Source organism: Acetatifactor aquisgranensis, from assembly GCF_943193215.1.
Classification (GTDB): Bacteria; Bacillota; Clostridia; order Lachnospirales; family Lachnospiraceae; genus Acetatifactor; species Acetatifactor aquisgranensis.
Window position 1 is genome coordinate 1 of the sequence record NZ_CALPDH010000009.1, and the last position, 167782, is coordinate 167782.

Consider the following 167782-nt stretch of genomic DNA (forward strand, 5'->3'; position numbering starts at 1 on the left):
AAGAAAGCCCTCTTCCTTATGGACAGTATCATTGACAAGAACGGGATATTGCCGGACGGCGTGGGCATCCCCGTGGGAAATCTTACATCACAATTATTTGCCAATGTGTACGGGAACCGCCTGGACAAGTTCGTGAAACATACCTTGCATATCAAGTATTACATCCGATACATGGATGACTTTATCATCCTTTCCCCGGACCTGGCACAGCTAAAGGAATGGGTGAAACGGATTGAAGAGTTTTTGGAAGAGGAAATGAAATTGCATGTGAATCCCAAAAGCACCATTCTGTATGCCGGAAATGGAATTGATTTTTGCGGCTATATCCACCACCCGGAATATAGGAAAGTCAGAAAGGCATCCGTCCGGCGGCTGAAAAATGACGTGAAGCACCTGGAAGCCGGGGAACTGGACCGTGAAGCCTTTGAGCGGAAATATAAAAGCCGCCTGGGACACATGGGGCACGCCGACACCTACCACGTTACAAAGGCCATAGAATATGAATTGCTGTTTTGGGAGTGGGAGCAGAGGGAAAGCGGCATTTTGGTTCCGGCATAAGTGGGTCAGAATTTGAACGCCATGGGCGGTATGATACGGATAAAGCTATTTATGGAGGGTAAGAAAATGGATTTACAAACACTGATTCTTGCAATGAGTATTCCGAGTGCGGTAACTGGTTTCTGCTTTTGGCTCATTGAAGAGAAAATCAAGAAGCAGCAGAAAGAAACGGAGGAAAAAGAAAAAATCCGGGAGAAAAGCGAAGTCTTAATCATTAAAAGCGTGATGGCATCAATCTCACTGGGGGAAGCAACCGCCACGGCCCTAAAGAACGGGCACGCAAACGGGGAAACGGAAGCCGCCTTGCAGTATGCCAGGGAAATAAAGCATGAACAAAAGGACTTCTTAACGGAGCAGGGCATCCGGGGGATTTATTAAAAGGAATCCACACCCAAAAAGGGTTTGGAAATAAAAGAAAAGCGAAAGGAGAAACAGACAATGAAAAATGTAAATTGGGTAAGGAAACTTACAAGCCGTAAGTTATGGACGGCGGCAGCTTCCTTTGTTTCCATGATGATTGTTGCCACGGGAGGGACGGAAAACACCGCCGCCCAGGTAACGGCACTTATCATGGCCGGGGCATCCGTTGTGGCCTATATCATTGGAGAGGGTTTGACGGATTCGGCCAACGCCGGGATTGAAGTAGGCGTGGAAATCGAGGATGCGGAAAAGGAAGTGTAAGGAATGGAAAAGCAGGATTTCATCAAAAAGATTGCCGGGTATGTGCAGAAATACGCCGCCGCCCATGGGATTGCAGTACACAGCCCAATTATAGCCCAGGCAGTCCTGGAAAGTGGATGGGGGGAAAGCCGTCTGGCGGCGGTGTACCATAATTATTTTGGGCTGAAATGTGGGACAAGGTGGACCGGGAAAAGCGTAAACCTTAAAACTATGGAAGAGTACACGCCGGGAACCATTACGCAGATTAAGGACAATTTCCGGGTATATGGCAGCATGGAAGAGGGCGTGAAAGGGTATTTTGATTTCATCCAACTGGAAAGATACCAGAACCTTAAAGGCATTACGGACCCGGCGGAATACCTGGAAACAATCAAGGCGGACGGGTACGCCACAAGCAGCAAGTATGTGGAAAATATCATGCGGATTGTTTCACAGTATGATTTACGGCAATATGACGTGAAAGGGGAAATGGGAATGGCAAAGACAGCAAGTGCCGCACTGGCCCAGGCAAGGGAATGGATTGGCAGGAATGAAGCGGACGGGACCCACAAGGGAATCATAGACGTATACAACGGCCACACGCCGCTTGCTAGGGGTTACAGGGTAAAGTATACGGATGCCTGGTGTGCGACCTTTGTTTCTGCCGTTGCTATAAAATGCGGCTTGACGGAAATTATCCCAACCGAGTGCGGATGCGGCCAGATGATAGAATTATTCCGTGCCAAGGGGGAATGGCAGGAAAGCGATAGCAGAACGCCGTCCCCTGGGGATGTGATTTTCTATGATTGGGACGATTCCGGGGCCGGGGATTGCACGGGATGGCCGGACCATGTGGGAATTGTTGAGAGCGTGGAGGGCGGAAAGATTACCGTCATTGAGGGCAATAAAAACAATGCAGTTGGCCGCCGGGTCCTGGCCGTGGATAGCCGTTACATAAGGGGATATGGCGTTCCCAGGTATGCCAAGGAAAGCGGAGCGGATGCCGCCGGAAGCGGAGCAAAGACCGTGGCCGCCGTTGCAAAGGAAGTGATTGCCGGAGCATGGGGAAACGGTGAAGAACGCAAGAAACGCCTGGAAGCCGCCGGGTATGATTACCGGGCCGTCCAGGACCAGGTAAACGCTTTACTGAAAGGGAAAGAAAAACCCACAAAGAGCGTGACGGAAGTTGCAAAGGAAGTGATTGCCGGGAAATGGGGAAATGGAACGGAGAGAAAGAAACGCCTGGAAGCCGCCGGGTATGATTACCGGGCCGTCCAGGATAAGGTAAACGGGTTATTGAAATAATCTGTAAAACAACCGCCTTTTGGAGATAAACAAGGCCAAAGCAAGGAATAATGATATGTCACAAGATAGGGAACACGTCAAAATAGGCGTGTTCCTTTTTCGTGAAAAATTTTTAGGAATATGTCGGAATATGTGTTGACATATGCCGACATATGTTATATAATAAAGACAGTTAAGGGAGATACTTAACAAATACATGGGCAAGCATAGAAAGGAAGAGCATATGGACGAAGAAATGAACACAAGCGAACTGTTAAAAGAAGTCGTTGAGGAAAACCAAACAAGAAAGATTCTTGAAATCTTGAATGACTGTAAAGACCTTGCGGAAGCAAAGGAAAAAGTAAAAGCCTTACTTAACAAGTAAGACCAAAGGGAACCAGAAAGGGCGGTGGACTTGCCAAAGCCGCCCAATCTGCTAAGTGCAATTATACACTATTTGGCAAGGGAAAGGAAGCGTGAATTTGCCGGAAGAAAGGTTGGGACGTATGCCAAGAGCAAAAAGCGGAGAGTTTAACCAGATTGCTTATCAGAATGAATTTAACAAGAAAAACTATGACCGTATAGAAATTAAGGTTCCGAAAGGGAAAAAGGCGGTCATAACGGAAGCCGCAGCGGCAGCAGGACAAAGTGTAAGTCAATATATCACCCAGGCCATTGATGCAAGGATGGGCCTGGTTTAAGATGCCGCCCCGGCAGCAGGACAGCCGCCGGGAGCAACTAAAACGGCCATGCTGACCATGGGCGGCGTGAGGGTCCAAAGCCCCTACAAACTGTTGATGGGTTGCACTGGTGCAAAAAGTACCTACCAGGGAAGCGTACACGCCTATTCTTCCCAGGTAGGCCGGGAACTAGAAAACCATGCCACGCCCCGGTGAAGTTATCCGGCGTTTAAAAGGTTGTACGATAACACCCGGTATATTGCAAGCAGTCATCCTATAAAGCCGTAGGGCGTGATACGGACGGATGGCCGCTTGCGGTATGCAAAATCACAGATTCATGCAAAGGGAGGAACTTAACATGGGAATTTTAAAAAATCTATTCTCTAAAAAGCAGGAAGAGCCAACACCGACACCACCGCCCCAGGAAGAGCCAAAAAGGCCAAAAGGGATAATCAAGACACAGCGGCATAAACTGGATAATGTAGAAGCCCACATGAAAGATATTATGGAACTTGTGGAGGAAAACGAGGACTATAAACTTTCCAAAAAGGAAATCATAGAAAGCGGCCTGGAAGATGAAAAAATCTATGAATATGAATTGTGCGGAAAAATAGAACTTTTGTTCGGGGGGGGTAGAACCTATTCAAGCCTTTATGGGTGATGTATGTATTGGAGAAATAAAGAAAGGCAGCAGGGCAAAGGTAAAAAAGCTGATAGAAAGCGGAACTATCCAGAAGATTGAAGCGGAGGTTTCCGGCGGAAATTATAAAATAGTACGATATGACAGCGGCAGGGACAAATATTTTTATGATTCGTTAGAAGATGCGTTTTGCATCACCATTGAAATCACTTACCGGGAAGAGATTAAAGAGGATGTAAAAAAATAGGACATTGGACGGCACGGATTCTTTCCGTGTCCGTTTCTTTTGGAGGGATGGATTTCATGGGGAAGCATTTAACTAAAAATGATAGGATAAAGATGGAAACAATGCTTAATTCCGGCCATAAGGTAACGGAGGTTGCGGCGTATTTGCACGTTCATAGAAGCACCATATACCGGGAAATGAAAAGGGGAGAATATACCCATAGAAATAGTGACTATACCGAGGAAGTGAGGTATAGCAGTGATTTGGGGCAAAAGAACCATGATTGGAACGCCCAGGGAAAGGGGCGCAGTCTTAAAATTGGGAATGATATGCCTTTAGCTGAATACATAGAGGATAAGATTGTAAACGATAAGTATAGCCCGGAAGCCGCATTGGCAGCAGTAACCCAAAGTGGGATTGAGTTTAAGACCTCTATCAGTGTGAGGACTTTATATAGATATATAGACAATGGTATTTTCTTAAAATTAACCAATAAGGACCTGCCGATAAAAGGGAAGAGGAAAAAGCATAATAAGAAAGTAAAGGTGCAGAAAAGAGCATCCGCCGGGGAGAGCATAGAGAACCGCCCGGAGGAAGTAAAGGACCGGGAAACCTTTGGACATTGGGAAATGGACACGGTAAAGGGAAAGCAGGGCATTACAAAGTCATGTATGCTTGTATTAACAGAACGTAAAACCAGGGATGAAATCATCATTAAGATGCCAGACCAAAAGGCGGCAAGCGTAGTGGAAGCCCTGGACCGGTTGGAAAGGAAATGGGGCGATATGTTCCCTAAAGTCTTTAGAAGTATCACCGTGGACAATGGGGTGGAGTTTGCGGACTATGAGGGGTTAGAACGGTCTGTTTTGCATGATGGGGAAAAGCGGACCTTTCTTTTCTATTGTCACCCATATAGCAGTTGGGAGAGGGGCACAAACGAGAATAGTAACCGCCTTATCCGCCGCCATATACCAAAAGGGGAGGACTTCGAGGAAAAGCAGGATAAGGACATAGAGTATATAGAAACCTGGATAAACAACTATCCCAGGGGGATTTTGGGGTTTAAGACTTCCGCCCAACTCTTTGAAGAGGAAATCAAGAAACTGGCCTAAATTTTTTCAAAAAGTTGTTGCATAACTATTGACAAAATGCAGGATGGAAAAAAATTTTGCAAAAGTATTGACAAAAGCTTCATTTCAGTGTAAAATAATCAGTGTTGTGACGCAGGAATATGTAGCAGGCCCAGATAGCTCAGTTGGTAGAGCAGAGGACTGAAAATCCTCGTGTCACTGGTTCGATTCCGGTTCTGGGCATTTGGGATTCGATAAATTAAACAGGCAATACTTATGCAGGTGTAGTTCAGTGGTAGAACACCAGCCTTCCAAGCTGGATATGTGGGTTCGATTCCCATCACCTGCTTTTTTGTTATGATAAAAAGGACTTCTGTCCTGAGCGGAGGCTCTTTTTTCAGGCCGAAGCAATAGTGAGGTTAACGGATATCTGGAAAAGGGCAATGTTTCGAGGGGGAGGGAACTTGATAAAATCGGGTCTGTATGGTACAATGGCCTTATTCAGGACAGGAAACGGCCGTGGTCATAAAGATTATATGCGGTGCTGCGCACATGATAAAATCGGTGTCGGCGAAATAGATAGAAAAGAAAGGAATGTGACTCATATGGAAAAAATCGCAAGCTTCACAATAGATCATATCAAACTGCAGCCAGGTGTCTATGTGTCCCGCAAAGACACGGCGGGGGCAGAGACGATTACCACCTTTGACCTGCGCATGACCAGCCCCAATGAGGAGCCTGTCATGAATACGGCGGAGGTACATACCATTGAGCATCTGGGAGCCACTTTCCTGCGCAACCACCCGGAATACGGCCCCAGGACCGTCTATTTCGGCCCCATGGGATGCCGTACCGGCTTCTATCTGCTGCTGGCCGGGGATTACAGCTCAAAGGACATCCTGCCCCTGATGGTTCAGATGTATGAGTTCATCCGGGACTATAGGGATGAGGTGCCCGGCGCCTCCCCGAAAGACTGCGGCAATTATCTGGACATGAACCTGCCCATGGCCAATTACCTGGCGAAGAGATATCTGGACAATGTGCTCTATGGAATCGACGACAGCAGGCTGGTTTACCCGGAATAAGATGACTGCCTGTCAGCAGGCGGACTGGCGAAGCATGATTGCGCAGGGGGCAGACTGCCGCACTGTTTAGGGTGCAGAGAGGAAAACCTGCGCGGAAACGAGGAGGATATGACAAAGATTGGCATTATCGGAGCGATGGAGCTGGAAGTAGAACAGCTGAAGAAAGAAATGACTGTGACAGAAGTGGTGAAGAAAGCCGGAATGGACTTTTTCCAGGGAACCCTGAATGATGTCCCTGTGGTCATTGTCCGCTGCGGCATCGGAAAGGTGAACGCGGCGCTTTGTGTACAGATTCTGGCAGATGTATTTTGGGTATCCCATGTCATCAATACCGGCGTGGCAGGTTCCCTGAACGCGGATCTGGACATCGGAGATATCCTGATATCCAGGGACGCCCTGCACCACGACATGGACGCTGCGATTTTCGGCTATCAGCCCGGAGAGGTGCCCCAGATGGGCTTTAGGGAATTCAAGGCGGATGAGCGGATGATGGAGCTGGCTAAGGAGGCCTGCGAAAAGGTGAATCCTGACATTCATGTCATGTATGGCCGGGTGGTCAGCGGCGATCAGTTCATCTCCAGCAGGGAAGTGAAGGAACGCCTGATTGCACAGTTCCACGGCGACTGCGCGGAGATGGAGGGAGCCTCCATCGCCCACGGTGCGTATCTCAATAGCCTGCCTTTCGTCATCATCCGGGCCATTTCGGACAAGGCGGACGACAGCGCGGAGATGGATTACCCTACCTTTGAGGCGGCGGCAGCGAAGCATTCCGCTGCGCTGGTGAAAGAAATGATAAAAGGACTTCTGCCCTGAGCGGAAGTCCTTTTTGAACGATGCCATATTCTATGCGGAGCCTTCCGGCTTTTTCTTCTTGTTGAAGACGAAGAATTTGCTGAAGATATAGTTGGCTATGGTTACCAGTACGGCGGATATCACGCTGGCCACCACCAGATTGATGTTCAGGGCTGTCAGCACCTGCATCACCACGATGTCCAGAATCCATGTGGCCACCCTGGAAAGCACGAATTTCGGGGCATCCTGGCGCATGGGCACCTTGCTTTTGAAGACGAACCTGCGGTTGGTGAAATAGGCGAAGATGACGCCCGTCACCCAGTTGATGGTGCTGAGCACGGTATTCTGCACGGGGGTGGGGTACATAGTATTGTCGTAGAGCAGGGCGTTGGCGAGGAACTTTGCCGCCCAGGACACGATGGTGGTCATGACGCCCACGATGAGGTAGACGATGATCTCCTCATATTTCTTGTATAGTGCTTTACATTTCTCTATCATTGGTTTCCTCCTGTTGCCGGCTTTTTGGTATTGCGGATGTTAAAACAGGCCCGTCAAGGGTTGACGATATTCCTGTCTTCTCCGCGCAGGTAAGCGGCGATATTGAGATAAGCCTCCTCAACGCAGCGCCTGCGGGCCTCCACGCTGGCCCATGCCAGATGGGGCGTGATGATGAGCTTTACGCTGTCCTTGCATCTGCTCAAAGGATTGTCCGGGGTCAGAGGTTCCTTTTCCACCACATCCAGGCCGGCAGCGGCTATCTCGCCGCTTTCCAGGGCCTCATATAAATCGGCATTGTTCACCACCGGCCCTCTGGCCACATTCAACAGGATGGCGGTCTTTTTCATCTTTTTCAGGGCATGGGCATCGATGAAATCCCGGGACAGGTCGCTTAAGGGGCAGTGCAGGGACAGGAAATCGCACTCTGTAAGCAGTGTGTCCTTGTCCAGCCGGGGATATTCCGTACAGGAGCTTTTTCCCGTGACAGAGTGGAAGACCACTCTGCAGCCGAAGGCCTCCGCGATCTTTGCCACGCGCCTGCCGATATTGCCCATTCCCACGATGCCCCAGGTCTTGCCCTCCAGCTCGCAGAAAGGCAGGTCGAAATTGGAAAAGCGGTCCTGGGCGCTGTAGGCGCCGGATTTCACATAGGCGTCATAGTGGAACAGCTTCTGGCTTAAGGCAAGCGCCATGGTGAAAGTATGCTGGGCAACCATGGCTGTGCAGTAATCCCGCACGTTCGCCACCTTGATACCTCTGGATTTGCAGTAGTCCAGGTCGCAGTTGTCATAGCCGGTGGCGAATTCGCAGATCAGCTTCACGTTTGGCGCGTCTTTCAGGGTCTCCTCCCTCAGGGGCGACTTGTTGGCGATGACGATATCCGCGTCCCTGACCCGGTCCCGGACTTCCTCTAAAGTGACAGTATTGTCATAAACGGTGACTTCTCCCAGTTCGCTTATACAGTCTGCGGACATATCCGCCCCTACGCTGTTTCTCTCTAAAATCACGATTTTCATATATTTGCTCCTCCGTCAGGAAAGCCTGCGAAGCGCTTGTCCGCAGGCTCATGTCCAATTCAGTGTAGCAAAGTTATATCACAAATTCAAGTCAATTTGGGAAAATTTCCAATCAATTGTGAAAATCACCCATATTAAGAAGTCAAAAATTCTTTCAGCAGCGCTTCCAGCTCTTCCTCGGTAACAATGGCTGAGGTGTCAGCCATGGCTGAGGCGTCGGCCATAGCTGAGGTGTCGGCCATGCTTGAAGAACCAGCCATAGCCGAGGGGGCTGTCATTGCGGAGATATCTCCCACAGCAGAATTACCCGCCATGGAAGGATTCTGGAATTGGGAGCCGACGGATTGGGGCGGCGTCAGCACCGGTTCGGATACGGCTTGCCCCGCCTCCGTGTCCGCCAGTTCCTCCCCGCCGGCGGCCAGCCTGTTTCCGATGGGCATCAGCTCCAGTGTACGGCGCTCCTGGGGCCTGGCGGCTGCGCCGCGTCCGCTCCTGCGCCGCTTTCCTCTGTTCTGAGAACGGCTTTCCCGCTTTTCCTCAAACACGGATTCTCCATACAGCATCTCGATATCCTGCCTTGTGATTTCGATGCGGGGGGATAAGTGGTTTTCCAGATAGTCCACCAGGTTCACTTTCAGCACTCGTTTCTTGCCGCTGACATCCACCACTGTGGAGATGCTGAAATAGGCGTACAGGCCGAAAAAGCTGGCGATGTAAAAGGGCAGCACATCTCCCAGGGTCCGTCCCCCCAGGATGCTCTTGCACACCCCTATGCCGGAGCAGACCACCGACAGGAGCATCATCTGGCCGGACAGGTGGTAGAGGGTGTCGAAGGACAGAGGACCCAGCGCCATCCTGCCCAGGAACTTGTCCACAAAAACGGGTATGTTCGCCACTCCGCCGGTGAGCTCGTAGCAGCTGGCGAATTTTGTCTTGCACTGCCGCAGCAGCCTGTTCTTCGTGGAGGCCATGTTGTCAGCCTCTTTTATCATATTCCGGTACAGCAGCCCTAAAAATATCCGAAGGATGATGCTGATTCCCAGACAGGTAAACATACAGATCGTTATCAGTCTTTCTTCCTGAAATACGCGAAACATAGTGTACCTCCTCTCTGCTTTGCAGGTTTCACGGCAGACAAGCCTGCCATGCTTTCAGTATAACGCAGAGGCACCTAAGTTTACAGATTTTTCCATCGCATTTTTCCATGTTTTTCTGACAGGAAAACAGCTGTTTCCCGATGCGGGAGCGTGCAAAAACCGATTGCAGAATAAGGCAAAATCTGTTAGAATGTACCTTAATAGGGAAAGATAAAGGAGAGAGAAAAATGGATTCATTGAAGTACAAGACACATGGGACCTGCTCACAGCAGATTGACATCGAATTAAAGGACGGCATCATCGACTCCGTGAAGTTCACCGGAGGCTGCCACGGCAATCTGCAGGGCGTCAGCGCTCTGGTAAAGGGAATGAAGCCCCAGGAGGCCATCTCGCGTCTGAAGGGCATCCGCTGCGGCATGAAACCGACCTCCTGTCCTGATCAGCTGGCACAGGCACTTGAAGAGATGATTTATACTGCTTAATGATTTCACTTGCCGTAAAACCAGACTGCATAACGCCGGCTGGTTCAAGCGCATGATTGCAATAGGCAGTATTCAGCGTTATGCAGTATAATCTTAATTCCGAAAGGCATTTTATGAAAAAAATAGTTTTGACAGGCGGGGGCAGCGCAGGGCACGTTACCCCCAATATTGCATTGCTTCCGTCTCTGAAAGAAGCAGGATATGAGATTACTTATATGGGCTCCTATGACGGCATCGAGAAGAGGCTGATCGGGGATTTCGATTTGCCCTATGTTGGCATCGCCACGGGAAAGTTCCGCCGGTATCTGGACCTGAAGAACCTGACGGATCCTTTCCGGGTCATAAAGGGCTTTTCCGAGGCAAGGAAGTTTCTGAAAGAGTATCAGCCCAATGTAGTCTTTTCCAAAGGGGGCTTCGTGTCCGTTCCTGTGGTGCGGGCAGCGGCATCTCTGGGCATTCCCAGCATCATCCACGAATCGGATATGACACCGGGGCTTGCCAATAAGATATGCATCCCTGTGGCCAAGAAAGTATGCTGCAATTTCCCCGAGACCCTGAAGCTTCTGCCCGAGGACAAGGCGGTGCTGACGGGCTCCCCGATCCGGGCGGAGCTGGCCCAGGGGAACAAGCTGGCGGGCCTGGATTTATGCGGATTCAATGCCAACACGCCGGTCATTATGGTAATCGGCGGAAGCCTTGGGGCCGCCAATGTGAACAAGGCTGTCCGGGAGGCTCTGCCCAGCCTGCTGGGAGATTTTCAGGTGGTCCATCTGTGCGGCAAGGATAAGGTGGACAATCTGCTCCTGAATACCCCGGGCTATAAGCAGTTCGAGTATATCAAGGCGGAGCTGAAGGATTTGTTCGCCATGGCGGACATCGTGATTTCCAGGGCGGGGGCCAATGCCATCTGCGAGCTTCTGGCGCTGAAGAAGCCCAATATCCTCATACCGCTTCCCGCCGCCAGCAGCAGAGGGGACCAGCTGCTCAACGCCAGATCCTTTGAGGCTCAGGGCTTTTCCATTGTGATAAACGAGGACGACCTGACCACTGAGCTGCTGGTGGATAAGGTGCACGAACTCTATTTCTCCAGGCAGACTTTCCGGGACGCCATGAACGACAGCGGCCAGATGGATTCCATCCGGACGATTATGCAGCTGATCGAGGGAGCGGCTTAAGGAAAAGAGGACGGCACACTCTTTTTCCGAATCGCGAATATAGTAGAGAGAAGACTTTTGTGAAGCGGGAGATTATTTATGCTTATCGCTTCTCTCCTGTTCGGGATTTCGGCAAGCCTGGACGCGCTGCTTGTGGGAATCAGTTTCGGACTGCGCAGGGTGCGCATCAGACTCTGGCAGAATCTGGCCATCAGCCTGATCACTCTCTTGGGGACCTGCCTCTCCGTGGGGCTGGGGCACCGGCTGGCTTCCTTTCTGCCGGAGGCGGTCAGCGCATACGCGGGAAGCCTGATTTTGATTCTCATGGGGCTGTATTACATCGCGAAGTGGGGCGCCTCTTTCTGGAAAAGCTGCAGGGCGGCGCCTGCGGGATATCCGGCGGATTACAGAGAGCGGGAGTCCAAAGAGGCAGCCGCCTCTTTAAGGCTCTCGGAAGTGTTCGGCTTAAGCCTGACGCTCTCCCTGAATAACCTGAGCGCGGGCCTGAGCGCCAGCCTGGCGGGCCTGGCCCTTGTGCCTGCGGCCATCGCTACATTTGCCTGTTCCGTGCTGTTTCTGGCCTCCGGCAACCGTCTGGGAAGCTGCCATGGGCTTCAGCTGGCAGGCTGTGTGGCAGAGCCGGTTTCCGGCATACTGCTGATCGGGCTTGGGCTGGTGCAGCTGTTCTGGTGAGGCGGGATGACCGCAATGCTGACAGATTCTTTTGTGCGAAACGGGAGTTCTTCCTGTTTCGCTCTACATAGCTTTCATCGCATCATTTTTCCTGGCAAGAATACCAAAAACTTCATAAAGCAGGAATAAGCCCCCGGGAAAAAGGGGAAAATGAGTGGGACGAACTGAACCGTTTCTGAAAGGTGGGGAATGCCATGGCTTTATCTCCTGTGTTGGATGAGAACATCCGCTACATCGAAGCGCATCTGCCGGTCAGGGAAAGCTTCGATTTTATGACAAGACATCTGTATCTGGGAAAGACTCCGGCTTTTTTTCTGGGCCTGAACGGGTTCTGCAAGACAGAGGTGCTGCAGCAGATTTTTTCCGATCTGCAGGACGCCTCCTACATGAAAGACGAAAAAGTGGCAGATATTGTGCGGTATATGGATGGAAAGTTGGGATATGCCCAGGCTTCGCTGTGCGGTTCCTGGGAGGACATATTCAGGAACGTGCTCAGCGGCCCGGTGGTCCTGCTGGTGGACGGCTTTTCAGAGGCTATACTGATAGATGTGCGCACCTATCCCGCCAGAGGCGTGGCGGAGCCGGATTTAGAGCGGGCGACAAAGGGGGCCAGGGACGGATTCGTAGAGACCTTATTGTTCAATGCCAACCTGATCCGCCGCCGGGTGCGGTCCGAGGGTCTGGTTTTTTCCATGCATAGCGTGGGGCAGGAGAGCAAGACGGATGTGGCGGTTGCGTATATACGGAATTCCGTTAATGAAGAATTGCTGGAAAAGCTGGCGGAGAGGATAGATGCCCTGCAGGTCACTTCCCTGACCATGGGGGCGAAGAGCCTGGAAGAGCTTCTGGTGCACAAGCACTGGTGGAATCCCCTGCCCAGCATACGGATGACGGAGCGGCCTGACGTGGCCTGCAGCTATCTGATGGAGGGGCATATCCTGGTGCTGGTGGACAATTCGCCCCTTGTGCTGATTCTCCCCTGTACGGTTTTCCAGTTCACCCAGAGCCCGGAGGATTATTACAAAAGCCCCTCTGTGGGCACATATTTCCGGCTGGTGCGTTTCTTGTGCATTCCTGTGAGCCTGCTTCTGCTGCCGCTGTTTTTGCTGATTACGGCTTGTTTTCCGGATATGGCCATGGACTGGGGGCTGCTTTCGGATGGGGCACTGACCAAAGAGAGGCTGTTTTTCTATATTCTGGCGGTGGAGTTCCTGCTGGACCTGTTCAAGTATTCCTCTTCTTTGAGCTCCGGGAAGTTTTCCGGCTCTCTGTCCATTGTGGGGGGACTGATAATCGGGGATATCGCGGTGAGCCTGAACTGGGCTTCTGTGGACGTGCTGTTCTACGCGGCCGTGACGCTGTTGGCATCGCTGGCCGTTGCGGATACGGAATTCAGCGACGCTGTGCGGCTTTACAGGATTCTGCTGATTGTGGGCACCGGTTTCTTCGGTATGGGAGGATTTCTGGTCTGTCTGGCGCTTGTGCTGCTGTCTGCGGCCACTACGCCTACTTTCGGCGGGTTCAGCTATTTCTGGCCCCTGTTTCCTTTCAATAAAAAAGCCCTGGGCAGACTGCTGTTTCGCAGTCCCACGCCCAAGGCTCAGCCCTCCAGGATATGGTATCGAGGCAAGGTTCACAGATAGATTAGTTTGCTTTCTTGAATTCCAGAGGGTACTGCAGACCGGGGAGAATCTCGCCCTCGCTGGGGTCAGCGCCGGAAGGAAGCTCAAGCTTCAAGGTGTCGCCGCTGATTGTGAAGATATCGTATGCGCTCTTGTCGATATCTTCCCCTGATTCAGCCATGTAGAGCTTGTCGCCGGATGTCTCGTATTTGCCGCTGGTGGTCATCTCGTTCAGCAGGGAGTCTACATCCAGTTGGCTCTCGAAAGTCTGGCGGAGATAATCTTCGATGCTGCTGCCGTAGGTCTCTTCAAAAGCGGCATCCGCGCCAGCCTTGTCCAGTCCCTGATTGGAGAACTCGCTGTACAGCATTTCGGCGCTGAAAGCCAGGAACTCGTCCAGCCATGTGTTGAAGTTGGCCTTGAAAGATTCCTGCTCACCATACATGGTGAAAGTCTTGTCATCCTTGAACTCGAAGCAGATGGACATCATCAGCGGAGCGCTGAAGCCCGCATAGTCGTCGCCCATCTCTCCGGCCAGGAGATCCGCCAGGTCATAGTCCAGAGACCAGGTTCCTACCAATTCTTTTCCGCTGTCGCTGCCACCGCATCCGCATATGGTCAAAGCCATGACGAAGACCAGCAGTACGGCCAGTATCTTGCTCATTTTTTTCATTTCATTTTCCTCCTCAATTTATGATGACGCTTTAGATACATTACTTAGTTTAGCACTAATTTTCATGGCTTGCAAGGAGAATATGGGTTTTATGAAATTTCGTAATATAGTGTATAGAACATCAATATTTACATAATGTTTTATCCTTTTGGTCAAGTTTTGAGATTTTTGGTGGTTGAAACTAATATTGTTTGAAAGCCTTGGGAGGAAAAATAATTTTACGCTTAATATATTGATTACATTGCTAATTGTAGATACAAGTCGGCGGCGGTGCTCAGGAAGCAGATGAATATTATTGGGACGGAAGGTATTGAACAAGCGCGACATTGATGTGGCAGAAGAATATATGAAAATTAAAAACCCCACATTTTGTGAGGTTTTCTTTAAATAAAAGAGCGATAGACGGGACTCGAACCCGCGATTTCCACCTTGGCAAGGTGGCGCTCTACCAACTGAGCCACTATCGCATTACCTGCAAACAATCATAACCGCTTGCACTTATATTAGTATACGGCAAACTTTCCTGTCTGTCAAGCAATTTTTTGAATTTTTACAATTTTTGTATTTTATCATCTTCCGGCCCCTGGCTTTCAGCCTGTTCCGCGGCCTCAATCTGCCGGGGCGCACAGGGGGCGAAAGCATCCCTTGCCCTGTACAGCTCCCGCTGGAATGTCCGAAAATCGTCTTCCAGATAATCAAAAGCCAGAAAGGCAATCTTACCGCCCGCATATTCCAACACGAATATCTTGAAAGGAGTGGAAAAAAAGTAGATGGGTGCTGCCACCAGACCTACCGCCAGCAGGATAGAACAGGCCCAGATAATAGAGTCCCATCCAAAATAAAGGTGATCCACAATCTCCACAAAATGCAGGAAAAAGGCTGTGGCAATGCTGAGGAGGACTACGAACAGCAGCTCCAGCGCAAGGACGATGCCCAGCCTGGTGGTGGAAAACCCGGAACTGATGATATCCCTCACATCAAGGGTGCTCTCGCCTTTCTTCAGGCGATAGGCCCTGTAGGTATTATGGAGATATAGTCCCCTGACATACACCCGCTTATCTGTGAGCACACAGAAATTGCTCCGCATACGGCCTTCATCTAAAAATTTGTAAAGAAAGCCATGTCCTAAAATAGCCGCTTCTTTTTCAGCGGCATCCATGAATAGACTGTTGATTTCTGCCATATTTTTGAATTCCCCCTGTCCCCGGATATGCTGTTGTCTGTGAAAAAAGCGCCGAGGACGCTTCTTTCACGCTACGCCTGCCTTACGGCAGGCCTGTCTGTTTTGACTATGGTCTCACTTAGAACATCCCGGGCGGCAGAGCGCTCCGCCGCCAAGGATATTCAGGTGAGAATCAAGAACGAGGTGTCAAGCATGCGTCCACACTTTTCACCTCGTGTATATCATAAGGCTTACAGATGGTCCAGTCCCGTACGCCGCAAAAGGCATTGTAATTTTACCACAAATGCGTTATAATAATTTTGCGTGTATCGCAGACTCGTTCTGTATCGTGTGGTAGCCAACTACCAACCTTGCCACAGGAAGTGCCAGCTTCCTGTGGTGGTACACCGATATTATTACGTCCTTGTATTCTCGATTCTTATTTTACCATATCTTGTCTGTTTATACAAGTGGCAAAAAATTTTAAATAGAAGATTATAAAATAGATTATAAAATACTGTTGCGGGAGGAAATCAATGAACGGTATGAATGGCATGAACGCTGCTTCGATGCTGAAGCTTATGGGGGCGAGAAATCAATTCAACCGCAATCATCCGAAGTTCAGCGCTTTTCTGAAAGCAGTCTTTTCCAGACAGATAGAGGAGGGGACAGTGATTGAACTGAGAGTCACCAGGCCGGGGGAAGAGCCCATCACAACGAATATTAAGGTGCAGCAGTCGGACTTGGAACTTCTGGAGGAATTGAAGGAACTGATGAAATGATATATCTGTCACAATTTTCCTTTCCGGACATAGAGCGGGAATACGATTTCCTGATGGGGATAAAGAGGACCTGCTATGACAGTTTCTATCCCTTTCAGGTCCTGTCCGGGCATGGCTTGCGAATGCTGGATTTTGAGCCGATTACGATTCTGTACGGCGGGAACGGTTCCGGAAAGACCACAGCGCTGAATGTGGTTGCCCAGAAGCTGGGAATCACAAGGGAATCCGTGTACAATCGCTCCAATTTCTTTGAGGACTACCTGAAAATGTGCGATTTCGAGATGCGGGAGCCTGTTTCGGAGAACAGCAGAATCATCACCAGCGACGATGTCTTCGACTTCGTCCTGAACCTCAGATGCCTGAACGATGGTATCAGCCAGAAGCGGGAGGAACTGTTCGAGGAATACCTTGAGAATAAATATTCCCATTTCCAGATGAAGTCTTTGGAGGACTATGAGCAGCTGAAAAAGGTTCAGATGGCCCGCCGCAAGACTCAGTCCAGGTATGTAAGAAACAATCTTATGGACAATGTGCGGGAACATTCCAACGGCGAGAGCGCCTTTCTTTATTTTTCCGAGAAGATTCAGGAGAACGGCCTGTATCTTCTGGACGAGCCGGAGAACAGCCTTTCGGCCTTGCGACAGCAGGAGTTTGCGAAGTTTTTGGAGGATTCCGCGCGCTTCTTCGGCTGCCAGTTCGTCATATCCACCCATTCGCCGTTCCTGCTGGCCATGCGCGGGGCGAAGATTTACGACATGGACGAGGATGTGGTGGATGTAAAACGGTGGACGCAGCTGGAGGGAGTCAGGATGTATTTTGATTTTTTCATGAAGCATGAGAGGGAGTTCGGGCAGTGAAGCGGTGTGCATGCAAAAAAGAGCCGTCTGGAAAACGGCTCTTTTTCGTACTTAATTGTAGTTGTCGATGCAGGGCTGGAACATGTCCTTGGTCACGCCGCAGATAGGGCAGCACCAGTCAGCGGGAAGATCCTCAAAAGCGGTGCCGGGCTTGATGCCGTGCTCGGGATCGCCTTTCTCGGGATCATAAGTATATCCACAGGGATTACAAAAATACTTCTGCATATGAATCAGCCTCCTTTATTAGTTTTGAAATGTTTAGCCAAAGTATCTCTTCAGCAGACCCTCAAATGCCTTTCCGTGTCTGGCCTCATCCCTTGCCATCTCATGAACGGTATCATGGATAGCATCCAGATTGGCAGCCTTGGCTCTCTTGGCGAGATCGAACTTGCCGGCGGTAGCGCCGTTCTCGGCGTCCACTCTCATCTCCAGGTTCTTCTTGGTGGAATCGGTTACGACTTCACCCAGCAGCTCTGCGAACTTCGCGGCATGCTCTGCCTCTTCGTAAGCGGCTTTCTCCCAGTACAGGCCAATTTCGGGATAACCCTCTCTGTGGGCCACTCTCGCCATAGCCAGATACATACCCACCTCAGAGCACTCGCCCTCGAAGTTAGCGCGGAGATCCTTGATGATATCCTCGGGAACGCCCTGCGCAACGCCTACAACATGCTCCGCGGCCCAGGTCTTCTCCCCTGCCTGAGCGGTGAATTTCTCAGCGGGAGCATGGCAGATAGGGCACTCTGCGGGCGGATTGTCGCCCTCGTGAACATAACCGCATACTTGACATACATACTTCATACTATTTATCTCCTTTTCTTTTAAAGAATATCTGATAGCTTGTCTCAAAAATCCCCGGACTCCATGCAGCGGCTGCAGGTGCCGTAAAAATATGTCACATGCCCGGCCACATGTCCGTCAAAATGCGCGGCTGCTTTTTCTATGACAGAGTCTATATCCTCCATCTTCAAATCCACTACGCCGCCGCATTTCTCACAAAACAGATGGTAGTGGGGAGAAGTGTCCGCATCGAAATGGTCTACCCCGTCTCCCATATTCAGCCGCTTGATCTCTCCGTTCTCAGCCAGAAGCGTGAGATTGCGGTATACTGTGCCGAGACTGATGCTGGGATTGCGCTGCCGGACATTCATATAAATGATATCTGCAGTGGGGTGGTCTTTTCTTGTCATAAGAAATTGCAGAATCGAATCCCGCTGCCTGCTATGCTTCCGTGCAGCCATCCGACACTCCTCTCTTCGGCGCAGTCTGCCTTGCACTGTTTTCCAAAAATAGTAGTGATTACTGTTTTCATTATAAACGGTTGCAGACAAAAGTCAAGGGGCATGGCAAAATTTTATATTTGTTTTATAAAAGCACCCTGTCCAGCCTTGCGCCAAGGCGGCTGAGGATTTCGTTGCTGATGGTGCCGCACTGTTCCGCTATCTGGCCTGCGGTGATTTCCTCCTCCCCGGATACGCCTATGATGACGGCGGTATCTCCGGGCTGGATGTGGGAAATCCCGCTGACATCCACGATGGTCTGATCCATGCAGATTCTGCCGATGATGGGCGCTTTACTGCCGCGGATCAGAACGCTGCCCTTTCCGTAGGAGAGCTCCCTGGGCAGGCCGTCCGCGTAGCCGATGGAGATGGCGGCAATCCGCATATCCTGCCTGGCGGTAAAGGCGGCGCCGTAGCCCGCGGCCTCCCCGGCGTAGAGGGGCCTCAGGGAGGTGACTTTCGCTTTCAGGGAAAGGACAGGCTCCAGAATGCCTTTCCAGGGCAGGGTGTCCGCTTCGGAGCTCAGGAGCCCATAGAGGGCGATGCCCGGGCGGACGTAATCGGCAGCCAGTTTCAGCTCTTTTGCGGCGACCCGTCTCTCAGCGAACCGCAGGGATTGATTTCCGGAGGGATTGCCGCGGCCCTGGAGCAGAGTCAGGAGGCCGTAGCTGGCCAGCAGATGGAGGCTGGGGCAGGGATAGCCTTCCGCCTTTAAATAATCTACCACCTGATAAAAGGCGCTGACCTGGGCTTCGGTGAAAGCCCTGTGCTCCGGGAGGGGCGAGTCGGAGGCGCACAGATGGGTGAAAAGCCCGTCAATGACAATGTGCCGCAGTTCGCAGACGGCTGTGATTTCCTCTATATCTTCGCAGCGTATCCCTAAGCGGTGCATGCCGGTGTCGATGCCGATGTGGACATGGATGTCCGCCTCTGCCTGATTCAGCTGCCTGGCGTAAGGGTAGTCTATGACGGTCTGAATCAAACGGTAGCGGACAAGCAGCGGGAAGTCTTCGGGCGGGGTGTAGCCCAGTATCAGGATTTCGCCCTGGATGCCCGCTTCGCGCAGCTCGATGGCCTCCTCGACGCAGGCCACGCAGAAAGCGTCTACTCCCAGGAGGTTCAGCTGCCTGGAGATGAGGACGGCTCCGTGGCCGTAGCCGTCCGCCTTGACGGCGGGCATCAGGCGGCAGCGCTCCGGAAGTCTGGAGCGGAGTGCCTCGACATTGTGGGCAAGGGCCCTGGAGTCCACTTCAATCCAGGCCCGGGAGGCGGGGGATTTCTCATGGGAGAAAGCCGGGCTTTGTGCGGAGGGAGCGCTTCTCGCCTGTTCTCCGTAAGCCGCTTCCGGATGAGATTCCTCTGAATCCTCTCCCCCATAGGGCTCTTCCTGATACGGCTCCTCTGAACGCGCTTCCTCTGGGAAAGATTCCGGATAGGAATTATCCGGATAAGCATTATCTGTTTCTTCTTCCGCCATAACCTCTTCCGGGTACAGGCTGTCCCAATCTTCTTCGTTGGATGCATCTGAATAAGAGTCGTCAAATTCCGCGGAATCTGAATAAAATTCATTTTCGGACGAAATAACGTCATCCCCGTCCCATGCGTCACCGGAAGCAGCTGAGATAGCCTGTTTCCTGCCGCGTGCGGCGGGAACCGTCCGGCTGCCGGCTTCATGGGAACCCCGGCGCCCGGACTGCCGCCTCTCTTGCAGCCACGCCATGGCAAAGCCTGCGATGACAGACAGCGCCGCCACCGCCAGGTAATGCACAAAGCTGTTGTCCACCAGCAGCTCCGTCAGCCGCAGGGGCCTGGCGATGCCTCTGACCACCACGATAAAGGCAGGGTGCAGCATATAAATCCAGGTAGCGGCCGCGCGAAAAATGCCGCTGGATTTTTTAGGGATGCTCTGCAGAATCCGATACAGGAAGAACATGACAGGAATCAGCATCAGATACATGCTGTCATGCCGCTGCAGTTCAAAATGCCGCAGAAGGAATGCCTCCCCGGTCATAAGGGCAAAGGAGAGGGCGAACAGGGAGCAGAAAAACAGAAGCCTTTCAGAATCCGCCCCATCGTTCCGCTTCTGCCCGGCCTCCGCCATCCAGGCGCCAAGCACCAGGAACAGCGGCGCAAGGAACAGCCCGTTGCGGGTATAGGAGGAAATCTGGAAAAGGAATCCATAGACAGCCTCCACTGCAGGCGCTTTCGCGGCCAGCCCGTAATAACTGTCCCCGAACAGCCCAATGACATACAGCACGGCAGAAACGATTGTCATGCCCCGCAGGCTTAAAAAACGGCTCATCAGATACACCAGCAGAATGCCTGAAATGCACGCCGGAAAATACCACAGATGATAAAAAGTCCCGTCAAAGAAAAGCATCCGCAGCGCGGCGCCGACAGTAAGGTCTTTGTAATGTCCCGCATAGATGCCGATCGGCAGATACAAAATGATGCAGAACAGATAGAGCAGGGAAGTCTTCACCAGATACTTGCGGAATCTGTTCATTCCTTTCGGGGAGGCGGAAGCCTCGCCGGAGGGCAGGAATCCGGCCGCCACAAACTGTCCCGTCACCATGAAGAAGAAAGGGACGGCCACGCGGGCCAGCACTCTGGTGAGAAAAAAATCCGCCCCTTCATGAAATGAAGTCAGGGGCGAGGTGTGGATAGCGATGACTAACAGGGCGGCGGCAATCCGAAATCTGTCCAGACAGCCGTAATTTGCTTTCGTCCGCATCTGTTTACCTCCATTCTGTCAAAATAAAACCGTCTGCGTTATTGCCGGAGAGAGACCAGGAATCCTCTTCCGGCAGCTTCAGGCAGATCGGATCCGCGGCTGCTTTTAGATAAGAGATACAGACCTCGCGCCCATTGTCCGCCACCCGGCGCAGGCCGCTCCCGTAAGGAAACCGCTTTAAGCAGTCTGTGTATTCTTCCAGGGTCATATTCTGCTCTTGCATGATTGCCGCATGGGGCGCCCCTACATAGCGGAAATGCCAGGGCTCATGGCTGATGCCGGTGATGCTTTCTTTTCCCTCGGGGTAGCGCAGGATAAAGCCGTATTTCGCGGCGCTTTCCCGGAAATCCTGACAGGGGCCGGTATAGGGGAAATCCGGGCAGATGAAATCTATCTGCTCTTTTTTCGCGCCCAAATCCATGGCCAGGCCGGTCTGATGCTCGCTGTGGCCCGGAACCGCCACATAGGCGCGGGTGAACTCCGGCCCGTTTTCCCGGAGGCTGTCGTCCCAGATTTCCTGCTGTTCTCTGCGGGAGCGCCATGCGCTGACGAAAGCGATATGCTGCCAGCCATCTATCTCGTCCATCAGTCTTGCCAGCGCCTGAGCGGCAGGACGCTGCAGCAGGGCATCCGGCCGGGATTCCGTCACGGGGATGAGGTCTTCGGCAGCGCTCTCATCAAGGCCGTGGGCCTGATTTACCAGAATCAGGGGGCCTTTGTAAATGTCATGGCAGGATAAGGATAGTATTTTCATAGGAGTTTCTCTTCCGCGGTTTCTTTATGCCTGCGCGGCCTCAAGGCCCAGCTCCAGGATCCGTGAGAGGACTTCCCGGAAAGAATGGCCCGCGGCTTTCATCATGCCGGGATAGCGGCTGTGCTCCGTGAAGCCGGGAATGGTATTGACCTCGTTGAATACCACTTCCCCATCGGGGGTCAGGAACATGTCCACCCGGGCGAAGCCTGCGCAGCCCAGCGCCCTGTAGATGCGCTTAGCGGTCTCCTTGATCTCCCCGGCCTTGGCGGGATCGATTCTGGCCGGTACGTGGATGGCGGAGGTCTTCAGGGTATATTTTTCCGTGAAATCGAAGAAATCGCCGGAAAGCTCGATTTCGTCCACCTCGCCGGTAATCAGCTCCTTGTTGCCCAGCACGGCGCAGCCCACCTCAAAGCCGGGAATGTTCTCCTCCACAAGAACCTGATTGTCATACTGGAAAGCCAAAGCCACCGCGGGGGCCAGCTGCTCTTTGTCAAGCACTTTGGTGACGCCATAGGAAGAGCCGGCTTTCACGGGTTTCACGTAGAGGGGATAGCCTATTTTTTCCGCGAAGCTTTCCATGATTTGCGCGGGGGTGCCGGGCTCCATCACCAGATGCAGGGGCACGCGTATATCCTCCAGGCGCACCAGCCTGTGAGCGCGGTCTTTGTCCATCCCTAAGGCGGAGGCCAGAGTGCCGCAGCCCGCGATAGGGACGCCGGAGAGCTCCAACAGTCCCTGGAGGGTGCCGTCCTCCCCGTTGCCGCCGTGGAGCACCGGGAACGCGATGTCCAGGGGGATGCGGGATGGGCCGTCCTGCCCCAGGAGAATCAGGCATTTCTCGCCGCGGTTGGGGGAGAGGACTGCCGGGGTGCAGTCCGCGGGATTCTGCCAGGTATCGTTCAGCAGTTTGTCCACAGGCCCGGCATAGCGGAACCATTCCCCTTTCCGGGAGATGCCGATGAGCACGGGATTGTATTTTTCGCTGTCCAGATTCAGGATGACCCCTGAAGCGGAGGACAGGGATACGCTGTATTCGGGGGAACATCCGCCGAAGAAGACGCCTACATTTATCTTTTTCATCATATAACCTTCCTTTGCTTATTTGTATATGAAATATCCTACAACCAAAAGGAGGAAAAGTAAATAGCGGGAAGATTAAGATTTTTTTAATGATATTATTTTTCTTATTTTACACTTTCCCGGGGAAAATATGGTACAATAGTTTCATACCGTGATTATAGTAGAGAAAAGTATCGTGCGGGGGAGAGGGATTATGAAATTCAGGACGCGGCTGCGGGTCACATTCATCGTCATCATAGTTCTGCCGTTGATTCTGACGGCGGTGGCATTTCTGGGAATCGGACTGTATCTGATGAATGCCCAGAAAGGTTTTCCCATCGCGCGCCTGGACTATACGACGATGACGGAGAACATGCGGGAGGTGGCGGCGGCCACGGACGATGTGTTCTTTGACCTGAAGGAACAGATCGAGGAAGACTCCTCCAGGCTGGCGGACCTGGAATATCTGGACATGGTGAATTCGCAGATTCCGCACAAGACCACGTATATCATTGTACGGAAAGACGATGACCTCTATTACGCCGGAAATCAGGAGGCGGCGGAGATGATTTTCTCCCGCCTGCCCGGTTATGGGGAGGGAGGCACGGCGGAGAACCCTGACATCTACTACGATGAAATGGATAAATTCGTGAAGCAGCTGGACTTCATGTTCCCGGACGGACATCCGGGCAGCGCCTTCGTGGTCACAAAGGTGAACACGCTGATTTCCAGGAAGCTGCTGGTGGACATGTTCGTTGCGATTTTCCTGATACTGATTTTCACCAGCATCGTGCTGACCCGGTGGATTCACAGGGGGGTGTTCAATCCCATTAACGAACTGAATATCGCTATGCGCAAGATCAAGGAGGGGAATTTCGATTATGTGCTGCAGACGGACGCCAAGGGTGAAATCGGCGATCTGTACCGCAATTATGAGGACATGCGGCTGCGGCTGAAAGAGACCACCGAGGAGAACCGGGAGAGCGAGCGGCAGAACAGGGAGCTGGTCAGCAATATTTCCCACGATCTGAAGACTCCCATCACGGCCATCAAGGGCTATGTGGAGGGCATCATGGACGGGGTGGCGGTGACCCCCGAGAAGATGGACAAATATATCAAGACCATCTACAACAAAGCAAATGACATGGAGAGGCTGATCAATGAGCTGACCTATTACTCCGGCATCGACAACAACAGGATTCCGTATAATTTTCACCGGATAAACGTAGCCGATTATTTCGGGGACTGCATAGAGGAAGTGGGGCTGGACCTGGAGCAGAAGAATATCGAGCTGAACTACTCCAATCTGGTGCAGCCGGAAACAGTGATCATCGCGGATCCGGAGCAGATGAAGAAAGTCATCAATAATATCATCAGCAACAGCGTAAAGTATATGGATAAGCCCAAAGGCGCCATTGATATCCGGATTCTGGACGAGGTGGAATCCATCCGCATTGAAATCGAGGACAATGGCAAGGGTATCGCCCAGAAAGACCTGCCGAAGATTTTCGAGAGGTTCTACCGCACGGACGCCTCCCGGAATTCCGCCCAGGGCGGCAGCGGCATCGGGCTGTCCATTGTGAAGAAAATCATAGAGGATCACGGCGGTTATATCTGGGCCACCAGCAAAGAGGGCGAGGGAACCTGTATTCATTTTGTATTAAGGAAATATATTGAGCTTCAAGATGATAAATAGAGCAGGCATAAGGAAAGGTTGGGAGGAATATGAGCAAAATATTGATTGTGGAAGATGAAGTGGCAATCGCGGATTTGGAGAAAGACTATCTGGAACTGAGCGATTTTCAGGTGGATATCTGCAACACCGGGGACGAGGGGCTGGCTATGGCCCTGAACGGCGAGTACAATCTGGTGATTCTGGATCTGATGCTGCCCGGGATGGACGGATTTGAGGTGTGCCGCAAGATCAGGGAGGAGAAGAATATCCCGATTCTGATGGTTTCGGCCAAGAAGGACGACATCGATAAAATCAGGGGGCTGGGCCTTGGGGCGGACGATTATATGACCAAGCCTTTCAGCCCAAGCGAATTAGTGGCCAGGGTCAAGGCCCATATGGCGCGGTATGAGAGGCTGGTGGGCACGAACCAGAAGCCCCAGAACGATATCGTGGAGATTCGGGGCATCCGTATCGACAAGACGGCGCGCCGTGTATATGTGAACGGCGAGGAGAGGACATTTACCACCAAGGAGTTCGATCTGCTGACTTTCCTGGCGGAGAATCCCAATCATGTGTATACGAAGGAGGAGCTGTTCCGGGAGATCTGGGACATGGATTCCATCGGAGATATCGCTACGGTGACGGTGCATATCAAGAAGATCCGGGAGAAGATTGAGAAAGATACCGCGAAGCCCCAGTATATTGAGACTATCTGGGGGGTTGGGTACAGGTTCAAAGTGTAATTTTTGGAAGGAAAATAAAACTGCCGCGTGTGTCCTGCAGGTCTGCCGCGCGGCAGGTATGGCTTTTGGGAGAGTTAGGGGGAAGTGTATGCTGCCGGGGGCTTTTTTGGAGAGAATGGAGCAGATGCTGGGAGAGGAATACGGGGCTTTTCTGGAAAGCTGTGGAAAGGAGAGCGCTCAGGCCCTGAAGCTGAACCCGGGCAAGATCGGCAGCGACGGACGCAGCGCGGCCAGGCGATTTGGCTCGGGGACGGCTTGTCCGGACGGCGCGGACAGAAAGGGACGGGACGCTGCGGGGCAGCGCGGCACGGATGCGGAGGGGCGGGACGACGCGGAGCGGGCTGGTGGATTCGCTGTCGGTTTCGCGCATTTATGGCCGGTTCCCTGGGCGGAGGACGGGTATTATTATCTGCCGTCGGACCAGCCGGGGAAGCATCCTTTTCATGAAGCCGGGCTGTACTATATCCAGGAGCCCAGCGCCATGGCTCCGGCGGAGCTGCTGGACGTGCAGCCGGGAGAGCGCATATTGGATCTGTGCGCGGCTCCGGGCGGGAAGAGCGTGCAGTTAGCCGCAGGGCTTTCGGGCAGCGGAATCCTGGTATGCAATGAGATTCATCCGGCCAGAGCGAAGATTCTGTCGGAAAATATAGAGCGGATGGGCATCGGGAATGCCTGCGTCCTGAATGAGACGCCACAGCGTCTGGCGGAGGCGTTTCCGGGGTATTTTGATCGTGTACTGGTGGACGCTCCCTGTTCCGGGGAGGGGATGTTCCGCAAGAACGAGGCGGCCTGTGAGGAGTGGAGCCCGGAAAACGTCAGGCTGTGCGCCGAACGCCAGGACGGGATTCTGGACTGTGCCGCTAAAATGCTGCGCTCCGGGGGACGGCTGGTGTATTCCACCTGTACGTTCGCGCCGGAAGAGGACGAGGGGAGCGTTGGCAGGTTCCTGGGGCGGCATGAGGGATACAGGATATTGCCCATAGAGAAAGAAAAGCTGGGGCTGGCCGGATGCGACGGAATGCCGGAGATTGTCGAAAATCCTGTCCCGGGCCTGGAGGATACGCTGCGCCTGTGGCCCCAGCGTGTCCGGGGAGAGGGGCATTTCGCGGCTGTGCTGGAAAAGGATGGGAATGTTCCGGATGGATATCGTAATTACGCACTAAAAGATACGGTAAAAGAAACGATGAAAGAGGCGAGCGGAATCATGCCGGAGGAATTTCGGCATTTCTGTGCCGAGAGCCTGAAATTAGGGGAGGCCGGTTGGAGGCTTGGGGAAGCTGAGTGGAAGACGGGAGCCGCCGATTGGAGGCATGGTGAACCGGACCGGAAGATTGGGGAACCTGCCCGGAAGACGGCCATACCAGAGGCGGAGAAAAGCAGGGGGTATGGCCGAAGCGGCGGACAGACAGGGCGGAAAGCCGGGGGAAGTCCGGGGACAGAGGAGCTTCTTTCCGGACTGGGAGAGGCTGTGGGGCTGAAAGGCGCGCTCAAACTTATGAAGCTGGGGGACAATCTCTATCTTGCACCGGCGGACATGCCCTCCCTGAAAGGCCTGAAAGCGCTCCGGCAGGGTCTGCATCTGGGCGAGGTGAAAAAGAAACGGTTCGAGCCCTCCCATGCCCTTGCGCTGGCGCTGCGCCCGGCCTGCGCGGCCCGTGTCTGGAATCTGGATTCCGGCAATCAGGCGGTGTCCGCTTACTTAAGCGGCCAGACTTTCCCGGCAGAGGGAGAGAAAGGCTGGTATCTGATCTGCGTGGACGGTTTTGGGATTGGCTGGGGGAAGCTGGCGGCTGGCTCCATGAAGAATCATTATCCCAGAGGGCTGCGAAAATGAGGGACAGATGGCATATATCTGGAAAAACTGATTCATACTGCACTGGTTTGAACGGATAATTATAAAGGAAGAGAGGAAACGGGATGAGGGGGATGAATCGGCGGACTTTTTTCTTTGTGCTTGGGGTGATATCTATCCTTGGGATGGTCCTGCGGTGGACAGGTATCCGGTTTGAGGGAGTGGATTACAAAGTCTGCCTGGAACCGTGGTATCAGCAGCTGAAAGAGGGCGGCACGCTGGCTGCTCTTGCCGGTTATGACGGGGATTACAATCTGTTTTATGTAACGATCCTTTACCTTTTGACGCTGGTACCTGCGGAACCAATTATCAGCATCAAGATGGTTTCCATTTTGTTTGATTATGTGGCGGCTTTCGCGGTGATGCAGGTGGCAATGTCTGCGGGGGAGGAAACGGGTAAGGGCCGATTCTGTGGAGCGCTTGCCTATGGGCTGGTGCTCTGCAACCCGGTGGCAGTGATAAACAGCGGATATCTTGCCCAGAGCGAAAGTATATGGGCTGGCCTGGCGCTGCTTGGCTTCTGGTACCTGTCACAGGAAAAGCCTGTAAGAGGGATGTGGATGCTGGGGTTCGCTCTGGCTATGAAACTGCAGGCTGTGTTCATTCTGCCCATTGTGCTGATTCTCTACTTTTATAAAAAGACATTTTCTATTCTGCATCTGCTGTGGATACCAATTGCCATTCAGGTATCGTGCATTCCGGCAATCATAGGAGGATGCGGCTTTGATGTGGCTTACCGTACCTATTTCCGGCTGATGGGTGAATACCCGTTTATGTATTATTACTATCCCAATATCTGGACATTCTTCAAGGAGGCGCCATATTATCTGTTTGGGAAAGCGGCGATTGTGCTCGCTTTTATGGCGCTGTTGATGTTCGCGGTGCTGTTCGTGCAGTCCGGCCGCAGGCATGCCATGAAAGATTATCTGGAATATGTGGCATGGACTACCATGACCTGCGCCATGCTGCTGCCCTGTATGCATGAAAGGTATAATTATATTGCGGAAATCGTGCTGCCGGTATGCGCCGTCTTTGAGAAAAAATACCGCGTTCCGGCGGCAGCTCTGGTGCTTTTGTCTGCGCTATGCTACGGGGGCAGCTATCTGGGGTGGAGCCCTGTGTCCCATTACGCTCTGGCGGCGGGGAATCTGTTGATTTATTTTTACCTCACATGGAAATGCTTTTACGGACTGTATGACGGATGCCGTGCCGGAAAGAGGGTGGAACCATGCTGAAAATAGAGAAGAAAATGATTTCATGGGCAGAGAGGCATATGCTCTGGCTCCTGGTGGCGCTTGCGGCAGCTCTGGGGCTTTATTTGAGGAAGATAGTAGTCTGGTGGGGCGCTCCCGATATAAATTGTTATTTTGACAGCCATGAAAATAATGTCCAATCCGCATTTTATTACCTGTTGATTCATCTGACGCAATATCTGCCCGTGCTGCCTCTGCACAGTGTGAAATGGCTTGTGGGGATAGCGGATTATATTGTGGCAGCGCTTTGTTTTGTGGCGGTAGGCGGTCTTAAGGATGGGCTGAAAATAAAAAGCGCTTTTTATCTTGTGGTGTGCATACTGTCGCCGGTGGCGTTTTTGCGGGGAATCTGCTGGGCCCAGGTGGATGCCCTGGCTTTCGGCTTTCTCCTGGGGGCCTGGATTTTGTGGGAAAAGGAAAAGAGGGCAGTCGCGACGGCGCTGGCTATATGCGGGACTGCGCTGTATCCCTGTTTTTTGTTGCTGGTATTGGGATGGATGCTCTGGGGAAAAGAGAAACGGCCGGGAAAAGATTGGATTTATTTTGGGATTCTGGCAGCGGCCTGTTATCTGGTGCAGGGGATTTCAGGCCTGGCCATGGGACAGGCCTGGAGGGAGAGCGTGGTTTCCTGCGTGCGCTGGGCCTCTTACGATCCTTGTCTGGGGACAGCTTATCAGGAGCCGCTTTTGTGGGTGAAGCAGATGGCGGGCCTGTTTGGCTATGGAGCGGCCATGACAGGGGGAATGGCAGCCTGTCGCCACAGGATTTCTTATGTGGCGGCGCTGGCGATTCATTTGGCGGTACTGTTAGTGTATGGGAGTATCCTTTTTCCTGTTTTAATTTAGACGTTTTTTGGACATGGAAGGGAAGAGGGGCGATATGCGGAGTCGGATTCTCTATGAGGATAAAGAGGTGCTCGTGGCCCATAAGCCCGCGGGAATTGCGGTGCAGACAGCCAGGACAGGACAGGCGGATGTGGTCAGTGAGTTGAAGAATTATCTGTTCCAGGGCAGAGGTGGCTTATGTATGGCTACGGGGCGGCAGGAGCCTTATCTGGGCATCATCCACCGCCTGGATCAGCCTGTGGAGGGGCTGCTGGTATTCGCGAAGACCAGGCGCAGCGCGGCTTCCCTCACCGGACAATTGCAGCGGCAAGGCGATGAGGGGAGCTTTTGTAAGCGATACTATGCAGTGCTCTGCGGCATACCTGCAGCCAGGGAAGGGCGATTGGAAGACTGCCTGTACAAACAGCCGGTGAAAAACGGAAAACGTACAGACTACATATCTGTAATCAAAGAAGCCGGCCCTGAAATGCGGGATTCCGCTGAGGGTTCAGGCCGCTCTGAGAGTTCTGCCTGCCCGGAGGGACGAGGCTGTCCCGAAAGCCGGAGCGGGAGACAGGGGCATCGCAGGAATGCAGCCGGTGATCCGGCTCCCGGAAGCAAGAGCCGTCCCGGAGACCGGCAAAGGCTCTCTGCTGCTGCAAAAGAGCCAAAAATCTGCAGGGCGGTGCTGGAATACCGTATCCTGCAGACCAGGGAAGAGCAGGGGCTCGCCCTGGCGGATATCGGCATCGATACAGGCCGCTTTCACCAAATCCGCGCCCAGATGGCTCACGCGGGGACGCCTCTTTTAGGGGATTCCAAATACGGAAATGAGAGGACAAAAGCGCTGGCACAGACTCTCGGCGTTCGGAACGTGGCCCTCTGCGCTTACCGGCTGGGATTTCTCCATCCTGTGTCCGGGAAAGAGATGAATTTTCAGATAAAACCGGAGAACCCGGCATTTTCCTCTTTTTCACAGTTATGATTTTCCGGAAAAATATCATACTAATATAAAACACCGGTGCGGCAGCCGGGGCATCGGGGAGGTTAGTATGATGGAAAAAATCAGAGAAAACAGATTCGTGACACTGCTCCTTTTGACAGGGGCAGTTTATTTTTTCCTGAAAGTCATCACGCCGCTGACGGCGCCGGTGCTGGCGGCCATGCTGTTCGTGACGATTTTCGGCCCGCTGCTCCAGAAAATGCAGAAAAAGCTGAAGCTCCACAGGCAGATAGGGACATTGCTTCTGCTGCTCCTGGCATGCGGAGTCTTCGGCGGCTTGCTGTGGATTCTGTTTTCCTGGATTATCGGGAGCCTGCCCGGCCTGGTGGAAAACCTGGATTCCCTGGAGGCGGAGCTGTCCCTTTTCATCCACGATATCTGTGATGCGGTGGGGCGGGCCATGGGAATAGACAATCTGTATCTGGAGCAGCTGCTCCTTGCAAGGATTCAGGACGGAATCGATTATTTCCAGCTGCAGTTCCTGCCCGGGATGCTCTCCCAGTCTCTGGCTTATGTGAAGATGTTCGCCTCCGTGGGCGGCTTTCTGGTGACTTTCCTGATAGCGGCGGTGCTTCTGGCGAAAGATTACGATGACATCATGAACCGGCTGCTGGAGCGGGAGGAATGCTATGTGTACCTGGAGATTATCTGCGGAATCATACGCTACATCGCCACTTTCGTTAAGGCCCAGGTCATCATCATGAGCCTTATCGGGACGCTGGCGGCTGCGGCGCTGGGAGTCGCCGGGATACACAATGGCATCCTCTGGGGGCTTCTGGCGGGGCTTTTGGACGCGCTGCCCTTTATCGGGACAGGGGTGGTTCTGGTGCCTCTTTCCATTCAGCAGTTTTTTTGCGGGAGCTATGTGAGAGGGGCGGTGTGCCTGCTGGTGTACGTGGTGTGCATTTTCGTCCGGGAGCTGCTGGAACCCAGGCTGATCGGGAAAAAAATCGGGGTTTCCCCCATAGCGATACTGCTGTCCATCTACGCGGGCATCAAACTGTTCGGCATTTGGGGCATCATCGGCGGCCCTCTGGGCTTCATCATAATCTGTCAGGCCTATATGAGCCTGGAAAGGCGCAGAAGAGGCGGGGATTATCATGCAGCTGAAAAAAGTCAGTAAATTTTTCCGAAATATAAAACCTTTTTCCGGCTGGACAGGTTATATTAAGTGAAAAGGGAATACAAAGGAGCCATCGTGGAAGAGCGTCAGTGGATACATGCCATTCGCAAAGGGAATAAGGAGCCTCTTGGGGATATCGCGGAGAAGTATTATGACGATATCTATCGTTTCTGCGCCTTTCAGACAGGCAGCAGGGAGGATGCCTGCGATCTGGCTCAGGAGACCTTTGTCCGTTTCATCCGGTATGTGGAGAGTTACCATGAACGCAACCTGAAAGGGTATCTGCTGACGATTGCCATGAATGTGTGCAGGGATTACCTGCGCCGGAAGTACAGGGAGACTGCGAATATGTGGGACGGCGGGCGCTGGACGGAAGAGGGGCAGTACATAGGAAATGGGCATGGCCGGGGCTGCGGATTGGAGGAAAGCGGCTATGACTGCCTGGAGGCGGGAAGCAGGGCCTGTGACAGGGGGGAGCAGGAAGAGGAATATCGGAAATCGCCAGCGCCCACGGCCGGGGCCTTGGGACAGGGGATATATGGCAGTCCGGAGCAGCAGGCGTATGGCAGCCTGGAGCAGCAGGCGTATGACAGTCCGGAGCAGCACGCGGTGGACGCGGATATCCGCAACAGGCTGATGCAGGCCCTGGCCAGGCTGCCGTATATGCAGCGGGAGGCCATTCTGCTCCATTACCTGTACGATATGAAATACCGGGAGATAGGGCGGGCGACAGGCACGCAGGTCTCCACTGTAAAGTCCAGGGTCAGGCAGGGGATGGAGAAGCTGCAGGGAATTCTGCGCAGGGAGGATTTCCTGGACTGAGAGCGGGGAAAGCATCGAAATGAAATGAACGAAATAACGATAACCCGATAATGCGATAAGAATATAACGGGAAAATGTGACTGCGGAGGGATAAAGATTTGAAGAAAAATCTGAGTGTGGGAAATAAAGACGATTGCAACACGGCGGGCTTTGGCAGGAAAGCGAAAGATTTCCGCAGGAAAGATTCCAATACAGATGAAAAGGCGGCAGCAGAACGGCTCAGGGCGGCAGCGGAGACGCTTGTCCCCGAAAAGGAAAAACGCGGCGATGCATTAAGGCAAATACGGAAAAACATCCATGAAAAAACCATGTGTCAAACAGACCAGATTATCTCGCTGAGGAATCTCTTTCTGATTCAACTGCGGCACATCTCCCCCTCCTTTTGGATTATCCAGGGAATCCTGGCAGGTAGTCTGGCGCTTTTATTAAAAAAGATATCCATGGACGACGGAGCGCTGCCGGACTATCTGCGCTGGATTTCCGTGCTGGCCGCGTGGATGGGGGTGCTGGGCTGCTGCAGTCTGGGGCGGCATTTTTCTCAGGGGATGGCGGAACTGGAGCAGAGCTGCTATTTCAATCTCCCGCAGCTGTGGACCATAAAGATGACATTGTCAGGGGCTGCGGACGTCCTGGTGCTGGCCCTTGGCAGCGGAACGATCGCCGGAAAGACGAATCTGCCTTTCGGACAGGTATGCCTGTATGTGATGGTACCCTTTGTGCTGTCGAATATCTGCTGCCTGCTGTTCTTCACGGCCCTGCGGGGCAGCAGGAACCGCTATGGACAGCTGGTGCTGGCGCTTATGACAGGGCTGCTGGCCGCAGCGGTCAGCTCCCTGCCCATGGAGGCCTATGCGAAAGGCAGTCTGTGGGCCTGGGCGGCGGTATTTTCCGGCGGAATCGGAATTTATCTGTGCCAGCTGCGGTACATGTATGGAAAAATCAGGAGAGGTGAGATAGTATGCTGGAACTGACTTTGGACAGTGTGACGAAAAAATATGGAAAAAAGACGGCGGTGAACGGAATTTCGTGCACCCTCACACGGGGAGTGTATGGCCTCCTTGGGGCAAACGGCTCCGGCAAGACCACCTTACTCCGCATAATCTGCGGCATTCTGGAGACCACGGAGGGGGCTGTGCTCTATGGGGGCGGCGCCATCAGGAGCCTTGGGGCCCGGTATCGGAGAATACTGGGATATCTGCCCCAGGATTTCGGCTATTACCCGGAATTTACCGCTAAGCGGTTCCTGCTGTATCTGGCGGCCCTGAAAGCAATCCCTAAGGACGAAGCCGGGAAAAAAGTGGAGGAGCTGCTGGGGCTGGTGGACCTGGCCGCATATCAGAATAAGAAAATCAAGACCTTTTCCGGGGGCATGGTGCGGCGGCTTGGCATCGCCCAGGCTCTTTTGAACAACCCGGAAATCCTGGTTCTGGATGAGCCTACGGCGGGACTGGATCCCAAAGAGCGCATCCGTTTCCGCAATATCATCAACTCCCTGTCCAGGGAGCGCATCATCATCCTGTCCACCCATATCGTGTCGGATGTGGAGTACATAGCGGATGAGATTCTCCTGATGAGGGAGGGGCAGCTGCTGGCCATGGGGGATATCGGCCATATGCTGGAGATGGCCCGGGGCAAGGTGTGGGAATGTATCGTGAGCCCGGAGGACACAGAGCGGTACCAGGCCGGTTTCAATGTGAGCAACCTGCGCAATACGGAAAAGGGCGTCAGGCTGCGGATTATCTCCGACGACTGTCCCGTGGAGGGAGCGCAGCCTGTAGACCCGAATCTGGAGGATGTGTATTTATACTGCGTACAGTTAAAATTTCCGAGTAACCTGACTACATAACGCCAGCCATGTACGTTGAACCAATGCAGTCTGGTTTCACGGCAAGTGAAATCGCTAAGCAGTATAAATTCTGGCGTTATGTAGTATGTATTATTTTCGTGAGCGATAAGGAGGGCGAACATGTTCAGAGCGGAGATTTACCGTGTTTTTTCCAGAAAGGCAGGTCTGGCGGCCATGCTTGCGGGGCTTTTCTTCATTTTGTATTATACCATGGGCAATACGGTCTGGGGAGAGGGGCTGGTGGACGAGGGCAGAATATACTATGGGAAAGAGGCCATCCGGCGGGACAAGGAGATAGCGGCCGAATTCTCCGGGCCGCTGACAGAGGATGTGGTGCGGGCCATCTGGGAAAAGTATGGCCCTCCTGTCAATTATGCCAACCGAAGCACCACGAAAGAGGGGCTGGAGGCTGCAGCGGCCACGGGAGGCAATGACAATTACTGCAACCGGGCCATGACCAGCCTCTTCGGCGAGGAAATCGTGGGCGAGGACGGTGAGGTCACTTACGCGCTGGCGGAGGGGTGGACCGAGAGCCGCTATCTGCAGGGCGGCTATACTTTCGGCTATACCGGGAGCAGCAGATGGTTCTGGGACAGGTTCATGATGGCTTATCAGCTGGCGTATATAACCATTATCGTGTTCCTGTGCCCCATGTTTTCCGAGGATTATGCGTTCCGCGCCACGGACATCATCCTGCCTGCGGCCAAGGGGCGGTTCCGGCTCTGGAGGCTGCGCCTGGCAGTGGGGTGCTTTCTGGCATCGGCCTATTACTGGCTGGCCTGCGGGAGCATTTTCCTGCTCTACATAGCTTATTACGGGACGGAGGGGCTATTGGTGAGCTGCGGGCTGGCGGGGGTTCCCATGTTCTTCCCGGAGGATGACATATCCATGGGAAAGGGGCTCCTGATGCTGTATCTGTGCGGGTGGGCGGCCGCCGTGGTGCTGGCGGCGCTGGTGTGCGCCGTCTCCGCGGCGAGCAGGCAGTCCTTTTCCTCGCTGGTGCGGTCTCTGGCGCTTTACATAGGCCCCTTTGCGTTCATGCGACTGGTTCTGGATTCCCTGCCCAGGGGGAGGGTGAATTCCCTGCTGCATATGATCTGCTACAGCATGCCGCTGTCCTTTTGCGGCAGCTATGTGGAAGTGTCCCATGGAGAGCGGTGGCTCATGGCGGCTGTGGCGCTGGCAGCGGCGGTTTCCGGAGCCGCTGTCAGCGCGCGCAGGTACTGCCATCATCAGGTGGGGCGGTGAAATGTGTTGAAAGAGCAGATGCACCATATAGCGGTATGGCGAAAAAAGTAGTACGCAATACCGTTATTACAGAAAAGGCACAATGGATTTCAGGGCATCGAGGCTGCCGCCTTTCATCAGGCGCTCCGCAAGTTTTTTCAGGGACTTCCGGGACAGGAAAGGGTAGAGTCCGGATAAATTCAAGACCTTGCCCTCCGGCAGTTCCTGCTCGATAAGCCAGTCCAGGGTGTCCTCCTCCAGGAAAGGGGCCAGTGCCAGAATGCCGTCCATGTCGGTTTCCGGATTGGCGTTTCTGATCAGGGAATCCAGGGCCTTGCCGCTTAGGAAAGGAGCCAGTCCGGCGACCTTTTTCAGGCTGCCGTTTAAGGTTCTCTGCTCCACCAGCCAATCCAAAGTCTCCTCGCCCGGGAAAGGGGCCAGTGCCAGGATGCCGTCCAGGTCAGCTGCAGGATTGGCGTTTCTGACCAGGGAGTCCAGAGTATTGCTGCTTAAGAAAGGGGCCAGTCCGGCCAGCTCTTTCAGGTTCTCCACATGAGCCCTCTGCAGCAGCTCATCCAGATATTCTTCATCTAAAAAGGGCGCCAGACCTGTGATGGCGTCCAGGCTGAGCTTTTCATGGCTTTCCTGTCCGCCCACATTATCCTCCACCAGCTTTTCTATGTTCTTCTCCTTTTCGTCTTGTTCATTTAGACTGCCTGACAGTTAAAACTTTCGAGTTACCTGACTGCATAACGCCGGTCATGCCCATTTAGCCAATGAAGTATGGTAAATTCCGGCGTTATGCGGTATAAACTTCCTGCGGATGCATCTGCTGTTCGTCTATGGTTCCAGTATAGCTTATCCGCCGGGAATATGGAATCAAGAGTTGCTTGAAACGCTGCGCAGGCGGCACTAAAGCGGCGCTTGAGCCGGGATTTTGCGGGATTGCCGGGGCTTTGCGCTTGTCAGGGGGTTGGGCTTATGATAAAATGACCTTATTCAAGGCGTGAAACGGCCGGATGGCCATAAGGGCCATAAGGGCCATGAGGGTTGCTGTGCTCATGGCAAAATGACCTTATTCAAGGCGTGAAACGGCCGGATGGCCATAAGGACCATGAGGGTTGCTGTGCTCATGGCAAAATGACCTTATTCAAGGCGTGAAACGGCCGGATGGCCATAAGGGCCATGAGGGTTGCTGTGCTCATGGCAGAATTTGTCCGCGCTGTGACGACAGGCAGGCACAGGGAAGTGGCAAGGCTGATCAGAGAGCCGGACAGTCTGCTGGAACAGACATTGAATCAGGACGAGGAGGCAGTGGCAGCCGCAATCGGCAGGGCCCTGCTTCTTTATATAACATTTTGACAGGTTCAAAAAACATATGGATGTGGTGGTCTTCCTGGCATTATGTATATAATAGAATCCAAGAGCAGGATTCTATTATCAAAGTTCTAAAATAGAATCCAAGAGCAGGATTCTCAGAAAGAGGACAGTGGAGCACGAGGCCGGAGGGAACGGACGGCAGTGAAAATAAAGTTTGCCGGAGGCAGAAAGGAACAGGTAGTGACATGAAGAATGAGATTTTGAAACGGTTTGAGGAAGTATTCGGCGAGGGCGGGGGCGTGAAAGCCTATTTCGCGCCGGGCAGGGTGAACCTGATTGGAGAACATACCGACTATAACGGCGGACATGTGTTCCCCTGTGCGCTGACTATCGGCACCTACGGCGCGGCAAGAAAGAGGGACGACAATAAGCTGCGCTTTTATTCCATGAATTTCGAGAGGCTGGGCGTCATCGAGTCCTCTCTGGAGGATCTGGTGCCCTCCAGGGAGGCAGGCTGGACAAACTATCCCAAGGGGGTCATGTGGGCTTTCGGGGAAAAGGGCATGAAAGTGCCCCGGGGCATGGATCTGATGCTGTACGGCAATATCCCCAATGGTTCCGGACTTTCCTCATCGGCATCGGTGGAGGTGCTGACAGGATACATTCTGCGGGATTTCTTCGGCTTTGATGTGACGAATCAGGACCTGGCGCTGATTGGCCAATATGCTGAGAACAATTACAATAAGGTGAATTGCGGCATCATGGATCAGTTCGCTATTGCCATGGGAAAGAAAGACAACGCCATCTTCCTGGACACGGCGGATTTGAGCTTCGAGTACGCGCCCATCGTACTGGAGGGTGCGAAAATCGTCATCGCCAGCAGCAACAAAAAACGTGGTCTGGGCGATTCCAAGTACAATGAGCGCCGCAGCGAGTGCGAGACGGCTCTGGCGGAACTGCAGCAGGTGGTGAAAATCAACGGCCTGGGCGATTTGAGCGAGGAGGAGTTTGAAAAATATCAGTCTGCCATCAAGGATGATGTGCGCAGGAAACGGGCGAAGCATGCGGTGTATGAGAACCAGAGGACTGTCCGCGCAGTGGAGGCTCTGAAAGCCAATGACGTGACACTGTTCGGCCAGCTGATGAACGCCTCCCATGTGTCTCTGCGGGATGACTATGAAGTGACGGGAATTGAGCTGGATACGCTGGCGGAAGAGGCCTGGAAGATTGACGGATGTATAGGCTCCAGGATGACCGGCGCGGGCTTCGGCGGCTGCACGGTGAGCATCGTGAAAGATGAGGCCATCGACGGCTTCATCGAGAAAGTGGGCAATGCTTATCAGGAGAAGATTGGGTATGCGGCGGACTTCTATGTGGTAGAGGTGGGCGACGGGCCCATGGCACTGTAGACGGGTATTCCCGCGGCAATGAGCCGAAGTCATATTTGCAGGACTTTGGCGAATGCCGCGGGGTATTTGATTGAGAGCCGGAACTGCAGTTCAGAAAACCAAAGTTAGGAGATTATTATGATTCAGACAGATATCAGAAAATTGGTTGCGTATGGTGTGCGGACAGGGCTGGTGCCGGAGGAGGACATCACCTTTACCGCGAACAGGCTGTTGGAGCTGTTCGGATTGGATGAACCGGGGGAGCCGGGAGAGAAAGCGGAAGAGAGTGAGGCACGTGCCGCCGGCTGCCTGAACGCGCAGGATGGCGGGGCGGCTCGACTGGCCGGAGAGCTGGAGGAAATCCTGAACCGCATGTGCGACTACGGCTGCGAGAATGGCCTCATTGTTGAGGACAGCGTGGTGTACCGGGATCTGTTCGACACGAAGATTATGAGCATGCTGATGCCCAGGCCCAGCGAGGTCATCCGCAAATTCCGGGAGCTGTACGAGACGGAATCTCCGAGAGCGGCAACGGATTATTATTATAAACTCAGTCAGGATTCCGACTATATCAGGAGATACCGCATTGCGAAAGATATGAAATGGGTTGCGCCTACCAGGTACGGCGATTTGGACATCACCATCAATCTGTCCAAACCGGAGAAAGACCCCAAGGCCATCGCCGCCGCCCGGAACGCGAAGCAGTCCGGCTATCCCAAGTGCCTGCTCTGCCGGGAGAACGAGGGCTACGCGGGCCGGGTCAACCATCCGGCCAGACAGAACCACCGCATCATCCCGGTGACGATTAACGGCAGCCAGTGGGGGTTCCAGTATTCGCCCTATGTTTATTATAATGAGCACTGCATCGTGTTCAATTTCCAGCATGTGCCCATGAAGATAGACCATGCCGCGTTCTGCAAGCTGTTCGATTTCGTGAAGCAGTTCCCCCACTATTTCGTGGGCTCCAACGCAGATCTCCCTATCGTGGGCGGCTCCATCTTGAGCCATGACCATTTCCAGGGCGGTCATTATGAGTTCGCTATGGCAAAGGCTCCTGTGGAGAGGAGCTTCACGGTAGAGGGCTTTGAGGACGTGGCTGCGGGGGTGGTGAACTGGCCCATGTCGGTGATCCGGCTGAACGGCCCGGACAGCGACAGAATCATCGCCCTGGCAGACCGGATTCTGGAGAAGTGGCGCGGGTATACGGATGAAGATGCATTTGTGTACGCTTACACGGACGGCGAGCCCCACAATACTATCACGCCTATTGCCAGGAAACGCGGGGACAATTTCGAGCTGGATCTGGTGCTGCGCAACAACATCACCACCGAGGAGCATCCTCTTGGGGTATATCATCCCCATGCGAAGCTCCACCATATCAAGAAAGAGAACATAGGCCTCATCGAGGTCATGGGGCTGGCCGTATTGCCCGCCCGCCTTAAGGGAGAGATGGCGCAGCTGAAAGAGGCTATCCTCACCGGAGCGGATCTGCGGGCGGACGAAGTGCTGGAGAAGCATGCGGACTGGGTGGAGGAGTTTACGCCTAAGTACGAGAAGATAGATGCCGCCAACATCGATGAAATCATTGAGAAAGAAATCGGCCTGGTGTTCATGGAAGTGCTGGAGGACGCCGGGGTGTACAAGAGGACGTCCCAGGGGCAGGCGGCTTTTGACAGATTTATACGGATTCTGTAGAAATTGCAGAAATATGACAGGGCTGTCAGCTGTGGCGGCCCTGTCAGGAAATTCTTAATTTCTATGCGCATTTTGTTGAAACGGTTTCCCAAGTATATTTCCTATCTGCTCTGGAGCGTGGTCCTGTTCAGGCTCCTTTGTCCGATTACTCTGGAATTCGGAATCAGCCTGGTGCCAAATCTGAAGCCCGTGTTCTATGAGTACAGATGGGAGGAAAAGGCTGTTCCCGCAGAATGGCCGGGCGAACCTGTCGCGACCGATACAGTTGATGAAGCGAAGAAAGAGCCGGAATCTGCACAGGCGGCTCCCATAAAATCACATCCGGATGTAACTTCTGCGGTTACAGAAATCTCCTGGCAGGAGCGGTTCCTCTTATTTGGAAAATATATATGGGTATCAGGAATCGGGATTCTGCTTCTGTACAGCGTGATATCCGCTGTCAGGATTCGCAGGAAAGTATCAATAGCAATCCCTCTGAGAGAAAATATTTATATGACAGATGAAGCGGTATCTCCGTTCGTAATGGGCATATTCAGGCCCAGGATTTATTTGCCGGGGAATTTGCGCCAGGAAGAGCAGGAATATATTATCCTGCATGAGAAATTCCATATCAGGCGCATGGACCATATCGTCAAGCCGGCGGCGTTTGCCGCGCTGTGCATCCATTGGTTCAATCCGCTGGTATGGATTGCGTTCATTCTGTCCTGCAAAGACATGGAAATGAGCTGCGATGAAGCAGTTATTAAAAGATTTGGGGAGGATATCAGGGCAGATTACTCCGCTTCTCTGCTGGCCCTTTCCGCGCCCCGCCGTGTCCCTGGAGGAATTCCGGTGGACTTCGGGGAAGGAGATACGAAAGGCAGGGTCAGGAATCTGGCGGCTTTCAGGAAGACCCAAAAGGGCGTACTGGGCCTATGCATGCTGCGGCAGAGAGGACATCGTCTGCTTGAAAGAGGACAGGACAGTATGGACTTGGGGAACCGTTTATTTTGAGGGCAGCTATTATTCGCCGAATGTCTATTATCTGCAAAATCCTCAAAAGATTTTAGAAGACGCGGTGCTGGTCACAGGAGGCTGGTTCAACCATGCAGCATTGCTTAGGGACGGGACAGTCTGGACCTGGGGGTACAACATGTCCGGGAATTGCGGTGTTGCGGATCTGGCCCCAATCGGTGAGCCGACGATGGTGGCGGAGGATGTGGTCATGGTCTGGACAGACCTTGCACTGAACAATTACCCGCAGCCGGGTGCAGAAGATATCGCCATGGCCTGGACAGGCGGGCTGCGGTATGATATGGAGCATGATGACATTGCAGAGCTTGGGATATCTATCCAAAGCATTTGAATAATACGGTGATTCAGAAAGCCGACGGCTCTTATTGGGTATGCGGCGAGAATGTGGGGACGGAAGAGAAGACAGTGCATGGCCGGGAGGCTGACTACACTGTAGTCTGCGCACATGAGTTCCATCCCTGCAGATAGCTTTGCGATGCCGTTTTTGCGCATAGTCCCATATTCTTTTTGACATTCTGGATGTCACTGTATTACAGCCGGTCCCAGAGCCATAACTGCCTGGAGCTAATGTGCTCACTGCAAGAACACTGGTCATTGTACCATGCCGTCTTTTATGATGACAATCCGATTGCAGTAGTCGGCTACCGACTTATCGTGGGTCACTATGATGATTGTCTTGCCTGCGCGGTTCATTTGCCGGAACATCTCCATTATTGTGGTCTCTGTGTGGGAGTCCAGGGAACCGGTGGGTTCATCTGCCAACAGCACGTCCGGATTGTTCGCCAGGGCCCTTGCTATGGCGGTGCGCTGGCATTGGCCGCCAGATAATTCATAGGGATGGCTGTCTCGTTTGTCATATATCTCCAGCTGCCGCAATAATTCCTCTACCCTGGCGGATATGGCGTTCTTATTGCTCTTCCCGTATTGCAGCGGGAGCGCTATATTCTGGAAGACTGTTCTATCGTCGAGAAGCGCGTGGTACTGGAGGATGAAGCCGATTTTCCGGGAGCGGAAAGCGCTTAACTGTCTCTGGCTCAGGCCATTGATCCGGCTGCCCTCAAAGAGATATTCGCCCTCGTCCACTTGAACCAGACCGCCTAAAACATTCAGCAGCGTAGACTTGCCGGAGCCGCTTTTGCCCATGACGGCTACCATTTCCCCTTCTTTTATGGACAGGTTGATACCTTGCAGGGCATGTACTGCCCTGTCGCCGGTTCCGAAGCTCTTCTTGATGTTGCGCAGCGCTATTTTTTCCATCAAATTATCCTCCTCACTCTTTCCTCCATAAAAAATCCGTTCCTGTAAGTTTCCTGACGATTGCCATTGCGGGCATGGCGGTCAGAGGAGACAACAGGAAGCTTGCGGCCACAAGTGGAAAGCTATAGGAGCCGCTTACGGCACCGCTGATGAAAAAAGCCGACAGATGACAGATCGCGGCAATCAGGAGCGCCTCAGACAGAATCATTATATATATCCTGAAATATCCTGCGCCCAGCAATATATGAGTATAGTAAGCATTTAGGTTTCTCAGGCTGTTCAATGACAAATAGACGCACATGCAGAGGAAGGAAAATACAGCAATGCAGCAGACCAGGAACAATGTGCTGTCATAGTATTCCGCATTGGAAAGCTGCAGCATCCTGACGGTGAACATGCTGACATCTGCTATATAGTATTCGGGGATATTATATTTGCTGCGGATGCTGTCATAGTATGCGACAAAGTCATTGAGTTCATAGCCCTCTGACATGGTGATGATGAAATTGAGGTACGAGGAATATGCTACTTCCTGCATCAGCCGCTCGTCATCCGGTTGGGAATCCTCGTTGTGAATATCAACAGGGTCATATGGGAAATCCAAAGCCGGAACAAGGATATAATCATCCAACACCTCGATGTTATCCTGCGAAAAACTTAGCATCGATTCGCTTTCCTCTAAAATGCCTATGATTTTGAAATCGACGCTCTTATTCCAATAAAAGCCCTGAAGCATATCGCCTACCGAGAAATTGTCGGCATAATTGCGCCCGACCATTACAGGAACATAATCATTTCTGTATATGAAATCGTCATTTTGGAGCGGCCGTCCAAAGCTGACATTCAGCCCCAATTTCCCAATTATATTTTGTGAGATATAATAAGCCTTTGCCCGGAAATAAGTCTGGCCGGACATTTCAAAGCTGTTGTCCTTTGAGCCTTCTCTGTAATTGGCTATAAAGCTTATATTGTCTTTGAATTCCACAAGTTCAAGCGGTTGTCTGATCTGCAGATAGTATTCAAAAATCTGCTGATTCATCAATTCGCGCTGAGCATTTTTCAAATCGTTCAGCCTGTCCAGGGAGTGGTAGAATATGCCGGAATCTCCATCTTCGAACTCCTTGGAGACGAAGAAATATTCTTTGCCGTTATATATGGTCTTTAGACGCTCATCTACCACCCGGACATCTCCGGATTCCGTAAAAAGGAAATTCAGCAGGAAGAAGACCACGGTAAGAAGGACTATCATAAGGAGGAACATGAATTTCGTCTTTTTTATATTAAGGATCAATTGCTCCATTATCATATCATTCACCTCAGGTAACGATTTGTCCAATTCCTCAGATACAGGATGACAGGTACCATGGAAAGTGGAATCAGCAGAACCGAAACAGTTAAGGCATAAAGCACATCCAGGCGGCTGTATCGGCTCTTCAATGACAATATGGCGGCTGCGCTCCCGAGCAGGTAACACGGGCTGCATGTAAGCATAAAATCCCCCAGGAGATCCAGCAGTATATGGAGATCCGATACTCCGCACAGCCTCTTCACGGACAGAGGATATTTTTGACTTTCCAGCCAATATGATATGCTGATTATAGCACAGATTAAAAGGCACAATAGCACTGAAACAAATACGGCTAAACCAGTATTGCGCTCTTTGTACATGGCTCTGACTCCCACTTTTTCGATTTCCGTTTCGCTTATGATGCTGCCAAGAGCGTCATCCTGCAGGAGACTTCTGCTTTCCCGCCCACCGTCTAATACATAAAAGCCATCTGACTGGAAAACATCCAGCATGGCATCCAGATTGATCCACAGATAATTGTCCAGCAGGCTGGGAGATTCGGTGCCAAGGATTCCGATTACTTCATAAAGCTCGTCTTGCACCGCGTAATAAGTCCTGCCATCGATGGTCTGGCAGTCATCCCTGCGGTTGCGTCCGATCAGAGCGACTTTTTTGCCAGCAAAAAAGTCTGAACTCTGAAAGCTCCTCCCCCATATGACGGGAAACGCGCCTCTGCTGTCCTTTATGTATACGCCGCGGCAGTATCTGTCTATCTCGCCATACAGGATGCTGCCTTTTTTCATATGTTCCATTATATATTCGATGTCGGCCCTGTCAGAGCCCGCTGCCCAGAATGCAGCCGCGTGATTGCTGTAGAATTCCCGGCTGATTCTTATGTTCAGGTCCATATCGGAAATGACGTGGAGGATGACAGGAACGGTAAAACCAATCATCATGAATATGGCTGCCAGCAAGGCTTTTCGGATTTTTGGCATACTGCATGCTCCCTTTGCTTATTAGACAATTCAAAGCAGGAAGAATTTGGCATTCCTGCTCTGAAATTGCGTTGGTGTACAGATTGTTGGAGACTTGGATTTATGGTTATCTGGGTCGTTGCAGGTGTGGTTATATCCTATTTTTGCGCCGGTTTTATGATATACATTCTTGCCATTTTTTGTCACGGTTGTCCAAGCTTCGGCAGCCACTTCGCTGGGCTTGTACGGATGTTGGGGTCTCTTCAGCCGCAAAAGCAGTAAAAGCGGAAGATAACGACAGCGGAGCACGGGCCGAGACTTAGCTGCTCCAGGGTCACGTTTCTGCCTGTGCGCATTCCTGTGAGGAAATTGTGGAAGTGTATTTTGTCCCTGCTGTACCCTGCATTCCTTTCTGATATGGCCATACAGGAAGTCAGACAAGCTGTTTTCCATATTTTGCCAGGCAGTCCTTCGCTTCTTCTAAGGACAGGCCTATCTTTTCCCGGAGCCTCTTTAAAATGGTCTCGTCGTCCTGTCCGTCATCCTGCCCCAGTTCGACAATCATCTTTGCCTGCCCCTGCTGCATGCCCTGCTGCACGCCCTGCTGCATGCCCTGCTGCATGCCGCGGCGTATCCATTTCTCGGACTCTGTCTCAATTATAGTTCCTCCCATTACATTCACCAGCCTTTCTTCGTTCTTGTTCCCATTGGCAATATGTGTGATGATAGTATTCACAAAACCCATCAGATCTATCATTTCCGCATCGGACAGTTCGGCCGTCCCGCGGAGGCGCAGCAGCGCGTCCTTAAAATAGGTCAAATCCTCTATGGCACGGTCCACGTTCCCTTCCGATGTGATGTCCTTTTCATATCTGGCGATATAGAAAGGGATGTAGGGAAAAAGCCTCTTTTCGACAATGTATTCTCTGGTAAGGTTCTCCAGAATCACGTTTTCGGATTCATAATCAACAGTCTCCCTGATACCATTATAATGCGGCGTATCGGTTCTGGCAACCATTTCCGCCGCGAATATCTGCCAATGGGGCCTTGTGAAACTACTGGTTTCTAAAAAAGGAATGTTTATCCTTTGACTCCGGGAGCGGCGCAGGGTAGACTAATCATGGAAATACTGATAGAGTCACAGGATGCCGCAGGCATCAGCCGGGCATGCCGGAAAGGGGTTCACATGGATTCATTAAAGTATCATGAAGTTGCAGTGGGGGCGAGGATATATTCTCTGCGCATGGCGAAGGGAATGACACAGGAACAGCTGGCGGAGGTGCTGAGCGTCACTCCGGCGGCGGTCTCCAAATGGGAGAGGGATCTGGCCGTTCCGAGCATTGAGCTGCTGTGGGCGCTGGCCGATTTCTTTGAGTGCGATATCGATGACCTGGTGGGGAGAAAGGACGCGCGGATAGAGGCCGTGGGGGCATATGATGCGGAAAAGCTGCGTCTGTCCGTGACAGGGGAGGATTTGCTCAAATGCGGTGAAATCAGCAGGCAGAAAGGCTTTCCTGCCATGCAGGCCGCAATCCCCGGGCTAAAAAGCGAAAGCGCTTTTCTGGCATTTTCCATTCCGTACATGATGTACCTCACCATGAAGCAGACGGAGCCGGAGCAGGCTTTTGGATTTCTGGAAAACTACGCGGAGGCGCTTCCGGAGGCAGAGCGGAGGGAAGGGCACATGATAGCGGCGGCATTGAAGATGATTTTCGCCGGAGGAAAGCAGGAAGAGTTAAGCGAGCTGATCGCATCCTATATCGGGATGGAGTACAGGCAAAAGGGAGGGCATATGGGAGAGATTCTGAACCGCACCAGACAGGAAATCATCGATTCCTATAAGGATAAGGAAATGTATTCAGACGCAACCGATCTCCTGGAGGAGGCTGCGGACCTGGGGGATTTTGAGATACAGACCATGCTGCGGAATATGGACGAGGCCACGTTGACGGCTGCGCTGGCCGGAGCGTCCGGCAGGGTGGCGGTGCGCTTTTTGTCGAATCTGGCGGACCGGGTCCTGTACTTTATCCATGAGGATGTGGAGCGCTGGAGCGGAACCGAGGAAGAGGTTCTGGCAGCCCAGAGGAAAGTGCTGGAGATTGGAAGCTTTTGCATGAAGCACAGCCAGTCCTGACAAGTCCTCCGAAAACTGCAGAAAGCTTTCTCAGGAAAGCCTTATGTATGCCGCCGGGAGCTGGCGTTCCCGGCGGTTTCTTCCGTCCGGGATTGCGGGATTGTCTGTTTGGGTATTGCTATTAAATGCAGGCGTATAGTATAATTGATACTATATATGTTGAACCATCGCGGTATAGTTTCATGGCAAGTGAAATCGTTAAACAGTATAAATTCTGACGTTATGTAGTATGGGCAGATGGAAGAAATCTGTGTGGCAGAGGGAATAGCGCAATTATTATGAAGATTTCGACAAAAGGCAGATACGCGGTGCGCATCATGCTGGAACTGGCCCGGCATGATGGGGGAGAATGCGTCAAAGTAAAGGAAATCGCCGCCAGACAGGGGATTTCCGGGAAATATCTGGAACAGATTATCGCCGTGCTGAACAAGGCAGGCTTCGTGCAGAGCGTCCGCGGCGCCCGGGGAGGCTACCGGCTGGCCAGGCCCCCCGGGGACTATACAGTGGGAATGATTCTGCGTCTGACAGAAGGGTCTATGGCTCCGGTCTCCTGCCTGGAGGAGGGCGGGGAGGCCTGTGAGCGCTGCGATACCTGCGAGACAGTGGGAGTCTGGCGGGATGTGCAGACAGCCGTGAATCAGGTGATAGACGGCGTGACGCTGGCCGATTTGCTGGAGCGCGGGCAGAAAAAGGGCTTTTGAGGGCAGGCCCTAAGATGTATGTTTGTGAAAGGAGGCCGCTATGCGGGGATTGTATACAGAGAAAGTCGTTTCCGGAAAGATTCCGTTCGGGCAGTTGGTGGGAGAAATTCTATATTGTGATAACAGGGATATTATCCCGGAGGACATGACGCGGGAGGGCATAACACCGGGGGACATTTCCGCGGAGCAGTTCTGCGATGACGGAGAGGGCGAAGTCAACCGTTACAACGTATATAAAATAACGGCAGGAGACAAATATTATGTGCTGAAAAAGTCTGATGAAGCAGAAATCCGTATATATGAACATTTCCTGAACGGCCAGGGTCTCCCGGCTCCGGCTTATTTCGGAAGTACGAAATGGAACGGAAAGCAGTGGATTCTGATTGAATATGTGGAGGGGACAGATCTGCGGGACTATACGCCGGACATGGCGATTGCCTGTGCCGAAAGCATCAGCAGGATTGCCAACCGCTACTGGCAGGAAGACGAGGCGGAGTTTGCCCGGAAGAAACAGGATGACCGCTTTGAGCGCTACTGGAAGCGGATCAATAAGAGGGCGGAATGCCTGAAAGAAGAGCCGCTGTTAAGGGAGGCCTACGACTGTTTCCTGAGGCGGCAGCTGACCTGCCCCAGGACGCTTTCCAATGGGGATTTCCTGCAGTTCAACGCTATTTTCTGGGACAAAAAGGTGACGCTGGTAGACTGGGCTTTCGGCGGCATCATGCCCTATTCGCTGGACATCGCAAGGATGATTGCCCACGGCACCGAGAACAGGCGCACCTTTCCCTTTTATATGACAGAAGCGCATAAGGGCCTGTTCGTGCGCAGGACCTATGAACTGCTGGAGCGCAGGCCCTCCTATGAGCGGTATCTGGCGGATATCCGGCTGGCGGTGCTCAACGAATATATCGAATTCATCGAAAGCGATCTGCCAGACAGCTCTCAGGCAAGGGATGAGGTATTCGATTACTACAGTTCCGGGGCCCTGAAGCTGGCGGAGGAGATTCTGCGGGAAGAGGGATGACAAAAGGAGGCTGGGATGAAGAGACTGGCGCTGATCAGCGATGTTCATGGGAATTACAAGGCGTTGGAGGCCTTTCTGGAATATATTGAAGAGCATCCGGTGGATGGCATCATCTGCCTGGGCGACTATGTGACGGACAGCCCTTATCCGGAGCGGACCATGGAACTCCTGCATAGGATGAGGGAAACCCGTGACTGCTGTATGCTCCGGGGGAACAGGGAGGATTATCTGCTGGACAATGTGGGAAACAGGGAGGGCTGGAAGCCGTCTTCCGCCAACGGCACGCTTTATTATACCCTGCAGCACATGCGTCCGGAGGATTTGGCTTTTTTTGCTTCGCTTCCTACAGAGCGGGAGCTGAGAATCGAGGGATGCCCTGCCCTGTACCTCTGCCACGGCACTCCCGGCAGGGTGCGGGGGAATGTCCACGAGGAGGCAGGGCTGAAAGAGAAAGTCATGGAGGCGCTGGATTATCCTTATCTGCTGGGAGGCCACAGTCACCATCAGGAAATCGACAGGATGTACGGGAAGACCTATATCAATCCCGGTTCCCTGGGCTTTGCCGTGGACAATGTGGGACGGCGCGCCCAGTTTGCGATACTGACAGGGGTGTCAGAAAAATGGGAGGCGGAATTCCTGTCCATTTCCTACGATGTGGACGAGTATCTGCGGGACTTTACGGAGAGCGGTGTGGACGAAATCGGCATGACACTGAACAAGGCAATCAAAAAGAGCCTGGTGACAGGCGTCAATTATTTCTACCGCTGCATCCTTGCCATGGAGGCCAGAGCGAAAGAAATGGGGCTGGACTCCATGACGGAGGCGCCGGAATCAGAGTGGGAGAAGACAGGGGAGCGGTTTGGATTGTAGGCCGGAATGCCATTGACTTGATGGTGACAATGGTGGCGGATGAGCTTGCGGAGGGAATGCATCTAAGTCCGACAGATTTGCTGCCCCGGTTCGTCGCGTCCCGGACAGGCAAGCTGCTGTACGATGAGATCTCTAAGCTGCGGCGGAGCGGGCCGTCCGATATTGCCGATATGTGTGAGGCTGAAATACAGGCTTGATTATCGGATTCACAAAAGCAGGATTTGGAGGGACAGCCTTGGACTTTACATTTTTACTGACAGCGATAAACGCGAAATATATCCATTCCAACCCCGCCGTATACAGCCTGCGGGCCTGCGCGGGAGAAGAACTGCGGCGGCATGTGGAGCTGACGGAGTATACCATCAATCAGCCTATGCACCAGATTCTTGCGGACATCTATGCCAGGAAGCCGGACGCGATCGGCTTTTCCTGCTATATCTGGAACTGGAGGCTGGTGCAGGAGTTGCTGGGGGAGATTCCCAAGCTGCTGCCGGATACGCGAATCTGGCTGGGGGGCCCGGAAGTATCATATGACGCTGATGTCATATTGCGCCGGTATCCCCGGCTGTCCGGCATCATGGTGGGGGAGGGAGAGGCCACTTTCCGGGAGCTGCTGGCTTACTACGTGAATCGGCCGGATTGCGCAGACGCAGGCTTTGCAGCGCAGGAAAGTCCGGGCAGAAGCGCGTGCGGAGCATGTGAAGCCGGGGGGACGCCCGCAAAGATTCAGAGTCGGGAGACGAAAGTGGAGAGACTGCAGTCGGAAAAAGACCTGCCGGAGGGCGCTTTGCCGGAAAGGAATTTGCAGGAGGAAGCGGAAGATTTACAGAAAATTCCGGGCCTGTGCCTGCCTGCAGGCTACACTCCGTACCGCGCCCCGACAGACATGGACAGCATCCCGTTCCTCTACGACGACCTGACCCCTTTCGAGAACAGGATCCTCTATTACGAGACCAGCCGGGGCTGCCCGTACCGCTGCAGCTACTGCCTGTCTTCCATAGAAAAGAGGGTGCGCCTGCGGGATATCAGTATCATTGAGAAGGAGCTTCAGTTTTTCCTGGATAACAATGTCAAACAGGTAAAGTTCATCGACAGGACTTTCAACTGCAATCATAAGCACGCCATGGCCATTTGGGAATATCTGCGAAAACATGACAATGGTGTCACAAACTTCCATTTTGAGATTTCGGCGGATATCTTACGGGAAGAGGAAATCGCGCTGCTGAACAGTCTCCGCCCGGGGCTGGCCCAGCTGGAAATCGGCGTCCAGTCGGTGAATCCGGAGACCTTAAAGGCAGTCCGGCGCGCGATGGACGTGGAGCGGCTGGAGCGGGCAGTGGCCGCCATCCGCCGGAGCAATAATGTCCATCTGCATCTGGACCTGATTGCCGGGCTCCCTTATGAGGATTATGAAAGCTTCGGGAAGTCTTTCGACCGGGTCTGTGGGATGAAGCCACAGCAGCTGCAGCTGGGCTTCCTGAAAGTCCTGAAAGGCTCTGAAATGTGGGAGCGGGCCGAAGAGTACGGCATCACTTACCTGGAGCGGCCCCCATACGAGGTGATGTGCACGAAATGGCTGTCTTATGAGGATGTGCTGCGGCTGAAAGGAATCGAAGAGATGGTGGAGCTGTACTATAACAGCTGCCAGTTCACCCATACCTTGCCTTTCCTGGAGAAAGCGTTCCCCGGCCCCTTTGCCATGTATGAGGCGCTGGCGGACTTCTACAGAAAAAAAGGCTATTTCACGGCCAGCCCGGCCAGGGGTTATCGGTACCATGTGCTGTTAGACTTTGCGGCGGAATATGACGGTGGACGGCTGGAGGCTTACAGAGAGCTCCTCACCTATGACATCTATCTGAGGGAAAATGTGAAGAGCAGGCCGGATTTCGCCCCGGACATAAATGACTGCAAAGATAAAGCCAAAACGTTTTACCAAAAAGAAGAAAGGGAGCGGAAATATCTTCCTGATTATGAGGGATACGACTGGAAACAGCTCAGTAAGATGACCCATCTGGAGCCTTTCACCCGGCCGGTATGGGACATCGGGAAAATGACGGAGAGCTACGGCGGGGAGGATTCCGGGGCCGCGAAGCAGAGGGCGGAGCGGCAGGGAAATCCAGGCGGGAATATCGCAGTCTGCGGATTTGCCCTCTTCGACTACCGGAGGCGAAATCCCCTGACCTGCGAGGCGGCAGCGCATATAGTGAATCTGCAGGAAACAGAAGATGATTTGCCATAGGTTCTGATTGGAGCGTTGTCCGCATAAAATAGTCCAAGGGCGGCCCGTCCGGGACTTCCGCGTCAATACAACACACCGACGATGGAATCCAGGCTCTGCTTCAGATGGCGCAGGATAGCGCCCTTATTGGAAGACCGCAGGCCCTGCGCGGTGTTCATCATCTGCTCGATTTTATCTCCCCTGCCCCTGGCGGCCCAGTAATCCGCCAGCTGATAATAAGTGCGGCTGATGTCCGTATTGGTGCTGACGGCGAACTCCATGATGACTACGGCGTCGTCTGCATATCCGGCCTCTGTCAGCGCATCCGCCCATTTCTGCAGGGTGCGGGCCAGCAGCGTATAGTTCTGATCGTATTCGGACAGCTCCGTGATGTTGGCGGCGCCGTACTCCAGCTTCAGATCCGTGTTGGTCCAGCCGGTGAGGTTGACGATTTTCCGGGAAGTGAGAGACTCTATGACGTCAATGCACTCCAGCACCTCCGCGCTGTCGTTCAGCAGATGGGTGGGAAATCTCTCCAGGGGAATCTTGATATACGGCAGGCCGTCGAGGGGTTTGCGGCGGACAGAGTTCGCCTCCGCCTCCCGGGCCCAGAAATCCTTTTCGTCGCGCTTTCTCTTTCTCGCCTGTTTTTTGATATTGTAAGAAACAAGCAGGCAAAAGGTAATAAAACTTGCCAAAAATCCGATATTCATATATAATATCCTTTCGTAAGGAATTATTCAAAAATGACCGGAACAATTCCTGATAGTATTCGCCTGAGGGTGCCTGCGGGGCGCAGGCTGTTCCCGGGCAGTTAGGAGTATGTCATGTTCAACATGAATAATAAAAAGACGACCCAGCGTATCTCGGCGGCAATCGTCATCTTGCTGGTGATTGCGATGGTTGCTTCCACTGTAACATATTTGGTTTATTAATTCAACAGCGGAAAATATGCTTTGGGTATTTTCTGCCTGCGTGAATGAGAAAGGAAGAAAGCAATGGAAAAATGGATGAGAAGAGGGTTTCTGTGCGCTCTTATGCTTGCATGTATGCTGGTGCCGAAGACAATGGCAGCAGCCAAGGAAAATGATGTCATCAAAGAGGGAATCTTTGTGGGCGAGGTGGATTTATCCGGCATGAGCGCCCGGGAGGCCGAGGAGGCCGTGGAGGCCTATGTGGATACGCTCAGCGACGTGGAGATCACGCTGCTGGCCGCGGAGGACAATGAAGTGCCCGTGACCGCGGGAGAACTGGGGATTTCCTGGGCCAACAGGGAGATTATTACCGAGGCCCTGGAGGTAGGCACCCGGGGAAATGTAATCGAGCGCTACAAGATGCTGAAAGACCTGCAGCGGGAGAATCTGATCTACCCTCTGGAACTGTCCTTTGATTTTCAGGGGCTTACGGATATCCTGATTGATGAGTGTACGCAGTACGATGTGGAGGCGTTGGATGCCAGCCTGATCCGGGAGAACGACCAGTTCCGGGTAGTGGGAGGGAACACCGGCTACGCGCTGGACGTGGAAGCCTCTTTCGACAAGGTTCATGAGCTTTTGGCCAGCGGATGGGACGGCCAGCCCTGCAGCATACCTCTGGTAGTGGAAGTATCCCAGCCCAGAGGAAGCGCCGAGGAACTGGCCAGGGTGAAGGATGTGCTGGGAACCTTTACCACTTCCTACGGCTCCTCCAATTTTAACAGAAGCGAAAATATAGCCAATGGCTGCGAGCTGATCAACGGCACGGTGCTGTATCCCGGGGACGAGTTCTCCATGCTGGAATGCGTGACGCCTTTTACGGCGGAGAACGGATATTATATGGCAGGCTCTTTCATGAACAACCAGGTGGTGGACAGCATGGGCGGCGGCATCTGTCAGGTATCCACCACCCTGTACAACACGGTCCTGCTGTCGGAACTGGAGGTCACGGAGCGTTCTAACCACTCCATGATCGTAAGCTATGTGGATCCTTCCGCGGACGCCGCCATTGCGGAGAGCGCGGACAAGGATTTCCGGTTCGTGAACAACCTGGACTGCCCGATTTACATAGAGGGGCATACGGAAAATAAGCAGCTGACTTTTACCATCTACGGTGAGGAGTCCAGAGACCCCGGGAGGGAGGTCCGCTATGAGAGCAAGGTGCTGGAGGTCATCAATCCTCCCGCCGACGTGATTACCGCGGAGCCGGCGCTGCCTCTGGGATATCTCGCCGCCGACAATAATCTTCATATCGGCTACAGGGCGGAACTGTGGAAAATTGTCACCGAGAACGGACAGGAGACGGAGCGCACCCAGATAAACAGCAGCAGCTACCGGATGGTGCCCAGAAGCGCTGTGGTAGGGGTGGGCACGGAAGACCCTTATGCCTATGAGGAAATCATGGCGGCAATCGGCACTGGCAGCATAGAGCATGTTGCGAATGTGATCGCGTACCTGGTGCCGCCTCCAGTGGATCCCGCGGCTGAGGAACAATGATGTCTGCGGGAGGCAGTGGTCCGGCAGGGCTGGCCGGAATGAAAACCGGGAAATTGCCGGTGAATGCCATGAAGCGTTCTGTCCTGGGACAGATACGGACAAAGAGAAGTGAAGTGTTGAGTGGCGCAGGCATGGGAGAAGACTGCGCCATCTTCTCGTCCGGCCCGGAGGAGACAGCGGCGGTCTGCGTGCAGGAGGCTGTGCTGCGGACTGCGGGGGCAGGCGCCGCGGCAGCGAGGCAGCCTGTCCGGGAAGCGGATATGGCACTGGCGGATTTGATTGTGAAATGCGCCAACAACCTGGCGGCGGGAGGCGCCCGCCCGGTGGCGGTGATGATTGCGCTGCTTTTGCCGGAGGCGGTGCGGGAGCCTGAAATCAGGGCGCTGATGGCGGAGGCCGAGGAGAAATGCGCGGAATTATCCATAGAAATTGCCGGCGGACAGACAAGGATTACCGCCGCGGTATCCGCGCCTCTGGCCACAGTGACGGCTTATGGTGCCGCCGCAAAAGGCCGAGATTACAGTGCAAGGGCGGCAGCGCCGGGGCAGGATGTGGTTCTGAGCAAATGGATCGGCCTGGAGGGGACGGCGCGGATTGCGCAGTGCCGCCGCGGACAGTTGCTGGAGCGCTATCCCGCCTGGCTGGTGGAGGAGGCGGCATCGTTCGGAAAATATCTGTCCGTGCTGCCGGAAGCGGAGATAGCCTTGACGCATGGCGTCTGTGCCATGCATGACGCATCGGAGGGCGGAATCTTCGGGGCGCTCTGGGAGCTGGCGGAGGGCGCCGGCACAGGGCTGACCATTGATATGAGAAAACTTCCCCTGCGCCAGGAGACTGTGGAAGTGTGCGAGTGCTGCGGCGTAAATCCCTATGAGCTGCTTTCCGGAGGATGCCTGATAATGGCCACATGGGACGGCCCCGGCCTGCGGCAGGCGCTGGAGGAGGCGCGGATCTCCGCAGTCATTGTGGGAAAAGTCACGGACAGCCATGACCGGATTCTGCTCAATGGCGGAGAAACCCGCTACCTGGACAGAACCGGGACGGACAGCATCTATGCGGTGATGCCGCATAGCGGATAAAGCCGAGATTCCCTGTGCAGTCTGCCATGGGAAGAATTCTGTGCCCGGAATGCAATGCCGGAGGGAGCTGCCGTGCTGTATGGTCACTGCGTGAGCCCGCAGATATGCGGAGGAAATATGAGGATGACAAGAAAAGAGAGGTTTATGAAGATGAGAGAAGAATTGTTGGCATTGATTGAAAAGAACAGCCGAATCGATTTAAAGGAGCTGTCAGTCCTCCTGGGGGCCGGAGAAGCAGAGACGGCAAATGAACTGGCCAATCTGGAAAAAGAGGGCATCATCTGTGGATACCATACCATGATTGACTGGGAGAAGACATCCCGGGAAAAAGTATCCGCGTTGATTGAAGTGCGCGTGACGCCCCAGAGAGGACAGGGCTTCGACAGCATCGCCGAGCGCATCTATCAGTATCCGGAGGTCCAGAGCGTCTATCTGATGTCCGGCGGCTATGACCTGATGATTATCCTGGAGGGCAAGACCCTGAGGGAGATATCCGCATTCGTATCGGAGAAACTCTCCGCCCTGGATTCCGTGCTCAGCACAGCCACCCATTTCATCCTGAAGAAATACAAGGATCACGGCACGGTGCTGTCCAAGAAAAAAGAAGATGAAAGGGAGATGATTACCCCATGAGAAATCCGTTATCCGAAAAAGTCGTGGCAATCAAGCCCTCGGGCATCCGAAAATTTTTCGATATCGCCCAGGAGATGAAAGAGGCGATTTCCCTGGGGGTAGGCGAGCCTGATTTCGACACTCCCTGGCATATCCGGGACGAGGGCATTTACTCCCTGGAGAAAGGGAAGACTTTCTATACTTCCAACGCGGGCCTTAAGGAACTCCGGGAGGAGATCGCAAATTACCTGTATCGGAAACAGGGAATCCGCTATGAGGATCCCATGAAAGAGATTCTGGTCACAGTGGGCGGATCCGAGGCCATCGACATAGGCTTCCGGGCTATGATCAATCCCGGGGACGAGGTGCTGATTCCCCAGCCCAGCTTTGTGTCCTATGAGCCCTGTGCGGTGATGGCGGGAGCGAAGCCTGTCATCATCAACCTGAAAGAGGAAAACGAATTCCGCCTTACAGCCGGGGAACTGGAGGAGGCCATCACGGAGAGGACGAAAATCCTCGTGCTGCCTTTCCCCAACAACCCCACCGGCGCCATTATGGAGCGCAAGGACCTGGAGGCCGTCGCGGAAGTCATCCTGAAACATGACATCTATGTCATGTCGGATGAAATCTATTCTGAGCTTTCCTATAAGGAAAAGCATGTGTCCATCGCGCAGCTTCCGGGCATGAAAGAGCGCACCTTACTGATCAACGGTTTCTCCAAGGCATTCGCCATGACCGGCTGGCGCCTGGGCTATGCCTGCGGGCCGAAGAACATCATAGAGCAGATGATCAAGATTCACCAGTTCGCCATCATGTGCGCCCCTACCACCAGCCAGTACGCGGCTGTGGAGGCGCTGAAGAACGGCGACGAGGATGTGGCGGAAATGTGCACGGCCTACAACCAGAGGCGGCGCTATCTGGTGCATTCTTTCCGGGAGATGGGGCTGAAATGCTTTGAGCCCTTTGGGGCGTTTTACATTTTCCCCTGTATCAGCGAGTACGGGCTGAGCAGCGATGACTTTGCCATGCGGTTCCTGAAAGAAGAAGGAGTGGCCGTGGTGCCGGGGACGGCTTTCGGCGACTGCGGAGAGGGGTATCTGCGGATATCCTATGCCGCTTCCCTGGAGAATCTGAAGACTGCCATGGAGAGGCTTAAAGACTTCCTGGGCAGGCTCCGGGAAGAGCAGGGGCATAAATAAGAGGTGGTATCTATGAGGAAAAAGACAGGTATCGCAGTGACTGCAATAACAGTAATGACTATGTTCCTGTCTGCATGCGCGGGCATCCCGGGGATGGACAGCCTGAATGGTTCTTCCCAGGCTTCGGAGGAGGCAGGGGAGGAGCCGGGCAGCCAGGCGGATGACCCTGAGGCGGATTCGGGACAGGACAGTGCAGCAGACGATCATGAAAGCGGGGATGAGGCCGGCCGGGAACAAAGCGGCAGTACAGGCCGCGGAAATGGTAAAATCGACCTGAAAGGGAGCGACAGATCCCAGAGCCACAGCGGCGGAGAAATCCGGATCAGGACAGGCGGCAAAACGGGAGGAGACAGCATAGAGGCAGACCCGGAAGAGACGGACGCATCGGAAGAACAGGAAGAAAGCGGGGACGAAGAGACGGATTCCTACACGCTGGGCGTCACCACGGATGAGGGCTGGGAGAGCGAATATTGGAACCTGCGCTACACTGCTCCGGAGGGACTTTACATGCTGAACAAGGAGGGGCTGGATGCGCTGATGGGCCTCAGCGAGGAGCTGGCAGCGAAGAACTACACGGAGAGGCAGCGGGAGTATCTGAAGCTGACGACTCTGTATGAAATGATGAGCATGACCCTCGCCAATGATGCAAATGTAGGCATCACGGTGGAGAAGCTGTATGTAAAAGGCATGGAGACCGAGGAATACAAAAAAGCTGCGCTTCTTCATTTAAGGCTTATGCAGGAGCCGGTCTATGAAATCCTGGATGACAGCGGCACTGCGGAGATCGCGGGGGAGACCTATGCGGTGGTGAATACCCGTGTGGAGAGTAATGATGTGTGTCTGCAGGATTATTACTTCCGCGTGGAGGGTGAGAGGGCAATGATTATCGTGATTACCTACACAGAGGAAACCGCGGATACCGCCGGGGCGATTCTGAACGGTTTTGACGTATACTGAGGCTGCGGGACGGCCGGAGGAATTTGCGGATGCATATCATATTGCACCAACCGGAAATACCGGGAAATACCGGAAATATCGGGCGTACCTGTGTGGCTACAGGCACGCCCCTGCATTTGATAGAACCTTTGGGCTTTCGCCTGGACGAGAAGTCCATCAGGCGCGCCGGGATGGACTATTGGCCGCTTCTGGAAGTCCACAGGTACATGAACTTCCGGGAATTCGAAAAGCAGCATCCCGGCGCGAAAATCTGGATGGCTACCACCAAGGCCAGAAAAGCTTACACAGAGGCGGCCTACGGCCCGGAGGACTACATCATGTTCGGCAGGGAAAGCGCCGGGATTCCGGAAGAGATACTGGTTGAGCATGAGGAGGGCTGTATCCGAATCCCAATGCTGGATTCCATTCGTTCCCTGAACCTGTCCAACTCCGTGGCCATTGTGCTGTACGAGGCCCTGCGGCAGAACGGATTCCGCGGGATGCGGCAGGAGGGAGAACTGCACAGGCTGCACTGGCATGACGGGGAGAGCGGGACATGAATCTGCCGATTGGAGAGAGGACAGCCATGCGGCGGAACGCCGGAGATTTCATGGCAGACTAAGGAAGAGAAAACGGGCCGTGCTCCGCAGGGGAGGCGCGGTTCGGAAAATAGAAAACCCAAATGAGGAGGTAGACGGATGAAGCGGGCATATGTAGTGGGAATCGGGGGAGACAGCGCCAGCGGCAAGTCCACGCTGACCAGCAGGCTGGAGGAGCGGCTGTCCGACTACAAAGTGAAAGTCTTCCGCATGGACAAGTACTTCAGGGAGGCATCGGAGCGCCCTGATGTGGCGGGCATCCTGAACGGCAAGATCTACCGGGATGACAATCATCCGAATACGCTGGATTTAGAGAGGCTTCACGCGGATGTGCTGGCGGCCCGGGAGGAAGACTGGGACATCATCCTGATAGAGGGGATGTTCATCCTTTGGGATGAGGCGATGGCGCCTGTGCTGGATTTGAAAGTCTTTGTGGACTGCGATCCGGACGAGAGGCTGCGCAGACGCGTCACCCGGAACCTGGCATTCGGGCAGGACCTGGAGGAGATTATGGAACGCTATGTCCAGGCTGTAGTGCCCAGACAGCGGGAGTACGTGGAGCCCTCCAAGTGGAAAGCGGACATCATCGTCAACGGCTTCAGGACGGTGGACGATGGGCCTGCGGGCGTGGACATCATTCTTTCCTGGATTGAGAAGAACGCAGCCGGAGCGTAGGAATCGGCAGCAGATACGAATCACCCCACGATCGCCAGCAGGACGGGAATCGTGAACACGCATAATATGGTAGTCAGAATGATGGCAGCGCTGCAGGTGCTGCCATCTATGCCTTTCTGGTTGCCCAGTATCAGGGGCATATTGCCGATGGGCATGCCGAACATGACCATACACACGGAAATCAGGGCGGGATCGCCGGTGGCCAGCCGCAGCAGCGGCAGCATCAGCAAGGGCAGCACCAACAGTTTGACGATAGAGAACAGATATAATTTCGGCTGGCAGAAAATCAGTTTCGAATCCGTGCTGGCCAGCGCGAAGCCCACGGCCACCAGCGCCATGGGAGAGGTCACGTTCCCCAGATAGGTCACTGCCGTCATCAGGAATCCCGGCAGCTGTATGCCCAGTATGATGAGAAGGAGAGCCGCTATGCCGGACACCATCCCCGGGTTTATCATGGTCTTCAGGGAAGAAACCGAGAACTTTCCGTCCATCAGGGCCACTCCGTAGGTATAGAATACAATCGTATAAATCACCAGGAACTCCGTCACATAGACCACATATTCCGCCCCCAGGATACTGCTGACCACCGGTATGCCGATGAATCCTAAGTTAGAGAAGACGAACATCATCTGGAATATCTTCCGCTGGTCGGCGCGCTTGTCGAAGAACGGCGACAGAATCATGCCCGCGGCAATCAGGATGGCGAACATGGCGACGGCGATCAGACTCACCAGCCCCATGGTACCCAGGGGAATCAGCCCCACAGAGGACGCGGCGCTGGATATGATGAGCATGGGATTGAAGACGTTCACGATCATTTTGGACATCTGGGTGTTGGTGCGGGCGTCCAGCATCCCCTTTTTTGTCATGAACCAGCCGGCCCCTATCATGATGAGCAGAGAGAGCATCTGGAAAAATACGGTAAATATCGTCATGGCAACCTCCGATTCTTCTGCCGGTTCTGTCCGTCATGGGACAGGATGGCATATGCTTATTATAGCCATGTCCGCGCCGGATGTAAAGAATGATTTCGTTTGGAATCCGCGCTGTTGGATAAGCAGGAGCTTTCGCTGCGAATAATTTCCTCCGCAGCGAGGAATGCTATGGACAGTCCTGACATGCAGGGCTTAATCTGACGCAGCGAGATGGAGGTTTTATGTCGAGGACAGTTGACGATAAAGGAAATGTGAAAGAGGACAGGGCGGGAGATGTGCGCCCCTTTGGAATCCGTGATAAAATCGGATACATGTTCGGGGATTTCGGCAATGATTTCAGCTTTATATTCGCCAGCAGCTATCTGATGGTATTCTATACCAAGGTGCTGGGCTTAAGCGGCTTCGCGGTGGGGCTGCTGTTCCTGGGGGCGCGGTTTGTGGACGCTTTTACGGATGTAACTATGGGGCGTATCGTAGACCATATGCGGCCCGAAAAGGACGGAAGGTTCCGGGCCTGGATCAGGCGCATGTGCATCCCGGTGGCGGTGTCCAGTTCTGCCATGTACCTGTATTTCGTGCGGGACTGGGCCTATGGGGCGAAGCTTGTCTACGTGGTGTTCACATATCTGCTCTGGAGCAGCTTCTGCTATACGGCCATCAACATTCCCTATGGTTCCATGGCCTCGGTGATCAGCACGGAAGTGAAAGACAGGGCTTCCCTGTCCACTTTCCGGAGTATAGGCGCCAGCCTGGCGGGGCTGGCCATCGGTGTGCTGGTGCCGCTGATTGTATACGAGACGGACCAGGCAGGGAACCAGATTGTGCTGCCGGTGCGCTTTACGGTGACGGCCTTTGTGTTCGGCGCGCTGGCCGTGGTCTGTTATGTACTGTGCTACGCGCTGTGCAGGGAGCGGGTGGTTTTCCATAAAAAGGAGGAGAAAGGGGAGACGGCCTGGGAGATGCTGCGCAGCCTCGGGCGGAACAGGCCGCTGCTGGCATTGGTGTGCGCGGCGCTGGTGCTGCTGCTGGCCACGCTGATGGGCCAGACCATGAACAATTACCTCTTCCTGGATTATTTCAGGAACGCGAAGGCCTTGTCTATGGTGAATGTGGTGAGCATCGGCGGCACCCTGCTGCTGGCTCCTTTCATTTCCACGATTGCATCAAAATTCGGCAAGAAAGAGGCAGGGGCGGTGGGAATGCTGGCGGCCGGAATCGTCTATCTGGCATTGTTCCTGCTGCGGGTGGAGAGCATTCCGCTGTTCATGGCGCTGCTGTTTTTGGGGACCCTTGGAACGGGCCTGTTCAACCTGATTGTATGGGCCTATATCACGGACATCATCGATTACCAGGAGGTGACAACGGGAAAAAGGGAGGACGGCACAGTCTACGCGGTGTATTCCTTTGCCAGAAAAGTGGGGCAGGCTCTGGCGGGAGGTCTGGGCGGTTTCGTGCTGACAGCCATAGGCTATGTGTCTGAGGCTCCCGCCCAGAGGGAAGTCGTGGCGGAGCGGATTTACACAGTAGCCACCCTGGTGCCGGGAGTCTGCTATCTGGTGGTGTTCCTGATCATCCGGTTCGCCTATCCCCTGACGAAAGGCGAGGTGGAGAAGAATACGGCGATTCTGAGGGATTCATCGATTTCCCATTGACAATATCTCCCATATCGGGTAGGATTTTAGATAGGACCATGGCGGGTTCTCATACTATCAGATAAATGCGCCCGGAGCGCAAGGAGGCATATGAAACTCAACACATCAAAGATAACCGTCCCCGGCCTGTGGGACGCGATACGGGAACACGAGGGACAGCAATTCCTGACCAAAAAAGGGCTTCCTTTCACCTATACCATCAAGGGCGGCGAATTGTTCACGGACAGGCGGGAGCGCTCTATCACCAGGAGCACGTTCGAGAAAGCTTACGAGAAGCTGATTCAGGATCAGGTGGGGGAGGACGCGCCGAAGAGGATTGTAGGGCCGAAGACCCTGAATCTGTACGGTGCGCCCTATATCTGGGCCGTATTCACGGGAATCGGCCTGATAGAGGAGCCCAGGTACATACAGGAGGAGATAGACTTGAAGCCCTGATAAAGGACTTCCGCGGCCCTGTGCAGATTCGATAAACAGTATCATGAAATTTGGCCTATATAAAAGGAGATTATCATGAAAAACAGTAAAATATGTCCAAAATGCAACAGCAGCAACATCCTCAGGATAGAGGGCAGGGCAGGCGCCTATGGAAGCGGCAATAACATCCCGGTGGGATTAACTATATTTTCTTATGTAAAAGTGCCAAGGTATGTATGCTGTAACTGCGGATATTCAGAAGAATGGATTGACAAAGAGGATATCCCTGCACTGGAAAAGAAATTTCGGACATAGTGGCGGCATGCTTTCAGACATCTGCATGCCGGTGTTCTTTCCGAAACAGATTCAAACGCTTTCTATCGAATTATCTGGTATATTCTTTACAAACTTCCCACAGCAAAATATTTTCCCATGAAATCTCAGGCTCCGGCAGGCGGTCAGGCACTGCGAAGAGGCAGCATTTCCTTTTACCTCTTCGGGTGTGCCGAAAGGCATGACGTTCCAAATGCCGATGATGCCGCGGAATGAAAATTCGCTTTCGTAGTAATATATGCGGAAAAGCATATATTTTTTTATTGAGATATTTTATAGCTTGCATAGATGCAATTAGTATGATATCATATTGATATCAAAATAAAAGAGCTGTGGAGGATAGCGAAAAAGAAACCTCCGCAGTAAAATGCGCCAAAAGGACGGAGGGAATTGAAAATGCTGGAAATAAAAAATCTGACAAAAACTTACAAAGGCGGAAAGACGGCCGTGGACAATCTGTCGCTGACAGTGCGGGCAGGAGATATCTACGGCTTCATCGGGCACAATGGGGCCGGCAAGACCACCACCATAAAGGCTGTGGTGGGAATACATGACTTTGACCAGGGAGAGATTCTGATAGACGGCAGGGACGTGCAGTCCCAGGCCATGGCCTGCAAGCAGGTGACGGCCTATATCCCGGACAATCCTGATATCTACGAATACCTGACGGGCATCCAGTACCTGAACTTTCTGGCGGATATCTACCAGGTGTCCGGGAGGGACAGGGAGGAGCGTATCCGCAGGGAGGCGGGGGATTTCGGCATCTTTCCTGTTCTGGGAGACCTGATATCCACCTATTCCCACGGCATGAAGCAGAAGCTGGCCCTCACAGGAGCGCTGATTCATGAGCCCGGACTGCTGGTGCTGGATGAGCCCTTTGTGGGGCTGGATCCGGAGGCGTCTTTGCTTCTGAAAGGGAAAATGCACGCTCTCTGCGAGAGAGGCAGCGCCATCTTCTTCTCCACCCATGTGCTGGAAGTGGCGGAGAAGCTCTGCAACCGCATTGCTGTCATCTCGGCCGGAAAGCTGAAAGTGGAGGGGGATACGAAAGAGCTTACCAGAGACAGATCCCTGGAAGACGTATTTATGGAGGTGACGCATCATGACAAGGCAGATTAGACTTTTGACAAAACTCTCGCTGTATGGAATGTTCGGCTTCAATGAATTCCGCCACACGAAAGACAAAAAGAAGAAGCTGGGTTACTGCCTGATGGGGGTGCTCTGGGCTCTGCTGATACTCATGATGGCCGCCTATGTGGGGGCCGCGAGCTACGGATTTGTCATCATAGGGATGGGATATTTCGTCCCGGCGGTTCTGGCTCTGGTCGTATCTCTGGTGGCATTCTTCTTTACCATAGCGAAAGCAGGCCCGGTGCTTTTTGACCAGAGGGCATATGAAAAACAGGTGGCCCTGCCAGTGACGGCAAAGAGCATCATCGCCAGCCGGTTCCTCTCCATGTACCTCACGGATATGCTGCTGGGCGTGGCGGTGATGCTGCCGGGGATGGTGGTGTATGGAATGTTGGAGAAGCCGGGCTTTACATTCTATCTTTACGGCGCCATAGTCGTACTTTTCCTGCCCCTGCTGCCTCTGACGGCGGCTTCTGTGGCAGGAGCCCTGATCGCAGGCATAGCGGGGAGATGGAAGAGGAAGAATCTGGTCTCCATCCTGCTGACTATGATTTTTCTGTGCGTCTTTCTGGTGGGAAGCATGGGGATGAGCAGGATGGGGGAAGACGAACTGATAGTCATGATGGAGGGGATGGCGCAGCAGCTGGGAAATCGGATCGGCAGCGCCTATCCGCCGGCTCTCTGGATTTCAGAGGCCATGGTATCCGGGAAAGCGGCCGCCCTGGTTTTGTTCCTGGGGGTGTCCCTGGGATGTTTCCTGATTTTCCTGGAGATTCTGGGGCATTTTTACGGCCATGTATGCGGTCTGCTCAGCGCCAGGGAAGCCCGGGGCAACTACCGCATGGAGAGCCTGCGGGCCAGGCCCGTGATAAGGAGCCTGCTGGAGCGGGAATGGAGGCGTTATTTTTCCTCCAGCATATATGTGGTGAATACGCTGACCGGAGAGGTGATGATGGTGCTTCTGGCCATCGGCGTGGCGATGGCGGGAAAAGACAGTGTGGACAAAATGCTGGGTCTTCCCGGCGTGGCGGAGAGGGCCCTGCCCGTGCTGCTGGGGACATTTCCCGTGCTGATGCCGCTGACTGCCTGTTCGCTGTCCATGGAGGGGAAGAGCTGGTGGATGATGCAGACCCTGCCCGTCAGCAGGCGTGACATGATTCGGAGCAAGGTGGCTCTGCAGCTGATAGTGACCCTGCCTTTCTATCTGGCATCGGAGGCGATACTGATAGCCGCGTTGCGCCCGGGCTGGACGGAGACAATCAGCCTGCTGGCGGTACCGGCAGCCTACATCCTCTTCGGCGCCCGGACGGGGATAGCGGTGAATGAGAGATTTCCTGTCTTTGACTGGGACAGCGAGATCAAGGTAGTGAAGCAGGGGGCTTCTGTCTTTTTGATGATGGTCATAGGGCTGGTGTCAGCGGCTGCGCCCATCATCGCCCTGTTCATCCTGTGGGAGCTTCCGGCGTATGCTGTGTATGGAATTGTGGTAATCCTGCTCCTGCTTCTGACCGGGCTCATGGAGCTGGGAGGGCGAAAGAGGGAGCCGTGCGGTCCCTATCGCCTGGACTAGAGATGCAGGCAGATGCCGGTGATTTTTGGTCTGTCCGTTCAGCTTCTTGCGGCGGGGAAACGGATGGATTCTTTCCTTGCGCAACTATCCGGTCCGTGATATGATGGACTCATAAAAGGGCCGGGCCGGCAGGCTTCCGGCAGATGGAAGGCGGGGAAAATGGATACCATAAAAATCAACAGAGGAAACACAAGGATGATAGCCCACAGAGGCGTGAGCGGCCTGGAAACGGAGAATTCCATTCCGGCATTCGTGGCGGCCGGGAACCGCAGCTATTACGGCGTGGAGACGGATGCCCATGTGACGCGCGACGGCAAGTTTGTAGTTATCCATGACGATGACACAGGGCGCGTGGCAAAGGAGGACATCCATGTGGAGTCCTCGGACTATGAGCGGGTGCGCAGGACTATGCTGAAGGACATCTGTCCGGAGGCGGCGGGAGATTCCGTCACATTGGAAGACAGGCAGGACCTTGTCATACCGAATCTGAAAGAGTACATTACCATCTGCCGGAAATACGGAAAAGTCTGCATCCTGGAGCTGAAGAACGAATTTTCTTCAAAGGATATACGGCGGATAGTGGAGGAAATCCGGGAGCTGGGCTATCTGGAGCAGGTGACATTCATCTCTTTCGCCCTGAACAATATGATTCGCCTGAGAGAACTTCTGCCGGAGCAGCAATTATACTATCTCACCGGCGAGTACAGCCAGGAAATCCTGGAGGCCCTGAAACAGTACGGACTGAATCTGGATATATACTACAGGGCCCTGACAAAGGAAATCGTGGAGGAGCTTCACGGGGAAGGGATTCTGGTGAACTGCTGGACCTGCGATGACAGAAAAGAGGCAGAGCGGCTGGTGTCCTGGGGCGTGGATTTCATCACCAGCAACCGGCTGGAATAATGAAAAAAAGGCTAAGCTTTCGGGCTTGGCCTTTTTGGACCGGACGGGCGATTCGGGGGGGAGCTTGCCGGCAAACTGTCCTTGATGTAAACCGCGCACACAAAAAGAGCCCGCCAGGCGGGCTCTTTTCGGGAGTAAAAAATAAAAGAAAACATGAAAGGGAAAGGTATCTATAGTAAAACTGCTTTCGCAGTATTGCTATTAGTCGAAGCTGACAGAACCCTGACCATTGTTTATCAAAATTCAACAGCTCCTTTGTTTATGTATCTATCATACCCTGAAAATGTGTCTAAAGTTTGACCTTAGACTTAAGGATTTATAAAAAAAATATATAAAAAATTAAGGAATATCGCTCAATCCACCAGTTTTGCGTTAGGGTAGATTCGTTCCATCCGCTCGTCCGGGAAATGGGCGTCCAGAAAAGAGGCCAGGGGATTATCCTCCGGCTCCGCGTCCGGGGAAACAGCACCTGAAGCCTCCGCCCGGGGACCATCGGTCTGCCGTTGCGTATACCGGGCCAGCGCCAGGGATGAGAGAATCATATTGACAATCATGAACACGATCAGGCAGTTGCACAGGATTCTGCCCGCCCGCACAGGGAGCCTCTCTATCAGGTCTGACAGCTTCGGATAGATTATCTTCAGCCACACCACAGCCGCGATTCCCCAGAAAAAACAGTACAGCAGATTGATGCGCCCGCCCAGGTTGAAAGCGAAGCCGCTGTAGTCCCAGAACACCGTGCCGAAGAACAGCTCCGTGAAGACGCTGCAGACATACTCATAGACGCCGCCCAGCAGAGTGCCTGCCAGGAAGATATAACGGTCGGTCTTGTTCCGGTAGCGATAGAGGAAGAGGGTCAGAAGAGCGCAGCCCAGCCCCCAGACGATGCTGAAAGGCCCGTACACCACGCTGCTGCGGCTCATGAGCACCCCGGTGGTCAGAAAGCAGAATATGGTCTCCGTGATATCTCCCAGGAACGCGCCGACGAAGAACAGGGACACCAGCTTATAGAAGCTGCACCCTTTCGCGAATACGGCGGGCTTTGATTTGGCCTGTTCCGATTTCGCTCTCAGATCCGCCGCTATTGTCTCAGGATTGATGGAGGGGAAGGAACGCTGCATGCGCTTTTGCACCCAGACAGTGAGCCGGTTCTCCAGAAGCTTCGAGGTATGCTGCATTCCCTCGGAAAGCTGGGACAGGCGCTTTGCGCTGACCTGCATGCCCAGCACGGCCATGGAGGTGGTGATGAAGTCTATTGCCAGCAGACCGGCCGCGGCCCACTGCAAGGTCAATGTCACCAGGTCCGGCACCCCGCGCAGGAGACTGCACAGCAACGGATTGACGTAGCGCACGGTGGCCACGGCCAGCAGGCCCCACAGCAGGGAATAGCGGGCGCAGACATAGCCGCTTAAATTGTACCTGATATCAGAATAGTCCCACAATTTCCTGTGGAAAATCTTCTCCATGAGCATGCCGGTGGTGTATTCAACCAGCGAGGCCAGCAGCAGGCCGCCCAGAAAAAGGAAGAAAGCACTGTCCGCAAGCTCCGCCAGGAACACCGCGAAGAGAACGGCGCTGAAGCCGTATATGGTACAATAGGGGCTGTTCACGAAGCCCCGGTTCACGAATTTCCTGCGGATGAACGCGGCGTAGCACACCTCCGTGCACCAGCCGGCGAAAGAGTAGACAAAAAATAACCAGACCAAATCCCTCAAACTGTATATCATATTAGAAAGCTCCTCCTCTTACAATATACTCCTGATACGTCGTCAGTTCAATCCCGATCTGTAAAAAACTGCCGCAGGCTGGCCGTCGGGATAATCTGATTCTGCCACGGAGGATTTCCTTTCCAACGGGTAATCCGTGAATGATACAGTTTCCGCACATTGACAGACAAATATGAGCGTAGTATCATGACAAGTATAGAGTTTCCGTTTCCGGAGCGGACAGGGAGGTATGATTATGAAGAAGAAAATGATGCTGTCACTGGCGGCCATGCTGCTGCTTTTTTCTGTGGGTTGCGGTAAGGCGGAGGAAGATTCTGCACAGCTTCCCACGGCTGTGAAGATTTCGGAAGATGAGCCGGGGGATGGGCAATCAGGGGAGGACTCATCCGACGGGGGTTCCTCCGCAGAGAACGCATCCCCGGAGGAAGATTCTCGGGAGGATGCTCCAGAGGGGGAGCAGCAAAGCCCGGAAGGACCGGGGACTTCGGAGACGGGAGCGGGGCAGAGCAGCGCGGAGGCGGGATTTACGTTTGCGGATCTCTCTGACAGGGTATTCTATTTCAGCAGCGGCGCAGGAGCCTGGTTCACAGAGCTGCACATTAAGGATGACGGATCCTTTGAGGGGCATTATCAGGACGCAGACATGGGATCCACAGGGGATGGCTACCCGAACGGCACCTTATATTACTGTGATTATTTCGGAACCTTTGACCAGCTGGAGAAAGTGGACGATTTTACGTATAAAATGAACCTGTCGTTCATCTCTTTCAAGCAGAAACCGGAGGAGGAAGAAATCATAGGTGGTGTCCTTTATGTTTATTCCGCTGCCTATGGGCTGGATGGGGATGAGTTCTATCTGTATCTTCCGGGTTCCAGGCTGGCCGATCTGCCCCAGGCTTATCTGCAGTGGGTGGGGTACTACGATTTGGAGGCTGTCCAGGAAGAGGAGCTGAGCTTCTACGGGCTTTACAACGTGAGAGGGGAGCAGGGCTTTTCCAGCGCTGTCTATAAGGAGCAGAGCCTTTCCGAGAGGATTGCCATGGAGATTTCCTTTGCCGAGGAGCAGGAGAAGGAAGTGGAGAAAAAGCAGGAGGCAGCCGTCACCCAGCCGGAGATGAATGAGTCCGCCGAGGAGATGTACCGGCTGTGGGATGACACTCTGAACATCGTATGGAAGCTGCTGGAAGCAAATTTGGATACAGCGGACATGGAGGCTTTACGGAAAGAGGAAATGGAGTGGATCGCATCCAAGGACGCGGAAGTGCAGGCAGCCGGGCTGGAGAATGAGGGAGGAAGCCTGCAGCCGCTGCTGGAAGCCATGAAAGCGGCGGAACTGACCAAGGCGAGGGTGTACGAGCTGGCAAAATATGCGGAGGGTAAGTAGGATTGGCCTTGAAAGAGCGGCATGGAAAATACAGAACACGTATAAATAGGAGGATGGATCAAAATGGTGACATTATCATTGAAAGTACTGGACAAAAACGGCAATACCATCTGCGTGGGCAGCGGGGAGGATTTCGTGGACCTGGTGTGCATGAGGGCCTATGAGGAGGGGGACAGCATCGTGCTGGAGACTTCTCGGAAAGATATCTACATAAACTGGCAGGTGGATGATGCCATGGGCGCTTCTTTCGTGTATCTGAAAGATAATGTATCCTATGAAATCCCTTTCGGGGAGAAGCGCATCAGCCTCTCGCCCAAGGTGTTTTCCGGGGACAAACATTATATCTACGCGGAAGCCGCCAGGCAGGACGAGATAGAGGCTTACCGCAACCTGGCGCTGAACCCCGCGGACCAGCACAGGGATGTGCCCTGTTTCCCCCACGCCACGGCAAATGTGGAGACCAGGGGCGAGTCCGTATTCGCCGCTAAAAACGCCATAGACGGCGTGCGCGCCAATCTGTCCCACGGCGCATGGCCCTATCAGTCCTGGGGCATCAACAGGCAGGACGATGCCACGATGCGGGTGGACTTCGGGCGGAACATCCGCACGGACAAGGTGGTGCTCTACACCCGGGCCGACTTTCCTCATGACAACTGGTGGGTGCAGGTGACACTGCGGTTCTCGGACGGCAGCAGCCAGGACTTTGCTCTGGAGAAATCCGTGAGGGGCCATGTGCTGACTTTCCCGGAGAAAGAGATTCAGTGGATAGAGCTCTGCAGCCTGATAAAGGCGGACGATCCCTCTCCGTTTCCGGCGCTGAGCCAGATTGAGGTGTATGGAAGAAATGTGCTGTAGGCGGAAAGGCCGGTGGGACGGCACGGTTATCGCCATGACAGGAACAGGATTCTATTGTTAAGAATATTGAAATAAAGGCCCGCCAGAGGCGGAGGTGTGTAAAGATGAAATTGCTGTATGCTACGGGAAACCGTGCAAAATTGGATGCCATGAGGAGCAGGGCGTCCGGGCTTGATTTGGAGATACTGGGACTGGCGGACATGGACAGGAAAGCGCCTCCTGTGCCGGAGGACGGGCGCACGCCTCTGGAGAACGCAAGGCAGAAAGCGCTTGCCTACTATGATTTCTACAAGGTGCCGCTGTTTTCCTGCGATTCCGGGCTTTATTTTGAAAATGTGCCGGATGAGCTGCAGCCGGGAATCCATGTGAGGACTGTGGGCGGGAAATATCTGACGGATGATGAGATGCTGGCATATTACAGCGGCCTGGCAAAGAAATACGGGGATTTGAAAGCCGGATACAGAAACGCGGTCTGTCTGATCCTGGACAGGGACCGGGTGTATGAGTCCATGGACGCGAGTCTGGCCAGCAGGCCTTTCCTGATCACGTCCCGCCCCCATTCGAAAGTGCGGCAGAAAGGATTCCCGCTGGACAGCCTTTCCGTGGACATCCAGACGGGAAAGTATTACTATGACATGGAAAAGGGGCAGACAGAGCAGCTGGCCGTGGAGGACAGCATGCTGAAATTCTTCAAGGATCTGGGGCTGTGAGCGGCCGCAGGCGACGAAGCCGGCCGCCAGGAGGCTCAGGGCGTAAATCCCTCGAAAATAGGCATTACGCCCTGCCGTTCCAGCCGTTCCATAATTTCCTTGCTCCGAATAGTCCAGCCTGCCTCATGGACGCCGTACAGGCGCTTCATCAATCGTAAACTGGGGCAGGCGCGGTCTGTGTAATTATAGGCGATGAAGTCAGGACGGGTGAGGAACGAGGTCAGCAGCAAGGTCAATATGGCCCGCACAGGCCAGGTCAGCGTCCCGGCGTCATTGACCCGCAGGAAGTTCTCGGAAAGCTGCCCGCGGATGACGGACGGGTAATGCTTTTTCAGATGCAGCAGCACGGCGGGATGGAAGGATTCGATGCAGTAGGCTCCTTTCCAGTCTTTTAAAAGCGCCATCACCGCATCGGTCAGGGCTGCGGCATTGCCATGCTCCACTTTCAGCTCGATGATGAGGGGCGTCTTTTCTTCAAACAGCGCCAGCACGTCCCTGAACAGGGGAATCGTCTCACCGTTTCCTTTTAGCGGATATTCCGATAAATCCTCCAGCCGCAGTTCCTCAATAATCGCGCTTTTGCCGCAGACCCGGTTCAAATCGCTGTCGTGGACCACGGCCAGCTGTCCGTCCGCCATGAGGTGGACATCCAGTTCCGAGCCGAAACCCTTTTCGACAGCGCCGCGGAAAGCCGCCATGGAATTTTCAGGAATGCCCCGAGTGATGTCGTGGAGCCCCCGGTGGGCATAGCGGGTATTCGTAAGTTTCTCCCAGCCGGACTGCCCCCGCCTGGGCAGCAGCATAAGGCACCAGAGCGCGATTATGATCAGCGCTGTCAAAAGTATCCGAAACAAGATCATAAAAATCATGATTAAAATCTACTTCCTTTCCTGATTGTCAATCATCCATATCTTCAAAAGCCGCCAGCCCTTTTTTGGCCTCCGCCTTGCTGTCTCCGTGGCGCACGAAGCACATGGTGATGAAGCTCATGGTCACGAAAAAGGCGGCGTAGGGGAAGAGAATCTGATAGCTGATGGCTTTCATCAGGGAGCCTGCCGCCACTGGCGTGATGACCTGTGCCAGCATGGAGGCAGTGTAATAATAGCCTGTGAACCTGCCCACATCGCTGCCCCGGCACATCTCCACCACCATGGGCAGGGAGTTCACGTTGATGGCCGCCCATGCCAGCCCCACCAGGGCGAAAGCAATATACATGACGGCATTGATGGAGGAGAAGAGGGTGGTCAGGAAGAACCCTGCCAGGAAACAGGCCGCCAGCAGGATGATTCCCCCGTGGATGGTCTTCTTCCGGCCTATCCGGGAGGCCGCGACGCCGATGGGGATATAGGAGACGATGGCTCCGGCAGTGGCCACCAGCAGACAGGTGGAGGCGCCTCCCAGCCCCTCTCCCATGACCTGGGACACATAGGTGGTGAACCAGGTGGTGACGCCGTTGTAGCCGATGTACCACAGGGAGATGGAGGCCAGCAGGAATCCCAGGCTTCGCTTCACCGGCCTGGGCAGGCGCTCGCTGCCCTGCCCGTCGTCCTCGGCCAGATTCCATTCGGGATGCCGCTGTTCCAGAGCCTGGTTCTGAGCCGCCAGCACAGGCTCTCGGATGGTGGCTAACAGCACGATGACCGCCACGGCCATGATGGCGGATACCACGATGAACAGGGGCTGATAATTGACATGGTCCAGACTGGCCACCTTAGAGGTGGGATAGAGCACTGCCGCCACCCCCAGATAGAGAACGCCGCCCACGGCCCCCATCAAGTTGATGATGGCGTTCGCCTTGCTGCGCAGGGGCTTGGCGGTCACATCGGGCATCAGGGCCACGGCGGGGGAGCGGTAGGTTCCCATGGCTACTAAGAGCAGCCCCAGCACGATGACGAAAGCCGCAAGCTTAAAGGGCGCCGCCTCCCTGGAATAGCTGTTGTCCAACACGGGCAGCAGATTCATCAGGATGACGGCCGCAGCGGTTCCGGCTATGATATAGGGGGTGCGGCGGCCCAGCTTTGTGTCGGTTCTGTCCGAGAGTCCGCCGAAGAAAGGCAGCAGGAACAGGGCCAGGATATTGTCCGTGGCCATGATGATGCCGGTCAGGGACTCGTCCATGCCGAAAGTCTCCCGCAAGACTAATGGCACCACGCTGTCATACATCTGCCAGAAGGCACAGATGGACAGGAAAGCCAGGCCTACCAGGACGGTTCGCTTGTTGTTCAGTTTCGATTCGCTCATTTGATTTCCTCATTTTTTGTTGGCATGTGATTGCGCAGGGGCTGTCCCGTTCCTGCCGTCACGTTGCTGTAGACGGTGTCATTTTATCATAGGTAAGAAGTCTTTGCAAGCAATTTGCCATGGGGAGGGGATTTACGGAGCGGATTCGGAGGCGGATTTGGCGCTGCCACGGTTGCATCTTGGCGGCAGGAGTGCTATGATACAGATAAGCGAGTCCGCGCCATGACAGCGTGTTCCTGAAAGGGAAGCTGCGGCACGGTAACTGAAGAAATGGAGGAGGAGTTTAGCTATGAAAATCACATTTCTGGGCACCAGCCACGGGGTGCCGTCCCCTACGAGATACTGCAGCGCCACTTTGCTGGAGGTGGAAGAGAGGGCTTATCTGATTGACGCCGGGGCCCCGGTGGCGGATCTTCTGATTCGCCGGGGTGTGCCTTTTGAGAAGCTGAGGGCTGTCTTTACCACGCACATCCACTCCGACCATACCGTGGGACTGTCTGCCCTGTGCAGCCTGGCGAACTGGTATTACAGAGAGAGCGATTTTGATATTTATATGACAGAGGAGCGGGGGATTCAGATTTTCCGCCAGATGGTCCGGGTTACGGACGGATCGCTGGACGAGCAGCGTCTGCGTTTTCATCTGACGTCCCCCGGCGTTTTTTACGATGACGGGACGCTGCGTGTCACCGCCATATCCACCCGCCATATGGAGCAGGTGAACGGGACTTCCTATGCGTATCTGATAGAGGCCGGGGGCAGGCGGATGCTTTTCACCGGGGATCTGCACGGGGAAGACGCGGCGGATTTCCCTGCTGCTGCGCAGGAGCCCACGGATCTGATTGTGTGCGAGATGGCCCATTTCGGCCCGGATGCCATCTTCCCCAGGCTGGCGGCATGTCCTGTAAGACAAGTGCTGTTCAATCATGTCTACCACGATTATGAGGCTTCTATGGCTGCAATCCGGGCGGCTGCGGGGCAGTATCCCTTTGAGGTGCGGGCGGTGGAAGACGGAGATGTAGTAGAACTGTGAGAGGATTTCGCGCGGATTGTTTGCCGGACGGCGCGGGAATGACAGACTGGCTGACAGGATGACAGACAGGGAAAGAGAGGGAAATGGCATGGATGAGAAGAAGACGGAGGTCTCTGATGTGGAGGCTTTGATCGCGCTGCTGGACGGCTGCACTCAGGCCGGGGACAGCCGGATCAAGGTGGATGTGGCAGAGGGGGAGGAGGGAAAAGTCACGCGCCGGTATCACCATGGCCGCTGCGACATCGGGAGTCCCTGGGCCTGCGGCACTGCCTTTGATGTGCTGGAGTGAGTGCGCCGGTCCGCCGCGGAAAGGGCTTTCCGCCGAATTTTGCGCTTGCAATTCCAGACGGTCGGTGTTACACTGTTTACAGTACTTAAAAAATATTCAGTTGAAGGAGGAATCGCGATATGAGAAAAAGCGTAAGGATGGTGAACCGGATCAACTGAATAGCGGGCATTTCGATGCCGTTTTTTTAAGTACCTTTATGAATAACTGTTGACTACAGGGCACACATATTGGTGTGCCCTTTTTGCGCGCAAATCCAGGCGCCGCAGGCAGAGAATAGGGGCTGCTTGCGGCGCTTTTTTGCGGCAAAGGAAGAGCTTGGAAAAGGAGAACAAAATTTGAAGAGATTAAAATTCTATCTATTGAACATGAAACCTGCCAGTGAGACTTACGAGGAAATGTATGAGGGCAAGATGTGCGAGTCTTTCATGGACAAAGATCCTATTGTGCACAATCATGCCCTGTACTGGGACGGGGAGATAGGATACGAAATCACGAAGAGTAATCGGCTGGAGCTGTCCAGGCCGACAGTGGTGATTCATATCCCGCTGCATCTGCTGAAGCTGGAGGAGCCGGACATGGCGGCGCTGGACTATGTGTTCCGGGCGTTCCTGCCTTATGTCAGGTCACTGAACGAGTGCAATGACAATCGCAAGCGCACGGCAAAGGAAAACGGCCATTATTTCATCTATGAGCCGAGCAGTGAGGTGCTGGTCAGGAACGTGATTGCGGTGAATACGGTGGCACAGAAGTATTACAGGATTGTAGGCGGAAACAAGGTGGAGATCATAGACGGCCTGCGGGACAGAGGCGTGCAGTCCGGGAAGAACTGCATGATCGCGCCCATCGACGGAGCGGGGGACGTTCCGGCTTACCGCTGCGCCAGCATCATGCTCCAGGTGCAGCTGCCAGTGGGAAAGCACAAGAAAGCGGTGCAGATGCTGACCCATGATCTGCCGGAGGCGGTGAACTGCTTCCTGAACGAGTTCGACCAGAACGGGCTGCAGCAGGCGCTGGCCCTTTACAGGAAACAGCAGGAAATCCGGGCGTGGCTTAAGGCAAGCGACTATTGCGCTTTCGTGGCAAACGGCAGCATACTGCCCAGAGAAAAGGGCGGCGATGCTCCCATGCAGGGGGCAGTGCCTTTCCTGGCGCCGCCGGAGGATACGGTGGAGGTGGCGGGAGTCAGAGGGATGGCTTTCCGGAAAGGGGTCACGGTCATCACAGGGGGCGGCTACTCCGGCAAAAGCACGCTGCTGGACGCCCTGTGCGCGGGCATCTATGACCATGTGGCGGGGGACGGCAGGGAGTTAGTCATAACTGACGACTCCGCCATGAAGATTTCCGCCGAGGACGGCAGGAGCGTCCGGCATGTGAATCTGTCCCCTTTCATCAAATGGATTCCGGGCGGGAATCCGGCGGATTTCTCCACGGAGCATGCCTCCGGCTCCACCTCCCAGGCCGCCAATATCATAGAGGCCATCGGCTGGGGGGTCAGGCTGCTGATGATCGACGAGGACAAATCCGCCACGAATTTCATGATTCAGGACGCGGTGATGAAGACTTTGATCGAGAAAGAACCAATCACGCCCTTTGTGGAACGGGTGCGGGAGCTGTATGAGCTGCATGGGGTCTCCACCGTGCTGGTCATCGGGGGCAGCAGCGAATATCTGCAGGCGGCGGACCGGATTTATATGATGCAGGATTATCTGATCGGCCAGGTGACGGAGCAGGCGAAGGCGCTGCAGGCCGGGAATCAGCCCTTGGGGCGGGCCGGACAGGGAGGCGTGGGGCAGACGGAAACGCCGCCGGCAGAAGAACTTCCGCCCGCCGATTTTTCCAACCGGGACGAAATAGATGCCGGTCTTCTGAGCACCCGCCCGGAAGGGGCTGCCACGGAGGTGCTGGCCGTGTCCGATTTAGGCTTCCTGATTCTGGGAGAAGAGCGCATAGACATCCGGATGCTTCACGATATCGCCACCATTCCGCAGCTGAATGCCATTGCCTTTCTGCTGCGCAGGCTCATCAATCAGGTGAACCCGCTGGAGCGGTTCCGGAAATTTCAGATTGCCGGAGCCGGGGACGGAGGCAGCCCCGGAAACCAGGACAACCGCAGGCGGATCTGTCGGGAGAAAGAAGTGGAGCGATTGCTGTCGGAAATCCGGGAGGCAGGGCTGGAATCCGCTTATTCGCCCTTTTTTACGGAATGCGTCAGGTGGATGGATCTGCCCAGAAAGTATGAAATCCTGGCTGTGCTGAGCCGTATGCGGACGGAATGAAGATTTTCTAAGGCTGGCACCATTTCATGCGCCGACATTGACAAGGGTATACTATTGTGATAGTATGAAAAATGTAAAACTATCGCAATAGTATACAGCGGAAAGCCCGTGCGGGACTGTCGGTAAAGGGAGCGGATACATATATGAAACTGTTTGACTCAGAATTAAAAGTGATGGCCGTACTCTGGAGAGAGGGGGATTCCACCGCGAAGCATATTTCGGATGTGCTGGGCAGCGAGACTGGCTGGAACGTGAACACGACTTACACGGTCATCAAAAAATGCATCAAAAAGGGCGCCATCGAGCGCCGCGAGCCGAATTTCCTCTGCCACGCTTTGGTTTCCAAGGCCCGGATACAGGCGGCGGAGACAGACGAGCTGATTGAAAAAATCTATGACGGTTCGGCGGACATGCTGTTCGCCTCCCTGCTGGACAGGAAGAGGCTTTCCGCCGAGCAGATCGAGCGGCTGAAGAGGATTGTGGAGGAAGGAAAATAGGTGATGGACATGGGATTAGTGCAGAGAAGTATTTATGGCGGAATCCTGATACTGATCATCATTGCGGTGAGGGTCCTGCTGCTGGATAAGCTGCCGAAAAGGACTTTCCCTGTCCTGTGGGGAATAGCGCTGCTTCGCCTGCTGGTACCGTTTTCCGTGGCCTCTGTCTTCAGCGTCTATACTCTTCTGGGGCTGGGGCGGCAGGAGGCGGCGCCGGAGCGGGAGGCATATGTGGTTTCCGGGGAAATGGAGGCGGTGGATCTGCCGCCTGAAAAGGGCAGCGGGCAGCCTCCGGTTCGGGGGCAGGAAACGGCGGTTGCAGAGGCGGGAAACCAGATGGAGATACTGCCTGTCCTCTGGTGCGCCGGGGCCCTTATCTGCAGCCTGTTTTTCGTAAGGTCATATGTCCGGAGCCTGGACAGGTTCCGGAAAGCAGCGCCTGTGGAGTCGGAACAGGTGCTGCAATGGATGGAGAGACACAGGAAAGGGCGCCCTGTTTCCGTCAGACAGGCGGAGGGGATTTCTACGCCTTTGACCTATGGATGTCTTCGGCCTGTCATCCTGCTGCCCGAAAAGGCTCTGGAAGAAAAGGGGCGGGAGCTGGAATACATCCTTGAGCATGAGTACGTGCATATCTGCTATTGCGATGCGCTGATGAAGCTTGTGATGGTGGCGGCTTTGTGCGTCCACTGGTTCAACCCCCTGGTCTGGGCGATGGCCCTGCTGTTGAACCGGGACATTGAATTTGCCTGTGATGCGGGAGTCCTGAAACGGTTCGGAGAGCAGGCCAGAGGGGGGTACGCCATGGCGCTGATTGGGATGGAGGAGAAAAAGATTGGGCTGGTGCCGTTCTTTAACGGATTGGGCAGGAATGCCATTGAAGAAAGGATAAATCTGATCATGAAGTATCGAAAGCCCAAATATACGGCCGTGGCTGCAGCCGTGTCGCTTGTGGCTGCGGTGGCGGTGGGGTTCGCCACGTCGGCGGAGCATGTGCGGGCCACGGAGAACCCATGGCAGGAGTCCGCGGGCTATGGCGAAGAGGCTCGGGACGGCCGGGGCAGCGGAGATGGCCTGACGACAGCTGACGCAGGGGCGGGAGGAATGAATGCGGCTGGCGCGGAGGCGGACGGCGTGACGGCGGGCGGTACATATGGCGCAGGGGAGGGAGGCCTGAATGCAGCTGGTGCGGAGGCAGGCAGCGTGGCTGCGGGCGGAGTGACTGCGAATGGCGTGACCGCCGCAGATGGCGCGGATTCGGCTGCCGCAGGTGCGGAAACGAATGATGTAATATTGGGAGATACAACAGGGGACAGCCAGGGAGAACGCCCATCATCGGCGCTGCCGTCAAATATTCCGGAGAATCCGGCAGCACAGGGCCATACGCTGCTCTACACCCAGGAGGGCATGCCCCAGGAAGAGCCCGCCAATCTGTACAGGGGGGCAGGGTATTGCCTGCTGGTGCCCGCCCAGGGATGGGTCTCCGGCGGGCAGGATACGTGGATGTGGCAGGAGAATGAGGCGGTGCGCTTCTGGGTCACCGACTGGAGCGGGAATACATGGGAGCAGGCAGCCGCCCGGCTGGAGGAGGAAGGCTACGCCCGGACAGAGGAGGAGGGAGCTTTTCGGAAAGAAAGCGACGGCAGCCTCTTTTTCGCCAAGCTGCACAGGAGCGGGATACGGATCATGAGCATCCACTATACCTATCCGGCGGAGGCGGAATACAGGGAGGGCTTCGGCGTGTCCCTGGCCGCTGTGGCAAAGCATTTCGTGCTGCTGTCGGAAGAGGGCGGAGAGGCTTTGTCGGAGGACGGAAAGCAGCAGCGTCAGCTGGCCGGGGCTTTCTGGGACGCATACCTGACCGGCGATGAGGAGGCCCTGCGGCAGTACCTGGCGGAAGGCTACAGCGGGACAGTGGAGACTTTCCCGGAGGGCAGCGACGGCCATGTGGCCCGGGAGGCAGAGGCCAAGAGCGTGAAAGGCATGGACACGGAAGAGAGAAAGCTGGGAGACAAGTGCGTAGTCTGGGTGGAATTCTATCCTGCCGCAGATGCGGATTCTCTGGAATATCTGGAGATAGAACTGATTAAGGAAGAGGACGGCTGGAAGGCAAGCGCATACGGATTGGAGAGATAGACATGCATTTTGTAGAGGCAAAGGGGATTCTGTCCGCGAAAAACGGCATGAACCTGTACAGGGGCTGTACCCACGGCTGTATCTACTGTGACAGCAGGAGCAGCTGCTATCAGTTCACCCATCCCTTCGAGGACATCGAGGTGAAGCGCAACGCGCCGGAACTTCTGGAAAAGGCGCTCCGCTCCAAACGGAAGAAGTGCATGATAGGCACAGGGGCCATGTGCGATCCCTACATGCACTGCGAGGAGGAGCTGGGGCTGACCAGGAGGTGTCTGGAAATCATAGAGCGCTATGAATTCGGCCTGGCCATCCAGACGAAATCGAACCGTATCCTAAGGGATCTGCCGCTGCTGAAGCGCATCAACGAAAAGGCGAAATGCGTGGTTCAGATGACCCTGACTACCTATGACGAGGATCTGTGCCGGATTCTGGAGCCCAATGTCTGCACCACAAAGGAGCGCGCAAGGGCCCTGGAGATATTCCGGGACAATGGCATCCCCACGGTGGTCTGGCTGTCGCCGATACTGCCCTATATCAACGATACGAAAGAGAATATTGAGGGCATACTGCAGTACTGCGTCCGGGCGAGGGTGCATGGCATCATCTGCTTCGGCATGGGGATGACGCTCAGGGAGGGGGACAGGGAGTATTATTACGCGGCGCTGGATAAGCATTTCCCGGGGCTGAAAGAAAGATACCAGAGGCGCTACGGGCATGCCTATGAAGTGCCCAGCGACAGGGGCGGGGAGCTGATGGAGCTGTTCTGCCGGACGTGCAGGCAGCATGGAATCCTGAGCGATGTGGAGGAGTGTTTCGCGTATCTGAACCAGTTTCCGGAGCGGTATGAACAGATGGGTCTTTTTTCATGAGGGATGTGGAGACATTTTTCTGTTGGAGTGCAGTTGATAAAGAAATGAAAAAGCAATTTCGATAAAAAAGGTATAAAATAAACAATAGATGGAAAACTAATGCAATAAAACCATAATACGGGCTCTATTGCCAAAAGTCTATGATTGAAAAATTCTGAATATCATGGTATCATAAGGATGTAGATATGTGGCAGGTACATTTTTATGAGGATGATGATATGAGAATAGAACGTGTAGATGAAAAAACGGTAAAGTGCTTCCTGTCCAATGAGGAATTGGAGGAGTATGACATTGACTATAAAGACTTCGTCCTGCGCAGCGACAAGGCTAAGGAAGTCGTGCAGGAGATCATCGAGCAGGCCGCGGAGGAGGTCGGCTACAAGCCTCCCAAGTTCGCTTTCGATCTGCAGATTATGATGCTGCCGGATCAGGGACTGATACTGACCTTTTCGGACAGGGATCCGGAAATCAAGGAGAGCGATCAGTTCATCGAATGCCTGAAAGAGATGAAGCGGATTCTGCAGAGGACCCGGGAGAAGATAGGCGGAGGGAATGCGGACGCCTCGGGGAACGGAGACGCACAGAGCGCCGGTCAGGATCAGAATGGGGCTGCGGATGCCAATGGGACAGATGCCAAGGGCGCCCGGCAGGTCAGCCGCCCCACTTTTGCGGTGTTCGCCTTTGCGGAACTTGGCAGAATCATCGAGTTTGCATCCATGCTGCCCGCGAATCTGCAGGTGGAGAGCAGCGTGCATGTGATGGACGGACTGTATTTCCTGTATCTGCTCAAGGGCAGGGCATCCTATGAGCGTTACAGCAGGGCCTGCATCCAGGCGCTGGAGTTCGCCAGCCTGTATGCGGCGGAACCCTCTCAGACAGCGCAGCTGGAGGAGCACGGGGAGTGCCTTATCGCGGAGAAGGCGCTGAAGAAGCTGCGGAAATAGGATGGAAGACGGGCGCATGATATGAGGCTGCCGGGAAATAGCATTTATGAAAATGCAGCCATTTCCCGGCGGCCTCTTTCTATACAGGATTGCGACAGGAGAAGCCTGCACGGGCAGAAAGCCGTATCCGTAGCCTGGCGAAAAGTGTTGAAACTGTCAGCGGAGCTGATTGGCGACGGCTGGAGCGCAGGCCGCATGCCCCGCTGCTCTACAGCGCAGCAGGATGGATGTTCTGCCGCCCGTAACAGGGCTGCTGATTTGGAAAGTGGGAGACATATGGCGCAGAAGAGGGATATGACAGAGGGAAAAATCGCACTTCCGCTAGTGGAGTTCACCGTGCCGCTGGTGCTGGGGAATCTGTTCCAGCTGACCTACAATGCGGTGGATTCGGTCATCGTAGGGCGGTACGTGGGGGAAAGGGCGCTGGCGGCGGTAGGCACGTCGGCGCCGCTGATGAATATCGCGCTTTTGTTCATCAGCGGGCTGTGCATGGGGGCCGGTATTTTGATGAGCGCCCAGTACGGCTCCAGGGATTATGAGCTGCTGTCCCGCCAGATCAGCACCACGTTTCTGGCGGGATGCGGATTTTCCCTGGTGTTCTCTTTACTGACCATTCTGCTGGCGGAGCCGCTGCTTAGGCTGATTCAGGTGCCGGAGGCGGTGATCGGGGAGGCGGGGACTTATCTGCGGATTATTTTTCTGGGGATCTTGTTTACCTTTATCTATAATTTCCTGGCAAATACCCTGCGGGCTCTGGGGGACAGCAGGACGCCGCTGTATTTCCTGATCATCAGCGCGGTGCTGAATATTTTCGGGGATCTGCTGCTGGTGGCGGCGTTGCGGCTGGGGGTGCCGGGGAGCGCGGTCTCTACGGTGGTCAGCGAGGCGGTGTGCTGTCTGCTGTGCGGGGTTTATATCAGCAGGAAAGTGCCGCTATTGAAGCTGGGGAAAGGGTGGCTCACGTTCGATAAAAAGCTGCTGGGGCGGACGATTTCCTATGGGAGCACCAGCGCCCTGCAGCAGGTGTGCCTGCAGGTGGGAAAGACGATGATTCAGGCCATGGTGAATACTCAGGGGGTCAGCATGATGGCGGCTTTTACTGCGGTGAACCGGGTGGATGATTTCGCTTATACGCCCCAGCAGAACATCGGACATGCCATGACTACTTTTATTGCGCAGAATAAAGGGGCTGGGCATAGGGAGAGGATTAAACGGGGATTTAGAGTCGGAATTACGATAGAAATTATCTATTCTGTTGTTATCTGTCTTGTTATTCTGCTGGGGGCGCCGGTTATCATGGGGTTGTTTACAGGGGCGGAGGATGCGCAGGTGGTCCCGCTGGGGGTGTCTTATCTGCGGGGGATTGCCTTGATGTATCTGCTGCCGGGATTCACCAATGGGATACAGGGGTTCTTCCGGGGAATGGGGGACTTGAAAGTCACGCTGTACAGCACTTTTATGAATATGCTGGGGCGGGTGGCGGCGGTGTGGGTGTTGCTGCTGGTGCTCTCGCTGGGGTTCGTCAGTCTGGCCTGGGCGAACTTCGCGGGGTGGATTGTGATGCTTTTGTTTGAGGTGCCTTTATTGGGGAGACGGTTGAGAGGTGTGGCTGAGGCTGGGGATTGATAGTAAATCTTTCATGTAAGAAAAGCCCCTTGCGCTTTCCGGTACAGTACAGTAAAATGAAATCATAGTGAGCATAGGCTGTCCTGAATATGGATGAGAAGACAGAGGCAGCAGCGGTTGAGGGAGCTGGGGAGCGCGACAACACGGAAGCAAAAGTTAATAAGGAGGAATGACATATGGCATTACCGGCAGAAAAGGTTCGGTATACGTTCGCAGATGTTCTCTTGTGGGATGGGGACGAGCATATTGAAATTATCAACGGCGAGGCGTTCATGATGGCTACGCCGTCCAGAATCCATCAGGAAATCACCGGCGAGTTATTCCGCCAGCTTGCTAATTTCCTGGAGGGAAAGCAGTGCAAGGTCTATTCCGCTCCCTTTGGTGTTCGGCTGTTTGAGCAGGATGGGGACAGACCGGAAGATGTGGACACGGTGGTAGAGCCGGATATTTCAGTGGTATGCGACAGGAGCAGACTGGATGAGCATGGGTGCAAGGGAGCACCCGACTTGGTGATTGAAGTTCTCTCCCCCTCTACACAGCGGCATGACCAGCTTGTGAAGCTGAATCTATACCAGCGGGCGGGAGTTCGGGAATACTGGATTGTCGATCCTGAAAACAAGACGGTTCGCGTTATGATTCAGGCTGGCGATGGCACCCTCCGAACCCACGAAATCTATAGGCAAGAGGATGTGGCGAAAGTCAATGCGCTTGACGGGTGCTTTATTGAATTGAGCAAGGTGTTTTCTGAATAGCAGCGCAGAGCTGGTGATTGCCTCCGGACAAGTAACAAATTTGAAAGAGATGCTAAGGGGCTGATATAAAAAGGTCCGATAAGGGAACTATAATTATGGACAGTAGGAGGTCTGGATGGAAAATGGCAGGACAATCAGAGAGAAGCTGGAAGGCAGAGAACTGAAGATATTCGGCAGTTTCTCCCTGCTGCTTTTGTTCGCGGCGGGAATCATCGGCATGGAAGTGGAGGGACAGGGGCTCCTGTCCGCTGTCAAGGGCCTGTGGGTCATCGTGATTTCAAGGGACGCACTGATTACCGACTATTTTGAACTGGCGGGATACGGAGCCGCGTTCTGGAACGCATTCCTGGTGATGGGAATGGGGCTCTGGCTGCTGCATCGTGAAAAAATCCAGTTCACGGGCCTTACTATGGCGGCGGTCTTCATCAATGCGGGCTATGCCCTCTGGGGGAAGAATCCGGTGAACATCCTGCCGATCCTGTTCGGGACCTTTCTCTATGCAAAAGTGCACGGCACCCAGATGAGCCGCTATATCTACACCGGTTTTTTCGGCACCAGCCTGGCGCCGCTGGTGACGGAGCTGATTTATGAGCTGCCCTTTGACTGGCGGGTGAACCTGCTGACGGCTGTGGGGGCGGGGATATTAATCGGCTTCATCCTGCCCGCGCTTTCGGTACATACAGCCTCCATGCACATGGGCTACAATCTGTTCAATGTGGGATTTTCGGCGGGCATCGTGGCATTTGTGATGGTCTGTGTGCTTAAATCTTTCGGCATAGAGAGCGAACCGGTGATGATCTGGAAATCCGGCAGGCCTCTGTGGGTCATGGCAGGGCTGTATGGCTATTTCCTGCTGACCTTTCTGTACGGATTGTATCTTGCGGGCGGGGATGTCAGGAGCATCCTGAAGATATGGAAGCACCCGGGCAGGGCGGTGGCTGATTTCGTGCTGATGGAGGGTGCGGGCTGCACGCTGATGAATATGGCTATTGTGGGCGCTGTCTGCACCACGTATATCCGGCTGATCGGCGGCGATTTCTCCGGTCCGGTGGTGGGAGCGATATTGACCGCATTCGGGTTTTCGGCCTTTGGGGCCCATATCAAAAACTATCTGCCGGTGCTGCTGGGAGTATTCCTGTCTACGTTTCTGACCCGGTTCGCGCCGGTGACGCCGGGGATGCAGCTGGCGGCAGCGTTCGCGGTAGGGCTGGCGCCCATTGCAGGACGGTTCGGCATTCTTGCGGGAATGGCCGCGGGCATGCTCCATTCTGCCATTGTCATGTGCACGTCCGAGATGTACGGAGGCCTGAATTTATATAATAACGGATTCAGCGCAGGCTGGGTGGCTATCATAATGGTGCCCGGGCTGGAGAGCTTTACCACCAGAAGAAAGGAAAAGAGGAAAGGCGTATGCTTCATGAACAGGAAAAAGCAGGAAAAATCGTAGCCGAGCTGTCCATGTATTTCATGGCGCTGGGCGCCACCAGGATTAATTCCAGCATCGTGCTGGAGGAGAGGCAAGGCAGGATTACCTTTGAGGCCAATTACCCGCCGGAGCAGAAAGAGAAGCTTCGGGAGCTGGAATGCCTGAACCAGCAGCGCAATGACGGCATCGAGGAAATCTACTGGGAGCTGGCCGGGGTGGGAAGCCACGGGGAAAGCAGCCAGCTGCTTCTGATTGGCACCATGATAGACAAGGCGGAGATTTCCATAGAGGACGAAAGCGTAAAGCTGGCCCTGTACAAAGATTTCTGAAAAAGGATTTGTGGCGGCCCCGGGCCCCTACCACATCCTCCGGTATTCTCCGGGGGATATCCCCTCCACTTTTTTGAAGACACGGCTGAAGTAGCCGGGTTCCCCGATGCCCACCTCCCGGCCCACTGCCTCCACGGTCAGGTCAGAGAAGCGCAGCAGCTGCTTGGCGTGGGTGATGCGGATCTGGTCCAGACAGCCCAGGACAGTAGCGCCGAACTGCTCTTTAAAGGTGCGGGCCAGGTAGAATTTATTGAGATAGAACCGACTGGCCAGATGGTCTAAAGTAATCCGCTCCTTATAATGCTCCTCCAGATATGCCTTTACATACTGGAGGGTTTTCTTTTTTACGCCCGTATGGGGGCAGGCTTCGGGATGCCAGCTTTCCGCCATGACAAGGGTCAGCAGGCCGGTGAGTTTCTCGTTGATTCTCATGTCGCGGATGTAGTCCTCCGTTCCCGCCACCGTGAGGAGCTGCGTCAGCAGGCCGGTGAAAGCTTTCGGCTCCTTGGGGGCAAAGACAGGTCTTCCGCCTCTCTCCACATACTTTTCGTAGATTCCGTTCATACTGGAACCATAGAAATGGGCCCATTTCAAAGACCACAGTCTGTCTTCGGAGGAACTCTGGGCGTAGGGCCTCCGGCAGTCGATGAAAACGCAGTCGCCCGGGTTCAGGAGGTAGCGCTGCCCGTCATAAAAGAGGCTCCCGGCGCCCTGGGTCACGATGAAGAACAGGAAAGAGAGCAGCCCCTTTCTGCTGCTGGTATGGGGCTTTATGGCGCGGAGCTCTCCCACCTCCTGCAGGTGCAGCAGATTGGCTCTGGCGAAGCCGGAGGGGGTGTATATGATGCGGCTGGATTCTACGGAAACACCTTGAAACAGAGATTCCATGGCATGTTCTCCTGTTTTACATGGTTAAACAATAATTTATATGCGTTTTGACATATACAGAATCAGGAGTTGTCACAATGCTTTTTGGGGCAGCATTATATCATGAGCACAGCAACGCTCATGGTGATGGCCATCCGGCCGCTCCATGACTCAAATAAGGACATTGTATCATGAAAGTCAAGATTGTACAAGTATGCCGCAATATCATGAATTGCAAATGCGGAAGTCATCCCCTAAACTGGAAGTATGGAAAATCGCGGGAATCTGTCCCCTTGCAAAAAAGGTGTGGCAGAGGAAATCATAAAATACAGAAAGTGAGATGAACCTATGAGTAAAGTAGCGCTGATTACCGGCATCACCGGCCAGGACGGTTCCTACCTGGCGGAGTTTCTCCTGGAGAAAGGCTATGCGGTGCACGGCATCATCCGCCGGGCCTCCCTGCCTAATACGGCCCGCATCGAGCACCTGACCGGGGCGGAGAACCTTACCCTTCACGAGGGCGACCTGTCGGATTCCTCCTCTCTGATCCGCATCATCAATATTGTCCGACCGGACGAAATCTATAACCTGGCGGCCCAGAGCCATGTGCAGGTATCCTTTGACGTGCCGGAGTACTCCGGGGACGTGGACGCCATCGGCGTGCTGCGCATCCTGGAGGCGGTGCGCATCCTTGGGCTGGCAGAGAAGACCAAGGTCTACCAGGCTTCCACTTCCGAACTCTACGGCAAGGTGGAGGAGGTGCCCCAGAGCGAGACCACGCCTTTCCACCCCTACAGCCCTTACGCGGTGGCCAAGCAGTACGGCTTCTGGATCGTCAGGGAGTACAGGGAGGCCTACGGCATGTTCGCCGCCAACGGTATCCTGTTCAACCATGAATCCGAGCGCCGGGGGGAGAATTTCGTCACCCGCAAGATCACCCGGGCGGCGGGCCGTATCGCCGAGGGCATACAGGACCATCTGGAGCTTGGCAACCTGGATTCCAAGCGGGACTGGGGCTATGCCAGGGACTATGTGGAATGCATGTGGCTGATGCTGCAGCAGGAGAAGCCGGAGGATTTCGTCATCGCCACCGGCGTCCAGCACACGGTGCGGGATTTCACGGAGAAGGCTTTTGCCGCCAACGGGCTTGACCTTCGCTGGGAGGGCAGCGGCCTGGAGGAGAAAGGCTACGACGCCGCCACAGGAAAGCTGTTAGTCTGTGTGAACCCCCAGTGGTTCCGCCCCACGGACGTGGACAACCTGCTGGGCGACCCCACCAAGGCCAGGACCGTCCTGGGCTGGAATCCCCAGGCCACCAGCTATGAGCGGCTGATAGAAATCATGGCGGAGCATGACAGGGCTCTTGCCAGGCGTGAGAGGGCCGTGCTGGAGGCCACAAAGCAGATGGAAGCGAAAGGCTGATGCACAGCGCAGGCATGAAAAATAAGACAGAGTACAAAACAGAACCGAAATCGAGGACATGAAAAATGATGGAAAAAAACGCGAAAATCTACGTGGCCGGGCACCGGGGCATGGTGGGCTCCGCCATCCTCCGGGAGCTGCAGCGCCAGGGCTATGAAAATATCATCACCCGCACCCACAGGGAGCTTGACCTGTGCCGCCAGCAGCAGGTGGAGGACTTCTTCGCCGCGGAGAAGCCGGAGTATGTATTCCTGGCGGCGGCCAAGGTGGGGGGCATCGTGGCCAACCAGGAGGCTCTGGCGGACTTCATGTGGTTCAACATGACCCTGGAGATGAACGTCATCCACAGCGCCTGGCAGAACGGCTGCAGGAAGCTGGAGTTCCTGGGCTCCTCCTGTATCTATCCCCGGATGGCCCCCCAGCCCATGCCGGAGAGCTGCCTGCTGACCAGCGAGCTCGAGAAGACCAACGAGGCCTACGCCCTGGCCAAGATTTCCGGACTGAAATATTGCGAGTACCTGAACCGCCAGTACGGCACCGATTACATCTCCGTCATGCCGACAAATTTATACGGGCCTAACGACAACTACCATCCCACCCACAGCCATGTGCTGCCGGCCCTGATCCGCCGGTTCCATGAGGCAAAGGAGCAGGGGCTCCCTTACGTCACCTGCTGGGGGGACGGCTCGCCCCTGCGGGAATTCCTGTACGTGGACGACCTGGCCAACCTGTGCGTGTTCCTGATGAACCATTACAGCGGCAACGAGACCGTGAACGCCGGGACAGGCAAAGAGCTCACCATCAAAGAGCTGACGGAGCTGGTGGCAAAGGTCATCGGCTACACCGGGGAGATCCGCTGGGATGCCGGCAAGCCCAACGGCACCCCCAGGAAGCTCCTGGATGTCTCCAAGGCCACGGCGTTAGGCTGGACTTACCGCACGGAGCTGGAGGAGGGCATCCGGCTGTCCTATGAGGACTTCCTGAGCAATCCCATGCGGGCGGAGCGGTGAGGATAGACCTGCACTGCTCCCTGGAGGAAGCCTGCCGGATAACAGGCCAGAATCCGGCGGAGTATAGCAGGGCAAAAGCCTTAGCGGAGGGGGAGAATTTTCATGCTTGACAAACCCTGCTGTGTTGCACTATAATCCCATACATATAGAGCGACTGTGAAGAGGGTCAGTACAGATTCAGAAGCATTCCAGAGAGAGGGCGAGGCATGCTGCCGTCAGGGCGGCAGATGCGGCTGGGAGGCTCTTATGCGGAGGATTTGGAACCTGCCTTGGAGTTCCATGTGAGGCCTGCGGGAGGACAAAGGTCCGCCGTGAGCGAAAGCATGGCGTAAGCTTGCGATAAAAGCGTGAGAGATGGGCGCATTTGCGTCAATTAGGGTGGTACCGCCGGATTTTCGGTCCCTTGTGGGATGGAAGTCCGGCGTTTTTCGTGCGGAGACGTCCCTGACAGTCTTGAAATGTAATGCGCAACTGGAAACAGCAGGAGTCCGTGCAATGCTGCTACTGGTACTGTATGGGTGGCTGCGGAACTTCAAATCAGGAGGAGGAAGAAATGGCAGACAAGAAAATGGTAGAAGAGATTACATCCATGGAGGTGGATTTCGCCCAGTGGTACACAGATGTGGTGAAAAAGGCGGAACTGATTGACTACACCTCCGTAAAGGGCTGCATGGTGATCAAACCTGCAGGCTACGCAATCTGGGAACTGATCCAGAAGCAGCTGGACCAGCGATTTAAGGATACAGGGGTAGAGAATGTATACCTTCCTATGTTTATTCCCGAGTCTTTGCTGCAGAAGGAGAAAGACCATGTGGAGGGTTTTGCCCCGGAGGTGGCCTGGGTGACCCACGGCGGCCTGCAGCCCTTGCAGGAACGTCTCTGCGTGCGCCCTACCTCCGAGACGCTTTTCTGTGATTTTTACAAAAATGACGTCCACTCCTACCGCGACCTGCCCAGGGTCTACAACCAGTGGTGCTCCGTGGTGCGCTGGGAGAAAGAGACCAGGCCATTTCTGCGCTCCAGGGAATTCCTCTGGCAGGAGGGGCACACGGCCCATGCCACGGAAGAGGAGGCCCGGGAGAGGACCATCCAGATGCTGAACGTGTACGCGGATTTCTGTGAGGAGGTGCTCGCCATACCGGTAATCAAGGGGCGAAAGACCGATAAAGAAAAGTTTGCCGGAGCCATCGCCACCTATACCATCGAGGCCCTGATGCACGACGGCAAGGCGCTGCAGTCCGGCACCAGCCACAACTTCGGGGACGGCTTCGCGAAAGCGTTCGGCATTCAGTTCGCGGATAAGGACAACACGCTGAAATATGTGCACCAGACCTCCTGGGGCATGACCACCCGCCTGATAGGCGCCATCATCATGGTGCACGGGGACAACGAGGGCCTGGTGATGCCGCCCAGGGTGGCTCCTGTACAGGTGTGCATCGTGCCCATCCAGCAGAAGAAAGAGGGGGTGCTGGACAAGGCCTATGAGCTCCGCGACAGGCTGAAAGAGAGTTTCCGCGTGAAAGTGGACGATACGGACAAGACGCCGGGCTGGAAGTTCGCGGAGGCGGAGATGCGGGGATTCCCTATCCGCGTCGAAATCGGCCCCAAGGACATCGAGGCGGGCAAGTGCGTCATCTGCCGCAGGGATACCAGGGAGAAGCTGGAAGTGTCCTTGTCCGAGCTGGAGGCAAAGGCAGGGGAACTGCTGGATACCATCCAGAAGGATATGCTGGAGCGCGCAAGGGCCCACCGTGAGGAGAATACCTTTACCGCCGCCAACATGGCGGAATTCGAGAAGATTTTCAGCGAGAAATCCGGCTTCGTCAAAGCCATGTGGTGCGGCGACGAGGAATGCGAGAACATCATCAAGGAGAAATTAAGCGTCACCAGCCGCTGCATGCCTTTCGAGCAGGAGCACATCGCAGATACCTGCGTGTGCTGCGGGAAACCTGCGAAGAAAATGGTATACTGGGGCAGGGCTTATTAAAACCGGCATAATAAAAAGGAGATTGGAAAATCATGAAAAACGAGACTTACGCAATGAAACAGGAGGGCTCCCTGCCCTACGCGAAGCTGGTCACCTATATCCAGGATGATTCCGTAGAGATAGACCTCCCCGAGAGGCCCCTGGTGCTGGTCTGCCCGGGCGGAGGCTATGCCTTTACCTCCGACAGGGAGGCTGAGGCGCTGGCCCTGCAGTTCCTTGCCATGGGATATCACGCGGCAGTGCTGCGGTATTCCGTTGCCCCTGCGGTATTTCCCATTTCTCTGTCGGAGCTGGCCTGCAGCGTGCGCCTGATCAGAGAGCATGCGGAAGAATGGCATGTGAACCCTGACCAGATTATCGTGCTGGGCTGTTCCGCGGGAGGACATCTGGCCGCATCCCTGGGCGTGTTCTGGAACCGGGATTTCCTGGCAAAGGCGCTGAAAGCCGAGGGCACGGACCATAAGCTGTGGAAACCTGACGGCATGATTCTGTGCTATCCTGTCATCACCTCCGGAGAGCATGCCCACAGAGGGTCTTTCGACAACTTGATGGGGGACAGGGAGAAAGAGATTACCGGGATGCTGGGAGCCCCGGCGCTGGAAGCATTGTCCCTGGAGAACCAGGTGAGCGGCGACACGCCGCCCGCGTTCCTGTGGCATACCTTCACGGATGACGCCGTACCGGTAGAAAATTCACTGATGTTCGTGAATGCCATGCGCAGGGCAGGGGTAGGCACAGAGCTTCATATCTATCCGGAGGGAGGCCACGGACTGTCCCTTGCCAACCGGCTGACGCAAGGAGCCGGCGGCAGCGCTGTCCAGAAAGAATGCCAGTCCTGGATTGACCTGGTGCATACCTGGATAGAGAGCCGTTACGTGGAAAAATCCGTATAAACCTGTGTTTTTAAAGAAGGAAATTGTATGAATTATATCGTATTGGATTTGGAATGGAATCAGGGCAACGGCACCTCCAACCGGGAGGCTGCCGCCATTCCCTTTGAAATCGTTGAAATCGGTGCGGTCAGGCTGGATTCTGCCGGGGAGAGAAGTTCCTCCGCAGGCAGGGACTGTGCGGAATTCAGCCGCCTGGTCAAGCCTGCGGTGTATCATGAGATGAATCAGATCACCGGCAGGCTGATTCACCTGAGGATGAAAGAGCTGAAGAAAGGGAGCCCTTTCCCGGCGGTGGCGGAAGATTTCTTCCGCTGGTGCGGGGAGGAGGAGTACCGTTTCTGCAGCTGGGGGAACTCTGACCTGACAGAGCTTCAGCGGAATATGGAGTATTACCATATGCCTCCCCTGGCTGACGGCCCTCTTGCCTATCTGGACGTCCAGAAATTATTCAGCATCGCATTCGAGGACGGAAAAAGCAGAAAGGCGCTGGAATATGCCGTGGATTTCCTGCAGCTGGAAAAGGATATCCCTTTCCACAGGGCATTGAGCGACGCTCACTATACGGCGAAGATTCTGACGAGGATTCTGAGAGAAAAGCCCCAGGTGCTCCAAAACCTGTCCTACGATGTGTTCCACCCTCCGAAAGACAGAAAGGCGGAGCTTAAGGTACAGTTTGAAACATATGCAAAATATATTTCCAGGGAATTCGACAGCAAGGAGGAGGCCTTTGCGGACAGGGAGGTGGCATCCAGCAAATGCTATCTCTGCCGCAGGAATCTGCGCAAGAAGATTCGATGGTTCTCCCCCAATGGGAGGCACTATGTCTGCCTGGCCTACTGCGAGAAACACGGCTATCTGAAAGGAAAAATCCGTATCCGGAAATCTCCTGCCGGGAGAATCTATATCGTGAAGACCACCAGGCTGATTTCGCCCGAGGACGCGGAGGCTCTGAGAGCCCGCAGGAAACATGCCGGCGTACTCCACAGAGACCGTGATATCAGGAAAAAGAGCGAGGTGCAGAAAAAAGGGACTATGATTTAAAAATCATAGTCCTTATGTTTTCTGGCCCGCCTGCGTCTGTGCCGATTCCTTTTCCGCCAGGATCTCCGGCCGCTCCGGGGGGAAATATTATAGTTTTTCAGGATGATGTGTATGATGAGCCAGATGAGCAGTGCGCCCCCCAGCACCGCGCAGCCGATTATGATGACTGTCACATTGACAAATACTATGGAGCCGTCTTCTTTTTCGGAGGTTTCCTCCGGCCCGGATGGCATGTCAAAGATGCTGGAATCATCTCCGCTCACCGTGAAGTCCACCCTGACAGAGCCAAGATTCAGGCCCTGATAGGCATAGGTGATGACCGCCGCCTGATTCGCATCCGCCGTTTCATAGGATATGGAGGATTCCACGTCCTCAAAGGAAATGGTCCGCGGCAGGATGATGAAGTCGTCCTTATTTAAAGAAAGAAAGGGCTGGGAGCTGCCGAAAATGTCATTGCCGCTGTAGAACAGGCCGGTGTTGTCGATATTGTACCTGGTCTCCGTCTGGGACACGTACACTTTCTCAAAATTGGAAAAACCGTATTCAAAAAGGGAAATAGTATCCCTGTAGTGGTAGGGCGCCTCGTCTTTCATGACCACACAGATCAGCTTCATCCCGTTCTTTTCCGCGCAGGATACCAGACAGCTTCTGGCATCGTCCGTGTAGCCGGTCTTGCAGCCCACCAGATACTCATAAGCGTAGGTGCCCCCCGGGATGATTTCCATGTGGTTGTTCTCCAGCTTCCCCTGGGGAAGCTTGTCCGTGGGCGGAAAGTCGATCCGCGGCGCCAGCGTGATCTTGCAGAGCATCTCATTGGCGAAGAATCCCCTGCCTATCATGGCCAGGTCATAGGCCGTGGTATAATGGTCATCCGCCGGCAGGCCGTTGGGGTTCGAGAAGTGGGAGTTCAGGCAGCCCAGTTCCGCCGCGCGCTCATTCATGATGTCGGAGAAGACCTGCCAGTTTGTGGTGCCCGTGATGTGCTCCGCAACGGCATAGCAGACCTCATTGGCAGAGCGGATCAGGATGGCGTTCAGGCACTGCTCCATGGTGAGTTCCTGCCCCACGTCCATGGCGATGTGGCTGCTGTCCCAGGGCGTGTCGAAGACGGCGTCGTGGGAAAAAGTGACGATCTCGTCCATCTGGCACTGTTCCGCGGCTATGAGCGTGGTGAGAATCTTGGTGGTGCTGGCAGGATATTCCCGCTGATGGATATTTTTGGAGTAGAGTATGGTGCCCGTCTGGGCCTCCATCAAAATGGCGGACTCAGCCCCTGTCACGGGGCCGGCGGGCCAGCCCGGTATTTCGTCGGACTGGACGGGCAGGCTGCGGTTGGTCTGCAAAAGCAGTTCCGCAGCGGAGGGAGCGGAGGCACATGCATGTATGGCGGCCCCCGGGAGGAGACTGCCCGCGCAGAGCGCAGCCGCGAAAAGCCGGATATATTTATGTGTAAAATGTTTTCTGGATACAGACATCGGTGGACCTCGCAATCGGATTTGGCTGGGTTTCGTTTTTCATGATACAATTTCGCGCGCCACAGCGCGCATGGAATCAGAAGCTGACTCAGTGCGCTTCTGAGTCAACATTATACACCATTTTTCAAAAAAACCAAAGCGGCAATATTCATGGATTGACAAGAATTCAAATTTAAAGTACATTTATTAAAGAAGTCCTTGGATTTGAAAAAGGATAAAGGGTGTCCCTTGGAGGGACAGGGAGTGCAGACCATGAGATTGCGTAATATTACCGGCTCCAGGGAGGTGATCGCGGAGAGTCCTTATGTAGTGAGAGAGGAGCTTAGCTTTCAGTGCCCCGGTACATGGAAAGAAATTTTCGGAAATGGAAATCCTATCCACATCGAAATCGGTATGGGAAAGGGGAAATTCATCCATACTATGGCTAAGGAACATCCGGATATCAATTACGTGGGAATCGAGAAATATTCCAGCGTGCTGATTCGGGCGGTCCACAAGATGGAAGCGGAGGAGCTTCCCAATCTGAAGTTCCTGCGGATGGACGCGGAGGACATCGCCAGGGTGTTCGGGACGGGAGAGGTGGACAGGATTTATCTGAATTTCTCCGATCCCTGGCCCAAGGACAGGCATGCCAGGCGGAGGCTTCCCTCCAGAGAGTTCCTGTCGCGTTACGACGTGATCCTGAAGCCGGGCGGCAGACTGGAGTTCAAGACGGACAACAGGGAGTTGTTCGACTTTGCCCTGGAGGAACTGGCGCCTGCGGGCTGGGAGACCGACGAGGTCACCTATGACCTCCACAGCGACGAGCGGTTGATGGAGGGCAATGTGATGACGGAGTATGAGGAGAAATTCTCCAGTCAGGGAAATCCTATCTGCAAGTATATCATCCGCCGCAGAGCCTGAGGGAATCCGGCGCGTCCGGGGAAGATTCATGGTTTTTCCGGAAGTAAACCGGGAGGGACGGCTCATGGAATGCGATTGCGCACCGGAAAGGTGCAGAAAAGAGGTAAAATATGGAATACAAATTTACGGCAGACAATTTCGACAAAGAGGTATTGCAGGCATCCGGTCCTGTGCTGGTGGACTTCTATGCGGACTGGTGCAATCCCTGCAGGATGATGGGGCCCGTGGTGGCCAAGATGGCGGAGGCCTACGAAGGGCGGCTCAAGGTGGGTAAGTGCAATATTGATGAGAACATGCAGTTAGCGCAGACTTACCGCATCTCCAGCATCCCGGCTTTCGTAATCTTCAAGGGCGGCAGGCCTGTGGCCAATTATGTGGGAGCCATGTCCGCGGCGGAATTCAAGGAAAAGATAGAGCAGGTGCTGGGATAACATGAGCAGAGAGAATATGGTTTATGAGGGGAAGAGGACGCTGGTCTGTATCATGGCCACACTGATGTACGCGGTGGGACTGAATCTGTTCGTGGTGCCGGCCAATCTGTATTCAGGCGGATTGATGGGCATCTGTCAGGTGATTAGGACGCTCCTTGTAGAGTACCTGCACATGAACTTCCAAAGCTTTGATATTGCCGGCATCATTTACTATATCATCAATGTGCCGATTTTCATCATTGCGTTTACCAAAATGGGCAGGAAGTTTTTTGCCAAGACCCTGATTACAGTCACCACCATGACAGTGTTCCTGTCGGTAGTCCCCATCGTGCAGGTGGTGGAGGACACCGTGGCCGCCTGCGTGGTGGGCGGCATCATATCCGGCGCCGGAATCGGCATCATCCTGCGGATGGCCTCCTCCGGCGGCGGGCTGGATGTAGTTGGCGTGCTGCTGACCAGGTGGAAGAGGGACTTCAGCGTGGGCAAGGTGTATCTGCTGGTGAACCTGTCCCTGTATGCGGTCTGCCTCTTTTTGTTCGACATAGAGATTGTGGTGTACTCCGTGATCTTCGCAGCCGTGCATTCCCTGGCGATTGACAAGGTACATATACAGAATATCAATGTGGAGGCCAATATCATCACCAAGTCCAACAATGTGAATCTGGAGAGGGCCATCATGGAGGAGCTGAACAGAGGCGTCACCAAATGGTCCACGCTGGGGGCCTACACTTATGAGCAGTCCCATATGCTCTATATCACGCTGTCCAAATACGAAGTGTCCAGGCTGAAAGCCGTTGTGCACAAGTATGATCCCAGCGCGTTCATTGTCATCAATGAGGGCGTGACGGTGGATGGGAATTTCCTGAAAAAACTGTAGCAGAAGTAGATGGAAAGGGCAATCACGCGGAAACGTGATTGCCCTTTTGTCAGACAAAATCAATATTTCTTTCTGGCCGTCTGGACCGGCTCGCTGGTCAGGTCTACTCCAAGCCTTTTGTATATCTTGATATCCACCTCGGAGAGCATCACTGAAGTATGGGCCTGGCAGCCCTTGAGGCTGGGCAGCTGCTCTAAGGAGCGCTGGGCGTTCTCGTCATGGCAGGCCGCCAGCGCCAGCGCAATCAGCACTTCGTCCGTGTGGAGCCTGGGATTCTTTCCGCCCAGGTAGCGCACTTTCAGATTCTGGATAGGCTCGATGGCCTCCGGCTTGATCAGCTTCGTGTCATGCTCCACTCCTGCCAGATACTTCAGGGCATTCAGCAGCAGGGCAGCGGAAGCTCCCAGAAAATCGGAGGTCTTGGAGGTGATGATGCGGCCATCCGCCAGCTCCATGGCGGCTGTGGGGACGCCCAGGGCCTCGGCCCGCTTCCTTGCGGCGGCAGTGACTTTTCTGTCAGCGGTGGTGATTTTTGCCTGCTTCATCAGCAGTTCGATTTTGTAGACTTCCGTCTCGGAAGTCTCATCCCGCACCACCTTGTTCAGGGCAGTGTAGTATCGGCGGATGATTTCCATCCGGGAGGCCTCGCAGCAGGCCTCGTCGTCGATGATGCAGTTCCCCGCCATGTTGACGCCCATGTCGGTGGGGGATTTATAGGGATTGATCCCGTAGATTCCCTCGAAGATGGCGTTCAGCACAGGGAATATCTCGATATCCCGATTATAATTTACCGCTGTTTCGCCATAAGCGTCCAGATGGAAAGGGTCTATCATGTTCACATCGTTCAGGTCTGCGGTGGCCGCCTCGTAGGCCAGATTGATGGGGTGCTTTAACGGTATGTTCCAGATAGGGAAAGTCTCGAACTTGGCGTACCCGGCCTTGGTGCCCCGGAGGTTCTCGTGGTAGAGCTGGGAGAGGCAGGTAGCCATCTTCCCGCTGCCGGGACCCGGCGCCGTGACGATTACCAGAGGCCTGGAAGTCTCGATATAATCGTTCTTGCCGTAGCCGTCCGGGCTGACAATCAGGGGCACATTGGCGGGATACCCCTCGATGGTATAATGGAGGTATACTTTGATGCCTTTCTTCTCCAGCTTCGCCTTGAACTGCTCCGCGCTGTGCTGCCCCTGATAATGGGTGATGACCACGCTTCCCACGTACAGCCCCCTGTCCTGGAATTCGTCCCGCAGCCGCAGCACGTCCACATCATAGGTGATGCCCAAGTCTCCCCGGACTTTATTCTTCTCAATATCGGCGGCGCTGATGACGATGACGATCTCGGCGCAGTCGGACAGCTGCATCAGCATCTGCAGCTTCGCGTCAGGCTCAAAGCCGGGAAGGACCCGGGACGCATGATAGTCGTCGAAGAGTTTGCCGCCGAACTCCAGATAGAGCTTGTCCCCGAATTCGGCGATGCGCTCCTTGATATGTTCCGACTGCATTTTCAGATATTTGTCATTGTCAAAACCGATTTTCATGTCTTGGCCGCCTCCTGATTTTTGATAAAAATACTTTTTCATTCTATCATAAATTTCGGGGGATGGGAATGGGGAAGTTGATATTTTGAGAGGTCTGTTTGACATTTATTTCAGGGCATATTATGATGGAGACAGAGAGACGAGGGGGGAGCGCTTTGGAACTTCCCGCAGGAAATATGGCCGGATGGCATGGCCTGGCAGACGGAGGTATGAAAATATGGGCATATACGTAAACCCGGGGAACATATCGTTCCAGGAGGCAATCAATTCTAAAACCTATGTGGATAAAAGCGGGATGATTCCCTATACCAACAGCGTCATCCGGACCCGCAGACTTTTGGAAAAGGAAGAGAAGCGGGCCTGCTTATGCTCTGTAAGGCCGTTGGTATCAGTAATCCCGATTGTATAACAGATAAAAGTGATGAGTAAAAGGTGCAATGGCTGGGTTTCACAACCCCATTGGTGCCTTTCGCAGAAAGGCGGTTTATAACAATGGAGATTAGAGGTAAGAATTTAACTTACAGAAAACTGCTGGACACATCCGTCCCCCGGCTCTCCGCCATTCTCACAGGAACCGTCCTGGTGACAGCGGGGAACGTATTCCTGCGCTGGCGCGTGGGGGATGCTCTGGAAAGGGGAGATTTGCCCCTGTGGCTGCTGGCCCTGGCGGGTGTGCTCCTGCTATTGACCCAGGCGACAGGCTTCGCTAGGCAGATTCTTTCCGCCAAGGTGCAGCGCAACATCTGCCACAGGCTCCAGTCCACAGTGCTGCACAGCCGCCTGTCCGGGCTGGAGAAGAGCGGCATGGGCGCGCTCACCACCTGCTACATAACGGACACAGGCCAGATTGATGCTTTCCTGGAGCGGATGCTGAACAAAGCTTTCCCTGATGCGGTGGGGTGGCTGATCACAGTGGGCCTGATGTTCGCCTTTGACCTGTACCTGGGGATGGCTGCGGTGGCTGCCACGGTGCTGCCCATCTGCCTGGTCCACAGGATGAGCAGGCCCATCGCAAAGGGCACGGACCAATACCAGGAGGCGCTGGGGGAGGCCAACCAGACTGTGGTCTCGGGTCTCCACAATATAGAGACCATCAAGGCCTCCTGCAGGGAGGAGGTCTTCCTGCGGGTCAACCGGGAAAAGCTGGACTGCCTGCAGAAGCGGAAACGGGTGGTGGCCGTGTGGGAGGCCCTGCTGGCGGCTCCCATGATGGTGGGGGCATTCCTGACCATCGCCCTGCTGACAGGCCTGGGAGGGTGGCTTGCCCTCCTGGGCCGCATCTCCACCGGGCAGCTCCTGACGGTGGTCACGCTGATTGACAATGTGGTCACATTCGTCATGAGCCTGGACGGGACTGTGTCCCGGTACAGGAAGGCGTCCGTGAGCCTGGAGAGGCTGAACCGCTTTCTGGGACAGGAGGCGGAGCGCCAAGGGGGCCGCAGGGCGGGGCAGATTCGGGAGATTGATTTTTGCAGGATATGCTTCGCCTACCCGGATACCGGCAGGGAGATATACCATGGATTCACGGAGAGCTGGCGGCCCGGAGACATCCGCTTTGTTCAGGGCGGCAACGGGGAGGGGAAGAGCACGCTGGTAAAGCTGCTTTTGGGCGTCTATGACCTTTCCGGCGGAGAGACCCTGATCAACGGCATGCCTACGGAGCAATACAGTCTGGAGAGCCTGCGGGAGAGGATCGTGGCGGTGCCTCAGGAGAATGTGCTGTTTCGGGGGACCATATACGACAACCTTGTCTGCGGAGCGCGGATAAGCCAGGAGCAGGCGGAGGAAATGTGCCGGAAAGTTGGCATACATGAGGAGATCATGGGGATGCCGGATGGGTACAGGACGGAGCTTGCGGAGAACGGGGGCATTCTCTCCGGAGGGCAGAAGCAGAGGCTGTGCCTGGCCAGGGCCCTGCTCAGGCAGGGGGACGTCTATGTCCTGGATGAGCCCACCAGCGCCCTGGATGCGCGCCACAGCGAAATCCTCATGGGTGTCTTGAGGGAGCTGGCCCGGGAAAGAATCGTGGTGGTAATCACCCATGAGCGGGAGCTGCTGGATTCGGCGGAACAGATCACTCGGCTTGGAAATGCCGCCGTGCAACCGGCCATGGCAGAGATAGGAGGGCAGAAGGGATGAGAGGAAATACAGCGGACAAAAGCCTGCTGCGGCAGATGCGGAAATGGATTGTCCCCTACACTTTGAGCACCATCATGGTGGCATGCCGGAACTTCCTGATCACTTGGCTGACGGCATCCATCGGCAGCAGGGTGCTGAATCTGGTGAGTGAGGGCAGCACGGAGGACTTCCTCCCCCAGATGGCCCTGACGGCCCTGTTCATCGCGGCATTCCTGGTATTTGACACCACAGGGCTGTTCTGGCAGTCCATGACCCTGCATGGCATCCAAAACGATCTGCGCAGCATCCTGTACGGGAAAGTGCTGGGGGCCAGGTATGACAAGGTGCGCGCCATGGGGCAGAAAGGGGAGTTGCTCTCCCGTCTCAATTCGGATGCGGAGACAGTGGTCTCCATCCTGGGCTCCGGCATCCTGATGCCCCTCATGTTCCTGATTTCCGGCATCGGCGCCACTGTGGCCATTGCCGCCATCCGCTGGCAGCTGTGCGTCCTGATTTACGGGGCGGGTTTCCTGTGCTGGGGGATTCAGGTGTTTTTCATCCGCAGGGAGCGCAGCACCATAAAGCTGCTTCGGAAAAACAAAGAGGAGGGCCTGGGGATCTGCGGGGAGAACTTCCAGAACGGTCTGACCATCCGGCTGTGCGGCCTGGCGGATGCCTTTGAGGAAAAGGTGCTGGGGAACCTGACGGGCTTTGAGAAGATTTCCCGCAGGCTTGCCCTCCAGAAGACCGGCGAGGGGCTGGGCGGGAGCGCATTGCAGTATCTGCAGAGCGTGGGGCTTCTCTTCCTGGGGCTGTTCCTGTACCAGAGGGGCCAGCTGGCCCTGGGAGATATTGTCATGATATACCAGATGGCGGCTCTGATTACCACGATGATTACCATGACGTCATCAACTTATGCCGCCGTCCAGAGCTGGCGGGTGGGCTTCGCCAGGCTTCATGACATCCTGGACCTGGAGGAGGAAACGGACGCTGCCGGAGCCCGTGATCTGACCTTTGACGGGAATGCCGGCGAGGGCATCCTGGCCAGGGACATCCGGTGCGCGCTGGGGGAAGTGACCATACATGAGGACCTGAACCTGGCCCTGGGGAGCCGGGGCATCTATGTGATGGCCGGGGAGAGCGGAAAGGGCAAGACCACCTTTTTCAGGCTGCTCACAGGCATCTATCCCTATGGAGCCGGGGAGCTTCGACTGTTCGGGCATGAGCGCAGGGAGTACAGCCTGCGCAGCCTCCGGCGGCAGATCGTCTACATGACCCAGGAGGACGCCCTGTTCCAGGGGACGATCCGGGACAACATCCTGTGGAGGAGCCATGCGACGGATGCGGAGATTCTGGAGCTGCTTGGGCGGCTGGGGCTGTCGGAATGGGTCGGCGGCATGGAGAAAGGGCTGGACACTTGTATCAGCGATGGCGGGAAAGAGTTTTCCGGAGGCCGGCGGAAATGTCTGCTGCTGGCCAGGACGCTTTTGGAGAAAGCGCCGGTGTATCTGCTGGACGAGGCCCTGGCCGGGGTGGACGAGGGGCACTGCGAGCTGATTCGGAGGGAACTGACAGCAGTGTCGGAAAACGCTCTGGTGGTGGTGATCGCCCATGACAGGCATATCATCGGGGACTGGGTGGAAAAGGGAGCTGGGCTGCTGGAGATTGGCGGTGCACTATAAGGAAAAATTTTAGAAATCTTTAAGAGTTGAGGTGTTTTTTTCACATTTCTGCTATTGATTTATCAATTGGTTGTATCTATAATGAATAAGACCCATTGTATCGGGACTGTGTCTGCCGGTTTTGGGTCTGAGGCGAAGAAACTTATACTGACGATCGCTAAAACTTGCCATGAATGTCCCTCTTCATTATGCCCGGCTCACGAGCGAAAGATGCCGGAGATGTCGTGGCAAATTTCATCGCTCGTGAGTATATAAAGTGACATGACGAAACGGAGCTGCTTATGGACAATCAAATGAACCAATACGACAATGGCGGAGGATACAACAACGGCGGGCGGGGAAACGGGCCCGGCGGAAACGGCGGCGGGAATGGAAACCAGCCGCCCAGGCGGCCCAATATCATGATGGTGCTGCTGGCGGCATTGAGCACGGTGCTGCTGGTTTTCATGCTCTGGAATCTGCTGTTCGGCTCCTCAGGGAGCGGACAGGAGGTCAGCTACACGAAGTTCCTGGAGTATATCAATGAGGACAAGGTGGATGCCGTAGAGGTGCAGAGCACCGGGCAGGTACTGTTCACGCTGAAAGCGGATGAAGAGAAAGAAGATACCAATGCGCCCGGGGCGATGACAGGCTATCCTTTTTATGGAAATATGCCGACTACCTATTCCACCATTATTATGGAAGATTTGGATACCCTCACCTCCCGCCTGGAGGAGCACGGCATTGACGGCACCCGGGTGCTCAGCGACAATTCGGGCCGCATTTTCGACATCCTTTTATATGTGGTGCTGCCGGTGCTGCTGATGTGGATCCTGCTGGGCGTGGTGTTCAAGAAGATGGGCGGCGCAGGCGGCCCCATGGGCGTGGGCAAGAGCAACGCCAAGGTCTATGTACAGAAAGAGACAGGCGTCACTTTCAAGGACGTGGCCGGTGAGGATGAGGCCAAGGAGTCCCTGGTGGAAGTGGTGGATTTCCTGCACAATCCCGGCAAATACTCCAAAATCGGCGCAAGGCTCCCCAAGGGCGCTCTGCTGGTGGGCCCTCCCGGAACCGGTAAGACATTGCTTGCCAAAGCGGTTGCCGGCGAGGCGCATGTGCCGTTCTTCTCCCTGACGGGTTCTGATTTCATAGAGCTGTACGTAGGCGTGGGCGCCAGCCGTGTGCGCGACCTGTTCAAGGAGGCGACAAAGAATGCCCCCTGTATCATATTCATAGATGAAATCGATGCCATCGGCCGCAGCCGCGACTCCAAATATGGCGGCGGGAACGAGGAGCGGGAGCAGACCCTGAACCAGCTGCTGTCCGAGATGGACGGCTTTGACAGCTCCAAGGGCATCTTGATATTAGGGGCGACTAACCGTCCGGAGATTCTGGACAAAGCGCTTCTGCGTCCGGGACGCTTCGACAGGCGGATCATCGTGGATAAGCCCGATCTGAAAGGACGTGTGGAAATCCTGAAAGTCCATGCCAAGGACGTGAAGATGGACGAGACCGTGGATTTGGATGCCATCGCTCTGGCCACCAGCGGCGCGGTGGGCTCCGACCTTGCAAATATGATAAACGAGGCGGCCATCAATGCCGTAAAGGAGCGCAGGGACTATGTCTGCCAGAAAGACCTCTTCGACGCGGTGGAAGTGGTGCTGGTGGGCAAGGAGAAGAAAGACCGCATCATGAGCAAGGAAGAGCGCAAGATTGTGTCTTACCATGAGGTGGGCCACGCCCTGATCAGCGCCCTCCAGAAGAATTCCGAGCCGGTGCAGAAGATTACCATCGTGCCACGCACCATGGGCGCCTTAGGGTATGTCATGCATGTGCCGGAGGAGGAGAAGTACCTGAACACCGAGGCGGAGCTGCGGGATATGCTGGTGGGCCTGGTGGGAGGCCGGGCGGCGGAGGAAGTGGTCTTCGACACAGTGACCACCGGGGCTGCCAATGATATCGAAAAAGCGACGGATATCGCACGGAATATGATAACACGCTACGGCATGAGCAAGAAGTTCGGCCTGGTAGGGCTGGCCACCGTGGAGAGCCAGTACCTGGAGGGCAGGACGGCGCTGAACTGCAGCGATACCACGGCCGCCCAGATAGACGCGGAAGTGGTGGAGATATTAAAGGAGAGCTACGACAAGGCGCTTGCGCTGCTTCGGGAGAACCGGGAGGTCATGGATAAGCTGGCGGAGTTCCTGATTGAGAAAGAGACCATCACCGGCAAGGAATTCATGCAGATTTTCCGCCGGGAAAAAGGACTGCCGGAGCCCGAGGAGGCGGATGAGGCCGGAAAAGAGGGGCAGGATGCCGGGAAAGAGTCAAAGCCTGCGTCTGTAGAGGAAAAGGGCGGCCAGGACGCGCCGCAGAGCCGGGATAATGTTCCGGAGCCGGAAAGCGTCCAAAAGGAAGAGATGCCTTTCCGGGAGGCTGCGGATGCAGCCGTAAATCAGGAGGGCAATCCCGGATTGAGGGAAACGGAAACCACAGAGGGGGACAGGAGCGCTTCGAGACCGGAGGATTCTGCGCCGGAGCCAGGGCGGGAGACAGAAATCCCTCAGGAAGCGGCTCCGCAGTCGGAAACGCCTCCCCAGGACAAGTCAGGCGGCGGGAACGCTGAGACAGAGGCGGAGAAGACGGACGGCCGCCCTGTAGGCAGATTTTCCAATGGCAGGATAGACTGATGAATCCAAGCCTTTCTCATTAGTTGGGAAAGGCTTGGTTTTTCGTTCGACAATCACAAGCAATCCATTTTTCAAAACAATCAGTAAGGAGTCCGACATGTTCAACTTTGAAGAGGAACTTAAGAAGCTGCCCAAAGAGCCCGGCGTCTACATCATGAGAGATGACAGGGGTGTCATTTTATATGTGGGCAAGGCAGTGAATCTCCACAACCGGGTGCGCTCCTATTTCCGGGAAAATATCGGCAGAGGTCCTATGATTGACAAGATGGTGTCTCTGATTGCAAGGTTCGAGTACATCGTCACGGATTCCGAACTGGAGGCCCTGGTGCTGGAGAACAACCTGATCAAGGAGAATTCCCCCAAGTACAATACCCTGTTAAAGGATGACAAGACCTACCCTTACATCAAGGTGACTCTGGGGGAGGACTTTCCCAGGGTCCAGTTCTCCCGCCTGATGAAGAAGGACAGATCCAAATATTTCGGCCCCTACACTAGCGCGGCGGCCGTGAAAGATACCATCGAACTGCTGAACAAGCTGTATCAGCTGCGGACCTGCAGCCGCAGCCTGCCCAGGGACACGGGGCTGGACCGGCCCTGCCTGAATTACCATATCAAGCAGTGCCTGGCACCCTGTCAGGGCTACATCTCCAAAGAGCAGTACAGGGAGCAGGTGGAACAGGCCCTGGAATTCCTGAACGGAAACTACAGCCCCATCTTAAAGGATCTGGAGACGAAGATGCAGACCGCTGCGGAGGCCCTGGATTTCGAGGCGGCAGCCGGTTACCGGGACTTGTACAACAGCGTGAAACAGGTGGCCCAGAAGCAGAAGATTACGGACAGTGTGGGAGAGGACAAGGACATCATCGCCATGTACCAGGACGACAGAGAGGCCGTGGTGCAGGTGTTCTTCGTCCGGGACGGCAAGCTGATCGGGAGAGAGCACTATTATATGACAAACGTGTCAGCTGACAGCAAGGCGGAAATTCTGGAGAATTTCGTGAAGCAGTTCTATGCGGGCACTCCATTCATCCCCAGAGAGCTGATGCTCCAGCATGAAATCGCGGACAGGGAACTGATTGAGAAATGGCTCACCGGGCGCAAGGGAGGCCGGGTCTATCTCCGTGTGCCCAAAATCGGCTCCAAGGAGAAACTGGTGGAACTGGCCGCCCAGAACGCAAAGCATATCTTAGAGCAGGACAGGGAGCGGCTTAAGCGCGAGGAGGGCCGCACCATCGGCGCGGTAAAGGAAATCGCGAACCTCTTAGGCCTTAAGCAGATTGAGCGCATGGAGGCTTTCGATATCTCCAACATTAACGGCTTTGAGAATGTGGGTTCCATGATTGTCTTTGAGAAAGGCAGGCCCAAACCCAGCGATTACAGGAAATTCCGCATCAGGACAGTCTCCGGCCCCGACGATTATGCCTGTATGCGGGAGGTGCTGACCAGACGTTTCCGCCATGGACTGGAGGAGAGCGCGGAACTGGAGGAAAAAGAGTTAGACAAGACTTACGGCAGCTTCACCAAATTTCCGGATCTGCTGATGATGGATGGCGGCAGAGGGCAGGTGAACATAGCCCTGTCCGTGCTGGAGCAGCTGCAGATTTCCATCCCTGTCTGCGGCATGGTCAAGGATGACAACCACCGCACCAGAGGCCTGTATTTCAATAATGTGGAGCTGCCCATCGACACCCGCTCGGAGGGTTTCAAGCTGATTACCAGGATTCAGGATGAGGCCCATCGTTTCGCCATCGAGTACCACAGGTCCCTGCGCAGCAAGGCCCAGGTGAAATCCGTCTTAGACGAGATACCCGGCGTAGGCCCTGCCAGAAGAAAGGCCCTGATGCGGGGCTTTAAGTCCATTGAGGAGATTAAGGCAGCCTCCGTGGAGGAACTGGCTGCCCTGCCTGAAATCAACCGCAGGGCGGCGGAGGAAATCTATGGGTACTTCCATGGCAAAGAGATATAAAGGACATTTTAACGAAAGGAAACGTATAAGACTTAAGCGATAAATGTGTATTTTGCAAAAAGTATTTATTCGATTATTTTCCCAAAATAGAGGATAAAATGCTTTATTGGCAGTTATTAGGGTTGGTTATTGGGCAGTATAACGATCAGTATCAAAAAGTCTTTATGTTGATTTTGATATATTAATCCGAATTCCCGAGTTTAAGTGGCTCTATATTACGGATGTCATTCATCCATTAACTTGGAATTTGCTTGTTGTGGACATTTCGAATATTGGATAAATGTAGTTCCACTTTTTCATGGGAACTAAGGATAGTTCAAGAAGGAATTGTGCATTATGCACATAAAGTGATAAGATTATTTGTTGTAATTCGGTTGTAGTTCAGGTTGTAGTTCAATGCAGAATGTTATTGCGGGGTTGGAGGAAATATTATATAATAAGATATAGGTATAGTATTGCGAAGAAAAAGAGTAACGGATTTCCCGCTTCTTAATAGGCGCGTTGGCTCTGTTGAATGCTTTACGAAGGAGAGTGTTATGAGAGACAACATGCATAAGGACGATTATGCAATTGCACTTTTGGCTTTATATGGTTTAAGCTTTGAGGGAATAAAACAAGGTGTCAAGGAAAAAATAAATAAGTTGGATATTGCGTTGATAAATCAATATGTTAGACCTGCGCATCGGAATATTGTACTATCTCGTTATATGTTATTTAAGGATGGGGAGTGTTCTGATATAGTCAAAGAGGAACGACAAAAGTATCGCATAACATCTGTTGCTTATCGGCATATGCTTGCAAACTACCAATATGAAATACAGGCAATTCTTGATAGAGAGGGTATACGTAGTTCTTTTATAAAAGGCATTTGTTTTGATTATTGTTGGTTTCCCGATGATTCAAAGATGTTTAGGTTTGCAAGAGATATAGACATATTGATTCATCCGGATGATGTTCTCAAAGACATATATCACTTTTTGAAAGTAAGTATGAAGGATAATGGAGCCAAACGATGACTGAGACTTTTTTTCGTACACTGAAGCATAAACTGGCTGTCAGTTTCCTGGCAGTCAGGTTTGTGTCTGCAATTAACCGGGTTTATTTAATTTGGGTGTTCCTGAAAGAACTCATCAATGCATTAAAAGTACTTCCATATATGTATCTGCTGAAAAAGGCAGTGTCTGGGTTAGAGGAGCCATCCGGTTTTCGGGCGTATATTTTTCCAGTATTTTATATTCTTTCAATCATTTTCATCTTAGAATGGACCAGCAATCTCTTAGATAAAATAATAGTGAAATCAAAATTGAAACTGGATTTTCTGATAAAAGAGCAGATAATAGAAAAGACGGATGCGCTGGATTATTTTGTGCTGTCTACAAAAGAGTATTTTGTGCTGCAATCCAAAGCGATGGAGGGATATGGACAGGGAGCCGTAGAAGAAAATGTCCATTTGTTTTTTTCGCTGATTTCGAACCTTATACTGCTGTCAGGGATAGGCGTTGTTATTTTATCTCTTGGACCCGCGCTGTTATTGCCAATCTGTATGACGATTGCGGTCAGAATACTGTCCGAGTTTTTCGACAGGAAAGCCGGGTATATCCGCAGGACAGAAATGTCTGAGGTCAACCGAAAAAGCAACTATTTACATAAGATTTGTGAGGACATTAGATTCGCGAAAGAGATTCGCATATTTCATCTGGAAAATAAATTTGACGCTAAACTGAGAGAAATCAGCAGGGAAAAAGTAAATATATGGAAACGATATATGGGGATTTTTCGGTATAGTTCTGCGACATATGTAATAGCGGATATTATATTGCAGTTAGTCATTTATCTTATTTTGGCGTATCGGGTATTGGTGCTGCGAACCATTCAAGTAAGTGATTTTGTATTCTTTTTTTCGGCCTATCAGCAGATGCAAAATGTCATGGGAAATCTGGCCTCCGGTGTCATGAATATTTTCCTGAATGCTGATTATTTAGACGATTTTATGAGTTATTGGTATTTCAAACCCTTAGAGGCAGCCAGAGAGGGGGACGATGAGCTGAAGTATTCGGAGGACGATGATATTGTCATAGAGTTCAAGAATGTGTCTTTTCGCTATCCTAATACAGATTTTGATGCGCTGTCTGACATTAATATAAAGCTGAAAAAAGGGAATACATACCTCATCGTAGGTAAGAACGGGGCTGGGAAAAGTACTTTCATTAAGCTGCTATGTAGACTGTATTCGCCTACAATGGGAACGATAACTTTAAACGGAAAAAATATTCTCGAATATGACAGGAATGCCTATTTATCTTTGCTGTCGGTGCTGTTTCAGGATTATAAGTTCCTTAACCTGACAGTAGCTGACAACATATCCTCACTGGAGGAAGCATTTGATAAAGATATTTTCCACAGAGTTGTCACGGATGTCGGTATCGAAGAGAAAATCCAAGCGTTGCCGAATAAAGAGTATACCATCTATGGAAAAGAGTTTGACAAGAATGGGGTGCGTTTCTCAGGCGGTGAGCTGCAAAAGATGATGATTGCGAAAACGCTGTATAAACAGTCCCCTTTGAAAATTTTTGATGAGCCCACTGCGGGATTAGATGCCGTTGCAGAGTATAACATATACGAAAGAATGAGGCAGGTATCGGAAAAGGGCATATTGATTTATATAACGCACCGTCTTTCTACAGGCGTAAACAGCGACAATATATTAGTGTTTTCTCAGGGCAAAATCATTGAAAAAGGAAGCCACAGTCAACTCATGGATCAGAAGGGAGAATATGCTTCTCTGTTTGAGGCACAGGCTGCATTATATGCCGGAGGTGATTCGAATGGACACTTTTGAGAAGTCCAGGATAGTAAAGGCATTGAAGACATTGCCTGGTTTTTTTTCGCTGCTTTATAAAAATGATAAAAAGTACATAATTATCATGTTGCTTGAGGTGGTTTCCTTTTCCATCGACAAGTATCCGGCGCTTTTTATTATGAAATACACTATTGACGCTTTGACGAATCATATCGAATATCGAGAGTATGTGCTGATGCTTGTTCCACTGACAGCGATTATGTTCCTGTTGAAGATGATACGAGTTGCGGTCAATACAGACAGGCCTGTACGCGACCAGATGATTACGGAAAACTTATTTAACGCCTTTTTTGCGCAATGTATGAAGATTGATTACCAGACTTTCGAGAAAAAGGAGATGCAGGATCAGAAAGAGCTTGCTAAATATATCGCAAATGGAAAAATTGCCGCTGTAGGATGGTATTTTGTTGAAACGTTTTCCAGTTTAATTGCGATTGTAATTACGACAATCTTTATGATAACCACAAATGTTGCGGTTTTAGGGATTGTCCTATTGGGGCTGCTAGGCAAAGCTTTTCTGGCCAAAAGAAATGCGGAGGCAACGGTTCCTATCACGGAGCGGCAGATAATCGACAATCGCTATCTTTCTTATTTATATGAGATAGGGTCTGAGTATGAATATGTGAAAGAATACAGGATTTTCAACTATAGGAAGAAGCTGTTCTACAAAATCGATAAAGCGAAGAAATTATATATGGAAATGGAGACCAAGGTACAGAAATACAATTTCTGCCATTCTGTTTTTCAGGACATGGGGGATTTCGTGGTGAAATTGCTGGCTTTTGCGGCAATGGGTGTTTCCTGTCTGAAATCAATTGTCTCTATAAGCGATTTCACGTTTGCTATAGGCCTGGTAAACGATTATATTTCCTATGCGGACTCTTTCACATCTAGTTGCAAAAGTTATGTGGAAGCGGCCGCATATATAGAATATTACATAGAGTTTATGAGATATAAAGATGCGCTGCCGGGGCGTGAAGAAGTCCATAAAGACATGGATGAAAAATCCCATGCCATAGAGTTTCGGAATGTAAGTTTCAGGTATCCGGGAAGCGGTGAATATGCCTTGAAAAATATAAATCTGACACTTCGTGCACCGATGAAAATCTCATTGGTAGGACGCAATGGAGCAGGCAAGAGCACATTGGTGAAACTATTGCTCAGGTTATATCGACCGGAAGAAGGCAGCATACTGTTGGATGGAGTGGATATATACGAGTATTCGGACGAGGAATATATCGGGTTGTTCTCTTCGGTCTTCCAGGATTTTGTCTTGTTTGCCTTTTCTGTTGCGGACAATATAACGTCTTTCGATACGGATGTTGATTCAGCTTTTCTGGCAGATGTCTCACGTGGGACAGGCGTAGATGAATTTATCAGCGAGTATCCGAATCGCTACGAAACCTATTTCACAAATGCCTATTCTAATGATGGGGTAGAGTTCTCGGGTGGACAGCAGCAGAAGATTGCGTTAGCGCGTTCCATGTATAAGAAAAATGCGCTGTTTTTTGTTCTGGATGAGCCCATGTCCACATACGATGCGGAGGCAGAATATCAGCTTTATAAAAAGTATGAGGCTCTCCTTTTCGGAAAAGCATCTATTTTCATATCGCATCGTCTGTCAAGCTGTAAATTGAGCGATCGAATCATTTTGCTGGACAGGGGCATGGTCATAGAAGAGGGCTCACACAGTGAACTGATGTCAAGTGAAACACAGTACAAACGGATGTTTGAACTTCAGGCAAGACAATATAATTGGGAGGATGATGATAATGGAGAGTGAATTATATCGTTGCGCTGCTGTTTTTACAGCACAAAATATATTGGTCTATCGGGATGGTCGATATGACAGGGCAATTATTTCAGGAAAGATAGACAATCAGGTTTTAGTAGGCGATTATCTGGCCTGTGAAATGGTTTATGGACAATTATACGTTAATGGAATAGTCAGAAGAAAAAATCGAGTCAGTAGGCTGCAGACAGGTAAAATACAGGGATTGGCCGCTAATGTTGACATTACATTTATTATGACAAGCGCGAATCAGGATTTTAATTTGGCAAGATTGGAAAGGTATTATATTCTTGCGAAAGAAGGGGGCACTAGGATATGCTTTGTCCTTTCAAAAACGGATTTGACCGATAGATATGAGGAATTGGCGGGCATCATTTCTAAGCGTTTTTCGGAATGTCCTGTTGAAAAGACAAGTATCTATCAGGTCGATTCAGAGAAAGTATTATATAATCACTGGCATGAAAATGAAACTGCTATATTTTTGGGCAGCTCCGGCGTAGGAAAATCCTCTTTGATAAATCGGATGCTGAAAGATGAGGTTATAAGAACAGGTGATATCCGGAAAGGCGATGCTCGTGGCCATCATACGACAACAGCAAGGCATATATATATACTGCCAAATAAAAGGGTGGTAATTGATACCCCTGGTCTTCGCAGTGTAGGTATATCGGCAAATGCAGATACACTTGATGAATTGTTTCCCGAAATAAAGGAACTGGAAAGTAAATGCAAGTATAAAAATTGTTCACATTTAAGTGAGTCAGGATGTGCAATTCAGGAAGCCTTAGAAAGAGAAGAACTGGATTATAATCGCTATTTACGATATCTGAAATTAGTTGGAGCGGAACAAAGAAGACAGATTTTGCTAAAAGGGAAAGAATACGAGAAAGAAAGCCTGATTAAAGAACTAAAAGCTTCAAGAAAGAATAAGCGTAAGTGAGAAAGAAAATGGCAGAGATTGCTATTATTGATACAGGAATAATGTTATTAGTGTAGGCGTAAAGGCAGATTTACATTTAACAGAAAATAAAATCAGAATAAATAAAGCAAAAGCTTCTTCAATAAAGATATGTTTAACATATATCACTGCAAATGAACCAAGTTATGCTACAGCGGTAGTAACAGCACTGGTATATAATGTGCTATGTGACCTAAAAAAAGAGATAACTTGTCAAAAAGTTCTTGAAATCTTGACTGATAAAGAATTGCCAAATAATAGCTGTCGGTGAATTATATTGTTTTTGAAAGCTTGACAGTAGGGGAGAGCTGGCGGTTGTTGCATCGCCGCAATGATTCCTTTTGGCATTCTTTTTTATTTAGAACCTCTTCACATTATGTTTTTCTTGTGTTACAATCAAGATACTATAAAAGCCCAGCGCGGAAACGGATACAAAAGGAAGGAATCCGATTAGGAGACAAGCCATGGAAAGTGTCAGACTGACCCATCTTATCGAAAAAATGAAGCTGGAGAACCTTACGCCCCAGATCGACGTGTCGGATATCCGGCTCACCCAGCCCGAAATCAACCGCCCTGCCCTGCAGCTGACGGGCTATTTCGAGCATTTTGACGCCACAAGGCTCCAGATTATCGGCTTTGTGGAATACACCTACATGGAAGGCCTTTCCGACGCGAGAAAGCGGGAAATCTACAACGAATTCATGGAATATGATGTGTCGGCAGTAGTGTTCTGCCGGGAACTGAAGCCGGATTCCATTTTCCTGGAGGCGGCGGTTACCCACAAGATACCGGTTCTGTCTTCCAGGATGACCACGTCGAACTTCATGGCCGAGTCCATCAGGTGGCTGAACGTGAAGCTTGCCCCCTGCATCTCGGTCCACGGCGTGCTGGTGGATGTCTACGGAGAGGGACTGCTGATTACCGGCGAGAGCGGCATCGGCAAGTCCGAGGCGGCGCTGGAACTGATTCGGAGGGGACACCGCCTGGTGACGGACGATGTGGTGGAAATCAGGAAAGTCAGCGACGACACGCTCGTAGGCTCCGCCCCCGATATGCTGAAGCATCTGATCGAACTGCGGGGCATCGGCGTGGTGGACGTGAAAGCGCTGTTCGGCGCCTCCTCCGTGATGGACACCCAGAACATTGACCTTGTGATCCGTCTGGAGGACTGGGACAGGGACAAGGAATACGACAGACTTGGACTGGAAGAGAATTATACGGAATATCTGGGCAACAAGGTGGTGTGCTACAACATCCCCATCCGTCCGGGCCGGAATCTGGCGGTCATCTGTGAGTCCGCCGCCGTCAACCATCGCCAGAAGAAGATGGGCTACAATGCGGCGCAGGAACTTTACACCCGGGTGCAGAATTCTTTTGCGAAGAGCAGGGACGAGGATATGTAATCAGTCTTTACGAAACCGTAAAATACAGCAATAGCGAAAACCCATAGAAAGGATTGGAAACAATGAGCAAGTATGCATTTGGAGTGGACGTAGGAGGAACGAGCGTAAAACTGGGCCTGTTCGATGAGGAGGGGGCGGTTCTGGACAAGTGGGAGATTCCCACTGTGACGGAAAATCAGGGCGCTGCCATTCTGCCCGACATGGCGGAGAGCATCAGGGCCAAAATGGAGGAGAAGAGCCTGAAAGAGGCGGATGTGGCCGGAATCGGCATCGGTGTGCCGGGTCCCGTGGACCGCAATGGCCTGCTGGTGGGTCGGGCAGTGAACCTTGGCTGGGATTCCATTGACATACCGAAAGCTCTGAATGCATATATTAAGGTACCGGTAAAGGCTGCCAACGATGCCAATGTAGCCGCGTTCGGCGAACTGTGGCAGGGCGGCGGCAAGGGATATGAGAATATGGTGGCCGTGACATTGGGAACCGGCGTAGGCGGCGGCATCATCGTAGACGGCAGGCTGCTGGCGGGAGCCACAGGCGCCGGCGGGGAGATAGGACATCTTCATATACAGGACGGCGAGACGGAATCCTGCAACTGCAAGAATAAAGGCTGTCTGGAACAGTATGCCTCCGCTACAGGCATCGTGCGCCTGGCAAAGCGCCGCCTTGGGGAGGACGGGAAACCCAGCACCCTGCGTGAGGGCGAGATTACAGCCAAGACAGTGTTCGATGCGGTAAAGGCAGGGGATGGCGTGGCCATAGAGATTGCGGAGCGTTTCGGCGAATATCTGGGCAAAGGCCTTGCAATCGTGTCCGCGGTGGTGAATCCGGAAGTCTTCGTCATCGGCGGCGGCGTGTCCAAGGCAGGGGATATCCTGCTGACCTTTGTAGAGCCGAATTTCAGGAAATACGCATTCCCTCAGTGCAGAGAAGCGAAGTTCGTCCTGGCGAAGCTGGGGAATGACGCGGGTATCTACGGCGCAGCGGCTCTGATTCTTCGGAATAACGGATAACGCGGGCTATTGGGAAGTATATAGAAAAGGGAAGTCAATTTCAATGATCAGTGGAGCAGTGGTAGAAGCATTAGAAAGATACGTGCCCCGGGACAATATCCATTTGCAGGAGCCAATGGCAGGCCATACTACCTTTCGGATAGGGGGACCTGCCGATTGCTTTTTGCAGTTGGAGGACGAGGAACAGCTTAGGAAAGTGCGGCGGTATCTGGATCTGGCGGGCGTGCCGTTCTTTGTGCTGGGGAATGGGAGCAATCTGCTGGTGGACGATGCCGGCTATCGGGGCGTAGTCCTGCAGATCGGACAGAAGATGAGCGGCATTTCCGTGCGGGGATGCGATATCATAGCAAAGGCGGGAGCCACCTTAAGGCAGGTGGCGAATGCCGCCCTGGAGCACGGGCTGACAGGATTTGAATTCGCGGCGGGCATTCCCGGCACCGTAGGAGGCGGCGTGGTGATGAACGCCGGAGCCTATGGGGGAGAGATGAGTCAGGTGGTGACTCAGGTCTGCGTGGTGAGCAGAGAGGGCGAATCCATGGAGCTGGATAATGACACCATGGAGTTCGGCTACCGCACCAGCGTCATACGGAACAGCGCCTTTACGGTGACCCAGGTCACATTCCGTCTGGAGCCGGGCGATAAGGAGGCCATCCGGGCGAAAATGGAGGATTTGGCCGCAAGGCGGAGGGAGAAGCAGCCCCTGGAATACCCCAGCGCCGGCAGCACCTTCAAGCGGCCGGAGGGGCATTTTGCCGGAAAACTGATAATGGATGCGGGTTTTTCCGGATATCGGGTAGGCGGCGCGCAGGTATCGGAAAAGCATTGCGGCTTCGTGATAAATACCGGAAATGCTACCGCTGTGGACGTGCGGAAGCTTATCAGTGAGATACAGGAGCAGGTAAAGGAACGGTTCCGGGTGGACCTGGAGCCGGAAATCGTATTTCTGGGATAAAGATGCGCTTTTGGCTTTATGGGGCAGATAAGGACTGACGGAGATTCTGCCATGGCTTGCGGAGCGATTTGATATTCATAGTAGAGCAGGATGAAGGATACAGGATTATGAGATTCGTAGTAGTCACGGGGATGAGCGGCGGGGGGAAGAGCACCGCCCTGAAGATGCTGGAGGATGCAGGTTTTTACTGCGTGGACAATCTGCCGCTTTCGCTGGTGGAGAAATTCGCGGAGCTGGTCTCCATGCCCGGCAGCGAGGTGGGCAAGGTGGCCCTGGGGCTGGATGTGCGCTCCGGCCAGAACTTTGAGGATGCCACGAAAATCCTGGAGAAGCTCAAAGCATCCGGCTACAAGCTGGAGATTCTGTTCATGGACGCGGACGAGAGCGTCCTGATCAAAAGATATAAGGAGACCAGGCGGATTCATCCCCTTGCCATGGACAAGCGTGTGGAGGACGGTGTCAGAATCGAGCGCGGAGTACTTGAGAATATCAGAAGTCATGCCGATTATGTAATTGACACCTCGAATCTGCTGACCAGGGAGCTGAAAGAGGAGCTGGACCGCATCTTCGTGCAGAATGAGGGGTACAACAGCCTCATGGTGACAGTGATGTCATTTGGCTTCAAGCACGGCATTCCGGCAGACGCGGATTTGGTGCTGGATGTGCGTTTCCTGCCCAACCCTTTTTACATTGATGAACTGAAATGCAAGACAGGCAATGACAGAGAAGTGCAGGAATATGTCCTCAGTTTCCAGGAGGCGGAAATCTTCATGGAAAAACTCACGGACATGGTACAGTTTCTGATACCGAACTATGTGAAAGAAGGGAAGAACCGCCTGGTGGTGGCCATCGGCTGCACAGGGGGCAGGCACCGCAGCGTCACCCTTGCCAATGAACTGTACAGGAGTATAAAGGACAAGGGGAAGTATGGCTGCAAACTGTATCACAGGGATGTCGGCCAACAGGGGAAATAAAGATGTCGTTTTCAGGTGAAGTGAAACAGGAACTGGCAAAGCGGATCAGCCCGGCGAGGCATTGCCAGATAGCGGAGCTTGCGGCCCTCATGCATTTTTGCGGAGATTACGGGCAAATCGGGGAGAGTCAGGGCGGAAAGCCGGTGTTCACCCTTGGTTTTCAGACAGAAAATGAGGCCGTTGTCAGAAAAGGCTTTACATTGTTGAAAAAAACATATAATATAGAAACGGACAGGACATTGGAGGAGCAGGAGATACAGGGGCTGCTGGCAAAAATCGGAGGCCCCGGTGAGCCGGTGAATCCTCTTCTGATCAAGAATTCCTGCTGCAGGAGAGCATTCCTGCGGGGAGCGTTCCTGGCCGTGGGTTCCATGAGCAATCCGGCCAAGGGATACCATCTGGAATTCGACTGCGCCGATGAAGCAAAGGCGCTGTTTCTTCAGAAGCTGATCAGGAGCTTTGAGATTGAATCAAAGATCATTCTCAGGAAGAAATATCATGTGGTCTATTTAAAGGAAGGTTCCAGTATCGTGGATTTATTGAATGTCTGCGAGGCGCCGGTGTCCCTGATGAACCTGGAGAACATGAGAATCCTGAAAGAAATGCGAGGCGCCGTGAACCGGCGGGTGAACTGTGAGACCGCCAACATAGCAAAGACCGTGACCGCGGCGGCAAAGCAGGTGGAGGATATCGAATACTTAAGAAAGTATTACGGTTTCCAGAATCTGCCGGAAACCTTGCGGGAGATGGCAGAGATACGATTGGAATATCCGGACGCCCCGCTGAAGGAACTGGGAGGGTACTTTCATCCGCCTCTGGGAAAGTCCGGCGTAAACCATAGACTGCGCAAGCTCAGTGAGCTGGCGGAGCAGGCAAGGCCATAAGTAACTTAGAAACGGAACCAAAATCAGGAGGAGAATTTAATGAAAAAGAAAAATATCAGCATCAACCTGGAGGGAGAGCAGATGGCCAGGCATATCGCTATGTTAGTGCAGAAGGCCAGCAAGTATGAAAGCTCCATCTACATCCAGTCTGGTGACAAGAGGGTCAATGCCAAGAGCATCATGGGCATGATGACATTGGGGATGGATTTGAGCGACAGCCTGGAAGTCTCCGCCGAGGGCGATGACGAAGAGGTCGCCCTGGACGGAATCACCAGTTTCCTGACCGGCGAGGAATAAAGGCGGAGCCCTATGGATAAGAAGCTGCTTTTTGTATACAATCCCAAAGCCGGCAAGGCCCAGATAAAAAATAAGCTGGCGGATATACTGGATGTCTTTGCGAAGGAGGGGTATGAGATTACAGTGGCCCCTACTCAGAAAAAAGATGATGCAAGGAGCATTGTGGCGCACCGGCGGGAGGAGTATGAACTGGTGGTGTGCAGCGGCGGCGACGGCACCCTGGACGAGGTTGTCACGGGGATGATCGAGAGTGGTCTCCGCACGCCAATCGGCTATATCCCTGCGGGGAGCACCAACGATTTCGGAGGCAGCATCTCTCTGCCCAAGAATATGGTGCGGGCTGCTCAGATAGCGGTGAAAGGCAGGGATTACCAGTGCGACATCGGCACGTTTCAGGAGGATGATGCCAGGGACGTGTTCGTATACATCGCTGCTTTCGGACTTTTCACGGATGTATCCTATGAGACAGAGCAGGAGATGAAAAACGTGCTGGGCCATATGGCGTATCTGCTGGAGGGCATGAAGAGCCTGTCCTCAATACGCTCTTATCCCATGAAAGTGAGCTGGGACGGAAATGAACTGGAAGGCGACTTCATCTTCGGTATGATAACGAATTCCTTTTCCGTAGGAGGCTTTAGGAATATCACGGGCAAGAATGTGAAGCTGGACGACGGGGTGTTCGAGGTCACTTTGATCAAAAATCCCAGGAATCCCATAGAACTGAGCAATATCATGATATCCCTGCTGAACCGCGACATAGATACCAGCGCCATGTACTGCTTCCGCACTTCGGAGCTGACCCTGGAGTCAAGGGGGCCGGTGGCGTGGACGCTGGACGGCGAGAATGGCGGCAGCCATACAAAAGTGACCATACGGAATGTGCAAAAGGGAATCGATATCAGGGTAAAGCCCCTTCCGGAATAGAGAAAGCGAATCCGGCTATTCCAATTTATGGGATTATGTGATATAATAGCCTTATTCTTGGCAGGGAGCGGCCGGATGGCCATCCATCATGAGCGCTTCTGTGCTCAGGATATCATTTTCATATATCAGGGATAGCTGTAAATAAAAAATGGAGGTAAGTAATTATGTTAGTATCTGCAACAGAAATGTTGAAAAAGGCCAAAGCAGGCCACTATGCGGTAGGACAGTTCAACATCAATAACCTGGAGTGGACAAAGTCCATCCTGCTGACCGCAAAAGAGTGCAAGTCCCCCGTCATCCTGGGCGTATCCGAGGGCGCCGGCAAATACATGGGCGGCTACGATGTAGTCGTAGGCATGGTGAACGGCCTGCTGAAGGATTTGGACATCGACGTGCCCGTGGCCCTGCATCTGGATCACGGCTCCTATGAGCACTGCTATAAGTGCATCGAGGCCGGTTTCTCATCCGTCATGTTCGACGGTTCCCACTACCCCATCGAGGAGAACGTTGCAAAGACCACTGAGCTGGTAGCTGCGGCTCACGGCAAGGGCATCTCCATCGAGGCAGAGGTAGGCTCCATCGGCGGCGAGGAAGACGGTGTCGTAGGCATGGGCGAGTGCGCAGATCCCAAGGAGTGCAAGGCCATCGCTGACCTGGGCGTGGACTTCCTGGCGGCAGGCATCGGCAACATCCACGGCAAATATCCCGACAACTGGCAGGGACTGAGCTTCGAGACCCTGGATGCCGTACAGCAGCTCACCGGCGAGATGCCTCTGGTGCTCCACGGCGGCACAGGCATCCCCGCTGACATGATCAAGAAAGCCATCAGCCTCGGCGTGGCCAAAATCAACGTGAATACAGAGTGCCAGCTTGCGTTTGCTGCCGCTACCCGCAAGTACATCGAGGAGGGCAAGGATCAGCAGGGCAAGGGCTTCGATCCCCGTAAGCTTCTGGCTCCCGGCGCTGAAGCCATCAAGGCTACCGTGAAGGAGAAGATGGAGCTGTTCGGTTCTGTGGGAAAGGCCTGAATCGCGGATAGAAGTAAATGAGTAAATATAAGGAGCAGTCTCCGCCCGGTTGGGGAGGCTGCTTTTTTGTGCCACCGGCACGTTCATATTTTGTTTACAAATCATTCAATTAATCTTTGAATTATCATCATTCTTTAGACATTTCTTTTTACTATACTAATACTTGTAACAAGGCAGGTGCTACTGCCAGCCACAGCTTACTAAATAACTTTTTCATAATTATTGCCAGGGGGCGCGAGCTCCCTGGCATCCTCCCTTTTTAGGGAGATTCTCCCTTTTCAGGGGTAAATTCCAATTGGCAGGGACTTATTTTTATGGTACCATGAAAATAACAAAACAGAGAAAGCGAGGGAGAATATGGATTTTGAAAAATTTGTCCAGCGCGCGGGCAAGACAGGGATTCTGGGAGTGAAGGTCAGTCAGGGCGGCAGGGATTTGTGGAAACATCTCTGGGACGAGGAGTGCCGCCGTAATGTCTATTCCGCCAGCAAGAGTTTTACTTCGGCCGCGGTGGGGATAGCCGTCAGGGAGGGGTTGCTGTCCCTGGAGGAGAGGCTGGTGGAAGCCTTTTCGGAGGATCTGCCCCGGCAAGTAGGCGAGTACCTGGAAACAGCCACAGTGAGAGACCTCCTGACCATGTGCCTGGGACAGGAGCAGCCGCAGCTGATGGGCGCCCAGCGCCCGCTGTATGAACAGGAGGACTGGGTGAAGATGTCCCTGGCCTTTCCGTTTACCTGCCGCCCCGGGACGAAGTTCGTCTACAACAATGTAGGCCCGTATCTGGCTGGCGTACTGGTGCAGCGCCGGGCGGGGTGCGATTTGGTGTCCTATCTGATGCCGCGGCTTTTCCGGCCCCTGGGCATCCACCGCCCCACCTGGGAGACGGATCCGCTGGGATATACCTTTGGAGCCGGCGGACTGTTCCTGACATTGTCGGAGCTGCATAAGCTGGGGCTGCTGTATCTGCAGAAAGGCATGTGGGCCGGAAAGCAGGTGGTTCCGGCGGACTGGGTGGAGGAAAGCTTGAAGGCCCAGGTTCCCACTGGCCTGAAAGAGGATTACGGTTACGGATATCTGTTCTGGGGAGGGCCTTGCGGGTCTTTCAGGGCGGACGGCAAGTATTCCCAGCTCTCCATCATACTGCGGGACAAGGAGGCAGTGATTTCCACAGTGGCGGAATGCAGGGACGGGAAAGCCTTGATGGACGCGGTCTTCCAGGAGCTGTATCCCCGGCTGTGACCGGATGCGCGTACGAAAGGTTGCTGAAAATGAAAAAGCCCCTGAAAAGGGAGAATCTCCCTAAAAAGGGAGGATGCCAAGGAGCTTGCGCCCCTTGGCATTATTATGAAAAAGTTATTTAGTAAACAGTAACTGTGGCTGCCTTTTGTTTCTCTCAACCTCTTGCGATGTCGATGATTATAGTATAGGGGAGAGAGATGTCTAAACAATGATCATCAATTTAAGAATACTTGAATGATTTGTAAACAAAATGTGAATGATACATGCAGCAGGCACATAATGGTTTCCTGCGAAAGAGGAAACGCTCACCGGATGGCATTTGAAGAGAGGACGGCGGTTTTCTGGCGGAAGTTTTCCGGCGTTTCTCCGTAGGTGTCCCTGAATTTCTGGCAGAAATAGGAGACATTCCGAAAGCCCACTGTCTCTGCGACCAGATGGATTTTCATTTGCGTGGTGAGCAAAAACTCGCGGGCGCGCTTTAAGCGGTAATCGTTGAGATAGCGCATCACATTGCCGCCAGTCTCTTTTTTGAAGAGGGCGCACAGATAATTTGGCGTGATGTAGAAGTGTGCGGCAATATCATTAAGGGAAAGCTGCTCATCATAGTGCTGGCGGATGAACTGTTTGATTTTGTCGACCTTGAGACTGTCCGCAGAGACTTCTCCGGAGGCTGTTCCAGAGGAATCGGCAAGCACGCGGAGAAGTCTCAGAAGATCCGAAAGGCTGGCGGAATGAAAGATTTGATCTGTCAGCGCGTCCGTATCCGTTCCGGCACAGCCAGCCTCCAGCATAATCTTCGCCAGCTCCAGAAAGCAATATTTCATATAGATTATGGAATGTGTTTTTTTGTTTTTTCGCATGTCGTAGATTTCTTCCAGATGCGTGGAAAAGGAAATCAGGTCCGGAAGCGGGAGCTTTTCCAGATTTCGCCAGAAAGATGCGCCCGGCCCGCTGAAATACTCATTTTTGTTTTCTAACATCAGCATATGATAATAACTTTCAAGAAAGCCCCCATTTTCCTGAGGAAAATTTTGGTCGTGCAGGGCCAGCCACAGCAGATGGCTTTTTACAATGTAGGACTGCCGTATTCGGAACTGCTCCTGCTGCCGGGTTTCCGTCAAAAAAGAAAGAAGCCGCCGAATCGCGGAAGAGATTTCCCCCAAAGAGGCGGGTTTGACAAGATAATCCTGCACCCCGGCAAAAACTGCCTCCCGGACACATTCCGGATTGCGGAAATCGCTGCAGAGGATGATTCTGGTGCGGGGAGACAACTTGCGCACCTGTCGGGAAAGCACAATCTCTTCCTGGAAAGGCATTCCGATATCCGCAAACAGAATATCGAAAGGAGAGGCTCCGGCCTCATCCAGAATACGGGCAAGGGCTGTCTCCCCGGTGCGAACCGTGGTCGCAGCAAGGGGAAGAGAGTCTCTTCGGATTAGGGATAATATATTTTCGGTATCGTTAATGGAAGAACAAGCAATCAAAATCGTATACATGAATACTCCATTCTCTTTTGCATCTTTACACAGGTAATACCATAAGGGGAATTGGCAAAATGTTGAAAATAGCTTGCTGATTTTTTTGTTTCTTAATATATATTAACAATAAAACCCGATTGTTGCAAGTTTTTCTTTAAAGAAAAACAGAGTAATTTTTTGGCATGCATGATAATATATTGATATTTACAAATGGCTATGGAACGTGTTACATTAACGTTAAAGGAAATGGCGATGGTAGAAGCCGGTTTCTTTACATCACTCATTGCTACCAAAAGAAAAATGGAGGTTATTATGCAGAGAAAACGAGTTATGTCAATTCTTTTGTCGCTGGGACTGTTGGTTGGAGTTTTGGGCGGATGCGGCAACGACAGCACACAATCCGTGAACGAGGACGGCTCCGCGGGCGGAGCGGTGGTCGGGAAAGCCCCGATTGCATCGGAGAGCGAACCGGAAGGCACGGTGGAAGAAGCACAGGAACAGGCAGTGGATGAGCAAGGGGAGGCAGTAGACCCATATGGACCTGTCAGCGATGAGGTTACAGTGGTGCATGTGGGAAGATCGGAAAGCGCTAACGTATCCTACGATGAGGGAGATGATTCTCAAAATAATTATGTGACCAGATATCTGCAGGAAAAACTGAATGTAGAATATGTGTATGATTTTTCCGTGCCGGATGAAACTTATAATACAAAGGTGGCTATGTCGATTGCTTCCGGGGAGATGCCGGATGTCATGAATGTGAGCTATTCTCAGATGGTCCAGCTTGTGAATGCCGGAGCGCTGGAGGATATGACAGACGCGTTTCTTACCTATCGCTCCCCTGGTCTGAAACAGTGTTTTGATTCTACCAATGGCATAGCGGAAGGGCTGGTCACTTTCAACGGTAGGATGATGGCGATTCCGGATATCCAGCCCGGCATGGATACGACATCTCTCGTGTATATACGCGGAGACTGGATGGACGAGCTGGGCCTGGAAGCGCCCGAAACGCTGGATGACATTATGGATATTGCGAAAGCGTTTATGGAGAAAAATCCAGGCGGCAACGTAACGGACGGCATTGCGGTCTGCAAAGATTTCAATCAGGCCAATGGAGGTAATTTCCATCTGAATGGGGTGATCTGGTCCCAGAATGCGTATCCGGCTCTGTGGCTGGATCAGGGGGACGGTACTTATATCAGTGGATCTGTTGCCCCGGAAATGAAAGATGCGCTGGGCGTGATCCGCAAGATGGTGGAAGAAGGCATCATCGATCCCGCTTTTGTAGTGCGTGAAAGCGATCAGGCGCTGGAAATGGTCAGCACCGGTCAGGCGGGCATTTTCTTTGGCTCCTGGTGGTCCAGTCAGTGGCCTGTGGTCTCTTTGCTGGAAAATGCAGACGATTCCGTTCGCTGGGACTGCTTCCTGGCACCTTTTTCTGAAGAGGGAAAAGTGAACGTACAGAAAAAGAATCCTGCAACCACCTATATTGTTGTGAAAAAGGGCGTTTCCGAGGAAGTAAAGGAAGCGATTGTGAAGACCATCAACTATCAGTATGATTTGGATCAGGAACAGGCATGGGATATTCGGCCGAATGGCATGGATTCTCCGTTCTCCTGGCACTATTACCCAATCAACGTGCTACACTGCGATTATGACGCTAAGGAAAAGCAGATTCAGGCAGTCATGGATTGCATCGATGGCAAAGTGACGTTTGACGAGCTGAGTGGTGATGGCAAGACCTGGTATAACGGATATACTACGGTGGAAGAGGAGGGTTTCCGCAAGGCCGTGGAAACCAACATCTCGACTGCAAATGCCTGGGGCTGGGCGCGCGGCGCATGGGCAGTGCAGAGCCAGGCCGACAAGATGAACGACAAGTATTCCATATATTATGGGCAGACACCTTCCTCTCAGGAACTGAGCGGTCAGATTGGCACAATGCAGAGTGAATTCTTCCTGCAGGTGCTCAGCGGGGAAGTGCCGTTGGATGATTTTGACGACTATGTGAGCCGCTGGTATGAATTGGGTGGACAGACGATTACGGACGAAGTGAATGAAGCCGTCCGTGCGGCACAATAAGAAAAGAACCGGGCGGTCAGGAAATCGCCGACCGCCCGGTTTTCCATTATCAAGCGAATGGGGGAACAAAATGAAGAACTTAAAAAAAGTCAGGAGAAAAAAACCAGGTGGCAGAAAAGTGACGATCCGACAGACGTGGCAGTACCATCTGTTGATGCTGCCCGGCATTCTGGTGGTGTTTATCTATACGATTATCCCCTTTTTCGGAAATGTGATGGCGTTTCAAGACTTCCAGCCGATTCTTGGGTTTTTCAGATCCCGCTGGGTGGGGCTTGCCAATTTCAAAAGAGTCCTGCACATGCCGGATGCGGCGAGAATCTTTCGGAACTCACTGCAGATCGCGGTGGGCAAACTGGTGTTTTCCATGCTTTTGTCTATCTTCTTTGCGGTGCTGCTCAATGAGATTCGGCATGGGGGGTTTAAGAAAATAATTCAGACGATTTGTTTTCTGCCGCATTTCCTTTCCTGGGTCATCCTTGCGACAATATTCCGGAATCTTCTGGATGTCAACGGTATCGTGAACCAGTTGCTGACGAGCATCGGGATGATTAAAGAACCGATAATGTTCCTGGGATCCAACGACCTGTTCCAGGGAGTGTTGATTCTGACGGATGTGTGGAAAGGATTCGGATATGGCGCGATTATCTTTCTGGCTGCTCTAATGGGAATCAGCCCGGAACTGTATGAGGCGGCAGACATAGACGGGGCGGGAAGGTTTGCCAAAATCTGGCATATTACCTTGCCGGGCATCCGGACTACTGTGGTGTTGGTTGGAACTCTGAATATTGCTAATATACTGAACGCCGGCTTCGACCAGGTCTATAATCTCTACAGTCCGATTGTCTACAGGAGCGGGGACATCATTGATACCTATGTATACAGGATGAGCTTTTTGAGCGCGCAGTATTCGCTGGCAACGGCAATCGGCCTGATGAAATCGGTAATCAGTTTCGTGCTTATCGTAACGGCGCACAGTCTTGCGAAAAAGTTTGCCAATTACCGGATTTTTTAAGGAGGTGTACGGATGAAAAAATATAAATCGTGGAAGAGCCGCCTTTTTGATGCCGTTGTCGTGTTGCTTCTGATTATTCTGGGGCTAAGCTGTCTCATCCCGCTTCTGCATGTGCTGGCGCTGTCTTTGAGCAGCAAAAATGCCGCCATTTCCGGCAAGGTCTATTTGTGGCCGGTGGAGCTGACATTTACGCCATATAAAATGCTGGTTACAGACAACCGCTATCTGCGGGCGCTGGCGATTTCCTTTAAAAGAGTCTTTCTGGGAGGGGCCATTAATCTGGTCATGACAGTGATTACCGCTTTCGCCATGTCGCAGGAGGAAAAGGATTTTCCGGCAAGAAAGTATTATATGTGGGTCTTACTGTTTGCCATGCTGTTTGGTGCGAACATGGTTCCCTGGTATTTCATGATTAGGGCGACAGGTCTGATGAATACTATCTGGGCGCTGATTATCCCAGGCGCGCTGCCTATCTATAATGCGGTGCTGGTGATGAATTTCTTCCGGAATCTTCCCAGGGAAATCAAGGAGTCAGCGCTTTTGGACGGCGTGAGCCCGGTGCAGATGCTGGTGAGGATTTATCTGCCGCTGTCGCTGCCTGCGCTTGCAACAGTCACGGTATTTTCCGTTGTGGGACACTGGAACGATTTCTTTAACGGTATGCTGCTGATTAATTCGCCGCAGAAAGTGCCGCTGCAGACATATATACAGAGCCTGACAGTCAATACGATGGAAACCTCCAATACATCCCTGACACCGGAGGAACTGGCTGCGTTAAGTTCGCTGAAAACTTTCAATGCGGCTAAAATTATCGTGGCTGCGCTGCCGATTGTCGTTTTTTATCCCTTTATGCAAAAGTTTTTTGTATCGGGCTTGACTTTGGGTTCGGTAAAAGAATAATATTATATCATATTAAGGAGAAAAGCTATGGAAAAATTGTACCTGATGTTCCCGGAAGAGCTGGGAAAAATTGCCCCGGAGGTGTACGGACACTTTTCGGAACACATCGGCGGTGTCATATACGACGGCATCTGGGTGGGGAAGGATTCCGCGGTGGAAAACGTGCATGGTTTCCGCAAATTCCTGATTGACAAATTCGCGGCAATTCATCCTCCGGTGCTGCGCTGGCCTGGCGGGTGCTTTGCGGAGACATATGACTGGCGCGATGGCATCGGGAAAGAACGCCCTGTCCGTCCGAACTGGTGGACCAGAAATGACAACCGCTATGAATCCAATGAGGTCGGTACTCATGAATTCATGGATTTCTGTGAGCTGGTGGGGACAAAGCCCTATGTGGCGGCAAACCTGACTTCTGTCACGCCGCTGCATGTGCGGGACTGGATTGATTACTGCAATTCTCCGGAAGGTACGACATCTTACGCAAAAGAGCGTGCCGAAAACGGACATCCTGCCCCTTTCGATGTGAAATATTGGGGAATCGGAAATGAGAACTGGGGCGGAGGAGGCAATATGACGCCGGAATATTATGCGATGGAATACCGGCGTTTCTCTGCGCTGGCGGACAATCTGCCGGGAGATAAGGTTCTGATTGCCTGCGGGCCGAATGCCGCGGATTACGGATGGACGAAAGGCTTCATGGAGAGCATGGCGAATTCCGAGAAACATATGCAGGGTCTCTCTCTTCATTACTATTGTGCGTTCGCCGGAAATCCGGTGGCTTTTTCTCGGGATGAATGGTATCAGCAGTTGCAGCAGGCGCTGTGGATGGAGGATATCCTGAAACGCCACTGGAGCATTATCGAGGGCTATGGAATGCAGGCATGGTCGAAGCTTGTCATCGATGAGTGGGGCTGCTGGCATCCGGACGGGTCCGGCCCGAGCAAGGGATATAATCTGTTTGAACAACAGAGCACCATGCGGGATGCCATGGTCACAGCGCTGACGCTGAACATTTTCAATAATCACTGCGACAAGATTATGATGGCGAATGTGGCGCAGCTTGTCAACAACCTGCATGCGCTGTTTTTGGCGGGTGGGGAGAATTGTATCGTGACCCCCACCTATCATGTCTTCGATATGTATAAGGGCCATCAGGGCGCAACGGCGATTCGTACGGCGGTGAAGCGGCAGAAGGTGGCGTTTACCGACAAGCAAGGCCGGGAGGCAGGGATTGACAATCTGTCCGTATCCGCATCCTACAAAGACGGCACCGCGACGATTACCATCGCGAATCTGTCAGCGGAAGATGACAGCAGCCTTTTGCTCACGCCCATAGGGCAGCAACTTTGCGATGCCGCGAAGATGCAGATTCTTGCGGAAGAGGATTATCACGCGCATAACACCTTTGAGGAGCCGGAGCGTGTGCTGCTGAAGACGCAGACCGTTGACCTGAGAGAGGAAATCGTGATTCCCAGAGCCGGCATGGTCAGCATCGAGGCGAAAATCAGGGAGTGAGCCCAAAGGGATTCTTACAGTACAGAAGCGAGAGGGAGGATAAGTCTGTGGCACAGAAAAAACCGACTGTTACCCTGAAAGACATTGCGGAGCAGACCGGCTACAGCATCAACACGGTATCCAGAGCCTTGCGGGACAAGGCGGATATTGCGGATGCGACCCGGCAGAAAATCAAAAAAGTGGCTGCTGAAATGGGGCATGTGAACAATATGCTGGCGGCATCCCTGCGTTTAGGGTATACAAATACGGTGGCGGTGATTCTGGGCGATATCTCCAACCCGCATTTTGCAATCATGATGAAAGAGATAGAGGTGCATGCCAGAGGGTATGGCTACAACTCTATACTGTATAATACGAACGAGGACGAAGCGCTGGAGCTGGAGGCAATCCGCTCCGCGCTGAACAAGAATGTGGACGGCATCATTATCTGTCCTGCCCAGAAAACCAGGGAAAATCTGAAGTATCTGGAAAGCACGGGGGTGCCTTTCGTGCTGATCGGGCGGCGGGACGAGGCATACAGCTATGTGGTCTGCAATGATGAAATGGGAGGATTCCTCGCTACGGCGGCGTTGATTTCCGCCGGGCATAAGGATATTCTGCTGCTACACGGCGCCATGTACATATCCAGTGCCAGAGAGCGCCTGGCGGGCTATCGGCGGGCATATGCCCAGTCGGGGCTTAAGGTGCCGGAAAGGCTGATTCGGGAAGTACCGGTCACGGCAAACGGCTGCAGCGCTGTGCTGGAGCAGCTGAAAGAGGAGGAGATAACCTTTACTGCAATATTTGCTTTCAGCGATATGCTGGCCTGGGAGGCGTGGAGCTGCCTGATGCGCAGGGATGTCCGGGTGCCTCAGGACTGCTCGCTGATTGGCTTTGACCATATTCAATCCAGACTGAACCTGCCCTTTTCCCTGACATCTGTCAGCAGCTATAAAGGGAGAATGTCCACGGCGGCCGTGGATTTCCTGGTGCGGCAGATGCAGGGGAACAGCGCAAAGGAACAGCTTGTGATCGATACCGCGCTGGCAGTGGGGCAGACTGTGATGACGCTATGACAGGAGTGGATAAATGCAGACGGGAGTCATTTTTGACTGTAAGGAGTTTGCCGTTTTTGATGGCCCCGGGATGCGGCAGACTTATTTTTTGAAAGGGTGTCCGTTGCGCTGCAGCTGGTGCCATAATCCGGAGGGGCTGTGCAGGCAGCCGCAGCTGATGGTGAGCAAGGCCTCCTGCACGGATTGCGGGCGCTGCAGGCGGGTGTGCACTCATGAGACCTGTGTCGCCTGCGGAGCCTGTGTGCCGGTATGTCCTTTGCATCTGCGCAAAATATCAGGGGAAAACGTGACGGCAGAGGAACTGGCAGAGAGAATCAGAAAGGATGGGGATTATTATGCCCGGTATGGGGGCGGAGTCACCTTTTCGGGCGGAGAACCGTTGATGCAGGCGGATTTTCTGCTGGAAGTGCTGCAAAGGGTGCAAGGCATCCATCGCGCAATCGAAACGTCAGGATACTGTGAGCCTGCGGTCTTCGAGGCCGTATTATCGGAATTGGAATATGTGATGATGGATATCAAGATGTTCGATGGAGAGCTGCACAGGCGGTATACTGGTGTCGATAATGCGTGGATTCTTCAAAACGCGGAGCAGCTATGTGAGGGAGGCAGACCTTTCGTCATCCGGATTCCGGTGATTCCGGGGGTGAACGACACGGAGGACAATTATCGGAGGACAGCGGCATTTCTGACGGGTGCAAAGGCTCTTTTGCGGGTGGAATTTCTGCCCTACCATAAAACCGCAGGCGCCAAATACAGTATGGCAGGCATGCAGTACAGGCCTGATTTTGATCCAGAGAAAAGTATCTTTATTTCTCAGAAAATATTTGAGGAGTATGGGATAAGGAGCGAGGTGTTATGAGAGAACGGATTCGGAATATGATAGATTTTTTTGTGGTACAAAAGGGGCAGCGGGCATATTGGCAGCCGGAAGAGGATGTGTACCGGCTGGCGAAGGATTTTGCGGAGGCACAGATGCCGGCGATGGATCGTTCTGCCCTGCGCCTCAGAAATGTGCTGGACCGGGAGGAGCCGGTGGTATTTCGGGATGAGCGGATTGCGTTTACCAGGACTGTGCAGACCGTTCCGGCCATATTTCTGGAGGAAGAGCTGGAGGAGCTTAAAAGAAGCCGTTGGATTCACGAAAGAGGGGATGTGTGCAACATCAGTGTGGACTATACGCGGCTTTTGAATATCGGGCTGGTTCCGAAAAGGGAAGAGCTGATGGCGCGTATGCAAAGATGGGAAAAAGAAGGAAACATGGAAAAGGCGCACTACTGCAGTCTGCAAATCGGGATTCTGGACAGTGTGCTGGCTCTGGCGGAGCGCTATCGGAAAAAGGCAGTGCAGATGGGTAATGAAACGGTTGCCCGGACGCTTGCGCGTGTACCGGCATACGCGCCGGAAAGCTTTCTGGAAGCGCTGCAGATGTTTCGGATTCTGCATTTTGTAATGTGGTGCGGCGGAAATTATCACAACACAGTGGGGCGTTTTGACCAGTATATGTACCCTTACTTCCGGCGGGATATGGACAGGGGAATTTATGATGAAGAGAGCGCGCTGGAGCTGATTGAGGAATTCTTTTTGAGCTTCAACCGGGACAGCGGTCTTTATCCCGGTATGCAGCAGGGGGATAACGGGCAGAGCATGGTGCTGGGAGGACTGAACGAGGACGGCAGCGACAGCTATAATCCGCTTTCCGAACTGTGCCTGCATGCCAGTCTGGAGCTAAAGCTGATTGACCCGAAGATTAACCTGCGCGTGCATAAAAACACGCCAATAGAAACTTATATACTGGGAAGCCGGCTGACGAAGCAGGGGCTGGGATTTCCGCAGTATTCCAACGATGATGTCGTGATACCGGGGCTTCTGGATCTGGGGTACGAAAAAAAGGATGCTTACAATTATGTAGTGGCGGCATGCTGGGAATTCATCATTCCGGGAAATGCCATGGACATTCCGAATATCGAAGCGCTTTCCTTTTCACGGGCACTGTCCGAAGCGGTGGAGCAAAAACTTCCGCAATGCGAAACCTTTGAAGCGTTTTATGGGCATGTAAGGAGCAATATATACAGCCAGGCAGATGAGCTGTGTGAAAAAGTGAAAAATGTATACCTGTTTCCCGCTCCCTTTATATCGCTGATGATGGAGGGATGTGAGGAAGATGCTACGGATATTTCGGAGGGCTGTAAGTATAATAATTACGGTTTTCACGGAACGGGCATCGCGACTGCCGCAGATTCCCTGGCGGCAATCAAAAAGATTGTTTTTGAGGAGAAAAAGATAGGCGCCGAAGAGCTAAAACGCGCGCTGGAAAAGGATTTTGAAGGGGATGAGCAGCTTTGCAGCTTTCTGAGATGGGAAACTCCCAAAATGGGAAATAACGATGACTATGTGGACGAATTTGCCTGTAGGCTGCTGAATGATTTCGCGGACGCGTTAGCAGGCAGGAAAAATGACAGAGGCGGTATATTCCGTGCCGGAACAGGTTCTGCAATGTATTATGTCTGGCATACGAAAGATATACCGGCTACGCCGGACGGACGGCACAGGGGGGAAGGGCTTGGCTGTAATTATTCTCCCAGCCTGTTTTCGCGCTGCAAGGGTCCGGTTTCCATCGTGCAGTCCTTTTCCAAGCCGGATTTGCGCCGTGCCATCAACGGCGGGCCGCTGACGCTGGAATTGCATGATACAGTCTTCCGCACGGCAGAGAGCGTGGAGAAAGTCGCCATGCTGGTGAAGTCTTTCATGGACATGGGCGGGCATCAGCTGCAGCTGAATGCGGTGAATCGGGATACCATGCTGGATGCGCAGAAGCATCCGGAGAACTACAGGAATCTAATCGTGCGGGTCTGGGGCTGGAGCGGCTATTTCGTAGAGCTTGACAAAGAGTATCAGGATCATATCATTCGCCGCATGGAACTGGCGGTGTGAGATTAATCCCGGGGCGATGCTTTAGCATCGCTCCGGTTCGGGATATTCCACCCCAAAAGTCTCTACCGTGACGCTGCCCATCATCTGCTTTTCCAGGGGCCTGTCCGAAGAATCGGTAGCGGTCTCGGCGATGCGGTTCACCACATCCATCCCCTCAATCACTTTCCCGAAAGCGGCATAACCGCCGTCCAGATGGGGCGCGTTCTTGTGCATGATGAAGAACTGGCTTCCCGCGGAGTCCGGCTGCATGGACCTTGCCATGGACAGCACGCCCTCTGTGTGCTTCAGGTCATTGGCCACGCCGTTCTGGGCGAACTCACCCTTGATGGAATAGCCGGGACCTCCCATGCCTGTGCCGTCGGGACAGCCGCCCTGAATCATGAAGCCCCTGATGACCCTGTGGAAAATCAGGCCGTCATAGAATTTTTTGTTGACAAGGCTGATGAAATTGTTCACGGAGACAGGAGCGGTCTCGGGATACAACTCCAGGCGGATTACGCCTCCGTCTTCCATGGTGATCGTTACAATCGGATTTTTTGCCATAATCTGTTATCCTTTCTTATTGAAATGGTGTATAATACTAGATGATAGAATTCTCTCCTGGATTCTATACTATGGATATACCTAACTTATTGTACCCGAAAAGAGGGATATCGTAAAGAAGAAAATCCAAGCTGCATAAAGTTTTTGCCTGGCAATGCCGCGCAGGCTGTATTTGGGGGGGATATGAGTTATTGTAAGGAGATAGTGGTAGATACAGAAGGGCGCAGGGGCATCCTGTACCTGACGGACGACGGGCAGAGGGCCCGGGGGCTGCAGGCGGCAGGGGAGGCGGTGCTCGTCCATCTGCACCCGGGCAACAGGGAACAGGATTTTTCGGGGTTCCTGTTCGCGGTGGAGGATCCGGAGGATTTGGAACCGGAATATATAGAGCGGGTCTACCGGCGGCTGAAAGGCCTGCCATGGAACATACTGCGCACGGCCAGATGCCTGATTCGGGAGACCGTGCCCGGGGACGTGGACGATTTCTACCGGATTTACAGCCATCCGGCCATCACGGAATATATGGAGGGGCTGTACCCGGATGTGGAGGAAGAGAAAGCGTATGTCCGGGAATACATTGACAAAGTCTACACTTTCTTCGGCTTCGGCGTCTGGACTGTGGTAGAGCAGGTTTCCGGCGAAGTCATCGGCAGGGCAGGACTCTCCTACAGAGAGGGCTTCGACGAGCCGGAACTGGGCTTCATCATCGGCGTGCCCTGGCAGCGCAGAGGGTATGCGGAGGAGGTCTGCAGGGCCGTCCTCGCCTACGGCTGGAGCGCCCTGGAGTTTGAACGGATACAGGCGCTTGTGGAGGTGGAGAACATACCGTCCCTGAATCTTTGCGAAAAACTGGGATTTCACAGGGACGCCCGCCTGACGCTGGAGGGCAGGGAGTACTATCGTCTCCTCATTGAAAAAGATAAAACGAAAAAATCACAAAATTTACTGCCCGGCCAAAGGAACATGGGCTGAAAATGGAAAAGTCTTTTCCGGTGTCAGTACCGCCAGTGAAAAATACTGTACAAAACCGACAGAATCCGGCCTTCTTTACAGGACAAATCCACGATTTTTTGTGCATGTTGTGGAAAGACGGCAAGCTGACAGTTGGAAAAATCTGTTGACAGAAAAAGGCCGGAATGCTATACTCTCATTTGTAAAGCAAAGGCGCTATGGGAAATCCGTAGCGCCTTTTGTCGTGGCAGTCCGGAAAGCATGTGTAGGAAACGAATTGCCAATCATATTCAGACGGAATACCGAAAGACGGTTTTTCCGTTGTCTACTCGTTTCTGTATGGTAAGTCAACGGCAGGAAAGGTCAACAGGTTGTCTGTGCCGTCAAAAACAGCGATGCAAAGGGGCTTCGTAGTCTCTTTCGCATCGCTGTTTTACTTTATGACAGTTCATGGCAATAAAAGACTCACAAGACGGGGGCTCTACTGTTCAGGCCTGTTCAGACAACGGAAAGAAAGTCCGCGGGATTCCGTCGCAAAGAGGAGGAGAGATATTATGACAGAAGAGATTTTTGAATCAATGAACAGCATGCTGTTCGGCGTCTGGTTCCTGATAGGAGCGGCGCTGGTGTTCTGGATGCAGGCGGGCTTCGCCATGGTGGAGACCGGCTTCACCAGGGCCAAGAACGCGGGCAACATCATCATGAAGAACCTGATGGACTTCTGCATCGGCACAGTGGTGTTCATCCTGATAGGCTTCAGCCTGCTGCTGGGGGAGGACGTTGCGGGGTTGATAGGAAAGCCGGGCTTTGATATCTTCACAGCCTACGAAAGCTTCGACTGGTCGAACTTCGTGTTCAACCTGGTGTTTTGCGCCACCACGGCCACCATCGTGTCCGGAGCCATGGCCGAGCGGACCAAGTTCCTTTCCTACTGCATCTATTCCGCGGTGATCTCGGCCCTGATTTACCCCATAGAGGCCCACTGGATCTGGGGAGGCGGGTGGCTGGCACAGATGGGCTTCCATGATTTCGCCGGTTCCTGTGCGATACATATGGTAGGCGGTATCTGCGCTTTGATTGGCGCGAAGATCCTGGGGCCCCGCATCGGGAAATTCGGCACGGACAAGGACGGCAAAGTGACCAAGGTGAACGCATTCCCCGGCCACAGCATTCCTCTGGGCGCCCTGGGCGTGTTCATCCTGTGGCTGGGCTGGTATGGGTTCAACGGTGCGGCGGCCGCCAGCGTTGAACAGCTGGGTTCCATTTTCCTGACTACGACGGTAGCGCCCGCCGTGGCCACTGTGGTATGTATGATTTTCACCTGGATGAAATACGGCAAGCCGGATGTATCTATGTGCCTGAACGCTTCTCTGGCCGGTCTGGTGGCAATCACCGCGCCCTGTGATGTGACGGATGCCCTGGGCGCCGCCGTTATTGGTGCCGTGTCAGGCCTGCTGGTGGTATTCGGCGTATGGCTCCTGGACTACAAGCTTCATATAGACGATCCCGTGGGAGCAGTGGCAGTGCACTGCATGAACGGTATCTGGGGCACCATTGCCACAGGCCTGTTCGCTACCACCAGTGCGCCGGGCAGTGAGCTGAGCGGCCTGCTCTACGGCGGCGGGTTCAAACTGCTTGGCCTGCAGCTGCTGGGCGTGGTCAGTGTGGGCGCATGGGCTGCGGTGACGATTACCATTACGTTCCTGATCATCAAGGCCATCGCGGGACTGCGCGTCACGGAGGAAGAGGAAATCGTGGGCCTGGATGCCCTGGAGCATGGCCTTGCCTCCGCATATTCCGGCTTCTCTATCATGGACGTGGCAGGCTACGGCATGGACGTGAACGAGAATACGGATTTGGGCACAAGCGAGTACGAAAAGGCCTCAGAAACGAAACGGGCAGCAGCTGTACAGGTGGCCGCGGAACCTGCTGTATCCGCAAGCGGCATGTACAAAGTGGCCATCATCGCGAAACTGTCCCGATATGACAAGCTGAAGAAAGCCATGAACGATTTGGGCGTCACCGGCATGACCGTGACCCAGGTCATGGGATGCGGCATCCAGAAAGGCGCGGGAGAAATGTACCGCGGCGTGGAGATGGACGCTACCCTATTGCCTAAGGTAAAAGTAGAGGTAGTAGTCAGCAAGATTCCTGTGGAGACCGTAGTGGAAGCCGCCAAGAAAGCCCTTTACACCGGCCACATAGGCGACGGCAAGATATTCGTCTACAATGTAGACCGCGTCATCAAGGTCCGTACGGGCGAAGAGGACTTCGCTGCCCTCCAGGATGTGGAATGACAGGACATAAATCAGAAGCGAAAAGAGAAGAGGGGCTGCCGGGATTTTTCCGACAGCCTGCCAACGTTTCAGGTTGATATCTGTGAAATGCCGGCGAGACTCCATGGAATAACCCGCGTTGTGCAGGCCCTCCCCGTAAAGAGGAGCGGCCTGCTGTATCTCGGGTCATCTGGTATAGAATATCTGCGCAATGGGAGAATCCGGAGACAGAATCACCGTCTTGTTGTTGCCCCGCAGGGAGGCTTTCAGCGCGTCTAAACTTCTGACGAAAGAGTAGAACTCCTGCTTGGACTCGTCCCGGTAAGCCTCGGACAGTATCCTCATATACTCCGCTTCTCCCTCCGCAATCAGGATTTCCGCCTCTTTCTCTGCCTCAGACAGCAGCACCGTCACTTCCTTGTCTGTGGTGTTGCGGATGATCTGGGCTTCGGAGCTGCCCTCCGCCGTGTAGGTGGCCGCGATATTGTCCCGCTCGGAGATCATCCGCTCATAGACCGCCGCCTTGTTGTCGCCGGGGAGATCCAGCTTCTTTGTCTCAAAGGACAGCAGCTCGATGCCGTACTGCTCCAGGGAGTTGCCGATATTTGCCAGGATCGCTTCTGAGAGCTCGCCGTCCCGGCCGGAAATCACCTCATCCTGAGTCGTGCTGCTGATGACATTCTTCGTAGAGTTATACACAATGGCATCCAGCCGCCCCTCCGCATTCGTGATGGAAGAGTTCAGGGTCTGTGCGAATTTCTGGGGATCTGCGATGTACCAAAGGATGTAGCTGTCGCAGATCATGGTCTTCTTGTCGCTGGTGATCACATCCGATGAGGGCAGGTCGTAGAGCAGGATCTGCTTGGGCAGCGTATCCACGCTCTGGATGAAAGGAATCTTGAAGCTGACGCCCGCTTCGGACACCACATGGTCGATCTTTCCGAACTGGCGTACCAGGCTGTACTCATTTTCCCTTGTGATGACAATGCTGGATGCGCCGGCAACCAACAGCACGAATAATACTATGACTAAAAGGATTCTTTTGGCTATTTTCATATATTACCTCCGATTTTGCCTCTGCCTTTCCGGGGCTGCTGCCCGGCAGCGGCTGATGCAAGCTGATTTGTTATCTGTGGAACCCGGCTCATGGTTCCGGCTTCGCTGTGCCCGTGTCATCAGGCTCCTGTGCCGGATCAGTCCTCCGCAAGTTCATCCGTGCTGTCCTGGGGGGCAGAAGCCGCGCCCTGTGCCGCGCTGTCCTGCATTGTGCTGCCCTGCGCAGAGGCCTGGGTCTGCTGTGTCTCGTCCTCCGCATCAGGCGTCCCTGTGAATGATTCCAGCGGATAGATGGTCTGGGTATTCCCATTGGGGCTTTCGATGATGACTTTTAAATCCGGCAGCACATCCTCCATAGCCTCAAAGAACATACGCTGTCTGGTGACGGCCGGGTTTTTGATATACTCCTGGTACATGGAGTTGAACCGGGCCACCTGGGCCGTTGCCTCATTGATGCGCTCGGTCTTGCGGGCCTCCGCGTCTTTGATGATGCCGTCGGCTTTTGCCTGTGCGGAGGGCAGCTGCTCGTTGCGGTATTTGTTGGCGTTGTTCAGGGCGGTCTCTTTGCCTTGCTTCGCCGTCTCCACTGCCTTGAAAGCTTCCATGACCTCTATGGTGGGCGGCTCGGAATCCTGTATGGTGATGTTCACCAGCTGGATGCCGATGTCCTGATTCTCCAGCCGCTGCAGAATCATCTCCTTGATGGAGGCCTGGATTTCGTTCTTCCCGGTGGTCAGCACATCGTCCACGGGGTAGCTGCCGATTACGGTGCGGATGCAGCTCTGGCTGACATTGCGCAGGATATCCAGCGGTGCCCTGGAGGCATACAGCGCTTTCACCGGATCGCTGTAGCGGTATTCCACGTAGAAGTCCACATCGATGAAGTTGAAGTCCGATGTGATCATCAGGGATTCATCCTCGTCCACCTCATCGTTTTCGGTATTATAGCCGATGGAGAAGCCCTGAATGGTGGTGTTCACCTTTCTCACCTGCTGGATGAAAGGAATCTTGAAGTGGAGCCCCGGTTCGGAAACCGCCTGGGCCTGGCCTAAAGTGATCAGCACCGCCTGCTCCTGTTCCTTGATTTCGTAGGTGGAGTTCAGTGCCAGCACTGCCAGGATGGCTATGGCCGCTACGATGCCGATGATTTTTCCGGTGGGATTTTTGCCCTTTGGGCCTCCGCTCTGCTCGCTTTTTCCTCCGTCCATGGTCTCGAAGCCGTTCTTTCTGTTGCGAAAAGAATCACTGTTCATATGCATTCCTCCTTGTGGATTCTGGTCAAAACTTTTTTCTTGGTTTTGAGTCCATCATACTTTATCTGTGTGGAAAAATCAATCAAAATACGCGCACATTAGGGGGAGCTATCGTGCGGCGCGGTCACTGCGGTCTTTTCTTTTGGAGGAAACTGTGATACAATGCGTGTAGAAAATCCAAATCAGGACAGACTAAGGTCAGCGGATGGCCTGCGGCCATGGAGATTTGGAACCAGGAGGATTTTGAGATGATGAAAAAGAGAATGGTAACTTTATGTGTGACGATGCTTGTATTCCTGCTTGCCGCATGCGGCGGGAAAGGAGAGGAGGGCGGCCAGTCCGATGGGAGCCAGCCCGGTCAGGAGGGCGGAGCGGGTGTCTCCGAAGAGGAATCCGAAAGCAGTGAGGAGAGCGCTCCCGCGGAAGCCCCTGAGGAAAGCGGGGAGGCTCAGCCGGGGGAGAGCGCGGACACGTCAGGCGGCTACGAAGAGGGCTGGAGCGAGGAGATGGAGAAGCTTAAAAATGCGGCGGTAGAGGCGCTGGACGGGGATTACTGGCCGGACACGGCATTGCTGCCGGACATGCTGGAGATGACTTTCGGGATCTCCTCCGATATGTATGAGGATTATATGGCGGAAGTGCCCATGATCAGCGCAAATGTGGATACCCTATTGATTGTCAGGGCAAAAGATGATAAAGTGGAGGCAGTCCGGGACGCGCTGGAGGCTTATAGGGATGCCCAGATCAACAATACCATGCAGTATCCCATGAATGTGGGCAAGGTTCAGGCCTCGCGCATTGAGACGGTGGGCAATTATGTGATGTTCGTGCAGCTTGGCGGAGATACCATGCAGGCTGCGGAAGAAGGCGACGAGGCTGTAGTCGCCATGTGCCAGGAGATAAACGATAAGGCGGTCGAAGCGATCCGCGGCCGGCTGTAGGGAGGCCATCAGGGACGGAATCCGCGTCAGCGGCCGTCCCGGAGCTTTTAATAGGAGAATACAGGAATGGTTTTCAGCAGTGTAGTATTCCTTTTCCGATTTTTACCCCTTTTCTTTCTTTTGTATTATCTGGTTCCGGAGAGGATGAAAAATGTCATCCTCTTTTTGGGGAGTCTGATTTTCTATGCCTGGGGGGAGCCGGTCTATGTGCTGCTGATGCTTTTTTCCACAGTGGTGGACTATGTCCACGGGAGGCTGCTGGAAAGGCTGCGGGGAAAGCGGGCTGCCAGGCTGGTGGTGCTGTCGTCGGTGCTCATCAATCTGGCAGTGCTGTGCTTTTTCAAATACGCGGATTTCCTGATACAGTCCGTGAACGCTGTGTTCGGGACGAAGCTTCCGCTCTTCGGGCTCGGACTGCCCATCGGCATTTCTTTTTATACTTTCCAGACTATGTCCTATACCATCGATGTATACAGAGGGCAGGCGAAGATGCAGAGGAACCTGCTGGATTTCGGCGTGTACGTGACCATGTTCCCCCAGCTGATCGCGGGGCCTATCGTGAAATACCGGGATGTGGAGGAATCGCTGCACCACCGCAAGATTACCATCTTCGATGTCAGCGAGGGCCTGAAGCGTTTCTGCGCAGGCCTTGGGAAAAAGGTGCTGCTTGCCAACAATATCGGGGAGCTCTGGGCCTATGTGAGCGGACTGGATCCCCGGGGCATGAGCATGCTCACGGCCTGGCTCGGCATTCTGGGATTTGGGTTTCAGATTTATTTTGATTTTTCAGGCTATTCGGATATGGCAATCGGCCTGGGGCGGATGCTGGGCTTCCGTTTCCCGGAGAATTTCAACTATCCTTATATCGCGTCTTCCGTGACGGAGTTCTGGCGCAGATGGCATATCTCCCTGGGCAGCTGGTTCCGGGAATATGTGTACTTCCCTCTGGGGGGCAACAGAAAGGGGCTGCCGAGACAGCTTTTTAATATCCTGGTTGTATGGATGCTCACTGGTATCTGGCATGGAGCAGGCTGGAATTTCCTGCTGTGGGGGCTTTGGTTCGCCTTTGCGCTGATGCTGGAGAAAGCGTTTCTGGGAAATCTTCTGGCATGGCTGCCAAGGGGGATCGGCATCGTATATACGCTTCTGGTGGCGGTGACGGGATGGGTGCTCTTTGCCCTGGAGACGCCTGCGGGGATATGGGGCTATACGAAAGCCATGACAGGCGTAAGTGTAAGCCTGGTGGACGGACAGGGCCTCTACCTGGGCAGACAGTATCTGATTCTGTTTCTGGTGGCGGCCGTGGCATCGACGCCGCTGCCCCATAAGTTTACGGAATACCTGAGGAAATCCCGTACAGGGCTCCATATGGCCCTGTACCGGTTCGGGGAAAAGTTCATCCCGGCGGCAATGCTGCTGCTGTCCATTGCCGGTATCGTGGATGCGTCTTACAACCCTTTTCTGTATTTCCGTTTTTAAGGGATTGACTGGATGAGTCAAAAGGAATGATTGCACATGGATGAGAAGAGAAGCGCTCTTTTTACGATTATTGTCATCACATCGGTCATCGCGGTGTTCGGCGTGGCGGATCTGATACAGAGAGACAGGCTGTTCTCGGAGACGGAGAACCGGGTGCTGGCCGGGAGGCCTGAATTTACGCTGGATGCCTTTCTGCGGGAGGGCTATGCGCAGAAATATGAGGCTTATCTGTCGGATCAGTTCGTCAGCCGGGATAAATGGATTACGATCAAGACTTATATGGATCTGCTGCTGCAGGAAAAGGAGGTGGGAGGCGTCTATCTGGGCTCGGACGGCTATCTGATCGAGAGGCATCTTCCGGAGGAGTATTCCCATGTACAGGAGGCCAAAAGAATTGCGCTGCTGGAAAAGCTGGTCTGGGAGTGGGACGCCGGCGTGATGCTGGTGCCTACAGCGGACAATATCCTTTCGGATAAGCTGCCTAAGTACGCTCCTTATTACGACCAGAAGCAGTTCCTGGAGCAGGTGGCGCAGCATGTGGGGCCGGAGCATTATGTGGATGTGTATTCCGTGCTGCGGGAGCATGCCGGGGAGGAGATTTATTACCGTACAGACCATCACTGGACGTCCCTGGGGGCCGGGTATGGCTATGACGCCTGGGCGCAGTATACCGGCCGGCGCGGGGGACGCTACACCGCGGAGGACATGGAACTGGTGGCGGAGGATTTCCTGGGGACGCTGCAGAGAAAAGTGAACCTGAACATGGCGGGGGATGATATCTATTATTTCCCGGAGACCCTGAAGCGGCCGCTGAAGGTGACTTATGACCTGAAGGAGGAGGCTGAGACCTGTTATGAGGCCTCTCATCTGGATACGAAGAACAAGTATGGTTTCTTCCTGGATGATAATCATGCTTTCGTAGAAATAGAGACGGAATACCACAACCACAAGAGCCTGTTCATCATCAAGGATTCCTATGCCAATTGCTTCGTTCCGCTTCTGATACCCCATTATGAGAAGATTTATGTGCTGGATCTGAGGTATTTCAGGGGGAGGCTGTTTGAGTTCATGGAGGAACATGAGCCGAAGCAGGGCATGGATGTGCTGGTGCTGTATAACTGTATCCACTTTTTGGAAGAATTCTCATACGTTGAATAGATGCGAAGACATTTACGCACAGAAAAGAGAGGAATGGTATGAAAGCAGTCATTTTTGACATGGACGGTGTCCTTTTCGACACAGAGGCAGTGTGCATGCAGGCGTGGATGGATGTGGCAAAAAAGTGGGGACTGCCAGACATGGAAGAGGTGTTTCCCCAATGTATCGGGCTGAATGCCAATGACAGCAGGCAGATTGTCTTTCAGGCATATGGGGAGCATTTCGACTATCCGCTCTTTCGGAAGCATGCCGCCGCCTGGTTTCAGGCTTATGTGGAAAAAAACGGCCTGCCGGTGAAGCCCGGGGTGCGGGAAATCCTGGAATGGCTGAAGGAATCGGACTATGCGGTGGGGCTGGCGTCCTCCACGAGGGAGAAAGACGTCCGCAGTCACCTTGCGGACACAGGGCTGCTGGATTACTTCTCTGTGATAACAACGGGCGATATGGTGGAGCATTCTAAGCCCCGGCCGGACATCTATCTGCTGGCCTGTGAAAGGATGGGGGTGGAGCCGGAGCAGGCCTATGCCATCGAGGATTCCCCCAACGGCATCCGTTCCGCCCATGCCGCCGGGATGTGTCCTGTGATGGTGCCGGATATGATAACGCCCGATGAGGAGATGCGGGCCTTAAGCTACATAATTTTGAAAGACCTGACGGAAGTTCTGACATTTCTGGAACAGAGGACGCAAATATAAAAACAGCGGCAATGGGCCGCGGAACTGGAAAAGACATGGCAAATCTCGGAATTCCCCGCAACACCATCGAGGTGCTGCAGAGACATAACTTTATATTTCAAAAAAAATACGGGCAGAACTTTCTCGTTGACCCCAATGTGCTGGAGCGGGTCATAGACGCGGCCGGGGTCACGGAGGAGGACTGCGTGCTGGAAATCGGTCCCGGCATCGGCACCATGACCCAGCTGCTGGCGGAGCGGGCCGGGAAAGTGATAGCGGTGGAAATCGACAGGAATCTGATTCCCATTCTGGAAGAGACCCTTTCTCCTTATTCTAATGTGACGCTTATCAATGAAGATATTCTGAAGCTGGATATCAGGGAACTCGTCCAGGGGCAGCAGGGCCGTCCTGTCAAGGTGGTGGCGAACCTCCCTTATTACATCACTACGCCCATCGTCATGGGCCTGCTGGAGGGCGGCGCGCCCCTTAAGAGCATCACGGTGATGGTGCAGAAGGAAGTGGCGGACCGCATGCAGGCGGGGCCCGGCACCAAGGAGTACGGGGCCCTTTCGCTGGCGGTGCAGTATTACGCGGAGCCGGAGGTGGTGGCCAATGTGCCGCCGAACTGCTTTATCCCCAGACCCAGTGTGGGCAGCGCGGTCATCCGTCTGACGAAGCACAAGACGCCTCCCGTCCGGTGCCATGAGAAGAAAATGTTCGCCATCATCCGCGCTTCTTTCAACCAGCGGCGCAAGACTCTGGCCAACAGTCTGGGGAACGCGGCGGGGCTTGGCGTTTCCAGGGACCGGGTGGTGGAAGCGCTGGAGGAGATGGGGCTTCCCGCCATGGTGCGGGGAGAGGCGCTGACGCTGGAGCAGTTCGCGGAGTTGAGCAATCGGCTGTGAGAGGTTGTAAATTTTCTTTTTTTTTTGACATATGTACATGGACTATGTTACACTAGAAAATAATAGCCGGAGATATGCGAAAGGTGTCTTTTGGCGGATTGCCATGAGGGATAGGGGCGGATTACCTTGGATAAATATGAATATAAAGTAAGATCGGATGAAATAAAATCCCTGATAGGGCAGGGGAATTATGCACAGGCTGCTGAAATCGCGGATACCATCGACTGGCGCAGGGTGAAGAGTGTCATGATGCTCTGTACCGTCAGTGATTTATATAAGATAAACAGGCGTTATGAGGACGCGAAGAATATGCTGCTGCTGGCCTACGAGAGGAGACCCGGCGGCAGGACCATCTGCTATTCGCTCTGCGAACTCTGCATCAAGACAGAAGAGTTCATGCAGGCGCTGAAATACTACAAAGAATTCGTACAGGTGGCCCCGAAGGATACGGGCCGCTATATTCTGCAGTACAAGCTTTACGAGGCCCAGGAGGTGAGCCTGGAAGAGCGCATCGGTGTGCTGGAGGAACTGAAGAAGAGGGATTACAGGGAAAAATGGGCCTATGAGCTGGCCTATCTCTACCACAGGATGGGGCTGGCCACCCGCTGCGTGGAAGAGTGCGACGAGCTGATCCTGTGGTTCGGCGATGGCAAATATGTGGTGAAAGCCATGGAACTGAAGATGCTCCACCAGCCGCTGTCGGCCGTCCAGCAGGAGGTCTATGACAGGCGGTTCGAGGAGCCTGCGCAGGAGCCGGAACAGCAGGATGACTATAGGGAAGAGGCGGATTACGGGCAGCTTCCCGCTGAGGAGCAGGAATACGGCTGGCCGTCAGAAGAGGAACGGCTGGACGGAGACGGGCAGGATTCTGCCTATTTTGACGGGACTGATTTTGGCCAGGAGCAATCGGAAGATGAGATGGACATCCAGGTGAAGACCGTGGATGTGGGGCAGTACAATACCATCAATCTGCAGGCCGAGCTGGCGGCAGGGCTCCAGGAAGTGCTGGGGGCTGACGGCATGCCCCAGGCTGTCGGCGCAGCAGAGGCCGAGGGCTTTGCGCAGGGGGCGCTTCAGGCAGACGCTCTGAGCGGGGCGGCAGTGGAAAACGGCTATCAGGATTTTGGAGAAGAAGAGATAGAAGACTCGGAGGTGTTCTTCGGCGCTACGGGAGAGCTGGAGGATGCTTCATTGAAGTTGGAAGCAGGGTATAACGAAATAGAGAACGGAGAGGAGCCATCGGAGGAAGACCGGTTGGAGACAGGGCCGGAGGATGCGGATTGGCAAGCCTCCGAAGTGAAAGCTGCGGGATGGGCGGAAGAGGAGCCTTTGGAGAAAGCGGTGGCCGGCGAGTCCCTGGAGACGGAAAGGAAGCAGGGCTTGCAGACAGCAGAGAAAGCGGAAAGCAGGGCATCCCGGGGGAATACGGAGGAAGACGGAAATGTCGTACAGTTTGCCGAACGGTATGCGGAAAAGAGGGCAGGGACCGTAGACGATGGGCTGTCTGACATGCAGCCGCCCAGAGAGATGGCGGATGTGCTCTCCCAGGAGGCGAACGGACAGATCAGCATCGTGCTGCCTGAAAATGCGGCTATTGAGAAGCAGATAACAGGACAGATGAAGCTGGAAGACATCCTGACGGAATGGGAGCGGATCAAGAAAGAGAACGAGGCCAAGTGTCAGGAGGAGGTGCGCAAGCATGTCCTGAACCAGACGGGGCCCATGTTCACGGAATTTGAGGCCACTGTCAGAGACGGGCTGCTGGAGCAGCTTGAGAAAGGGGAGGCACAGAAGACCGGCGGCCGGCAGCAGGCGGCCGGGCCGGAGGCTGCCCCGGAGGGACTGACAGGAGCTGAGGAAGCATATGGCGAGCCGGAGGGGCTGACGGAGACGGAAGCGGAAGCAGCCGGGGAGCTGCCGGAGCCGGAGGATGGGGATGCGGAGCCGGAAGAGATGTATGCCGGGCCGGTGGACGTGTACGGCGGAGCAGAGGAGCTGCCGGAGGATATTGAGGCGGCAGAAGGGGCTGCGTATGATACAGACGCGTATGCCGGTCCGGAAGAACTGACAGGACTGGAAGACGAATACGCCGAACCTGAACTGGAAGAAATGGATTCGGAAGAAACAGCATATGATGTGGAATCCGAAGAAATGTACGAAACGGAGCCGCAAGAGGAGCCGGTGTATGACGCGGAAGCAGAATATCCGGCGGAAGATGGATTCGGCGCGGAAGCAGGATACAATGAGGCAGAGTATATAGAAGAGGAGCCGGCGGAAACTGGGTTCGGGGAGGAGCCGGAGTACGCGGAATCCGGGGGAGAACTGGAATACATAGACGAAGCCGCTTATGAGGAAGAGTTCGCCGGGGAAGAAGAGCCTGAATATATAGAGGAATCTCAGCCGGAATATGAAACCGGGTATGAGGACGAAGCCGCATATGCTGAAGAGAACGAAGCGGTCCTGGAAAGCGGAGAAAACATGCGCCGGGATAGCAGGGATGACATACAGGAAGATGATTTCGTCGAAGAGATAGAGGAAATCCAGGAGCAGGTAGAACAGGCGGAGGAAAAGAAACAGCCAATCCCCGGGGGCAGGCCTAAAAAGGGGGGAACGGAAAACCGACCAATAAAAGACGATAAAGCACCCATAGAGAGGGAACAGGCCAGGGTCAGGAGCCTGACCCGCGAGGAAAAAGAACTTTTCGCTCCTTTCATCCAGAACCGCCGCTCCAGAGAACAGCTGGTGAAGGCGCTGGACAGCATCAGCATGGCCGCTTATACCGGCAATCTGATCATCACCGGCGAGGAGGGCATGGATACCCTGACCCTGGCAAAGAATATGATGCGGGAAATCCGCATGACAGACAGCAATTTCGCGGGCAAGGTAGCCAAGGTGTCCGGACAGGGGCTGAATGAAAAGGACGTAGCGGAGACTTTGAGGCAGCTGAACAACGGCGCTTTGATCATCCAGAAAGCATCCGGCATGAGCGGCAATACCGCGGCCATGCTCCACAAGCAGCTGCAGCATGAGAGATTCGGCATCATTGTGGTCCTGGAGGACACGGAAAAGGCGATGAAGAAGCTGTTCCTGGGGACGCCGGATCTGTACGGTGATTTTACCGCGCGAGTCGATCTGGAGGCGCTGAGCAATGACACGCTGGTGGCTTTCGGGAGACAATATGCACGCGAAAAGGAATATTCCATCGATAATCTGGGCGTGCTGGCCCTGCACACCAGGATTGAGGAACTGCAGACCATAGACCATGTGGTGACTGTGATGGAAGTGAAGCAGATTGTGGACGAGGCGATACGCCGGGCATCGAAGAAATCACTGGGCCATTTCTTCGATATACTTCTGGCGAGACGATATGACGATGAAGATATGGTGATATTGACAGAAAAGGATTTCGCTGCGTGAAAGGTGGGATAGTAATGGCAGGAAAGACAACGAAGACAACAAAAGCTGAGAAAACGGCAAAAACAACGGGAAAAACGGTAAAAAAGACACCGACAGAGAAAGTCTTTATCTCGGAGGCCGATCAGTATCTCTTTTCCCAGGCAACCCATTATGATATCTATAAGAAGCTGGGGGCCCATGTGTCTGAGGAGAGAAAGAAAAAGGGCGTCTATTTCGGCGTCTGGGCGCCCAACGCCAGCAAGGTGCATGTCATCGGCAGCTTCAACGGCTGGGACGAGGACGCCCACCCCATGGAGAAACTGGGGCCTGTGGGAATGTGGGGATTGTTCGTCCCGGGGGTAGGGACAGGGGAAATGTACAAGTTCCTGATTACCGCCCGGGATGGCAGAAAGCTGTACAAGGCGGATCCTTTTGCCAACAGCGCGGAATACAGGCCCGGAACGGCATCTGTCATCACGGACCTGAACGGCTTTGAATGGCGGGATGAAAAATGGATGGAGACCCGGGACGGACAGGATATCCAGAAGCAGCCCATGGCAATCTATGAATGCCATATCGGCTCTTTCATGAAGCATCCCGACGGGACGGAAGGGTTTTACAATTACCGGGAGTTCGCGGACAGGATTGCGGAATATCTGAAAGAAATGAAATACACCCATGTGGAGCTGATGGGAATTCTGGAACATCCCTTTGACGGCTCCTGGGGATATCAGGTGACGGGCTACTATGCGCCCACCTCCCGGTACGGGACGCCCAAGGACTTCATGTACCTGGTGGATAAGCTTCACAGGATGGGCGTAGGCGTCATCTTAGACTGGGTGCCTGCCCATTTTGCCACGGATGCCTACGGCCTGGCGGAATTTGACGGGCAGTGCATTTTCGAGCATCCGGATCCCCGCCTGGGATCGCACCCGGACTGGGGTACCAAGATTTTCAATTACGGCAAGCCGGAGGTAAAGAATTTCCTGATTGCCAATGTGCTGTTCTGGCTGCGGGAGTTCCATATAGACGGCATCCGGGTAGACGCCGTAGCGTCCATGCTTTATCTGGATTACGGCAAGAAAGACGGCCAGTGGGTGCCCAATAAATACGGCGGACACGAGAACCTGGAGGCCATTGAGTTCTTCAAACATCTGAATTCCGTGGTGCGCGGAACCTATCCGGGATTCATCACCATAGCGGAAGAGTCCACCGCGTGGCCCAACGTGTCCGGAGACATCGGCGGGGATGCCCTTGGCTTTACCTTTAAATGGAACATGGGATGGATGCATGACTTCTGTGAATACATGAAGCTGGATCCCCTGTACCGGAAGGGCAATCACTATGCCATGACTTTCGCCATGAGCTACAATGAGTATGAGAAGTACATTCTGCCTTTGTCCCACGATGAGGTGGTGCATCTGAAGTGTTCCATGGTGAACAAGATGCCGGGCTACAAAAAAGATAAATACGCCAATCTGCGGGTGGGCTATACTTATATGTTCGGCCACTGCGGCAAGAAGCTTCTGTTCATGGGACAGGATTTCGGACAGGAGAGAGAATGGAGCGAGGAGCGGGAGCTGGATTGGTTCCTGCTGGCGGAGGAAGAGAACTCAGGGCTGCAAAACTATATGAAAGAGCTGCTGAAGCTCTACCGCAAATATCCGGCGCTCTATGAGATAGATGACAGCTGGGCGGGCTTTGAGTGGATGAATGCGGACGATGCCGAGAACAGCGTGTATTCTTTCGTGCGCAAATCTTCCAAAGGGACGCAGAATCTGCTGTTCGTGCTGAACATGACTCCGATAAAGCGGGAGGACTACAGGGTGCCGGTGCCCTCGATTTCCACCAGGAAGAAATATAAGCTGCTGCTCAACAGCGATGAGGAGCGTTTCGGCGGCTGGGGCAATGAGATCGCGAAAGAAATTCCCGTGGAGAAAGTTCCCTGCCACAACAAGGAGTACTCCATCGGCGTGGACCTGCCTCCCTACGGCGCGGCGGTATTCGTATTTTAGTCCGGGCGGCTAAAGGTTTCCCATGATTTTACCGAAATAAAGGGTAGGTGCAGAGAACTGCATCTACCTTTTTTCCATACATTTTATATATAGGAGATACTATTTTGAAGATAACATTCAGCGAACAGGCAATCAAAGAGGCGCAGCGCAGGCAGGCGGAGAAAAACCGCGAGGCCCAGCAGACATCTGCCACTTCCGTGGGACAGACGGCTTTTGCCGACATGTTCGGCAGGCATCAGGACAGCATTGTGGACGCGGGGGAGAAAGGCAAGAGCCTGATTGAACTCCAGCAGGAGGCGGGCAATGTGGACGTGGGCGTCCAGCGGGATTTTATGACAGTCATGTCACATACCATGTCCGAAGAGGATTACGCCAAAATGCAGGAGGAGGGCTTCGACTTAGGCAGCATGGATCCTGAGGAAGTCGTGACCATTGTAGATAAGATCAAGGCGGAGCTGGTCCGGGCCGGCAAGAGCATCGCGGGCTATACGGACGACATGGATGTCAGCAAGCTGACGGCGGCTCTTGGCAGCGAGGTGCTGGCAAGGTCTGTGGTGGACAGCTTCCGGGAGGCGGATGTGCCTCTGACGAAAGAGAACCTTTCGGCCATATCCCGGGCCTGGGCTATGAACTCGGAGCTTGCGCCTTTGGGGGAGGGCTCCTATGACTATCTGATAGACAATGAGATGGAGGCGGAAATCTGGAATCTCTATCTGGCCCAGAGCAGCGGCGCCGGGAAAGGGACGGATGCGCCCAGGTTCTATGCGGAGGATGTGCAGGGATATTACACCCAGAGCGCAGGCCGGGGGCAGAGCAGCGGACTTCAGGGGCAGATTGACCGCATCATAGAGCAGGCGGTGGGCCAGGTGAACGAGAAGAGCCGCATGAATGCCGCGTGGCTTCTGGACAAGGGACTGCCGCTGACAGCGGATAATCTGAAGAGGCTGGAGGCGCTGCAGGACATCGAACTGCCCATGACGGAGGAAAAGTTCGCAAAAGCGGCGGCTGCCGCAGTGGCGGAGGGGAAAGACCCCGTGCACGCCTCTTTCTCGGAAAACAGTGGAAACCTGTACGAAAGAGCGGCTGCTATCTCCGACTTCTACCACAGCAGCGAGCTCTGGGAGGCTACCGTAGGGGATATTACCGCCAGGAGACAGTTGGAGGAGGTTCGTCTGCGGATGTCCGCGGAGGTGAATGTCCGGCTGCTGCGGAGCGGTTTTTCCATTGACACGGAGCCTATGGTGGAGCTGATCGAGGCTCTGAAGCGGGCAGAATATCAGCTGGCCAACCAGTATTTCCCCAGAGACAACATGGCTGTGGAGAAGTATCAGAATTACCAGAAGGCCAGCAATGTGGCAGGCCAGCTGCCGGGACTGCCGGCGGACGTGCTTGGCATGTTCGCGAAAGGAGAGGGTTCGGCCTCTCTGGAGACGATTTATAACGAAGGCAAGGCCATGCAGGCCAGCTACGAGAAGGCTCAGGCCAGCTACGAGAAGCTGATGACAGCGCCCAGGGGCGATTTGGGCGACAGTATCGACAAGGCCTTTGCCAGCGTAGACCATATACTGAAAGATTTAGGCGTGGAGCTTACGGACGAGAACCGCAGGGCTGTGAGAATCCTGGGCTATAATCAGATGGAGGTAAATCTGTCCAATCTGGATGCTGTCAGGGAGGCCGACAGGCAGGTGCAGGGCGTTCTGGAGAAACTGACTCCCGCGGCCACACTGAAGATGATCCGGGACGGCTTCAATCCTCTGGAGAAGAGTTTCGGGGAATTGGAGCAGTACTTCAAGACGCTCCCGGCGGAGTACAAGAAGGAGGCGGACAGCTACAGCAGATTCCTGTACGGGCTGGAGCGGAACAATGAGATTACGCCGGAGGAGCGGGAGAGCTATATCGGCATTTACCGTCTGGTGCGTCAGCTGGAAAAGGCGGAGGGCGCAGCGGTGGGCGCTCTGGTGAACTCCCAGACGGAGATTCACTTCTCCAATCTGCTGTCCGCTTTGCAGAGCAGCAGGAACAGGCCGCTGGATATGCGTGTGTCGGATGAGACGGGAGAGAGACTGAAAGTCCTGCGCAAGGGCGAGAGCATATCAGCCCAGATTTCAAAGGCTTTCAACAAGACCGTTCGGGAAATCCGGGAGGCCAATGCAGCGGCGGCCAGCATAGAAGAGGTGAGGTTTGAGGCGGAGGTCAAGGCGGCGAAAGAGACGGGGGCAAAGGAGGAGCAGCAGACGCCGGATGCGGGAGCTTCGGCAGCCCGGATGGCGGCAAGCCCGCAGCCTGCAGTACCTGAGGCTGCGCCCAAAGCTGCGGAAACGGCGGACAGCGCGGAGGCGGTTTCCGAAGCGCTGGTCAAGGCTGCCAACGATGTGCTGACAGAGGCGTCTTCGAATGCGGACGCCGCCAAAGAATACAATAAGACCCAGTTAGAAGAGCAGCGTCAGGCGGTCAGTTCCGCGGATAAGGACAGCGTGGCCATGCTGCAGAGAGGGGCGCTGCCCTCCAACGCGGACAATCTGATGGCTGCCCAGGCGCTGAACCATGGTGTAGATAACCTCTTTGAAATCACGGACAGGAAGCCCGCGAAGAAGAAAGAGCAGTACTCCATGAACGACCTGATGGCCATGCTGGCCAGCAAGTCCGGCGCTGAAAAGGCCCAGCCGGAACCGGCTCCGGCGGCCGAAGAGACCGGCTCCGCCGGATTGTGGCAGAAGCTGGACAACAAGGAGGAATTCGTGGAAAATTACGGCCAGACGACTGCGGCTGCACTGGAATCCGTGGAGGAAGCTACTTTTGCGGAGGCGGACAGCAGCGTGGACGTGCGGAATATGCAGCTGAACCACAAGCAGCTGACCGTGGCGGCGGCTCTGGCAAAGAGAGAGGAATACTATCTGCCCGTCTATGTGGGCGATACCCTGACCAGGGTTCATCTGACTCTGGACAAGGGAAGCCAGGAGAAGGGCACTGTCACCGTGGGCGTGACCCTTTCCGAGGAAGCGCATCTGCAGGCCCGTCTCTATCTGGAGAACGGCATGGTACACGGCATGATTTTCGGCGAGGGAAAAGTCGAACTAATGAAATTGCGCCAGATTGCCGATACCTTTAAAGAGGAAGCGCAGGCAAGCTGGACAGTGGGGAATCTTACCACCATTACCTCGGAGACCAGGATGCCGGAGCTGATCAAGTCGGGAGAGCATACTCCCACGGACAGCGCCGAGCTGTACCGGGTGGCAAAGGTGTTCCTGCATGCCATAGTGCAGACTCCGTGATGACACATGATGACAGAAAAGACGAATGGATGCGTCTTAAAATAATTGCGCCTGCGCAGCATCGGAGATGCGCATGTAGACCCGCAGGTGACGGAAAGGCATGGTTTAGAGATGAGAATCAATTACAATGTATCCGCAATGATTACGAACAACAATCTGGCAAACAATGACAGCGCAGTGGCGAAGTCCCTGCAGAGGCTTTCCTCAGGTCTGAAGATTAACAGCGCAAAGGACAATCCCGCAGGGCTTGCCATGGCCAAGCGGATGAACGCCCAGCTCATGGGCCTGGAAATGGCGAACCAGAATGCCAGCGACGGCGTTTCCATCATCGAGACAGCGGACGGCGCCATGTCGGAGATCAGCGAGATGCTGCAGCGTTTGAACGAGCTGGCCATGAAAGCGGCCAACGGCGTGGAATCCGACAGCGACAGGGATGTCATACAGGACGAAGTGAAACAGCTGACCGAGGAAATCAACCGGGTGGCTGAGGCTACGGAGTTCAATGGGCAGAGGCTGCTGAACGGGGAGTTCTCTTTTAGGGGATATATTGATTCCAACGCCAATCCTGCCAATATTGATATCAAAGTGGCATCTTATTCTTCGGAGGTGGCTGTGAAGCCTTATGAAATAGATGGCCTGGAAATCAGCAAGGATAGTCTCACAGGGGAATACAAGGTAGATGTGCCTGCCGGAAGCACATCTACAGTGTCAAAGATTCTGGAAGATGGCGGTTTCCCTTATGGATCCACGGCCAGCATAAAGGATGACCTTTTGACGATTAAAGCCAGCAATGGGTTTGAAATGACGCTGGATTTGACAAGATGCAATTTGGAGAATGTGACTCTGCCTTTTGCACTCAATAATCTTACCATTAACGCCGAGGGAATAGGAGCCATGAGGCTGCAGGTCGGCGCTAACCAGGGGCAGGTTCTGGAAATCAATATTCCCCAGATTTCCCTGCGTGAGATGGGGCTGGAGACGTTAAAAGTGAAAGACGAGAACGGCGGGGAAGTCTGGACTCTGGATGTAAGTACAGAAGATGCGGCAACGGAAGCCATCGACCGCGTTGGGGGAGCCATCCAGTTCATCTCAAGTGTCCGCGGTCAGCTGGGCGCTTACCAGAACCGGCTGGAGTCCACTATCAACACCCTCGATATCACCTCAGAGAACATGACGTCGGCATATTCCCGCATCATGGACGTGGACATGGCCGAGGAGATGACGAACTATACTACCGCGCAGGTGATGACACAGGCGGCTACTTCCATGCTGGCACAGGCCAATGAGCGGCCTTCCCAGGTGCTGCAGCTGCTGCAATAAAATAAGGCTGGTCAAGTATGAAAAAAGAAGACAAACAGCAGTTTACGCTTAGAATTACGCAGGCGAATTCCACCCAGCTGGTGGTGATCCTGTACGAGATGCTGCTCTGCTATCTGGAGGATGCGGCAGAGGCGCTGGCGGAAGATAAGGAAACGAAAGGGGAACCGGATAGCTTCCGGGAAGCCGTCAGGAAAGCGAGAGGCTGTCTCAATGAGCTGATTGGCTCCCTGCATATGCAATACGAACCGGCGCCGGCGCTGATGCAGCTGTATCTGTTCTGCATCAGGCGGCTGGCCCTGGGCGAACAGCGCCGGGACGACGGGATTCTGGATGAGGTAAGGAAAGTCATAAGGCCATTGTGCGACTCTTACAGGCAGCTCGCAGAGTTGAACAGCGATGGCCCGGTGATGCGCAATTCCCAGACAGTCTATGCCGGACTGACCTACGGAAGAAATACCTTAACTGAGAACATGGCTGATCAGGGCACGAACCGGGGAATGCTTGTATAGCATATCTTCTTCCGGTGCTGTCTCCAGGGCGGCCAGGTCCGTCAGATGCTTGTATCTTTTTTGAAGAGAGTTGATTTCGTAAATATAGCTGTCGATCATATCCACATCTACAGCGTTGTCAAAACCCGCGTAAGCGTCATTCAGGGCCCGGCGGGTTTTTTCTATGGAATCTTTCAGTGTGACAGGGGTATAATCTTCCTCTGTCATATTGTCTGTTTCTATTTTCTGGTTAAAATACATTTTCATGGCAGTTTTCCTTTCCGCGGGATTTTAGGTTGATGCAGAAGCGGTGGTGTCATGGTAAAAGTATAGGTCTTTTTCATACAGATTATTCCAATTCTGGAAAAAAATATGAAATTCGCATATAAAAACAGAATAGACACATATTTATATTCCAAAGGGTTCATGACGGCTGAGGCACTGTCATGGGCAGGCAATGGAGATGATATCATGGAAAAAATTCTGAATCTGATTATGAGAGGAATCCTGGGGACGATAGCGATGTATTTCATCAATTCTGTCCTGGACAATATGGGGATAACCCTGGGGGTGGGCATTAATGCAGCGACGGTATTGACATCCGGAATCCTGGGATTTCCGGGGCTTCTGGCGCTTTACGGAATCAGGATTTATAAAATTTTGTGACAATTTTACAAAATTCGACTTTTTTCGCCAGGCCTCTTGAAATCGGAGGACAGAGGGGTTATAATTCAACCATCATTTCAAATCAGGTATTTCAAATGAATTCTACGATTCAGATAATCCCGGAGGCATATTTCGCCTCGGCAACCAGGTATTAGACAGGAAAGGGATGATGGGCTTGGCGGCATTAGGTGCTTTTTTAGTGGCAGCCTGTAATTATGACTACAGGGAGAAGAGGATACCGAACTATCTGATTATATGGATGGCAATCGCTGGCGTGGGGTGGCGTCTCTGGAACGAGGGAGCACCGGGCGAATTTTGGTACTTGGGCCAGGCGGTGCTCGTGGTGGCGATTCTGTATCCTTTTTTTAAGATTGGCGGCCTTGGAGCAGGAGATGTGAAGCTCCTTGGCGTGACGGCGGGCTATCTGCCTGCGGAAAAGATTCTGGCATTCTTGTTTTGTTCTTTGCTGGTTGCAGCAATGATTTCACTGGTAAAATTTTGGAAAAAGGGCGGAGAGCGGCGGGGCAGAGGCGTCTGCCTGTCGGGACCTGTGCTTGTCAGCGTTCTGCTGTTTCTGGGAGGTGTCTATTGAGAGAGGGAGCTTGTAAGGTCATGGCGCTGTGCGATACGGAGGATGAGTACGCCCAGCTGATGACAGAATTTTTGAAAAAAAGGAAGAGTCTGCCCTGGGAACTGCATACCTACACCAACGTGGATACTTTACTCGAAACCGAGGAGAAAGGCCTGGACATGCTGGTGGTGGCAGAGTCCGCCTATTGCCAGGAGCTTAGATCTCTTTCGCCGCAATGTCTGGTCGTCCTCAATGAAAGCGGTGTCATGAAATGGGAGGATATTTCCTATGTGGACAAGTATCAGGAGGCGGAGGAGGTGTTCCGGCAGCTGCTGGGAGTCTATATGGACATCGCGGATGTCCAGCTGCCTTTCCTGCGGACTAACAGAAAGACTGTGTTCATCGGGAACTACTCCCCGGTGCGCAGATGCATGCAGACCTCCTTTGCCATTACCATGAGCCTGATGCTGGCGGAGAAGCATCCTACGCTTTATCTGAATTTTGAGCACTACGCGGGAATCTCGGAGCTTCTGCCGGATATACAGGTTCTGGACATGGCGGATCTGCTCTATTTCCTCAATGCCCAGAAGGACAAGTTCAGGCTGAGGCTGCAGTCGATTTTGAAGCACAAGGGCGCTCTGGCCTATGTGCCGCCGATGAAATCAGGCCAGAATCTGATTACGGTCACGGCGCAGGAATGGCTGGGGCTGTTGGAAAAAATAGAGGAACTGGAAGAATACGAGTATGTGGTGCTGGACTTAAGCGAGAGCATGCAGGGACTGTTTGAAATCCTGCGGATGTGCAGACATGTCTACACACTGACAAGAGAGGACAGGATTGCCAGGGGGAAACTGCTCCAGTATGAGCAGGTGCTGGCGCTGTATGAATACGGCGATGTGCTGGGGAAGACAAAGAGGCTGTCCCTCTCCCATATCCAGAAACTGCCGGAGGAGCTGGAGCAGCTGACGAAAGGAAATCTGGCCGATTTGGTGAAAGGGCTTCTGAAGAGTCTGGAGGAGGGAGGAGAGGAGTGAATGGAATACACGGAACTGAAAAAGGAGCTGCGTGGCAGAGTCCAGGAGCGGATGGACTTTGTGAAAGATTTCACAGACGCGGAGGTGGAGGATACCATAGATGAAATCATTCTGGAGCGGGGCATGACGGTATATCCGGTGGAAGTGCGCAGGCGGCTGAAACAGGAGCTTTTCGACTCCCTGCGCAGGCTGGATATCCTGCAGATATTCGTGGAGGACAGCTCGGTCACGGAGATTATGATCAACGGAAAAGACCATATCTTCGTGGAGCAGAACGGAAAGCTGAGGGAGCTGGATATCAGCTTTGAATCCACAGAGAAGCTGCAGGATGTGATACAGCAGATTGTGGCGGGATGCAACCGAGTCGTCAACGAGGCGTCCCCGATTGTGGACGCAAGACTTGCTGACGGCGCCAGGGTCAACATCGTCATGAATCCGATAGCGCTGAACGGCCCGATTGTCACAATCAGACGTTTTCCCGAGAAGCCTATCACGATGGACCAGCTGATTCAGAGCAATTCTATATCATGGGAGGCCGCGGCTTTTCTGGAAAAGCTGGTAAAAGCCAAGTACAACATTTTCATAAGCGGCGGAACAGGAAGCGGCAAGACTACTTTCCTGAATGTTTTGTCACATTTCATCCCCTCGGAGGAACGGGTCATCACAATTGAAGACAGCGCGGAACTGCAGCTCCAGGGACTTCCCAATCTGGTGCGTCTTGAGACCAGGAACAGCAATGTAGAGGGCTGTAATGAAATCACGATCAGGGATTTGATCAAGTCATCCCTTCGCATGAGGCCGGACAGGATTGTGGTGGGCGAGGTGCGCGGGGCAGAGGCTTTTGATATGCTCCAATGCCTGAATACAGGCCATGACGGAAGCATGTCCACCGGCCACGCCAACAGCGCGAAAGATATGCTGGCACGGCTGGAGAACATGGTACTTATGGGAATGGAACTGCCGCTGGCAGCCATCCGGCAGCAGATAGCGTCCGGCCTGGATGTCATTGTCCACTTGGGCAGACTGCGGGACAAGTCAAGAAAAGTGCTGGAGATAACGGAGGTGGCCTGCTGCGAACAGAATGAAATCAGGATGAATCCCCTGTTCCTCTTTGAGGAAACGGGAGAGGACGAGGCAGGCCATGTGGTGGGAAATCTTTGCAGGAAAGGGGGACTGCTCCATGAAGAAAAGCTTAAAGCAGCAGGATTACCATAAATATAGCTGGAAGAAAGGGGAAAGAATCCGGACGATTTTCCTCTGTATAGGTGTGACAGGGATTTTTGCCTACTTTTTCTACCGCAGTTTCTTTGCTCTGATTCCGCTTTCCGCGGTTGGAGTATCAGCTTTTGGGATGATTAAGAGGCAGAAGCTTGAAAAGGCCAGAGAGGAACTGGCAGGCCAGTTCAGAGAGTGTATTCTGGCGGTGGCGGTTTCCTTGCAGTCGGGCTATTCTGTGGAGAATGCCTTTCTGGAGTGCAGGCAGGACATGGCTTTGATGTATGGGGAGGAGGCTCCCATCTGTCAGGAACTGAAGCTCATCAAGAGAGGGCTGGATATTAATATTTCTCTGGAGGGACTTTTAGCGGATATGGCAAGGCGGAGCGGCTGCGGGGAGGTCGCCCAGTTTGCGCAGATTTTTGCTCTTGCGAAGAGAAACGGCGGCAACATGGCGGAAATCATCAGAAATTCGGCTAACCAGATAGGCAGGCAGATTGAGCTGCGCCAGGAGATACAGATGCTTTTAGGGGGCAAAAAGATGGAACTGACGATTATGAAAGTTATGCCTTTTGGGATACTGCTCTATATTGACATGGGAAATCCGGGGTATTTCGATTCTCTGTATCATAATTTCCTGGGCATCGCTGTGATGACTGGCTGCCTGGGGCTGTACCTGGGGGCTTACTTTCTGGGGGAACACGTCATGAAAGGGATTATGGCGGAGATGGCATAGGAGGTGATGGCTTTGTACTGGATTGCACTGGTGGTGGCGATAGGATTCCTGGTGATGTTTGTGCTGGCTGGAAAGCAGGTACCACCCCCTGATACAGCCTCTCTCCTGAAGCCGTTTTACAAAATAGCGCTGTATCTCTACAAAAAGCTATGGAACAGGATTCCGGGTGTATTCTCTTCCACACAGGTGGAAAGAGATTTGGTAAACCTCCATCCCGGAGAGGCGAGAGAGTACCTGAAGACAGAGTACTATGGGAAAAAGACGGCAATCTGCCTGGCAATTCTGTTCGTGGGAACTGTATTCGGAGCAGCGGCTAAATTCAGCGCAATGGGGGAAATTGTCCTCAGAGAGGATGGGACAGTGGCCAGGGGCAGCTACAGAGAGGGGGCTCAGGAAATCGACGTTGAGACAGATTACGGACAGCAGCAGATGGGGTTTCAGGTGGAGGTGGAGCCAAAGCGTCTGACTAAGGAAGAGGCGGAAAGGCTGTTTGAAGATTTGATAGAAAAACTGCCGGAATATGTATTGGGTTCCAATGATAGTCTGCAGAATGTAAGTTATGACTTAAACCTGAGAGAAAAATATGACGATTTTCCGATGTCTATAGAGTGGGAAAGCGATAATCCGGGCCGGATCAGCGATTCGGGACAGATATTTTCCCTGGAGGAAGAGACAGAGGTGACGTTTTGCTTCCGGCTGACCTATGGGGCATGGGAAAGAAACGGGGAGCTGGCAGTGATATTAAAGCCGCCGCCGCTGGCGGAGGAGGATTTGCTGCATATGGAGCTGCGGGAGGCATTGCGGGAATCTCAGAACGGAAGTTTGAATCAGGACGAATGGCAGCTTCCCTCAGAGTGGCGGGGTGAGAGAATCCGCTGGAGGCAGGTGGTAGAGGATAACAGCCTGATTTTGTGGGCGGTTGCCTTAGTGACAGCGGTTGCGGCATTCCTGTTCCTGGACAGAGACCTTCACGGGCAGCTGGAGAAGCGGAGGAAGATTCTGCGCCGGGAATATCCGGAGATAGTCCATAAACTGGTATTGTTCGTGGGAGCGGGCATGACAATCCGGGGAGCCTTTCAGAAAATTGCCGGGGATTATGAAGCGAAGCGCTCAGAGGGAGGCAGGTCATCGCCTGCCTATGAAGAAATATTGTATACCTGTCGGGAACTGCGCTCGGGGATTTCCGAGGGGCTGTGCTATGAACATCTGGGAAAGAGGGCCGGTCTGCAGGAATATATCCGGTTGAGCGCGCTTCTGGCGCAGAATCTGAAGCGGGGCAGCAGCACGCTGCTGGAGAGGCTGCGGGATGAAGCGGAGAAAGCCGCGCAGGAGAGGCTGCAGGAGAGCAGAAAAATGGGGGAGGAGGCAGGGACGAAGCTTCTGGTGCCGATGATGCTGATGCTGGCTGTGGTAATGGTAATCATCATGATTCCTGCCTTTTCAAATATGTAGTTTAAATTTTTGGCCATGGGTATGGCAGAAAGAGAGGAAGAAATGAAGCAGGTAAAGGGAATGAAGGAATTTATACGGGAAGAGGACGGAATGGGAACAGTGGAGATTATTCTGATTATTGTAGTGCTCGTGGGACTGGTGATTATATTTAAAAGCCAGATTACCCAGATAATCAATACTCTTTTTCAGAAGATTACTTCCCAGACAAACACAGTGTAAGGGAAAGTCCGGCAGCGCAGGGAGAAAAGGTATGGTATCGAGCAGGAGAGAAAACGATGGACAAAGGATACATATACGGTAAAATATACGACCGCAGGGCGGTAGGACAATTGCATAACGCGTATCTGACTGTGACGCTTGCCCTTTGTCTGGCGGTCGTATTATCCCTGTTTCTGACCCTGATAGACGGTGTGCGCAGAAATGGTGCAAGACTGGAAGCGGAATGCGTGACAGACATCGGGCTGCAGAGCATCCTGGCGGAATACCACCGTGAGCTGATGAAGCAGTACAATCTGTTTGCCATCGACTCTTCCTATGGGACTGCCGGCTGCGGCAAAGCCAATACAGAGGCGCATCTGCTGCGGTATCTGTCAGGGAACTTAAGCTATGATGATATTTTTCTATCGGATTATCTGTACAGGGATTTTCTCGGTCTTGCCGTGGAACGAGTGGAATTGACGAAAGTATCTATATTGACGGATCATGGGGGAGCGCTGTTCCGCAGCGATGCCGTGGAGGCTGTGAAAGCTGATGTGGGACTGGGCCTTTTACAGGAGCTTCAGAGCTGGATGCAGAATGTGGAAATCAATGGCCTTGAAGAGGGAACGGAAGAGAACCAAAAACAGGAACTTGACAGTGAAATCAGGGAATGGGTCAATGAATATGATGGCAGGGAAATCCAGGTAAGTGAGGATGAGTGGAAGAGAGCGGAAGTCAAGAATCCGACGGACGGACTGGAGGCAAAGAAGAGAATGGGGCTTTTGCGTTTGGTGGTAGGCGATGAGGCGAATATATCTCCCAATGTCATACACCCGGAGAGCCTGATTCTGAACAGAATGCAGCAGGGGCAGATAAATTACGGAAACATGGCGTGGGAGGGAAATACGGAGACAGAACAACTGACGGAAAGGTTTCTCTTTCAGGAATATCTCCTGCGCTACATGGGGCGGTTCGGAAAGGAATGCGAGGAGGACGCGCTGCGATATCAGATTGAATATCTGGTAGCAGGCAAGGAGAGCGACGTGGAAAATCTGAAAAGCGTCGTCAACCGTCTGTGCATCCTCAGAGAAGCCGCAAACGCGATGTACCTGATGTCGAATGAGGCGAAGAGGGGAGAAATCCGGCTGGTTGCGGCGGCTGCCTGTACTCTGATTACGCTGCCGGCTCTGACGCCTTTGCTGGAGAGCGCGATTCTTCTGGCATGGGCTTACGCGGAAAGCGTATATGATATCAGGACGCTTCTGGCAGGAGGTAAGGTGCCTGTTCTGAAAGACGATGGGAGCTGGCACTATAGTCTCTCTGCGGCGCTGAACGGCAGCTTGCAGGATGAAAGCACCGGGGGCGAGGGATTGGCTTATGAAGACTATCTGAGAATTTTCATGATGCTTTCCGATTTGGACATGCTTACCGGGCGGGCCATGGACATGGTGGAAGCCGATATCAGGAAAACGCCGGGCAATGCCGCTTTTCGGCTGGACGGCTGCTTTAAGGCAGTAGAAGCCCATATCCGGATTGGCAGCAGCTACGGCTTTCAATATGAGATAACAAGACAGAAAAGCTATGAGTGAGGATAAGCGAGGTGAGCAGTGATGTCCTTTTTATGGAACGGCGGCAACCAAATAAATATTTCAAACAAAAAAGGAAAACCTTCTCCGACACATCATTTTTTTATCCCGGATTCTGCCCTGAATCCGGATACTTCCCAGGATGGCGGCGGGTGCCGCGCATCTGTCCTGTGCCGTTTCATGGAGAGGACATCACTGTTTGCCTTCTTTTCCAGGAAAATAGAGGCTGGTATGACAGTGGAGGCTTCTATCGTACTTCCTTTGTTTCTCTTTTTCTTCCTGAATCTGGGATGCGCCATAGAGATGATTCGGCTGCACGGCAATCTGCAGCTGGCCTTGTGGCAGATTGGGAGCAAGATGGCTGTTTACGGTTATGCGCTGGACAGCGGGGAGCAGCCGGAAAACAGTGATGGCTGGTGGAGAGATCTGGCAGGAATTGCGGTCTCTGCCACCTATGTGAAAGGGCAGATAATAAACTCTGCAGGAGCGGACTATCTGAATGGTTCTCCTCTTACGAATGGGGCTGCCGGCATACAGTTGTGGGAGAGCGAGATATTCGGTTCTGATGATGAAATCGACATTGTCGTCACATATTCGGTTTCTCCCTGGAATGGCCTGATTGGATTTTGGCCTTTCCGGATGGCGAACCGATATTATGCGCATATCTGGAATGGGTATCGGCTGTCCGGCGTCGGGGAAGCGGGAGAGGTGACGCAGATTGTCTATGTCACGGAAAGCGGAGCCGTGTACCATATGAGCATGGAATGTACACATCTGCAGCTTTCTGTGCGGGAGATTTCTTCGTTTGAGATTGATGAGATGCGGAATCAGGGAGGAGGCAGATACTACCCTTGCTCCAGATGTGCGGGAGGAGGACTGCCGTCCGTTTTGTATATTACAAATGAAGGGGATCGCTACCATTGTGACAGGGGATGCTCCGGCCTGAAGAGGACGGTGTCTTCTATGACGATAGAGCAGGCTCAGGAAGCGGGATACCGGCCCTGCAGCCGCTGTGGAGGATGAAGAATATGTGGAATATACTGCTTGTGACAGGCTGGCTTATTGTCGCTGGAATTATGGATGTGAGAACCCGCAGAGTGCCGGTCTGGATGCTGGCATTGGGAGGTGTTCTGGCTGCGTGGGCAGTATTTTGTCAGTATGGTGGATATCCGGAGGTGCTGAAAGGGTGTTTGCCGGGACTCCTGCTTGTGGCCGTCGCTTTCGCGACGAAAAAGGCAGGCTATGGGGATGGCATTGTGCTGTGCTGTCTGGGCGTGGTGCTGGGAGGCGAGAGGAGCCTGCTGCTATTCGGGATAAGCCTGTTTCTGATTTCTCTCTGTGCACTGATTCTGCTCGCGCTGCGCAGGGTGAAGAGAAATACGGGACTGCCGTTTCTGCCATTTCTGGCGGTGGCATGGATTCTGGTTGTGAATCTGTAGTTATGGTTTATGCGGATTTTTTGGACAGGAGGAGCAATGAAAGACAGGAATGCTTATTTTACTGTGGAGGCGGCGCTGGTGCTACCGATGGTAATCGGTGTGATACTTTTTGTTGTTTATACAATGCTGCTTCAATATGACAGATGCCTGCTGGAACAGGATATAGGGGCGATTGCCCTGTGGGGAAGCCTTGTGGAGGTATCCGGCACGGCGGAGCTGGAGCAAAAAGCGCAGGCACGGATGTCTGGATTGTACAGGGAAAAGTATATAGCCTGGAGGATTACGGAATTGAACGCCGCTTTGGACAGGAATCGCTTTTGCGTGAAGGGAGCAGGGCAGCTGACATTTCCCGTACCGGGATGGAATTTCTGGAATGGGAACAATGTGTGGGGGGCGGAGGCCGGCTATGGGTACAGCAGACTTTCCCCGGTGACATTTATCCGGCTATGCCACAGGTTTCAGGAAGAAGCGGGGAGGTGAGAGGCGGAATGCTGAATGTGGAATATGTGAGAAGCCTGAACTGCAATTACGAAAGAATCCTGCTGGACAAAATGCCGGAGGAGCAAAAATACCAATACAGCATCCTCGGAAGATGTCAAATCAGCGGACTGCTTTCGTGCAGCCTTCGCTATATCGATGGGCGTGCGTATCTTTATTATGATATATCCTCCAGGCAGAATATAGCGCTTCTGTATGGCAACCGCTGTATCACCAGAGAATGGGTAAGGGACTTTCTGTGGAGCCTGCGGCATATCCGGCAGGAACTGGGGCGTTTCCTGCTAAGCGTGGACAATATCATCTGGTATCCGGAGCAGATATTCCAGGAATTGGAGAATCATGTTTTTTCTTTTCTGTATATCCCTTATTATGAGGGAGAATCAGGATTTATGAAGCTCATGGAATTCTGGGTGGAGCATATAGACTATAATGACGAAGTACTGGTGGACTGTGTCTACCGTATGTACGAGAGGGTGGAGCGAAATGGAGAGGTTTATTTACAGACCCAGATTTTTGAAGATGCGGAATGCCTGGAAATCACCAAACTCCCGGAGCTGGCATATACAGTGGTAGAGGAGTCCGGAGTGGAAGAAATCAGAGAGAATCTTCCGCCGGCCGTCCCTGTCGTCGACATCAAAAAAGAAAATCAGATACAGGAGAAGCCGCCTAAATCCGGCAAAAAAGGAATCAGAGGAATTCTTGAGGGAAAGCGGAGCCGCAACCAGAAGCTGAGGGAGGATTACCGGCAGTTCATGCAGCAGGAGATGACGGGCTATGATTATAAGGTGACGGAAGAAACCCATTATGAAAGTACCTATGGACAGACGGTATTCTTTGAAGACAAAGCGGGTACGACAAAACAGTCTCACAGACTGCTTACACCCGAGGGGCAGCTTTTTTTAAGTCTGGAGCAGCCAAGCCTTTCCATAGGGAAAAGAAAGGGTGAGGTGGATCTGGTGCTGCAGGATTCCTCGGTCAGCCGGCTGCACGCCCGTATTACCAATGAGGAGGGTTCTGCCTATCTGGAGGATTTAAACTCCACAAACGGAACCTTTCAGAACGGCCAGCGCATGCATCCTTATGAAAAGAAAAAGCTGGAGGAGGGAGACGAGATAAAATTCGGAAAAGTCGTTTTTATTTTCCGTTAGGGGAATACTGATTGAAAAGCATATGAAATTATGCTAGAATCAATAGGACAGAAAAAGTGATACTCAGGAGGAGAGAAATCCTTGCGGCCATTGAAATTCCAACCGATTGTGAGCGCAGCCCTGGTGGCAGTCAATGTACTTGTCTTTTTGATGTGCCATTTTGCGGGAAATCTGATATATGGTGCAGGTGAGCTGGATGTCTACCATGTGCTGGTACAGGGAGAATATGGCAGGATTCTGTGGTCTATGTTTCTTCACAGCGGGATAAATCATCTGTTCAATAATATGGTGATACTGTTCTTTCTGGGTGCGATGATTGAAAAGGAAGTAGGACATATCGGATATGGGGTGCTGTATTTCCTCTCAGGTATCGGCGGGAATGTGCTGTCGCTTTTATCCAGAGCGGTTCAGGGAGACATGACCGCTTCGCTGGGGGCCAGCGGCGCAGTATTCGGACTTGACGGAGTATTGCTTGCTATGGTATTGTTTTCTGGCAGGAGAATGGAGAATGTGACTCCGGCAAGGGTTCTGCTGATGATAACATATTCCCTCTACAGCGGCTTTAGGGGCCAGAACATTGATAATGTGGCTCATGTGGGAGGGCTGCTGACAGGATTCGCGGCGGCCGGCATAATGTGTTTTTGGAAGAGATGGAGGCAGCAGCGGGCGGCAGACTGATATTTCATGCACGGCATCAGATGATTTGAAGAGAATGGATTGTGAGGTGTGGCTTTGAACATTAATATTTATTACGGCGGCAGGGGTATTATTGATGATCCGACTTTGTTCGTGATTAATAAGATGCAGGAAATTTTAGAAGAGCTCCGGGTCGATGTCACGCGCTATAATCTGTACGAGAGCAAAAATGCCATAACCACGCTTCCCCAGACTTTGAAAAACGCGGACGGCATTATTCTCGCCACCACTGTGGAATGGTATGGTATCGGCGGATATATGCAGCAGTTTCTGGATGCCTGCTGGCTGTTCGGGGACAAGGAAAAGATAGCTGAAATCTATATGTGTCCGGTGGTCATGTCCACCACCTATGGAGAGCGGGAAGCAAAGCTGAACCTGTCCACCGCATGGGAGATTCTGGGCGGCCTGCCCTGCAGCGGTATCTGCGGCTATATCGAAAATACGTTCACCCTGGAAATGAATGAGCAGTATATCAGAATCATTGAAAAGAAAGCAGAGAACATGTACCGTTCCATCAACCAGCATATAGCATGTTTTCCTGCCAGCAATCAGGCGGTGAAGCAAAAAATCGCTGTGCCGAAGAGTAATAATCTGACTCCTCAGGAGACAGAGCAGCTTTCCGAGTATGTATCCGATGACAGCTATGTGCAGCGGCAGAAAGAGGATATCCGGGAATTGACCAGCCTGTTCAGGGATATGCTGGACGAAGAGGGGATGGATAATGAAGAGGAATATCTGGCATCTTTCAAGCGGGTATTTAAGCCCCAGGAAGGATTTCAGGCGGAGTATTCTTTTGATATAGAGGAGAAAAGGAAGAAACTGATTCTTTCCGTTGATGGCTCCAAGCTGGAATGCGGTTATGGAATCTGTGAACGGCCGGACGTGGAGGTGCAGTTGGGGAAAGCCGCCATGGAGGACATTGTGAATGGACGGATGACTTTCCAGAGAGCGTTCATGTCCGGTTCCATGAAAGCGAAAGGAGATTTCAAGCTTTTGAGGTCTCTTGACCAATTGTTCAATTTTGAAGAGAAATAAATACCCGCAAGGCGGGCATGGGGGTATAAAGATGAAAAAAGATGATTGTATTTTCTGCAGGATTGCCAATGGAGAGATTCCGTCAAAAACTTTATACGAAGACAGCGAGTTCCGGGTAATTCTGGATTTGGGGCCGGCTGCCAAGGGCCATGCTTTGATTCTCCCCAAGGAGCATGCCGAGAACCTGTACGACCTCCCGGAAGGAACTGCTGCTGCCGCAATGGTCCTGGCTCAGAGAATGGCAAGGATCATGCAGAAGAAGCTTCAGTGTGACGGACTGAATCTGGTACAGAATAATGGAGAAGCGGCAGGACAGACGGTGCATCATTTCCATCTCCATCTGATTCCGAGATATATTGATGATGGACAGAGCATCAATTGGAAGCCTGGAAAACCGACCCAGGAAGAGCTGGAAGCGATAAGAAAACTGATTGCGGAATAGAGCCATTGGACAAAGCGGAACAATAGCGGGAGATAAGGGAGCGATTATGAGAGTATTGAATGTCTCCGAAATTACCGAAAACATAAAGGAAATGTGCATCGAGGCGAATCATTATCTTTCGGAGGATATGAGATGTGCCATACAGACAGCGGCAAAGCAGGAAGAGTCCGCTTTGGGCAGACAGATACTGGAGCAGCTGCAGGAGAATATGCAGATAGCAGGGGAGGATATGATTCCCATATGCCAGGATACGGGGATGGCTGTAATCTTCATGGAAGTCGGCCAGGATGTGCACTTTGAGGGAGGCTTGCTGGAAGAAGCTGTCAATGAGGGAGTCCGGCAAGGCTATGTGGGAGGCTTCCTTCGAAAATCTGTAGTAAGAGATCCTATTGAGAGGGAAAACACCAAAGACAATACGCCCGCAGTCATACATTATGCCATTGTGCCCGGAGACAAGGTGAAGATTACTGTGGCACCGAAAGGTTTCGGAAGCGAGAATATGAGCCGCGTGTTCATGCTCAAGCCGGCTGACGGCCTGGAGGGTGTGAAAGATGCTGTGCTGACGGCTGTGGAGGATGCGGGGCCGAATGCCTGTCCGCCCATGGTGGTGGGAGTGGGCATCGGGGGAACCTTTGAAAAATGCGCTTTGCTGGCGAAGAGAGCTCTGATCCGCTCGATAGAGGAACGATCCAGGATACCTTATGTATGTGAACTGGAGAAAGAATTGCTGGAGAGAATCAATTGCTCCGGCATCGGTCCCGGAGGACTGGGTGGAACCGCCACTGCTTTGGCTGTCAATATCGAAACCTATCCCACGCATATCGCGGGACTGCCTGTAGCGGTGAACATCTGTTGTCATGTGAACCGCCATGCGGTGAGGACAATATAAAGGGGAATTGAAAATGGAAAGATACATTACAGTACCGCTGACCGCTGAGACAGCTGCTTCTCTTCAGGCGGGCGATTATATATATTTGACAGGGACTATCTATACGGCCAGGGATGCTGCCCATAAAAGAATGTATGAGGCTCTGGAGCGGGGGGAGAAGCTTCCGTTTGATATGAAGGACAATGTGATTTATTATATGGGGCCATCGCCTGCCAGAGAAGGGAGACCTATCGGCTCCGCCGGACCGACTACGGCGAGCCGCATGGATAAGTATGCTCCGGCTCTTCTGGATTTAGGATTGAGGGGGATGATAGGAAAAGGAAAACGCCGCCAGACAGTGAAAGATGCTATTATGCGCAACAGCGCGGTTTATTTCGCTGCAGTAGGAGGGGCGGGAGCATTGCTGTCTCATTCTATCATCGCTTCAGAAGTGATTGCCTATGAAGATTTGGGAACCGAAGCCATCCGAAAGCTGGAAGTGAAAGATTTTCCCGTCATTGTGGTGATGGATGCTGAGGGGAATGACTTATACGAAACGGCGGCCCGGCAACATCGTCGGGATTACGCTGAAGGCTGAAATTACGCTGAAGCGAAAATTATTGGCGGAAACATTCAAAAAAGTGATTGACAAGTAAAGACCTTTTATGTATAATAATACTCGTGTCACGTAAAGTGATTGGGAAAAGCATATTGGCAGCGCATAAGTTCGGATTAAGGAGAAATACTCAAGAGGCCGAAGAGGCGCCCCTGCTAAGGGTGTAGGTCGGGCAACCGGCGCGAGGGTTCAAATCCCTCTTTCTCCGTTTCGCTGTCAATGCGATGAGCGCAGAAGCGTTGGGGTTCAATGCTTCTGCTTTTCTTTAAAAAGTTGTCGAAACAGTATTGACAATTTTTGGCGAATGTGCTAGAATTCAAAGCACTGCAAAGTTTGAAAAAGTTCTGAAAATAAGAAAATGAAAATTTTGCAAAAAAGTTGTTGACAAAAGCGATGGCATGTGATATCCTATCAGAGTTGTCGCTGATGAAGACGACGGAGCACCTTGACAAACGAACAGCAATGCAACCCTGAAGATTCCGGAGACCATCCGCAAGGATGGAGGAAATTCAGAGAGACAAGAAGAGTTTAACACGACCTAGACAAACCTAAACGAACCAGAGGATACACGAGGAAGCCGGTCCGGGAGGACCGGAGGCCGAGCGCAGACTGGGAAGTAGGGATAGGACGACCATGAGCAAGAACATGAGAGTTCGATCCTGGCTCAGGATGAACGCTGGCGGCGTGCCTAACACATGCAAGTCGAACGGGGGCGGATTGAAACCTAGTGATATCCGCCCGAGTGGCGGACGGGTGAGTAACGCGTGGACAACCTGCCGCATGCAGGGGGATACCGGCTGGAAACAGCCGCTAATACCGCATATGCGCACGAGGGCCGCATGGCCCGGTGCGGAAAGGATGCAAATCCGGCATGCGATGGGTCCGCGTCCGATTAGCTAGTTGGCGGGGCAGCGGCCCACCAAGGCGACGATCGGTAGCCGGCCTGAGAGGGCGGACGGCCACATTGGGACTGAGA

Annotated in this window: 159 protein-coding genes, 4 tRNA genes and 1 rRNA gene; 134 read left to right on the forward strand and 30 right to left on the reverse strand. The window is 53.3% G+C overall.

From position 1 onward, the window contains the following. The 13 genes from NFS35_RS09265 to NFS35_RS09325 all read left to right on the forward strand — a co-directional run. On the forward strand, nucleotides 1-558 hold a 558-nt coding region (locus NFS35_RS09265; RefSeq protein WP_251206847.1), incomplete at its 5' end, for an RNA-directed DNA polymerase. Nucleotides 559-624: 66 nt separating this feature from the next. Further along, nucleotides 625-936, forward strand: coding sequence for a serine/threonine protein kinase (locus NFS35_RS09270; protein ID WP_251206848.1), 312 nt, complete (start codon nucleotides 625-627; stop codon nucleotides 934-936). 60 nt (nucleotides 937-996) lie between these two features. Beyond that, nucleotides 997-1239 carry a hypothetical protein gene (locus NFS35_RS09275; protein WP_135990101.1) on the forward strand — a complete coding sequence of 81 codons (243 nt, stop codon included), beginning with the start codon at nucleotides 997-999 and terminating at the stop codon, nucleotides 1237-1239. Between the two features lie 3 nt (nucleotides 1240-1242). Next, nucleotides 1243-2523: a glucosaminidase domain-containing protein gene (locus NFS35_RS09280; protein WP_251206849.1), complete on the forward strand. Its 1281-nt coding sequence runs from the start codon at nucleotides 1243-1245 to the stop codon at nucleotides 2521-2523. A gap of 223 nt (nucleotides 2524-2746) precedes the next feature. Further along, the gene (locus NFS35_RS09285) at nucleotides 2747-2887 is read left to right on the forward strand and encodes a protein phosphatase (RefSeq protein ID WP_251206850.1); all 141 of its coding nucleotides are present in this window, start codon (nucleotides 2747-2749) and stop codon (nucleotides 2885-2887) included. Between the two features lie 97 nt (nucleotides 2888-2984). Further along, complete coding sequence (locus NFS35_RS09290; RefSeq protein WP_251206851.1) at nucleotides 2985-3203, forward strand: type II toxin -antitoxin system TacA 1-like antitoxin; 219 nt, start codon at nucleotides 2985-2987, stop codon at nucleotides 3201-3203. A gap of 337 nt (nucleotides 3204-3540) precedes the next feature. Then, nucleotides 3541-3843 carry a hypothetical protein gene (locus tag NFS35_RS09295; protein WP_251206852.1) on the forward strand — a complete coding sequence of 101 codons (303 nt, stop codon included), beginning with the start codon at nucleotides 3541-3543 and terminating at the stop codon, nucleotides 3841-3843. Beyond that, entirely contained in the window at nucleotides 3836-4069 is a 234-nt protein-coding gene (locus tag NFS35_RS09300) for a hypothetical protein (protein WP_172530967.1), read from the forward strand. The genes NFS35_RS09295 and NFS35_RS09300 overlap by 8 nt, the downstream gene beginning before the upstream one ends. Before the next feature lie 56 nt (nucleotides 4070-4125). Then, nucleotides 4126-5160 (forward strand): IS30 family transposase, encoded by a 1035-nt coding sequence (locus NFS35_RS09305; protein WP_172530966.1) that lies wholly within the window; start codon nucleotides 4126-4128, stop codon nucleotides 5158-5160. A gap of 128 nt (nucleotides 5161-5288) precedes the next feature. Next, nucleotides 5289-5361: transfer RNA gene (locus NFS35_RS09310), tRNA-Phe, on the forward strand. Between the two features lie 35 nt (nucleotides 5362-5396). Next, nucleotides 5397-5467: transfer RNA gene (locus tag NFS35_RS09315), tRNA-Gly, on the forward strand. A 256-nt stretch (nucleotides 5468-5723) separates the two neighbouring features. After that, nucleotides 5724-6203 (forward strand): S-ribosylhomocysteine lyase, encoded by a 480-nt coding sequence (locus tag NFS35_RS09320; protein WP_251206853.1) that lies wholly within the window; start codon nucleotides 5724-5726, stop codon nucleotides 6201-6203. A 108-nt stretch (nucleotides 6204-6311) separates the two neighbouring features. Continuing rightward, a complete protein-coding gene (locus tag NFS35_RS09325) occupies nucleotides 6312-7016 on the forward strand; it encodes a 5'-methylthioadenosine/adenosylhomocysteine nucleosidase (RefSeq protein WP_251206854.1) in 705 nt (234 codons plus the stop codon). 30 nt (nucleotides 7017-7046) lie between these two features. Here NFS35_RS09325 and NFS35_RS09330 read toward each other — a convergent pair whose 3' ends face one another. The 3 genes from NFS35_RS09330 to NFS35_RS09340 form a co-directional block, all read right to left on the reverse strand. Further along, a complete protein-coding gene (locus NFS35_RS09330; RefSeq protein ID WP_251206855.1) occupies nucleotides 7047-7493 on the reverse strand; it encodes a GtrA family protein in 447 nt (148 codons plus the stop codon). A 53-nt stretch (nucleotides 7494-7546) separates the two neighbouring features. Beyond that, complete coding sequence (locus tag NFS35_RS09335) at nucleotides 7547-8509, reverse strand: D-2-hydroxyacid dehydrogenase (protein ID WP_251206856.1); 963 nt, start codon at nucleotides 8507-8509, stop codon at nucleotides 7547-7549. 134 nt (nucleotides 8510-8643) lie between these two features. Further along, nucleotides 8644-9606: a hypothetical protein gene (locus NFS35_RS09340; protein ID WP_251206857.1), complete on the reverse strand. Its 963-nt coding sequence runs from the start codon at nucleotides 9604-9606 to the stop codon at nucleotides 8644-8646. Between the two features lie 236 nt (nucleotides 9607-9842). Here NFS35_RS09340 and NFS35_RS09345 point away from each other — a divergent pair, with 236 nt between their 5' ends. The 4 genes from NFS35_RS09345 (at nucleotide 9843) to NFS35_RS09360 (ending at nucleotide 13578) form a co-directional block, all read left to right on the forward strand. Then, nucleotides 9843-10088 carry a TIGR03905 family TSCPD domain-containing protein gene (locus NFS35_RS09345; RefSeq protein WP_251206997.1) on the forward strand — a complete coding sequence of 82 codons (246 nt, stop codon included), beginning with the start codon at nucleotides 9843-9845 and terminating at the stop codon, nucleotides 10086-10088. A gap of 113 nt (nucleotides 10089-10201) precedes the next feature. After that, on the forward strand, nucleotides 10202-11263 hold the full coding sequence (locus NFS35_RS09350) for an undecaprenyldiphospho-muramoylpentapeptide beta-N-acetylglucosaminyltransferase (protein ID WP_251206858.1): 1062 nt from the start codon (nucleotides 10202-10204) through the stop codon (nucleotides 11261-11263). Between the two features lie 78 nt (nucleotides 11264-11341). Beyond that, nucleotides 11342-11935 carry a manganese efflux pump MntP gene (locus NFS35_RS09355; protein ID WP_251206859.1) on the forward strand — a complete coding sequence of 198 codons (594 nt, stop codon included), beginning with the start codon at nucleotides 11342-11344 and terminating at the stop codon, nucleotides 11933-11935. A 194-nt stretch (nucleotides 11936-12129) separates the two neighbouring features. Beyond that, nucleotides 12130-13578 (forward strand): spore germination protein, encoded by a 1449-nt coding sequence (locus tag NFS35_RS09360; protein WP_251206860.1) that lies wholly within the window; start codon nucleotides 12130-12132, stop codon nucleotides 13576-13578. A gap of 1 nt (nucleotide 13579) precedes the next feature. Here NFS35_RS09360 and NFS35_RS09365 read toward each other — a convergent pair whose 3' ends face one another. The 3 genes from NFS35_RS09365 to NFS35_RS09375 all read right to left on the reverse strand — a co-directional run bounded on the left by NFS35_RS09365 (nucleotide 13580) and on the right by NFS35_RS09375 (nucleotide 15413). Then, nucleotides 13580-14230 carry a hypothetical protein gene (locus NFS35_RS09365; RefSeq protein ID WP_251206861.1) on the reverse strand — a complete coding sequence of 217 codons (651 nt, stop codon included), beginning with the start codon at nucleotides 14228-14230 and terminating at the stop codon, nucleotides 13580-13582. 394 nt (nucleotides 14231-14624) lie between these two features. Further along, a tRNA-Gly gene (locus NFS35_RS09370) sits at nucleotides 14625-14697 on the reverse strand. Between the two features lie 83 nt (nucleotides 14698-14780). Further along, complete coding sequence (locus tag NFS35_RS09375; protein WP_251206862.1) at nucleotides 14781-15413, reverse strand: hypothetical protein; 633 nt, start codon at nucleotides 15411-15413, stop codon at nucleotides 14781-14783. A 515-nt stretch (nucleotides 15414-15928) separates the two neighbouring features. Here NFS35_RS09375 and NFS35_RS09380 point away from each other — a divergent pair. Next, nucleotides 15929-16174: a hypothetical protein gene (locus tag NFS35_RS09380; protein WP_251206863.1), complete on the forward strand. Its 246-nt coding sequence runs from the start codon at nucleotides 15929-15931 to the stop codon at nucleotides 16172-16174. Continuing rightward, on the forward strand, nucleotides 16171-17031 hold the full coding sequence (locus NFS35_RS09385) for an AAA family ATPase (protein ID WP_251206864.1): 861 nt from the start codon (nucleotides 16171-16173) through the stop codon (nucleotides 17029-17031). Before NFS35_RS09380 ends, NFS35_RS09385 begins: the two co-directional genes overlap by 4 nt. A gap of 51 nt (nucleotides 17032-17082) precedes the next feature. Here the strand turns inward: NFS35_RS09385 and rd are convergent, their stop codons facing one another. The 6 genes from rd to vanG form a co-directional block, all read right to left on the reverse strand. After that, entirely contained in the window at nucleotides 17083-17256 is a 174-nt protein-coding gene (gene rd / locus NFS35_RS09390; RefSeq protein WP_251206865.1) for a rubredoxin, read from the reverse strand. A 33-nt stretch (nucleotides 17257-17289) separates the two neighbouring features. After that, nucleotides 17290-17829 carry an NADH peroxidase gene (locus NFS35_RS09395; RefSeq protein WP_251206866.1) on the reverse strand — a complete coding sequence of 180 codons (540 nt, stop codon included), beginning with the start codon at nucleotides 17827-17829 and terminating at the stop codon, nucleotides 17290-17292. Between the two features lie 44 nt (nucleotides 17830-17873). Then, nucleotides 17874-18269, reverse strand: coding sequence for a Fur family transcriptional regulator (locus NFS35_RS09400; protein ID WP_251206867.1), 396 nt, complete (start codon nucleotides 18267-18269; stop codon nucleotides 17874-17876). Nucleotides 18270-18393: 124 nt separating this feature from the next. Then, nucleotides 18394-21042, reverse strand: coding sequence for an alanine racemase (alr, locus tag NFS35_RS09405; RefSeq protein ID WP_251206868.1), 2649 nt, complete (start codon nucleotides 21040-21042; stop codon nucleotides 18394-18396). A 4-nt stretch (nucleotides 21043-21046) separates the two neighbouring features. After that, a complete protein-coding gene (locus NFS35_RS09410) occupies nucleotides 21047-21796 on the reverse strand; it encodes a M15 family metallopeptidase (RefSeq protein WP_251206869.1) in 750 nt (249 codons plus the stop codon). Between the two features lie 24 nt (nucleotides 21797-21820). Continuing rightward, complete coding sequence (gene vanG, locus NFS35_RS09415; protein ID WP_251206998.1) at nucleotides 21821-22879, reverse strand: D-alanine--D-serine ligase VanG; 1059 nt, start codon at nucleotides 22877-22879, stop codon at nucleotides 21821-21823. Nucleotides 22880-23072: 193 nt separating this feature from the next. Between vanG and NFS35_RS09420 the strand changes: the two genes are divergently transcribed. The 11 genes from NFS35_RS09420 (at nucleotide 23073) to NFS35_RS09470 (ending at nucleotide 35247) form a co-directional block, all read left to right on the forward strand. Beyond that, nucleotides 23073-24554 carry a sensor histidine kinase gene (locus tag NFS35_RS09420; protein WP_251206870.1) on the forward strand — a complete coding sequence of 494 codons (1482 nt, stop codon included), beginning with the start codon at nucleotides 23073-23075 and terminating at the stop codon, nucleotides 24552-24554. A 29-nt stretch (nucleotides 24555-24583) separates the two neighbouring features. Further along, nucleotides 24584-25276: a response regulator transcription factor gene (locus NFS35_RS09425; protein WP_251206871.1), complete on the forward strand. Its 693-nt coding sequence runs from the start codon at nucleotides 24584-24586 to the stop codon at nucleotides 25274-25276. 88 nt (nucleotides 25277-25364) lie between these two features. After that, a complete protein-coding gene (locus NFS35_RS09430) occupies nucleotides 25365-27110 on the forward strand; it encodes an RsmF rRNA methyltransferase first C-terminal domain-containing protein (RefSeq protein WP_251206872.1) in 1746 nt (581 codons plus the stop codon). A gap of 83 nt (nucleotides 27111-27193) precedes the next feature. Beyond that, nucleotides 27194-28363 carry a hypothetical protein gene (locus NFS35_RS09435; protein WP_251206873.1) on the forward strand — a complete coding sequence of 390 codons (1170 nt, stop codon included), beginning with the start codon at nucleotides 27194-27196 and terminating at the stop codon, nucleotides 28361-28363. Continuing rightward, on the forward strand, nucleotides 28357-29226 hold the full coding sequence (locus NFS35_RS09440) for a hypothetical protein (protein WP_251206874.1): 870 nt from the start codon (nucleotides 28357-28359) through the stop codon (nucleotides 29224-29226). Before NFS35_RS09435 ends, NFS35_RS09440 begins: the two co-directional genes overlap by 7 nt. A gap of 34 nt (nucleotides 29227-29260) precedes the next feature. Then, nucleotides 29261-30190: an RluA family pseudouridine synthase gene (locus NFS35_RS09445; RefSeq protein WP_251206875.1), complete on the forward strand. Its 930-nt coding sequence runs from the start codon at nucleotides 29261-29263 to the stop codon at nucleotides 30188-30190. Nucleotides 30191-30257: 67 nt separating this feature from the next. Beyond that, entirely contained in the window at nucleotides 30258-31331 is a 1074-nt protein-coding gene (locus NFS35_RS09450) for an AI-2E family transporter (RefSeq protein ID WP_251206876.1), read from the forward strand. 48 nt (nucleotides 31332-31379) lie between these two features. Then, nucleotides 31380-32153 (forward strand): RNA polymerase sigma factor, encoded by a 774-nt coding sequence (locus tag NFS35_RS09455; protein WP_251206877.1) that lies wholly within the window; start codon nucleotides 31380-31382, stop codon nucleotides 32151-32153. Nucleotides 32154-32251: 98 nt separating this feature from the next. Further along, on the forward strand, nucleotides 32252-33124 hold the full coding sequence (locus tag NFS35_RS09460) for a hypothetical protein (protein ID WP_251206878.1): 873 nt from the start codon (nucleotides 32252-32254) through the stop codon (nucleotides 33122-33124). Next, on the forward strand, nucleotides 33112-33999 hold the full coding sequence (locus tag NFS35_RS09465) for an ABC transporter ATP-binding protein (protein ID WP_251206879.1): 888 nt from the start codon (nucleotides 33112-33114) through the stop codon (nucleotides 33997-33999). Before NFS35_RS09460 ends, NFS35_RS09465 begins: the two co-directional genes overlap by 13 nt. 120 nt (nucleotides 34000-34119) lie before the next feature. Continuing rightward, a complete protein-coding gene (locus NFS35_RS09470) occupies nucleotides 34120-35247 on the forward strand; it encodes a hypothetical protein (RefSeq protein ID WP_251206880.1) in 1128 nt (375 codons plus the stop codon). Nucleotides 35248-35313: 66 nt separating this feature from the next. Here NFS35_RS09470 and NFS35_RS09475 read toward each other — a convergent pair whose 3' ends face one another. Continuing rightward, a complete protein-coding gene (locus NFS35_RS09475; RefSeq protein ID WP_251206881.1) occupies nucleotides 35314-35883 on the reverse strand; it encodes a hypothetical protein in 570 nt (189 codons plus the stop codon). Nucleotides 35884-36429: 546 nt separating this feature from the next. On the opposite strand from NFS35_RS09475, the gene NFS35_RS09480 reads away from it, so the two are divergent. The 6 genes from NFS35_RS09480 to NFS35_RS09505 all read left to right on the forward strand — a co-directional run bounded on the left by NFS35_RS09480 (nucleotide 36430) and on the right by NFS35_RS09505 (nucleotide 41111). Beyond that, a complete protein-coding gene (locus NFS35_RS09480) occupies nucleotides 36430-36588 on the forward strand; it encodes a hypothetical protein (protein ID WP_251206882.1) in 159 nt (52 codons plus the stop codon). Nucleotides 36589-36791: 203 nt separating this feature from the next. Continuing rightward, nucleotides 36792-37955 carry a galactokinase gene (locus NFS35_RS09485; RefSeq protein WP_251206883.1) on the forward strand — a complete coding sequence of 388 codons (1164 nt, stop codon included), beginning with the start codon at nucleotides 36792-36794 and terminating at the stop codon, nucleotides 37953-37955. 117 nt (nucleotides 37956-38072) lie between these two features. Continuing rightward, nucleotides 38073-39629 (forward strand): UDP-glucose--hexose-1-phosphate uridylyltransferase, encoded by a 1557-nt coding sequence (gene galT / locus NFS35_RS09490; protein ID WP_251206884.1) that lies wholly within the window; start codon nucleotides 38073-38075, stop codon nucleotides 39627-39629. Nucleotides 39630-39692: 63 nt separating this feature from the next. Further along, nucleotides 39693-40622 carry a M56 family metallopeptidase gene (locus NFS35_RS09495; RefSeq protein ID WP_251206885.1) on the forward strand — a complete coding sequence of 310 codons (930 nt, stop codon included), beginning with the start codon at nucleotides 39693-39695 and terminating at the stop codon, nucleotides 40620-40622. Further along, complete coding sequence (locus NFS35_RS09500; RefSeq protein WP_251206886.1) at nucleotides 40576-40974, forward strand: RCC1 domain-containing protein; 399 nt, start codon at nucleotides 40576-40578, stop codon at nucleotides 40972-40974. Before NFS35_RS09495 ends, NFS35_RS09500 begins: the two co-directional genes overlap by 47 nt. Next, on the forward strand, nucleotides 40971-41111 hold the full coding sequence (locus NFS35_RS09505) for a hypothetical protein (protein WP_251206887.1): 141 nt from the start codon (nucleotides 40971-40973) through the stop codon (nucleotides 41109-41111). Before NFS35_RS09500 ends, NFS35_RS09505 begins: the two co-directional genes overlap by 4 nt. 123 nt (nucleotides 41112-41234) lie before the next feature. Here NFS35_RS09505 and NFS35_RS09510 read toward each other — a convergent pair whose 3' ends face one another. The 4 genes from NFS35_RS09510 to NFS35_RS09525 all read right to left on the reverse strand — a co-directional run bounded on the left by NFS35_RS09510 (nucleotide 41235) and on the right by NFS35_RS09525 (nucleotide 45180). Next, nucleotides 41235-41900, reverse strand: a complete 666-nt coding sequence (locus NFS35_RS09510; RefSeq protein WP_251206888.1) for an ABC transporter ATP-binding protein — start codon at nucleotides 41898-41900, stop codon at nucleotides 41235-41237. Nucleotides 41901-41913: 13 nt separating this feature from the next. Beyond that, nucleotides 41914-43200: a hypothetical protein gene (locus NFS35_RS09515; RefSeq protein WP_251206889.1), complete on the reverse strand. Its 1287-nt coding sequence runs from the start codon at nucleotides 43198-43200 to the stop codon at nucleotides 41914-41916. A gap of 11 nt (nucleotides 43201-43211) precedes the next feature. Further along, complete coding sequence (locus NFS35_RS09520; protein ID WP_251206890.1) at nucleotides 43212-44183, reverse strand: ABC transporter permease; 972 nt, start codon at nucleotides 44181-44183, stop codon at nucleotides 43212-43214. Between the two features lie 412 nt (nucleotides 44184-44595). Continuing rightward, complete coding sequence (locus NFS35_RS09525) at nucleotides 44596-45180, reverse strand: hypothetical protein (RefSeq protein WP_251206891.1); 585 nt, start codon at nucleotides 45178-45180, stop codon at nucleotides 44596-44598. Nucleotides 45181-45282: 102 nt separating this feature from the next. Here NFS35_RS09525 and NFS35_RS09530 point away from each other — a divergent pair, with 102 nt between their 5' ends. From NFS35_RS09530 to NFS35_RS09555, 6 genes are all read left to right on the forward strand, one after another. Then, complete coding sequence (locus NFS35_RS09530; RefSeq protein ID WP_251206892.1) at nucleotides 45283-46296, forward strand: helix-turn-helix domain-containing protein; 1014 nt, start codon at nucleotides 45283-45285, stop codon at nucleotides 46294-46296. 278 nt (nucleotides 46297-46574) lie between these two features. Next, nucleotides 46575-46997 (forward strand): RrF2 family transcriptional regulator, encoded by a 423-nt coding sequence (locus tag NFS35_RS09535; RefSeq protein ID WP_251206893.1) that lies wholly within the window; start codon nucleotides 46575-46577, stop codon nucleotides 46995-46997. Nucleotides 46998-47037: 40 nt separating this feature from the next. Then, nucleotides 47038-48021 carry an aminoglycoside phosphotransferase family protein gene (locus tag NFS35_RS09540; protein ID WP_251206894.1) on the forward strand — a complete coding sequence of 328 codons (984 nt, stop codon included), beginning with the start codon at nucleotides 47038-47040 and terminating at the stop codon, nucleotides 48019-48021. 15 nt (nucleotides 48022-48036) lie between these two features. Next, nucleotides 48037-48891, forward strand: coding sequence for a metallophosphoesterase family protein (locus NFS35_RS09545; RefSeq protein ID WP_251206895.1), 855 nt, complete (start codon nucleotides 48037-48039; stop codon nucleotides 48889-48891). Then, entirely contained in the window at nucleotides 48858-49088 is a 231-nt protein-coding gene (locus tag NFS35_RS09550) for a hypothetical protein (RefSeq protein ID WP_251206896.1), read from the forward strand. Before NFS35_RS09545 ends, NFS35_RS09550 begins: the two co-directional genes overlap by 34 nt. Nucleotides 49089-49126: 38 nt before the next feature. Beyond that, the gene (locus NFS35_RS09555) at nucleotides 49127-51130 is read left to right on the forward strand and encodes a B12-binding domain-containing radical SAM protein (protein ID WP_251206897.1); all 2004 of its coding nucleotides are present in this window, start codon (nucleotides 49127-49129) and stop codon (nucleotides 51128-51130) included. 62 nt (nucleotides 51131-51192) lie between these two features. Here the strand turns inward: NFS35_RS09555 and NFS35_RS09560 are convergent, their stop codons facing one another. Next, a complete protein-coding gene (locus NFS35_RS09560; protein WP_251206898.1) occupies nucleotides 51193-51822 on the reverse strand; it encodes a hypothetical protein in 630 nt (209 codons plus the stop codon). Between the two features lie 285 nt (nucleotides 51823-52107). Between NFS35_RS09560 and NFS35_RS09565 the strand changes: the two genes are divergently transcribed. The 7 genes from NFS35_RS09565 to NFS35_RS09595 all read left to right on the forward strand — a co-directional run bounded on the left by NFS35_RS09565 (nucleotide 52108) and on the right by NFS35_RS09595 (nucleotide 58680). After that, nucleotides 52108-53580, forward strand: coding sequence for a VanW family protein (locus NFS35_RS09565; RefSeq protein ID WP_251206899.1), 1473 nt, complete (start codon nucleotides 52108-52110; stop codon nucleotides 53578-53580). Between the two features lie 38 nt (nucleotides 53581-53618). Next, entirely contained in the window at nucleotides 53619-54659 is a 1041-nt protein-coding gene (locus tag NFS35_RS09570; protein ID WP_251206900.1) for an AIR synthase-related protein, read from the forward strand. 150 nt (nucleotides 54660-54809) lie between these two features. Next, complete coding sequence (locus NFS35_RS09575; RefSeq protein WP_251206999.1) at nucleotides 54810-55292, forward strand: Lrp/AsnC family transcriptional regulator; 483 nt, start codon at nucleotides 54810-54812, stop codon at nucleotides 55290-55292. Next, complete coding sequence (locus NFS35_RS09580; protein ID WP_251206901.1) at nucleotides 55289-56470, forward strand: aminotransferase class I/II-fold pyridoxal phosphate-dependent enzyme; 1182 nt, start codon at nucleotides 55289-55291, stop codon at nucleotides 56468-56470. The genes NFS35_RS09575 and NFS35_RS09580 overlap by 4 nt, the downstream gene beginning before the upstream one ends. A gap of 12 nt (nucleotides 56471-56482) precedes the next feature. Beyond that, entirely contained in the window at nucleotides 56483-57427 is a 945-nt protein-coding gene (locus NFS35_RS09585; RefSeq protein ID WP_251206902.1) for a hypothetical protein, read from the forward strand. 29 nt (nucleotides 57428-57456) lie between these two features. Beyond that, entirely contained in the window at nucleotides 57457-57966 is a 510-nt protein-coding gene (locus NFS35_RS09590; RefSeq protein WP_251206903.1) for a tRNA (cytidine(34)-2'-O)-methyltransferase, read from the forward strand. Nucleotides 57967-58104: 138 nt separating this feature from the next. Next, the gene (locus NFS35_RS09595) at nucleotides 58105-58680 is read left to right on the forward strand and encodes a uridine kinase family protein (protein ID WP_251206904.1); all 576 of its coding nucleotides are present in this window, start codon (nucleotides 58105-58107) and stop codon (nucleotides 58678-58680) included. Nucleotides 58681-58700: 20 nt separating this feature from the next. Here the strand turns inward: NFS35_RS09595 and NFS35_RS09600 are convergent, their stop codons facing one another. Continuing rightward, nucleotides 58701-59615: an AEC family transporter gene (locus tag NFS35_RS09600; protein ID WP_251206905.1), complete on the reverse strand. Its 915-nt coding sequence runs from the start codon at nucleotides 59613-59615 to the stop codon at nucleotides 58701-58703. A 221-nt stretch (nucleotides 59616-59836) separates the two neighbouring features. Here NFS35_RS09600 and NFS35_RS09605 point away from each other — a divergent pair, with 221 nt between their 5' ends. The 6 genes from NFS35_RS09605 (at nucleotide 59837) to NFS35_RS09630 (ending at nucleotide 65618) form a co-directional block, all read left to right on the forward strand. Beyond that, on the forward strand, nucleotides 59837-61267 hold the full coding sequence (locus NFS35_RS09605; protein WP_251206906.1) for an MFS transporter: 1431 nt from the start codon (nucleotides 59837-59839) through the stop codon (nucleotides 61265-61267). A 90-nt stretch (nucleotides 61268-61357) separates the two neighbouring features. Continuing rightward, entirely contained in the window at nucleotides 61358-61702 is a 345-nt protein-coding gene (locus NFS35_RS09610; protein WP_251206907.1) for a hypothetical protein, read from the forward strand. A gap of 75 nt (nucleotides 61703-61777) precedes the next feature. Next, entirely contained in the window at nucleotides 61778-61996 is a 219-nt protein-coding gene (locus NFS35_RS09615; protein WP_251206908.1) for a hypothetical protein, read from the forward strand. A gap of 414 nt (nucleotides 61997-62410) precedes the next feature. Beyond that, nucleotides 62411-63133 carry an ABC transporter ATP-binding protein gene (locus NFS35_RS09620; RefSeq protein WP_251206909.1) on the forward strand — a complete coding sequence of 241 codons (723 nt, stop codon included), beginning with the start codon at nucleotides 62411-62413 and terminating at the stop codon, nucleotides 63131-63133. After that, nucleotides 63117-64715 (forward strand): putative ABC transporter permease subunit, encoded by a 1599-nt coding sequence (locus tag NFS35_RS09625; RefSeq protein ID WP_251206910.1) that lies wholly within the window; start codon nucleotides 63117-63119, stop codon nucleotides 64713-64715. The genes NFS35_RS09620 and NFS35_RS09625 overlap by 17 nt, the downstream gene beginning before the upstream one ends. 159 nt (nucleotides 64716-64874) lie before the next feature. Beyond that, nucleotides 64875-65618 carry a glycerophosphodiester phosphodiesterase family protein gene (locus NFS35_RS09630; RefSeq protein ID WP_251206911.1) on the forward strand — a complete coding sequence of 248 codons (744 nt, stop codon included), beginning with the start codon at nucleotides 64875-64877 and terminating at the stop codon, nucleotides 65616-65618. A gap of 353 nt (nucleotides 65619-65971) precedes the next feature. On the opposite strand, the gene NFS35_RS09635 is transcribed toward NFS35_RS09630, so the two are convergent. Continuing rightward, nucleotides 65972-67345 carry a putative ABC transporter permease gene (locus NFS35_RS09635; RefSeq protein ID WP_251206912.1) on the reverse strand — a complete coding sequence of 458 codons (1374 nt, stop codon included), beginning with the start codon at nucleotides 67343-67345 and terminating at the stop codon, nucleotides 65972-65974. Nucleotides 67346-67580: 235 nt separating this feature from the next. Between NFS35_RS09635 and NFS35_RS09640 the strand changes: the two genes are divergently transcribed. From NFS35_RS09640 to NFS35_RS09650, 3 genes are all read left to right on the forward strand, one after another. Beyond that, the gene (locus tag NFS35_RS09640) at nucleotides 67581-68729 is read left to right on the forward strand and encodes a lysozyme inhibitor LprI family protein (RefSeq protein ID WP_251206913.1); all 1149 of its coding nucleotides are present in this window, start codon (nucleotides 67581-67583) and stop codon (nucleotides 68727-68729) included. Between the two features lie 63 nt (nucleotides 68730-68792). Beyond that, entirely contained in the window at nucleotides 68793-69584 is a 792-nt protein-coding gene (locus NFS35_RS09645) for a DUF7402 domain-containing protein (protein WP_251206914.1), read from the forward strand. 104 nt (nucleotides 69585-69688) lie between these two features. After that, nucleotides 69689-70294 carry a non-canonical purine NTP pyrophosphatase gene (locus NFS35_RS09650; RefSeq protein WP_251206915.1) on the forward strand — a complete coding sequence of 202 codons (606 nt, stop codon included), beginning with the start codon at nucleotides 69689-69691 and terminating at the stop codon, nucleotides 70292-70294. A 35-nt stretch (nucleotides 70295-70329) separates the two neighbouring features. On the opposite strand, the gene NFS35_RS09655 is transcribed toward NFS35_RS09650, so the two are convergent. Both NFS35_RS09655 and NFS35_RS09660 read right to left on the reverse strand, forming a co-directional pair. Beyond that, on the reverse strand, nucleotides 70330-71163 hold the full coding sequence (locus NFS35_RS09655) for a glycerophosphodiester phosphodiesterase family protein (RefSeq protein WP_251206916.1): 834 nt from the start codon (nucleotides 71161-71163) through the stop codon (nucleotides 70330-70332). A gap of 28 nt (nucleotides 71164-71191) precedes the next feature. After that, nucleotides 71192-72535, reverse strand: a complete 1344-nt coding sequence (locus tag NFS35_RS09660; protein ID WP_251206917.1) for an MFS transporter — start codon at nucleotides 72533-72535, stop codon at nucleotides 71192-71194. 289 nt (nucleotides 72536-72824) lie between these two features. On the opposite strand from NFS35_RS09660, the gene NFS35_RS09665 reads away from it, so the two are divergent. From NFS35_RS09665 to NFS35_RS09715, 11 genes are all read left to right on the forward strand, one after another. Continuing rightward, the gene (locus NFS35_RS09665; RefSeq protein ID WP_251206918.1) at nucleotides 72825-73565 is read left to right on the forward strand and encodes an MBL fold metallo-hydrolase; all 741 of its coding nucleotides are present in this window, start codon (nucleotides 72825-72827) and stop codon (nucleotides 73563-73565) included. An 88-nt stretch (nucleotides 73566-73653) separates the two neighbouring features. Beyond that, nucleotides 73654-73854 carry a hypothetical protein gene (locus NFS35_RS09670; protein WP_251206919.1) on the forward strand — a complete coding sequence of 67 codons (201 nt, stop codon included), beginning with the start codon at nucleotides 73654-73656 and terminating at the stop codon, nucleotides 73852-73854. A gap of 335 nt (nucleotides 73855-74189) precedes the next feature. Beyond that, on the forward strand, nucleotides 74190-76130 hold the full coding sequence (locus NFS35_RS09675) for a P-loop domain-containing protein (protein WP_251206920.1): 1941 nt from the start codon (nucleotides 74190-74192) through the stop codon (nucleotides 76128-76130). 143 nt (nucleotides 76131-76273) lie between these two features. Then, the gene (locus NFS35_RS09680; protein WP_251206921.1) at nucleotides 76274-76627 is read left to right on the forward strand and encodes a BlaI/MecI/CopY family transcriptional regulator; all 354 of its coding nucleotides are present in this window, start codon (nucleotides 76274-76276) and stop codon (nucleotides 76625-76627) included. Between the two features lie 3 nt (nucleotides 76628-76630). Continuing rightward, nucleotides 76631-78763, forward strand: a complete 2133-nt coding sequence (locus tag NFS35_RS09685; protein WP_251206922.1) for a M56 family metallopeptidase — start codon at nucleotides 76631-76633, stop codon at nucleotides 78761-78763. Between the two features lie 2 nt (nucleotides 78764-78765). Continuing rightward, complete coding sequence (locus NFS35_RS09690; RefSeq protein ID WP_251206923.1) at nucleotides 78766-79632, forward strand: SPL family radical SAM protein; 867 nt, start codon at nucleotides 78766-78768, stop codon at nucleotides 79630-79632. 218 nt (nucleotides 79633-79850) lie between these two features. Further along, nucleotides 79851-80576, forward strand: a complete 726-nt coding sequence (locus tag NFS35_RS09695) for an adaptor protein MecA (protein WP_251206924.1) — start codon at nucleotides 79851-79853, stop codon at nucleotides 80574-80576. A gap of 276 nt (nucleotides 80577-80852) precedes the next feature. Then, nucleotides 80853-82202: an MATE family efflux transporter gene (locus tag NFS35_RS09700; RefSeq protein ID WP_251207000.1), complete on the forward strand. Its 1350-nt coding sequence runs from the start codon at nucleotides 80853-80855 to the stop codon at nucleotides 82200-82202. A gap of 176 nt (nucleotides 82203-82378) precedes the next feature. Then, complete coding sequence (locus NFS35_RS09705; RefSeq protein WP_251206925.1) at nucleotides 82379-82954, forward strand: Uma2 family endonuclease; 576 nt, start codon at nucleotides 82379-82381, stop codon at nucleotides 82952-82954. A gap of 115 nt (nucleotides 82955-83069) precedes the next feature. Beyond that, complete coding sequence (locus tag NFS35_RS09710) at nucleotides 83070-84401, forward strand: DUF1576 domain-containing protein (RefSeq protein WP_251206926.1); 1332 nt, start codon at nucleotides 83070-83072, stop codon at nucleotides 84399-84401. Then, nucleotides 84365-84709 carry a hypothetical protein gene (locus NFS35_RS09715; RefSeq protein WP_251206927.1) on the forward strand — a complete coding sequence of 115 codons (345 nt, stop codon included), beginning with the start codon at nucleotides 84365-84367 and terminating at the stop codon, nucleotides 84707-84709. The genes NFS35_RS09710 and NFS35_RS09715 overlap by 37 nt, the downstream gene beginning before the upstream one ends. Nucleotides 84710-84736: 27 nt before the next feature. Here the strand turns inward: NFS35_RS09715 and NFS35_RS09720 are convergent, their stop codons facing one another. Continuing rightward, complete coding sequence (locus NFS35_RS09720; protein ID WP_251206928.1) at nucleotides 84737-85597, reverse strand: AraC family transcriptional regulator; 861 nt, start codon at nucleotides 85595-85597, stop codon at nucleotides 84737-84739. 327 nt (nucleotides 85598-85924) lie between these two features. Here NFS35_RS09720 and gmd point away from each other — a divergent pair, with 327 nt between their 5' ends. The 6 genes from gmd to NFS35_RS09745 all read left to right on the forward strand — a co-directional run bounded on the left by gmd (nucleotide 85925) and on the right by NFS35_RS09745 (nucleotide 91929). After that, nucleotides 85925-86998, forward strand: coding sequence for a GDP-mannose 4,6-dehydratase (gmd, locus tag NFS35_RS09725; RefSeq protein WP_251206929.1), 1074 nt, complete (start codon nucleotides 85925-85927; stop codon nucleotides 86996-86998). A gap of 68 nt (nucleotides 86999-87066) precedes the next feature. Continuing rightward, entirely contained in the window at nucleotides 87067-88008 is a 942-nt protein-coding gene (locus NFS35_RS09730) for a GDP-L-fucose synthase family protein (protein WP_334303552.1), read from the forward strand. 206 nt (nucleotides 88009-88214) lie between these two features. Continuing rightward, nucleotides 88215-88340, forward strand: coding sequence for a hypothetical protein (locus NFS35_RS28985; RefSeq protein ID WP_275564675.1), 126 nt, complete (start codon nucleotides 88215-88217; stop codon nucleotides 88338-88340). A 221-nt stretch (nucleotides 88341-88561) separates the two neighbouring features. Beyond that, nucleotides 88562-89995, forward strand: a complete 1434-nt coding sequence (proS, locus tag NFS35_RS09735) for a proline--tRNA ligase (RefSeq protein WP_251206931.1) — start codon at nucleotides 88562-88564, stop codon at nucleotides 89993-89995. A 32-nt stretch (nucleotides 89996-90027) separates the two neighbouring features. Beyond that, the gene (locus NFS35_RS09740; protein WP_251206932.1) at nucleotides 90028-90888 is read left to right on the forward strand and encodes an alpha/beta hydrolase; all 861 of its coding nucleotides are present in this window, start codon (nucleotides 90028-90030) and stop codon (nucleotides 90886-90888) included. Between the two features lie 27 nt (nucleotides 90889-90915). Beyond that, nucleotides 90916-91929 (forward strand): 3'-5' exonuclease, encoded by a 1014-nt coding sequence (locus NFS35_RS09745; protein ID WP_251206933.1) that lies wholly within the window; start codon nucleotides 90916-90918, stop codon nucleotides 91927-91929. Here the strand turns inward: NFS35_RS09745 and NFS35_RS09750 are convergent. Then, complete coding sequence (locus tag NFS35_RS09750) at nucleotides 91926-93404, reverse strand: D-alanyl-D-alanine carboxypeptidase family protein (protein ID WP_251206934.1); 1479 nt, start codon at nucleotides 93402-93404, stop codon at nucleotides 91926-91928. The two genes, NFS35_RS09745 and NFS35_RS09750, sit on opposite strands and share 4 nt — an antisense overlap. Nucleotides 93405-93656: 252 nt before the next feature. Here NFS35_RS09750 and trmB point away from each other — a divergent pair, with 252 nt between their 5' ends. The 3 genes from trmB to NFS35_RS09765 all read left to right on the forward strand — a co-directional run bounded on the left by trmB (nucleotide 93657) and on the right by NFS35_RS09765 (nucleotide 95615). After that, nucleotides 93657-94307, forward strand: coding sequence for a tRNA (guanosine(46)-N7)-methyltransferase TrmB (gene trmB / locus NFS35_RS09755; RefSeq protein WP_251206935.1), 651 nt, complete (start codon nucleotides 93657-93659; stop codon nucleotides 94305-94307). 110 nt (nucleotides 94308-94417) lie between these two features. Continuing rightward, nucleotides 94418-94738 (forward strand): thioredoxin, encoded by a 321-nt coding sequence (gene trxA, locus NFS35_RS09760; protein ID WP_251206936.1) that lies wholly within the window; start codon nucleotides 94418-94420, stop codon nucleotides 94736-94738. A gap of 1 nt (nucleotide 94739) precedes the next feature. Next, nucleotides 94740-95615, forward strand: coding sequence for a YitT family protein (locus NFS35_RS09765; protein ID WP_251206937.1), 876 nt, complete (start codon nucleotides 94740-94742; stop codon nucleotides 95613-95615). Between the two features lie 59 nt (nucleotides 95616-95674). On the opposite strand, the gene NFS35_RS09770 is transcribed toward NFS35_RS09765, so the two are convergent. Next, a complete protein-coding gene (locus NFS35_RS09770; protein WP_251206938.1) occupies nucleotides 95675-97150 on the reverse strand; it encodes a DUF1846 domain-containing protein in 1476 nt (491 codons plus the stop codon). 217 nt (nucleotides 97151-97367) lie between these two features. On the opposite strand from NFS35_RS09770, the gene NFS35_RS09775 reads away from it, so the two are divergent. The 18 genes from NFS35_RS09775 (at nucleotide 97368) to NFS35_RS09860 (ending at nucleotide 119906) form a co-directional block, all read left to right on the forward strand. Further along, nucleotides 97368-97559 carry a hypothetical protein gene (locus NFS35_RS09775; protein WP_251206939.1) on the forward strand — a complete coding sequence of 64 codons (192 nt, stop codon included), beginning with the start codon at nucleotides 97368-97370 and terminating at the stop codon, nucleotides 97557-97559. An 83-nt stretch (nucleotides 97560-97642) separates the two neighbouring features. Continuing rightward, on the forward strand, nucleotides 97643-99289 hold the full coding sequence (locus tag NFS35_RS09780; protein ID WP_251206940.1) for an ATP-binding cassette domain-containing protein: 1647 nt from the start codon (nucleotides 97643-97645) through the stop codon (nucleotides 99287-99289). Further along, entirely contained in the window at nucleotides 99286-100950 is a 1665-nt protein-coding gene (locus NFS35_RS09785) for an ATP-binding cassette domain-containing protein (protein ID WP_251206941.1), read from the forward strand. Before NFS35_RS09780 ends, NFS35_RS09785 begins: the two co-directional genes overlap by 4 nt. Nucleotides 100951-101351: 401 nt before the next feature. Further along, nucleotides 101352-103619 (forward strand): ATP-dependent zinc metalloprotease FtsH, encoded by a 2268-nt coding sequence (gene ftsH, locus NFS35_RS09790; protein ID WP_275564676.1) that lies wholly within the window; start codon nucleotides 101352-101354, stop codon nucleotides 103617-103619. 97 nt (nucleotides 103620-103716) lie between these two features. After that, nucleotides 103717-105585, forward strand: a complete 1869-nt coding sequence (gene uvrC, locus NFS35_RS09795; protein WP_251206942.1) for an excinuclease ABC subunit UvrC — start codon at nucleotides 103717-103719, stop codon at nucleotides 105583-105585. 536 nt (nucleotides 105586-106121) lie between these two features. Continuing rightward, entirely contained in the window at nucleotides 106122-106601 is a 480-nt protein-coding gene (locus tag NFS35_RS09800) for a hypothetical protein (protein ID WP_251206943.1), read from the forward strand. Further along, nucleotides 106598-108424, forward strand: coding sequence for an ABC transporter ATP-binding protein (locus NFS35_RS09805; protein WP_251206944.1), 1827 nt, complete (start codon nucleotides 106598-106600; stop codon nucleotides 108422-108424). The genes NFS35_RS09800 and NFS35_RS09805 overlap by 4 nt, the downstream gene beginning before the upstream one ends. Then, nucleotides 108411-110228 carry an ABC transporter ATP-binding protein gene (locus NFS35_RS09810; protein ID WP_251206945.1) on the forward strand — a complete coding sequence of 606 codons (1818 nt, stop codon included), beginning with the start codon at nucleotides 108411-108413 and terminating at the stop codon, nucleotides 110226-110228. The genes NFS35_RS09805 and NFS35_RS09810 overlap by 14 nt, the downstream gene beginning before the upstream one ends. After that, nucleotides 110218-111177 (forward strand): ribosome small subunit-dependent GTPase A, encoded by a 960-nt coding sequence (gene rsgA / locus NFS35_RS09815; protein ID WP_251206946.1) that lies wholly within the window; start codon nucleotides 110218-110220, stop codon nucleotides 111175-111177. The genes NFS35_RS09810 and rsgA overlap by 11 nt, the downstream gene beginning before the upstream one ends. Before the next feature lie 482 nt (nucleotides 111178-111659). Further along, nucleotides 111660-112598 (forward strand): HPr(Ser) kinase/phosphatase, encoded by a 939-nt coding sequence (gene hprK, locus NFS35_RS09820; RefSeq protein ID WP_251206947.1) that lies wholly within the window; start codon nucleotides 111660-111662, stop codon nucleotides 112596-112598. A 62-nt stretch (nucleotides 112599-112660) separates the two neighbouring features. Next, nucleotides 112661-113608 carry an ROK family glucokinase gene (locus tag NFS35_RS09825; RefSeq protein WP_251206948.1) on the forward strand — a complete coding sequence of 316 codons (948 nt, stop codon included), beginning with the start codon at nucleotides 112661-112663 and terminating at the stop codon, nucleotides 113606-113608. Nucleotides 113609-113651: 43 nt separating this feature from the next. Further along, nucleotides 113652-114560: a UDP-N-acetylmuramate dehydrogenase gene (gene murB / locus NFS35_RS09830; protein ID WP_251206949.1), complete on the forward strand. Its 909-nt coding sequence runs from the start codon at nucleotides 113652-113654 to the stop codon at nucleotides 114558-114560. 107 nt (nucleotides 114561-114667) lie between these two features. Further along, nucleotides 114668-115534, forward strand: a complete 867-nt coding sequence (rapZ, locus tag NFS35_RS09835) for an RNase adapter RapZ (protein ID WP_251206950.1) — start codon at nucleotides 114668-114670, stop codon at nucleotides 115532-115534. 2 nt (nucleotides 115535-115536) lie between these two features. Then, nucleotides 115537-116418 (forward strand): DNA-binding protein WhiA, encoded by an 882-nt coding sequence (whiA, locus tag NFS35_RS09840; RefSeq protein ID WP_251206951.1) that lies wholly within the window; start codon nucleotides 115537-115539, stop codon nucleotides 116416-116418. A gap of 39 nt (nucleotides 116419-116457) precedes the next feature. After that, on the forward strand, nucleotides 116458-116715 hold the full coding sequence (locus tag NFS35_RS09845) for an HPr family phosphocarrier protein (RefSeq protein ID WP_251206952.1): 258 nt from the start codon (nucleotides 116458-116460) through the stop codon (nucleotides 116713-116715). A gap of 12 nt (nucleotides 116716-116727) precedes the next feature. After that, entirely contained in the window at nucleotides 116728-117639 is a 912-nt protein-coding gene (locus NFS35_RS09850) for a diacylglycerol/lipid kinase family protein (RefSeq protein ID WP_251206953.1), read from the forward strand. A gap of 164 nt (nucleotides 117640-117803) precedes the next feature. Then, nucleotides 117804-118667 carry a class II fructose-1,6-bisphosphate aldolase gene (fba, locus tag NFS35_RS09855; RefSeq protein WP_251206954.1) on the forward strand — a complete coding sequence of 288 codons (864 nt, stop codon included), beginning with the start codon at nucleotides 117804-117806 and terminating at the stop codon, nucleotides 118665-118667. A gap of 357 nt (nucleotides 118668-119024) precedes the next feature. Beyond that, nucleotides 119025-119906, forward strand: coding sequence for a serine hydrolase domain-containing protein (locus tag NFS35_RS09860; protein ID WP_251206955.1), 882 nt, complete (start codon nucleotides 119025-119027; stop codon nucleotides 119904-119906). A gap of 305 nt (nucleotides 119907-120211) precedes the next feature. Here NFS35_RS09860 and NFS35_RS09865 read toward each other — a convergent pair whose 3' ends face one another. Further along, the gene (locus tag NFS35_RS09865; protein ID WP_251206956.1) at nucleotides 120212-121402 is read right to left on the reverse strand and encodes a helix-turn-helix domain-containing protein; all 1191 of its coding nucleotides are present in this window, start codon (nucleotides 121400-121402) and stop codon (nucleotides 120212-120214) included. Between the two features lie 294 nt (nucleotides 121403-121696). Between NFS35_RS09865 and NFS35_RS09870 the strand changes: the two genes are divergently transcribed. The 7 genes from NFS35_RS09870 (at nucleotide 121697) to NFS35_RS09900 (ending at nucleotide 130879) form a co-directional block, all read left to right on the forward strand. Beyond that, the gene (locus tag NFS35_RS09870) at nucleotides 121697-123466 is read left to right on the forward strand and encodes an extracellular solute-binding protein (RefSeq protein ID WP_251206957.1); all 1770 of its coding nucleotides are present in this window, start codon (nucleotides 121697-121699) and stop codon (nucleotides 123464-123466) included. A gap of 70 nt (nucleotides 123467-123536) precedes the next feature. Further along, nucleotides 123537-124478 carry an ABC transporter permease gene (locus tag NFS35_RS09875; RefSeq protein ID WP_251206958.1) on the forward strand — a complete coding sequence of 314 codons (942 nt, stop codon included), beginning with the start codon at nucleotides 123537-123539 and terminating at the stop codon, nucleotides 124476-124478. Nucleotides 124479-124490: 12 nt separating this feature from the next. Continuing rightward, the gene (locus tag NFS35_RS09880; protein WP_251206959.1) at nucleotides 124491-125378 is read left to right on the forward strand and encodes a carbohydrate ABC transporter permease; all 888 of its coding nucleotides are present in this window, start codon (nucleotides 124491-124493) and stop codon (nucleotides 125376-125378) included. Between the two features lie 27 nt (nucleotides 125379-125405). Then, nucleotides 125406-126893 (forward strand): alpha-N-arabinofuranosidase, encoded by a 1488-nt coding sequence (locus tag NFS35_RS09885; RefSeq protein ID WP_251206960.1) that lies wholly within the window; start codon nucleotides 125406-125408, stop codon nucleotides 126891-126893. 47 nt (nucleotides 126894-126940) lie between these two features. After that, nucleotides 126941-127948, forward strand: a complete 1008-nt coding sequence (locus NFS35_RS09890) for a LacI family DNA-binding transcriptional regulator (RefSeq protein ID WP_251206961.1) — start codon at nucleotides 126941-126943, stop codon at nucleotides 127946-127948. Nucleotides 127949-127961: 13 nt separating this feature from the next. Next, entirely contained in the window at nucleotides 127962-128807 is an 846-nt protein-coding gene (locus NFS35_RS09895) for a glycyl-radical enzyme activating protein (RefSeq protein WP_251206962.1), read from the forward strand. Continuing rightward, nucleotides 128804-130879 carry a pyruvate formate lyase family protein gene (locus NFS35_RS09900; protein ID WP_251206963.1) on the forward strand — a complete coding sequence of 692 codons (2076 nt, stop codon included), beginning with the start codon at nucleotides 128804-128806 and terminating at the stop codon, nucleotides 130877-130879. Before NFS35_RS09895 ends, NFS35_RS09900 begins: the two co-directional genes overlap by 4 nt. Nucleotides 130880-130900: 21 nt before the next feature. On the opposite strand, the gene NFS35_RS09905 is transcribed toward NFS35_RS09900, so the two are convergent. Continuing rightward, nucleotides 130901-131422, reverse strand: a complete 522-nt coding sequence (locus NFS35_RS09905) for a peptidylprolyl isomerase (protein ID WP_251206964.1) — start codon at nucleotides 131420-131422, stop codon at nucleotides 130901-130903. 183 nt (nucleotides 131423-131605) lie between these two features. Here NFS35_RS09905 and NFS35_RS09910 point away from each other — a divergent pair, with 183 nt between their 5' ends. Together NFS35_RS09910 and NFS35_RS09915 are read left to right on the forward strand one after the other, a co-directional pair. After that, nucleotides 131606-132394 (forward strand): GNAT family N-acetyltransferase, encoded by a 789-nt coding sequence (locus NFS35_RS09910; protein ID WP_251206965.1) that lies wholly within the window; start codon nucleotides 131606-131608, stop codon nucleotides 132392-132394. Between the two features lie 533 nt (nucleotides 132395-132927). Continuing rightward, nucleotides 132928-134670, forward strand: a complete 1743-nt coding sequence (locus NFS35_RS09915) for an ammonium transporter (protein WP_251206966.1) — start codon at nucleotides 132928-132930, stop codon at nucleotides 134668-134670. A gap of 165 nt (nucleotides 134671-134835) precedes the next feature. Here the strand turns inward: NFS35_RS09915 and hflC are convergent, their stop codons facing one another. Beyond that, the gene (hflC, locus tag NFS35_RS09920; RefSeq protein WP_251206967.1) at nucleotides 134836-135705 is read right to left on the reverse strand and encodes a protease modulator HflC; all 870 of its coding nucleotides are present in this window, start codon (nucleotides 135703-135705) and stop codon (nucleotides 134836-134838) included. 137 nt (nucleotides 135706-135842) lie between these two features. After that, nucleotides 135843-136958, reverse strand: coding sequence for an FtsH protease activity modulator HflK (gene hflK, locus NFS35_RS09925; protein WP_251206968.1), 1116 nt, complete (start codon nucleotides 136956-136958; stop codon nucleotides 135843-135845). Between the two features lie 248 nt (nucleotides 136959-137206). Here hflK and NFS35_RS09930 point away from each other — a divergent pair, with 248 nt between their 5' ends. The 10 genes from NFS35_RS09930 to NFS35_RS09975 all read left to right on the forward strand — a co-directional run bounded on the left by NFS35_RS09930 (nucleotide 137207) and on the right by NFS35_RS09975 (nucleotide 152627). Beyond that, nucleotides 137207-137899 (forward strand): DUF4358 domain-containing protein, encoded by a 693-nt coding sequence (locus NFS35_RS09930; RefSeq protein WP_251206969.1) that lies wholly within the window; start codon nucleotides 137207-137209, stop codon nucleotides 137897-137899. 66 nt (nucleotides 137900-137965) lie between these two features. Then, the gene (locus tag NFS35_RS09935) at nucleotides 137966-139378 is read left to right on the forward strand and encodes an MBOAT family O-acyltransferase (protein WP_251206970.1); all 1413 of its coding nucleotides are present in this window, start codon (nucleotides 137966-137968) and stop codon (nucleotides 139376-139378) included. Between the two features lie 36 nt (nucleotides 139379-139414). Beyond that, the gene (locus tag NFS35_RS09940; RefSeq protein WP_251206971.1) at nucleotides 139415-140536 is read left to right on the forward strand and encodes a DHHW family protein; all 1122 of its coding nucleotides are present in this window, start codon (nucleotides 139415-139417) and stop codon (nucleotides 140534-140536) included. Nucleotides 140537-140574: 38 nt separating this feature from the next. After that, on the forward strand, nucleotides 140575-141231 hold the full coding sequence (locus NFS35_RS09945) for an HAD family hydrolase (protein ID WP_251206972.1): 657 nt from the start codon (nucleotides 140575-140577) through the stop codon (nucleotides 141229-141231). Between the two features lie 35 nt (nucleotides 141232-141266). After that, a complete protein-coding gene (gene rsmA, locus NFS35_RS09950; protein ID WP_251206973.1) occupies nucleotides 141267-142115 on the forward strand; it encodes a 16S rRNA (adenine(1518)-N(6)/adenine(1519)-N(6))-dimethyltransferase RsmA in 849 nt (282 codons plus the stop codon). A 126-nt stretch (nucleotides 142116-142241) separates the two neighbouring features. Beyond that, nucleotides 142242-145532 carry a putative sodium/potassium/calcium exchanger gene (locus tag NFS35_RS09955; RefSeq protein ID WP_251206974.1) on the forward strand — a complete coding sequence of 1097 codons (3291 nt, stop codon included), beginning with the start codon at nucleotides 142242-142244 and terminating at the stop codon, nucleotides 145530-145532. Nucleotides 145533-145546: 14 nt separating this feature from the next. Next, the gene (gene glgB / locus NFS35_RS09960; protein ID WP_251206975.1) at nucleotides 145547-147526 is read left to right on the forward strand and encodes a 1,4-alpha-glucan branching protein GlgB; all 1980 of its coding nucleotides are present in this window, start codon (nucleotides 145547-145549) and stop codon (nucleotides 147524-147526) included. 104 nt (nucleotides 147527-147630) lie between these two features. Next, nucleotides 147631-150798 carry a DUF6240 domain-containing protein gene (locus NFS35_RS09965; protein ID WP_251206976.1) on the forward strand — a complete coding sequence of 1056 codons (3168 nt, stop codon included), beginning with the start codon at nucleotides 147631-147633 and terminating at the stop codon, nucleotides 150796-150798. Between the two features lie 111 nt (nucleotides 150799-150909). Continuing rightward, a complete protein-coding gene (locus tag NFS35_RS09970; RefSeq protein ID WP_251206977.1) occupies nucleotides 150910-152118 on the forward strand; it encodes a flagellin N-terminal helical domain-containing protein in 1209 nt (402 codons plus the stop codon). Nucleotides 152119-152135: 17 nt separating this feature from the next. Further along, nucleotides 152136-152627: a flagellar export chaperone FliS gene (locus NFS35_RS09975; RefSeq protein ID WP_251206978.1), complete on the forward strand. Its 492-nt coding sequence runs from the start codon at nucleotides 152136-152138 to the stop codon at nucleotides 152625-152627. Here the strand turns inward: NFS35_RS09975 and NFS35_RS09980 are convergent. Beyond that, nucleotides 152577-152873: a DUF2508 family protein gene (locus tag NFS35_RS09980; RefSeq protein ID WP_251206979.1), complete on the reverse strand. Its 297-nt coding sequence runs from the start codon at nucleotides 152871-152873 to the stop codon at nucleotides 152577-152579. The genes NFS35_RS09975 and NFS35_RS09980 overlap by 51 nt on opposite strands. A 204-nt stretch (nucleotides 152874-153077) precedes the next feature. Between NFS35_RS09980 and NFS35_RS09985 the strand changes: the two genes are divergently transcribed. The 19 genes from NFS35_RS09985 to NFS35_RS10075 form a co-directional block, all read left to right on the forward strand. Further along, entirely contained in the window at nucleotides 153078-153272 is a 195-nt protein-coding gene (locus NFS35_RS09985; protein ID WP_251206980.1) for a pro-sigmaK processing inhibitor BofA family protein, read from the forward strand. 175 nt (nucleotides 153273-153447) lie between these two features. Then, nucleotides 153448-153864, forward strand: a complete 417-nt coding sequence (locus NFS35_RS09990) for an A24 family peptidase (protein ID WP_251206981.1) — start codon at nucleotides 153448-153450, stop codon at nucleotides 153862-153864. Then, nucleotides 153861-154877 (forward strand): P-loop NTPase family protein, encoded by a 1017-nt coding sequence (locus tag NFS35_RS09995; RefSeq protein ID WP_251206982.1) that lies wholly within the window; start codon nucleotides 153861-153863, stop codon nucleotides 154875-154877. The genes NFS35_RS09990 and NFS35_RS09995 overlap by 4 nt, the downstream gene beginning before the upstream one ends. Further along, on the forward strand, nucleotides 154878-156092 hold the full coding sequence (locus NFS35_RS10000; RefSeq protein WP_251206983.1) for a CpaF family protein: 1215 nt from the start codon (nucleotides 154878-154880) through the stop codon (nucleotides 156090-156092). After that, nucleotides 156058-156828, forward strand: a complete 771-nt coding sequence (locus NFS35_RS10005; RefSeq protein ID WP_251206984.1) for a type II secretion system F family protein — start codon at nucleotides 156058-156060, stop codon at nucleotides 156826-156828. The genes NFS35_RS10000 and NFS35_RS10005 overlap by 35 nt, the downstream gene beginning before the upstream one ends. A 12-nt stretch (nucleotides 156829-156840) precedes the next feature. Then, a complete protein-coding gene (locus NFS35_RS10010; protein WP_251206985.1) occupies nucleotides 156841-158280 on the forward strand; it encodes a type II secretion system F family protein in 1440 nt (479 codons plus the stop codon). Nucleotides 158281-158322: 42 nt separating this feature from the next. Next, a complete protein-coding gene (locus NFS35_RS10015; RefSeq protein ID WP_251206986.1) occupies nucleotides 158323-158499 on the forward strand; it encodes a Flp1 family type IVb pilin in 177 nt (58 codons plus the stop codon). A gap of 56 nt (nucleotides 158500-158555) precedes the next feature. Beyond that, nucleotides 158556-160067, forward strand: coding sequence for a DUF5702 domain-containing protein (locus tag NFS35_RS10020; protein WP_251206987.1), 1512 nt, complete (start codon nucleotides 158556-158558; stop codon nucleotides 160065-160067). A gap of 228 nt (nucleotides 160068-160295) precedes the next feature. Further along, complete coding sequence (locus NFS35_RS10025) at nucleotides 160296-161087, forward strand: hypothetical protein (RefSeq protein WP_251206988.1); 792 nt, start codon at nucleotides 160296-160298, stop codon at nucleotides 161085-161087. Nucleotides 161088-161092: 5 nt separating this feature from the next. Then, a complete protein-coding gene (locus tag NFS35_RS10030) occupies nucleotides 161093-161503 on the forward strand; it encodes a prepilin peptidase (RefSeq protein WP_251206989.1) in 411 nt (136 codons plus the stop codon). Nucleotides 161504-161539: 36 nt separating this feature from the next. Beyond that, nucleotides 161540-161983, forward strand: coding sequence for a hypothetical protein (locus NFS35_RS10035; protein ID WP_251206990.1), 444 nt, complete (start codon nucleotides 161540-161542; stop codon nucleotides 161981-161983). 8 nt (nucleotides 161984-161991) lie between these two features. Next, a complete protein-coding gene (locus NFS35_RS10040; RefSeq protein ID WP_251206991.1) occupies nucleotides 161992-163149 on the forward strand; it encodes a DUF6382 domain-containing protein in 1158 nt (385 codons plus the stop codon). Between the two features lie 81 nt (nucleotides 163150-163230). Continuing rightward, nucleotides 163231-163827: a rhomboid family intramembrane serine protease gene (locus NFS35_RS10045; RefSeq protein ID WP_251206992.1), complete on the forward strand. Its 597-nt coding sequence runs from the start codon at nucleotides 163231-163233 to the stop codon at nucleotides 163825-163827. Between the two features lie 54 nt (nucleotides 163828-163881). Beyond that, the gene (locus NFS35_RS10050; RefSeq protein ID WP_251206993.1) at nucleotides 163882-164880 is read left to right on the forward strand and encodes an SCP2 sterol-binding domain-containing protein; all 999 of its coding nucleotides are present in this window, start codon (nucleotides 163882-163884) and stop codon (nucleotides 164878-164880) included. A gap of 31 nt (nucleotides 164881-164911) precedes the next feature. Then, on the forward strand, nucleotides 164912-165322 hold the full coding sequence (locus NFS35_RS10055; RefSeq protein WP_251206994.1) for an HIT family protein: 411 nt from the start codon (nucleotides 164912-164914) through the stop codon (nucleotides 165320-165322). Between the two features lie 46 nt (nucleotides 165323-165368). Further along, entirely contained in the window at nucleotides 165369-166211 is an 843-nt protein-coding gene (locus NFS35_RS10060; protein ID WP_251206995.1) for a fumarate hydratase, read from the forward strand. A gap of 13 nt (nucleotides 166212-166224) precedes the next feature. Next, nucleotides 166225-166788, forward strand: a complete 564-nt coding sequence (locus NFS35_RS10065; protein ID WP_251206996.1) for a Fe-S-containing hydro-lyase — start codon at nucleotides 166225-166227, stop codon at nucleotides 166786-166788. Nucleotides 166789-166926: 138 nt separating this feature from the next. Next, a tRNA-Ser gene (locus NFS35_RS10070) sits at nucleotides 166927-167014 on the forward strand. Nucleotides 167015-167447: 433 nt separating this feature from the next. Continuing rightward, a 16S ribosomal RNA gene (locus NFS35_RS10075) occupies nucleotides 167448-167782 on the forward strand; the annotation flags it as partial.

Bases quoted from the DNA above. Each gene is read 5' to 3' on its own strand.
- NFS35_RS09600 (WP_251206905.1), bottom strand. From the start codon at position 59,615: ATGACGATATTTACCGTATTTTTCCAGATGCTCTCTCTGCTCATCATG.
- NFS35_RS10030 (WP_251206989.1), top strand. From the start codon at position 161,093: ATGTGGAATATACTGCTTGTGACAGGCTGGCTTATTGTCGCTGGAATT.
- NFS35_RS09670 (WP_251206919.1), top strand. From the start codon at position 73,654: ATGGATGAGAAGAAGACGGAGGTCTCTGATGTGGAGGCTTTGATCGCG.
- glgB (WP_251206975.1), top strand. From the start codon at position 145,547: ATGGCAGGAAAGACAACGAAGACAACAAAAGCTGAGAAAACGGCAAAA.
- NFS35_RS09400 (WP_251206867.1), bottom strand. From the start codon at position 18,269: ATGGCTGCACGGAAGCATAGCAGGCAGCGGGATTCGATTCTGCAATTT.
- NFS35_RS09465 (WP_251206879.1), top strand. From the start codon at position 33,112: ATGCTGGAACTGACTTTGGACAGTGTGACGAAAAAATATGGAAAAAAG.
- NFS35_RS09605 (WP_251206906.1), top strand. From the start codon at position 59,837: ATGTCGAGGACAGTTGACGATAAAGGAAATGTGAAAGAGGACAGGGCG.
- NFS35_RS28985 (WP_275564675.1), top strand. From the start codon at position 88,215: ATGCTGCCGTCAGGGCGGCAGATGCGGCTGGGAGGCTCTTATGCGGAG.
- NFS35_RS09320 (WP_251206853.1), top strand. From the start codon at position 5,724: ATGGAAAAAATCGCAAGCTTCACAATAGATCATATCAAACTGCAGCCA.
- NFS35_RS09930 (WP_251206969.1), top strand. From the start codon at position 137,207: ATGATGAAAAAGAGAATGGTAACTTTATGTGTGACGATGCTTGTATTC.
- NFS35_RS09560 (WP_251206898.1), bottom strand. From the start codon at position 51,822: ATGAATATCGGATTTTTGGCAAGTTTTATTACCTTTTGCCTGCTTGTT.
- NFS35_RS09680 (WP_251206921.1), top strand. From the start codon at position 76,274: ATGAAACTGTTTGACTCAGAATTAAAAGTGATGGCCGTACTCTGGAGA.
- rsmA (WP_251206973.1), top strand. From the start codon at position 141,267: ATGGCAAATCTCGGAATTCCCCGCAACACCATCGAGGTGCTGCAGAGA.
- hflC (WP_251206967.1), bottom strand. From the start codon at position 135,705: ATGAAAATAGCCAAAAGAATCCTTTTAGTCATAGTATTATTCGTGCTG.
- NFS35_RS09685 (WP_251206922.1), top strand. From the start codon at position 76,631: ATGGACATGGGATTAGTGCAGAGAAGTATTTATGGCGGAATCCTGATA.
- NFS35_RS09450 (WP_251206876.1), top strand. From the start codon at position 30,258: ATGATGGAAAAAATCAGAGAAAACAGATTCGTGACACTGCTCCTTTTG.
- NFS35_RS09785 (WP_251206941.1), top strand. From the start codon at position 99,286: ATGAGAGGAAATACAGCGGACAAAAGCCTGCTGCGGCAGATGCGGAAA.
- NFS35_RS09335 (WP_251206856.1), bottom strand. From the start codon at position 8,509: ATGAAAATCGTGATTTTAGAGAGAAACAGCGTAGGGGCGGATATGTCC.
- NFS35_RS09435 (WP_251206873.1), top strand. From the start codon at position 27,194: ATGAGGGGGATGAATCGGCGGACTTTTTTCTTTGTGCTTGGGGTGATA.
- NFS35_RS09865 (WP_251206956.1), bottom strand. From the start codon at position 121,402: ATGTATACGATTTTGATTGCTTGTTCTTCCATTAACGATACCGAAAAT.
- NFS35_RS09395 (WP_251206866.1), bottom strand. From the start codon at position 17,829: ATGAAGTATGTATGTCAAGTATGCGGTTATGTTCACGAGGGCGACAAT.
- NFS35_RS09800 (WP_251206943.1), top strand. From the start codon at position 106,122: ATGAGAGACAACATGCATAAGGACGATTATGCAATTGCACTTTTGGCT.
- NFS35_RS09690 (WP_251206923.1), top strand. From the start codon at position 78,766: ATGCATTTTGTAGAGGCAAAGGGGATTCTGTCCGCGAAAAACGGCATG.
- NFS35_RS09355 (WP_251206859.1), top strand. From the start codon at position 11,342: ATGCTTATCGCTTCTCTCCTGTTCGGGATTTCGGCAAGCCTGGACGCG.
- gmd (WP_251206929.1), top strand. From the start codon at position 85,925: ATGAGTAAAGTAGCGCTGATTACCGGCATCACCGGCCAGGACGGTTCC.
- NFS35_RS09410 (WP_251206869.1), bottom strand. From the start codon at position 21,796: ATGAAAATACTATCCTTATCCTGCCATGACATTTACAAAGGCCCCCTG.
- NFS35_RS09495 (WP_251206885.1), top strand. From the start codon at position 39,693: ATGCGCATTTTGTTGAAACGGTTTCCCAAGTATATTTCCTATCTGCTC.
- NFS35_RS09695 (WP_251206924.1), top strand. From the start codon at position 79,851: ATGAGAATAGAACGTGTAGATGAAAAAACGGTAAAGTGCTTCCTGTCC.
- NFS35_RS09325 (WP_251206854.1), top strand. From the start codon at position 6,312: ATGACAAAGATTGGCATTATCGGAGCGATGGAGCTGGAAGTAGAACAG.
- NFS35_RS09360 (WP_251206860.1), top strand. From the start codon at position 12,130: ATGGCTTTATCTCCTGTGTTGGATGAGAACATCCGCTACATCGAAGCG.
- NFS35_RS09535 (WP_251206893.1), top strand. From the start codon at position 46,575: ATGAAGATTTCGACAAAAGGCAGATACGCGGTGCGCATCATGCTGGAA.
- galT (WP_251206884.1), top strand. From the start codon at position 38,073: ATGATTCAGACAGATATCAGAAAATTGGTTGCGTATGGTGTGCGGACA.
- NFS35_RS10060 (WP_251206995.1), top strand. From the start codon at position 165,369: ATGAGAGTATTGAATGTCTCCGAAATTACCGAAAACATAAAGGAAATG.
- NFS35_RS09895 (WP_251206962.1), top strand. From the start codon at position 127,962: ATGCAGACGGGAGTCATTTTTGACTGTAAGGAGTTTGCCGTTTTTGAT.
- NFS35_RS09620 (WP_251206909.1), top strand. From the start codon at position 62,411: ATGCTGGAAATAAAAAATCTGACAAAAACTTACAAAGGCGGAAAGACG.
- murB (WP_251206949.1), top strand. From the start codon at position 113,652: ATGATCAGTGGAGCAGTGGTAGAAGCATTAGAAAGATACGTGCCCCGG.
- NFS35_RS09275 (WP_135990101.1), top strand. From the start codon at position 997: ATGAAAAATGTAAATTGGGTAAGGAAACTTACAAGCCGTAAGTTATGG.
- NFS35_RS09870 (WP_251206957.1), top strand. From the start codon at position 121,697: ATGCAGAGAAAACGAGTTATGTCAATTCTTTTGTCGCTGGGACTGTTG.
- NFS35_RS09425 (WP_251206871.1), top strand. From the start codon at position 24,584: ATGAGCAAAATATTGATTGTGGAAGATGAAGTGGCAATCGCGGATTTG.
- NFS35_RS09780 (WP_251206940.1), top strand. From the start codon at position 97,643: ATGGAGATTAGAGGTAAGAATTTAACTTACAGAAAACTGCTGGACACA.
- NFS35_RS09545 (WP_251206895.1), top strand. From the start codon at position 48,037: ATGAAGAGACTGGCGCTGATCAGCGATGTTCATGGGAATTACAAGGCG.
- NFS35_RS10020 (WP_251206987.1), top strand. From the start codon at position 158,556: ATGGACAAAGGATACATATACGGTAAAATATACGACCGCAGGGCGGTA.
- ftsH (WP_275564676.1), top strand. From the start codon at position 101,352: ATGATGGTGCTGCTGGCGGCATTGAGCACGGTGCTGCTGGTTTTCATG.
- NFS35_RS09305 (WP_172530966.1), top strand. From the start codon at position 4,126: ATGGGGAAGCATTTAACTAAAAATGATAGGATAAAGATGGAAACAATG.
- NFS35_RS09470 (WP_251206880.1), top strand. From the start codon at position 34,120: ATGTTCAGAGCGGAGATTTACCGTGTTTTTTCCAGAAAGGCAGGTCTG.
- NFS35_RS09295 (WP_251206852.1), top strand. From the start codon at position 3,541: ATGGGAATTTTAAAAAATCTATTCTCTAAAAAGCAGGAAGAGCCAACA.
- NFS35_RS09330 (WP_251206855.1), bottom strand. From the start codon at position 7,493: ATGATAGAGAAATGTAAAGCACTATACAAGAAATATGAGGAGATCATC.
- NFS35_RS10015 (WP_251206986.1), top strand. From the start codon at position 158,323: ATGAAGCAGGTAAAGGGAATGAAGGAATTTATACGGGAAGAGGACGGA.
- NFS35_RS09985 (WP_251206980.1), top strand. From the start codon at position 153,078: ATGGAAAAAATTCTGAATCTGATTATGAGAGGAATCCTGGGGACGATA.
- NFS35_RS09350 (WP_251206858.1), top strand. From the start codon at position 10,202: ATGAAAAAAATAGTTTTGACAGGCGGGGGCAGCGCAGGGCACGTTACC.
- rapZ (WP_251206950.1), top strand. From the start codon at position 114,668: ATGAGATTCGTAGTAGTCACGGGGATGAGCGGCGGGGGGAAGAGCACC.
- NFS35_RS09540 (WP_251206894.1), top strand. From the start codon at position 47,038: ATGCGGGGATTGTATACAGAGAAAGTCGTTTCCGGAAAGATTCCGTTC.
- NFS35_RS09565 (WP_251206899.1), top strand. From the start codon at position 52,108: ATGGAAAAATGGATGAGAAGAGGGTTTCTGTGCGCTCTTATGCTTGCA.
- NFS35_RS09745 (WP_251206933.1), top strand. From the start codon at position 90,916: ATGAATTATATCGTATTGGATTTGGAATGGAATCAGGGCAACGGCACC.
- NFS35_RS09580 (WP_251206901.1), top strand. From the start codon at position 55,289: ATGAGAAATCCGTTATCCGAAAAAGTCGTGGCAATCAAGCCCTCGGGC.
- NFS35_RS09645 (WP_251206914.1), top strand. From the start codon at position 68,793: ATGGTGACATTATCATTGAAAGTACTGGACAAAAACGGCAATACCATC.
- NFS35_RS09775 (WP_251206939.1), top strand. From the start codon at position 97,368: ATGGGCATATACGTAAACCCGGGGAACATATCGTTCCAGGAGGCAATC.
- NFS35_RS09715 (WP_251206927.1), top strand. From the start codon at position 84,365: ATGCTTCATGAACAGGAAAAAGCAGGAAAAATCGTAGCCGAGCTGTCC.
- NFS35_RS09910 (WP_251206965.1), top strand. From the start codon at position 131,606: ATGAGTTATTGTAAGGAGATAGTGGTAGATACAGAAGGGCGCAGGGGC.
- NFS35_RS09445 (WP_251206875.1), top strand. From the start codon at position 29,261: ATGCGGAGTCGGATTCTCTATGAGGATAAAGAGGTGCTCGTGGCCCAT.
- NFS35_RS09935 (WP_251206970.1), top strand. From the start codon at position 137,966: ATGGTTTTCAGCAGTGTAGTATTCCTTTTCCGATTTTTACCCCTTTTC.
- NFS35_RS09615 (WP_251206908.1), top strand. From the start codon at position 61,778: ATGAAAAACAGTAAAATATGTCCAAAATGCAACAGCAGCAACATCCTC.
- NFS35_RS10000 (WP_251206983.1), top strand. From the start codon at position 154,878: ATGGAATACACGGAACTGAAAAAGGAGCTGCGTGGCAGAGTCCAGGAG.
- NFS35_RS09825 (WP_251206948.1), top strand. From the start codon at position 112,661: ATGAGCAAGTATGCATTTGGAGTGGACGTAGGAGGAACGAGCGTAAAA.
- NFS35_RS09940 (WP_251206971.1), top strand. From the start codon at position 139,415: ATGGATGAGAAGAGAAGCGCTCTTTTTACGATTATTGTCATCACATCG.
- fba (WP_251206954.1), top strand. From the start codon at position 117,804: ATGTTAGTATCTGCAACAGAAATGTTGAAAAAGGCCAAAGCAGGCCAC.
- NFS35_RS09365 (WP_251206861.1), bottom strand. From the start codon at position 14,230: ATGAAAAAAATGAGCAAGATACTGGCCGTACTGCTGGTCTTCGTCATG.
- NFS35_RS09810 (WP_251206945.1), top strand. From the start codon at position 108,411: ATGGACACTTTTGAGAAGTCCAGGATAGTAAAGGCATTGAAGACATTG.
- NFS35_RS10005 (WP_251206984.1), top strand. From the start codon at position 156,058: ATGAAGAAAAGCTTAAAGCAGCAGGATTACCATAAATATAGCTGGAAG.
- NFS35_RS09655 (WP_251206916.1), bottom strand. From the start codon at position 71,163: ATGATTTTTATGATCTTGTTTCGGATACTTTTGACAGCGCTGATCATA.
- NFS35_RS09915 (WP_251206966.1), top strand. From the start codon at position 132,928: ATGACAGAAGAGATTTTTGAATCAATGAACAGCATGCTGTTCGGCGTC.
- NFS35_RS09705 (WP_251206925.1), top strand. From the start codon at position 82,379: ATGGCATTACCGGCAGAAAAGGTTCGGTATACGTTCGCAGATGTTCTC.
- NFS35_RS09900 (WP_251206963.1), top strand. From the start codon at position 128,804: ATGAGAGAACGGATTCGGAATATGATAGATTTTTTTGTGGTACAAAAG.
- NFS35_RS09945 (WP_251206972.1), top strand. From the start codon at position 140,575: ATGAAAGCAGTCATTTTTGACATGGACGGTGTCCTTTTCGACACAGAG.
- NFS35_RS09380 (WP_251206863.1), top strand. From the start codon at position 15,929: ATGAACGGTATGAATGGCATGAACGCTGCTTCGATGCTGAAGCTTATG.
- NFS35_RS09860 (WP_251206955.1), top strand. From the start codon at position 119,025: ATGGATTTTGAAAAATTTGTCCAGCGCGCGGGCAAGACAGGGATTCTG.
- NFS35_RS09610 (WP_251206907.1), top strand. From the start codon at position 61,358: ATGAAACTCAACACATCAAAGATAACCGTCCCCGGCCTGTGGGACGCG.
- NFS35_RS09340 (WP_251206857.1), bottom strand. From the start codon at position 9,606: ATGTTTCGCGTATTTCAGGAAGAAAGACTGATAACGATCTGTATGTTT.
- NFS35_RS09980 (WP_251206979.1), bottom strand. From the start codon at position 152,873: ATGAAAATGTATTTTAACCAGAAAATAGAAACAGACAATATGACAGAG.
- NFS35_RS09850 (WP_251206953.1), top strand. From the start codon at position 116,728: ATGGATAAGAAGCTGCTTTTTGTATACAATCCCAAAGCCGGCAAGGCC.
- NFS35_RS09750 (WP_251206934.1), bottom strand. From the start codon at position 93,404: ATGTCTGTATCCAGAAAACATTTTACACATAAATATATCCGGCTTTTC.
- NFS35_RS09285 (WP_251206850.1), top strand. From the start codon at position 2,747: ATGGACGAAGAAATGAACACAAGCGAACTGTTAAAAGAAGTCGTTGAG.
- hprK (WP_251206947.1), top strand. From the start codon at position 111,660: ATGGAAAGTGTCAGACTGACCCATCTTATCGAAAAAATGAAGCTGGAG.
- NFS35_RS09625 (WP_251206910.1), top strand. From the start codon at position 63,117: ATGACAAGGCAGATTAGACTTTTGACAAAACTCTCGCTGTATGGAATG.
- NFS35_RS09590 (WP_251206903.1), top strand. From the start codon at position 57,457: ATGCATATCATATTGCACCAACCGGAAATACCGGGAAATACCGGAAAT.
- NFS35_RS09660 (WP_251206917.1), bottom strand. From the start codon at position 72,535: ATGAGCGAATCGAAACTGAACAACAAGCGAACCGTCCTGGTAGGCCTG.
- NFS35_RS09485 (WP_251206883.1), top strand. From the start codon at position 36,792: ATGAAGAATGAGATTTTGAAACGGTTTGAGGAAGTATTCGGCGAGGGC.
- NFS35_RS09875 (WP_251206958.1), top strand. From the start codon at position 123,537: ATGAAGAACTTAAAAAAAGTCAGGAGAAAAAAACCAGGTGGCAGAAAA.
- NFS35_RS09420 (WP_251206870.1), top strand. From the start codon at position 23,073: ATGAAATTCAGGACGCGGCTGCGGGTCACATTCATCGTCATCATAGTT.
- uvrC (WP_251206942.1), top strand. From the start codon at position 103,717: ATGTTCAACTTTGAAGAGGAACTTAAGAAGCTGCCCAAAGAGCCCGGC.
- NFS35_RS09740 (WP_251206932.1), top strand. From the start codon at position 90,028: ATGAAAAACGAGACTTACGCAATGAAACAGGAGGGCTCCCTGCCCTAC.
- NFS35_RS09710 (WP_251206926.1), top strand. From the start codon at position 83,070: ATGGAAAATGGCAGGACAATCAGAGAGAAGCTGGAAGGCAGAGAACTG.
- NFS35_RS09665 (WP_251206918.1), top strand. From the start codon at position 72,825: ATGAAAATCACATTTCTGGGCACCAGCCACGGGGTGCCGTCCCCTACG.
- NFS35_RS09525 (WP_251206891.1), bottom strand. From the start codon at position 45,180: ATGGTTGCCAGAACCGATACGCCGCATTATAATGGTATCAGGGAGACT.
- NFS35_RS09650 (WP_251206915.1), top strand. From the start codon at position 69,689: ATGAAATTGCTGTATGCTACGGGAAACCGTGCAAAATTGGATGCCATG.
- NFS35_RS10025 (WP_251206988.1), top strand. From the start codon at position 160,296: ATGACAGTGGAGGCTTCTATCGTACTTCCTTTGTTTCTCTTTTTCTTC.
- NFS35_RS10035 (WP_251206990.1), top strand. From the start codon at position 161,540: ATGAAAGACAGGAATGCTTATTTTACTGTGGAGGCGGCGCTGGTGCTA.
- NFS35_RS09480 (WP_251206882.1), top strand. From the start codon at position 36,430: ATGGCAGAATTTGTCCGCGCTGTGACGACAGGCAGGCACAGGGAAGTG.
- NFS35_RS09640 (WP_251206913.1), top strand. From the start codon at position 67,581: ATGAAGAAGAAAATGATGCTGTCACTGGCGGCCATGCTGCTGCTTTTT.
- NFS35_RS09905 (WP_251206964.1), bottom strand. From the start codon at position 131,422: ATGGCAAAAAATCCGATTGTAACGATCACCATGGAAGACGGAGGCGTA.
- NFS35_RS09375 (WP_251206862.1), bottom strand. From the start codon at position 15,413: ATGGCAGAAATCAACAGTCTATTCATGGATGCCGCTGAAAAAGAAGCG.
- NFS35_RS09570 (WP_251206900.1), top strand. From the start codon at position 53,619: ATGAAAACCGGGAAATTGCCGGTGAATGCCATGAAGCGTTCTGTCCTG.
- NFS35_RS09730 (WP_334303552.1), top strand. From the start codon at position 87,067: ATGGAAAAAAACGCGAAAATCTACGTGGCCGGGCACCGGGGCATGGTG.
- NFS35_RS09530 (WP_251206892.1), top strand. From the start codon at position 45,283: ATGGAAATACTGATAGAGTCACAGGATGCCGCAGGCATCAGCCGGGCA.
- NFS35_RS09300 (WP_172530967.1), top strand. From the start codon at position 3,836: ATGGGTGATGTATGTATTGGAGAAATAAAGAAAGGCAGCAGGGCAAAG.
- NFS35_RS09975 (WP_251206978.1), top strand. From the start codon at position 152,136: ATGAAAAAAGAAGACAAACAGCAGTTTACGCTTAGAATTACGCAGGCG.
- hflK (WP_251206968.1), bottom strand. From the start codon at position 136,958: ATGAACAGTGATTCTTTTCGCAACAGAAAGAACGGCTTCGAGACCATG.
- trmB (WP_251206935.1), top strand. From the start codon at position 93,657: ATGAGATTGCGTAATATTACCGGCTCCAGGGAGGTGATCGCGGAGAGT.
- NFS35_RS09630 (WP_251206911.1), top strand. From the start codon at position 64,875: ATGGATACCATAAAAATCAACAGAGGAAACACAAGGATGATAGCCCAC.
- NFS35_RS09440 (WP_251206874.1), top strand. From the start codon at position 28,357: ATGCTGAAAATAGAGAAGAAAATGATTTCATGGGCAGAGAGGCATATG.
- NFS35_RS09635 (WP_251206912.1), bottom strand. From the start codon at position 67,345: ATGATATACAGTTTGAGGGATTTGGTCTGGTTATTTTTTGTCTACTCT.
- NFS35_RS09805 (WP_251206944.1), top strand. From the start codon at position 106,598: ATGACTGAGACTTTTTTTCGTACACTGAAGCATAAACTGGCTGTCAGT.
- NFS35_RS09880 (WP_251206959.1), top strand. From the start codon at position 124,491: ATGAAAAAATATAAATCGTGGAAGAGCCGCCTTTTTGATGCCGTTGTC.
- NFS35_RS10040 (WP_251206991.1), top strand. From the start codon at position 161,992: ATGCTGAATGTGGAATATGTGAGAAGCCTGAACTGCAATTACGAAAGA.
- proS (WP_251206931.1), top strand. From the start codon at position 88,562: ATGGCAGACAAGAAAATGGTAGAAGAGATTACATCCATGGAGGTGGAT.
- NFS35_RS09510 (WP_251206888.1), bottom strand. From the start codon at position 41,900: ATGGAAAAAATAGCGCTGCGCAACATCAAGAAGAGCTTCGGAACCGGC.
- NFS35_RS09270 (WP_251206848.1), top strand. From the start codon at position 625: ATGGATTTACAAACACTGATTCTTGCAATGAGTATTCCGAGTGCGGTA.
- NFS35_RS09385 (WP_251206864.1), top strand. From the start codon at position 16,171: ATGATATATCTGTCACAATTTTCCTTTCCGGACATAGAGCGGGAATAC.
- NFS35_RS09515 (WP_251206889.1), bottom strand. From the start codon at position 43,200: ATGGAGCAATTGATCCTTAATATAAAAAAGACGAAATTCATGTTCCTC.
- NFS35_RS09575 (WP_251206999.1), top strand. From the start codon at position 54,810: ATGAGAGAAGAATTGTTGGCATTGATTGAAAAGAACAGCCGAATCGAT.
- NFS35_RS09430 (WP_251206872.1), top strand. From the start codon at position 25,365: ATGCTGCCGGGGGCTTTTTTGGAGAGAATGGAGCAGATGCTGGGAGAG.
- NFS35_RS09280 (WP_251206849.1), top strand. From the start codon at position 1,243: ATGGAAAAGCAGGATTTCATCAAAAAGATTGCCGGGTATGTGCAGAAA.
- trxA (WP_251206936.1), top strand. From the start codon at position 94,418: ATGGAATACAAATTTACGGCAGACAATTTCGACAAAGAGGTATTGCAG.
- rsgA (WP_251206946.1), top strand. From the start codon at position 110,218: ATGGAGAGTGAATTATATCGTTGCGCTGCTGTTTTTACAGCACAAAAT.
- NFS35_RS09765 (WP_251206937.1), top strand. From the start codon at position 94,740: ATGAGCAGAGAGAATATGGTTTATGAGGGGAAGAGGACGCTGGTCTGT.
- whiA (WP_251206951.1), top strand. From the start codon at position 115,537: ATGTCGTTTTCAGGTGAAGTGAAACAGGAACTGGCAAAGCGGATCAGC.
- rd (WP_251206865.1), bottom strand. From the start codon at position 17,256: ATGCAGAAGTATTTTTGTAATCCCTGTGGATATACTTATGATCCCGAG.
- NFS35_RS10055 (WP_251206994.1), top strand. From the start codon at position 164,912: ATGAAAAAAGATGATTGTATTTTCTGCAGGATTGCCAATGGAGAGATT.
- NFS35_RS09720 (WP_251206928.1), bottom strand. From the start codon at position 85,597: ATGGAATCTCTGTTTCAAGGTGTTTCCGTAGAATCCAGCCGCATCATA.
- NFS35_RS09595 (WP_251206904.1), top strand. From the start codon at position 58,105: ATGAAGCGGGCATATGTAGTGGGAATCGGGGGAGACAGCGCCAGCGGC.
- NFS35_RS09845 (WP_251206952.1), top strand. From the start codon at position 116,458: ATGAAAAAGAAAAATATCAGCATCAACCTGGAGGGAGAGCAGATGGCC.
- NFS35_RS09585 (WP_251206902.1), top strand. From the start codon at position 56,483: ATGAGGAAAAAGACAGGTATCGCAGTGACTGCAATAACAGTAATGACT.
- vanG (WP_251206998.1), bottom strand. From the start codon at position 22,879: ATGAAAAAGATAAATGTAGGCGTCTTCTTCGGCGGATGTTCCCCCGAA.
- NFS35_RS10065 (WP_251206996.1), top strand. From the start codon at position 166,225: ATGGAAAGATACATTACAGTACCGCTGACCGCTGAGACAGCTGCTTCT.
- NFS35_RS09970 (WP_251206977.1), top strand. From the start codon at position 150,910: ATGAGAATCAATTACAATGTATCCGCAATGATTACGAACAACAATCTG.
- NFS35_RS09770 (WP_251206938.1), bottom strand. From the start codon at position 97,150: ATGAAAATCGGTTTTGACAATGACAAATATCTGAAAATGCAGTCGGAA.
- NFS35_RS09520 (WP_251206890.1), bottom strand. From the start codon at position 44,183: ATGCCAAAAATCCGAAAAGCCTTGCTGGCAGCCATATTCATGATGATT.
- alr (WP_251206868.1), bottom strand. From the start codon at position 21,042: ATGCGGACGAAAGCAAATTACGGCTGTCTGGACAGATTTCGGATTGCC.
- NFS35_RS09885 (WP_251206960.1), top strand. From the start codon at position 125,406: ATGGAAAAATTGTACCTGATGTTCCCGGAAGAGCTGGGAAAAATTGCC.
- NFS35_RS09700 (WP_251207000.1), top strand. From the start codon at position 80,853: ATGGCGCAGAAGAGGGATATGACAGAGGGAAAAATCGCACTTCCGCTA.